Annotated in this window: 186 protein-coding genes, 2 tRNA genes and 4 pseudogenes; 98 read left to right on the top strand and 94 right to left on the bottom strand. The window is 68.2% G+C overall.

The window, feature by feature from the left end; all coding sequences use genetic code 11:
* The first annotated feature begins 168 nt into the window (after positions 1-168).
* Positions 169-801 carry a MerR family transcriptional regulator gene (locus tag AVL48_RS35000; protein ID WP_061985256.1) on the top strand — a complete coding sequence of 211 codons (633 nt, stop codon included), beginning with the start codon at positions 169-171 and terminating at the stop codon, positions 799-801.
* A gap of 12 nt (positions 802-813) precedes the next feature.
* On the opposite strand, the gene AVL48_RS34995 is transcribed toward AVL48_RS35000, so the two are convergent.
* The 4 genes from AVL48_RS34995 to AVL48_RS34980 all read right to left on the bottom strand — a co-directional run bounded on the left by AVL48_RS34995 (position 814) and on the right by AVL48_RS34980 (position 5,842).
* A complete protein-coding gene (locus AVL48_RS34995; RefSeq protein ID WP_061985254.1) occupies positions 814-2,412 on the bottom strand; it encodes a purple acid phosphatase family protein in 1,599 nt (532 codons plus the stop codon).
* A gap of 248 nt (positions 2,413-2,660) precedes the next feature.
* Positions 2,661-2,930, bottom strand: a complete 270-nt coding sequence (locus tag AVL48_RS34990; RefSeq protein ID WP_061985252.1) for a hypothetical protein — start codon at positions 2,928-2,930, stop codon at positions 2,661-2,663.
* Positions 2,931-3,111: 181 nt separating this feature from the next.
* Complete coding sequence (gene glpK / locus AVL48_RS34985; RefSeq protein ID WP_061985250.1) at positions 3,112-5,061, bottom strand: glycerol kinase GlpK; 1,950 nt, start codon at positions 5,059-5,061, stop codon at positions 3,112-3,114.
* A 13-nt stretch (positions 5,062-5,074) separates the two neighbouring features.
* Complete coding sequence (locus AVL48_RS34980) at positions 5,075-5,842, bottom strand: IclR family transcriptional regulator (protein WP_061985497.1); 768 nt, start codon at positions 5,840-5,842, stop codon at positions 5,075-5,077.
* Between the two features lie 151 nt (positions 5,843-5,993).
* Between AVL48_RS34980 and AVL48_RS34975 the strand changes: the two genes are divergently transcribed.
* The 3 genes from AVL48_RS34975 to glpD are packed head-to-tail and all read left to right on the top strand — an operon-like array spanning position 5,994 to position 10,065.
* Complete coding sequence (locus AVL48_RS34975; RefSeq protein WP_061985248.1) at positions 5,994-6,815, top strand: MIP/aquaporin family protein; 822 nt, start codon at positions 5,994-5,996, stop codon at positions 6,813-6,815.
* A gap of 11 nt (positions 6,816-6,826) precedes the next feature.
* On the top strand, positions 6,827-8,344 hold the full coding sequence (glpK, locus tag AVL48_RS34970) for a glycerol kinase GlpK (RefSeq protein ID WP_061985246.1): 1,518 nt from the start codon (positions 6,827-6,829) through the stop codon (positions 8,342-8,344).
* Positions 8,345-8,349: 5 nt separating this feature from the next.
* A complete protein-coding gene (gene glpD, locus AVL48_RS34965; protein ID WP_061985495.1) occupies positions 8,350-10,065 on the top strand; it encodes a glycerol-3-phosphate dehydrogenase in 1,716 nt (571 codons plus the stop codon).
* Positions 10,066-10,145: 80 nt separating this feature from the next.
* Here the strand turns inward: glpD and AVL48_RS34960 are convergent, their stop codons facing one another.
* Complete coding sequence (locus AVL48_RS34960) at positions 10,146-10,877, bottom strand: SDR family oxidoreductase (RefSeq protein WP_061985244.1); 732 nt, start codon at positions 10,875-10,877, stop codon at positions 10,146-10,148.
* A 114-nt stretch (positions 10,878-10,991) separates the two neighbouring features.
* Between AVL48_RS34960 and AVL48_RS34955 the strand changes: the two genes are divergently transcribed.
* Complete coding sequence (locus AVL48_RS34955; RefSeq protein WP_061985493.1) at positions 10,992-11,471, top strand: RrF2 family transcriptional regulator; 480 nt, start codon at positions 10,992-10,994, stop codon at positions 11,469-11,471.
* Between the two features lie 298 nt (positions 11,472-11,769).
* On the opposite strand, the gene AVL48_RS34950 is transcribed toward AVL48_RS34955, so the two are convergent.
* Positions 11,770-13,062 carry an MFS transporter gene (locus tag AVL48_RS34950; RefSeq protein WP_061987580.1) on the bottom strand — a complete coding sequence of 431 codons (1,293 nt, stop codon included), beginning with the start codon at positions 13,060-13,062 and terminating at the stop codon, positions 11,770-11,772.
* A gap of 68 nt (positions 13,063-13,130) precedes the next feature.
* Here AVL48_RS34950 and AVL48_RS34945 point away from each other — a divergent pair, with 68 nt between their 5' ends.
* Positions 13,131-14,081: an Lrp/AsnC family transcriptional regulator gene (locus AVL48_RS34945; RefSeq protein ID WP_061987582.1), complete on the top strand. Its 951-nt coding sequence runs from the start codon at positions 13,131-13,133 to the stop codon at positions 14,079-14,081.
* Positions 14,082-14,083: 2 nt separating this feature from the next.
* On the opposite strand, the gene AVL48_RS34940 is transcribed toward AVL48_RS34945, so the two are convergent.
* Positions 14,084-14,884 (bottom strand): NmrA family NAD(P)-binding protein, encoded by an 801-nt coding sequence (locus AVL48_RS34940; protein WP_061987584.1) that lies wholly within the window; start codon positions 14,882-14,884, stop codon positions 14,084-14,086.
* Between the two features lie 255 nt (positions 14,885-15,139).
* Here AVL48_RS34940 and AVL48_RS34935 point away from each other — a divergent pair, with 255 nt between their 5' ends.
* A complete protein-coding gene (locus AVL48_RS34935) occupies positions 15,140-17,716 on the top strand; it encodes a glycoside hydrolase family 3 protein (protein WP_061987586.1) in 2,577 nt (858 codons plus the stop codon).
* 75 nt (positions 17,717-17,791) lie between these two features.
* Here the strand turns inward: AVL48_RS34935 and AVL48_RS34930 are convergent, their stop codons facing one another.
* Entirely contained in the window at positions 17,792-18,991 is a 1,200-nt protein-coding gene (locus AVL48_RS34930; protein WP_061987588.1) for an oxygenase MpaB family protein, read from the bottom strand.
* 85 nt (positions 18,992-19,076) lie between these two features.
* On the opposite strand from AVL48_RS34930, the gene AVL48_RS34925 reads away from it, so the two are divergent.
* Complete coding sequence (locus AVL48_RS34925) at positions 19,077-19,727, top strand: TetR/AcrR family transcriptional regulator (protein WP_061987590.1); 651 nt, start codon at positions 19,077-19,079, stop codon at positions 19,725-19,727.
* Here the strand turns inward: AVL48_RS34925 and AVL48_RS34920 are convergent.
* On the bottom strand, positions 19,690-20,355 hold the full coding sequence (locus AVL48_RS34920) for a TetR/AcrR family transcriptional regulator C-terminal domain-containing protein (RefSeq protein WP_061987592.1): 666 nt from the start codon (positions 20,353-20,355) through the stop codon (positions 19,690-19,692). The two genes, AVL48_RS34925 and AVL48_RS34920, sit on opposite strands and share 38 nt — an antisense overlap.
* Before the next feature lie 82 nt (positions 20,356-20,437).
* Here AVL48_RS34920 and AVL48_RS40390 point away from each other — a divergent pair.
* Positions 20,438-21,408: pseudogene (locus AVL48_RS40390) on the top strand (FAD-dependent monooxygenase); the annotation flags it as partial.
* 81 nt (positions 21,409-21,489) lie between these two features.
* The gene (locus AVL48_RS40915) at positions 21,490-21,861 is read left to right on the top strand and encodes an aromatic-ring hydroxylase C-terminal domain-containing protein (RefSeq protein ID WP_425319912.1); all 372 of its coding nucleotides are present in this window, start codon (positions 21,490-21,492) and stop codon (positions 21,859-21,861) included.
* Between the two features lie 516 nt (positions 21,862-22,377).
* On the opposite strand, the gene AVL48_RS34910 is transcribed toward AVL48_RS40915, so the two are convergent.
* Positions 22,378-23,343 carry an aldo/keto reductase gene (locus tag AVL48_RS34910; protein ID WP_061987594.1) on the bottom strand — a complete coding sequence of 322 codons (966 nt, stop codon included), beginning with the start codon at positions 23,341-23,343 and terminating at the stop codon, positions 22,378-22,380.
* A gap of 2 nt (positions 23,344-23,345) precedes the next feature.
* Positions 23,346-24,146: an SDR family oxidoreductase gene (locus AVL48_RS34905; RefSeq protein ID WP_061987596.1), complete on the bottom strand. Its 801-nt coding sequence runs from the start codon at positions 24,144-24,146 to the stop codon at positions 23,346-23,348.
* Positions 24,147-24,448: 302 nt separating this feature from the next.
* Between AVL48_RS34905 and AVL48_RS34900 the strand changes: the two genes are divergently transcribed.
* The 5 genes from AVL48_RS34900 (at position 24,449) to AVL48_RS34880 (ending at position 37,244) form a co-directional block, all read left to right on the top strand.
* Positions 24,449-30,802, top strand: coding sequence for a type I polyketide synthase (locus AVL48_RS34900; protein ID WP_061987597.1), 6,354 nt, complete (start codon positions 24,449-24,451; stop codon positions 30,800-30,802).
* Complete coding sequence (locus AVL48_RS34895; RefSeq protein ID WP_061987599.1) at positions 30,796-34,851, top strand: beta-ketoacyl synthase N-terminal-like domain-containing protein; 4,056 nt, start codon at positions 30,796-30,798, stop codon at positions 34,849-34,851. Before AVL48_RS34900 ends, AVL48_RS34895 begins: the two co-directional genes overlap by 7 nt.
* A 176-nt stretch (positions 34,852-35,027) precedes the next feature.
* Positions 35,028-35,327 carry an acyl carrier protein gene (locus AVL48_RS34890; protein WP_061987601.1) on the top strand — a complete coding sequence of 100 codons (300 nt, stop codon included), beginning with the start codon at positions 35,028-35,030 and terminating at the stop codon, positions 35,325-35,327.
* Between the two features lie 4 nt (positions 35,328-35,331).
* On the top strand, positions 35,332-36,117 hold the full coding sequence (locus AVL48_RS34885; protein ID WP_061987603.1) for an alpha/beta fold hydrolase: 786 nt from the start codon (positions 35,332-35,334) through the stop codon (positions 36,115-36,117).
* Positions 36,114-37,244, top strand: a complete 1,131-nt coding sequence (locus tag AVL48_RS34880; RefSeq protein ID WP_061987605.1) for a glycosyltransferase — start codon at positions 36,114-36,116, stop codon at positions 37,242-37,244. Before AVL48_RS34885 ends, AVL48_RS34880 begins: the two co-directional genes overlap by 4 nt.
* Before the next feature lie 118 nt (positions 37,245-37,362).
* Here AVL48_RS34880 and AVL48_RS34875 read toward each other — a convergent pair whose 3' ends face one another.
* Together AVL48_RS34875 and AVL48_RS34870 are read right to left on the bottom strand one after the other, a co-directional pair.
* Entirely contained in the window at positions 37,363-38,214 is an 852-nt protein-coding gene (locus AVL48_RS34875; protein ID WP_061987607.1) for an ABC transporter permease, read from the bottom strand.
* A complete protein-coding gene (locus AVL48_RS34870; protein ID WP_061987609.1) occupies positions 38,211-39,155 on the bottom strand; it encodes an ATP-binding cassette domain-containing protein in 945 nt (314 codons plus the stop codon). The genes AVL48_RS34875 and AVL48_RS34870 overlap by 4 nt, the downstream gene beginning before the upstream one ends.
* A gap of 357 nt (positions 39,156-39,512) precedes the next feature.
* Here AVL48_RS34870 and AVL48_RS34865 point away from each other — a divergent pair, with 357 nt between their 5' ends.
* From AVL48_RS34865 to AVL48_RS34810, 12 genes are all read left to right on the top strand, one after another.
* Positions 39,513-41,036 (top strand): DUF6801 domain-containing protein, encoded by a 1,524-nt coding sequence (locus AVL48_RS34865; RefSeq protein ID WP_063054178.1) that lies wholly within the window; start codon positions 39,513-39,515, stop codon positions 41,034-41,036.
* Between the two features lie 202 nt (positions 41,037-41,238).
* Entirely contained in the window at positions 41,239-42,009 is a 771-nt protein-coding gene (locus AVL48_RS34860) for a hypothetical protein (protein ID WP_061987613.1), read from the top strand.
* 2 nt (positions 42,010-42,011) lie between these two features.
* Entirely contained in the window at positions 42,012-42,815 is an 804-nt protein-coding gene (locus AVL48_RS34855) for an MlaE family ABC transporter permease (RefSeq protein ID WP_061987615.1), read from the top strand.
* A 4-nt stretch (positions 42,816-42,819) separates the two neighbouring features.
* Entirely contained in the window at positions 42,820-43,659 is an 840-nt protein-coding gene (locus tag AVL48_RS34850; RefSeq protein ID WP_061987617.1) for an MlaE family ABC transporter permease, read from the top strand.
* Entirely contained in the window at positions 43,656-44,879 is a 1,224-nt protein-coding gene (locus tag AVL48_RS34845) for an MCE family protein (protein ID WP_061987619.1), read from the top strand. Before AVL48_RS34850 ends, AVL48_RS34845 begins: the two co-directional genes overlap by 4 nt.
* Positions 44,876-45,889 carry an MCE family protein gene (locus tag AVL48_RS34840; RefSeq protein WP_061987620.1) on the top strand — a complete coding sequence of 338 codons (1,014 nt, stop codon included), beginning with the start codon at positions 44,876-44,878 and terminating at the stop codon, positions 45,887-45,889. The genes AVL48_RS34845 and AVL48_RS34840 overlap by 4 nt, the downstream gene beginning before the upstream one ends.
* On the top strand, positions 45,886-46,896 hold the full coding sequence (locus AVL48_RS34835; protein ID WP_244162331.1) for an MCE family protein: 1,011 nt from the start codon (positions 45,886-45,888) through the stop codon (positions 46,894-46,896). Before AVL48_RS34840 ends, AVL48_RS34835 begins: the two co-directional genes overlap by 4 nt.
* On the top strand, positions 46,896-47,900 hold the full coding sequence (locus AVL48_RS34830) for an MCE family protein (RefSeq protein WP_061987621.1): 1,005 nt from the start codon (positions 46,896-46,898) through the stop codon (positions 47,898-47,900). Before AVL48_RS34835 ends, AVL48_RS34830 begins: the two co-directional genes overlap by 1 nt.
* Positions 47,897-48,880, top strand: coding sequence for an MCE family protein (locus tag AVL48_RS34825; RefSeq protein WP_061987623.1), 984 nt, complete (start codon positions 47,897-47,899; stop codon positions 48,878-48,880). Before AVL48_RS34830 ends, AVL48_RS34825 begins: the two co-directional genes overlap by 4 nt.
* Positions 48,880-49,980: an MCE family protein gene (locus tag AVL48_RS34820; RefSeq protein WP_061987625.1), complete on the top strand. Its 1,101-nt coding sequence runs from the start codon at positions 48,880-48,882 to the stop codon at positions 49,978-49,980. The genes AVL48_RS34825 and AVL48_RS34820 overlap by 1 nt, the downstream gene beginning before the upstream one ends.
* A gap of 5 nt (positions 49,981-49,985) precedes the next feature.
* The gene (locus AVL48_RS34815) at positions 49,986-50,489 is read left to right on the top strand and encodes a hypothetical protein (RefSeq protein WP_061987627.1); all 504 of its coding nucleotides are present in this window, start codon (positions 49,986-49,988) and stop codon (positions 50,487-50,489) included.
* Between the two features lie 11 nt (positions 50,490-50,500).
* The gene (locus AVL48_RS34810) at positions 50,501-51,163 is read left to right on the top strand and encodes a hypothetical protein (protein ID WP_074038107.1); all 663 of its coding nucleotides are present in this window, start codon (positions 50,501-50,503) and stop codon (positions 51,161-51,163) included.
* A 117-nt stretch (positions 51,164-51,280) separates the two neighbouring features.
* Here the strand turns inward: AVL48_RS34810 and AVL48_RS34805 are convergent, their stop codons facing one another.
* The 4 genes from AVL48_RS34805 to AVL48_RS34790 all read right to left on the bottom strand — a co-directional run bounded on the left by AVL48_RS34805 (position 51,281) and on the right by AVL48_RS34790 (position 56,706).
* A complete protein-coding gene (locus tag AVL48_RS34805; protein ID WP_061987628.1) occupies positions 51,281-52,540 on the bottom strand; it encodes a PucR family transcriptional regulator in 1,260 nt (419 codons plus the stop codon).
* A 54-nt stretch (positions 52,541-52,594) separates the two neighbouring features.
* Positions 52,595-53,785, bottom strand: coding sequence for a PucR-like N-terminal domain-containing protein (locus tag AVL48_RS34800; RefSeq protein WP_061987630.1), 1,191 nt, complete (start codon positions 53,783-53,785; stop codon positions 52,595-52,597).
* Between the two features lie 339 nt (positions 53,786-54,124).
* The gene (locus tag AVL48_RS34795; RefSeq protein ID WP_061987632.1) at positions 54,125-55,135 is read right to left on the bottom strand and encodes an alpha/beta fold hydrolase; all 1,011 of its coding nucleotides are present in this window, start codon (positions 55,133-55,135) and stop codon (positions 54,125-54,127) included.
* Between the two features lie 383 nt (positions 55,136-55,518).
* Positions 55,519-56,706 (bottom strand): PucR-like N-terminal domain-containing protein, encoded by a 1,188-nt coding sequence (locus AVL48_RS34790; protein ID WP_061987748.1) that lies wholly within the window; start codon positions 56,704-56,706, stop codon positions 55,519-55,521.
* 336 nt (positions 56,707-57,042) lie between these two features.
* Between AVL48_RS34790 and AVL48_RS34785 the strand changes: the two genes are divergently transcribed.
* Positions 57,043-58,239: a PucR-like N-terminal domain-containing protein gene (locus AVL48_RS34785; protein WP_061987634.1), complete on the top strand. Its 1,197-nt coding sequence runs from the start codon at positions 57,043-57,045 to the stop codon at positions 58,237-58,239.
* A 118-nt stretch (positions 58,240-58,357) separates the two neighbouring features.
* On the opposite strand, the gene AVL48_RS34780 is transcribed toward AVL48_RS34785, so the two are convergent.
* The 3 genes from AVL48_RS34780 to AVL48_RS34770 all read right to left on the bottom strand — a co-directional run bounded on the left by AVL48_RS34780 (position 58,358) and on the right by AVL48_RS34770 (position 60,753).
* Positions 58,358-58,888 carry a GtrA family protein gene (locus AVL48_RS34780; protein ID WP_244162332.1) on the bottom strand — a complete coding sequence of 177 codons (531 nt, stop codon included), beginning with the start codon at positions 58,886-58,888 and terminating at the stop codon, positions 58,358-58,360.
* Between the two features lie 7 nt (positions 58,889-58,895).
* Positions 58,896-60,110: a lipase family protein gene (locus AVL48_RS34775; protein ID WP_061987635.1), complete on the bottom strand. Its 1,215-nt coding sequence runs from the start codon at positions 60,108-60,110 to the stop codon at positions 58,896-58,898.
* 73 nt (positions 60,111-60,183) lie between these two features.
* Positions 60,184-60,753, bottom strand: coding sequence for a hypothetical protein (locus AVL48_RS34770; RefSeq protein ID WP_061987637.1), 570 nt, complete (start codon positions 60,751-60,753; stop codon positions 60,184-60,186).
* 496 nt (positions 60,754-61,249) lie between these two features.
* Between AVL48_RS34770 and AVL48_RS34765 the strand changes: the two genes are divergently transcribed.
* From AVL48_RS34765 to AVL48_RS34735, 7 genes and pseudogenes are all read left to right on the top strand, one after another.
* A complete protein-coding gene (locus tag AVL48_RS34765) occupies positions 61,250-62,479 on the top strand; it encodes a DUF6801 domain-containing protein (protein WP_061987639.1) in 1,230 nt (409 codons plus the stop codon).
* Positions 62,480-62,543: 64 nt separating this feature from the next.
* Positions 62,544-63,665 (top strand): DUF6801 domain-containing protein, encoded by a 1,122-nt coding sequence (locus AVL48_RS34760; RefSeq protein ID WP_061987641.1) that lies wholly within the window; start codon positions 62,544-62,546, stop codon positions 63,663-63,665.
* 133 nt (positions 63,666-63,798) lie between these two features.
* Positions 63,799-64,080 (top strand): annotated as a pseudogene (locus tag AVL48_RS34755) (heavy metal translocating P-type ATPase); the annotation flags it as partial.
* Positions 64,081-64,126: 46 nt separating this feature from the next.
* Positions 64,127-66,010 (top strand): serine/threonine-protein kinase, encoded by a 1,884-nt coding sequence (locus tag AVL48_RS34750; RefSeq protein ID WP_061987645.1) that lies wholly within the window; start codon positions 64,127-64,129, stop codon positions 66,008-66,010.
* An 8-nt stretch (positions 66,011-66,018) separates the two neighbouring features.
* A complete protein-coding gene (locus AVL48_RS34745) occupies positions 66,019-67,863 on the top strand; it encodes a serine/threonine-protein kinase (RefSeq protein WP_061987646.1) in 1,845 nt (614 codons plus the stop codon).
* Between the two features lie 99 nt (positions 67,864-67,962).
* Positions 67,963-68,037, top strand: a tRNA-Val gene (locus AVL48_RS34740).
* A 35-nt stretch (positions 68,038-68,072) separates the two neighbouring features.
* Positions 68,073-68,144 (top strand) — tRNA-Val (locus AVL48_RS34735).
* Between the two features lie 158 nt (positions 68,145-68,302).
* Here AVL48_RS34735 and AVL48_RS34730 read toward each other — a convergent pair.
* Genes AVL48_RS34730 through AVL48_RS34715 form a run of 4 tightly spaced genes read right to left on the bottom strand, consistent with a single transcriptional unit; the run spans position 68,303 to position 76,495 of the window.
* Complete coding sequence (locus AVL48_RS34730; RefSeq protein WP_061987648.1) at positions 68,303-69,784, bottom strand: MFS transporter; 1,482 nt, start codon at positions 69,782-69,784, stop codon at positions 68,303-68,305.
* Entirely contained in the window at positions 69,781-73,983 is a 4,203-nt protein-coding gene (locus tag AVL48_RS34725) for a type I polyketide synthase (RefSeq protein ID WP_061987650.1), read from the bottom strand. Before AVL48_RS34725 ends, AVL48_RS34730 begins: the two co-directional genes overlap by 4 nt.
* Complete coding sequence (locus AVL48_RS34720; RefSeq protein WP_061987652.1) at positions 73,980-75,725, bottom strand: fatty acyl-AMP ligase; 1,746 nt, start codon at positions 75,723-75,725, stop codon at positions 73,980-73,982. Before AVL48_RS34720 ends, AVL48_RS34725 begins: the two co-directional genes overlap by 4 nt.
* A gap of 38 nt (positions 75,726-75,763) precedes the next feature.
* Positions 75,764-76,495: a hypothetical protein gene (locus AVL48_RS34715; protein WP_061987654.1), complete on the bottom strand. Its 732-nt coding sequence runs from the start codon at positions 76,493-76,495 to the stop codon at positions 75,764-75,766.
* Positions 76,496-76,942: 447 nt separating this feature from the next.
* Between AVL48_RS34715 and AVL48_RS34710 the strand changes: the two genes are divergently transcribed.
* Genes AVL48_RS34710 through AVL48_RS34700 form a run of 3 tightly spaced genes read left to right on the top strand, consistent with a single transcriptional unit; the run spans position 76,943 to position 80,063 of the window.
* Positions 76,943-77,989 (top strand): alpha/beta hydrolase, encoded by a 1,047-nt coding sequence (locus AVL48_RS34710; protein ID WP_061987656.1) that lies wholly within the window; start codon positions 76,943-76,945, stop codon positions 77,987-77,989.
* Positions 77,986-78,819: an SDR family NAD(P)-dependent oxidoreductase gene (locus AVL48_RS34705; RefSeq protein ID WP_061987658.1), complete on the top strand. Its 834-nt coding sequence runs from the start codon at positions 77,986-77,988 to the stop codon at positions 78,817-78,819. The genes AVL48_RS34710 and AVL48_RS34705 overlap by 4 nt, the downstream gene beginning before the upstream one ends.
* On the top strand, positions 78,816-80,063 hold the full coding sequence (locus AVL48_RS34700; protein WP_061987660.1) for a glycosyltransferase: 1,248 nt from the start codon (positions 78,816-78,818) through the stop codon (positions 80,061-80,063). Before AVL48_RS34705 ends, AVL48_RS34700 begins: the two co-directional genes overlap by 4 nt.
* Here the strand turns inward: AVL48_RS34700 and AVL48_RS34695 are convergent.
* Positions 80,047-80,481 (bottom strand): SRPBCC domain-containing protein, encoded by a 435-nt coding sequence (locus AVL48_RS34695; RefSeq protein WP_061987662.1) that lies wholly within the window; start codon positions 80,479-80,481, stop codon positions 80,047-80,049. The genes AVL48_RS34700 and AVL48_RS34695 overlap by 17 nt on opposite strands.
* Before the next feature lie 282 nt (positions 80,482-80,763).
* Here AVL48_RS34695 and AVL48_RS34690 point away from each other — a divergent pair, with 282 nt between their 5' ends.
* Together AVL48_RS34690 and AVL48_RS34685 are read left to right on the top strand one after the other, a co-directional pair.
* Positions 80,764-81,567: an LLM class flavin-dependent oxidoreductase gene (locus tag AVL48_RS34690; protein WP_061987664.1), complete on the top strand. Its 804-nt coding sequence runs from the start codon at positions 80,764-80,766 to the stop codon at positions 81,565-81,567.
* 208 nt (positions 81,568-81,775) lie between these two features.
* Positions 81,776-82,750, top strand: a complete 975-nt coding sequence (locus AVL48_RS34685; protein ID WP_143104932.1) for a TerC/Alx family metal homeostasis membrane protein — start codon at positions 81,776-81,778, stop codon at positions 82,748-82,750.
* 3 nt (positions 82,751-82,753) lie between these two features.
* Here AVL48_RS34685 and AVL48_RS34680 read toward each other — a convergent pair whose 3' ends face one another.
* Together AVL48_RS34680 and AVL48_RS34675 are read right to left on the bottom strand one after the other, a co-directional pair.
* Positions 82,754-83,059: a hypothetical protein gene (locus tag AVL48_RS34680; protein ID WP_244162333.1), complete on the bottom strand. Its 306-nt coding sequence runs from the start codon at positions 83,057-83,059 to the stop codon at positions 82,754-82,756.
* Between the two features lie 85 nt (positions 83,060-83,144).
* Positions 83,145-83,975, bottom strand: coding sequence for a DUF2382 domain-containing protein (locus AVL48_RS34675; protein ID WP_061987666.1), 831 nt, complete (start codon positions 83,973-83,975; stop codon positions 83,145-83,147).
* Positions 83,976-84,364: 389 nt separating this feature from the next.
* Between AVL48_RS34675 and AVL48_RS34670 the strand changes: the two genes are divergently transcribed.
* Positions 84,365-85,966 carry an ABC-F family ATP-binding cassette domain-containing protein gene (locus AVL48_RS34670; RefSeq protein WP_063816579.1) on the top strand — a complete coding sequence of 534 codons (1,602 nt, stop codon included), beginning with the start codon at positions 84,365-84,367 and terminating at the stop codon, positions 85,964-85,966.
* 4 nt (positions 85,967-85,970) lie between these two features.
* Here the strand turns inward: AVL48_RS34670 and AVL48_RS34665 are convergent, their stop codons facing one another.
* The 3 genes from AVL48_RS34665 to AVL48_RS34655 form a co-directional block, all read right to left on the bottom strand.
* A complete protein-coding gene (locus AVL48_RS34665; RefSeq protein WP_061987668.1) occupies positions 85,971-86,795 on the bottom strand; it encodes a class I SAM-dependent methyltransferase in 825 nt (274 codons plus the stop codon).
* 598 nt (positions 86,796-87,393) lie between these two features.
* Positions 87,394-88,407 (bottom strand): YdcF family protein, encoded by a 1,014-nt coding sequence (locus tag AVL48_RS34660; RefSeq protein ID WP_061987670.1) that lies wholly within the window; start codon positions 88,405-88,407, stop codon positions 87,394-87,396.
* Between the two features lie 98 nt (positions 88,408-88,505).
* The gene (locus tag AVL48_RS34655) at positions 88,506-90,125 is read right to left on the bottom strand and encodes an ABC-F family ATP-binding cassette domain-containing protein (RefSeq protein ID WP_061987672.1); all 1,620 of its coding nucleotides are present in this window, start codon (positions 90,123-90,125) and stop codon (positions 88,506-88,508) included.
* Between the two features lie 98 nt (positions 90,126-90,223).
* On the opposite strand from AVL48_RS34655, the gene AVL48_RS34650 reads away from it, so the two are divergent.
* Both AVL48_RS34650 and yidC read left to right on the top strand, forming a co-directional pair.
* Positions 90,224-90,580 (top strand): DUF6412 domain-containing protein, encoded by a 357-nt coding sequence (locus AVL48_RS34650; RefSeq protein WP_061987674.1) that lies wholly within the window; start codon positions 90,224-90,226, stop codon positions 90,578-90,580.
* A gap of 67 nt (positions 90,581-90,647) precedes the next feature.
* Positions 90,648-91,487 carry a membrane protein insertase YidC gene (yidC, locus tag AVL48_RS34645; protein WP_061987676.1) on the top strand — a complete coding sequence of 280 codons (840 nt, stop codon included), beginning with the start codon at positions 90,648-90,650 and terminating at the stop codon, positions 91,485-91,487.
* A gap of 280 nt (positions 91,488-91,767) precedes the next feature.
* Here yidC and AVL48_RS34640 read toward each other — a convergent pair whose 3' ends face one another.
* The gene (locus AVL48_RS34640) at positions 91,768-94,062 is read right to left on the bottom strand and encodes an excinuclease ABC subunit UvrA (RefSeq protein WP_244162334.1); all 2,295 of its coding nucleotides are present in this window, start codon (positions 94,060-94,062) and stop codon (positions 91,768-91,770) included.
* An 85-nt stretch (positions 94,063-94,147) separates the two neighbouring features.
* Between AVL48_RS34640 and AVL48_RS34635 the strand changes: the two genes are divergently transcribed.
* Positions 94,148-95,083: a helix-turn-helix transcriptional regulator gene (locus tag AVL48_RS34635; RefSeq protein WP_061987678.1), complete on the top strand. Its 936-nt coding sequence runs from the start codon at positions 94,148-94,150 to the stop codon at positions 95,081-95,083.
* Positions 95,084-95,087: 4 nt separating this feature from the next.
* On the opposite strand, the gene AVL48_RS34630 is transcribed toward AVL48_RS34635, so the two are convergent.
* Complete coding sequence (locus tag AVL48_RS34630) at positions 95,088-95,558, bottom strand: Lrp/AsnC family transcriptional regulator (protein WP_061987679.1); 471 nt, start codon at positions 95,556-95,558, stop codon at positions 95,088-95,090.
* Positions 95,559-95,720: 162 nt separating this feature from the next.
* Here AVL48_RS34630 and AVL48_RS34625 point away from each other — a divergent pair, with 162 nt between their 5' ends.
* The gene (locus tag AVL48_RS34625) at positions 95,721-99,152 is read left to right on the top strand and encodes an indolepyruvate ferredoxin oxidoreductase family protein (RefSeq protein ID WP_061987682.1); all 3,432 of its coding nucleotides are present in this window, start codon (positions 95,721-95,723) and stop codon (positions 99,150-99,152) included.
* A 37-nt stretch (positions 99,153-99,189) separates the two neighbouring features.
* Here the strand turns inward: AVL48_RS34625 and AVL48_RS34620 are convergent, their stop codons facing one another.
* Both AVL48_RS34620 and AVL48_RS34615 read right to left on the bottom strand, forming a co-directional pair.
* Positions 99,190-99,702 (bottom strand): MarR family winged helix-turn-helix transcriptional regulator, encoded by a 513-nt coding sequence (locus AVL48_RS34620; protein ID WP_061987684.1) that lies wholly within the window; start codon positions 99,700-99,702, stop codon positions 99,190-99,192.
* Positions 99,703-99,761: 59 nt separating this feature from the next.
* On the bottom strand, positions 99,762-100,127 hold the full coding sequence (locus AVL48_RS34615) for a hypothetical protein (RefSeq protein ID WP_244162335.1): 366 nt from the start codon (positions 100,125-100,127) through the stop codon (positions 99,762-99,764).
* On the opposite strand from AVL48_RS34615, the gene AVL48_RS34610 reads away from it, so the two are divergent.
* The 6 genes from AVL48_RS34610 to AVL48_RS34585 all read left to right on the top strand — a co-directional run bounded on the left by AVL48_RS34610 (position 100,116) and on the right by AVL48_RS34585 (position 108,153).
* Entirely contained in the window at positions 100,116-101,318 is a 1,203-nt protein-coding gene (locus AVL48_RS34610) for a GDSL-type esterase/lipase family protein (RefSeq protein ID WP_082857867.1), read from the top strand. The two genes, AVL48_RS34615 and AVL48_RS34610, sit on opposite strands and share 12 nt — an antisense overlap.
* 448 nt (positions 101,319-101,766) lie before the next feature.
* On the top strand, positions 101,767-102,486 hold the full coding sequence (locus AVL48_RS34605; protein ID WP_244162336.1) for a thioesterase II family protein: 720 nt from the start codon (positions 101,767-101,769) through the stop codon (positions 102,484-102,486).
* Entirely contained in the window at positions 102,483-104,249 is a 1,767-nt protein-coding gene (locus AVL48_RS34600; RefSeq protein WP_061987688.1) for an amino acid adenylation domain-containing protein, read from the top strand. The genes AVL48_RS34605 and AVL48_RS34600 overlap by 4 nt, the downstream gene beginning before the upstream one ends.
* Positions 104,231-105,595, top strand: a complete 1,365-nt coding sequence (locus AVL48_RS34595) for a tryptophan 7-halogenase (protein WP_061987691.1) — start codon at positions 104,231-104,233, stop codon at positions 105,593-105,595. Before AVL48_RS34600 ends, AVL48_RS34595 begins: the two co-directional genes overlap by 19 nt.
* Positions 105,588-106,760, top strand: a complete 1,173-nt coding sequence (locus AVL48_RS34590; protein ID WP_061987693.1) for a cation:proton antiporter — start codon at positions 105,588-105,590, stop codon at positions 106,758-106,760. Before AVL48_RS34595 ends, AVL48_RS34590 begins: the two co-directional genes overlap by 8 nt.
* Complete coding sequence (locus AVL48_RS34585) at positions 106,753-108,153, top strand: tryptophanase (RefSeq protein WP_061987695.1); 1,401 nt, start codon at positions 106,753-106,755, stop codon at positions 108,151-108,153. The genes AVL48_RS34590 and AVL48_RS34585 overlap by 8 nt, the downstream gene beginning before the upstream one ends.
* A 148-nt stretch (positions 108,154-108,301) precedes the next feature.
* On the opposite strand, the gene AVL48_RS34580 is transcribed toward AVL48_RS34585, so the two are convergent.
* Entirely contained in the window at positions 108,302-109,630 is a 1,329-nt protein-coding gene (locus tag AVL48_RS34580) for an FAD-dependent oxidoreductase (RefSeq protein WP_061987697.1), read from the bottom strand.
* 104 nt (positions 109,631-109,734) lie between these two features.
* On the opposite strand from AVL48_RS34580, the gene AVL48_RS34575 reads away from it, so the two are divergent.
* Complete coding sequence (locus tag AVL48_RS34575) at positions 109,735-110,544, top strand: helix-turn-helix domain-containing GNAT family N-acetyltransferase (protein ID WP_061987699.1); 810 nt, start codon at positions 109,735-109,737, stop codon at positions 110,542-110,544.
* 42 nt (positions 110,545-110,586) lie between these two features.
* Here the strand turns inward: AVL48_RS34575 and AVL48_RS34570 are convergent, their stop codons facing one another.
* A complete protein-coding gene (locus AVL48_RS34570) occupies positions 110,587-111,711 on the bottom strand; it encodes a S1 family peptidase (RefSeq protein WP_061987701.1) in 1,125 nt (374 codons plus the stop codon).
* A 330-nt stretch (positions 111,712-112,041) separates the two neighbouring features.
* Here AVL48_RS34570 and AVL48_RS34565 point away from each other — a divergent pair, with 330 nt between their 5' ends.
* Positions 112,042-112,281 (top strand): hypothetical protein, encoded by a 240-nt coding sequence (locus tag AVL48_RS34565; protein WP_061987703.1) that lies wholly within the window; start codon positions 112,042-112,044, stop codon positions 112,279-112,281.
* Between the two features lie 9 nt (positions 112,282-112,290).
* Here the strand turns inward: AVL48_RS34565 and AVL48_RS34560 are convergent, their stop codons facing one another.
* Positions 112,291-112,758: a hypothetical protein gene (locus tag AVL48_RS34560; RefSeq protein WP_061987705.1), complete on the bottom strand. Its 468-nt coding sequence runs from the start codon at positions 112,756-112,758 to the stop codon at positions 112,291-112,293.
* Between the two features lie 90 nt (positions 112,759-112,848).
* Between AVL48_RS34560 and AVL48_RS34555 the strand changes: the two genes are divergently transcribed.
* Positions 112,849-113,607, top strand: coding sequence for a TetR family transcriptional regulator (locus AVL48_RS34555; protein ID WP_061987707.1), 759 nt, complete (start codon positions 112,849-112,851; stop codon positions 113,605-113,607).
* A gap of 318 nt (positions 113,608-113,925) precedes the next feature.
* Here AVL48_RS34555 and AVL48_RS34545 read toward each other — a convergent pair whose 3' ends face one another.
* From AVL48_RS34545 to AVL48_RS34530, 4 genes are all read right to left on the bottom strand, one after another.
* On the bottom strand, positions 113,926-114,261 hold the full coding sequence (locus AVL48_RS34545; RefSeq protein ID WP_061987711.1) for a cupin domain-containing protein: 336 nt from the start codon (positions 114,259-114,261) through the stop codon (positions 113,926-113,928).
* 56 nt (positions 114,262-114,317) lie between these two features.
* On the bottom strand, positions 114,318-115,331 hold the full coding sequence (locus AVL48_RS34540) for a HEAT repeat domain-containing protein (protein ID WP_061987713.1): 1,014 nt from the start codon (positions 115,329-115,331) through the stop codon (positions 114,318-114,320).
* Positions 115,332-115,340: 9 nt separating this feature from the next.
* Positions 115,341-116,000 carry a HEAT repeat domain-containing protein gene (locus AVL48_RS34535; protein WP_061987715.1) on the bottom strand — a complete coding sequence of 220 codons (660 nt, stop codon included), beginning with the start codon at positions 115,998-116,000 and terminating at the stop codon, positions 115,341-115,343.
* 95 nt (positions 116,001-116,095) lie between these two features.
* A complete protein-coding gene (locus tag AVL48_RS34530) occupies positions 116,096-117,157 on the bottom strand; it encodes a transcription termination factor Rho, short form (protein WP_342351747.1) in 1,062 nt (353 codons plus the stop codon).
* Between the two features lie 224 nt (positions 117,158-117,381).
* Between AVL48_RS34530 and AVL48_RS34525 the strand changes: the two genes are divergently transcribed.
* Positions 117,382-117,972 carry a hypothetical protein gene (locus tag AVL48_RS34525; RefSeq protein ID WP_143104930.1) on the top strand — a complete coding sequence of 197 codons (591 nt, stop codon included), beginning with the start codon at positions 117,382-117,384 and terminating at the stop codon, positions 117,970-117,972.
* A 158-nt stretch (positions 117,973-118,130) separates the two neighbouring features.
* Here the strand turns inward: AVL48_RS34525 and AVL48_RS34520 are convergent, their stop codons facing one another.
* Positions 118,131-118,499, bottom strand: a complete 369-nt coding sequence (locus AVL48_RS34520; protein WP_061987721.1) for a VOC family protein — start codon at positions 118,497-118,499, stop codon at positions 118,131-118,133.
* A gap of 63 nt (positions 118,500-118,562) precedes the next feature.
* Here AVL48_RS34520 and AVL48_RS34515 point away from each other — a divergent pair, with 63 nt between their 5' ends.
* Positions 118,563-119,033 carry a MarR family winged helix-turn-helix transcriptional regulator gene (locus tag AVL48_RS34515; RefSeq protein WP_061987723.1) on the top strand — a complete coding sequence of 157 codons (471 nt, stop codon included), beginning with the start codon at positions 118,563-118,565 and terminating at the stop codon, positions 119,031-119,033.
* Here AVL48_RS34515 and AVL48_RS34510 read toward each other — a convergent pair.
* From AVL48_RS34510 to AVL48_RS34500, 3 genes are read right to left on the bottom strand one after another with little or no spacing between them, the layout of a single operon-like run.
* Positions 119,025-119,759: a succinate dehydrogenase/fumarate reductase iron-sulfur subunit gene (locus AVL48_RS34510; protein ID WP_061987725.1), complete on the bottom strand. Its 735-nt coding sequence runs from the start codon at positions 119,757-119,759 to the stop codon at positions 119,025-119,027. The two genes, AVL48_RS34515 and AVL48_RS34510, sit on opposite strands and share 9 nt — an antisense overlap.
* Entirely contained in the window at positions 119,756-121,684 is a 1,929-nt protein-coding gene (locus AVL48_RS34505; RefSeq protein ID WP_061987726.1) for a fumarate reductase/succinate dehydrogenase flavoprotein subunit, read from the bottom strand. The genes AVL48_RS34510 and AVL48_RS34505 overlap by 4 nt, the downstream gene beginning before the upstream one ends.
* 2 nt (positions 121,685-121,686) lie before the next feature.
* Complete coding sequence (locus AVL48_RS34500) at positions 121,687-122,385, bottom strand: succinate dehydrogenase cytochrome b subunit (protein WP_244162337.1); 699 nt, start codon at positions 122,383-122,385, stop codon at positions 121,687-121,689.
* 82 nt (positions 122,386-122,467) lie between these two features.
* On the opposite strand from AVL48_RS34500, the gene AVL48_RS34495 reads away from it, so the two are divergent.
* Positions 122,468-123,403: a LysR family transcriptional regulator gene (locus AVL48_RS34495; RefSeq protein WP_061987730.1), complete on the top strand. Its 936-nt coding sequence runs from the start codon at positions 122,468-122,470 to the stop codon at positions 123,401-123,403.
* A gap of 66 nt (positions 123,404-123,469) precedes the next feature.
* Here the strand turns inward: AVL48_RS34495 and AVL48_RS34490 are convergent, their stop codons facing one another.
* Positions 123,470-124,006 carry a hypothetical protein gene (locus AVL48_RS34490; protein ID WP_143104929.1) on the bottom strand — a complete coding sequence of 179 codons (537 nt, stop codon included), beginning with the start codon at positions 124,004-124,006 and terminating at the stop codon, positions 123,470-123,472.
* A gap of 330 nt (positions 124,007-124,336) precedes the next feature.
* Between AVL48_RS34490 and AVL48_RS34485 the strand changes: the two genes are divergently transcribed.
* On the top strand, positions 124,337-125,788 hold the full coding sequence (locus AVL48_RS34485; protein ID WP_061987734.1) for an amidase: 1,452 nt from the start codon (positions 124,337-124,339) through the stop codon (positions 125,786-125,788).
* Between the two features lie 70 nt (positions 125,789-125,858).
* Here the strand turns inward: AVL48_RS34485 and AVL48_RS34480 are convergent, their stop codons facing one another.
* Positions 125,859-126,869: a hypothetical protein gene (locus AVL48_RS34480; protein WP_061987736.1), complete on the bottom strand. Its 1,011-nt coding sequence runs from the start codon at positions 126,867-126,869 to the stop codon at positions 125,859-125,861.
* An 836-nt stretch (positions 126,870-127,705) separates the two neighbouring features.
* On the opposite strand from AVL48_RS34480, the gene AVL48_RS34475 reads away from it, so the two are divergent.
* The gene (locus AVL48_RS34475) at positions 127,706-128,575 is read left to right on the top strand and encodes an aminoglycoside phosphotransferase family protein (protein ID WP_061987738.1); all 870 of its coding nucleotides are present in this window, start codon (positions 127,706-127,708) and stop codon (positions 128,573-128,575) included.
* Between the two features lie 153 nt (positions 128,576-128,728).
* Here AVL48_RS34475 and AVL48_RS34470 read toward each other — a convergent pair whose 3' ends face one another.
* The 10 genes from AVL48_RS34470 to AVL48_RS34425 all read right to left on the bottom strand — a co-directional run bounded on the left by AVL48_RS34470 (position 128,729) and on the right by AVL48_RS34425 (position 149,602).
* Positions 128,729-129,169 carry a hypothetical protein gene (locus AVL48_RS34470; RefSeq protein ID WP_061987740.1) on the bottom strand — a complete coding sequence of 147 codons (441 nt, stop codon included), beginning with the start codon at positions 129,167-129,169 and terminating at the stop codon, positions 128,729-128,731.
* A 342-nt stretch (positions 129,170-129,511) separates the two neighbouring features.
* Positions 129,512-131,818 (bottom strand): PQQ-dependent sugar dehydrogenase, encoded by a 2,307-nt coding sequence (locus AVL48_RS34465; protein ID WP_244162338.1) that lies wholly within the window; start codon positions 131,816-131,818, stop codon positions 129,512-129,514.
* Between the two features lie 222 nt (positions 131,819-132,040).
* Positions 132,041-132,580 (bottom strand): HPP family protein, encoded by a 540-nt coding sequence (locus tag AVL48_RS34460; RefSeq protein ID WP_061988262.1) that lies wholly within the window; start codon positions 132,578-132,580, stop codon positions 132,041-132,043.
* On the bottom strand, positions 132,577-133,302 hold the full coding sequence (gene narI, locus AVL48_RS34455) for a respiratory nitrate reductase subunit gamma (RefSeq protein WP_061988260.1): 726 nt from the start codon (positions 133,300-133,302) through the stop codon (positions 132,577-132,579). The genes AVL48_RS34460 and narI overlap by 4 nt, the downstream gene beginning before the upstream one ends.
* Positions 133,299-133,910, bottom strand: a complete 612-nt coding sequence (gene narJ, locus AVL48_RS34450; RefSeq protein WP_061988258.1) for a nitrate reductase molybdenum cofactor assembly chaperone — start codon at positions 133,908-133,910, stop codon at positions 133,299-133,301. The genes narI and narJ overlap by 4 nt, the downstream gene beginning before the upstream one ends.
* On the bottom strand, positions 133,907-135,472 hold the full coding sequence (gene narH, locus AVL48_RS34445; RefSeq protein WP_061988256.1) for a nitrate reductase subunit beta: 1,566 nt from the start codon (positions 135,470-135,472) through the stop codon (positions 133,907-133,909). The genes narJ and narH overlap by 4 nt, the downstream gene beginning before the upstream one ends.
* Positions 135,472-139,161 carry a nitrate reductase subunit alpha gene (locus AVL48_RS34440; protein WP_082857866.1) on the bottom strand — a complete coding sequence of 1,230 codons (3,690 nt, stop codon included), beginning with the start codon at positions 139,159-139,161 and terminating at the stop codon, positions 135,472-135,474. Before AVL48_RS34440 ends, narH begins: the two co-directional genes overlap by 1 nt.
* Positions 139,162-139,402: 241 nt before the next feature.
* Positions 139,403-139,669 (bottom strand): hypothetical protein, encoded by a 267-nt coding sequence (locus AVL48_RS39740; RefSeq protein WP_061988252.1) that lies wholly within the window; start codon positions 139,667-139,669, stop codon positions 139,403-139,405.
* A 506-nt stretch (positions 139,670-140,175) separates the two neighbouring features.
* Complete coding sequence (locus tag AVL48_RS34430) at positions 140,176-148,428, bottom strand: SpvB/TcaC N-terminal domain-containing protein (protein WP_244162339.1); 8,253 nt, start codon at positions 148,426-148,428, stop codon at positions 140,176-140,178.
* 487 nt (positions 148,429-148,915) lie between these two features.
* A complete protein-coding gene (locus AVL48_RS34425) occupies positions 148,916-149,602 on the bottom strand; it encodes a hypothetical protein (protein WP_143104928.1) in 687 nt (228 codons plus the stop codon).
* 316 nt (positions 149,603-149,918) lie between these two features.
* Between AVL48_RS34425 and AVL48_RS39365 the strand changes: the two genes are divergently transcribed.
* The 3 genes from AVL48_RS39365 to AVL48_RS34415 all read left to right on the top strand — a co-directional run bounded on the left by AVL48_RS39365 (position 149,919) and on the right by AVL48_RS34415 (position 151,286).
* Positions 149,919-150,113 (top strand): hypothetical protein, encoded by a 195-nt coding sequence (locus tag AVL48_RS39365; protein WP_156515793.1) that lies wholly within the window; start codon positions 149,919-149,921, stop codon positions 150,111-150,113.
* 40 nt (positions 150,114-150,153) lie between these two features.
* Positions 150,154-150,402 (top strand): hypothetical protein, encoded by a 249-nt coding sequence (locus AVL48_RS39360; RefSeq protein ID WP_061988248.1) that lies wholly within the window; start codon positions 150,154-150,156, stop codon positions 150,400-150,402.
* Between the two features lie 155 nt (positions 150,403-150,557).
* A complete protein-coding gene (locus AVL48_RS34415; protein ID WP_082857864.1) occupies positions 150,558-151,286 on the top strand; it encodes an IclR family transcriptional regulator in 729 nt (242 codons plus the stop codon).
* On the opposite strand, the gene AVL48_RS34410 is transcribed toward AVL48_RS34415, so the two are convergent.
* From AVL48_RS34410 to AVL48_RS34400, 3 genes are all read right to left on the bottom strand, one after another.
* Positions 151,267-151,818, bottom strand: coding sequence for a GNAT family N-acetyltransferase (locus tag AVL48_RS34410; RefSeq protein WP_061988243.1), 552 nt, complete (start codon positions 151,816-151,818; stop codon positions 151,267-151,269). The genes AVL48_RS34415 and AVL48_RS34410 overlap by 20 nt on opposite strands.
* A gap of 54 nt (positions 151,819-151,872) precedes the next feature.
* Positions 151,873-152,688: an alpha/beta fold hydrolase gene (locus tag AVL48_RS34405; protein ID WP_061988241.1), complete on the bottom strand. Its 816-nt coding sequence runs from the start codon at positions 152,686-152,688 to the stop codon at positions 151,873-151,875.
* A 304-nt stretch (positions 152,689-152,992) separates the two neighbouring features.
* On the bottom strand, positions 152,993-154,390 hold the full coding sequence (locus AVL48_RS34400) for a S28 family serine protease (protein WP_158070210.1): 1,398 nt from the start codon (positions 154,388-154,390) through the stop codon (positions 152,993-152,995).
* 186 nt (positions 154,391-154,576) lie between these two features.
* Between AVL48_RS34400 and AVL48_RS34395 the strand changes: the two genes are divergently transcribed.
* The gene (locus tag AVL48_RS34395) at positions 154,577-156,136 is read left to right on the top strand and encodes an alpha/beta hydrolase (RefSeq protein WP_061988237.1); all 1,560 of its coding nucleotides are present in this window, start codon (positions 154,577-154,579) and stop codon (positions 156,134-156,136) included.
* Between the two features lie 113 nt (positions 156,137-156,249).
* On the top strand, positions 156,250-156,735 hold the full coding sequence (locus tag AVL48_RS34390) for an NUDIX hydrolase (protein ID WP_061988235.1): 486 nt from the start codon (positions 156,250-156,252) through the stop codon (positions 156,733-156,735).
* Positions 156,736-156,854: 119 nt separating this feature from the next.
* On the opposite strand, the gene AVL48_RS34385 is transcribed toward AVL48_RS34390, so the two are convergent.
* From AVL48_RS34385 to AVL48_RS34375, 3 genes are all read right to left on the bottom strand, one after another.
* Positions 156,855-158,051 (bottom strand): PP2C family protein-serine/threonine phosphatase, encoded by a 1,197-nt coding sequence (locus AVL48_RS34385; RefSeq protein WP_244162340.1) that lies wholly within the window; start codon positions 158,049-158,051, stop codon positions 156,855-156,857.
* Positions 158,052-158,104: 53 nt separating this feature from the next.
* Positions 158,105-158,908, bottom strand: coding sequence for an alpha/beta fold hydrolase (locus tag AVL48_RS34380; protein ID WP_061988231.1), 804 nt, complete (start codon positions 158,906-158,908; stop codon positions 158,105-158,107).
* Positions 158,909-159,090: 182 nt separating this feature from the next.
* On the bottom strand, positions 159,091-159,387 hold the full coding sequence (locus tag AVL48_RS34375) for a DUF1330 domain-containing protein (RefSeq protein WP_061988229.1): 297 nt from the start codon (positions 159,385-159,387) through the stop codon (positions 159,091-159,093).
* Between the two features lie 318 nt (positions 159,388-159,705).
* Here AVL48_RS34375 and AVL48_RS34370 point away from each other — a divergent pair, with 318 nt between their 5' ends.
* The 3 genes from AVL48_RS34370 (at position 159,706) to AVL48_RS34360 (ending at position 163,081) form a co-directional block, all read left to right on the top strand.
* Positions 159,706-159,972, top strand: coding sequence for a YkvA family protein (locus tag AVL48_RS34370; RefSeq protein WP_244162341.1), 267 nt, complete (start codon positions 159,706-159,708; stop codon positions 159,970-159,972).
* A gap of 413 nt (positions 159,973-160,385) precedes the next feature.
* Positions 160,386-162,608 carry an Orn/Lys/Arg family decarboxylase gene (locus AVL48_RS34365; RefSeq protein ID WP_244162342.1) on the top strand — a complete coding sequence of 741 codons (2,223 nt, stop codon included), beginning with the start codon at positions 160,386-160,388 and terminating at the stop codon, positions 162,606-162,608.
* Between the two features lie 158 nt (positions 162,609-162,766).
* Positions 162,767-163,081, top strand: a complete 315-nt coding sequence (locus tag AVL48_RS34360) for a hypothetical protein (RefSeq protein WP_061988224.1) — start codon at positions 162,767-162,769, stop codon at positions 163,079-163,081.
* 18 nt (positions 163,082-163,099) lie between these two features.
* On the opposite strand, the gene AVL48_RS34355 is transcribed toward AVL48_RS34360, so the two are convergent.
* A complete protein-coding gene (locus tag AVL48_RS34355; RefSeq protein WP_208616211.1) occupies positions 163,100-163,729 on the bottom strand; it encodes a putative glycolipid-binding domain-containing protein in 630 nt (209 codons plus the stop codon).
* Between the two features lie 868 nt (positions 163,730-164,597).
* Entirely contained in the window at positions 164,598-165,194 is a 597-nt protein-coding gene (locus AVL48_RS34350; RefSeq protein WP_074038108.1) for a helix-turn-helix domain-containing protein, read from the bottom strand.
* A 149-nt stretch (positions 165,195-165,343) separates the two neighbouring features.
* Here AVL48_RS34350 and AVL48_RS34345 point away from each other — a divergent pair, with 149 nt between their 5' ends.
* On the top strand, positions 165,344-166,225 hold the full coding sequence (locus AVL48_RS34345; RefSeq protein WP_061988221.1) for an FG-GAP repeat domain-containing protein: 882 nt from the start codon (positions 165,344-165,346) through the stop codon (positions 166,223-166,225).
* 236 nt (positions 166,226-166,461) lie between these two features.
* Here AVL48_RS34345 and AVL48_RS40375 read toward each other — a convergent pair whose 3' ends face one another.
* The gene (locus tag AVL48_RS40375; protein WP_061988220.1) at positions 166,462-167,292 is read right to left on the bottom strand and encodes a cytochrome P450 family protein; all 831 of its coding nucleotides are present in this window, start codon (positions 167,290-167,292) and stop codon (positions 166,462-166,464) included.
* 13 nt (positions 167,293-167,305) lie between these two features.
* Positions 167,306-167,695: a helix-turn-helix domain-containing protein gene (locus AVL48_RS34335; RefSeq protein WP_061988218.1), complete on the bottom strand. Its 390-nt coding sequence runs from the start codon at positions 167,693-167,695 to the stop codon at positions 167,306-167,308.
* A 610-nt stretch (positions 167,696-168,305) separates the two neighbouring features.
* Between AVL48_RS34335 and AVL48_RS34330 the strand changes: the two genes are divergently transcribed.
* The 6 genes from AVL48_RS34330 to AVL48_RS40660 all read left to right on the top strand — a co-directional run bounded on the left by AVL48_RS34330 (position 168,306) and on the right by AVL48_RS40660 (position 177,924).
* Entirely contained in the window at positions 168,306-169,571 is a 1,266-nt protein-coding gene (locus AVL48_RS34330) for an aspartate kinase (protein WP_082857861.1), read from the top strand.
* Complete coding sequence (locus tag AVL48_RS34325; protein ID WP_061988214.1) at positions 169,568-173,632, top strand: Pls/PosA family non-ribosomal peptide synthetase; 4,065 nt, start codon at positions 169,568-169,570, stop codon at positions 173,630-173,632. The genes AVL48_RS34330 and AVL48_RS34325 overlap by 4 nt, the downstream gene beginning before the upstream one ends.
* On the top strand, positions 173,629-174,999 hold the full coding sequence (locus AVL48_RS34320) for a diaminobutyrate--2-oxoglutarate transaminase family protein (protein ID WP_061988213.1): 1,371 nt from the start codon (positions 173,629-173,631) through the stop codon (positions 174,997-174,999). Before AVL48_RS34325 ends, AVL48_RS34320 begins: the two co-directional genes overlap by 4 nt.
* 399 nt (positions 175,000-175,398) lie before the next feature.
* Positions 175,399-176,670, top strand: a complete 1,272-nt coding sequence (locus tag AVL48_RS34315) for a glycosyltransferase family 2 protein (protein WP_061988211.1) — start codon at positions 175,399-175,401, stop codon at positions 176,668-176,670.
* Positions 176,663-177,805, top strand: coding sequence for an MFS transporter (locus AVL48_RS34310; RefSeq protein ID WP_244162344.1), 1,143 nt, complete (start codon positions 176,663-176,665; stop codon positions 177,803-177,805). Before AVL48_RS34315 ends, AVL48_RS34310 begins: the two co-directional genes overlap by 8 nt.
* Positions 177,790-177,924, top strand: a complete 135-nt coding sequence (locus tag AVL48_RS40660) for a hypothetical protein (protein ID WP_279626622.1) — start codon at positions 177,790-177,792, stop codon at positions 177,922-177,924. The genes AVL48_RS34310 and AVL48_RS40660 overlap by 16 nt, the downstream gene beginning before the upstream one ends.
* A 95-nt stretch (positions 177,925-178,019) precedes the next feature.
* On the opposite strand, the gene AVL48_RS34305 is transcribed toward AVL48_RS40660, so the two are convergent.
* The gene (locus AVL48_RS34305; protein WP_061988209.1) at positions 178,020-178,589 is read right to left on the bottom strand and encodes a dihydrofolate reductase family protein; all 570 of its coding nucleotides are present in this window, start codon (positions 178,587-178,589) and stop codon (positions 178,020-178,022) included.
* A 195-nt stretch (positions 178,590-178,784) separates the two neighbouring features.
* Complete coding sequence (locus AVL48_RS34300; protein WP_061988274.1) at positions 178,785-179,189, bottom strand: arsenate-mycothiol transferase ArsC; 405 nt, start codon at positions 179,187-179,189, stop codon at positions 178,785-178,787.
* 197 nt (positions 179,190-179,386) lie between these two features.
* On the opposite strand from AVL48_RS34300, the gene AVL48_RS34295 reads away from it, so the two are divergent.
* From AVL48_RS34295 to AVL48_RS34265, 7 genes are read left to right on the top strand one after another with little or no spacing between them, the layout of a single operon-like run.
* A complete protein-coding gene (locus tag AVL48_RS34295) occupies positions 179,387-181,021 on the top strand; it encodes an NAD-dependent epimerase/dehydratase family protein (protein WP_061988207.1) in 1,635 nt (544 codons plus the stop codon).
* Positions 180,988-181,998: a selenoneine biosynthesis selenosugar synthase SenB gene (gene senB / locus AVL48_RS34290; protein ID WP_208616212.1), complete on the top strand. Its 1,011-nt coding sequence runs from the start codon at positions 180,988-180,990 to the stop codon at positions 181,996-181,998. The genes AVL48_RS34295 and senB overlap by 34 nt, the downstream gene beginning before the upstream one ends.
* A complete protein-coding gene (locus AVL48_RS34285) occupies positions 181,995-183,347 on the top strand; it encodes a YcaO-like family protein (protein ID WP_061988205.1) in 1,353 nt (450 codons plus the stop codon). Before senB ends, AVL48_RS34285 begins: the two co-directional genes overlap by 4 nt.
* A gap of 10 nt (positions 183,348-183,357) precedes the next feature.
* Positions 183,358-184,053 carry a TfuA-like protein gene (locus AVL48_RS34280; protein WP_061988203.1) on the top strand — a complete coding sequence of 232 codons (696 nt, stop codon included), beginning with the start codon at positions 183,358-183,360 and terminating at the stop codon, positions 184,051-184,053.
* Entirely contained in the window at positions 184,050-184,229 is a 180-nt protein-coding gene (locus tag AVL48_RS34275) for a hypothetical protein (protein ID WP_061988201.1), read from the top strand. The genes AVL48_RS34280 and AVL48_RS34275 overlap by 4 nt, the downstream gene beginning before the upstream one ends.
* Positions 184,226-185,605, top strand: a complete 1,380-nt coding sequence (locus AVL48_RS34270) for an MFS transporter (RefSeq protein WP_061988199.1) — start codon at positions 184,226-184,228, stop codon at positions 185,603-185,605. Before AVL48_RS34275 ends, AVL48_RS34270 begins: the two co-directional genes overlap by 4 nt.
* A gap of 9 nt (positions 185,606-185,614) precedes the next feature.
* A complete protein-coding gene (locus tag AVL48_RS34265; protein WP_061988197.1) occupies positions 185,615-186,874 on the top strand; it encodes a nucleotide sugar dehydrogenase in 1,260 nt (419 codons plus the stop codon).
* Between the two features lie 71 nt (positions 186,875-186,945).
* Here AVL48_RS34265 and asnB read toward each other — a convergent pair whose 3' ends face one another.
* The 4 genes from asnB to AVL48_RS39350 all read right to left on the bottom strand — a co-directional run bounded on the left by asnB (position 186,946) and on the right by AVL48_RS39350 (position 195,092).
* Positions 186,946-188,697: an asparagine synthase (glutamine-hydrolyzing) gene (gene asnB, locus AVL48_RS34260; protein ID WP_061988195.1), complete on the bottom strand. Its 1,752-nt coding sequence runs from the start codon at positions 188,695-188,697 to the stop codon at positions 186,946-186,948.
* A gap of 456 nt (positions 188,698-189,153) precedes the next feature.
* Positions 189,154-191,439, bottom strand: a complete 2,286-nt coding sequence (locus tag AVL48_RS34255; RefSeq protein WP_061988193.1) for a hypothetical protein — start codon at positions 191,437-191,439, stop codon at positions 189,154-189,156.
* Positions 191,436-194,177: a hypothetical protein gene (locus AVL48_RS34250; RefSeq protein ID WP_063816584.1), complete on the bottom strand. Its 2,742-nt coding sequence runs from the start codon at positions 194,175-194,177 to the stop codon at positions 191,436-191,438. The genes AVL48_RS34255 and AVL48_RS34250 overlap by 4 nt, the downstream gene beginning before the upstream one ends.
* A 615-nt stretch (positions 194,178-194,792) precedes the next feature.
* Complete coding sequence (locus AVL48_RS39350) at positions 194,793-195,092, bottom strand: hypothetical protein (protein WP_143104927.1); 300 nt, start codon at positions 195,090-195,092, stop codon at positions 194,793-194,795.
* A gap of 900 nt (positions 195,093-195,992) precedes the next feature.
* Here AVL48_RS39350 and AVL48_RS38765 point away from each other — a divergent pair.
* Together AVL48_RS38765 and AVL48_RS34235 are read left to right on the top strand one after the other, a co-directional pair.
* The gene (locus tag AVL48_RS38765; protein ID WP_244162345.1) at positions 195,993-196,931 is read left to right on the top strand and encodes an integrase; all 939 of its coding nucleotides are present in this window, start codon (positions 195,993-195,995) and stop codon (positions 196,929-196,931) included.
* A gap of 220 nt (positions 196,932-197,151) precedes the next feature.
* On the top strand, positions 197,152-197,922 hold the full coding sequence (locus AVL48_RS34235; RefSeq protein ID WP_244162346.1) for a hypothetical protein: 771 nt from the start codon (positions 197,152-197,154) through the stop codon (positions 197,920-197,922).
* Between the two features lie 20 nt (positions 197,923-197,942).
* On the opposite strand, the gene AVL48_RS34230 is transcribed toward AVL48_RS34235, so the two are convergent.
* The 4 genes from AVL48_RS34230 to AVL48_RS39340 form a co-directional block, all read right to left on the bottom strand.
* Positions 197,943-198,437, bottom strand: coding sequence for an ASCH domain-containing protein (locus tag AVL48_RS34230; protein WP_143104926.1), 495 nt, complete (start codon positions 198,435-198,437; stop codon positions 197,943-197,945).
* Positions 198,438-198,519: 82 nt separating this feature from the next.
* Positions 198,520-200,586: a GNAT family N-acetyltransferase gene (locus AVL48_RS34225; RefSeq protein ID WP_158070211.1), complete on the bottom strand. Its 2,067-nt coding sequence runs from the start codon at positions 200,584-200,586 to the stop codon at positions 198,520-198,522.
* Between the two features lie 273 nt (positions 200,587-200,859).
* Positions 200,860-201,684 carry a hypothetical protein gene (locus AVL48_RS39345; RefSeq protein ID WP_143104925.1) on the bottom strand — a complete coding sequence of 275 codons (825 nt, stop codon included), beginning with the start codon at positions 201,682-201,684 and terminating at the stop codon, positions 200,860-200,862.
* A gap of 89 nt (positions 201,685-201,773) precedes the next feature.
* Positions 201,774-202,079: a hypothetical protein gene (locus tag AVL48_RS39340; RefSeq protein ID WP_143104924.1), complete on the bottom strand. Its 306-nt coding sequence runs from the start codon at positions 202,077-202,079 to the stop codon at positions 201,774-201,776.
* A gap of 417 nt (positions 202,080-202,496) precedes the next feature.
* Between AVL48_RS39340 and AVL48_RS34215 the strand changes: the two genes are divergently transcribed.
* Together AVL48_RS34215 and AVL48_RS34210 are read left to right on the top strand one after the other, a co-directional pair.
* A complete protein-coding gene (locus AVL48_RS34215) occupies positions 202,497-204,497 on the top strand; it encodes a hypothetical protein (protein ID WP_143104923.1) in 2,001 nt (666 codons plus the stop codon).
* 278 nt (positions 204,498-204,775) lie between these two features.
* A pseudogene (locus AVL48_RS34210) lies at positions 204,776-204,982 on the top strand (helix-turn-helix domain-containing protein); the annotation flags it as partial.
* 250 nt (positions 204,983-205,232) lie between these two features.
* Here the strand turns inward: AVL48_RS34210 and AVL48_RS39885 are convergent.
* Complete coding sequence (locus AVL48_RS39885; RefSeq protein WP_208616213.1) at positions 205,233-205,370, bottom strand: hypothetical protein; 138 nt, start codon at positions 205,368-205,370, stop codon at positions 205,233-205,235.
* Between the two features lie 15 nt (positions 205,371-205,385).
* Here AVL48_RS39885 and AVL48_RS34205 point away from each other — a divergent pair, with 15 nt between their 5' ends.
* The 4 genes from AVL48_RS34205 to AVL48_RS34190 all read left to right on the top strand — a co-directional run bounded on the left by AVL48_RS34205 (position 205,386) and on the right by AVL48_RS34190 (position 209,681).
* On the top strand, positions 205,386-206,513 hold the full coding sequence (locus AVL48_RS34205; protein WP_208616214.1) for a hypothetical protein: 1,128 nt from the start codon (positions 205,386-205,388) through the stop codon (positions 206,511-206,513).
* A gap of 234 nt (positions 206,514-206,747) precedes the next feature.
* Entirely contained in the window at positions 206,748-207,713 is a 966-nt protein-coding gene (locus tag AVL48_RS34200; RefSeq protein ID WP_061988180.1) for an alpha/beta fold hydrolase, read from the top strand.
* 439 nt (positions 207,714-208,152) lie between these two features.
* Positions 208,153-208,755 carry a hypothetical protein gene (locus tag AVL48_RS34195; protein WP_143104922.1) on the top strand — a complete coding sequence of 201 codons (603 nt, stop codon included), beginning with the start codon at positions 208,153-208,155 and terminating at the stop codon, positions 208,753-208,755.
* 572 nt (positions 208,756-209,327) lie between these two features.
* Complete coding sequence (locus tag AVL48_RS34190) at positions 209,328-209,681, top strand: hypothetical protein (RefSeq protein ID WP_061988176.1); 354 nt, start codon at positions 209,328-209,330, stop codon at positions 209,679-209,681.
* A 25-nt stretch (positions 209,682-209,706) separates the two neighbouring features.
* Here AVL48_RS34190 and AVL48_RS34185 read toward each other — a convergent pair.
* From AVL48_RS34185 to AVL48_RS34175, 3 genes and pseudogenes are all read right to left on the bottom strand, one after another.
* Positions 209,707-210,147: pseudogene (locus tag AVL48_RS34185) on the bottom strand (Tn3 family transposase); the annotation flags it as partial.
* A gap of 154 nt (positions 210,148-210,301) precedes the next feature.
* Positions 210,302-210,529 carry a hypothetical protein gene (locus AVL48_RS34180; protein ID WP_061988172.1) on the bottom strand — a complete coding sequence of 76 codons (228 nt, stop codon included), beginning with the start codon at positions 210,527-210,529 and terminating at the stop codon, positions 210,302-210,304.
* Positions 210,530-210,987: 458 nt separating this feature from the next.
* A complete protein-coding gene (locus AVL48_RS34175) occupies positions 210,988-211,626 on the bottom strand; it encodes a GNAT family N-acetyltransferase (RefSeq protein WP_061988171.1) in 639 nt (212 codons plus the stop codon).
* A gap of 202 nt (positions 211,627-211,828) precedes the next feature.
* Here AVL48_RS34175 and AVL48_RS40655 point away from each other — a divergent pair, with 202 nt between their 5' ends.
* Positions 211,829-211,954: a hypothetical protein gene (locus AVL48_RS40655; protein WP_279626623.1), complete on the top strand. Its 126-nt coding sequence runs from the start codon at positions 211,829-211,831 to the stop codon at positions 211,952-211,954.
* A gap of 145 nt (positions 211,955-212,099) precedes the next feature.
* Here the strand turns inward: AVL48_RS40655 and vanA are convergent, their stop codons facing one another.
* Together vanA and AVL48_RS34160 are read right to left on the bottom strand one after the other, a co-directional pair.
* Positions 212,100-213,134, bottom strand: coding sequence for a D-alanine--(R)-lactate ligase (gene vanA / locus AVL48_RS34165; RefSeq protein ID WP_061988167.1), 1,035 nt, complete (start codon positions 213,132-213,134; stop codon positions 212,100-212,102).
* Positions 213,135-213,199: 65 nt separating this feature from the next.
* Positions 213,200-213,805, bottom strand: coding sequence for a hypothetical protein (locus AVL48_RS34160; protein ID WP_061988165.1), 606 nt, complete (start codon positions 213,803-213,805; stop codon positions 213,200-213,202).
* Between the two features lie 253 nt (positions 213,806-214,058).
* Here AVL48_RS34160 and AVL48_RS34155 point away from each other — a divergent pair, with 253 nt between their 5' ends.
* The 3 genes from AVL48_RS34155 (at position 214,059) to AVL48_RS34145 (ending at position 216,960) form a co-directional block, all read left to right on the top strand.
* Positions 214,059-214,298 (top strand): hypothetical protein, encoded by a 240-nt coding sequence (locus AVL48_RS34155; protein ID WP_061988163.1) that lies wholly within the window; start codon positions 214,059-214,061, stop codon positions 214,296-214,298.
* 1,663 nt (positions 214,299-215,961) lie between these two features.
* The gene (locus AVL48_RS39335) at positions 215,962-216,312 is read left to right on the top strand and encodes a hypothetical protein (protein ID WP_143104921.1); all 351 of its coding nucleotides are present in this window, start codon (positions 215,962-215,964) and stop codon (positions 216,310-216,312) included.
* Positions 216,313-216,483: 171 nt separating this feature from the next.
* Complete coding sequence (locus AVL48_RS34145; RefSeq protein WP_082857858.1) at positions 216,484-216,960, top strand: DUF4142 domain-containing protein; 477 nt, start codon at positions 216,484-216,486, stop codon at positions 216,958-216,960.
* A 210-nt stretch (positions 216,961-217,170) separates the two neighbouring features.
* On the opposite strand, the gene AVL48_RS34140 is transcribed toward AVL48_RS34145, so the two are convergent.
* The 3 genes from AVL48_RS34140 to AVL48_RS34130 are packed head-to-tail and all read right to left on the bottom strand — an operon-like array spanning position 217,171 to position 219,534.
* A complete protein-coding gene (locus AVL48_RS34140) occupies positions 217,171-217,998 on the bottom strand; it encodes a hypothetical protein (protein WP_061988159.1) in 828 nt (275 codons plus the stop codon).
* Positions 217,991-218,728 (bottom strand): SANT/Myb-like DNA-binding domain-containing protein, encoded by a 738-nt coding sequence (locus AVL48_RS34135; RefSeq protein ID WP_061988157.1) that lies wholly within the window; start codon positions 218,726-218,728, stop codon positions 217,991-217,993. The genes AVL48_RS34140 and AVL48_RS34135 overlap by 8 nt, the downstream gene beginning before the upstream one ends.
* Positions 218,728-219,534, bottom strand: a complete 807-nt coding sequence (locus tag AVL48_RS34130) for a hypothetical protein (RefSeq protein WP_061988155.1) — start codon at positions 219,532-219,534, stop codon at positions 218,728-218,730. Before AVL48_RS34130 ends, AVL48_RS34135 begins: the two co-directional genes overlap by 1 nt.
* A gap of 276 nt (positions 219,535-219,810) precedes the next feature.
* Here AVL48_RS34130 and AVL48_RS34125 point away from each other — a divergent pair, with 276 nt between their 5' ends.
* Complete coding sequence (locus tag AVL48_RS34125; protein WP_061988153.1) at positions 219,811-221,037, top strand: DUF6292 family protein; 1,227 nt, start codon at positions 219,811-219,813, stop codon at positions 221,035-221,037.
* A 506-nt stretch (positions 221,038-221,543) separates the two neighbouring features.
* Here the strand turns inward: AVL48_RS34125 and AVL48_RS39330 are convergent.
* The 4 genes from AVL48_RS39330 to AVL48_RS34110 all read right to left on the bottom strand — a co-directional run bounded on the left by AVL48_RS39330 (position 221,544) and on the right by AVL48_RS34110 (position 225,434).
* The gene (locus AVL48_RS39330; RefSeq protein ID WP_156515792.1) at positions 221,544-221,720 is read right to left on the bottom strand and encodes a hypothetical protein; all 177 of its coding nucleotides are present in this window, start codon (positions 221,718-221,720) and stop codon (positions 221,544-221,546) included.
* Between the two features lie 1,253 nt (positions 221,721-222,973).
* Complete coding sequence (locus AVL48_RS34120; RefSeq protein ID WP_074038109.1) at positions 222,974-223,282, bottom strand: hypothetical protein; 309 nt, start codon at positions 223,280-223,282, stop codon at positions 222,974-222,976.
* An 821-nt stretch (positions 223,283-224,103) separates the two neighbouring features.
* Positions 224,104-225,126, bottom strand: a complete 1,023-nt coding sequence (locus AVL48_RS40650; RefSeq protein ID WP_061988149.1) for a hypothetical protein — start codon at positions 225,124-225,126, stop codon at positions 224,104-224,106.
* A gap of 5 nt (positions 225,127-225,131) precedes the next feature.
* Entirely contained in the window at positions 225,132-225,434 is a 303-nt protein-coding gene (locus tag AVL48_RS34110) for a hypothetical protein (protein WP_061988147.1), read from the bottom strand.
* Positions 225,435-226,265: 831 nt separating this feature from the next.
* Between AVL48_RS34110 and AVL48_RS34105 the strand changes: the two genes are divergently transcribed.
* The 4 genes from AVL48_RS34105 (at position 226,266) to AVL48_RS38015 (ending at position 229,163) form a co-directional block, all read left to right on the top strand.
* Positions 226,266-226,817, top strand: a complete 552-nt coding sequence (locus tag AVL48_RS34105; protein WP_061988145.1) for a hypothetical protein — start codon at positions 226,266-226,268, stop codon at positions 226,815-226,817.
* A complete protein-coding gene (locus AVL48_RS40765; protein WP_061988144.1) occupies positions 226,795-227,322 on the top strand; it encodes a hypothetical protein in 528 nt (175 codons plus the stop codon). Before AVL48_RS34105 ends, AVL48_RS40765 begins: the two co-directional genes overlap by 23 nt.
* A 625-nt stretch (positions 227,323-227,947) precedes the next feature.
* Entirely contained in the window at positions 227,948-228,157 is a 210-nt protein-coding gene (locus AVL48_RS34095) for a hypothetical protein (protein WP_063054169.1), read from the top strand.
* A 1-nt stretch (position 228,158) separates the two neighbouring features.
* Positions 228,159-229,163: an RNA polymerase sigma factor gene (locus AVL48_RS38015; RefSeq protein ID WP_063816583.1), complete on the top strand. Its 1,005-nt coding sequence runs from the start codon at positions 228,159-228,161 to the stop codon at positions 229,161-229,163.
* 69 nt (positions 229,164-229,232) lie between these two features.
* Here AVL48_RS38015 and AVL48_RS34085 read toward each other — a convergent pair whose 3' ends face one another.
* From AVL48_RS34085 to AVL48_RS34070, 4 genes are all read right to left on the bottom strand, one after another.
* The gene (locus AVL48_RS34085) at positions 229,233-229,484 is read right to left on the bottom strand and encodes a hypothetical protein (RefSeq protein ID WP_244162348.1); all 252 of its coding nucleotides are present in this window, start codon (positions 229,482-229,484) and stop codon (positions 229,233-229,235) included.
* A 133-nt stretch (positions 229,485-229,617) separates the two neighbouring features.
* On the bottom strand, positions 229,618-229,812 hold the full coding sequence (locus AVL48_RS34080; protein WP_143104920.1) for a hypothetical protein: 195 nt from the start codon (positions 229,810-229,812) through the stop codon (positions 229,618-229,620).
* A 114-nt stretch (positions 229,813-229,926) separates the two neighbouring features.
* Entirely contained in the window at positions 229,927-230,112 is a 186-nt protein-coding gene (locus AVL48_RS34075) for a hypothetical protein (RefSeq protein ID WP_061988138.1), read from the bottom strand.
* Between the two features lie 32 nt (positions 230,113-230,144).
* A partial coding sequence (locus tag AVL48_RS34070) for an RHS repeat-associated core domain-containing protein (protein ID WP_169812909.1) occupies positions 230,145-230,686 on the bottom strand: 542 nt, incomplete at its 5' end.

The raw sequence follows: 230,686 nt of genomic DNA, 5'->3' as shown, positions 1-230,686 counted from the left end.
AAACCGGCATTCCTTGGCACGAAAGATGCAAGCCTCGTTGTGGGCCTTGCGTCCAGCGTGGCGAACCGATGGACTTATCGTCACTCGGCAATTCAGCCGGTTGACGGTGCTGTCGTCATTGCACCGGCTTCGTGGGCTACTCATCTGACCATTGGTTAAGCTGGGGGCGTGGAGCCCCTTTTGCCGAGACCGGCCGGATACACGATCGAAGAACTTTCCGCGATCGTCGGCATGTCCGCGCGCAATATCCGGGCGCATCAGACGAGAGGGCTGGTGCCGCCCCCGGCCCGGCACGGCAGGTCCGCCTATTACGGACCTGTTCATCTGCGGCGGCTGCTACGCATCACGACGCTGCAGAAACAGGGCTTCAACTTGGTCTCCATCGCCGCGATGCTAGGAACGGCCACAGCGGACGGCGGCACCGACCGGCTGGGCGCCGCGGTGGACGGCGTCGTCCGCGACCAGCCTTCGCTCGCCCGTTGCCTGGAGCGGCACGGCGTGCTCGGCCGGGACGACGCCGGGCGCCCCGCCGTCGTGCGCCCCTCCGTGCGACGCGCTGTCGCCGACCTGGTCGGGGCCGGGGTGCCGCCCGTCGCTGCCCTGCGGTTCCTCGGGCAGTTCCTGGACCGGGTCGCGCCCCTGGCCGACGAACAGCTGACCGCGCTCAGAACGCAGACAGGGCCCGCTTCCGGGGCTCCGCGGGCCTGCCTTGCCGAACTTCTTGTAAGCGCTTTCAGAACGACGGTCGAGAACGCGGCCGGTTTCCCCGCGGAAGAACCCGGGAGACGGCGGCCGCGGTAGCCGCCGCCTCGATCAGGCGCGTTGCACGATGATCTGGTCGACCAGGGTGCCGTCCGCGCTGATCGCCCGGACGTCCATTTTGGGCGGTGTGGTGCCCGTGCCCGCGATGACGTCGACCGCGACCAGGCTGTAGCCGCGGAAGCGGACGCGGGACCAGGTGACCTTCTTCGTCAGACTGTGCCCGTCCCGTTCCGAATACTTCATCGGCACCGGGGAGTCGTTGCTCGTCTCATGTCCCAGGTAGGTGTCGGGCGCGGGGAATTCCGAGACGCTGCCGCCGCCACCGCCCGCGGTGATGTAGGTGGTGCCGTCCTTGACCGGGTTGGTGGTCCCGCGCGAGGGCACCTTCTTGACGGCCTTGCCGGCACGGATCGGGTCGGTGCGCTCGTAGATGTGGTTGTGCCCGTTGAGCACCAGGTCCACCTGGTACCTGTCGAACAGCGGCGCCCAGTCCGTCTGCGCGCCGAGTTCGGCGCCGTTGGAATGGCAGGTGGAATACGTGCACTGGTGGCAGTAGACGACGATGAAGTCGATCGTCGGATCGGCGCGGAAGGCGGCGAGCGTCTTCCCGAGCCACTTGAGCTGTTTTCCCTTGGTGTAGTCCAGATTGGACGGACTGTTGTAGCAGACGTCGTTACCGTCGAGGCTGATCATCCCGACGTTCTGGTAGCGCCACGAGTAGATGCACGTCGACCCCGTCCACGCGTTGTCCGGCATGGTGAACCGGGCCCGCACACCGCCGTAGCCGTCGGCCGAGTACCAGCCCTCCATCTCGTGGTTGCCGAGCGCCATCATCCACGGGATCCCCGCCGTGACGGATTCGTTCTGGACGAAGAAGGAGTCCCACAATCGGGCGTCGTACTGGTCCTCCTCCGGATGTCCGCCCTCGCCCTCGAGCGCGTAGCTCAGATCGCCCATGGCAAGGTGGAAGGCCGGGTCGAGGCCCGCGATCAGGCTGCTGGTCGCGACGGCGTTGTAGCCGACGCCCTGGTCGCCGAACGCGGTGAAGGTGAACGTGCCGTCGCCGCCCGGCGCGGGCGCGGTGCGGAAACTCGCCATCTCGCCGAGCCTGGCGGCGGGGTCGTACCCCTCGTGGCCGACGACGTAGTAGTACGTGGTGTTGGGCAGCAGGCGGTCGATCCGGGCGTGGAGGTAGAACTGGGTGATCGTTTTGGGGCTGTTCGGCGGCACTTCCTCGACCGGATGCTGCCAGGACAGCTGGCTGGTCAGGGCCCGGACCTCGGCCGCGATGGGCGGGCTGAAGTCGCCGGGAACCGTGCCGATCCGGACGAACGGCGCGGTCACCGCCGCGGGGACCTGCCAGGAGACGACGACCTGCTGGGACGGGTCCGCCCCGTAGGCGATGTGCCTGCCGAACGGCCGCAGCGCCGAACCCGCGGTTCTGTCGGCCTTCAGCAGGACGGTCGGGCCGGGGGAGGCCGCGGCGGCGCCGGGCAGCAGGACACCGCCGGCGGCGAGGGCCGCGCCGCCCACCGCGCCCACCCGGAACAGGGTCCGCCGCGAGTACTGGTTGACGAAGTTGTCGTGTTTCTCGGCGAGACTGAGTCGACGGTAGGCTTGAGACCTGCGGTTTCGGGGAGTCTCGGACATGATCTGAAGTTAGGAAGGCTTCCTAACTAAGTCAAGGGTTGCGGATGGTTTCAAGTGAGGCTGCATGGAACCGTGCAAGTGACTTCGGTCATAGGAGGCCTTCACGGACTTTCTGGTGGCGGCTGAGCCGGGTAGCGGCCGTGCCGTGAAGGACTCGTTGAGGGACTTAGAGTCCCTCAAAGTTCCTCTCACCGGCCCGGACGGCCACCACGAGCCTCAGCAGCCAAACGCCAGGCATCGGGGGAAGGTCAGAGCAGTTCTGAGGAGACCACCGAAGGCAGACCGCGCAGCCCCTCCAGCAACGCGTCGACCTGGTCCTCCGCGATCAAGACGGCGCAGGTCATCGTGCTTTCCCGGACACCGTCGCGCACGTCGACCGACAGGTCGTGGACGAGGCAGCCGAGCGCGGCGACCAGGTTCGGAATCTGTTCGACGCCGCCGACGAAGTAGGTGGCGATCCGGCGGCGGACCATCAGCGCGGAGCGAGGGGCGGGAACCTGGAACGTGGTGAGCGACATCGTGGATCTCCTGGAACGGGAACGAAAAGGCCAAAAGGGCCAGGTCCCGGGAAGATGCCCCGTATCGAGGGGTCGCCGGACTGCGCGCCGGCGACCTGGTTTCAGCCGGCGCGCTTGAGTACGAGTCGAGCGAAGCGCTGCATGGGCGACAGGCTAGCACGCCGCCCGAGGACGTCAACGGCTACCGCCGCAGCCGCGCTCCTTGTTCGCGGACGTGCGCGGCCGAACCGCAGTCGAGGTCCAACTGCCGTTGCCGTTCCGCGACGAAAGCCCGCCCGAGGCCGGTCCGGTCCGAAGTGGACATCGTGCGCCGGAGTTCGTTCAGCAGTCCGCGTTCCTCGGAGCGGATATGCGTGGCGACCGAATTCTCCAGCGCCACCAAGGCTTTCTCGGAGTCGGTGGCTTCCAGTACGGCCAGCAGTTCGGCGGCGAGACCGCTCTCCGTCGCATCGGGACGGACGATCCGGTCTGTCGCGGTGACGTGGGCGACCAGCAACGCCGACAGCTCCGCGACCAGCGCCGGGCGGTCGGCCTCGTCGTTGCGGAGGTCCCGGAACAGCTGCTCGATCCGGCGGTGGTCGGCCAGGACGACCTCGACCAGGTCGGAGCCGGGAGGTGCGGCCGCCGGCCCCGGCCGCATCCAGCCGAAGGTCAGTTCCACGGCCTGCCGCCAGTGCGCGTATTCGCTGTCGCGGCGGGTGGGGTTCATCGACGGCAGCCACTGCCCGGCGCGGTGCCAGTTCCGGCGCAGGCCCTCCAGATCGGGCCAGTAGCCGACCGACAACCCGGCCGCGTATGCCGCGCCGAGCGACACCGTCTCGGCGACCATCGGGCGGACCACCGGAACGTCGAGGACGTCGGCGACGAACTGCATCAGCAGGTTGTCCGCGGTCATCCCACCGTCCACTTTGAGCGTGGACAGCGCGAGGCCGGAGTCGGCGTTCATCGCGTCGACGACCTCGCGCGTCTGCCAGCCTGTCGCCTCCAGTACGGCCCTGGCCAGGTGTCCCTTGGTGATGTACGACGTCAGTCCGGCGATCACACCGCGTGCCTCGCTGTGCCAGTGCGGCGCGAAGAGACCGGAGAACGCGGGCACGATGTAGCAGCCGCCGTTGTCCTCGACCGTGCGGGCCAGCGTCTCGATCTCGGGCGCGCTGCCGATCAGTTCCAGTCCGTCCCGGAACCACTGCACCAGCGAACCGGTGACCGCGATCGAGCCCTCCAGCGCGTACACGGCGGGTTCGTCGCCGATCTTGAAGCCGACGGTCGTCAACATGCCGTGGTCCGACAGCACCGGCGCCGGACCGGTGTTGAGCAGCAGGAAACTACCCGTGCCGTAGGTGCACTTCGCCTCGCCTGGCGCGAAACACGTCTGACCGAACAACGCCGCTTGCTGGTCACCGAGCGCCGCCGCGATGCGGATCCCGGGCACCACCCGCGACGTCGTCCCGTACACCTCGGTCGACGGCCGGATCTCCGGCAGCATCGCGCGGGGGACGTCGAAGAACTCCAGCAGTTCGTCGTCCCACGACAGCGTCCGCAGGTTCATCAGCATGGTGCGGGAGGCGTTGGTGACGTCGGTGACGTGGACGCCGCCGTCGGGCCCGCCGGTCAGGTTCCAGATCAGCCAGCTCTCGACCGTGCCGAACAGGACGTCGCCGCGTTCGGCGCGTTCCCGCAGGCCGGGCGTCCGGTCCAGCATCCACCGGACGCGGGGAGCGGAGAAGTACGTCGCGAGCGGCAGCCCGCACAGGTGCCGGACGCGGTCGGCGCCCGGCTCGCGGGCGAGTTGTTCGAGCATCGCGTCGGTGCGGGTGTCCTGCCAGACGATCGCGCGGCCGACCGGGTTGCCGGTGTGCCGGTCCCACAGCACGGTGGTCTCCCGCTGGTTCGCGATGCCGAGACCGGCCACCTGCCCCGCTTCGGCGCCGGCGTCGGCCAGCGCTTGCGGCACGATCCGCCCGACATTGCGCCAGATCTCCGTCGCGTCGTGTTCCACCCAGCCCGGCCGGGGGAAATGCTGCTGGTGCTCGCGCTGCGCGACCGACACCAGCCTGCCGCGCGCGTCGAACAGGATGCACCGCGTCGAGGTGGTGCCCTGGTCGATCGACATCACATAGCGCTGGACCACGCGAGCACCTCCATCACCATCGGGACGCGCCGAGATCGCGTGAGACCGCCCGCGCCGCGTCGCGGACGTGACCGAGCAGCCGTGGCATCGGGCTGCCGTCGGCCTCGCAGATCCGGTCCGCCGCGCCGGACACCCCGATCGCGCCGACCACGATGCCGCCGTGCCCGCGGATCGGTGCCGCGATCCCGGCCTCGCCGGTGATCATTTCGCCGTTCTCGCTCGCCCAGCCCGCTTCGCGTACCTTGCCGCAGGCGCGTTTGATCGCGGTCTGGGTGACCAGGGTCCGGCGGGTGTAGGCCTCCGGTTCGCCGCTGCGCAACGATGCCACGAGACCCGTGTCGTAGGCCAGCAGGACTTTGCCGAGCGCGGTCGCGTGCAACGGAAGAAGCGTGCCGACGTCGAGGGTCTGCAGGCTGTCATCGGGCCGGAACACGTGGTGCACCACCAGGACCCGACCCTCCAGCGGCGCGCCGATCCGGACGGCCTCGCCGCTGCGCGCGGCCAGCGCGTCGGCCCAGTTGATCGCCCGCGACCGGAGTTCGTTGACATCGAGGTAGCTCGTGCCCAGGTGCAGCAGCGCCGCACCCAGTTGGTATTTCCCGGTGTCGCGGTCCTGTTCGACAAAGCCGACCCCTTGCAGGGTGCGCAGGATCCCGTGTGCCGTTCCCTTGGCGAGTTCGAGGGAATCGGCGATCTCGCCGACCCCGAGACGGCCGGAACCGCGCGCCAGCAACCGCAGGATCGCGGCGGCGCGCTCGATGGACTGGATCGGACCGGGCACGGCCACACCGTAGCCCGACCGGCGCTGATTCGACAATGTCGAACATCGTCTTCGGGTGTTCGACAATGCCGACCGGTGTCCGTTGACCCCGGGTTCCCCCGAACTTAACTTCGGCCTCATCAGGGCAACGGTGTCCTTTGTGGAGGAAGCAATGGTGCGAAACCTCAAGGCTCGCGGACTCGCGGGCGAACTGGCGGCGGAGTTCGTCGGGACGATGATCCTCATCCTGTTCGGCTGTGGGGTGGTGGCTCAAGTCGTCGCCGCGGGCATCGGGGACCACGACAGCATCGCGTGGGCGTGGGGCATCGGTGTCACGCTCGGTATCTACGTCGCTTCGCGGATCAGCGGCGCGCATCTGAACCCGGCCATCACCGTGGCGCTCGCGGTGTTCAAGGGCTTCTCGTGGCGCAAGGTCGCGCCATACGCGTTGGCGCAGACCGCCGGAGCGTTCGTCGCCGCGCTGCTGGTGCGGTGGAACTACACCGAGGTGCTCAACGCCGCGGACCCCGGCCTGACAATCAAGACCCAGGGTGTCTTCTCGACCCTTCCGGGTAACGGAACCCTTCCGGTGGGGGACTGGGGCGCTTTCCGCGACCAGATCATCGGAACCGCGATCCTCGCGCTGGTGATCTTCGCCATCACCGACCTCCGCAACACCGCGCCCGCCGCGAATCTCGCCCCGGTCGTCGTCGGCTTCCTGGTGGTCGCGATCGGCATGGCCTGGGGTACCAACGCCGGCTACGCGATCAACCCCGCCCGTGACTTCGGCCCGCGGTTGATGTCCTGGCTCACCGGTTACGACACCGCGTTCACCGATCAATACGGCTTCCCGTACTGGTGGATCCCGATCGTGGCCCCGGTCATCGGCGCCGTCATCGGCGGCGCGATCTACAAGTTCTTCATCGAGCGCTACCTGCCCGCCGACCCGGCACCGGAAGTCTTGCCCGCCAAGGACATCGAGCGCGTTTCCTAAGGAGAGAAACCATGCCTGACCACATCGGCGCCGTCGACCAGGGCACCACCAGCACGCGGTTCATGATCTTCGACCACGGCGGCAACGAGATCGCCCGCCACCAGCTCGAACACGAGCAGATCCTGCCGAAGCCGGGCTGGGTCGAACACGATCCGACCGAGATCTGGGAGCGGACCCGTTCGGTCATCGCCACCGCGCTCAACAAGGCGAACCTGACCACGGCCGACCTCGCCGCGCTCGGCATCACCAACCAGCGCGAGACCACCGTCGTGTGGAACCGCCGGACCGGCCGCCCGTACTGCAACGCCATCGTGTGGCAGGACACCCGCACCGACCGGATCGCCTCGGCGCTGGAACGGTCCGGCAAGGGCGAGGTCATCCGCCGCAAGGCCGGTCTGCCGCCAGCGACCTACTTCTCCGGCGGCAAGCTGCAGTGGATCCTGGAAAACGTCGACGGCGTCCGGGAAGACGCGGAGAAGGGCGACGCGCTCTTCGGCACCACCGACTCCTGGCTGATCTGGAACCTCACCGGCGGGCCTGACGGCGGCGTGCACGTGACCGACCCGACCAACGCGTCACGCACGATGCTGATGGACCTCGAAACCCTGGACTGGGACGACGAACTACTGTCGTTCTTCGATGTCCCGAAGCAGATGCTGCCGTCGATCGCACCGTCGTCGAACAACGGCCGCTTCGGCACGACCCGCGCGGACGGCCCGCTCGGCGGCGAGGTCGCCATCACCGGTGTCCTCGGCGACCAGCAGGCGGCGACCGTCGGCCAGGTGTGCTTCCGGCCCGGCGAGGCGAAGAACACTTACGGCACCGGCAATTTCCTGCTGCTCAACACCGGGCACGAGGTCGTGCGCTCGAAGCACGGCCTGCTGACGACGCTGGCCTACCAGTTCGGCGACGAGAAGCCGGTGTACGCGCTGGAAGGCTCGATCGCCGTCACGGGTTCGGCCGTACAGTGGCTGCGGGACCAGCTGGGCATCATCAGCGGCGCGTCGCAGAGTGAGAGCCTCGCCCGTCAGGTCGAGGACAACGGCGGTGTCTACTTCGTCCCCGCGTTCTCCGGGCTTTTCGCGCCCTACTGGCGTTCGGACGCGCGCGGCGCGATCGTCGGGCTCACCAGGGCGACCACCAACGCGCATCTGGCGCGGGCGACGCTGGAAGCGATCTGCTACCAGACCCGCGACGTCGTCGAGGCCATGCAGAACGACTCCGGGGTCACGCTCGACGTGTTGCGGGTGGACGGTGGCGTGACCGCGAACGAACTCTGCATGCAGTTGCAGGCCGACATCCTCGGCGTCCCGGTCTCGAAGCCGGTCGTCGCCGAGACCACCGCGCTCGGGGCCGCCTACGCGGCCGGTCTGGCCGTCGGGTTCTGGAAGTCCACCGACGAGCTGGAGCAGAACTGGAACGAGGACAAGCGCTGGACTCCGTCGTGGACGGACGAGCAGCGCGCCGAGGGCTACGCGGGCTGGCAGAAGGCCGTCGGCCGCACGCTCGACTGGGTCGAGGTCGAGTGAGCCCGATGAAAACGAGGAGAAACACTGTGACACCCGTACCGCTTTCCCCGGTCTATCGCGCGGAGACGTTGCGCAAGCTCGCCCGCGAAGAAGTCGAAGTCCTGGTCGTCGGCGGGGGAGTGACCGGCGCCGGCGTCGCGCTCGACGCGGCGTCGCGCGGGCTCTCCGTCGCTCTCGTCGAGGCTCGCGACTTCGCCGCCGGGACGTCCAGCCGGTCCAGCAAGCTGATCCACGGCGGGCTGCGCTACCTGGAGAACCTGGACTTCAAGCTGGTCCGGGAGGCACTGAAGGAACGGAGCCTGCTGCTGCAGACGCTGGCGCCGCATCTGGTCCGGCCGGTGAAGTTTCTGGTGCCGCTCAAGCACCGCGTCTGGGAACGCGGCTACATCGGCGCGGGTGTCACGCTCTACGACACCCTCGGCGGGGCTCGCGCGCTGCCGCGCCACCGGCATCTGTCCAAACGCGGCGCGGCGAAGGTGGCGCCCGGACTGGCCGAAGACGCCCTGATCGGCGCGATCCAGTACTACGACGCGCAGGTCGACGACGCCCGCCACACGATGATGATCGCGCGGACGGCGGCCGAGCAAGGCGCTTCGGTGCTCACCCGGGCGCGAGTGACCTCCCTGATCCGGGAGGGTGAGCGCGTCGTCGGGGCGAAGGTCGTCGACCGCGAAAGCGGCGCGGAGATCGAAGTCCGGGCGAAGACGGTCGTCGCGGCCACCGGCGTGTGGAGCGACGACATGGCCGAGGCGGCCGGCATCCCGGCGCCGTTCACCGTACGCGCGTCGAAGGGCATCCACCTGGTGGTGCCGCGCGAGAAGATCGACCTCGACACCGGGTTGATCCTGCGCACCGAGAAGAGCGTCCTGTTCGTCATCCCGTGGGGACGGCACTGGATCGTCGGCACCACCGACACCGAATGGGACCTCGACCGCGAGCATCCGGCGGCCAGCCAGGCCGACGTCGACTACGTGCTCGATCACGTCAACGCCGTCCTGCGCACGCCGCTCACCGCCGACGACATCGAAGGCGTCTACGCCGGGCTTCGGCCGCTGCTGGCCGCGAAGGCGACCTCGACCACGAAGCTGTCGCGGGAGCACGCCGTCGCGCATCCAGTGCCCGGCCTGGTGATCGTGGCGGGCGGCAAGTACACGACGTACCGGGTGATGGCCGCCGACGCGGTCGACGTCGCGGTGGAGGATCTCGGCCGCCCGGCGCCGTCGTCGTGGACCGAACGGCTGCCGATCGTGGGCGCGACGGGCTATCACGAGCTGTGGGGCGCGCGGCACTCGCTCGCCCAGCGCGCGGGACTGCCGCTGAGCCGGATCGAGCACTTGCTCCAGCGCTACGGCACCGCGGTGGAGGACATCCTGAAGTCGATGTCGGAGCGTCCCGAACTGGGCGAGCCGATCCCGGGAACGGCCGAGTACCTCAAGGCGGAGGTCGTTTACGCGGTCTCGCACGAGGGTGCGCTGCACCTGGAGGACGTCCTCACGCGCCGCACGCGTATCTCGATCGAGGAGCGGGATCGCGGTGTGGCGGCGGCGCCGGTGGTGGCCGCGCTGATGGCGCCGCTGCTGGGCTGGGACTCGCACCGTCAGGAGCGCGAGGTCACCAACTACCTCGCCCGGGTCGAGGCGGAGCGTTCCGCGCAGGCTCAGCCGGACGACGAAGCCGCGAACGCCAGCCGTCTCGCCGCTCCGGCGCTGCTGTCGAGCTGAGCCCCACGCCCGCGGGTGGCGTTCAGTCCTCTGGATGCGGTCCTTGCGCACGCGACTACCGCATTCAGAGGACTGAATGCTTACTTGAGCCAGTCGAGGTAGCGGGTCGTGGCGAGGCGGGCGCCGTCCTTGGTGGTGAGGACGTCGCCCTTGACGGCGGAGAACATGCCCGCGGTCTCGTCGGTGGTCACCGAACGCGGGTCTCCCTTGGTGGACAAGGTGATCCGGCCCAGGTCGGCCAGCGGGTAGACGTCCGGGCCGCCCACGTCGAGGGTCCCGTTCAGCGGCTTTCCGGCCGCGACCTCGGAAACGGCGGCGGCGACGTCCGCCGCGGCGATCGGCTGGATCGGCGTGCTGGGCAGGCGGACCGTGTTTTCGTCGGCGGTCCAGGACAGGACGGCGTCGACGAATTCCATGAACTGGGTGGCGCGGACGATCGAATAGGGGACCCCACCGCCCTTGAGGATGTCCTCTTGCAGCGTCTTGGCCTGGTAGTAGTCGAGTTCGGGAACCTGGTCGACGCCGACGATCGACAGGATCACGAAATGCCCGGTGCCCGCCTTCTTCGCCGCGGCGACGAGGTTTTCCATCGACGTCCGGAAGAACGCGGGGGAGGACTCGTCGAAGGTCGGGGAGTTCGTGAGGTTGACGACCACGTCGGCGCCGTCGAGCGCGGCGTCCAGTCCCTGGCCCGTGAGCAGGTCGACCCCGGTGGACGGCGAATGCGGGACCGCCTCGTGCCCTGCTTCGTTCAGGTTCCGCACGACCTGTGAGCCGATCAATCCGGTGCCGCCGATGATCGCGAATTTCATGACCCAATGCCCTTCGTCGACAGGTGTCCGCTAACTCGGACACCTCATGTCCGAGATAATACTCAGACACATTGTGTCCGAGTCAAGAGGCGGGTTAGAGTCATCCGGGTGAAGATGTCCGGCGGGGTCGAGTGGGCGCTGCACTGCTGTGTCGTGCTGACCTCGGTCGACGAACCCGCGCCTGCCGCGCGTCTGGCGCAGCTACACGACGTCTCCCCGAGCTACCTAGCGAAGCAGCTTCAAGCGCTTTCCCGGGCCGACCTGATCCGCTCGGTACAGGGGAAGTCCGGTGGCTACGTCCTCACTCGACCGCCTTCGGAAATCACGGTGCTCGACGTCGTCGAGGCGATCGACGGACCCGGACCGGCCTTCATCTGCACCGAAATCCGGCAACGCGGACCGATGGCCACGCCGCCCGAAGCGTGTACGGCGCCGTGCGCCATCAGCCGCGCGATGGCCAACGCCGAGACGCAGTGGCGGGCGGCGTTGCGCGCGGTCTCCATCGCGGACCTGGCCGAAGACGTCCGGGGCGACTACGGTCCGGGCGCGCTCGCCGGGATCGGCGCGTGGTTCAAGGCCGCTGACGGCTATTGAGGGATAAGCCAAACGTGCCGTGGTGGGTCGGCTTGGTCGTGAGTGGCGATTCGGGTTAGAGCGAACCCTCTCTTAGGTACCTACTCGTCACCTGCGNNAGGACCTGCAGTTGTGCACTTACGCCTGCCCTGCCCGAGGGTGGTTCCGCTGGCACCGCCGCGCCCCACACCAGTGGGTGACCAAATTCAGTCTCTGAAGGAGTCCTTCACGGTCAGGCGGCTACCGGGCTCACCCGCCGTAGGTACCTGAAACACCCTTGGCTAGAACTCGAATCGCCACTCACGACCACCGGCAGCGTCTACGCGGCAGAAGTTCGGTACATCAGCGCGGTGGTCGCCATGGTCGCGAGCACCAGCGCCGCCGCCAGCCAGAACGGCCGCGTCAGTGAGTGTCCCTGCAGGAAGACGGTGCCGAGGACGGCGACGCCGAGCGTCGCGCCCAGTTGCTGCACCGCGTTCAGCAGTCCCGCCGCCGAACCGGTCTCATGTGGACGGACCCTCGACAGTGCCGTCGTGAAGAACGGCACCGTGAACAGTCCCAGTCCGAGGCCGCCGACCCCGAGTGCGAGCGGCAACGGACCCGTCATCCCCAGCAGGATCCCGGCGAGCAACAACGCCAGGCCCGCGAACGCCACGCGTGACCCGTGACGGGGGACGAGCCATCGGCCCGCCGCCCACGACGACACCGCCAGCCCGCCCGACCACGGCAGCAGGGTCAGGCCGGACGCCAGCACACTCCGGCCTTCGTCGAGTTGCTGATGCAGGACGACCACGAGCATCAGCCCGTTCATCACCGCGAAGAACAACGTCGAGGTCACCAGCGCCGCCGGGAAGCCGCGGTGGCCGAACAGGCTCGGCTCGACGAGCGGATGCCGCCGCGCCCGCTGATGGAACCCGAACACCACCAGCACGGCGACGCCGCCGGTGAACAGCGCCCAGTTCCACCGGTCGATCAGCGGATACACCATCAGCCCGGTACCGAGCGAGGCGAGGGCCGTGCCCTGCAGGTCCAAGCGGACCCCGTGCGCGACGCGGTCTTCCGGCAGCAGCCTGCCCGCCGCGAGCACCGCGATCGAGATCGGCACGTTCACCAGGAACGCCGCTCGCCAGGTCGACAGCTCCGTCAACGCGGCGCCGAGCAGCGGCCCGCTCACCGCCGAAAGGCCGACCACCGGCCCGTTCCAGCCGAGTGCCGCGGCCAGCGCCGGGCCGGTGTACAGCGTTTTGATCAGCCCGATGGTCTGCGGGATCACCAGGGCCGCCGCCGCGCCCTGCACCGCCCGCGCGGCGATCAGCACGGCGGTGTCCGGTGCGAGCGCGCAGCAAAGCGACGCGAAGGCGAACGCGGCGACACCGGACAGGAAGATCCGGCGGCGGCCGAAGAGGTCACCGAGCCTGCCGCCGGCGATCAGGAGTACCGCGAACGGGAGGGTGTACGCGGCGCCGAACCACTGGATGGTCGACGCGGGACCGCCGAGGTCGGCGTGGATCGCCGGACCGGCGACCTGCGTGATCGTCGCGTCCAGCACGTTCATCGCCTCGGCCGCGAGCAGGATGGCGAGCGGGACCGGGCTGGTTTTGGTTTCTTGCATGACCGCGATGCTCGGGCGAACGCTAGGCTTCGTTCCACGAATTCGGCGGCGAATGGACGAAATCTTCCATGCTTGACGAGATCGACCGCGGTTTGATCCATGCGCTGCACCTCGACGGCCGGGCGCCGTTCAGCCGTATCGGCGTCGTGCTGGGCGTGTCCACGCAGACCGTCGCGCGTCGCTACCAGCGGCTTCGCTCCGAAGCCGGGTTGCGGGTGGTGGGCCTGCCCGATCCCGGCAGGGCAGGGTTGACCCAGTGGATCGTGCGGCTCACCGCCCAGCCCGCCACGGCACGGACGCTCGCCCGTTCGCTGGCCAAGCGGCCGGACACGTCCTGGGTCAAGCTGACGTCGGGCGGTACGGAGATCGTCGCGATCGCGCAGACGCCGACGGATTCGCCGAGCGCGATGCTGCTGCACGACATCCCGCGCACCGCGACCGTCACGGCGGTGTCCGCCCATCTCATGCTGCACACCTATCTCGGCGGCCCGGCGGCTTGGCACGGACGGTTGGCCGCACTGACCGAGGAACAACAAGAAGCGTTACGGGTAAAGGAAACCGCCGTCGATCAGGGTCCGCTGACCCCGGCGGACCACGCCCTGATCGACGTGCTCCGCCACGACGGCCGGATGAGCGTCACGCAGCTCGCCGTCGCGACCGGACTGGCGCCGTCGACCGTGACCCGCCGCCTGGACGATCTTCGCGCGAGCGGTGCGCTCTTCTTCGACGTCGAGATCAACGCGGCCCTGTACGGCGTGACCACCCAGGCGTTCCTGTGGATGGCGATCGCACCGGCGGATCTGGACGAGGTCGCGACGACCCTGGCCGCCCACGAGGAGCTGGCGGTGGTCGCCGCCACGACCGGGCCGACCAATCTGATCGCGCAGGCGCTGTGTCCCGACCCCGCCGCGCTGCACCGCTACCTCACCCGGCGGCTCGGTGCGCAGCGCGCGATCCGCACGCTGCACACCGCTCCGGTGCTGGAGATCGTGAAGGCGGTCGGGCCGCTTCCGGCGTGAGTTCAGAACCGGTCGGCGTGTTCTGTGACCCACTGGGCGAAGGTGCGGGCCGGGCGGCCGGTCACCTTCTCGACCGTGCCGACCACGGTGCTCGCCTCCGCGGGCGGGTCGGCGTACCAGCCGATGACGTACTCGGCGTCTTCGCGGGAGACTCCGGTGGCCATCAGCCGGTCGATGGCCGCCTCATGGGGAAGCTCGGCGAACGTGATGTCCCTGCCGAGGGTTTTAGCGAGGACCGCGACCCGCTGACGCGGGGTCAGCACTTCCGGGCCGGTCAGGTCGTACGCCTGACCCGAATGGCCGTCTTCCAGCAGCGCGGTGACCGCGACGGCGGCGATGTCGGCCTCGTGCACGAGCGCGCTGGGGAAGTCGTAGGGCTCCCGGACCACACCGTCGCTGCGGATCGCGTCGATCCAGGTCAGCGTGTTGGACATGAACTCCTGAGGCTCCAGCCGCGTCCACTCCACCCCGGACTCGGCCATCGCCTGTTCCGTCGGGCCGACGTAGCCGCCCCACACCATGGTCATCCGGCGCACGCCGGCGTCCACGGCGCGGTTCACCAGTTCGGTGCCGACGTCGGCGAGCCCGGCCGTCGCGGTGATGTGCAGCCGCGTGACGCCCTCCAAGGCTTCGGTCAACGTTTCCGGCGCGGTGTGCGTGCCTTCCACCACTTCGACGCCTGCCGGTAGCCGGGCTCCGGCGGGATTCCTGGTGAGCGCCCGGACGCGTTCCCCGCGCCGGTGCAGTTCGGCCACCACCCGGCGGCCCGTGTTCCCGGTGGCTCCGGTTACCAAGACGGTCATGTTCGCTCTCCCTTCGTCTTCCGCGAAGGTAAAATCTCCAGCAATGTGGAGGTCAAGCGGCGTTTCACCGCTCGACGTCCGGGGGTGACATGTCAAGTCTTATTTTATGGCAGAAATTAACAGCGGCCGTACCGGTCCGAAACTCTTGACGCGCCCGTCCCCTCCGGTGAGGATCGGCCGGTCCCCGCCTCCCGCAGAATGGACCAGACCATGGCAAGACGTTCTCGTGCGCGCCGAAGTCCGCTTGTCGCCCTGATGAGCCTCGCCCTGCTCGGCGGCGCCGTGGCGGTGGCGCCGACGGCGGGTGCGGCCGAGCAGCCCGTGATCGGGAAGCCCGCGCTCGACCGGGACGGCTGCGCCCGGATCGAGAAGAGCCTCCCGACGCTCGCCGACTGGCCGAAGGTCGAGAGCCGGTTCAAGGGCAAGGCCGGTGACGAGCAGCGGATCGCCCAGCTCCTCAAGGGGATGACCCTCGAGGAGAAGGTCGGGCAGATGACCCAGCCCGAGATCGCCGCCATCACTCCCGACGAGGTCCGGCAGTACTCCATCGGCTCGGTCCTCAACGGCGGCGGCTCGTGGCCGAACCAGGACAAGCACGCGTCCCAGCAGGACTGGCTGAAGCTCGCCGACGCCTACTGGGACGCCGCCAAGAGCAGCCGGACCCGGACCCCGGTGATCTGGGGCATCGACGCCGTGCACGGCAACAACAACGTCTACGGCGCCACCGTCTTCCCGCACAACATCGGTCTCGGCGCGGCGCACGACCCGTGCCTGGTGCGCGACATCTCCGCGGCGACGGCCCGGCAGATCCGCGCTACCGGTCAGGACTGGGCGTTCGCGCCGACGCTGGCCGTCGTCAAGGACGACCGCTGGGGACGGACCTACGAAGGGTTCTCCGAGGATCCGCGGATCACCCGGGCGTACGGCTACGAGGCGATCAACGGTCTCCAGGACGGTTCGACCAAACGCATCGGCTACAACGGCGTGATCGGCACCGCCAAGCACTTCATCGGTGACGGCGGCACCCTCAAGGGACAGGACCAGGGAGTCAACCCGTCCTCCGAGGCCGAGATGATCAATGTCCACGGTCAGGGCTACTACGGCGCGCTCGCGGCGGGCTCGCAGACCGTGATGGTGTCGTTCAACAGCTGGACCAACGCCGAACTCGGGATCAACGAGGGCAAACTGCACGGCAGTGACAAGGCGCTGAACCAGATCCTGAAGGGCAAGATGGGCTTCGACGGCCTCGTCGTGTCCGACTGGAACGGCATCGGCCAGGTGCCCGGCTGCACCAACGCCTCGTGCCCGCAGGCGATCAACGCCGGCATCGACATCGTGATGGTCCCGCACGATTGGAAGGCGTTCATCGCCAACACCGTCGCGCAGGTGAACGGCGGCCAGATCCCGCTCTCGCGGATCGACGACGCGGTGACCCGCATCTTGCGCGTCAAGCTGCGCTCCGGACTGTACGAGTCGCAGAAGCCGTCCGAGCGCTCCTACGCCAACTCCGACGAAGCGCTGAAGGAGACCTGGCTGGCGCGTGACGCGGTCCGCTCGTCGCAGACGTTGTTGAAGAACAACGGAAACGTGCTGCCGCTGAAGCCGAAGTCGAAGGTGCTGGTGGTCGGCAAGAGCGCGGACAGCATCCAGAACCAGACCGGTGGCTGGACGCTGAGCTGGCAGGGGACCGGCAACACCAACGCCGACTTCCCGAACGCCACCTCGATCCTCGCCGGGCTCAAGCAGCAGCTGGGCGACGTCAACGTCACCTTCGACGAGAAGGGCGACACCGACCCGAAGGGCTACGACGCCGTCATCGCCGTCATCGGTGAGACCCCGTACGCGGAAGGCGTCGGCGACCTGACCCGTAAAACGCTCGAAGCCGCGAAGCTCTACCCCGAGGACCTGGCCGTGCTGGACAAGGTCCGCGGCAAGGGCGCTCCCGTCGTCACGGTCTACGTCGGCGGCCGCCCGCTGTACCTGAACAAGGAGATCAACCGCTCGGACGCGTTCGTGGCGGCTTGGCTGCCGGGTACCGAGGGCGGCGGCGTCGCCGATGTCCTCGTCAAGGGCGGATTCAAGGGCACCCTGCCGTACTCGTGGCCGAAGAGCGCCTGCCAGACACCGCTGAACGCGGGCTCGGCGGACTACGACCCGCTGTTCGAACTCGGTTACGGTCTCAAGACCGGGCAGCGGGTCACCATCGGGCAACTCGACGAGACGGCCGGCCCGGTGACGTGTGGTTCGACCGGTGGCGGCGGGACCGCGACCGAGGACCTCGAGCTGTTCAATCGGACGGATATCGCCCCGTACAAGGGTTTCATCGGTTCCGCGCAGAACTGGGGCGGCACCGAGATCGGCCCGGACGGCACCGCTTCGCACGCCGAGATCGCGGTCGTCCAGTCCGATGTGAACGTCCAGCAGGACGGCCTCAAGTCGACCTGGACCGGCGCCGGCCCTGCCCAGCTCTACTTCCAGAATCCGGCCGGCACCAACGATCTGCGCGGTTACCTCAACGCCGACGCGGCGCTGGAGTTCGACACCGTCGTGCATCAGGCGCCGGCCAACCGGACGGTGATCAGCATGCACTGCGTCTACCCGTGCTTCTCCGAGGTCAACGCGACCAAGCTGTTCACCGACCTGGCGGGCGCGCCGAAGTCGACGGTGAAGATCCCGGTGTCGTGCTTCGCGAACGGGTTGGACCTGGAGAACATCAACACGCCGTTCCTGGTGTACACCGACGGGCCGTTCTCGGCTTCGTTCGCGAACGTGCGGTGGGTGCCGAAGGGGGCTCAAGACCCCGACGCGAGGCCTTGCTCGAGTTTGAACTGACCCCGCGCGCGCCATGAAAGGTCCTTTCCTTGCAAATTTCGCAAGGAAAGGACCTTTCATGGCGTCGGGAGGTGCTCAGGAAGGGCGGTTCATGTCGGGGATCTCGATGTGCACCGGCCTGCCTTCCGAGAGCCACAGCCGGATGTACCTCCGGATCGCCTCGTCCAGCACCCAGGCGACCGGCGGCACCAGCGGCAGCGGGATGAGCTTCTCGTGGAACGCCACCAGCGCCGGGAAAGCGGTGCCGATCAGCGGGTCCCAGATCCGTTCGCGCGGGATGCCGTTCCACTCGGAGACCCGGTCGCCGACGATGTACCGGGCCAGCGCGTTGACCATCGGCCGGTCGGCGCCGCCGGGGCTGGTCTGCTCGGCGAGCATGTCGAGGAGGATGTCGGTGAGTTCGACGCCCTCGCGGGTCGGTCCCATCGCCGGGTCCAGCACCTGCGTGGACTGCGCGTACGCCGCCTCCCATGTCGAGGGCAGGTACTCGTCGCTGATCCCGAGCATGTGGCCGGTCACCTGCCAGCTGTGCAGGTAGGCGGCGGAATGCGCGGGGGAGACCGCGACGCGCCACTCGGTCAGTTTGCGCATCGTGTAGGTCGGCAGGGTGTGCCAGGTGACCAGCATGTCGTTCTGGCTGATCGGGATTCCCTGCTGCCAGTGCGGCGATTGCGGCAGCAGGTGCCGGACGGCGGCGTGCACCAGCCGGGTCTTCACCGCGGAGACGATCATCTGGCCGTCGGGCCGGTAGGCGTTGAGCGAACCGACGTCGTAGCCGAGCTTGGCCGTCTTCGCGACGCGGTCCTTCATGTCCGCGCCGCCCTTGGAGTAGTAGACCGCCCTGGCCTCGTTCGGGATGGCGGTGCTCAGCATCCCGCCGCCGAGGCCGTTCAGCAGGTTGACGAACCGCCCGCTGACCTTCATGAAATCCGCCGCCTTGTCCAATTTGGACTGATCGGCCCATGATGGCAGCGCTCGCGCGTGCTCGACGAACTCACGCAAATCCGGCGGTAGCCCGGACGGCGTCGGCTGGTCGTTCCTGGTCCAGGTCCGCAGCGCCTGGTTGACCTGCGCCACCTGTCCCCGGTCGAGGACCGCGGCGACCACCGGATCCGCCTCGGCGTCCCACACCCATTTCGGATCGGTGCCCGCCCCCGTCCCGGCCACCGAACCGCTCGGACTCCACGCCCAGGCGGGCTGGGCCAGCCCCATGGCCCCCAGAAGCGTCGCTCCGCCACTGACGATCAGCATCTTGCGTCGATTGAGTTCGGTCATGCGCCAGTACTCCTCCTTGAGTCCAGGACCTGCGGATTGATACTGTGATACAAGTAGTGCAACCGCGTATCTCAAGGAGAGCACAATCATCGCGAAGACGCCAGACCCGGATTCTCTGCTGGAGCGCGCGCTCACCGACGCGCTCGAACGCGCCGAAGAAGGCGACGAGATCGCGCTCCGGCTGCTCGACGCCGCCTACGAACAGTTCTGCCGGATGGGGATCCGCCGGTCCACCATGGAGGACGTCGCCCGCCGGGCAGGCGTCTCCCGGATCACCGCCTACCGCCGCTTCGCCACCAAGGACGCATTGGTCGAGCAGGTGGTGCGCCGCGAATTCCGGCGCTACTTCGACCAGTTCCTGATCGACATCCAGGACGCCGAATCGGCCGCGGACCGGGTCGTGCTCGGTTTCGCCAGCGCGCTGCGGGCGATCCGGCACAACCCGCTGATCGGCGGGCTGATGACCGTCGAGCCCGACGTGCTCGTTCCGTCGATGGTCAGCGACGGCGGGCACACCCTGGCGACGGTGCAGCGGTTCGTCGCGGGCCAGCTCCGCCGCGAGCAGCACGCCGGCCACGTCTCGGAGGACGTCGACGTCGAACTCGTCGCCGAACTGATGACGAGGGTCTCCGCCTCGTTCCTGGTCACCCCGAGCCACGTCATCGATCTCGACGACGACGAACAGGTCCGCGAAGTGGCTAGGCGGTTCCTTGTCCCGATGCTGCGGCCGAAGTGAGGCCGTCGATCAGGATGTCCAAGGCCCTGGCGAAGTCACGCTCCGGATCGACGGTCGCGAGCGCGGGCAGCGCGCGGCTGAAGTTCGGCAGGACCGCCGGGTCGATCCGCCGGAGATAGTGGTCCATCTGCTCCTGTTCGGCTTCGCCGCGTCGTTCCGTGGCGAACCCGGCGGTCGTCAGCAGCAGGGAACCGAACACGAGGCTGTTCAGCGCGCCCAACGTCTGGCGGACCCCGTCGTCGTCGAACCCGGCTTCGTACAGCGCGCCGACGAGGTCCTCGATCGGTTGCAGGGCGCGCAGCGAGTTCGGGGTGGCCTCGTCGGTGACCAGCGCCATCGGCACGACCGGATGCCGGGCGAGCGCGCGGTAGAGGTTGAGCACGGTGACCCGCACCCGGTCCGGCCAGGGAGCGGCGGGGTCGGCCCGTTCGATCCCGCGGTAGACGCGTTCCGCGATGCCGTCGAGGATGTCGGTCTTGTTCCGGACGTGGTTGTACAGCGCCATCGCTTCGACGCCGAGTGTCTTGGCGAGCTTGCGCATCGAGAGTCCCTTAAGGCCCTCTTCGGCGGCCAAGGCGAGCGCCGCGTCCAGGACCTTCCCCCGGTTCAACGGTTCTCTTCGCGTCATCTCGGCGCCCTTCGCTTGACAGGTTTACGGTGTATCTACCATATTTACGGCGTACATATACGCTGTAAATAACGGGGGTGTCGTGAACGACGTGATCATCGTGGGCGGGGGACCGGTCGGCCTGCTGCTGGCCGGTGAGCTTCGGCTGGCCGGAGCGGATCCGCTCGTACTGGAGGCGGCAGACGGGGCCATCCGCCGGAACCGGAGCTTCGGGTTACGCGGTCTCAACGGCCGGACCTCGCAGTCCTTGCGCATGCGCGGCCTGACCGAAGCATTGGTGAAGGCGCAGAGCGAGATGTTCGGCGTCGCCCGGGGGCTCGCGCGAATGATGGAAGGGAATCGGTCCAGGGGCCATTTTGCCGGCTTGCCGCTCATGGAAGACGAGATCCAGCCCGGAGCCGCGGCCGGGTTCGTGCTCAAACAGCCGTTGCTGGAACGGATTTTCCACGACTGGGCGGTCGGACTCGGTGTCCGGATCCGCACGGGCCACGAAGTCGTCGACGTCGTTCAGGAAGAATCGGCGGTCAGGGCCGTGCTCGCCGATGGCCGGGCTGAGCGGGCCGCCTATCTGGTGGGGTGCGACGGCGGCCGCAGTGTCGTGCGGAAGCGGTCCGGAATCGCGTTCCCCGGTACGGACGCGACGATGACCGGGCGGGTCGCCTCGGCCGAACTCGCCGATCCGGACCTGGTGAAGACGTCCATGCACGGCCCCGGTGGGCTGGTGCATCTGTCACCGGTGCCGGGCGAGATCTCGACCATCGAGTTCGACGGCGGACCGGGCGACCGGGACGCGCCGCTGACGGCCGAGGAGATGCAGGCGAGCATCAGGCGCACCGCCGGAGTCGATGTGACGGTCACCAGACTGGACGGCGGAATCCGCTTCAGTGACAACACCCGGCAGGCGGCCACCTATCGGCAGGGCGAGTGCTCTTGGCGGGCGACGCCGCGCATGTGCATTCGCCGATCGGCGGTCAGGGCTTGAACCTCGGCCTCCAGGACGCGATGAACCTCGGCTGGAAACTCGGTCTGGTGGTGCGGGGCGCGGCACCGGAGTCCTTATTGGACACTTACACCGCCGAACGGCACCCCGTCGGTGAGCGCGTGCTGCGCGACACCCGGGCCCAAGTCGCCCTGATGCGTCCCGGCCCGCAGGTGGCCGCGCTCCGCGAGGTACTGGCGGAGACCTTGGAGATTCCGGCGGCCAAACGGCACTTCATCGCGATGGGCAACGGTACCGACATCGACTACGCGCCGGACTCCGCCCATCCACTCGTCGGCCGGTTCGCCCCGCTGCAGCCGGTGGAGCGGGAAGGGCGTCCGCTCCTGATGGCGGGCTCTGAGAAGATCCGCGACGTCGTGACTGGCCACACCGATCGGGTCCGGGTCGTCGAGACGGCCGCCGATCCCGCCTTTTTGCTGCGGCCCGACGGGTACGTCGCGTGGGCGGCCTCGGACGGTGAGGTGGCCGGGTTGGCCGAGGCGCTGACGCTCGTTGCGGGGCCGTGAAGGCCTTCCTCCCTACGCTCAGGGTGGGGGAGCCACCAAAAGCGAGGTGCCCGATGAGGGTGATTGGCGACGGCCATGATGACACTGTCGTCGCAGGGCGCACGGGTCGTTCATGAAGGAATCTCCGACACCCAACGTCCCGATTCCCTCATGGACGCGGCGCCGAGCGTGAGAACGCTGTTCCCCAATGTCGCATGAGTGACGCTCAGCGTCACCCATGCGACATTGGGAGCCACCTTCGTGGACTTCCAGAGTTTGAGGATGCGGTGTGGGGTGGGCTGGGTTGGCGTGAGTGGGATTCGGGTGATTGAGGGGTAGGGCGAACGTGTCGGATTGACGAGCGTGAGACGTCACTCAGGGTGAGGGGTGGGTGGAAATAGGGACGTTCACTGTCTCTGTTTCCACACACCCCCTCACCTTTTCACGAGTCTGGCCGGTAATCGGACCCATCACGCGGGACTGTGTGGTTGCCTTACCACTCAATAACCCGAATCGCCACTCACGACATCGGCAGGCCTACCTGGTCGCGGGTGGTGACCAGGTCAGCCGCGGATCCGTCTGCACGAAGCTGCCCAGCAGCTGATCGATCTGGGTCAGCACGTCCAGCTCCAGCACCACCCTGGACGCCTTCGCGTTCTCGGTCACCTGTGCGGCGCTGCTGGCCCCGGTCACCACCGAAGCGACGGTGTTGTGCTGCAACGTCCACGCGATCGCCAGTTGCGCCATGGTCAGTCCGGCCTCATCGGCGACGCCGCGCAGCAGGCCGACACGTTCGATCAGCTCCGGAAGGAGCAACGGCCGGGCCTCGGGGGACTTCGCGGCCCGCGAGTCCGGCGGGATCTCGCCGGGCCGGTACTTGCCGGTCAGCACGCCCTGTGCGAGCGGGACCGACGCGAACTGGCCGATGCCCGCGCGTTCGCACACCGGCATCACCTGTGCCTCCGCGACCCGCCAGAGCATCGAGTAGTGCGGCTGGTTGGCGATGAGCGGGACACCGAGCCGGTCGGCGATCGGCTTGGCCTCCAGCAGCTGTTCGGCCGTCCATTCCGCCGTGCCCGCGTAGAGGATCTTCCCCTGTCGCACCAGATCCGACAGCGCGAGGAACGTCTCCTCCAGCGGGGTGCGGTAGTCGAACCGCAGCAACTGGTAGACGTCGATGTAGTCGGTGCGCAGGCGCCGGAGCGAACCGTGCAGCGACGTGGTCAGGTGTTTGCGGCTGAGACCGGCGTCGTTCACGCCAGGGCCCTCTGGCCAGAACACCCCGGTGCACAGCACGAGATCGTCGCGGCGCGTGGGGGTCAGTGCCGCCGCGAGGTTCTCTTCGGCGGCGCCGCCGTCCCAGGCCGCGGCGGTGTGGAAGGTCGTGACCCCGGCGTCGAGCGCGGCCTCGACGCACTCCGCGCCGTCGGGATGCGTGAGCCAGTTGCCGTAGGAGATCTCACTGACGGACAGCCCGCTCGCGCCGAGCCTGCGGTAGTCCATGCTCACCTCTTCAGCGCGCCGGTCTCGAGGATGGTGCGGTCGATCCATTCGTCGAGCCCCGCGGCTTTGCGCGCGTAGGTCTCCCGCACCGATTCATGCGGCAGGATCAGGAACTCCTCCGACGCCAGACCGTGTACGACGGACTCCGCGACGTCTTCCGGTTCCAGCAGTGGCGCCGCGGCGGCGATCGCCAGCGCGGCGGGGTGACCGGCGGCGATCCCCGGCTCCAGCAGCGCGGTCCGCACGCCGAGCGGGCACAGCGCGCTGACCCGCACACCACGCGGCCGGTAAGTGATGGCCAGCCATTCCGCGAGCCCGACGGCCGCGTGTTTGGTGACCGAGTACGGCGCGTCGCCGGGGGTGCCGAGCAGGCCCGCGCCCGAAGCCGTGATCAGCAGGTATCCATTACCGCGGCTCAACATCGCGGGCAGCGCGACCTGTGCCGCGTGCACATGCTGCATGACGTTGATCGCCCATGACCGCGTCCACTGTTCTTCCGCGGCGTGCACGCCGGTGCCGAAGGCGGCGCCGGCGTTGGAGCAGAACAGATCCACCGGACCGAACTCCGTGCGCGCCGCGGTGACCAGCGTCTTCAAGTCCTCTTTGGACGCCGCGTCGGCATGGCGGGCGATCGCGGCACCGCCCGAGGCCGTGATTTCGGCGACGACCTTCTCCGCCGCGTCGAGGTCGAGGTCGGAGACCACCACTCCGGCGGCGCCTTCGGCGGCGAACCGCCGGGCCATGGCGGCGCCGATACCGTGCGCCGCGCCGGTCAGCACGACGACTCGTCCTGTCAGTTCCACATGCGCTCCATGGCTATTAGTTCTGCTGTCGATGACAATTCTTCTGTTTTGTGATGGCGGTGAGCAATGCGGCGCCGAAATCTGGAGTCGAGGTGATAAAAGTGCAGGTCAGAGGCTCGTTCTGACCATGTCGACTTATTTGTTTCCGGCGCCGGACTTTAGCATGCGATCTCTTGTTTTCCGAGTTCTGATGCGAGAGTATTGCGCTCTCTGCGGCAAGTAGGTTATTTCTTGGGAATCCCGCTGAAGATCGCCGAACCCGGCGAGGTTCGACCCAGCCAAGCCGAACAGGAGGTCCGCCGGTGAGTGATGCGACGGCGCGCACGCGGGTACTCGGCGTCAATCCGCTCGAACGGCCGGATGCCGGGTTGGCCGCCGCCGTCGCCAGGGGTGGCGGGCTCGGCGTCCTTGACCTCGGCCCGACCGGGTCCATAGTGGACAGAGGATTTCCGTTCGGGGTCCGGATCCCGGCGGGCCGCCGCGTGCGCCCGGAAGAGGTGCGGGAAAGCGGCGCGGAGCTCGTCCTGCTGACCGAAGGGACAGTTTGGCAGGGCACGGTCGAGGTTCCCGTGCTGGCCGAGGTGACCGGCGTCGAACAGGCCATCCGGATGCTCGGCGCCGGCGCTTCCGGTCTGGTCGCCAAGGGCGCCGAAGCCGGCGGCTCGGATCTCACCACGTTCGTCCTCCTGCAGCGCCTGCTGGAGCGGTTCGGCGATGAAGTCCCGGTGTGGGCGTACGGCGGCATCGGGGCGCGGACGGCGGTGGCCGCGGTCGCCGGTGGCGCGGCCGGGGTGGTGCTCGACGGGCTCGGCCTGTTCCCGGAAGCCGACCTGCCCTCGGCGGCGCGCCTCGAACTGGCCAGGGCCGACGACGGGCTCGCGGCGCTGTTCGCGAACCGGTTCGAGGACGCGGAAAGCGCTGTCCGATCGGTCGTGCGTTCGCTCGCCAGGCCACCGTCGGCGAACCCCGCGGAGCAGGGTGCTCGACTGCGCCGGACGCTGGGGACCGGCCTCCCGGTCGTACAGGGGCCGATGACGCGGGTGAGCGACCAGCCCGGTTTCGCCGCCGCCGTCGCCGCGCACGACGGGTTCCCGTTCGTCGCGGTGGCGACCGCGAACGGCGCGAAGACCACCGAACTGCTCGGCCGCACCGCCGAGGCACTCGGTGACCGGCCATGGGGAGCGGGCATCCTCGGCTTCGTCCCGGAGGCCCTGCGCGCCGAACAACTCGCGGCGATCCGGGCCGCGCGCCCGCGCTGCGTGCTGATCGCGGGCGGGAAACCCGCACAGGCCAAGGCGCTGGAAGCCGACGGGATCGCGACCTTCCTCCACGTGCCGTCGCCGATCCTGTTGAGGCAGTTCCTCGACGCCGGGGTCCGCCGGTTCGTCTTCGAGGGCGCCGAGTGCGGCGGGCATGTCGGCCCGCGGTCGAGTTTCGTGCTGTGGGAGCAGCAGCTGGACGTCTTGCGCGAACACGGCGCCGACGACGTCGAGGTGCTGTTCGCGGGTGGCGTGCACGACGCCAGGTCCGCCGCCATGGTCGCCGCGATGGCGGAACCGGTGAAAGGCGGCGGGATCGGTGTCCTGATGGGCACCGCGTACCTGTTCACCGAGGAAGCCGTGACGCACGGCGCCATCACCGGCGTCTTCCAGGACCGGGTGCTCGACGCCGGGTCCACGGTCACCCTGGAGACCGCGCCCGGCCATCTCACCCGCTGCCTGCCCAGCCCGTACACCGAGGAATTCGCCGCGTTGAAGGCCGGGCTCCGCGCGGCCGGGATCCCGCCGCAGGAGGCATGGCAACGGCTGGAAGAGCTGAACGCCGGGCGGCTGCGGATCGCCAGCAAGGGGATCCGGCGTGAAGGCGATGCCCTGGTCGAGGTCGACGCGCTCGGTCAGCGCGCCGAGGGGATGTACATGGCGGGCCAGGTCACGGTCCTGCGGGAAGAGCGCACCGACATCGCCACCCTGCACCGTGAAGTCACCGAAGGCGCGACGCAACTGCTCGCGGTACGCGCACCCGCCGATGAGTCCATTGTGGACGATGACATCGCCATCGTCGGCATGGCGTGTGTGTTCCCCGGCGCGCCCGATCTCCCGGCGTTCTGGTCCAACATCCTGCGTGGCGCGGATGCTGTCACCGAGGTGCCGGACCAACGCTGGGACAAAGAGGTCTACGCCGGTCAGTCGACGTCGAAGTGGGGCGGCTTCCTGCCGCCGGTGGACTTCGACCCGCTCTCCTACGGCATCCCGCCGACGTCGATGGGCAGTATCGACCCGGCGCAGCTGGTGTCGCTGCGGACGGCGCGGCGCGCCCTCGAAGACGCAGGCTATGGCGACGGCGGCTTCGATCGCGAGCGCACCAGTGTCATCTTCGGCGCCGAAGCCGGGGGAGACCTGGCGAACGCCGGGGTCCTGCGCGCGCTGTTGCCGAGTTATCTCGAAGAAGTCCCGGAGGAGTTGCTCTCCCAGTTGCCGGAGCTGACCGAGGACTCGTTCCCCGGCACGCTCGCCAATGTCATCTCCGGGCGGATCGCCAACCGGCTCGACCTCGGCGGCACCAACTACACCGTGGACGCCGCGTGCGGATCGTCGCTGGCGGCGCTGGACCTCGCGGTGAAGGAACTGCGGGCGGGCACCAGCGAGATGGTCCTGTGCGGTGCGGTCGACCTGCACAACGGCATCAACGACTACCTCATGTTCACCTCCGCGGGCGCGTTGTCGCCGACCGGGCGGTGCCGCCCGTTCGACGCGGCGGCCGACGGGATCGCGCTCGGCGAGGGCGTCGCTTGCCTCGTGCTCAAGCGGCGGGCCGACGCCGAACGCGACGGCGACCGGGTCTACGCCGTGGTCAAGGGCGTCGGCGCGGCCAGCGACGGAAAGGCTCTCGGTCTCACCGCGCCCCGGCCCGAGGGGCAGCGCCGGGCGCTCGAACGGGCCTACCGCGACGCCGGGGTCTCGCCGGCCGACGTCTCGCTGGTCGAGGCGCACGGCACCGGCACGGTCGTCGGCGACGCCACCGAACTGACCACGCTCACCGAGTTCTTCCTCGACGCCGGTGCCGGGCCGGGCACGTGCGCGCTGGGTTCGGTGAAGAGCCAGATCGGGCACACGAAATGCGCCGCGGGGCTGGCGGGGCTGATGAAGGCGGCGCTGGCGCTGTGGCAGGAGATCGTGCCGCCCACGCTGCACTTGAGCAGTCCGAACCCCGCCTGGGACGCCAAGAGCAGTCCCTTCACCTTCTCCACCGGCGCCCGGCCGTCGCCGGTCCCGCGCGGCCGTGAGTTCGCCGGAGTGAGCGCGTTCGGGTTCGGTGGGACCAATTTCCACGCGGTGCTGGCGGCCCCGGGGGTACCGCCCGACCGGCGGCACGGGCCCCGCGACTGGGACACGGAGCTCGTCCTGCTCCGGGGCTCCGATGTGGACAGTGCCCGCGCCGCGCTGCGGGACCTGCTGGCGGCGAACGAAGGTCGTCCGCTGCGGGAGATCGCCGCGCTCGCCGCCGAGCGGGACGGCTCCGGGCCGGTGCGGCTCGCGGTCGTCGCGAGTGACCTCGCGGACCTGCGGGAGGCCGCCGAGGACAGGGGCGGGCTCACCGCCGACGGCACCGACGCCGGCGCGGTCGCGTTCCTGTTCCCCGGACAGGGCAGTCAGCGGACCGGCATGCTGGCGGAGCTGTTCGTGCACTTCCCGGAGCTGGCCGACGTGCTGCGGCTCGCTCCCGACGTCGCCGCGACCACGTTCCCGCCTCGTGCTTTCGGCGAGGAGATCCGGGCGGCGCAGGACGAGGCGCTCAAGGACACGCGCGTGGCGCAACCCGCGCTCGGGCTCGTCGAATCGGCCGTCTGCCGTCTGCTCGCCGACCTCGGTGTCCGGCCGGATCTGCTGGCCGGGCACAGCTACGGTGAGCTGGCCGCGTTGTCGGTCGCCGGTGCCTTCGACACCCCGACCCTGGTGGCGCTCAGCCGGGCCAGGGCCCGCTCGATCGCCGAGGTCGCCGGTGCCGATCCCGGGACGATGGCCGCGGTGAAGGCGTCCCGTGAAGAACTGGCCCCCGTTCTCGACAGCGCCGATGTCGTGCTGGCCAACCACAACGCACCCGCGCAGACCGTCCTTTCCGGACCGACGGCCGCGGTCGAAGACGCCGTCCGCGAGCTGCGGGAGCGAGGGATCGCGGCCAAACGGATCCCCGTCGCGTGCGCCTTCCACAGTCCGCTGGTGGCCGGGGCGAGCGACGTGTTCGCCGTCGACCTCGACAACGCCGAGATCGGCGATCCCGCCTTGCCGGTGTGGTCGAACCGCACCGCCGGGCCATACGAGCCCGGAAAGGCGCGCACCGAACTGGCCGCGCAGATCGGTGCGCCGGTGCGGTTCGTCGAGCTGATCGAGGGCATGTACGCCGCGGGAGCGCGCACGTTCGTCGAGGCGGGCCCTGGACAGGTGCTTTCCCGGCTGGCCAAGGAAATCCTCGGTGACCGGCCGCACACCGTGGTCGCGTGTGATCCCGGCGGCCCCGGTCTGCGCGGGTTCCTCACCGCGCTCGCGCGGCTGGCGCTCACCGGCGTCGACGTCCGCACCGAGCGGCTCTTCCGCGGCCGGGTCCGCGTCGGACCGCTTCCCAAGCCTGCTTGGACCGTGGACGGCCAGACCGTCCGCGCGCCCGGCGGCGAGGTCCCCGCCCATGGGCTCGTGCCCGCCCGACGAATCCCGAGGACGACCATGAACCAGCCCGCGCCCGGTCGTGACCAGGCCGTCGTCGAATTCCTCCGCACCAGCCGCGAGCTGCTGGCGGCGCAACGGGACGTGATGCTGGGATACCTCGGCACCGCGCCACTTCCCGCGGCCCCCGTCGTGCAGGTGCCGCCGACCGTGGAGCTGCCTGCCGCGCACCTGTCCGTCGGGCCACCGCCCGTCGCGTCGGTGCCCGCCGTCGCCGCGGAACCCGTGGCCGAGGCACCGGCGCCCGCCGCGGGAAGCGACGTTCTCGCCACCGTGATCGGCGCGATCAGTGAACGTACCGGCTATCCGGCCGAGATGATCGACGCCGATCTCGACCTCGAAGCGGATCTTTCCATCGACTCCATCAAACGCACCGAAATCGCGGGCTCGCTGCTGGCGAAGCTCGGCCTCTCCGGACGGGTGCACGACGACGCCCAGGATCAGCTCAGCCGCGACCGGACGGCGAGCGCGCTGGCCGCGCGGCTGCGGAAGTGGCTCGAACCCTCGGCGACGGCAACCGTGGCGACGGCACCCGCCGAGTCCCCGCTGGGTCGCGCGCCGGGCCGGTACCTGCTGAGCAGGGTGCCCGCGCCGCTCGATACGCCCGATCTCGCCAAGGTCGACGGCAAGACGATCGCGGTGAGCTTCGACCCCGGCCAGGAGGAGCTGGCCGAGTCGGTCCGCACGGTGTTCGCCGAGGCGGGTGCGACGGCGGGGGTGCGGGACGTGGCCGACGTCGTCATCGTGCTGAACCCGTTGTCGGACGCCGAGGAACCGGTCGCCGCGCAGGTGTTCGGACTGCTCAAGGAAGCCAAAGGCGCGGTGGTCGTGGTGGCTCGTCCGGGGGCGGGGCACACCGCCGGACTGCGCGGCCTGGTCCGCGCCGCGGCGAGGGAACGGACCAAGCCGACCAGACTGGTCGAACTGGAGTCCACAGTGGACCTCGCGCGGATAGTGCTGGAGGAGGTGATCGCCGAGGGCCCGGCCGCCGTGCGGTACGACACCGCCGGTCGCGCCGCTTTCGAACCGTCGGCGGGATCCCTCGGCTCTCTCGCCTACGCGGGCGCGGGCCCGGACGGCGGGGAGATCAAGGCGCTCGGGCTCGGGCCGGAGTCGGTGCTGCTGCTGATCGGCGGTGCTCGCGGGATCACCGCGCGGGCGGCGGTCGCGCTGGCGGCGAGCGGATGCCGGATCGAACTGGCCGGGCGCACGCCGTGGCCCGCGGAACCCGGTGACGAGGACCTGCCCGGTGACGCTCAGGGAATGCGTTCGGTGTTGGCCGCGCGCGGTGGTTCGCTGGCCGACATCGAACGCCGGGTGCGTACCGTGCTGGCCCAGCGCGAGATCACCAGGACACTCGACCAGATCGGCGCGGCCGGCGGTATCGCGGCCTACCGGTCGCTGGACGTCCGCGACGGCACCGCCGTCCGGCAGCTGGTCAAGGATCTGCACACGCGATACGGCCGGATCGACGGTGTCGTGCACGCGGCCGGAGTGATCGACGACAAGCTCATGGCGGACAAGGACGAGCACTCCTTCCGCACGGTCTACGGGACCAAGGTGGACGGTGCGCGGGCTTTGCTCGACGCGCTGGAGCACTTCGGCGTGCGGCCCGGATTCGTCACGTTCTTCGGCAGTATCGCCGCGGTGCTGGGCAACCGCGGTCAGACCGACTACGCGGCGGCGAACGACGCGCTGGAGACTCTCGGCGAGCAGTGGGCGGAGCGTACCGGCTGCCGCGCGCTGACCGTCCATTGGGGACCTTGGGCACCTTCGGACGACCATGCCGGCATGGTGTCGCCGGAACTCGCCCGTGAGTACGAACGGCGGGAGGTCGCGTTGATCGACCCGGAGGAGGGCACCGCCGCGTTGTTGCGTGAGCTGGCCTACGGTCCGGCCGACGTGCGCTCAGTGCTGTACACGGCATCACTATGGTGAACCAGGAGCCGGTCGCGATCGTCGGGATGGGCGTCTTCCTCCCCGGTGCGTCCACTGTGGACCAATACTGGCAGAACATCGTTTCCGGGACCGACGCGATCACCGAGATCCCGCCGCATCGCTGGGACCCGAGCTTCCACGCTCGCGACGGCAGCACTCCCGACCGCACCTACGGGCGGCGCGGCGGATTCGTCGCGGACGACCTCGAGTTCGACGTGACGGCGCTCGGTATCGCGCCCAGTTCCCTGGCCGGGATGGAACCCGACCAGCTGGTCGCACTGGCCGTGGCCGCTTCCGCCGTCGACGACGCCGGTGGCCTGCGGCGGCTGGGCGACCTGGAACGGGTCGGCGTGATCCTCGGCAGGGGCGGCTATCTCTCGCCCGGTCTGCAGCGGTTCGACCAGCGGGTCCGGTCGGTCCGCCAGCTCACCGGCGCCGTGCGGGAACTCCTCCCGTCGACCAGTCCGGAGCTGCTCGACAGGCTCCGGAACGCGTTGCTGGAACCACTCGGCGAGTTCCGCCCCGACGCCGCGATCGGGCTGGTGCCGAACCTCGCCGCGTCGCGGGTGGCCAACCGGCTGGACTTCGGCGGCCCCGCGTACACCGTGGACGCCGCCTGCGCCTCGTCACTGCTGGCCGTGGATCAGGCGATCGGCGAACTCGCCCGGCGCCGGTGCGACGTCGTGCTGGCCGGCGGGGTGCACCACTGCCACGACGACACGCTCTGGTCGATGTTCACCCAGCTCGGCGCCCTGTCCCCGAGCCAGCGGATCAGCCCCTTCTCCCGCGACGCGGACGGCCTGCTGATCGGCGAGGGCACCGCGATCGTCGTGCTGAAACGGTTCTACGACGCGCGCCGCGACGGCGATCGGGTCTACGCGGTGCTGCGCGGCTCCGGCACGTCGAGTGACGGCAAGGCCGCGAGCCTGCTCAGCCCGGCCGTGACGGGCCAGATCCTGGCGTTGCGCCGGGCGTGGGCGTCGGCGGGGCTCGATCCCACCGCGCCTGGCGCGCTCGGCCTGCTGGAGGCGCACGGCACCGCGACCCCGGCCGGGGACGCGGCCGAACTGGCCACCCTCGCCGAGGTGTTCGGCCCGCCGGAAGGGCCTCGCGCCGCGATCGGAGCGGTCAAGGCGATGATCGGGCACACCATGCCTGCCGCCGGGGCCGCCGGGCTGGTCAAGGCCGCGCTCGCGCTGCACCACGCGGTCCTGCCGCCGACCCTGAACTGTGCCGATCCGAGTCCGCTGCTGGACAAGACCCGGTTCCGCACCTTGACCCGGGCCGAGCGGTGGTTCGCCGGTGACGTGCCACGCCGGGCGGCGGTCAACGCCTTCGGTTTCGGCGGCGTCAACGCGCACGTGGTGCTGGAGGAGGCCGATCCGGCGCCCGCCCGGCCGCGGCGGACGAAGGTGTCCGAAGAACCCGAGCGAGTGCTGCTGCTCGCGGCGTCCACTCCGGACGAACTGCGCGTCCTGCTCGACCGGCCGGATCCGCGATCCGGAGGTGAGGGCCCATGCCGCATCGGGATCGTCGGACCGACCGAGAAGCGGCTGGAAGTCGCGCGGAGGGTGCTCGCGAAGGTCGCGGCCGGGGGCAAGGCCTGGCACGGGCCCAGCGACATCTGGTGCACCACGGCGCCGTTGCTGGAGCAGGACGGCGCGAAGACCGTGTTCGTCTACCCGGGTCTGGAGGCGGACGCGGAACCACGGTGCGCCGACGTCGCCCGGCATTTCGGCCTGGAGCGACCGGAGTGGTCGACGACGAGCGTGCTGGCCCGCGCGTCGAGTGTGTCGCAGGTCGGGCTGTTGCTGGACACCGCGTTGCGGCGGCTCGCCATCAGCCCGGACGCGCTCGCCGGGCACAGTGTCGGCGAGTGGACCGCGATGCAGGCCGCGGGGATGTATCCCGGTCAGTCCACCAAGGACATGCTGAGCCGGTACTGGCCGCAGGGTTTCACTCTGCCCGACGCCGAATTCCTGGTACTCGGCTGCTCCGCGGGCCGGGCGGCCGACCTGCTCGGCGCCGAGCCGGAACTGATGATCTCGCACGAGAACGCGCCGCGGCAGACGATCGTCTGCGGCGATCCCGCGGCCGCGGCCCGGCTCGCCAAACTGTGTACGCAGCACGGCGTCGTGGCCAGGACCTTGCCGTTCCGATCCGGGTTCCACACCCCGCTCATGCGGTCCCGGCTCGGGCCGTTCACCCGCCTCGCGGCGGAACTGGACCTGAAAAAGCCGCGAGTCCCGGTCTGGTCGGCGACCACCGCGCGGCCCTATCCCGCGGATCCGGTGGAGGTCCGCGAGCTGTACCTGGCCCATCTGGTGCGCAAGGTCCGGTTCCGGGAGCTCGTCGACGCGCTCTATGCCGACGGCGCCCGCGTCTTCGTGCAGGCGGGCGCCGGTCAGGTCGGCTCGTTCGTGGCCGACACGCTGGGAGAACGCCCGCATCTGGTCGTCGCGGCGTCGTCCGGCACCCGGCCCGGTCTCGCCCAGCTGCGCCGGGTCGCCACCGCGGTCTGGGTCGAGGGCGGACGGCCCGCGTTCGACGTCCTGGAGCCACGCCGGACCCGGATCGACACCGCGGGCACGCTGCTCTCGGTCACCGACGACGTCAAGGGCATGTTCGAAGGCGCAGGCGAGATTCCCGAGCTGACCGACGGCGTGCCGGAGGCGATCGTCGCGGAGTTCACCGCGCTGCTCGCCGAGACCAGGCAGGCGGCGGCGAGCGTCGTCAACGCGGCGAAACGGCGGGAAGAGCAGCGCACCGTACAGTCCACTGTGGACGTATCGGTGGTCACGATGCCGTATCTGGTGGACCACCGGTTCTTCCGCCAGCGTGACGGATGGCCGGAGGAGGCGGACTTCCGTCCCACCGTTCCCGCGACGACGCTGGTCGACCTGGCTTGCCGGGCGGCCGAACGCGCCTGGCCGGGAACGGTCGCGGCCGGCGTGAGCAACGCGGCGTTCTCGCGATGGCTGATCGCCGCCCCGGCGCGGCGCGTGCCGATGTCGATGACGCGCGAGGGCGACCGGATCAGTGTCCAAATCGGACCGCACGCCAGTATGGACGTCCACCTGGCGGCGCGTTACCCGGTGGCGCCCCGGCCGTCGTCCCTGCCGGGGCCGGAAACCGCGCCTCCGCTGAGCGCCGCCGAGATCTACTCGCGCCGCGAAATGTTCCACGGTCCCTCCTACCAAGGACTCGTCCGGTTGATCGGGCTCGGGGAACGGCATATCCGCGGCGACCTCGTCGTGCCGTCGGCGCCCGGTGCGCTGCTGGACAACGTCGGCCAGCTGCTGGGCTGCTGGCTGATGGCGACGAAGGCGGACGCGCTGCTGGCGTTCCCGACGTCGATGGGCCGCATCACCTGGTACGGACCCGAACCGGCGCCGGGCACCTCGCTGCGGTGCGTGGTCCGGGTGCGGCTGCCGAGGCCGGAGGTGCTGGAGATGGACGCCGAACTGGTGCGGGACGGCACCGTGCTGGCGCGGATCGAGCAGTGGCGGGACATCCGGTTCCCCTGTGACCGGCCCGCGCACCGGGTCTACGCCTTCCCGGACCGGCACCGGCTTTCCGAGGACCATCACGGTGCCTGGACGCTGGTGACCGATCGCTGGCCGAGCCCGGCCGCACGCGACATCTACGCCGGCATCTACCTCGGCGCCGAGGAACGCGCCGAGTTCGCCGCCTGTGAGCCCCGACGGCAGCGTGGCTGGCTGCTGGAACGGATCGCGATCAAGGACGCGGTCCGCGCGCGGCTCGCCGAGGACGGTGTCGAAGGGGTTTACCCGGCGGAGATCCGCGTGAGCGCGGACGGGACCACGGTGACCGGACAGCACGGCAGGACGTTGCCGGAGTTCGCCGTGGCCGTCGCCCTCGCGAAGTCCGGGGACCTCGCGGTCGCCCTGGTTCGCGAAGCGTCGGCGTCGCCGCCCCGGATCGCGGTCCGTGCCGAGGGTGATCTGGCCGGGCTGGGCGAGGAGATCGGTACCGGGGTGGAGTTCGCAGGGATACCGGGGCACGTGGTGGCCTGGAACCGCGGGTGAGCCAGTGGGCGGAGCTGAGATGTCCCCGAAGAAAGGACCAGACGCGTGAACCCGCCCTGGCCGAAGACCCCGCTATCGCGGTGGTCGCCCGCCGTGACGGGGTTCGCCCGCAGCGCCCTGCCGACGTCGATCGCGGCCGCGGGTTCACCTCCAGACAGTAAGAACAGGAGCAGAGCATGACGATCGAACAGCAGAGCCCGGTCTCGGTCTTCGGCACCGTGGCCGAATTGCTGACGGAACTGGTCGGGGACGCCGACGTCCTCGGCATCGAGATCACCCCGGACACCACCTTCCACGAGGACCTCCAGCTGGAGAGCATCGACCTGGTGACGTTCGCGAGCATCCTCGCCGAGCACTTCGGCGCGGACGTCAACCTCGCGGAGTTCCTGGCCGAGAAGGATCTCGACGACGTGATCGGCCTGCGGGTCGGCGACATCGCGGACTACGTGGCCGCCCGCCTCGGCGAACGGGGCTGACACGGTGCCGACGATGACCGTCAACGGTCTGCGCACGAACGTGCACCTCGTCTCCGGCGGAGGCACGGAGACCGTGGTGTTCCTGCACGGCATGGGCACCGACAGCCTGGCGAGCTTCTACCTCACGCTGGCCCCGCCGGTCGCCGCCGCCGGGGTGGACGTGGTCAGCTACGACCTGCGCGGCCACGGCAAGACCGAACGCCCCGAGCGCGGGTACACGATCGCCGATTTCATCGCCGACCTGGACGACCTGCTGTCCCAACTCGACCTCGACCGGCCGGTTCATCTGGTGGGCAACAGTTTCGGTGGCACCCTCGCCTACAGCTACGCCGTGGCGAAGCCGGAGCGGGTGCGCAGCATCGTGTGCATCGAGTCGGAACCCGCCACCGAGCTGTGGGCGGACAAGATGGCACAGATCCTCGAACACACCGTGCGATTCCTCGAGGTCGAGGAGAGTTTCGACTGGATCGAGGCCAACTACAGCGCTCATCACCGGCGGCTGGCCCGGATGGCGGCCGAGCGGATCATGTCCACGACGATGGCCGAGGAGGTCCCCCTCGGCCCGTTGCTGACCATGGAGCAGGTGGCGGCGATCGACTGCCCCGTTCTGTCCATTTTGGGCAGTCACGGCTATCAGGCCGACGATCTCACCGCGCTGACGTCCTTGCTGCCCCGTGGTGAGCTGCACGTGTTCGAGGGCCAGGGGCATTCGGTGCTCGTCGAGCAGCACCGGGAGGTGCGAGAGCTGCTGCTGAACTGGATCGCCCGGCACGGGAGGCCGCGCGGATGAGCCGGTTCCTGCTGGTCGTCCCGCCGCTCACCGGGCATGTCGCCCCGCTGCGCGCGGTGGCCGCCGAACTCCTGCGCCGCGGCCACGACGTCGCCTGGTGCGGCCCGGAACCCACGACATCCGGGCTGAGCCGCGCGGGCCGGGTGTACGCGGCCGGGGACGCGCTGGAGTTCGCCGTCGAACGTCGTCCCGAGGGCCTGCGTGGCTTCGCGGCGCTGAAGTTCCTGTGGGAGCAGTACCTGGTCCCGCTCGCCGACGCGATGGTCCCCGGCGTCGAGAAGGCGGTGGCCGACTTCCGGCCGGACGTCGTGATCGCCGATCAGCAGGCCTTCGCGGGTGCTCTCGTGGCGAGCCGCCGGGCCGTACCGTGGGTGACCTCGGCGTCGACGTCGACCGAACTCGGCGATCCGCTGCGTGCCCTGCCGAAGGTCGCCGCCTGGGTCGAAGGGCTGCAGGACGGCCTCCGGACGCGGCACCGGGTGTCCTGCGGTGACCTGCGTTTTTCGCCGGACCTCGTGCTCGCCTTCACCACCGTGACCTTGACGGGACCGATCGGTGGGATGGCCGCGGTCCGGTTCGTCGGCCCGGCGCTGCCGCCCGCGCCCCCGGTGGGGTTCTCGTGGGACCGGCTCGACGGCCGCCCGCTCGTCCTCGCCACCCTCGGCACCGCCAACGCCGCCCTCGGCCGCCGCTTCCTGTCCGAATGCGTCGACGCCCTCGCCGCGATGCCCGAGGTCCAAGGCCTGGTCGTCGATCCGACCGGCGAGCTGTTCAGCGACGAAGTGCTGCTGGCCAGGCGGATCCCGCAGGCGGAGGTGGTGCGGAAGGCGGCGGCCGTGATCTGCCACGGCGGGCACAACACCGTCAGCGAAAGCCTCGCCTCCGGGCTGCCGCTGGTGATCGCGCCGATCCGGGATGACCAGTCGATGCTGGCCCAGCAGGTCGAGGCCGCCGGCGCCGGGCTGCGGCTGCGTTTCGACCGCGTGAAGGCGCCGGACATCCGCCGCACGATCGACGAAGTGCTCACCGAACCCGCCTACGCCGCGGCGGCCGCGCGGGTGCGGGCTTCGTTCGCGGCGGCCGGGGGAGTGGTGGCCGCGGTGGACCACCTGGAGTCGTTGATCTAGGCGCGTTGAAGTACGTGATGGCCCCCTTCCTTGCGCCTATGTACAGGAAGGGGGCCTTCACGTACTCGGGAAGCCGCCGGACCCGAATCGCCACTCACGATTACCTGTACCGGCAACGTCACCGCGGCGGCGTCTCCCGCGGTGACCGGAAGGTCCGCGCCGCGATCCAGCCGCCCGCCAACGCCGCCACCGCCGCGATCCCGAGTGACACCGGGATCGACCAGCCCGACGGACGTCCCAGGGCGAGCGCCCTCGTCGCGTCGATCGCGTAGGTCAGCGGGTTGATCGCCGAGACCACGCGCAGCCAGGTGGGCATGGTGTCGAGCGGCATGTAGGCGCTGGAGGAGAACATCAGCGGGAACATCACCACGAACGACGCCATCTGCAGGGTTTCGGCTTTGCGCAGCCAGGTGGTGATGGCGACGAAGATCCAGCTCAGGCACCAGCCGACGACGAGGGTGAGCAGAAGTGCCGCGGTGATCCCGAAAACGCCGCCGGTGGGCCGGAAACCGAGTAGCACCACACTCGCGAGCGCGGTCACGAGCAACTGCACCGCGAGCCGGGCCGAGTCGGAGATCGTGCGGGCCACCAGCACCGACGACAGGCTGATGGGCATGCAGCGAAGACGGCCGGTGAAACCACTGTAGATCTCCGCGAGCAGACCTGCCCCCGAACTCATCGCCGTGGTCATCGCGATGTTCACCAGCGTGGCAGGGACCAAGAAGTTCACGTAGCCCTGATAAGCCGCGACACCGGGCAGCGTGCTGACGCCGTTGAAGACCTGGCTGAACAGCAGAAGCAGCACGATCGGTTGCAGCAGGCCGAAGAACACCAGTCGCCGGTCGCCGAACGCGGTCCTCAGGGAGCGTCCGGCGAGGACGCGGACCTGAGTGGCGAAGGTGCTGGGCGGCCACGTGGCCGGATCGCTCAGGACCAGTGGCGAAGACGCGCGGTGCCGTGCCTCGGTCATGACGGGACCGCCGGATTCCGGTGCAGGGAAAGGTAGACGTCGTCGAGTGTCGGTTCGGCGACGGTGAGGTCCTTCATCGGTGCGCCCGCCGCGTCGAGCGCGCGGACCAGCACGGTGATGTCGGCGGGCCCGGACAGGGCGACGCTCACGACGAGCCCGGACGCGGACGGCGTGCAGCGCAGGCCGAGTCTGTGCACCGCGGCCAGTGCCCGATGGGCGGCGAGATCGGTGCCGAAGGTCAGGGTCGCGGTCCGGTCGCCGAGGCGGGCCTTCAGCTCGGACGGCCGCCCGGAAACCGTGACATGGCCCAGTCCCAGCACGACGACGTGATCGGCCAACCGGTCGGCCTCCTCGAGATACTGCGTGGTGAGCACGACAGTGGTGCCCCTGGCGGCGAGGCGTTCGACGCCGTCCCAAAGACCTGCCCGGCTGACCGGGTCGAGGCCGGTGGTGGGTTCGTCGAGGAAGAGGACGTCGGGGGAGCCGACGAGGCCCGCGGCCAGATCGAGCCGGCGGCGCATCCCGCCGGAGTACGTCCGCGCGGGACGGTCGGCGGCGTCGTCGAGGCCGAACATGGCGAGCAGTTCGGCCGCACGTGCCCTGGCCTGGCGCCGGTTCGCGCCCAGCAGCCTGGCGACGAGTTCGAGGTTGCCGCGACCGGAAAGCGCGTCGTCGACGGCGGCGAACTGGCCGGTGACGCCGATCCGCCGCCGGACGTGATGCCCGGCGCGGACGACGTCGAGACCGCACACCTTGGCGCTGCCACCACTCGGTTTGACGCGGGTGCTGAGGATGTCGATCAGCGTCGTCTTCCCGGCGCCGTTGTGGCCGAGCACGGCGAGTACGGTGCCCCGGCCGACGCGAAGACTGACACCGGCGAGGGCCGTCACTTCACCGTACTGCTTGGCGAGGCCGGTCACCTCGATGGCAGCCTGCTCCATCGCCACTCCCTGGGATCACGTCCGGCGAACTTACCGAGATATTCGGCGCGGCCGCAATGAACGGGCGCGGACTCCGGACGCGCGTGCCAATTCCGGTCACCGTGCCGCGCAGGCACGTCACAAGAATTCACGTGTGACAGTTTTCGGTTCCCGGCTGATGACCTGGGTGACAAAAACAGGATCCGGCGGGTCGCGATGCCAGTCTATTCCGGCTCTGACCTGACCGGGGTGACAAAGAAATGGTCCCGCATCCGGGTTTCTTGCCGGTGACGGAACGCACAGGTAATTTACCGCTTTCGTGACGTGGCTGTTTCAGCCGGGTCACGCAATTTCTCCGATTCCCCGGGAGTGACCGTTGTGAAGTTCCCACTGAAGTCGAAAAGATCCGTGCAAGCCTTGGCCGCCGGTACGGTGGCCGCCGTCGCGGCCACCCTGGGCATCGCCGGCGCCGGCTTGAGCGAGGCGGCGCCCGCGTCGCTGACGCTGAAGTACACCTGCCCGTTCCCGTTGATCGGTGAGCAGACACTGGTCGTGAAGATCGACACCGTCCTGCCGGACGACGCCGTGGCCGGGAAGACGTCCACACCGATCACGTTCGACGTCGACGTCACCGTTCCGGCGGACGCGACCGCGGGCCTCTCGCTCGTCGGCGCCACCACTATCGAGGGCAGCGCGAAGGCCGCCGCGGTGCTGAAGTATCCGGTCGACAAGACGCTGAACCTCGGCCTGCCGCTGACCATCCCGGTCACGCCGGTGCCGGAGTCGGGCGATTTCCACGTCAAGACGAGCGGTAAGGCACCCGCGGTCACGTTCCCCAGCCCCGGCACCGCTTCGGTGACGGTCGGGAACTTCAGCACCACCATGACGCCGAAGAACGCGCAGGGGCAGCCGACCGACCTCGGCACGTTCACCTCGGACTGCGTCGTCCAGCCGGGACAGAACCAGCAGCTCGGGACGTTCGAGATCAAGCCCGCCGGGGGTGGGACGACGACGCCGACCACGCCGACGACGCCGACCACCGATCCGACTCCGACCACGCAGCCGACGTCCACGACGGAGCCGACTCCGACCACTGAGCCGACGCCGACGTCGACCAGCCAGCCCACGTCGACGTCTCAGCCGACGTCCACGACGGAGCCGACTCCCACCACGGAGCCCACGCCGACTTCGACGTCTCAGCCGACGCCGACGTCTCAGCCGACGTCCACCACGGAGCCCACTCCGACCACTGAGCCGACGCCGACTTCGACCAGCCAGCCCACGTCGACGACGCAGCCGACGCCGACGACGGAGCCGACTCCCACCACGGAGCCGACCCCGACGACTCAGCCGACGAGCCCGACCACCGTGCCGACCACGACGCAGCCGCCGGGCGACACGCAGATCACCTACGGCGTCAAGGGCAAGACGACCATCGCGGGCCTGAACGCCAAGCTGCCGCTGGGTCCCGGTGAGTTCACCGCGAAGCTGAACGCCCAGTCGGGCAAGTTCACCGGGCAACTGTCGCTGCCGCCTTCCTCGGTGCAGTTCCGTTTCCTCGGTTTCTTCCCGGCCTCGGCGACGGTGAAGATCAACCAGGTCGGTGACCTCACGGGCACGGTCAACGCCGGGGCGGTCAAGGCCGCCGCGAAGGCCGAAGTCAAGCTGCTCACGGTGCGGCTGTTCGGCTTCCCGATCATGGCGAGTTCGGCGTGCAAGACGGCCCACCCCGCGGACATCCCGTTGGTTTCCGCGCACGGCTTCAACCCGATGAAGGGCGGCAAGCTGACCGCGGAGTACAAGCTGCCGCTGTTCCGCGGCTGCGGTCTGCTTTCCCCGATGATCAGCGCCATGGTTTCGGGCGACGGGAACAGCCTGGAGGTGAACCTCACCAAGAAGTGAGTCCGCCGGTCTCGTGAGTGGTGATGACGCTTGGAATCGTCATCACCACTCACGAGACCAAATCCAAAACAGTTACCACCCTGACAAAACCCGCCCCTTTTTCCGGACGACTCCTGCCATTGCTTGTCTACCTGATCTTCCGCCAGTAGCGTGCTGCACAAGTTGGCCGTTCGGCCGGAACAAGAGAAGTGAGGAAGCCCGAATGTCAGTGCTGACCGGGCGCGTTCCGCGCGCCTTCCTGCTCCCGGCGGTGCTGGGGCTGGGCGCGCTTTCACTGGCTTCCGCCTCCGCCGACCCGGCGCGAACACAGCAACAGGCCGAGCAGGCGCCGTCCGTCGCACAGGCCGGGCTGAAGTTCGGTTTCTATGTCGGCGACGAGCAGCAGCCCACCACGAGCCACGTCGCGAAACTCGATTCGGACATCACGTTCCCGCAGGGCCGGTTCGACGGCATGATCCTCGGTTTCTCCGGCAAGGTGCCGATCACCGGAAAACTCGCCATCCCGCCGACGTCGAGCTATTTCGTGTCCTTCCGGTTCATGCCCGCCACCGGCGATGTCGAGCTCATCCCGGACGGCGACGCCACCGGCACGGTCCACGTGAAGACCGGTAACACGGGCGACTGCAAAGCTGTCGGCACTCGGATCTGCGCGGACTCCGACGTCACGAACAAGGTGTTCATCAAGCTCTCGAACGTCAAAGTCGACGGCAAGGTCCTCGACGTCGGCCCGAACTGCCGGACGGCGCAGTCCGCCACGGTGAACATCAAGGCCTTGATGCCTCTCGAGTTCCCCGCACCATCGGTGAAGGTCACCAGCACCTTCGCCACCCCCGCGTTCACCGGCTGTGGCGTCCGTGAGGACCTGAGCCCGTTGCTCACCGGCCTGGTGTCCGGACCCGGCAACACTCTGGTCACCAACCTCAAATTGCGCTGCGTCGGCTCCGGCGGTCCCCCCAACGGATGCGGAGCCTGACGATGGCCAATCCCGTCACCCTGCTCGCCCGCGCCCCGGAGAAGGCCGCCGCCGCGCTGCGCGAATTCGGCCGCATGTGCGCCATGGGAATCGACGTCGTCCTCGCGATGTTCCGCCGCCCCGTGCAGGTCCGCGAGTTCATCCAGCAGTTCTGGTTCATCGCCAGTGTGTCGATCACGCCGGCGATCCTCGTGTCGATCCCGTTCGGCGCGGTCATCTCGCTGCAGCTCGGCTCGCTCACCAGCCAGATCGGCGCGCAACAGTTCAACGGCGCCGCGAGTGTCCTGGCCGTGGTGCAGCAGGCCAGCCCGATCGTGACGACGCTGATCATCGCCGGTGCCGGTGGTTCGGCGATCTGCGCGGATCTCGGCGCCCGCTCCATCCGCGAGGAGATCGACGCGATGGAGGTGCTCGGCGTCTCGCCGATCCACCGGCTCATCGTGCCGCGGGTGCAGGCCGCCATCGGGGTCTCAGTGCTGCTCAACGGTTTGGTCAGTGTCGTCGGTGTGCTCGGTGGCTACTTCTTCAACGTGATCGTGCAGGGCGGGACGCCGGGGGCGTATCTCGCCAGCTTCAACGCGCTGGCCCAGCTGCCCGACCTCGTCATCAGCTCGATCAAGGCGTTCATCTTCGGCTTCCTCGCCGGCGTGGTCGCGGCCTACCGGGGGCTGAACCCCAGAGGCGGCCCCAAGGGCGTCGGCGACGTCGTCAACCAGTCGGTGGTGATCACGTTCCTGCTCCTGTTCTTCGTCAACACCGTCCTGACCGCGCTGTACCTGCAGCTCGTCCCCGCGAAGGGAACCTGATCCCGTGACCAGCGTCCCCGAACGGGCCCGCAAAGCGTTCAAGCGCCCCGGCAACAGTCTTTTCGAGCTGGGCGACCAGTTGCTGTTCTACATCCGCGCGCTCGCGGCGATCCCGATGGCCGTCACCCGCTACTTCCGCGAAGTGGTGCGCCTGCTCGCCGAGGTCACCTTCGGCAGCGGCGCGCTCGCGGTGATCGGCGGCACCGTCGGCGTGATGGTCGGTCTGTGCGTGTTCACCGGGATCACGGTGGGGCTACAAGGTTTCAGCGCGCTCAACCAGATCAACATCTCCGCGATGACCGGTTTCCTCACCGCGTACTTCAACACCCGGGAGATCGCCCCGCTGTCGGCGGGGCTCGCGTTGTCGGCGACGGTCGGCGCCGGATTCACCGCGCAACTGGGCGCCATGAGGATCTCCGAAGAGATCGACGCGCTCGAAGTGATGGCCGTGCGCAGCATGCCGTATCTCGTCACCACGCGGATCGTGGCCGGGTTCATCGCGATCATCCCGCTGTACGTGATCGGCCTGCTGATCTCCTACCTCGGTTCGCGGGTGACGACGGTCGTCTTCTTCGGACAGTCCGGCGGAACCTACGATCACTATTTTTCCCTGTTCTTACCGCCCGAAGACGTTCTGTGGTCGTTCGGCAAGGTCCTGGTGTTCAGCGTCGGCGTCATCCTCACGCACTGTTTCTACGGCTATCGCGCGGCGGGCGGCCCGGCCGGGGTCGGGGTCGCCGTCGGCCGCGCGGTGCGGACGTCGATCGTGCTCATCAGCGTGCTGGACCTGTTCCTCAGCCTGGCGATCTGGGGCGCGACCACGACGGTGAAGGTGTCCGGATGAGCACGCGGGCACGGACGCAGGTCGCCGGGGTGATCTTCCTCGTCATCCTGGTATTGCTCGGCTGGCTGGCCGTCGCGATCTTCAACAAGGACTTCGATCGCGCGGAACTGGTCACGCTCAAAACCGACCGGGTCGGCAACCAGCTTGCCCCGCCCGCCGAGGTCAAGGTCCGCGGTGTCCCGTTCGGCGAGGTCCGGGCGGTCCGAGGCAGCGCGGACGGCGCCGAGATCGATCTCGCCATCGACCCGGCGAAGATCGATCAGCTGCCCAGGAACGTCTCGGCCCGGTTGCTGCCGAAGACGGTGTTCGGTGAGCGTTACGTCAACCTCGTCCTGCCCGATCGCCCCGCGGGCGGCTCGCTGCGGGACGGTGACGTCATCACCCAGGACCACTCGGCCAACGCGATCGAACTGGAGCGGGTGCTCGGCGATCTGCTGCCTCTGTTGCGCGCGGTGCAGCCCCAGAAGCTCAACAGCTCGCTCGGCGCCATCTCGCTCGCGCTCGACAATCGCGGGAAGTCGCTGGGGGACAGCATCGTCCAGCTCAACGACCTCCTCGGCCAGGTGAACCCGCTGATGCCGCGGTTCAAGGCCGACATCAGCCGTGCCGCCGACGTGGCCGACCTCTACACCGGGGCCGCGCCGGACATCCTCAAGGCGCTCTCGGATCTCTCCACGACGGCGAAGACCATTGTGGACACTCGCGCCGACCTCGACAAGCTGTACACCAGCGTCACCACCGCGAGTGGTGACCTGAACAAGTTCCTGGTGCAGAACAAGGAGAACATCATCGGCGTCAGCGTGAAGAGCAGGCCGACCCTGGAACTGCTCTCGCGGTACTCGCCCGAGTTCCCCTGTCTCTTCGACGCGGTGAACAGGCTCAAGCCGGTGATGGAAAAGGCCTTGGGCAAGGGAACCGGGGAGCCGGGACTGCACGTGACGCTGTCCGTCCACGAGCCGAGGGACAAGTACGTGCCGGGCCGGGACGATCCGCGGTTCGACCAGAAGGGCGGTCCGCGGTGTTACGGCGGGGGTGGGTCTTCGGCGGCGGTGTCGTTCGCCGCCGATGGGGACCTCGGCCCGGCCAATTCGAAGGGGGAACGAGGGCTGGTCGCCGAGTTGCTGGCGCCGTCGCTCGGGATGAGGCCGGCCGAGGTCCCGGACTGGAGCAGCGTGCTCGTGGGCCCGGCGTTGCGCGGAACGGAGGTGACCGTCCGATGAGGAGTATCGCGGGCCCGGCGATCAAAGGGCTGATCTTCTTCGTGATCACCGCGGTGGCGACCGGGATCCTGGCCATCACCATCGCGAACTCCAGTGTCGGCACGACGGTCGGCTACACGGCCAGGTTCACGGACGCGACGTCGGTCAACCCCGGCGACGAGGTCCGGATGTCCGGGGTCCGCATCGGCCAGGTGGAGTCCGTCGGCGTGGTCGAACGCCGCCTGGCGGACGTGCGGTTCTCGATCGAGAGCAAACGCCGCCTCAGCGCGGGCGCCACCGTCACCATCCGGTACCGCAACCTCGTCGGCCAGCGATACATCTCGATCGACCCCGGTCCCGACGGGCCGCCCGTGCTCGAACAAGGGGCGCTGATCCCGCCGGAGCGGACGCGTCCGGCGCTGGACCTGACGGCGTTGTTCAACGGGTTCAAACCGCTGTTCCAGGCGCTATCACCGAACGACGTCAACCAGCTGTCGTTCGAGATCGTGCAGGTACTGCAGGGCGAGGGGAGCACGATCGACAGCCTGATCGAGCACACCGCGTCGCTCACGAACACCTTGGCGGGCAAGGACGAGGTGATTGGCCAGGTGGTCGGGAACCTCAATACCGTGCTCGACACGCTCAACTCACAGGGCGACCAGTTCGACAAGCTCGTCGACGTCACCGCCCAGCTGGTCTCCGGGCTCGCCGCGGACGCGAAACCCATCGGGCAGGCGATCGGCGGGCTCGGGGAACTCACCACCGCCACCGCGGGCCTGCTCGAAGACGGCCGCGCGCCGCTGAAGGCCGGTATCACCACCCTCGGTGACCTGTCGAAGAACCTGGCCGACAACACCCCGGTGTTCGAGCAGTTCCTGGCGAACCTCCCGAAGAAGCTGGACCGCATGGGCGCGATGGTCTCCTACGGCTCGTGGTTCAACTTCTACCTGTGCTCGGTCAAATCCGACGCGCGGCCCGCCCCGGGCGGCCCGCCGGTCGGCATCCCGCTGACCCAAGGACGGTGCCGGTGAAAGCGCCGAGGATCAAACCCTTCCGCAGCCGCAACCCGATCGTCGTCGGCGCCATCACGGCGTTGCTGATGGCCGCGGCCGGCTCGGCGACCTTCTTCTCCGACGACCTCCCGCTGGTCGGCGGCGGCACCACGTACGCGGCGGAGTTTACCGAAGCCGCCGGGCTCAAACGCAACGACGAGGTCCGGGTCGCCGGCGTGAAGGTCGGTGAGGTCTCCGACGTCCTCCTCGAAGGAGGGCGCGTCAAGGTCCTGTTCCGGGTCAAGGACACCTGGATCGGCAACCGCACCACCGCCGCGATCAAGATCAAGACGTTGCTGGGGCAGAAGAACCTGGTCATCGACCCGGTGGGCAACGCGGAACTCGATCCGGACGAGCCGATCCCGGTGCAGCGCACCAGTTCGCCCTACGACGTCACCACGGTGTTCAACGACCTCGCGAACACCGTCGGCGCGATCGACACCGACCAGCTGGCGAGAGCGTTCGGGACGCTGTCGGAAACGCTCGGTGCCTCCACACCCCAGGACGTCCGGACGGCCTTTGACGGCATCACCGCGCTGTCCAAGACACTCGCCTCTCGCGACGAGGAACTGGTGAAACTGTTCCAGAACACGAACAAGGTGTCCCAGACCCTCGGCGACCGCACGCAGCAGATCGAGGCGCTCATCCGTGACGGCAACACCCTGCTCACGGAGCTGAACGCGCGCAAGGACGCGATCGCGAAGCTGTTCAGCGGGGTGAAGAACCTGTCGGTGCAGCTCAAGGGGCTCGTCGCCGACAACCAGAAGACCCTCGGGCCCGCATTGGACCAGCTTGACCGCGTCGCCACCGTGCTGCAGCGCAACCAGGACAAGCTCAATGAGAGCCTGCGGCTGGCCGGGCCGTTCTACCGCCTGCTCGGCAACGCGGTCGGCAACGGCCGCTGGATCGACACCTACATCTGCGGGCTCGTCCCGACCGGCGGAACGCCGGGAAGCTGCATGCCGTCGAGGAACGGGGGACGCTGATGGGGCGCCACTTCACCCTGGCCGATCTCGGGGGACAGGCCCGTCGGCGGGCCTGGCTGCGTCGGCTCGCGCTCGCCGTCGTCGCCGGACTGCTCGTGACGGCGGCCTGGCCGCTGCTGACCCGCCAGGCCGATCGGGTCCTGACCGGGTATTTCACCGCGACGGTCGGGGTGTACCCGAACTCCGAGGTGCGGGTGCTCGGGGTCGCGATCGGTTCGGTGACCAAGGTCGAGCCGAAGGGGACGACCGTCGAGGTGACCATGTCCGTCCGGCCGGACGTCAAACTGCCCGCCGACGTCGGCGCCGTGGTGATCACGCCGAGCCTGGTCGCCGACCGGTACGTGCAGCTCACCCCGGTGTACGTGGGTGGGCCGGAGCTGGGTGCCGACGCCGGGATCCCCCGCGAACGCACCGTGACCCCGGTCGAGGTCGACGAACTCCTCGGCAGCCTCAATCAGCTGATGACCGCGCTGGGGCCGAAGGGCGCCAACAAGGACGGCGCGGTCAGCGACGTCCTGACCCACGCCGCCGCCTACCTCGACGGCAACGGCGGCAAACTCGGCGAGGCGATCAAGAACCTCGGCGAATTCGCCCGTACGGCGAGTGATTCGAAGAAGGATCTGTTCAACTCCGTCGACAACATCAGCAAGTTCACCGCGATGCTCGCGTCGAACGACGGCCAGGTGAAACAGGCGATCCAGCAGATCTCTTCGATCAGCAAGATCCTGGCCGATCAGCGGGACCAGTTCTCCGGAGCGATGACCGAACTCACCGAAGCGCTCAGCGTCGTCCAGGGGTTCATCAAGGACAACCGCGGCAAGGTCAAGTCCGATGTGGACAAACTGGCCGAGATCACCAAGGTGCTCAGCCAGCAGAAGGCTTCGCTGGGGGAGGCGCTCGACGCCGCGCCGAACGCGCTGGCGAACGTGCTCGGCGCGTACAACCAGGGCGCCGGAACACTCGACGGCCGAGGAAACCTCACCGAATTCTCGGGGGCGAAATGAAGTCCCGGTTCAAAGGCTTCGCCGTAGTGGCCGTCACGCTGGCCGCCACCGGCTGCAGCAGCGGTGTCGACGTCTACGACATCCCGCTGCCGGGTGGCGCCGCGCTCGGCGAGCATCCGATCCACGTCACGGCGAGTTTCACCAACGTGCTGGATCTCGTTCCCCAGTCCGGCGTGAAGGTGAACGACGTCCCGGTCGGCCAGGTGCGCACGGTCGAGCTGGCACCCGACGGGCGCAGCGCGGTGGTCGGGCTGCTGCTCAGCGGGGACGTCAACCTGCCTGCCAACGCCGTCGCGCGGTTGCGGCAGGCGAGCATTCTCGGCGAAAAGTTCGTCGAGCTCGCGCCGCCGGACGACGGGACCCCGAGTGGGCGACTGGTCGACGGCGCGGTGATCCCGCTCGCGCGTTCGTCGCTGACTCCGGAGATCGAGGAGGTCTTCGGCGCGCTTTCCCTGCTGCTCAATGGTGGCGGCGTCGCGCAGGTCCAGAACATCACCCGCGAACTCAACGACGCGCTCGGCGGCAAGGAGAGCGCGGCCCGCAGCCTGCTGTCCAATTTGGACATCTTCGTGCGCGGTCTCGACGAGCACAAGGCCGAGATCACCCGCGCCATCGAGAGCGTCAACAAGCTCGCGGCGACACTGAACTCGAACACCGAGGAGATCAAGGCGACGCTGAACGGCCTCACCCCCGGCATCGAGGTGCTGAACCAGCAGCGTCAGGCGCTGGTCGGGATGCTGAAGTCACTGGACGGGCTCACCTCGGTCGCGGTCGACACGGTGAACCGCAGCAAGGACGACCTCGTCGCGGATCTCAAGGCGCTCGAACCGATGCTGCGGAAGCTGGCCGACTCGGGGGACAAACTGCCGAAGGCGATGGAGATGATCTTCACCTTTCCGTTCCCCGACGCCGCGCTCGACGCCCTCCGCGGTGATTACCTGAACACGTTCCTGACCTTCAAGAACAGTGGTGGCCGCTGATGCTGACCAGGTTCGTCCGCGCCCAGCTGGTGGTCTTCGTGGTCATCGCGGTCCTCGGCGTCGCCTACGTCGGCGCGACGTACGCGGGGCTGGACAAACTCGTGCTCGACCGCGGGTACACCGTCAAGGCACGGTTCGCCACCGGTGGCGGCATCTTCAGCAACGCCGAGGTCACCTACCGCGGCGTGCCGATCGGCCGGGTCGGCGAACTGCGGCTGACCGCCTCCGGGATGGAGGTGGATCTCGACATCGAGCCGGGTGGCCCGGAGGTACCCGCGGACACCGAAGCGGTCGTCGCCAACCGATCCGCGGTCGGCGAGCAGTACGTCGACCTGCGGCCTCGCCGCGGCGACGGTGCCACGTTGCGGGACGGATCGGTGATCTCCGAGGCGGACACGAAAATCCCGCTGCCGGTGGACGTGGTTCTGTCCAGTGTGGACTCCTTCGCCAATTCGGTGCCGCAACCCGCGCTGCGGACCGTGGTCGACGAGCTGTACAACGCGACGTCCGACGCGGGGCCGGCACTGGACCAGCTCGTCGGGCGGGGCATCGAGTTCGTCCAGGAGGCCAGCGCCCACGTCGGCCCGCTGACGAGGTTCGTGACCGATGCGCAGACCGTGCTCGACACGCAGGTCTCGCAGGCGGACGCGATCCGCTCGTTCGGGGCGAACGCGAAACTGCTCGCCGAGACGCTGAAGAGTTCCGACGGGGACCTGCGACGGCTGATCCCGGCCGTTCCGGCGGCCGCGAACGAGGTCAGCACACTGCTGCGAGAGACCGGCCCGAGCCTGGGTATCCTGCTGGCGAATCTGCTGACCACCGCGGACGTGCTGGAATCGCGGCAGGACGGCATCGAGCAATTGCTGGTCACCGCGCCGAAAGCGGTCGCGGCCGGACACGCGATCATGGGGCCGGACGGTGCGCACGTCGGCCTTTCGCTGACCTTCTTCGACCCGCCGCCGTGCGTCACCGGTTACAACACCGGCTACCGCGACGGACTCGACACTTCGGCCCGACCCTTGAACACCGCCGCGCGCTGTGCCTTGCCGAAGGGCAACCCGACGAACGTGCGCGGCTCGCAGAACGTGCCGGGAAGGTGAAACCCATGACCAGACTCGCCGCCCTTCTCGCCGCGATCGCCACGGCACTCGCCGCCTGGTTCGGCTACTCCTGGTGGGACGCGAGCCGGGATGACGGCGTCGCGCGGGCCACGGTCCGCGAGGACGCGTTGCAGGCGGGCAGGCAGGCGGTCGCCGCACTGACCACTTTGGACTATCGGCAGGCCGGCCAGGGATATCAGAACTGGCTGAACCTCTCCGGCGGTGCGCTGCACGACGAACTGGCGCGGGACCGGGAAGGCGGGCTCGCCCGCATCGGCCAGGCGAAGACCGTCACCACCGGCAGGGTCGTCGACGCCGCGGTGACCGAAGTGGACAGTGGCGGCGGGACCGCCGAGGTGATCGCGTCGGTCGAACTCGAGGTCCGGCCCGACGGCGGTGAAGCCGTGACCAAGCACAACCGGTTCCGGGCCGGCCTGAACCGGACGCCGGACGGGTGGCGCGTCACGTCGCTCGGCCAGGTGCCGGTGACCGACACCGGAAAGCCCTGACGGAGGACGCGATGTCGACGAAACGAACCGTCAAACCGGCACGGCGCACGGTGAAGGTGGCCGGGAAAATGGGCGGGAGCACGCGGGTTCTCGACGCTCCGCCCGAGGCGGCTGAGATCGAGCCCGCCGACGAAGTCCTGGACACCGAGTCCGCCGATGACGTTGTCGCGCCTGTGCGGCGGCGTCGTCTTCCGGTGGTGTTCGGCGCGGTCGCGCTGGTGATGGCGGGCCTCGCGGGATGGTTCGCGATCGAAGCGCGGGACGCGACCGCGGTGCTGACGCACAACACGGCGCTGACCGACGTCGCCACGACCGCCGAGGTGAGCGACCAGGTCGGCAAGGCGCTCGGCACGGTCTTTTCCTACCGCTACGACGATCCGGCCAAGAGCGAGCAGGCCGCGAAAGAGGTGCTGACCGGCGCGGCGCTGGGGCAGTACGACCAGCTGTTCGCACAGGTCCGGAACCTGGCCGTGGCGCAGAAACTGGTCGTGACCTCGACTCCGGTGGTCTCCGGCGTCAAGGTGCTCGACGGAGACCGGGCGTCGCTGCTGGTGTTCCTCGACCAGACCGGTGTGCGCGGCGACGGGCAGCGGAGCACGGGTGCGGCCCAGTTGAGCGTCACCGCCGAACGCTCCGGCGGCAAGTGGCGAGTGACCGCCCTCGCCGCCGCCTGACTTCCCGCGTTTAGTCCTCTGGATGCGGGGGCTGAGTTGGTCGTGAAGGCCTCCTTCCCTACCTTGAGCGTAGGGAAGGAGGCCTTCACGACCACGCCTGCGCCTGCGTTTAGTCCTCTAAATGCGGCTGGGGTCAGGAGGGGTGGCTCGCAGGGCGAGGATCATCTCGAAGCGCCGTTCGGGATCCCGCAGCCCGTCCGCGAACAGCGTCTCCAGCTCCTGCGCGCGTGACCGGACCGTCTGCGGATGGACCGCGAGCCGCTCCGCCACCTCGCGGACGTTCCCGCAGGTCTCCAGCCACGCCAGCAGGGTCCCGGCCAGCCGCGTGTGCTGCTTCCCGGTCAACCCGGTCAGCGGCCCGAGCCGCTCCCGCACCAGCTCGGCGGCCAGAAAGGGTTCCTTGAGCAGCCACAGTCGCGAAAGGTGGTCGACGCACCACGTCACGGGCTCGTCGGCGAGCGCACCGGACTCGACGAGCCGCAGTGCCTCTCGGGCGGCCCGCAGGGAACGCGCGGCGAAAGCCGGCGGGACGGCCGGCCCGATCGCGGCTCGCCACCCAGCCAGGGATTCGGCGAATTGTTCTCGTTCGTCTGGTTCCGGAGCGGGGACCAGCAGGCACGGCGAACTGCTCTCGAAGTCCGCCAGCGCGCTCGAAGCAGCCGCCGGAGCTTCGTCCGACGGCTGGTCGAGGGCGACGGCGACGAGCAGCTCAGGCAGCTGCCAGCGCGCCAGGTCGGCGGCGTGTTTGACGACGTCGGGCGGGGACGGCGGTTCGGCGAGCAGGAGCTCCATCAGCCGGTGGCGCCGACGCTCCAGTGCGCCGGCGGCCTTCTCCCGCGCCTCCGCGTGCCCCTCGACCGACAGCGCCGAGAGTTCGTCGATGTAGGCGAAGATGGCTTCCGCGAGCAGGCACAGCGTCGCCGAAGGGACGCCCGTGCGCCGCCCCGCTTCGGCCACCCGGCGCCAGGTCACCCTGGCCCCGACCCGGTACGCGGCTTGGAGGACGTCGACGTTCCGGCCCTGGTGGAACTCCTGGACGCCCAGGCTCAGGAACACGCTCCGGCGGTCTTCCGACGGCGCCTCCGGGTTCCCGATCCGCTCCAGGAACTGCAGGAACGCCATCTGTACGCCGGTCTTGAGCGCTTTCCCGAACGCGCCGTCCAGCGGCCGGGCGTAGTCGGGGATGGTCCGCTGGATCTCGCGGACCACCTCCCCGGCCACGTCGGCCAGCACCGGACGGAACACCGTCGCCAGCTCCTTCGGCAGCAGCGCCCAGAGCTGGACGGGACGCCCGCTCGACCCACCCGGCCGAGCGGGCGTGAGAAGCGGGCCGTACGTCGCCTCGACCCCGCTGCGACCATCCTGCGGTCGGGTCACCTCGTCACCTCGTTGTGAGTGGGAAACGCTGGTCTCTACTACCAAGGCCCGGCGTCAGTCCTCGGCGAGCAAGGCCTCCGCACGCAGGGCGATCTCCATGTCGAGCCGGTCGTCGGCGTTGTTCAGCCGGTCGCCGAAGAGATCGATCAGCTGGTGCATGCGGTACCGCACGGTCTGGGGGTGGACCTTGAGTTTCTTCGCGATCTCCGGGGCGCTGCCCCGGGACTGCAACCAGATCAGCAACGTCTCCCCGAGCCGCGCCCGCTGCTTGGGCGTCAGGTCGTTGAACGGGGCGAGGCTGCGCGTGCAGAGCTCACGGACCAGGAACTCGTCGGCGAGCAGCCACAGGGTCGACAGGTGATCGCTGTACCAGGTGACCGGATTGTCCGGCAGGACCCCGCGCTGGACCAGCCGCAGGGTACGGCGGGCCCACAGCAGGGAACGCGGCGCTTCGGTGAGCCGCACGGCCGGGCCGATCACCGCCCGCCAGCCGGGAAGCCGTTCGGCGAGATCCTTCAGGTGTTTGTCGGGGTCGCCGGTGACCAGGCAGGGTTTGGGGCCCTCGAAGTCGACCAGGACGTCGGCGTCCAGGTCGGCGCTGTCGGGGTCGAGAGGGCCGTTCCGGCGTTCGAGCGCGACGACCGTGACCTCGGCGGGCAGCGCCCACTGGGCGTTGGCGGCGTGCGACGCGATCGATTGCGGTGAGGAGGGCGGATCGGCGAGCATCAGTTCGAGCAGCCTGCGCCTGCGTCTGGCCCTGGTGCCGGCGGCCCGCTCCTGCGCGGCCGTGTAGCCCTCGATGGACAGTGCGGAAATCTCGTCCACGTAAGCGAAAATCGCTTCGGCCGCGGTGCAGAGGAGATCGGCGTCCGCTCCGATCGCCTGTCCGAATTCCGAAACGTGCCGCCAGGCGACGCGACCGCCGACGCGGTAGGCCGTCTGCAGGCAGTCGAGACTGCGGCCTTCCTTGAACTCGACCTTCCCGAGGTTGCGGAAGACCGCCGCCCACTTGTCGAGCGAGGCCGTCCCCTGACCGATGGTGTCGAGGCAGTGCAGGATGGCCTGCCGGATACCCTGCGTGATGATCTGTCCGAACGCGCCTTCGAGTGGCAGCGCGTATTCGGGGACGGCTCGTTGTACCTCCTGGAGGATGGCTCGGGCCAAGGGGTCGGCGCGCGGCCGGAACCGCTCGCCCAGTTCCCTCGGCAGTGACGCCCACAGTCCATTCGCACCGGTGCTGCGCACAGGTCGGTTCTCCACGGGGGTTCTCGGTGCCGGCGTGAAGGCGCGCGGTCGTTGGACCGGACCCGGTGGCTGGCGGTGCGGGGTGGCGGGATGACGCACGTCGGGGTCAGGCCGTGCGGTCCGCAGATCGTGCCGCGAGAACCCGGTATCCAAGTCGGTCATGTTTTTATCCTTGTTAGCAACAAAATCAGCCTCTTCAACGGTGAAGCCGATCCAGATTTTGTGGCTCACGCAACATAAAATCCGGCCGGGAGGAGTGTCAACGGCTGACGGGGCCCGGATCGGCCACCTGGATGGACTACACCCGAACGGGTGGTCCGATCCGGCGGTGAGTGACATTTAGGCGCGCCTGAGATGGGGCTCAGGTGACAACTTTTCCGGGGCCTTCCGAGGGGTCGTCGCGCGGTTTTCGACCTCGTTCGCCGCCTCGCTCGCCTGAACGAGGACCGCGACGACCTCTTCGAGGGTCAGCCGGGCGGGTTCCGTCTCGTCGAGGAAGCGTTCGAGCTCCGCGCCGAACCGGGCCGGGTCGGCCACATGTGGAAAGTGTTTCGCATTTTCGAACACGGTCAAGCGGCTACCCGGCAGCAGTTCGGCCGTCTTTCGGCCGTGTTCGACCGGGATGAGCGGGTCGTGGGCGCCCCAGATGACCAACGTCGGCACCTTTTCGGCGAGATAGAGCTTGTCGACGGCACTCGCGCGCTGCCCGCGGAGATCGATCAGGCTGCGCGCGATGAAGAGGAACGCCCGACGTCGTCCGGTGTCGGACAGTGACGAAAGATGCCGTGTCAGCTCCCGTGTCTCCGGTGTGAGCTTCCCGCCGAGTCCACGGCAGGCGGCGGCGATTCCGCGCGCGATCGCGACGGTGGCCGGGTTGACGGCGGCGGAAAGGGTCGCCTTGGCGCCTGGAAGAGCGGTCGCGCGCAGCACCGCCGTCACCTGCGGGCCGAGTCCGGCGCTGCCCACGAGCACCAGCCGGGCGCACATCTCCGGGAACTGGTAGGCGAACTGCATCGCGATCCCGCCGCCGAGGGAGTGCCCGGCGATGGTCGCGTGGTGGTTCCCGGTGAGGGCGAGGACGTCACGGACCACGCTGGCCATCGCGCCGAGCCCGTAGTCGGCCCGGGGCGCTCCGGAATCGCCGTGGCCGGGAAGGTCGGGGACGAGGACCCGGCGGCCGAATCCGGTCCGCTCGAAGTGGTCGAGCAACGGGACCCAGGTCTGCCCGCTTCCCGAGATCCCGTGCAGCAGCACGAGCGGCTCGCCTTGCTCCTCCGTTGTGGACGGCAGGTATTCCCGCAGCCGGATTTCCTGCCCGTGCAGGGTCAGTGTGCGTGCTTCGAGGGTCATGTCCCGCCTTTCCGTTGTCAGGCGTCAAAATAACGTGAGGAATGCCGGATTCGTCAGCGTGTCGCTGGACACGGTCCGCCTATTGCGGCCACGGTGACAAGAATGTCGGAGCCGACCCCGAGCCGGATGCCAAAACCGGGCGGCCGGAACAACTGCGCATCGACATTTTCCCACCACGTCGGTATTCAGGAAAGCGTCCGTAAACACCCGTAACCACGGAGAAAAGCATGGATGCGACGACGCCCCGTGCCGGATCGGCGGCCGTTCTCTGATGGCCTGCCGGGCGGACTTCCACCTGGGCAGGCCGAGGGCCGAACGCGCCCGTCGCGGTTTGCGCTGGGTCCTTCCCACCCTACGGCCACCGGAGCGGCGGGTCCGGCGGGTCAGTTCCCTGGTCCACCTTCGTCGCGGCGGTGGGCGCGCATGAGCCGCTGGGCGCGCAGCGCGAGTTGCATGCCCAGCCGGTCGTCGGCGTCCTTGAGCCGGTCGCCGAACAGTTCTTCCAGTTGCCGCAACCGGTTCCGCACGGTCTGCGGATGCACTCCCAGCCGTTGCGCGATCTCCGGTGCCCCGCCGCGGGTCTCCAGCCACGCCAGCAGGGTTTCGCCGAGCCGCTCCTGCTGTTTCTCGCTCAGCGACGTGAACGGGTCGAGGCTCTGCTTGGCCAGTTCGGCGCCGAGGAAATCCTCGGCGAGCAGCCACAGTGTCGCGAGATGATCCCGGCACCAGATGATCGGTCCGGGAGCGTCCTCGCTGGTCAGCAGCAACGCGCGGCGCGCGGTGCGCAGGGCGGCCGGGGCGTCGGCGAGCGGTACGACGGGGGAGATCGCCGCGCGCCAGCCGTCCAGTGCGCCGTTCAGCGGCGCGAGATCGGTGTCGGGATCCGCGGTGAGCAGGTACGGCTCGGCGGCGTCGAGGTCGCGCAGCACGTCGTCGTCCAGGAGGTGGGCGGGGAATTCGCCGGCGCCCGGAGCGCGCTGGAGCGCGACCATGGCCGCGGTGCGCGGGACCCGCCACCCGGCCCCGTTCGCCAGGCTCGCGATACTGGAGGCGGACCCTTCCGGCGCCTGCGTGATCAATTCGAGCAGACGACGGCGCCGGAGCGGGGCGGCGCCCGCGGCCTTGGCTTCGGCCTCCTGGTAACCCTCGATCGTCGTGGCGAAGAGTTCGTCGACGTAGACGAAGACGGACTCCGCCGCGAGCGCGATGATGTCGGGGCCGACACCGAGGCCGCGCACGATGGGCCGCATCGCGCGCCATGCCGCCCGGGCGCCGATCGTCGCGCTGTCGTGCAACGGTTCCAGGCCGCGGCCTTCGGTGAACTCGCTCCGCCCGCGTAGGCGGTAGAAATCGATCCAGCGGTCGTGCGGGACCACCGGATCGCCGATGCAGTCGACGTAATGCCGCACCGCCCGTTCGCAGGAAACGACCAGGACGCGGCCGAAGACACCGCGCAACGGCCGTGCGTAGGCGGTGACCGACCGCTGCACCTCGTTGATCATCGCGGCCGCGGCGTGACCGGTATACGGACGCAGTTCTTCGCCAAGCGAACGCGGCAACGTCGCCAGCATGCGGAAACTGCGGTACTCGACCACGAAGACCCCCTTTGCTTTCGACGAACGGGAAGACGGAAAACGTGAATCCCTTTGCACGGCCGCGTCGGATCGACGGGAACGGTGCCGGGAGTGTTTCTACTCGGTCGGCCGACGGCGTGTACCACGAATGTGACGTTGAATTGTCAACGGAAAGTCGCCCTCGTCCCACGGACGGCCTTTCGGTGTGGCGGCTTTTGACACGGATGTGGCGCCGGTCCTACGCTCCGTGCATTCGAGTGCGCCGGTGGCGCGCGGCCGAAGGGAATGGGTGCCCGGAATCGTCGGCAAACTTCCGAGCGGGGGAAATCACACGTGAGCTGGCAGCCCGTTGGTTCGTTGTGGGCACGCCTGCCGAGGGAACTCGGTGACGCCGTCCGGCCGCGGATCCCCGCGATCGCCGGGCAGTGCGTCGACGCCGTGGCGGCCGAAATCGGTGAATGCGCCGAAGTCTTCAGCGACAGCGACGCCCGGGCCGCGGCCGTCGAACTGACCCGGCGCGGCATCGAACGCGCCATCGACCGGGTCGGCGTCCCCGAACTGCTGCAGAACGACCTCCTGGCGGACTTCCGCGACCAAGGCAGGCTCGCGTTCCGGCAAGGGCTCAGCCGTGAGGCCGCGCAGGCGGCGTTCCGGGTCTCGAGCCGGGTGCTGTGGCGTTCCATCGTCACGGCCGGCCGCCGGCTGCGGCTGTCCGGTGACGTCCTCTACGGCGCGGCGGAGTGCTTGTTCGGCGACGTCGTCGAAGTGACGATGGCGCTGACCGAGGGGTACAACGCGGCACAGGCCGAGGCCACCGGACCCGCCGAGCAGCGGGCCAGGTTGTTCCGGCTGCTGACCGGCGGTGCGGGCTACACCCAGGCCGACGTCGGCGCGCTCGCCGTCGCGATCGGCTGGCGGATCCCCGCCCGGATCACCGCGGTCGTCTTCACCGCCGCGCCCGGGGCACCCGCGTTCCCCTCGGGTCTGCTGCCTTCGGCGGTGCCCGCGGATCTCGTCTCGGACGCGCCCGGTGCGCTGGTGGCCTGTCCCGAAGCCGATCTCGGTGGTCTGCGGGAACTGCCTTCCGGCTGGTCGGCCACGGTCGGGGTGCCCGTCCCGGTGGCGCAGGCCGGCGAGTCGTTCCGGATCGCCCGCCGCGCTTCCGAACTGGCCCAGCGGGGGATGATCACCACGGTCGGCCCGGTGCTGTGGTGCGAGGAGCACATCACCACGTTGCTGCTGCTCGCCGACGAGTTCCTGCTGGACAGGCTGGCCGGAGAGACGCTGGAACCGCTGTCGGGGCTGGCGCCGCGGCAGCACCACGAGCTGGCGGCGACCCTGCTCACGCAGGTGCAGACGCGGGGGAGCGCGCCCGAGATCGCCCGGCAGCTGGCCGTGCACCCGCAGACGGTGCGGGCGCGCCTGCGGCGGCTCACGGAGCTGTTCGGCGAGCGGCTGGACGACCCGGATCAGCGGCTGCGGATCGAGCTGGCGTTGCGGGCGGAACGGCTGCGTCCCGCCGACGTCTGACCGGCTTTTCGGGTTCTGGCGGGTTTGCAGTACATGATGGCCCCCTTCCTTGCGCCAGGCGCAAGGAAGGGGGCCATCATGTACTTGGCGAGGGATCGAACGCTGAGCCACCTTTGCCTTACCTGTCAACGGAATCCGAAATACCACGCACGAGGACGCGCTGACGGGCGCCCGCCACCGGGAACACCCAGCGGCGGTAGCCCCACCAGCGGAACGCCGAACCGGCCGCGGTGCCGATCAGCATCCCGCTGACGAAGTCGGCGATCTCTTGTGCGAGGAAGCCGACTTCGGGGACTTCCAGGCGCAGGACGTACCGCGAGATCAGCGGCGGGCACAGGTTGATCGTCACGGCGATCGCGTTGACGGCGAAGAACAACGCCGCCTCGTGCAGGCGAGGCCTGCCGCCGCGGGTGTGGAACGCCCACCGTCGCGAAAGGAGGTAGGCGAAGGCCGTCGCCACGACGGTCGCGATGGCCAGCGCCGTGACCGGTTTGGCGTGCAGGACGGTGAGTTTCAGCCCGTAGTTCGTCCCGAGGGTGAGACCGAACGAGGCGAGCCCGACGGTGGCGAACCGAAGCAGCTCGCGCCGCTTACGCGCACCGCCGGGCGCCGCTTCGTCCACAAAGGACTCCGGGGCGGTTCTGAGCACCGCGGGCTCAGCAGTTCGACGTCGCGGGGGTACCCGCGACCCGGTCCTTGAGGAAGGTGAGCACGTCCGCGTTACCGGTGTAGACCGCCGTGATGTGATCGGTGTCGAAGGTCTTCCAGGTCGTCTTGACCCCCGCGGCGCAGTAGGTCTTGTGCAGCGCGTCGGCCTGCGCGAACTGCACGAGCTGGTCCCCGGTGGCGTGATAGAGGAACAGCGGGACCTTGATCGGCGTATTGCCGAGCTTGTTCTCGTTGAGCCGCTTGACCCATTCGGGCCGCACGTAGCCCGCGCTGGTCGTGTAGTCGGCGATCCTCTGGTTCGCGTAGGTGGTGAGCAGTTCGAACGTGCAGGCGCTCTTCTGCATCTCGGCCAGTTTCGCGCGGCCGTTGTCGCTGAGGAACGAATCCAGCTTCAGCTCGGGATAGGCGTTGTCCAGCCCGACGAGGGCGTAGGCGAAGACACCGAAGCCGAACTTCCCGTCGAGCTGCAGGGTGACCTGGACGAGGTCGGCGGGGACACCGCCGGCGGCGACGCCGACGAGATTCAGTTCCGGGGCGTAGGTCGGCTGCAGTTCGGCGGCCCAAGCCGCGGCCCCGCCGCCCTGCGAGTACCCGCGGAAGAGCACCTTCGCGTCGGCGGACAGTTTCGCCTCCGGCAGGCGTTGCGCCGCGCGGACCGCGTCGATCACCGCGGGGCCCTCCGAACGCCCGACCACATAGGTCGTCTTCGGATCCTGGCGGTAGCCCTCGTAGTCGGTGAGCGCGACGGCGTACCCGGCGTCGAGCAGGTCGTCGAGCCCGGACTGCTCGTAGAACGCGCCGATGTCGATCATCTTCGACGGCGTGCAATGGAACGCCGGGCCGTGCGTGCCCGCGGCGAACGAGACGATCGGGGCCTTCGCCGGATCGGCGTTCTTCGGCACCAGCACCGTCCCGGTCACCGCGTCCGGCCGCCCGAGGGCGTCGGTGGACAGGTACATCACCTGCCACGCGTTGACGGAATCCTTGCGTGGTCCCGCTTTCGAAACCCGCGAGCGGATGATGTCACCCGGCTTGCCGGCCGGGAGCGGGGACGGCGGGGTGTAGAACGAGTCGTCGGACGCCGCGGTGGCGGCGGAGTTCGCCGGGGTCACGCTCAGCGCGCTCAGCACACCGGCGGACAGGACGATCGCCAGTGCGGCGGCGAGCGTCCGGTGGGAAGGGCGGGGGAACGAGATCGGCACGGCCGGGCCTCCAAAGAACGCGGGACGAGGGTCGGTCGTGAGTGATTCAGGTCGTTCTAACGACCCGGATCACTCACGACATGCCGTAGACCTGGCGGCAGGTCGAGGATTCGGTGAAAGCGAGGTTCAGTTCCGAGTTGGCGCGCAGGTGCTTGATCGGGCCCTCCGGCTCGCTCAACCCGCTCATCGTGGTGTCGGCGTCGGCGACGACCTTCTCCAGGCTGGCCTTGTCGGTGACCTTCGCGTCCTGCATCTTCGCCAGGGTGGCCGTCACCTTCGACTTGGTCTCGTCCAGCGTGGTGGTCGCCTTGTCCACAGCTGACTGTCCATCCGGGACCGGCGGCACGCCGGCGTTGCGGATCCCGCCTGCCATGTCGTCGAGCGCCACGGTGAGTGAATTCAGGAAGCCCACCATGGCGGTCTTCGCCCCCTGCGGGTTGTTGGGGTCGAAAGCGGGCGGTTGGGACAGCTTCGCCGAACCGGCCGCGACCCCGGAGCACACCTTGTCCGCCCAGGCGAGCGCGGCGGGGTCGGCGTGACGACCGGCGTCGGCGGGATCGTCGGACCCGCAGGCGCTCAGCAGGACCGCCGAGGCGGTCACGGAGACGGTGGCGAAAGCGATTCGCGCTGCCGTTCGGCGCATTCTCTTCATGGTTTCCCCGTCGAATTCGGCGAAAGAGGGCCGGTCGCCCCGCGACGAGCGGAAATCCGCGCGGTCGGCGGCGACCGGCTTGCTGAACCGCGAGGTTACTCACGAATGATTCCGGCAGGCAACAGGCCAACCGGCGGGAGAAGCGGGGAAAGCGGTGATTGGCATGCGCGAGATAGTTTCGGCCGGTGCGATTGTCACTCGCGTCAGCAGTTCCCGTGACGGCCTCAAGTAGCTCTGTGCTGGGGAAACCCATGTGCCGCTACTAGGAAACGGGCGGAGGCACCGTGCCAGCGTGACAATTTACCGGCGGTGCGTCAACTTTTCCGGGGAAGCCCTTGATAGCGATGCGGACGCGTCGTTAGTTTACTGTTCGGTTGCGATCCGTCAGACATCGTCGCTACCCGGAGAATTCTCTCGGGCCGATATTCATTGCTCTGGGGAATTGTACGCCGTTTCGTATCATCGTTGATACCACGGAAGGACGATCGTGAGTCACCGTAGAGGAACCAAGAAGGCGGTCGCCGCCGCCGCGGCCGGTGCCGTGGGGCTTGCCACCGCGGTACTCGTGGTCGGGGCACAGTCCAGTGCCGCCGATCCGATTTCGCTCCCGCTCAACTACCACTGCAACCTCCCGCTCGTGGGTTCCCAGTCGCTGAAGGTGGTGATCAACACCGATCTGCCGCTTTCGGTCAAGACCGGGCAGCCGACCGGCACGTTCGACATCAAGGCCGTCTCCACGATCAACGCGGACACGGTCAGCGGGCTGAACCTGATCGGTGCGACCACGCTGGAAGGTCAGGCCATCGCGGCGGCGACCGTGGCGGCGCCGGGACTCAACCTCCCGGTCAAGGTGCCCAACGACATCGCCAAGCAGAACATCCCCACCTCGGGCGAGATGACGGTCAACGCGGCGGGCAAGACGCCTTCGCTGACCTTCAACCAGCCCGGCGAGGCGAAGATCACCGTGGGTGACCTGCAGCTGAAGGTCACCCCGCGCAAGGCCGACGGTTCGGTCACCGGGATCACCCCGGACGGCACGATCGACGCGCCGTGCACGCAGGATCCTGGCCAGAACAACACGCTGGCCACGATCAAGATCGGTGACGGCCCGACCCCCACCGGGACGACCACCACCACTCCGCCGCCGTCCAGCACCACCACTCCGCCGAGCTCCACCACGACCCCGCCGGGTACCACCACCCCCGGTGGCGGCGGGCTGAAGTACTCCTTCGGCATCAAGGGGCAGACCGCTCTGAAGGCGCTCGGCAGCACCGCGCCGATCAACGGCGGCTTCGACGCGGACGTGGATCTCGCCGCGAAGACGTTCACCGGTGACCTGAAGGTCGACCCGACGTCCACCCAGTTCAAGCTGTTCGGGTTCGTCGACGGTCGCTCGGAGGTCAAGGTCGAGCAGGTCGGCAAGCAGACCGGTGAGCTCGTCGGTACCGGTTTCAAGGCGCACATCAAGTTCAACGTGTTCCTGCCGAGTGTGCAGGTCTTCGGGATCCCGATCAGCAGTGACCCGAAGTGCGGGACGGTCAGCCCGTCCACCAGCGAGATGACCACCGGTCCGGACTTCGACCTGCTCAAGGGCGGGAAGCTGTCGGGTACCTACTCGCTGGCGGCGCTGCAGAACTGTGGTTCGTTCAACGACATGATCAGCATGTTCGCCAAGAGCGACGGCAACACGCTCGATCTGAACCTCACCAAGAAGTAGCCAGGCAAGCCGGTCCCCGTCGCCTCCCGCGGCGGGGACCGGTGCCTTTTCCGGGAAGGCGACCATGCCCCTCCGCATCAACGTCCGGATGCTGCTCGCGACGGGCCTCATCGTCCTGCTCACCGCCTGCTGCCTGCTGTTCGTCGCGGTCCACAGCGCGGCGGCCGGCACGCCGGTCGAGAAGAAGCTGTCGTTCACCTGTCCGTTCCCGCTGATCGGGCTGCAGAAGCTCGAAGCGGTGATCAAGGCCGACTTCGAGGTCCCGACAGCGCCTGGTGGCACGCTCACCACCTCCGGCCTGACCATCACGGTGACCGTGCCGGACAAGGCGGCGCGCGGGCTCAACCTTGTCGGCGCCACCACCGTCGAAGGCACCGCGGCGGCGGGTGTCACGCTCGTCAACGGTGACGCGAACCCGTTTCCGGTGCGTATTCCGCTGAACGTCGCCAAGACCGACCTCCCGTCGTCCGGCTCGTTCAGCACGGTGGCGACGGGTTCCGTTCCCACGGTGACGCTGGCGAAGCCGGGCAAGACCACGCTCACCGTCGGCGACTTCACCACCCGGTTGACCCCGAAGAAGGCCGATGGCTCCTTCACCGGGATCGGTGCGTTCACCTCGGACTGCACCCTCGACCCCGGCCAGGACGCGGTCTTGCTCTCCTTCGACCTCGGCGGGGCCCCGGCGGGGCGCCACTACGCCGTCGCCGGGAAGACAGCGGTCAAGGCGCTGGGCGCCACCGCGCCGCTGACCGGCACGTTCGACCTGAGCGCCACCTCGTCCACGGTCTTTTCCGGCGGTCCGGTGTTCGACAAGGCCCACACCGACTTCCGGCTGTACGGTTTCGTGCCGGGCGTGGCCGATCTCGAGTTCGTCGCCGAGGGACCGCAGGGCGGCGACCTCATCGGAACGGGCTTCGTCGCCCGGCCGCGGTTCACCACCGTTCTGCCGCTCGTCACCCTCCTCGGCATGCCGGTCAGCAGCGGCCCCGGCTGCCGGACCTCGAGCCCGTCGACGGCGGAACTGCGTACCGGGGACGGGTTCACCATGGCGGGAGGCGGCACGCTCACGGGCGCCTACGCGCTCGCGCCGTTGACCGGCTGCGGCGCGTTCACCCCGTATCTGAGCACGTTCGTCCAGGGCGAGGGCAACACGTTCGATCTCGTGCTGACCCCGCGCAAGCCCTGATCCAGGACACCTGTTTCCACCACCACCGCAGTAGCCGGGCCGGCGCTGGCCGACGACGTCCTCATCGAACGGCTCCGCAAAGCCGGCTACACGGCGGAGATTCGCGGCGAAGAGGACCGGGACAGCGGCTTCGCGCGGCAGCGACATCGCGCTGCGTTCGGCCGACATCGTGCTGGTCCGCGAAGATCTGCGGGTGGTCCCCGACGCCATCCGGCTCGCCGACCGCACTCTGCGCGTCATCCGGGGGAATCTGGCCTGGGCGTTCGGCTACAACGTCGCCGCGATCCCGCCGGCCGCGCTGGGCCTGCTGAACCCGCTGATCGCCGGGGCGGCGATGTCGCTGTCGTCCGTGCTCGTCGTGTCCAACAGCCTCCGGCTGAGAGACTTCGGCCGGGCGGACCGACGCGCCGCGTGACACTTGCGGGTGGTTTTGTACCATCGCCCCGGACAAGGGGGCCTTCGTGAAGCCGTTGAACACCGGCGAACCCACCGGCGTGGGGCGCTACCGGGTGTTCGCCGCGCTCGGGGAAGGCGGGATGGGCCGGGTACTGCTCGGCGTCTCCGCCGACGGACGCCTGGTCGCGATCAAGCAGGTCCATCCGGGTTTCGCCCACGATCCCGGCTTCCGCGAACGGTTCCGCCGCGAGGTCGCCTCCTCGCGCCTGGTGTCCGGCGCGTACACCGCGCCGGTCATGGACGCCGACCCGAACGCGCCGACACCGTGGCTGGCCTCGATGTTCGTACCAGGCCCGTCGCTGGCCGAAGCGGTCGCCGCCGGTGGACCGCTGCCGCCGATGGCGATCCGGTCTCTCGCCGCGGGGCTCGCGCTGGCGCTGGGTGACATCCACCGCGCCGGGCTGATCCACCGGGACCTGAAGCCGAGCAACGTCATCCTCACCGGCGACGGTCCCCGGGTGATCGACTTCGGGATCGCCCGCGCCGCCGAGGGCGACTCGGAGCTGACGCACACCGGCGCGGTCATCGGTTCGCCCGGGTTCATGTCGCCGGAGCAGGCCGAGGGCAAGCCGCTGACCCCGGCGAGCGACATGTTCGCGTTCGGCGCCCTGCTCGTCATGGCCGCGAGCGGGAACAGTCCGTTCACCGGCACGTCCACCCCGCACACGCTCTACAACGTCGTGCACGTCCAGCCCGATCTGCGCCGGCTGGCGCCCGAGGTCCGGCAGCTCGCCGAGCCGTGCCTGGCGAAGAACCCGGCGGACCGGCCGTCCCCCGCCTGGGTGCTGGAGCGGTTGGGCCCGATCCCGCCGACGACCAGCCCCTGGCCGCCGGTGGTACCGCACCTCATCGAGACGCAGCAGGCCGAAATCCGGCGGCTGCTGAACCCTCCACCGTCGAAGCGGTCCCGTCGGGGCCTTTACGCGGGGATCGCCGCGGCCGCCGTCGTACTGCTGGCCGGTGGCGTCGTCGCCGCGGTTTCGCTGAACAAGGACGGCCCGCCTCCCGCCGTCGCGGCACCGAGCGGGTCACCGCAGCCGGACGAGCCGGTCACCACTCCGGTCAACCCGGATCCGCTCGGTCCGGACAACCTGCGCAAGGTGGATCTGTGCAAGGTGCTCGAAGGCCGCGAGGTGCCCGGTCTCGGCAAGCTGAGCACGAAGAACGGCACCCAGTTCGATTGGTGCACGTATTCCTCGCCCGCGGGCAAGTGGCTGGAGCTGAAGATCGGCGGCGACCTCTTCCAAGCCGAAGCGGGTGGCGAACTGGAGGGGCTTCCTTTGGCCGTCAAGGGGTCTGCCGGTTCGTGTGAGGTCGCGGTCCCCGTCACCGGGCTGCTGAACACCAACCTCACCGCCGGCGTGAACTCCTTGTCCACAAAGGACGAGGCGTGCCCGGTGGTGAAGGCGGCCCTCGCCGACGCGGTCAAGCGGATCCGGGCCGGTGGTCACGAGCACGACCTCGCGGCAGGCACGCTGGCGCCGCTGGATCCGTGCGCGCTGGTCGGTGCCGCGACCGTGGACCGGCTCATCGGCCCGGTGGTGGAGACGATCCGCGAGCATCTGCACGAATGCCGGTACGACGCCGCGGGCAGTGTCCGGTTGAGCTTCGTGCGGGGAACTCCGCCGACGGAGGCGACGTACTCGTCTTACGCGGCCACCGCCACGCTGGATCTCGGCGGCACCAAGGTGTACCTGGCGAGGTCGGACGATGGCGCCGCTCGCTCCACCTGCTCGCTGACCTGGCAGCACCGGCCGGTCAGTGACCGGGTCGGGGAGAACGTCGAGCTCACCGTCGGCACCAGCGGCGCGGAGAAGAACGCCGAACTGGCCTGCGAGAAAGCGAAGAACTTCGCCGGGGCACTGCTGCAGAAACTTCCGAAACCCTAGGCTGGTCAGTGAAACCGTTGAAACCCGGCGAACCCCGGCAGATCGGCCCGTACCGGATCATCGCCGAGCTCGGCGAGGGCGGCATGGGCCGCGTCGTACTGGGCCTCGCGCCGGACGGCAGGCTCGTCGCGGTCAAGCAGCTGCACGCCCAGTTCGCGCACGATCCCCGCTTCCGGGAACGGTTCCGGCGCGAGGTCGCCACCTCCCGGCTGGTGTCCGGTGCCTACACCGCCGCGGTCATGGACGCCGACGCGGAAGCGCAAACCCCGTGGCTCGCCTCGGTCTTCGTCACCGGGCCGTCGCTGAAGGAAGCGGTGGACGCCGCCGGTCCGCTGCCGTCCGTGTCGGTGCGCCTGCTGGCTTCCGGGCTCGCCGCCGCGCTGACCGAGATCCACCGTGCCGGGCTGATCCACCGGGATCTCAAGCCGAGCAACATCATTCTCACCGGTGACGGACCCAGGGTGATCGACTTCGGCATCGCGCGGGTGGCGGAGGAGGCGCAGGAACTCACCGGGACGGGAGCGATCATCGGGTCGCCCGCGTTCATGTCCCCGGAACAGGCGGGAAGCGGGCAGGTCACCGGGGCGAGCGACGTGTTCTCCCTCGGCGCGATCCTGGTCATGGCGGCCACCGGCCGCGGTCCGTTCACCGGCCCGACCGCACCCCAAACGCTGTATAACGTCGTGCACGCCACCGCGGACCTCACCGGGGTCCCGGAGGAAATCAGGCGACTCGCCGAACCGTGCCTCGCCAAGGATCCGGCGCGCCGTCCGACCCCGGACCAGATCCTGGACTACCTCGGCCCCGTGCCGCCCGGCGCGGCTCCCTGGCCGCCGTCCGTGCACGCCCGGATCCAGCAGCAGGACGCCGAAGTGCGTTCGGTGCTGGCGCTGCCGCTGCCGATCTGGCGGCCGCCGTCCGAGAAGATGGCGCCGCGGACGAAGAAGATCCTGTTCGGGGCACTCGGCGCGGTCGTGTTGCTCGTGGTCACCGGGATCGTCGCGCTCGGTCTCTCCATCGCCGATCACGCCAAACCCGAGAACCCCGGCGTGACGTCGCTGGCGGCCACCGAGGCGCTCAGTCCGGAACGCCTGCGCCTGGTGGATCCGTGTCAGGTCCTCGCCGGCCGGTTCGTGCAGGAGTTCGGCACCCTGAAGCCGGACACGCGTTCGTTCTACCCCGCCCGTTGCAAGTACACCGGGCTCAACGGCGAGTCCTTCGAGATCCGGCTCGGCGAGCCGATGAGCACCAGCGGTGTCGTGCGAACGGATCGGACGGCCGATGGACTTCCGCTGCTGCGCAGCACGATCAGCGGCGGGTGTGATTCGGTCATCCAGCTTCCGGCGGATCGGCGGCTCGGCGTCGTCGTCTCGCATCCGGGCCGGGAAGGCGACCCCTGCAAGGCCGCCGACGACATGCTGACCGCCGCCGTCACCCGGCTGCGCACGCATGAGGTCGACCGCGCGAGCGACCCGTCGAGTCTGCTGCCGCTCGACCCGTGCGCCGTCGTCGATACCGCGGTGGTCGCGAAGAACCTGCCCAACGCGCAGGCCGGTCCGCGGGCGTTGCGTATTTGCGAATGGCAGGGCGGTGGCGAGACGGTGACCGTCGAGCTGAGCCAGGGGGCCTACGTGCCCGAGGGTTCGCCGGTCGACCTCGGCAACGGCGTCACCGGCGACATCCGCGAGTTCGGTGGCACGAACTGCACCGTGACCTGGCAGCACCGTCCACTGCCGGAGCGCGAGGCCGAACACGTCGCCGTCCGGCTGAGCGCCAAGGAGGGGAGTGGAAGCCCCTGCGACCGGACGAAGGAGATCGCCGGCTCGATCGTGCCGAAGCTCCCGAAGCCCTGAATCCGCCCGCTCGCCTGGGGTTCGATCGAGAAGGGGATCCCCTGCGCGGGCCCCGAAACGGGTCCGCTAAACTGTCTTCAGTACGAACAACTTCACCACGCGCGTTTAGCTCAGCGGGAGAGCGCTTCCCTGACACGGAAGAGGTCACTGGTTCAATCCCAGTATCGCGCACCAGGTTCGCTTCCCCGGCGGACCGGAGTTCGTACCACGGGCGATTAGCTCAGGGGGAGAGCGCTTCGTTCACACCGAAGAGGTCACTGGTTCGATCCCAGTATCGCCCACCGCGGAGAAGGCCCCACCCGGCAAGGGTGGGGCCTTTTCGCGTCTCGTGCGTGGTGGGTGTCGTGAGTGGCGATTCGGGTTAGAACACGAAACGCCACTCACGACCACCGGCACCGACACGCCACCGTTGCCCTATCCCTCAATAGAACGACCCGGATCACTCACGAGTCCGAGACGCGACCGCGGCCACCAAGAACACCCCACCGGCCACACCCGCCGACACCTGAAGCCCGACGGTGCAGGCGGCCCGTGCGGCGTCGAGTACTTCGACGGCTAACTGCGGAGTGAGGCCTGAGGCCGCCGTCTCCGCTTGAGCGGGTCCCGACAAGGCCAGTCGCCGCGCCTGATCGGGGACCGCGGCCGGGAGCGCCAGCTGCCCCGCGTACACCGCGGCCGCCAGGGAACCGAACAACGTCGTGCCGAAACCCGCACCCAGTTCGTAGCCCGTCTTCTCCACCGCTGCGGCGCCCCCGGCCTGGTCCGCCGAAGTCGCCGAAAGCAAGGTGTCGGTGCTCGACGTGAGCGCGAGCGCCATACCCAGCCCCAAACCGGTCAGCCCGGCGCCGAGAAGCACCGGCGAGGTCAACGCCGCCGACCCCGTCGACGGGACCACCAAGGACAACGCCGTCACGGCGAAGCCGGCGGTGCGGACCCTCGCGTTGCCGAACCGCTCCAGCAACGCCGGCGTCACCACGCTGCCGACGGCCGACGCGCCGAGTACCAGCAGCAGCCGGGCCGCCGCCGCGGTCGGGGAGAGGCCGAGCACCACCTGCAGGTACTGCGCGAACAGCAGGCCAAGGCCGACCAGGGTGCTCATCACCAGCAGCACCCCGCCGACCGCGGCCCGCACCCCCGGCAGCCGGAACAACGTCAGGTCCAGCAACGGCGGATCGGTCCGGCGTTGGCGGCGCAGGAACAGTCCGATGAGGACACACCCGGCCACCCCGGAGACGACGGCCGTCAGCCAGGAGCCCGGCTGTCCGACGGCGAACGCGATCCCGAGGACACCGCCCGCCGCGAGACCCGCGCTGAGCGCGTCCCACGGCCGCCGTCCCGGTGGATTCCGGGGCAGCCACCGCAGCGCCAGCACCACGGCCGCCAGGATCACCGGCGGGTTCAGCAGGAAGGTGGCGCGCCACCCCCACGTCTCGACGAGCACACCGCCGAGGATCGGCCCGAACACCGAACCGGTGCCCGCGATCCCGCTGCACACCGCGATCGCCGTCCGGCGCTGCCGCTGCTCCGGGAAGAGTTCCCGGAGCAGCGACATCGTCACCGGCATGATCATCGCGCCGCCGCAGCCAAGGAGCGCGCGGAAACCCAGCAATACCGGGACGTTCGGTGCGAACGCGCAGCCGAGTGACGCGACCCCGAACACGACGTACCCGGTGACCAGCACGCGTCTCCGCCCGTACCGGTCGCCGAGGGTGCCGAACGGCAGCAGCAGCGGCGCGGCGGTCAGCGGGTAGATCGCCACGATCCACACCTGTGCCGCCGCTCCGGGCCGCAGCTGCCGGACGAGGTCGGGCAGCGCGACGTGCAGGACGGTCGCGTCCACCGCCACGAGGAAGAGCCCGGCGCCGAGTACCGCCAGCAGCGGTCTGGCCCGGACCGCCCGCTCGGCCCGGGCCGTGGTCACAGGAGTCCTGCCAGATGCCTCGCCACGACATCGACATGCGGCGGGTCGACCACCGACAGGTGATGGGCCTCCACCGGCACGATCTCCAGTCCTGGGCACAGTTCCGCCCATCCGGCCGCGAGGTCCGTGCGGGAGTAGCGCGGCTCCATCGCGAGTCCGGCGGCGTACTGCTCCGTCGCCCGATAGAGGACGACACGGCCGTCGTAGCGGCGTGGTGTGCCCCGTTCCGCCGCCAGCGTGTCCAAAAAGGACTGACGCTGATGCCGGAGGACACCGGGGCTGAGCAAGCCGGCCTCCGCGACTCGGCGCATGGTCAGCTCGATCTGCTTTTCTTCGGGCAACGGTGCCAGCTCCTCGTGACCGAGCCGGACTTCGCGGCCGTAGGTCCCTTCGACGTAGCCGGTGAACCGCAGGAATCGCCGGGCGGACGACGCCCGCGGATCGAGGTCCGGTTCGGGGAGCGGGAGCATGGTGTCGATCAGCGCGACGAACTCGACCTCTTCGCCTTCCTCCGCGAGCCGCGTGGCGACCCCATAGGCCAGCGCTCCGCCGAAGGACCAGCCTGCCAGCCGGTACGCCCCGCCGCGGTTCTGTGCCCGCACGAGCGGCAGCAGGTGTTCGACGCGTTCCTCGATGCCGATACCGGGAACGCGCTCGAATCCGACACACGGCACCGCTGTCGGCAGCCGATCCAGCAGGGGCCGGTAAACGGTGCAGGTACTGCCGCCGGGGTGGAACAGCAGCAGTGGTTCGACACCGGACTCTCCGGGCGTGAGGACGTGCACCGGCCCCCGTTCCTCCCTCGTGTCGAGGACGGCGCGGGCGACGTCGGCGATGGCCGCGAGCGAGTCGTGCCGCAGAAGTTCCGCGGCGTCGATCGGGGTGTCGAGTTCGGTGCTGAGCCCCTCGGCGATCAGGCCGGCCAGCCGGTCCGGCGCGGGAGTCTCGGTCAACCGGACCTGCGTGCCGCCCGCTTCGGCCCCGGTGTGCTCCTGCCACAGGCGGAGCACCAGCCGGTCCGCCGCGTCCCAGGCACGGCCTCGTGCCGGAAGCGGATCCTCGTCTTCGCGCGGTGCGAGATCGCGATTCAGGTCGGCGAGGGTGGCGCCCCGGAGCACGCTCGCGGCGTCGGGTTCGGTGCCGAACTCCCGGCGGACGGCTTCGCGGATCCGGTTCGCCATCAGGGAGTCCAGCCCCAGTTCGACGAGTGGGACGTCGGCGTCGATCCGGTCGGGCCGCAGCCCCATGACGGCGGCGACGATCTCCGTCAGCCGGTTCCCGCCACCGCGGCGGACCGGTTCGGGTTCGGCCGTGCGTGTCGCGAACGTCGGCGGCTCCTCGACGGCGGTGTACCAGTGCCGTTCGTGCCGCCACGGCATCGGCGGGACGTCGACCAGCCGGGCTCCGTCGTCCGGATCGGCGGGGGTGATCCGGGTGCCCGCGCAGTAGAGTTCGGCCGCGGCCGAACCGAGCGCGCGGACCTCGTCCTGACCCCGGCGCAGGGTTCCGGTGACGACGGCGTCGCGGATTCCCTCGGCTTCAAGGGTTCGCGCCACCGATCCCCGCAGAATCGGATGGGGCGACACCTCGACGAAGACGCCGTAGCCGTCCGCGGCGGCGGCCGCCACGGCCTGCCGGAACCGCACCGGACGGCGCAGATGCGCGGCCCAGTATCCGGCGTCGAAGTCCGGCAACTCGCGCGGATCGGCCAGAACCGTGTCGTACCAGGGCACGGTGGGGCGGCGACCGCCCAGTTCGGCGAGTGCCTCCTGGAGCGCGGGCAGGACGGGTTCGACGCGGACGGAATGCCCGGCGACCTCGACCGGCAGCCGCCGCGCGGTCAGCCCGGCCGCCACCAGTTCCGAGACGAGCAGGTCGAGGACGGTGGCGTCACCCGCCACGGTCAGCTGCCCCGGCGCGGATTCGACGGCGAGTTCGATGTCCGGGTACAGCTCGAGTTCCTCCGGTGCCAGTTCCACCGCCGCCATCGCGCCGCCGGGGCCGATGGTGCCGAGCAGCCGGGCACGCGTCGCGACCAGGTGAACGGCCTCGTCGGGAGTGAGCACGCCGCTCACGACCGCGGCGGCCGCGGAGCCCAGCGAGTGCCCGATGACGGCCGCGGGCCGGACTCCGAGCGCCTCCCACTGGGCGGCCAGCGCGATCTGCGTTCCGAAGATGGCCGCCTGCGTTTCCGGCAGTGGCAGGGGCTCCTCCGTGGTGAGCAAGGAACGCAGTGACCGGCCGGTGTGCTCGGTGAACAGGTCGTGGAGCTTGTCGACCTGTGCGGCGAAGGCGGGTTCGGCGGCCAGCAGCCCGCGTCCCATGCCGGGCCATTGGGAGCCGTGGCCGGAGAACACGAAGACGGGTCCGCCGGTGGTGCGGGTCGAGCCGGTGACCGCCCCGGCGGGCAGCGGATCGGCTCCGGCGCCGACGGCGCGCAGTAGTACCGCCAGTTCCGCGGTGTCCCCGGCGACGACAGCGGCGCGGTGCGGTCCGCCGTTGTCACGCCGGAACAGCGTGTGGGTGACGTCGGCGAGGGAAGCCGACGACGCCGCCGGGGACTCCAGCCAGTTCGCCAGTTGGGTCGCCCGTTCGGTGAGCCGGTCGGCGGTCCGGGCGGACAGCAGCCCGATCCGGACGTCGGCGCGTTCCGGCGCGGGTTCCGGCACCGGCGCCTGTTCCAGGACCACGTGCGCGTTGGTCCCACCGAACCCGAACGCGGATACCCCGGCAGTGGCGCGGCCGGAGTGTCGCGGCCACGGCGTCGGCTCGGTCACCACCCGAAGGCGCAGGTCGTCGAACGGGATGTGCGGGTTGGGCGCGGTGAAATGCAGCTGGGGCGGCAGTTCGTCGTGGGTCATGGCGAGGACGACCTTGATCAGCCCGGCGATCCCGGCGGCCGCCTCCGCGTGCGCGATGTTCGTCTTCACCGAACCGATCAGCAAGGGCGCGTCGGCCGTCCGGTCCTTGCCGAGCACGGCACCGAGCGAGCGTGCCTCGATCGGGTCGCCGAGCAGCGTGCCGGTGCCGTGCGCCTCGACGTAGTCCACAGTGGATGGATCGAGCCGCGCGCCGTGGTACGCCGTGCGCAGCATGTCCTGCTGGGCGACGGGATTCGGGGCGGCGAGACCCTGCGACCGGCCGTCGGAGTTGACCGCGGTGGAGCGGATCACCGCGAGCACCCGGTCGCCGTCGTACTCGGCGTCCGCCAGCCGCTTGAGGACGACGACGCCGCACCCTTCGGCACGCGCGATGCCGTCGGCGCCCGCGGCGAAGGTCTTGCAGCGGCCGTCGCCAGCGAGCAGCCCGGCCGCGGCGAACGCGGCCGTCGGCCCGGGAAGCAGCATGAGGTTCACCCCGGCGGCCAAGGCCAGTTCCGCCTCGCCGTCCCGCAGCGCGCGTACCGCGTGGTGCACCGCGACCAGCGAAGACGAGCAGGCGGTGTCCACCGCCATACTCGGCCCGCGCAGGTCGTAGATGTAGGACAGCCGATTGGCGGAAATGCTGCCGGCCGCGCCCGTGGCCGTCCACAGATCCACGTCGCCGCCCGCCATCGTGAGATGCCCGTAGTCGTGGGTGGAGATGCCGGTGAACACGCCGGTCCGGCTGCCGCGCAGGGAAACCGGCGCGATCCCGGCGTGTTCCAGGGCCGCCCAGGCGACTTCGAGGAGCATCCGCTGCTGCGGATCCATCGTGGACGCCTCACGCGGGGTGATGCCGAAATGGTCGGCGTCGAAACCGGCTACGTCGTCGAGGAAACCGCCGACCACCGGTGCGGCGTCGGCGGTCCAGCGGCCCGGCGGCGCCGTCCGGACGGCGTCCCGTCCTGTCCGCAGCAGGTCCCAGAACTCCTCGAGGCCGTTCGCGCCCGGCCAGCGGCAGCCGAGGCCGACGACGGCGATCGGGTCGGTCCGGCGGCGATCGGTACCGGTCGGCTCCGGTTCCGGTTCGCCGCCGCCGGTGAGGGAGCGGGCGAGGTGGTCGATGGTCGGGCTCTCCCACAGCAGCGTCGCCGGGAGCGGTGTGCCGAGCAGGTCTTCGAGGTCCGCGGCGATGCCGACGGCCTGACGGGAGGACAGGCCGTAGTCACTGAGCGGACGGTCGGGTTCGAGCCGGGCGGAGTCCACGCCGATGTGCCCGGCGACGGTGTCGAGCAGCCAGCGGCGCAGCGCGGGGGTGTCCAACGACGGGTTTCTCATCGCACCAGTGCCTTTCCGTAGTCGCCGGCGAGGTAGTGGCCGCGGCAGGCGGCGCGGGCGATCTTGCCGCTGGAGGTACGCGGGACCCGGCCCGCCGGGACGAGCACGACGTCACGCAGCGAGAGGCCGTGCGCGTCGGAAACGAGCCGCCGGATCGACGCGGCGAGGGCGCGTTCGTCCTCCGTGGTCAGTTCGGTGTGGCGGCGATGTTCGGCCACGATGACCGCGGCTTCGGTGTCGGTCCCCTCGACGGCGAACGCGGCGACGCTGCCGGGCCGGATGTCCCGGTCGGCCGAGGCCGCCGTCGCTTCGACGTCCTGCGGGTAGTGGTTGCGGCCGTCGACGATGAGCAGATCCTTGATCCGGCCGGCGATGTAGATCTCGCCGTCGTGGCGGACGCCGAGGTCTCCGGTGCGCAGCCACGGCCACTCAGGGAGCCCTTCGTGGTCGCCGGTCAGCCGGGCACCGAAGGTTTCGGTGCTCTCCAAGGGCTTCTGCCAGTAGCCGGTGCCGACGTTGGGCCCGTGCACCCAGATCTCGCCGACCGAGCCGTCTTCCAGCACCACGCCGGTTTCCGGATCGACCAGCGCCACGTGCTGGCCGACGGGGACACCGCAGGCGACGAGTTTGAGGCCGTCGTCGGCCTGGCGCGCCGTCCCGGTTCCGAGTGCGGCGCGGTCGAACGTGGCCACGCGTGGCGGCTCGCCAGGCCCGGTGGTGACGAAGACGGTCGCCTCGGCCAGCCCGTACGCGGGGCGGGTCTTCTCCGGCCGGTAGCCGGAATCGGCGAAGGTGGCGTGGAACCGGTCGAGCACGTCGGGGTTGATCGGCTCGGCGCCGTTCACGATCGCCGCGACGCGGTCGAGGCGAAGCCTGGCGCGGTCCTCTTCGCGTACCCGGGTCGCGGAGTAGTGGAACGCGAAGTTCGGCGCGGCGCTCCAGCTTCCGTTGTGGTCGCTCAGCAGCTCCAGCCACCGGACCGGCCGTTCGATGAAGGCCAGCGGATCCATCAGCACCGACCGCATGCCCATCGCCAGCGGGGTGATCAGACCGAGGACGAGACCCATGTCGTGGAACAGCGGCAGCCACGACACGGTGGTTCCCGACGCCGGGTCGATGCCGAGGCCGTGTACCGCCTGTGCGACGTTGGCCAGCACGTTCGCGTGGGTCAGCACCACACCGGCGGGGCTGCGGGTCGAACCGGAGGTGTACTGCAGATACGCCACGTCGTCCGGCGCCGCTTCCGGTACCGGCCACGCGCGGGCAGGTCCTTCGGCGGGCTGGTCTGCCGCGAGGACGGCGACCCGTTCGCCGCCGGGCAGACCGGACAGGAACCCGCGGACCGCGTCCTCGGCCGCCGCGGTGGTGACGACGGCGGTGGGGGAGCAGTCGGTCAGCACCGCGGCGAGCCGTCCGGCGTGGCCGGGCAGCCCGGGGTCGAACAGCGGGACGGCGATCGCGCCCGCGGTGATCGCGCCGAGGAAACCGACGACGTAGTCCGCGCTCTGCGGGCACAGGATGGCCACCCGGTCACCCGGCCGGACGGGAAGCGCGCCCGCGACGGCGTCGACGCGCTCCTGGAGCTGTCGCCAGGTCAGGGTTCGCCGACGGCCGGCGCGATCGACCGCGAAATCGGTGAAGGTCACCGCGGGCCGGTCGCCCGCGACGTCCGCCCAATGCCGGAGGCAGGCGGGGAGGGTGGGGCCGGCCGTGGCGGGCAGGTTTTCAGTGGCCAGGGACATGGCGTCTCCTCGGGGTTCGGCGGGGGATATCGCGGGGTTCAGCGGCCGAGCGGTCCGGCGGCGTGCTGCCAGGCGGTGACGGCGAGGGCGTCGAGATCGAGGCCGGTGGTCCCGACGTCACGAAGCACGACCAGTACGTCGTCGGCGGCGATGGCGACGGTCCGCAGACGCAGTCCCGGCAGCTCGGGGGGCTGCCCGGGAAGCGTCAGGAATTGTTCGTAGGAAAGGGTTTTCGCGTTGGGGACGGCAGGCGCGGGGTGGACGGTGACGGTCGACACCGCGGTACCGGCCGCGTCGTCGACCGTCACCTTCGAGCACCGGGCGGCCTGACCGGCCCATGCCGTCAGGTCGGGCGGGTTCGTCGTACGTGCGACGAGTTCGGAGACCTGGCCGCCGGGTACCGCGGACTGGAAGCCCTGTCCGGTGGCGTTCGCGCCGACCAGTTTGCCGTGGACGACGTCTTCACAGCCGTCGACGTCGATCCGGCTTTCCACGCGACTACCGATGTCCGAGGTGGACAGAACCCGGCCGAGGTCGAAACCGTCGCGCGCGGACGCGTTCGGGACGGTCTCGGGCGGAAGCAGGGCCGCGGGCGGAACGGCGGGAGCGGCCGGCGGGGGCGGAGCAGTCGGTGTCGCGGCCGCCTGAATCGATTCCCCGGACGCGCCGGAAATGGTGGCCACCGCGGCGGCGGAGGCGACGAGCGCGACTGCGCGACCCCGCCACTGCGGTGGCGAAAAACGGGAGGTGCGGCGAATTCGGGCAGCCATGAATAGCCCTTTCGGAAGGGTCCTGATGGGGGCGTGGTCCCTTCGGTGGGACGCGGGCGCCAAAGTCGCGTCAGCGGACGCCGAACTCGGGCGGCACGACGAAGGCTACGACGGGAAATCGAATACCGGAAGGTGTCAAGAGAACGTAAATGTCCTTCGTGTACTGCGGGTGACCTGCGACTTTCGTACTTTTCCCAGGTGTGCGCGGCAATCTGGTACCACCGTGCCACAGTCGCTCACCGTCCGTGAGGGACGGGTCACCCGGATGGGGGATGCGAGCGCATTTCTTGTTTCCCTGGCATTCATATTGTCCTCCCGTATTGTGAGCAGGACAATTGCCTGGAGAGTGCTCTTCCGCTTAACGTGTCCGCACTGCTGGATTTCTTTTGCGAGTAATCGCCGTCACATTTTCGGATTCGATCGAGCGACCGGGACAAAGGATTACGTATGCGCGATACTTCGAGGCGGCTGCGGGCCGTCGCGGTACTGGCGGCGGTGACGTGCTTGCTTCCGAGCGTCGCCACCGCCCCGGCGCGGGCGGAGAACGGTTTCCCGGACGCCCGCGCCGACGACGGATCACACGTCGTGGCACAGACCACTGTGGACGGTGATCCCCGGATGCTGGACCTCACCGTGCGCTCGGTCGGCGTCGGGAGTTACGCGATGGTCCGGCTGATCCTGCCGTCGGGCTGGGCCACCGAACCGGACCGGAAGTGGCCGTCGGTGTACCTGCTCGCCGGGGAGACGCGACTGCAGGACTACCGCGGCTGGACCGCCAACACCGACATCCGGAAGCTCGCCGACGATTCCGGCGCCTTGGTGGTGATGCCGGGTTCCGGTTCCGCGGGGTTTTATTCCGACTGGTGGAATTACGGCAAGGACGTCGTCCTCAATCAATGGGAGACCTTCACCGCCGTCGAGCTCCCGCAGCTCATCGACCGCGGCTATCGCGGAGACGGACGGCGGGTGGCTGCCGGGCTTTCGCTCGGCGGTTACGGCGCGGTGGAACTCGCCGCCCGGCGGCCCGGGGTCTTCCGGTTCGCCGGTTCGTTCAGTGGCAACCTCAATCCCACCGGCCGGTACGGCGAGTTGCTGACCAGCGCGATCGTCGCTTCGGCCCGGCAGGACCCCGAGGCGCTCTGGGGTGACCGGCGGCGACAGGCTTCCCGGTGGGACGCGCACGATCCACTGGTGAACGCCGACCGTCTGCGTGGCACGGAGTTGTACCTGTCGACGGGCAACGGCCTGCCGGGTCCGCTCGACGGGAAGCTCCCGGTCGACGTCCTGCCCGGTGCGATGCTGCTCGAATTCCTCTGCTCGGGTCAGACCACCGCGATGGCGGACCGGCTGAACCGGCTCGGCGTCCCGGTCACGACGGACTTCTACGGGCCGGGCACGCACCACTGGGCGTACTGGCAGGACCAGCTGCACAAGACCTGGCCGCGGATGCTGCGCGCGCTGTCCGCGCCGGTGAAGGCGGGGGAGGCATCGTGACGCGTCCGTCCTTTGTGGTCACCGGAGCCTCCAGCGGGATCGGCCGGGCCTGCGTGGCCGAACTCGTCCGAACGGGTGCGCACGTCTGGGCCGGTGTGCGCACCGACGCGGACGAAACCGAACTCGCCCGAACGTACGGCGAGGCGGTCACCGTGTTGCGGATGGATCTCCGTGACGCCGCGTCGATCGCGGCGTGCGGGGAGCAGGTCGCGGCGGCGGGACCGTTGCGGGGACTGGTGAACAACGCCGGGATGGCCCGCCCCGGCCCGCTGGAACACGTGCCGCTCGACGATTTCCGGCAGCAGTTGGAGGTCAACGTCACCGGTCAGCTCGCCGTCACGCAGGCGATGCTGCCCGCGCTGCGCGCCGCGTCCGCCGCCCGCGTGGTGACGGTCGGATCGATGGGCGGCCGGATAGCGGGGCCGATGGTCGGGCCCTATCACACGTCGAAGTTCGCCTTGGTCGGTTTGACCGACAGCCTGCGTGCCGAACTGGCGCCGTCCGGGATCGGCGTCGTCCTCGTCGAACCCGGCGCGGTCGCCACCGCGATCTGGTCACGCGCCCGCGCCGCGGCCGAAGAGGTACGGGCCGCGCTGCCGGAGGCCGCGCGGGAAAGGTATGCGTCCCAACTGGACGAGGCCGAACGCAGCGCGGAACGCTCGGCGCGCTCCGGGGTGCCGCCCGAGCGGGCCGCGCGAGTCGTCGTCCACGCGCTGACCGCCCGCCGCCCCGCGCCGCGCTACCTGGTCGGCCGTGACGCGCGGATCGCGGCCGTGCTGGCGAACCTGCCGTTCCGGCTCCGCTACCGGCTGACGGCGGCGAAGCGGTGAGCCGGCTCGTCGTCATCGTCGCCCCGGGCTCGCGAGGCGATGTCCAGCCGTGTATCGCCTTGGGGCGCGGCCTCGCCGTCGACGGTGACCGTGTTCGCGTGCTGGCGGCGGAACGCTTCCGGACGTTGGCGACCGGATACGGCTTGGACTTCGCGCCCCTTTCGGCCGATCCCAGTGAGGTTCTCGGCTCGGCGGGCGGCCGCGAATGGACGGAAGGCGGTCGCAATCCGGCGACGTTCCTGCGAGGTTTACGCGGCGCTCTGGCGCCGGTGCTGGAGCGTCTGCTGGAAGATGTCCACAAAGGAGCGGAGGGGGCGGATCTCGTACTCGCCCCGACGCTGGGCTTCCTCGGCGCGCACCTCGGCGCTTCGCTCGGCGTCCCCGACGTCGAACTGCACTACCAGCCCAGTGTGCCGACCCGGGCGTTCGCGCATCCGCTGCTGCCGTGGGCGGCCAGGCTCGGGCCGGGCGGACGCCTGCTGAGCTATCACGCCGTCGACACCGTCGCCTGGCAGCTGTTGCGGCCCGAGGTGGACCGCTGGCGTGGCCGGTCGCTCGGTCTCCCGCCTGCCGGATGGCGCGGGCCCCGGCGGAAGGAAACCCCGGCGCTGTGCGGGTTTTCCGACGCCGTGGTGCCCCGGCCGAAGGACTGGCCCGCCCGTGTCCACGTCACCGGGTACTGGTTCCTCGAGACCGCCGCCGGCTGGCGGCCGGAGCCGCGTCTGCGGGACTTCCTCGCCTCGGGACCGCCGCCGGTGTACGTCGGCTTCGGCAGCATGCGGCCGTCCGAGACCGAACGGGCGTTCACCGCCGTCCGCACCGCGCTGCGGAGGGTCGGGTTGCGCGGTCTTCTCGGTACCGACCTCGACTTCGGCGACGACGATCTGCTGACTGTCCATGACGTGCCGCATGCGTGGCTCTTCCCTCGCACCGCGGCCGTAGTGCATCACGGGGGCGCGGGCACGACCGCGGCGGCGTTGCGCGCGGGTGTCCCGGCACTGGTCTGCCCGATCTTCTCCGACCAGCCCTACTGGGGCGACCGGGTGTCGCGTCTCGGCGCCGGACCCCGGCCGCTGCCCTTCCGTGAACTCACCGCGGACTCGTTGACCGCGCGGCTGCTGGAGCTGTCCGGCAATCTCCTGTTCCGCCGCGGCGCGCAATACGTCGCCGCGCGGCTGCGTGAAGAGGACGGGGTGGCGCGAGCCCGCGAAGTGGTGCGGGACGTCGTCAGTCGAGTTCGGTGAGATAGGTGGTGAGGCGGCCGAAGCAGGACTGCCAGCCGTCGACGTGGTCATCGCGTTCCGCCACGGTCTCGAAGATCTCTTGGTGAAAGGTCATCTCGGTTTTGCCGTCCCGGTCGGCGAGGACGACGGTGACGAGGGTGTCGTGCCCTCGCGCGCCTTCCGGTTCCTCCCAGGCGAAACTGAAGACGAGCCGTTCCGGCGGGACGATCTCGTGGTAGACGCCCGAGGCCCACAGCTCGGTCTCGCCGTCGCTGATGCAGGTGCGCCAGCGGCCGCCCTCGGTGAGGTTCACCGTGCAGGATCGGGTGGTGAACCCGGCGGGGCCCCACCAGTGGGCGAGATGGTCCGGATCGGTCCACACCCGGAAGGCGAGTTCGCGCGGAGCGTCGAGAAGGCGCGTGATCGTCAGGTCGGTCATCGTTCGATTCTCTTCCGCGGGCCTCGGTTCATTCAACCGGTGGGTTGATCAACGTGTTGGTTGAACTGTAGTGCGTCGGAGAGCGCTGTCAAGTCGTCGAGTGTTCGGGGGCTCGAGTTCGGAAGTCCGTGAAGGTCTCGAAGTCGTATAACTGCACCCGCGGGAACCAGGTAGCGAAGGCTCCCTTCGCTACCTATCACCGGCTGGTGTCCTCTGTGGACACTGAAGCCCGAGTAGGTCGAACCGGCACCACAGGGTCGACACCGTTCGTATGGTCGACGCATGAACCTGCGCTCAGCACTCTGGCTGCCGATCTTCGACGAACTGGCCGACCCGGTCATCATCGCGCGCCTCGCCGCCGAGGCCGAAGAAGCGGGCTGGCACGGCCTGTTCGTCTGGGACCACATCCGCTGGAACGAGCCGGTGCGCGCGATCGCCGATCCGTGGATCACCCTCGCCGCCGTCGCGTCCGCCACCGAAAACCTCCTCTTCGGCCCGATGGTCACCCCGCTCGCGCGTCGGCGCCCGGCCAAGCTCGCCCGCGAAACGGCCACGCTGGACCGGTTGAGCGGCGGGCGGCTGATTCTCGGCGCCGGACTCGGCAGTGACCGGTTCGGCGGGGAATTCTCGAAGACCGGTGACGAGCTGGACGATCGCAAACGCGGCGAGATGCTGGACGAGTCGCTCGCGATCCTCACCACCGCCTGGACCGGCGAGCCGGTGCGGCACCACGGAAAGCATTACACGGTCGACGACATCACCTTCCTGCCCCGGCCCGTGCGGCCCGTCCCCGTGTGGCTTGCGGGCTTTCCCGGGAAGCGGAAGCCGATGCGCCGGGCCGCGCGCTACGACGGGTTCTTCCCGGTGAACCTGCCGCACGCGGACGAGTTCGCGGAGGCGGTCGAGACGATAACCACGCTGCGCGACGACGACAAGACGCGGTACGACTTCGCGATCGGTGTCCCGGCGGGTACGGATCTCGCGCCGTACGAGCGGGCGGGTGCGACCTGGTGGATGGCCGAATTCCCGTGGGACGACCTGTCCGCCGACGCGGTACGCGGCGTGCTGCGGGACGGTCCGGCCTGATCGCCCCTGGCGCTGCGGCGTCAAGCTCGAAACACGTCCGACACCTTTAACAACCCTTTACTTTCAGTCCGCCTTGATCAATACTGGGCGGTGAGGGGAGTACTTCCCAAGCGTCTGCCCGGTCAGTACGGACACTCCGCCGGTGTCCCCGGGAGGCCGCCCGCGGTGGGTGAAGGAGACCTCGAACTTGATGTTCGAGGAGGCTTTGATGCCCGAATCCGTGGGCTCGGTATGGCTGTGGTCGATCAGTATCGTGGTCCTGCTGGGGCTGCTCGTCGCCGATTTCGTGGTCACCCGCCGTCCGCACGAGGTGTCGATGCGGGAGGCCGTCGGGTGGTCGGTGTTCTACCTCGCGCTCCCCGTCTTCTTCGGGCTGTGGTTGTGGCTCGATTTCGGCAGCCGCCCGGCGGTCGAGTTCATGACGGGCTTCGTGGTCGAGAAGTCCTTGTCGGTGGACAACCTGTTCGTGTTCATGTTGCTGCTCGCCGCCTTCGCGGTCCCGCCCGCCGTACAGCAACGCGTGCTGCTCTACGGCATCGTCGGCGCACTGGTGCTCCGCGGCGTCTTCATCGCCGCCGGTGCCGCGATGCTGGCGGCGGGCACCTGGGCGTTCCTCGTGTTCGGGCTGGTCCTGTTCGCCTCGGCGGTCAAGATTCTGCGTGAGGCCATGTCCGGCGGTGACGCCGAACGGGATCTCTCCCAGTTGCGGTCGGTTCGTCTGCTGCGCAAACTGATGCCGGTCACGGACGAATACCGCGGTGCCAGCCTGACCGTCCGCGTGCACGGTCGCCGGGCCCTCACGCCACTGGCCGTGGTGGCGGTCGCGGTCTTCGCCACCGACGTCGTCTTCGCCGTCGATTCGGTGCCCGCGGTCTACGGCATCACCGAAGACCCGTACCTCGTGTTCGCCACCAACGCCTTCGCCTTGCTCGGCCTGCGTGCCCTCTACTTCGTGCTGCGTTCGGCGCTGGCGAAGCTCGTGCACCTCAACCACGGTCTCGCGATCATTCTCGCCTTCATCGGGGTGAAGCTGGTGCTGCATTGGGCGCACGGGATCTGGCCGGGTGTGCCGGAGGTGCCCACCCCGCTCTCGCTGGCCGTGATCGTCGTCGTGCTCGCCACCGTCACGTTCACCAGCCTGCGCGCACGCCGCCGGGAGACGGCCACGGCGGAGAGGGAGTAGCCGTCAGGGGAAACGCAGCACGGTGATCCCGGCCAGGACGAAGAACACCAGCACCACGAGTGTTCCGCTGTGCCCGCCGGACGAGCTGGTCACGACCTGCTCGACGGTACCGGTGCCGTCGGCGTAGGCGCTCCCGACGCGTTTGCCGTCCGAGGTCAGGGTGACGGCCTTGCCGGGCACACAGCCCTTCCCGGTCGCCGACAGCCGGTCGCCGGGCTGCACGCTCGGCCGGTCGAGGATCAGGTCGTTCGGCCCGGGCGGAGTGCTGCTCGACGACGGCACGTCCGTCGGAGGCGCGGGAGTGTCCATTGTGGACGGCGGTGTCGTGGGGGCCTCCGAACCCGCTGATCCCAGGGGGCGGCCCGGTTTCGCGGGCCGCCCCCGGTGTCCGGGATCAGGACTTGCGGTGCTTGCTCTCGTCATCGGTGACCTCGAACTGCTCCTTGCGGACCTTGCCGGAAACCGTCTGGTCCTCGGTGACGGTCTCGGTCTTGAGCCTCGCCCGCTCGACCGGCACGGTTTCCTTGCTCACCACCGGTTTCTCGGCATGCAGCACGACATCCTGCTCGGCTTCACCGATCTCGACCCGTTCGCCACCCGAGTTCGTGATCGGTTCGCGTTCGATCCGCACTTCTTCGTGGCTGACCGGCACGGTGACCTGCTGCTCTTCGGTGACGACGTACTTGCGCAGCCGGACGTGGCCGGTCTCGACCTGCTCGGTGCCGACCTTCAGCCGTTCCTCGGAGCGTGTCATGGTGCGCTCGGCGTCGCGGTCCTTCTCGCCGGTCCGCGCGTTCATTCCGGGCTTGCCGCGACCGGTACCGCCCATGGCGCCCCCGGCGCCCGCGTCCATTCCGCCGCGACCCCGGCCCTGCGCCCGGTCGTCCATCCGGCCGTCCGGGGACGTCCGCGGCATCGGCAACCCGTAATGCTTGTAAAGCTGCGCGCTCTCCTCCACGGACAGGTGGCCATCGGCCTCGATGCGAGGTGCCTCCGAGACCGCCTCCTTGTCGACGCGGACGTGCACGCCGTCCTCGTCCGTGTGCGCGCCCGAGAGCGGGACGAAACTCTCCTTGGTGCCGAACAGCCCTGTCTTGACCGTGATCCATTCCGGCTGGTGCGTCGCATCCGCGAGGTAAACGTTGCCGACCTTCCCGAGCTTGGTGCCCGTCGGGTCGACCACGGCACTGTCGATGAGTTCCTGCGGCTGCATGGTCTTCGCCATCGATCCTGCTCCTCCCGAACGATGTTGCTGCTGAGAAGCCCACCGTCGGCCGGGAAAGTGATCATGGCAACCGTTGTGATGTCCCTGTGGGTGACCCCGGAAAGTGGGGGTTTGAAGCCGGGCGTACTGGCTACGTCCGGCGTGCCGTGGCAGGTGGAGGCGGGTATCCGCGCGGTGATCGGCGGGTGCCGGGTTGGCGCGAAGGTGTGATCTCCGGCCGGACGTCTTCCGAAAACCGGATGCGCTGTCTCCGCGGCTTGTCCTATTCTCGTGATCGTGATGCAGCAACTGCTGTTCCTCTGAGGAACGACGCCTCCACCGGTACCGCGAGCCGCGGTACCGGAGTTCGTTCTTCCTGCTCATCACTTTTGACCGGAGGCAGTTCCTTCATGTCATCCCCTCTTTCGCCCGCGCCGCTGCGCGCTGCGCACGTCCGCCTGTCCGGCGTCCACCTCTCGTTCGGCGGACGACCCGTGCTCTCCGGGGTCGACCTCGTCGCCGCCGCCGGTGACCGGGTCGCCATCGTCGGGGAGAACGGGCGGGGCAAGACCACCCTGCTCCGGGTACTCGCCGGCGAGCTGGCCGCCGACCGTGGCGAAGTACACCGGGCGGGGTCGGCCGGGGTCGCCGACCAGCAGATCCCGCTCGGTGTCACCGACACCGTCGGCGACCTGATCGACCTCGAACTGGCCACCGTCCGCAGGGCACTGGCTCGGCTGGAGGCCGCCACCGAAGCGCTCACCGATGCCCGCCCCGGCGCCGACGACGCTTTCGCCGAGGCACTCGCGGACGCCGAGGCCCTCGACGCGTGGGACGCCGACCGGCGGGTCGAGGTGTCGCTGGCCGCCCTGAACGCCGTCGACGACCGCGATCGTCCGCTCGGGACGCTGTCGGTGGGACAGCGCCACCGGGTGCGGCTCGCCTGCCTGCTCGGGGCCGGGCATGCCGTGCTGCTGCTCGACGAACCGACCAACCACCTCGACGCCGCCGGGCTCGATCACCTCACCGAGCGGCTGCGCGCCTATCCCGGCGTGGTCGTCCTGGTGAGTCACGATCGGGCGTTGCTCGCGGACGTGGCCACCACGGTGCTCGATCTCGACCCGTCGAGTGACGGCAGGCCGCGGGTCTACGGCGGTGGCTACACCGCCTACGTCGAGGCTCGCCGGGCCGAACGTGCTCGCTGGGAGGCGTCGCACGCCGAACAGCTCGCCGAACGGCAACGGCTCGCCGACGACCTGTCCGCCGCGCGAAACCGGTTGCGCGACAACTGGCGGCCACCCAAGGGCACCGGCAGGCACGTTCGCGCCACCCGCGCGCCCGGGCTGGTCCGGGCGGTCCACCGGCGGCAGGAGGAGCTGGCCGAACACGTGGTCGCCGTCCCGCCGCCGCCCGCCCGGTTCGTCATGCCTGAGCTACCGGAACGCCGCGGCGCCACCTTGCTCCTGGCGGCCGGGGTGACGGTGACCGGCCGGCTCGCGCGGCCGGTCGATCTGGTGCTGGAAAGCGGTGACCGGCTGGTGGTCACCGGAGCCAACGGCACGGGCAAATCGACGCTGCTGAGCGTGCTGGCCGGAGACCTGGAGCCGAGTACGGGCACGGTCGTCCGGTCCCGGTCGGCGCGGATCGGCCGGCTGGGCCAGGAATCCGAATTGCCGGACAGGCGTACGGCGATGGAACTGTACGACGAACAGCTCGCCAGGGCCGGGAGCCCGGGCCCGGGGCTGGGTGAACTCGGCCTGCTCAGCGGATACGACCGGCACCGGCCGGTGGGCGAACTGTCGGTCGGGGCAAGACGGCGGTTGGACCTGGCACTCGTGCTGGCCCGCCGTCCGCACGTCGTGCTGCTGGACGAGCCGACCAACCACCTTTCCGCCACGCTCGTCGACGAACTGACCGCCGCGCTCGGGAACACCCCGGCCGCGGTGGTGATCGCCACGCACGACCGGCGGTTGTCACGCGACACGGCATCCTGGCCGCGGCTCGCGCTCTGAGCCGTCAACCGCGGTGGGCGATGGTGTAGCGCACGGTCTGCGCCAGCACCACGCTCCCGTCGGGTTCGCGCAGCGGCTCCAGCTCCGCGAGCACGGCGCGGCGGACGGTGTCCAGGCGGTCTTCGGGCACCAGTTCCCAGAACATCCGCTGGCCGTGCGACCAGGACCAGGTGATCCACCGCGAGGGATCGGCGAACTTCACCGGATAGACGCGTTCCACCGACGTGACACCGGTGAAGCCCGCCGACTCCACGACCTGGTCGAATCCCTCGACGGTGGCGAACAGACCCGCTCGGACGGCCAAAGTCCAGGCCAGTTCCGGTGACACGAACGGTTTGAACACCTCGCGCACGCCCGCCCACCGGGGGTCGTCGCCGCCGAACGTGGTCACGCCCATCCGGCCGCCCGCTTTGAGCAGGCGATGCCATGACCGCAGCCCGGCGACCGGATCCGGCAGGAAGAACACCACGAAGGACGCGAGAACCACATCGAAATCGGCGTCGGTCAACGTCGGTTCTTGGGCGTCCATCAGGGAAACCGAGGCGTTGGCCAACCGGCGGTCTTCGATGTCCTTCGTGGTGCGCTCGACCATCGCGGAGGACAGGTCGATGCCCAGGACCGAACCGCCCGAACCGACCCGCTCGGCGGCGGGGAACAGCACCGCGCCGCGTCCGCAGCCGACGTCCAGTACCCGCTGGCCGGGGACGAGCCCGACCCGGTCGAGCAGTTCCTTGGCGAACGCGCCGAAGAAGTCCACGCCGAGGGCGTCGTAGGTCTTCGCCGTCCGGTCGAACAGCAGCGCCATCGCCTGCCGGGTGTAAGCGCTCATCCGCAGGACGATGGCCCGGGGAAAACCGTGGTGTCAAATGACGATCCGGGATTTGTCATGTCGCTTCCATCCATGGTGTCGTGAGTGGTGATGAGCGTTCTAGTCGGGGGTGTTTTTCGGTGAGCTGACAACGAGGGCAACACTGGCCGTGCCGGGAGCGGACTCCTGGATGACCGGACCCCTACTCAAATGTCCAAAAAGGACACATCTTGCGAGTGTGGCGCCCGCTTTGGGGATTTTGCGCGGTTTTGCCAGGGGTCGTGAGTGTTAATGAGCCTTCTGGCCAAGGGGTTTCAGGTACCTGCGGCGGGTGAGCCCGGTAGTGACCGGTCCGGTCGGTCGGCACGAGCTGCACAACTGCAGGTCCACCTTTCCCCAGTACGTGAAGGCCCCCTTCACTGCGTCTAGCGCAAGGAAGGGGGCCATCATGTACTTCACGCGAGCAAGACCGCAGGTGACGAGTAGGTACCTAAGAGGGGTCGCTCTAACCCTCTTTACCCCTCACGACCCCGCCTGGAAACGGACACAGAGTCATCAATCAGACACATGTTTCCCTGGAAAAGGTCCTTTGTGGACCCCCGGACGCGAACACAGTCCCTCAGTGGAAGGCGCGCGAGACCTGGGAAAGGACGATCAACCCGCAGATGACCAGATTCTTGATCTTGTGATCGACCAGGATGGCCACGAACTCGCGGATGGTAGCGCTCGGCCAGAAGTACCAGGCCGTCGGTGAACCGACGACCTGGCCGTTCACCTCTGCCCGGCGGGCGATGAGGGCGGCGCGGAGGACGTGGAAGTTGTTCGTGACCACCGTGCACCGGTAGCCCGGCTTCCGCTGCCTCATGATTTCGGCGCTGAAGGTGAGATTCTCGAACGTCGTCGTCGACCGGTCCTCCACCAGGATCCGTTCCCGCGGCAGCCCGGCCTCGACCAGGTAATCGGCCATGGCGTGGGATTCCGGCAGGTCCTCGTCGGGCCCCTGCCCGCCCGAGGTGACCACCATCGGCTCCCCGCCGCGACGGGCCTCGCTGTCCACGACGCGTTCGGCCCGCTTGAGACGGCTCGCCAGCAGCGGCGGCACCCGGTGCCCGTCCAGCAGACCCGAGCCGAGGACGACCACGAAGTCCACGCCCTTCTTGGTGCCGATGCGGCCGTAGACGATCGAGTACAGCAGAAAGCAGACGAAGAGGAACGAAACGTAGACGACGATCCCGTTGAGGCTGCTGCGGAGGATGTCGAGGGGTTCCCAGGCCAGTTGTGTGACGGTCGCGTTGAACGCGATCAGCGCGCAGATCCCGATCCCGGTCAGCAGTGACAGGATGTTGGCGGGCCTGCGCCCCTCACGGCGGAGCATGGTGATGCCGTTGCAGATCAGGAAGACCGTCAACGCGAGGGCAGTGGGCACCATCAGCAGGAGCACGCCGACCGCGACCATGCCCGCCGCCTCGGGTGACACGGAGGCGAGCAGCGCGATGAGCGTCACGCCGAGGAACAGGAGCGCGAAGAAAAGATAGAAGCCGTTGCGCAGCCGGCGCCGGTCGCGGAGAAAGCTCACCAGGAACGCCACACAGCACACGGCCGCGATGGCGAAGGGAATTGCGGCGGCCCTCACGAGAACTCCAGCCTTCGAATGATGCCGGGTGGTCTCCGGCGGGTCGGCACGCGGTGCGGCGGCATTGAATCACACCGCGGCCACGCCCGCTTTGAGACTCACCGAACCCGCTGTACGGGCCGCTCGTCCCACACCGGCTCGGCCGTCTCCCGCACCTTCCCGTCGGTGCCGAACACGAGGTAACGGTCGAACGACCGCGCGAACCACCGGTCGTGCGTCACCGCCACCGTCGTCCCCTCGTAGGACTCCAGCGCCAGCTGCAACGCTTCCGCCGACGCGAGGTCGAGGTTGTCGGTCGGCTCGTCCAGCAGCAGGATGGTGGCGCCGCCGATCTCCAGCAACAGGATCTGGAAGCGCGCCTGCTGGCCGCCGGACAGCTTTTCGAACCGCTGGTCACCCTGCCCGTCGAGTTCGTAGCGGCGCAGGATGTTCATCGCCGGTCCGCGACTCCGCGCGTGGTCGGTCCAGAGGATGTCGACGAGGGTGCGCCCGAGCAGTTCGGGATGGGCGTGCGTCTGCGCGAAGTGACCGGGGACGACCCGGGCGCCGAGCTTCCACCGCCCGTCGTGCGCGACGTCCTCACCCGCCAGCAGCCGCAGGAAGTGCGATTTGCCGGAGCCGTTCGAGCCGAGCACCGCGACCCGTTCGCCGTAGAAGATCTCCAGGTCGAAAGGTTTCATCAAGCCGCGGAGTTCGAGGTTTTCGCAGGTGACGGCGCGCACGCCGGTCCGGCCACCGCGCAGGCGCATGGTGATCTTCTGCTCGCGCGGGGGACTGGCGGGCGGACCCGCCTCCTCGAATTTGCGCAGCCGCGTCTGCGCGGCGCGATAACGCGACGCCATCTCGTCGCTGCGTGCGGCGTACTGGCGCAGGTCGGCGACGAGTTTCTTGAGCTGGGCGTGCTTTTCGTCCCAGCGGCGGCGTAGCTCCTCGAAGCGTTCGAAACGCTCCGCGCGGGCCCGATGATAAGTGTCGAAGCCGCCACCGTGCACCCAGACATCTCCGCCGTCGGGTCCGGGCTCGACGCTGATGATCTTCTTCGCCGCCCGCGCCAGCAGTTCCCGGTCGTGGGAAACGAACAGCACGGTCTTCGAGGTCTCGCGCAGCCGCTCTTCCAGCCATTGTTTGCCGGGGACGTCGAGATAGTTGTCCGGCTCGTCGAGCAGGAGAACGCCGGATCCGCCGAGCAGCAGCGCCTCCAGGACCAGCCGCTTCTGCTCGCCGCCGGAGAGAGTTCGGACCTCCCGCCAACGTGCCTTCTCATACGGGAGGTTCAGCGCCGCCGTCGTGCACTTGTCCCATACGACTTCGGCTTCGTAGCCGCGAGCGTCGCCCCAATCGGCGAGAGCCTGGGCGTAGGCCATTTGGGCCGCTTCGTCATCGCGTTCCATCAACGCGACTTCGGCCTCGTCGACCGCGCGGGCCGCGGTGCGCAGCGCCTCCGGTGACACCGAGACGAGCAGATCCCGCACGGTCCGTTCGTCGCGCACCGAGCCGACGAACTGGGGCATCACCCCGAGCCCGCCGCTGATGGTCACCGAGCCGCCGTCGGGTTCAAGTTCGCCCGAGATCAAGCGCAGCAAAGTCGTCTTGCCCGCGCCGTTGGCGCCGACGAGCGCGCAGACGCTGCCCTCGCCGACCCGGAACGACACGTCGCCGAGGAGCAGCCGCCCGTCGGGCAGGTGGTACTCGACGTGTGCGACTTCCACATGGCCCATGGTGCTGTCCCGACTGTCGGTGCGCGAACTTCGACAGACTGCCTTCGCCGGAGGAGGCCCCGCAACGCAATATCGGTTTCTTCGGTAATGTCGACGACGTGGAACGAACCCTCTTCGGTGCGCGGTTCAAGCTGATGCTCGCGCTGTTCCTGCCGGAGTTGTTCGTCGTCCTCCCGGTCGTCAGCGGAGCCAACCCGCTGAGCCTGGCCACCGCGCTGACAGCGTCGGTCGCGGTCGCCAACCCGCTGGGGCTGGCCGCCACCCTGTCCGCGTCGCTCGCCGTCATCCTGCTCGCGCTCGCCGCGCACTTCAGCCTGGAACCAGCGGCCGCGGCGATGAAAGTGCGCGCCATCAGCCTGCGCGAACGCGCTCAGCTGTTCCTGAGTCTGCGCGATCCCGACGCGCGCGGCCGCGTCCGGCCACGGGCTCCGTCACGGGGCATCGTGGCTGCCTGACTTCTCCTTGTTCGAAGGTGAGGCAGTCACTCCTGCCCACACCTTCAAACGACGGAGTGACCCGGTCATGTTCGATGTCTTTCTGTACCCTGTTTCCGCCATTCTCTGGTTCTGGCACAAGGTTTTCGGCGCGTTCTTGAGTCCCGGTTCCGGCGCGGCCTGGGTGCTGTCCATCGCGTTCCTCGTCTTCACCCTGCGCCTGCTACTGGTCAAACCAGCCCTCAGCGCGCTGCGCGCGGGACGTCGCACGCAAGCGCTCGCCCCGCAGCTGCGGAAAATCCAGGAAAAGTACGGCAAGGATCGCCAGCGCATGGCGAAGGAGATCCAGAAACTCCACGCCGACAACGGCTCGAGTCCGCTGGCCGGCTGCCTCCCGGCGCTGGTCCAGCTGCCGGTGTTCCTGTCGCTGTACTGGGTACTGCGCGACTTCACCCCTGGCGCCCGGTCGAATCACGTTTTCGACCGCGCCGAGGTCGAATCCTTCTTGAACGCCGGAGTGTTCGGCGCGAAACTCGGCAACTGGCTTTCGCAACCGGCGGCGGAGCTGGCCGCGTTCGGCACGGACCACACCGATATGTTCGCCGTCGGGATACCGCTGATGCTGGTCGCCGGCCTGGCCACGTTCTTCTCGATGCGCTCGAGCCTGAACAGGCAGACCTCGGCCGCTCCGCAGGCCGCGGGGATCACCAAGCTGATGATGTACCTGGCGCCGCTCGGGATGCTGGTCTCGGGATCGTTCTTCCCGGTCCCCATCGGGGTCCTGCTGTACTTCCTGGCCACCAACGTGTGGACGCTGGGGCAGCAGCATTTCCTCACCAAGGTGCTTGACCGGGAAGAGGCGGCGCGGGTGGTCGTGAAGCCCAAGGCGACCGCCCCGCGCCCCGGACAGAAGCCCCGGCGGGGCTGAGGTCACCAGATGTGGACTTCGTACACCCGCACGGTTCCGGAGAAGCCGACACCCTGCCGGAAGCCATTCCGCCCCAAACCGCGGCGATACTGCCTGTTCCGCGTTGCGACGTTGTCCGAAAAGGCAGAGGCGCCCGAAGGCGCCGTGGCGGGAAATCGGCCTAAGAACTGTTCGGTACCGGCGTGTCGGGCAAAGCGCGATGGGGAATCATCTCGCTCTGCCCGGGAACTGTTCCCGGGCGGGTGGGTGTTCCCGGCGCCGCGAGGCGCCGGGAACGCGTTCAGCGAATCCGCAGGTGGCGGCCGGTGAGCGACACGGCATCCTCGGCCAGAGCCGACGGGGTGCCTTCGAACACGACCGTCCCGCCGTCGAAACCCGCGCCGGGACCGATGTCGATGACATGGTCGGCGTGCGCGATCACCCGTTGGTTGTGTTCGATCAGGACGAGGGTCGCGCCGTCGTCCACGAGGTCGTCGCAGAGGGCGAGCAGCCGGTCGACGTCGCTGCCGTGCAGTCCGGCGGTGGGCTCGTCGAGGACAAGGCGCAGGTCGTCGGCGGGGCCCGCGTCGGCGAGGTGGCGGGCGAGGAGGAGGCGCTGCCGTTCGCCGCCGGACAACGTGTCGAGGCTTTGCCCGATCGTCAGGTAGCCGAGACCGACCCGGTCCAGCCAGTGCAACCGCCGCGCGATCGGCGACCGCTCGCCGAACAGGGCGGCGGCGTCCGCCGGGTTCATCGCCAGGACGTCGGCGATGGTGCGGCCGTTCAAGCGCGCGGCGAGCGCGTCGGAGTTGAACCGGGTGCCGCCGCACGCGTCGCACGCGGTTTGGACGTCGTCGAGGAAAGCCAGGTCGGTGATGATGACGCCCTTCCCCTTGCAGACGGGGCAGGCCCCACGGCCGTTCGGGCTGAACAACGACGGATGGAGCCCGGTGGCCTTGCCGAAGGCTTCGCGGACGGGTTCGGCGACGCCGAGCACCGTGGCGGGGGTGGACCGGATGCCGCCGCGCAGCGGAGCCTGCTCGACGACGACGAATTCGGGATGCTGCCGGGGGAGTTCACCCGCGATCAGCGTGCTCTTGCCGGAACCGGCGACCCCCGAGACGACGGTCAGGACACCGAGCGGCACGTCGACGGTGACGTCACGCAGGTTGTGACTGCGGGCGCCGGAGATCGTCACGGTTCCCTTGGCCACGCGGACGCGCTTCCGGAAGTGGAGCGGGGCGCGGAGGACACGCCCGGTTTCGGTGCCGGTCGCGGTGAGGTCGCCGGGGGTGCCTTCGAACTGGACGTGACCGCCTTCGGTGCCACCGCCCGGCCCGAGGTCGATGACGTGGTCGGCGGCCGTGATGACGGCGGGGTGATGTTCGACCACGAGGATCGTGTTGTGCGCGTCGCGCAGCTTCGCCAGCAGTTCGAGGAGCCGGTGTACGTCGTGCGGGTGAAGACCCGTGCTGGGCTCGTCGAACACGTAGCAGACGTCGCTGAGCGCGCTGCCGAGATGGCGGACGATCTTGACGCGCTGCGCCTCGCCGCCGGAGAGCGTCCGTGATTCCCGGGACAGGCTGAGATAGCCGAGGCCGACGGAATCCAGTGCGTCGAGGCGTTCCCGGATGGCCTGCAGCAAGGGTGCCACGGCCGGATCGCGGACGGCCGCGACGACGGCACGCAGTTCGCTGACCGGCAGCGCCGACCAGTCCGCGATGGACCGCCCGTCGATCAGGCTCTTCCTCGCGGCTTCGGCGAGGCGGGTCCCCCCACAGTCCGGGCAGGTGCTGCGGGTGACGACTTCGGCGAGCCCTTCCTGTTCTTCGGCGGTGAGGCGGGACGGCGTCTTGCGCAGGTACGAATCCCGCAGCCGAGGGACGATGCCGTCGAAGACGCCGTGCTGGGGATAGTCGGGCCCGGGATTGTCGAGGGGGAGTCCTTCGGCGTACAGCAGGGTTTCGACCTTCGCCGACGGCAAGCGTCCCACCGGGACATCCGGGTCGACGAGTCCGGAGTGGACGAGCCGCTTCCATCGGTAGGTCCCCGGAGCGAAGGTCGGGAAGCGCACGGCTCCCTCGCGCAGGCTTCGCGACCGGTCGAGCAGCCGGTCGAGGTCGATGTCGTCGACCACGCCGAGTCCTTCGCAGCGCGGGCACATCCCGCTCGGATCGTTGAACGAATAGGCGGGCGTGAACCCGGCGCTCGGCTGCCCGAGCCGCGAGAACAACAGGCGCAGCAGCGGGGCGATGTCGCTCGCCGTACCCACCGTCGATCGCGCGTTCCCGGTGAAGCGCCGTTGGTCGACGATCGTGGTGAAGAGCAGTCCGTCGATCCGGTCGACGTCGGGCGGCGGATGCTGCGGGAGCCGGTTCCGCACGAAAGCGGGATAGGTCCCGGTCACCAGGCGCTCGGCTTCGGCCGCGATCGTGTCGAACGCCAGCGACGACTTGCCCGAGCCCGAAACGCCGGTGAACACCGTCAGCCGGTGTTTCGGCACCCGGACCGACACGTCGCGAAGGTTGTGCGTCCTGGCGCCCTCCACCGTGATCCACCGGCCGCGCTCGGTCTGAATTCCTGGATCTTCCGACATGATGTCAGGCTACGATGAGATGTGGCCGGTTTACGGCCACAATTATTCGCAGGTGGGAGGCGCCCTGACAGCACCACGGGAACGAATGCTGCGGCTGCTGTCGCTTCTGCAGACCGGTCGCCAGTGGCCCGCCGCCGAACTCGCGTCGGCCATGGAAGTCCCGCCGCGCACCCTTCGCCGGGACATCGACCACCTCCGCGGCCTGGGGTATCCCGTGGAGAGCACCCGTGGTCCGGGAGGCAATTACCGGCTCGTCGCGGGCGCCGCGCTGCCGCCGCTCATGCTGGAACACGACGAGGCGATCGCCACCGTGCTCGGCCTGCGCCTCGCCGCGGCGGGCGGGACCGGCATCGACCTCACCGCAGAGTCAGCGGACCGCGCCGCCGCGAAACTCCGGCGTGTCCTCCCGGCGGCCCTGCGACGGCGGACCGACGAAATGCTCGCCTCCGTCGAGTTCGGCGGCGGTGAACAACCGCGGGTCGCCCCCGACGTCCTGAACGTCCTCGCGGCGGCGATCGCGGCTCGCCGGTGTCTCGAGTTCGAGTACACCGCGAAGGACGGGCCGTCGTCCCGGAGGGTCGAGCCGATGCGTCTCGTCCAGCTCGGCAGGCGGTGGTACCTCTACGCGTGGGACCTCGACAGGCGGGATTGGCGGAACTTCCGCCTCGACCGGCTCACCGCGCCGAAGACGACCGAGGTGGTGTTCGAGCCCCGCGCCCTCCCCGTCGATGACGTCGCCGGTCATCTCCAAGAGCGGTTCCACAGCCCGAAATCGCTCCGGATCACCTTGACCCTGCGGGTCAGCGCGGGTGAGGCGGCGGCCCGCCTCCACCGGATCGACGGCAGTTTCGAGGAACTCGGCGACCAGAGCTGCCGGTATGTCGCGTACGTCGACTCCTTCGAGTGGCTGGCCGTCGTGCTGACCCTCACCGACATCGACTTCACGGTGGAGGAGCCGGCGGAGTTCGGCGAGTACCTCGCGAGAACCGGTCAGCGCCTGCTTCGGGGGAGCGCGCGCTGAGGCTTCAGACGTCGTCGGTGTGTGGCCACTGCTGCCCGCGGGTCCACGAGTCCAGCACCATGAGGGTCTTCGTGCCCGTGACCTGGTGATGCCGCCTGATCTCGTCGATGGTGTGCTGAAGATGGCCCATGTCGCGGACCCGCAGCCAGACGAGCGCGTCGGGATCACCTGCGATGGTGAACACGGCCTGTGCCTCCGGCATCCGGGTGGTCGTGCGGACGATCTCGCCGACCTTGGTGGTCCCGGTGAACCGCAGTTCGGTGAACGCCTCGATGCCCCAGCCGAGTTTGGCGTGGTCGATCTGGACGGTGTAACCGACGATGACGCCGTTCTCCTGCATGCGGTCGATCCGGCGTTTGACCGCCGCGGTGGACAGCGTCACCCTGGCCCCGATGTCGCCGAGGGTGCGCCGGGCGTCCTCCCGCAGCAGTTCGAGGATTTCGCGATCGGTCTCGTCGATGAGCTGGTCCACCATGGACAGGATGGTACGCAGACGCAACGGATATCGCCCATCGCTGGGTATGGCCCGGATATTTTGCGTGTGAAGAGGCAATAGGCTGCGCCTTGTTGCGGCAGGCCGCCGACGTCCGGTGTCCTGTCCTGAAATCGCGCGGGGGCGCCGAAGGAGGCAGGTCTGGTGGAGCAGTTCACGTTGGAGGACCGGTATCTGGTCGAAGACGGCACCGTCTACCTCAGCGGGGTCCAAGCGCTGGTCAGGATGCTGTTCGACCGCGTCCGGCACGATCGCGCCACCGGGGCGTCCCCCGCGGTGTTCGTCTCCGGCTACGAAGGTTCGCCGCTGGCGGGCTACGACCTCGAACTCGGCCGCCGGTCCGTTCTGCTCGAGAAGCACAACGTCGTACACCGGCCCGGCCTGAACGAGGAACTCGCCGCGACGGCGGTGATGGGCAGCCAGCTCACCGCGTCGGTCGGTTCCTCGGCAGGCGGCGTCACCGGGTTCTGGTACGGCAAGGCACCCGGTCTGGACCGGGCGACGGACGCCCTGCGGCACGCCAACCTCGCGGGCACCGACCCGGCGGGCGGCGCGGTGGCGCTGGTCGGCGACGATCCGAACGCCAAGTCCTCCTCGGTGCCCTGTGCCTCCGAACTCGCGCTGGCGGACCTGTCCATGCCGGTGTTCTTCCCCGCCGATTCGCAGGACGTGCTGGACTTCGGCCTGCACGCGGTCGAACTGTCCAGGGCGAGCGGCCTGTGGTCGTCGATGAAACTCGTGGCGAACGTCGCCGACGCCGCGAGCACCGCCCAGGTCCGGCCACTGTGGACACCACCGGAGCTGGCTCTGCCCGCGTACCGGCACAAGCCCAGCTCCCGGCTGCTCGGCACCACGCTGATGGCGCTGGAACGCAGCCTCTACACCGAACGCCTGCCGTTGGCCGTCGAATACGTGCGGGCGAGCGGGATCAACCGGATCGTCGCGCGGGGGCCGGCGGACCGCGTCGGCATCGTCACCGCCGGAAAGTCCTATTTGGACCTCATGCAGGCCTTGCTGCTGCTCGGCCTGGACGCCGAGGCGTTGTCCCGGCACGGCATCCGGATCCTCAAACTCGGCGTCATCCATCCGCTCGAACCGTCGATCATCCGCGAGTTCGCCGACGGCCTGAGCGAGATCGTCGTGGTGGAGGAGAAGCGTTCCTTCGTCGAAGCGGCGATCAAGGACGTGCTCTACGGCACCGCCGGAGCCCCCGCCGTCCACGGCAAGACCGGTCCGGACGGCCGCACTCTGTGCACCGAGCTCGGCGAACTCGACCCGGACGCCATCGCCAGGGCCCTGGCCGGGCGGCTGAGCGAGCACCACGAGATCCCGTCGGTGACCGCGTGGCGGTCACGGCGGCGTCGTGAGCGTATCTCGGTGCCACTGCTGACCCGCACGCCGTACTTCTGCTCCGGCTGCCCGCACAACTCGTCGACCAAGGTGCCCGAGGGAACCGTGGTGGGCGGCGGCATCGGCTGTCACGCCATGGCGTTGTTCATGGAACCGGAACAGGTCGGGGACGTAGTCGGTCTGACCCAGATGGGCGGCGAAGGCGCGCAATGGCTCGGGATGGAGCCGTTCGTCGAAGCCTCGCATTTCGTGCAGAACATCGGCGACGGCACGTTCACCCATTCCGGCAGCCTCGCGGTGCGGGCCGCGGTCGCCGCCGGGGTCAACATCACCTACAAGATCCTTTACAACGCGACCGTCGCGATGACCGGCGGACAGGACGCCGTCGGCGGGCTACCGGTGGAGCGGCTGGCGTCGCTGCTGCTGGTCGAAGGCGTCGCCAAGGTGGTCATCACCAGCGACGAACCGAAGCGTTTCCGCGGTGTCCGCCTGCCAGACGGCGTCGAAGTCCGGCATCGTGACGAATTGCTGAGCACCCAAGAGGAACTGGCCGGGGTGCCCGGGGTGACCGTGCTCATCCACGATCAGGAATGCGCCGCGGAGAAACGCCGCAAACGCCGTCGCGGCAAACTGGACACCCCGGCCGCCAAGGTCGTCATCAACGAGCGGGTGTGCGAAGGGTGCGGCGACTGCGGAGAGAAGTCGAACTGCCTGTCGGTGCAGCCGGTCACCACCGAGTTCGGCCGCAAGACCGCGATCCACCAGTCTTCGTGCAATGTGGACTATTCGTGCCTGGCGGGAGACTGTCCCTCGTTCATGACCGTGGTGCCCACCGGGCGGAAACAGCGGCGGCAGGCGGGCGAGATCGCCGCGGCGGACCTGCCGGAGCCTGAGACCGCGGGCACCGACTTCTCCGTGCGGATCACCGGCGTCGGCGGGACCGGCGTGGTCACCGTCGCGCAGATCCTCGCCACCGCCGCCGTACTCGAAGGCAGGCAGGTCCGGACCCTGGACCAGACCGGGCTCGCGCAGAAGGGCGGCGCCGTCGTCTCGGATCTGAAGATCACCGCCGAGCCGACGTCACAGGCCCCGAAGCTCGCGGCCGGCGAGTGCGACCTCTACCTGGCTTGCGACGTCCTCGTCGGTGCCGACCCGGCGCATCTCGCGGTGGCCGATCCCGGCCGCACCACCGCCGTGGTCTCCACGACCGAGGTGCCGACCGGCAAGATGGTCGTCGACACCACCGTGTCCTTCCCCGACGCCGCCGCCGTCCGCGGCGCGATCTCGGAGAACGCGGCGCGCACCGTGGCACTCGACGCCAGGGCGCTGGCGGAGACCTTGTTCGACGACGACCAGTTCGCCAACATCCTCCAGCTCGGCGCGGCGCAGCAGACCGGCGCCATCCCGCTGGCCGCGGCCAGCCTGGAACGCGCGATCGAGCTCAACGGGGTCGCCGTCGCGGGCAACCTCCAGGCGTTCCGGCGAGGGCGGCAGCTCGTCGCCGACCCCGATGCCCTGCACGAGGCCGTCACCCCTCCCGCCGTCGTCGCGACCCCCGCTCCGTCGGCGGCGGCTCTTCGCGCCCGCGCGCTCGTACACGCCGAGCCGGGCTCGGAACTCGCTCGCCTGCTGGACATCCGCGTCCCGGAACTCGTTCGGTACCAAGATGTTCGCTACGCGCGGGAGTACGCCCAGTTCGTCGAGCGCGTCCGGGTCCTGGAAGGGGACTCGACCGCGGTCACCGAAGCGGTGGCCCGCAATCTGCACAAACTGATGGCCTACAAGGACGAGTACGAGGTCGCGCGGCTTTCCCTCGATCCGGCCGTGCTCGCGGGGATCGAAGCGGAGTTCGGCGTCGGCAGCCGCTACGCCTACCGCCTGCACCCGCCGGTTCTCCGCGCGCTGGGAATGAAACGGAAGATCGCGCTCGGGCCGGGCTTCCGCCCGTTGTTCGTCGCGCTGCGCGCCGCCAGGAAGGTGCGCGGCACGCGCTGGGACCCGTTCGGCAAGGCCAAGGTCCGGAAGGTCGAGCGGGAGCTCGTCGGCCAGTACCGGGAGACGATCCTCGCCGCGTTCAGCGCCGAGGACCTCGATCGGGACCGGCTTCTCGCCCTCGCCGAACTGCCCGACCTGATCCGCGGCTACGAGGACGTCAAACTGGCGAACGTCGAGGCCTATCGCCGGGAACAGGCGGCGCTTCTTTCTCGGCAGTACAGCCCAAGGTGAGGGGTGGGCTTGTGCGTCGGCCCGGCGTCGCGCGGCATCACTCACGAGACCGCTCCGCTTGCCCGACCGGACACACCGCGCCATCAGTGCAACTCGCCCTGTCGCACAACCGGCACAACAGATCGGCGTTGCCTACATCGGCGTAGAGGCGGGTCAGCAGTTTGCCCAGCAGATCGGCGAACTGCTCCTGCTCCCGTGCGCTGAGCTCCTCGATCAGGCCGGTCAGTCCCGCGCCGCGCGCCTCCAACAGGGTGTTCGCCGCCTGCCGTCCCACCGGGGTGAGTTCGACGGCTACCTCACGGCCTTGGCGGGGGCGCCGTTCGAGCAACCCGCTCCGTTCCAGTGAGTCGACCATGCGGGCCGCGGCCGATTGACTCAGTCCTACTCGGCGGCCCAGCTCGGACACACTCAACCCAGAGGCGGCCGACGCCACCACGAGAGCCGCCGCGCCGCTGGCGCTGACCCCGACCTTCCGGTGCGCATCCGCCAGCACCCGGTCGGACACGGCCAGTGCCGCCGCGCCCAGCAGATTCGCCGTCCTTGCTTGCATGACTCATGCATAACCGGTACGGCGTCGACCCCGCAACCCGGACGCGGGGCAGCTCGCTTTCATCCGCCCAGCGCCGGTCCGATCCACCGGCGGACGAGTTTCCGCAGCTCGTCGTCGTCGAGCGTCGCCGCCGAGGGATAGCGCAGAAAGGACAGGAAGAGCCGCATCAGGATCTCGGCGAGGCCCTGGAGTTCCTCGTCGGTGGTGACCCCGACGGCGGTCCAGTCGACCGGCACGTTGCGAAGGATCCGCGCGCCGAGGGCGAAAGCCGGGGCGGAGGCGACTTCGACGGTGAAGAAGTCGGTCTCGCCCGCCTCCAGGAGCAGGCCGAGATAGGGCTCGTCGGGCACCGTTCGCACGGCGAACACCACGGATTCCACGGCCGCCTCGGCGGCGCTGCCGAACGAAGCCAGATGGCGTTCCATCCGCCCGGCGAACTGACCGAATCCTCCCTCCAGGGAGTTCACGGCACGGCTCCAGACGTCACGGTCCGCAACGTCCTCACCGTCACGGCGAACGGGGCGGCACTGCGTATCCGGCTGGGCAACCCGTTCGGCGGCACCCCGCTGGTCGTGCGGTCGGCGTGGGTCGGCGTGCAGCCCGCGACGCATTCGCCCGTGCTGGTGCCCGGTTCGAACCGCCGTGCCACGTTCGGGTTCAAGCGGACGGTGACGGTGCCGCCGGGCGGCACCGTCTGGAGTGACCCGCTGCCCCTGACCGTGCGGTCCGGCGACCACGTCGCGGTGAGTGTGTACGCGCCGGGGTCGCCGATCAACGACCACACCTTCCCGCCGCCGGAGAGCGACACCCCCGGTTCGTTCCTGTCCGCCGGGCCCGGTGACGCCGGATCGGACGAGTCGGGGACCGCGTACGGCGCCTTCTCGCCCGGCAACCTGTGGTGGGTGGACGCCGTCAGCGCCGTCTCCGCCGCGCGCGGCACCATCGTGGCGCTCGGCGATTCGATCACCGACGGCTACAACGCCTTCGGTGGCGGTCCGCGCTGGACCGACGTACTGGCGGCGCGGATCGGGCAACTGCCGCCGGGTCGGCGGCTCTCGGTCGCCAACGCCGGCATCAGCGGGAACACGGTCAGCGTCCAGCCGAACCCGTACGACCCGACCACTCAGTGCTGCGGTCCGCCCGCCCCGTCGCGGCTCGACCGTGACGTGCTTTCGCTGCCCGGCGTGAGCCACGTACTGCTCTTGGAAGGCACCAACGACCTGGGCGGCGGCGACCACGCGCCGCCCGCGCCCGCGGCTCAGACCATCGACGCCATGCGGACCATCGCGGCGAGGGTGCACGCGGCCGGGGTGAAGATGATCGGCGCCACGATCCTGCCGATGTGCAACGCGGCGGGCGGTGCGAAGGAACAGGCCAGGCTCGCGGTCAACGACTGGATCCGTACGTCCGGGACATTCGACGCGGTGTTGGACTTCGACGCCGTGCTGCGCGATCCCGCCGATCCGACGGTGATCCGTCAGGCCTGGCGGAACGACTGCTACCACCCCAACGCCGCGGGTGACCGCGTGCTCGGTGAGTCGATCGACCTGTCGGTGTTCGGTCTGCCCCGGCCCGCCGCGCTCGCGCCGGCCGGTGACCACCGCCTCGCCGGGTAGCGGAGCCACGCCTGAGGTAGCCCGTGTGAGGGAGCGAGAGGGCGGCATTGTCGCCTCTTGCAGCCGGTTTGCGCCCGCCATCAAACTGTTACCCCTGACGGGCTAACGTCGTCGTATCTTTCGGACTAACACCTCTGACGGTTAGTGCGTAACGGAAGAGCAGGAAGGAGTCTCGCACCTTTCCCGCGGTCGACGCGGTCGCGGAATCACCCAAAGGTGCGGGCGAGACGAGTCCGGCGTGGCCGGCTTTCGTCAAGGCGCGTCATCGGCGCCGAGCCCGGGTCTTCACCGGGATGGCGCGACATCGTGAAAAATCGCTCGCCGGCATGGCGGCGAATACCTCTTCGTCCACAGTGGACACCTGAGTGCGTGGCACCCAAGTGTTTCCGTCGATGGACCAGTTCGGGAGAACCCGGCGATGAATACTGCCCTCATACGTATGTCTACAATGGACACAGAAGTCGGCTTCGGCTACGAATATCTGTGCTTTCCGCCTGCCGGGGGAACGGTGCTCGGGCTCCGCGGGCTCGCTCGCGCCTCGTCCGGTTCCGAAGTGTGGGGTGCGGAATATCCGGGGCGCGGCGAGTGTCTCGCCCTGCCGCCCGCCGGGTCGATCGAGGAGCTGGCGGAGGAGATCGCCGGAGAAGCCCTCGATCGGTTCGGGGCGGACGGCCTTTCGCGGATCGTGCTGATCGGGTTCAGCATGGGCGCGTTCGTCGCCTTCGAAGTGGCCCGCCGGGTCTGCCTTCGAGGACATCCGGCGCCGGCGGCGCTGGTCGTCGTGGGTGTGTGCGCGCCGCACCGGCGAGCGCGGGGGAGCGGCGCGTCCGAGGTGGAACGGCTGATCGAGCGGATCGCCCTGACCCGTCCGGCCGAGTACCGGGACTACGTGCTGGATCTCCTCTACACCGATCTGCGACTGACCAGGGCTTATGCCGCCACCGCCGACGCGCCGCTGACCTGCCCGATCCTCGCGGTCCGTGGCGAAGACGACCTGGCCTTCGCCGGGGGCGACGACGCGCTCCGGGCGTGGCGGGCCTGGACGTCCGGGCGGTTCGAGTGCCGCGTCGTGCCAGGGGGCCATCTCGGGGTGCTCACCCCGGGCCGCGAAGCCGGGTTCTGGACCTTGGTCCACGAGGCCACGGCTCGGCAAGGAGTCATGCGATGAGTGATCCATCGCTGTCCATCGTGGACGGCGGGACACGACGGCTTCCTCAAGGGACCTGGTGCGACCTGTTCGAGCGCCAAGCGCGGCGGACGCCGTCCCGCCGATGCCTGGTCACCGGCGAGACCTCCTGGACATTCCGGGAGCTCGACGTCTGGAGCGACAGGCTCGCCCGTGTACTGCGCGACGCGGGTGCGGTGCCGGGTTCGGTGGTGGCCTGCGGGATGACGCGGTCCGTGCGCGCGGTACTGGGAGTGCTGGCGACAGCGAAGACGGGGGCGGTCCAGCTGCCGATCGATCCCGTTTCGCCCGTCGCCAGAGTGGACGCGATCCTCGGTGACGCCCGGCCCGCCGTGGTGCTGACGGACGCCGCGAGCCTCGCGTCGCGGGCGGACGTGGTGCTGTCCGACGAGGACTGGGAGGCGGAACTCGCCCGTCGAGACGGGCATCGGCTGCCCAGAGGCGCCGCGGGTCCGGCGTACATCATCTATACCTCCGGTTCGACGGGCGCGCCGAAAGGCGTGATGGTCGGCCATCGGAGCCTGGTCAATCTGTACGGCGAACTCGCCGATCGGTTCTTCCCCGCGAGCCGCGGCCCTCAACGGGTGGCGCACGGTTTGCCGCTGTCCTTCGACGCGTCCTGGAATCCGCTGTCGTGGCTGGCGGGCGGGCACGAGCTGCATCTGGTTCCCGATTCCGCCCGGATGGATCCCGAGTCCTATGTGGACTTCGTGCGGGAGCACCGGCTGTCGGTCGTGGAAGCGGTACCCGCGCAGATGTCGGCACTGCTGGCGGCCGGACTGCTCGACGGCCGGAGTCGCCCACGGCTGCTGCTGATGGGTGGAGAGGCCATCGGCCAAGAACTCTGGTCCCAGCTGCGCGAAGCCCCGGACGTCACCGCGGTGAACCTCTACGGGCCGACCGAGTGCACGGTGTTCACCACGGCCTGCCGGCTCGACGAGCGCGCGACGCCGTCGATCGGGCGTCCCATCGGCAACACCGCCGCCCGGGTCGTCGACGAGGACCTGCGGCCGGTGCCGATCGGCGAGCCCGGCGAGCTGCTGATCAGCGGTTCTTGTCTGGCCCTCGGCTACCTCGGCTCGCCGGAGCTGACCGCGGACCGGTTCGTCACCGCGGGAGAGCGCCGATACCGGACGGGCGACCGGTGCCGGCTCGCGGTGGACGGTCGGCTGGAATGGCTGGGCAGGCTGGACGACCAGGTCAAAATCCGTGGGCATCGGGTCGAACCGGGGGAGACGGAGCACGCGCTGCTCGGGCTGCCCGGTGTCCGGCAGGCCGTGGTCCGGGCCGAAGGCGCCGAACCACGGCTGGTCGCCTACGTCGTCCTCGGCACGAGCTCCCTCGCCGAGGTGCGGGAACGGCTGCGGGCGGTGTTGCCGACCTATCTGCTGCCCGCCGCCGTGATCCCGGTCGAGGCGATGCCGCTGGGGCCGAACGGGAAGATCGACCGGACCGCACTGGCGCCATTCGTCCCGGCACCGAGCGCGAGCGTGCTGACCCCCGAGCAGGCGCTCGTCGCCGCCGCGTTCCGTGTCCAGCTCGGGATTCCGGCGGTCGACGCGGACAGCGACTTCTTCGCCCTCGGTGGTCACAGCCTTTCCGCCGCGGCGCTCGCCGCCCGGCTGCGGGCGCGAGGGGTGCCGTGTTCGCTGCGGGACGTGTTGCTGCGCCGCACGGTCGCCCGGCTCGCCGAACTCGTCCCTACCCTTGCGAAAGGAGCGTCGACATGGACGACTACGACGTGATCGTGGTGGGCGGCGGACCGGGCGGCTCCACCGTCGCCGGGCTCACCGCCGCGGAAGGGCACCGGGTGCTGCTGGTGGACAAGGACGTCTTCCCGCGCTACCAGATCGGGGAATCCCTGCTGCCCGCCACGATCCACGGGATCTGCGCCCTGCTCGGTGTGCGCGAGGAGATCGAGCGGGCGGGTTTCGTCCGCAAAGGCGGCGGCACCTTCAAATGGGGTACCAGCGCCGAACCGTGGACCTTCTCCTTCGCCGCTTCCGAGCGGATGGCGGGGCCCACGTCCTACGCGTATCAGGTCGAGCGCAGCCGGTTCGACCTGGTGTTACTCGACGGCGCGCGCCGTCTCGGTGCCGAAGTCCGGCAAGGACACCGGGCACTCGGCACGATCCGGGAAGGCGATCGGATCACCGGCGTCCGCTACGCCGACGACACCGGACGTGAGCGGCTGGCGACGGCCCGCTTCGTCGTGGACGCCTCGGGGCACGGCAGCAGGCTCCATCACGATGTCGGCGGCGCCCGCGAGTATTCGCCGCATTTCCGGAACCTGGCGCTGTTCGGGTACTTCGAGGGCGGCCATCGGATGCCCGCGCCCCACGCCGGGAACATCCTGTGCGTGTCGTTCGCCGACGGCTGGTTCTGGTACATCCCGCTTTCGGACACCTTGACCAGCGTCGGAGCCGTGGTCAAACAGGAATCGGCGACCAGGGTGCAGGGCGATCCCGACGTGGCTTACGCCTCGCTGATCGATGATTGCCCACTCATCGCCGAATTCCTCCGCGACGCGCACCGCGCGACCGAACCGCCTTACGACCGGCTCCGGGTGCGAAAGGACTACTCCTACGACCGGACCGTCTTGTGGTGCCCGGGAATGGTGCTCGTCGGGGACGCCGCGTGCTTCATCGATCCGGTGTTCTCCTCGGGGGTGCACTTGGCGACCTACAGCGCGCTACTGGCCGCCCGGTCGATCAACACCACCTTGGCCGGTCTCGGCGAGGAGAGCCGCTGCTTCACCGAATTCGAAGCCCGTTACCGCCGGGAATTCTCGCTGTTCCGGGACTTCCTCCTCACCTTCTACGAACTGGACACCGGCGAAGACGACTATTTTCGGCAGGCGCGGCGACTCATCAGCAGTCACGGAGCCGCTGACGAAGCTTTCGCCGACCTCGTCGGGGGAGTGTCCTCACAGGACTTCTCCCGCGGGATGTTCGGCAATGTACTCGCCGAAGGAGTGCAACTGCAGTTGCGCGGGTTGCTCGGCGGTGCCGCGGGCGATGAGCCACCGATGTTCCCCGGTGGACTCGTCCCCACCGCGGACGGCAGGCGGTGGCGGGTGCCCGATGCCTGACCTCACCCTGCTGCTCGCGGCGCTCGCCGTACTGCTGAGCCTGGCCCGGTGCTTCGGCTGGGTCTTCACCAAGCTCGGGCAACCGGCCGTCCTCGGGGAGATCGTCTGCGGCCTCGCCGTCGGCGTCGCCCTGCGATCCGGACCCGGTCTGCCCGGCGGTGTCGACACCACCCTGGACGCCCTCGCCCAGCTGGGCCTGGCCCTGTTCCTGTTCGGTGTCGGCGCCCGCCTCGCGCCGTCGATGACGGCGACGCGGATCAAGACGGCGTTCGTCCCCGCGCTCGGCGCGACCGTCGTCCCGCTGGTACTCGGCGCGCTGCTGGCACTTCTGCTCGCCGACGGTCACGCCCCGGCCGGGGTCACGCCGTTCGTCCTGTTCACCGCGCCGGCGCTGGCGGTGACCGCCTTTCCCGTCCTGGCGCGGATCCTGGCCGAACGACGGATGCCGGACGACTCCCTCGGCCGGTGCGCGCTCACCGCCGCCGCGCTCTCCGACGTCACTGCGTGGACGGCGCTCGCCTTCGTCACCGCGTCGGTGCACAGTGGAGCGCGGGTCTGGCCGCTCCTGGTCGCTGTTCCGTTCGTGCTGAGCCTGCTGCTCCTCTCGCGGCCGTGGTTCGGGCAGGCGACGACGCGCCTGTCCGGGCCGACGGCGGCCGTGGCCATGGTCGCCGTCGCCTGCGCGGGGGCCGCGGTGACCGACGCGATCGGCCTGCACGCGGCGATCGGGGCCTTCCTCGTCGGCGCGGCCGTCGGCCGGTCCCAGTCCCGGCACGACCCCACCGCCCTGATCGCGCCGGCCGCGTCCCTGCTGGTGCCGTTGTACTTCGTCCTCATCGGACGGAAGGTCGATCTCGGTGACCTCGACGGCACCCTGGCCACCGAAATCCTCGCCGTCATCGCGGTCGCGGTCGTCGCGAAAGGCGGCGGCGCGTACCTCGGTGCCCGTCTCGCCGGACAGCCACCCCGTCCGGCCGCGGTCTTCGCGACCCTGATGAACACGCGCGGCGTCACCGAACTCGTCTTCCTCGGCATCGGGCTCGGTCTCGGCGTCATCGACAGCGCGTTCTACACCGCGATGGTCATCATGGCCCTCGTCACGACCGCCATGACCGGCCCCATCCTCAACCAGCTCGAACGAGACAAGGTGACCCGAGATGCCTGACCACCCAGCGGAACCGTGGCGGATCAAGATGGTCGAATCGATCCACGCCCGCACCCGTGACCATCGTGAACGGGCACTCCGGTCCGCCGGCTGGAATCCTTGCCTGCTCCGTTCCGAAGACGTCTACATCGACCTGTTCACCGACTCCGGGACCAACGCCATGTCCGACAGGCAGTGGTCGGCCCTCATGCGCGGCGACGAAGCCTACGCCGGTGCCCAGAGCTTCTACGTCTTCGAACAAGCCGTCCGTACGCACTACGGCTACGAACACGTCATTCCCGTCCACCAAGGGCGCGGCGGCGAGAACATCCTTTCCCGCTGCCTCATCCGCCCGGGCACCCACATTCCCGGCAACATGTACTTCCCGAGTACCCGCGCCCATCAGGAACTCAACGGCGCCACCTTCCACGACGTCATCGTCGACGAAGCACACGACGCGGATGGCGAACACCCCTTCAAGGGCAACGTCGACCTCGCCAAGCTACGGGCCGTCATCACCGAACACGGCGCGGCCGCCATCCCGTACGTCTCGCTCGCCGCGACGGTGAACATGGCCGGTGGCCAGCCCATCAGCATCGCCAACCTCACCGAGACCTGCGACCTCGCCCACGCGAGCGGGATACCCGTCTTCCTCGACACCGCCCGCGCCGTCGAAAACGCCTGGTTCGTCAAACAGCGAGAGCCCGGCTGGGCACACCGCTCGATCGCGGACATCCTGCTCGCCCTCTGCGCCCCGACCGACGGCGCCGTCATGTCGGCCAAAAAGGACTGCCTGGCCAACATCGGTGGCTGGATCGCGTTGCGGGACCGCGACCTCGCCGAACAAGCACGCGGACTGGTCCTGCTCTACGAAGGCCTCCACACCTACGGCGGCATGGCGGGACGCGACATGGAAGCCATCGCACAGGGCATCGCCGAATCCGTCACCGAACAACACATCCGAGCGCGCATCGCCCAGGTCGAATATCTCGGCCACCGGCTCGACACCGCCGGGGTCCCGATCGTGCACCCCATCGGCGGCCACTGCGTCTGTATCGACGCCACCGCCGTCCTCGCCCACCTGCCCCGCACCGCTCTGCCCGGCCAAACCCTCGCTGCCGCCGTCTACCTCGAGGGCGGGGTCCGCGGCGTCGAACGCGGCACCGTATCGGCCGGACGCGACCCGGCCACCGGCGAGAACCGTTACCCCTCACTGGAATTCCTCCGGCTCGCCCTTCCCCGGCGCGTCTACACCCAAAGCCACATCGACCATGTCGCCGACACCGTCATCCGTGTCCACCGGCGACGTGACCGCATCACGCGCGGTCTCACGTTCACCTACGAACCACCCCACCTCCGGTTCTTTCAAGCCCGCTTCGCGCCTACCGAGGGCACGAGCATCTACGGCAGCTGACCGGGGTGGAACCGAGGCCGGACAAGGGGAGCCGCAGCCCGACATCACACCGTCCCACATCGGCCGGTAGTGAAGGGCTCCTTCCCTACCTTCAGGGTAGGCAAGGAGGCCTTCACGGACCGGGCGCGCGCCCTCGATAACCCTTACTTCACCGGGCAGGCGAGGACAGCGTCAGTGCCTCCGACTGCGGTGTCGCGCAACAGCCGCTGCTCGTCGCCGCTTCGGCCGGTTCGTCGAACAGGCCCGAACCGCCGCAGACCCCGGTCTCGGTCATGCGCAGTTCGACGCGGGCGGCGGCCTCGTGGTCTCCGGCGAGCTGGGCGGCGATGCTGCGGACCTGTTCGTATCCGGTCATGGCCAGGAATGTCGGCGCCCGGCCGTAACTCTTCATCCCGGCCAGATAGAAGTCCTTTTCCGGATGGGCGAGTTCCTTCGCGCCGTGCGGGTACACGGTGCCGCACGAGTGCACGTTCGGGTCGATCAGCGGCGCGAGCGCGACCGGCGCCTGCAGGGTCGCGTCCAAGCCCAGGCGGATCTCGGAGAGCCAGGTCAGGTCGGGACGGAACCCGGCCAGGGCCACGACCTCGTCCACCCGCTCGATCCGCTGCCCGGCGGACGAGATCAGGGACAGCGGTCCGTCGCCGTCGCGTTCGACCGCCTCGGTGCGGAACCCGGTCACCACCCTGATCCGCCCGGAGTCCACGGACTCCTTGGCGCGCAGCCCGAGCGCGCCGCGCGCGGGGAGCTGGTCGGCCTCGCCGCCGCCGAAGGTGTTGCCCACCGCGCCGCGCCGCAGGACCCAGGTGATCCGCGTGGTGTCGTTCGCCAGTCCGGACAGGGCCACCAGCGCGGTCAACGCCGAATGGCCGCTTCCCGCGACCACCACGTGCTTGCCCGTGTAGCGCGCCCGCACCGCCTCGTCGCCCAGATTCGGGACCCGGTAGACGATCCGATCCGCGGCGGCATGTTCTCCCACCGCCGGGAGCCCTTCGCCGCCCAGCGGATTCGGGGTCGACCAGGTGCCGGACGCGTCGATCACCGCCCGGGCGACGATCCGCTCCTCGGAGCCGCCCGCGGAGCGAACGTGCACCGTGAACGGCTCGTCGTCGCGGCCGCTGTCGACGACCCTGTCCCGCCCGCGGCGCGCCACTCCGCTCACCTCGGCGCCGAACCGCACCCGGTCGGCGAGCGCCTCGGCCAGTGGCCGCAGATACCGCCCGGCCCACTCCGAGCCCGTCGGATATGCCTCACCGGCGGTCCGTGCCCAGCCGGTCTTCTCCAGCAACCGCCCGGCCGCGGGGGCGACGAGTTCCGACCACGGCGAGAACAGCCGCACGTGATTCCACTCCGCCACGTCCGCGCCTGCCCGTGCGCCTCGTTCCAGTACCAGCGGTTCAAGGCCGCGCTCCACCAGTTCGGCGGCCGCCGCGAGCCCCACCGGGCCGGCCCCGATCACCACGACAGGCAGCTCGTTCATCCCCAGGCACCTTTCATCGATCCACTTCGATTAAGCCGACTCGAGAGACTGTATCGATCGGAATCGATTGACGCAACCATCGATTCTGGTCGATACTGGACGGTATGACCACGGTTGTGCCCGTCCCCCTCGCCGGGCTCCTGCCCGAGCGCGAAGCCGCCACCTACGCGGGGTGGTTCGCCTGCCTCGCCGAACCGACGCGGGTCAAACTCCTGCACGCCGTCGCGACCTCGCCCCGGGGCCTGACCGTCGGCGCGCTGACCGAGATCCTCGGGACCAGCCAGTCCACCTGTTCCCACCACGTCCGGAAACTGGCGGAGGTCGGCTTCCTGCACCTGCGCAAAGAGGGCACGGCCACGGTCGTGACGATCAACCAGGCCTGCTGCAGCGGACTCCCGCACGCCGCCGACGCGGTCATGGGTCTCCTCGCGCCGCGTCCTTGCTGCCCGGACAACCTGCCGTCCGACGTCACCATTCGCGCCCTTGACGACGACGACCGGGACTCGGTCCACCGGCTCTACGGCGACAAGGTCGAGGTTCCCGTGCGCGAAGCGCTCGACGGGGAGGGACATCGCTGGGTAGCCGAACTCGATGGCGAGGTCGCCGGCTGGACCGCCGCCATTCCGGTCTCGGCAGGCGAGTGCTTTCGGGGCGTCGCCGAGACGTCGGTGTACGTCGGCGAAAAGCACCGCGGCCGAGGGGTGGGGAAAGCCTTGCTGTTCAAACAGGTCACCGAAGCCGACGCCGCCGGGCTCTGGACACTTCAGACTTCGGTCTTCACCGACGATCGCGCCGGGATCGCCCTGCACCGAAGTGCGGGCTACCGCACCGTCGGCATCCGCGAACGCGTCGCGCGACGGGATGGCGTCTGGCACGACGCCGTCTTCCTCGAACGCCGCAGCCCGGTCGACTAGCTCCGGCGTGGACCAGGTCCCGTGGCGGCGGGACCCGGCGCTTTACGCGGTGACGAGCGAGAGGCCGTAGGTCTGCAGGATCTCGTTCACCGGCTGGAACCAGGTTTCCCCGCCGGATGCGCAGTTTCCCCAGCCGCCCGAGGTGACTCCCTGAGCCTGGTCACCGGTGATGAAGGAGCCCCCGGAGTCCCCGGGTTCCGCGCAGACGTTCGTGCGGGTCATCTGGTGGACGGCGCCCTGCGCGTAGTTGACGGTCTCGTTGTGCCCCAGCACGGTGCCGCAGTGCCAGTGCGTTGTCGAACCCGAACGGCACACCGAAGTGCCGACCGGCGCGACCCAAGATCCTCGTACGAGCGCGTCGCTCACCGTGCCCCAGCCGAGCACGACCGGCGCGGTCCACCAGCCGTTGCCGATCCGGATGAACGAGTAGTCGTTGCCGGGGAACGAAGAACCGGCGAAGCTGCCCATCGCGGAGCCGTCCCAGTCCACGACCGAGCTGCCGACGCCGCCGCAGTGGCCGGCGCTGACGAAGCCACCTCGGACGGAAAATCCGATCGAGCAGCGGGTGTTCCCGTTGATGTAGTAGGGATCCCCGCCGACGGTGCCTGCCGCGAACGGGGTGGGCGCCGGTGCGGTGACCACGGTGACCGGTCCGGATTTCCTTGCCCTGGCGAGGAAATCGTCGAATTCGGCACCGTGCGCGCCGGGGCGTACGGAGACCACGACGGTGCCAGTCCGCACATCGGCGCGCCAGCCGTTGACTGCGGTGGGAGCGGGTTTTGTCTTGACCGACGAGTCGATCTCGGCCTTGGCGGCGTCGAGTTCGGCCGCGCTGACCGCGACAGCGGCCGGTTCCGCACCGGCTTTCCGTACGGCGGAAACGGCCGCGGGGTCGGTCACCCCGACGACGAGCTTGCCGCGCGCCGGGTCGAACCAGGCGCCGCCGAAGGCCGCGCCCGCGGCGTCCCGCGCGGCCGGCATGACGCGCGTGGCGGTCATTTCCTGGGCGAGCCGGGTTTCCGCCTGTGCGGCGGTGAGCCCCAGATCCCGCTGCATGGCGGCGATCAGCCCAGGGGACGCCAGTGCGGTGGGAGCGAGGGCGGCGGCCGTGAGGCTCGCGGTCAGGACGGCGGTGCCACCGAGTGCCAGGGCGATTCTTCGACGCATGGAGGACTCCTTCAAGGTCGGGGGAAAGAAACACACTGCTCGCCGAGTGTGCGGCCCGGATGCGGAGCGAGTCGAGAATTGTCCGGTCTTCTGTCCGAAATTCCGACTGCGGCAACGAAAAGGCGTCACGAGGGTCCACGCGGCGACGCGCCGATCGCGCGGCAGGACTTGTTTCCTGATGGATCCCTTGCCTGCCAAGGGGAAGAAAGTTTTTCACTGGCTTCGCGGCGACCGTGGCGACAACCTTCGGCTCGTCCGCCCTGATGCGGCAACGAGATCGGGGTTCGCGGTACCGTATGGCGGTGATGGGGGGAGGAGGGTTCGTTGGTGATGACGATCGTTGACCGCAGAAACCTTTGCCGCCGCCTGAACTGCGAGGACGCGGAGTTCTGGCTGGGGCTGTGCGCCCCGCATTGGGCGCGCTGGCACGACGGGCTCGATGCCCTCGACCAGCCCGACGACGAAAGGCCCGCTCCGCCGCGCAGCGTGTTCACCGCTCCGGTTCAGGCAGGCAGTGTGTCGCGGCGCGTACGGGCTGTGACCGGGATGTCGTACGAAGTCAGCGCCTGAAGCCTCGGTTCACCGGCAGGCGTGGATACCGGCGAGGACGGCGCTCAGACTGGGAAGCCACCGCTGTCGCGGGTCGGGCGCCGTCACCCATTCCGGCGAGGAGTCGACTCGCCGGTTCCCCATCGGCAGGGGGAGCAGCGCGCCCCCCGCGAGCACCTCGACGTCTCTCGGCAACGCGGAGCGAGGGGGGATGAGGCCGTCGGTCTCCGCGAGTATGGCCACGCGTCGCCCCTGTCGTGACGGGACGACGAAAGCGGGCCCGTCGCAGCCGGTGACGGCGAGGCGGTCGAGGACCGGTCCGGCGCTGAGCTTGGGGAGCGTCGCGGCGCAGATCCCGTTCTCCAAGGCCAGGAACGGTCGGGAGCCCAGCCATTTCACCGACCAGCCGAAGAGCTTGCCGTAATAGGCGTCGAAGTTTTCGGCGGTCGCGTCCCGCGATGTGGATTCGGTGGGCTGTACCTGCTGGTCGAGGGTCATCGTCGACGCCTTCAGCTCGGCGGAGTGGGGTGTTCCCCAGCTTAACGGCACTGAGTGTCACTAGCAAGCCGGACTGTTACGGTTCCGGCCATGACCGATTCGTCGCGTCGCACGCCGGTCGCCCGGGTCGGGGCGACCCCCGCCGGACGGCGGCGGCTGCGTCGCTCGCTGGCCTCCGCGGCCGTGGACCTGTTCGTGGCGCACGGCTACGAGGCCACCACCATCGACGAGATCGCCGCCGCCGCCGGGATCGGCCGCCGCACGTTCTTCCGGTACTTCGACGCCAAGGACGACGTGCTCTTCGCGAACCACGACGAGATCGTCGCGGAGATGGAAGAGGCCTTCGCCGCGGCCGATCCCTCGCGTGACCCGGTGGAGGTGGCCTGTGCCGCGGTCAGCCTGGTCCTCGATTCCTATGCCGCCGACCTCGACGGCTCACTCAAGCGCTTCACGCTGACCCGGACCGTGCCGTCGTTGCGGGACAAGGAAGTCGCGACCGTCGACCGCTACCAGCGCGTTCTCGCGCGCTACCTGCAGCGGCGATTCGAGGAGCAAGGCGACACGATGGCGGCGTTGCGCGCGGCCGTCGCCGCGGCGGCGATCGCGGCGGCAAACAACCACGTGCTCCGCCGGTGGTTGCGCAGTGGTGGCGAGGAGGACATCGAGGCCGGCGCCGCCGAAGCGTTCGCGCTGGTCATCGACGCGTTCCGGACCACCCATCCGTCGGCGGGCGGCCGAGCCGGGACGGTGGTCGCCGTGATGAGCTCGTCGGCACCCTTGCCGGAGGTGATCGCGCAGGTCAGCGCGGCGCTGCGCCGGGGCGACGGCACGACCGCCCACCCAATCTGACACTGAGTGTCATTGTGCGGCCGGAACACTTCCAAGGCGATGAACCGGCTTCGCGGGAGCCCGCCGGGAGATAGCGGTCCAGCCGGTCCCGGAGTCGCGCGTGGCCGGGTGAGTCCGAGTCCGGCGCTGCGGGCGTTGGTCGTCACGTGCGCCGCGGGTGGCGCGCAGTGCCTTCGGCACGGTCGATTCCACGCGTTCCATGGCCAAGGCGAAGGCCATGATCAGCATCGGTGTCAGCAGCGCCATCCACATGATCAGTGAAGTACCCGGCTTGCCCCGGTTTCAATCGGCGTCCGTCGTTCGCGGGTGTTCCACTGCTCAGCGGAGCGCGACGGTGAGCAGGACGGCGCTGTCGAGAAAAGCGGTCAGACTGTGCCGCTCGGGCGGGACGGCGGTGAGCTGACCGCGGTCGAGGAACCGGTCATGGTCGTGGGTGCTCAAGCGAACCCGTCCGGTGACGACCTGCAGCGTGGCGGCCGGGGGCGAGTCGTGCTCCGCCAGCTCGGCACCTTCGGTGAGCGCGATAAGGGTGACTCGCTGGGCGACGCCCGCCACGAGGGTTTTGGCGGCACGCCGGGAGTGGTGTTCGCGAGCCTTCAGGAGCAGCTCGGCGGCCAGGACCTCGACGTCCGCGACTTCGGGACGGTCGTTCATGAGGTCCAGCGTAGTGGCCGCCCGACGCGGTCGCAGATCATCGGCACGCCTGAGAGTCACCCGTCGGAGCGCTCGGCGAGCACCGCCGCGAGTGCCGAGGCGAGCCGGGCGACCGACTGATCATCGTCGTGAGCCAGCCCTCGCAAGACTTCCCGCGCGACGTTCGCCGGCATCTCGGCGAGTGCTTGAGTGAGACGCATCCGCGCGGCAGGCTCCGCGCCGGGTGCGGCGAGTGCGTCGACGAGCGCGCTCATGATCCGGTCCGCGCGGTCCGGATCCGCCGACAGTGTCCCCAGGACCTCGGCCGCCTCGACGTCGTTGGAGCCCTCGACCACCATGCGGACGAGCGTCGGGATGGCCGAGGTCAAGCCACGTTTGCCCAGCGCCAGAGCGGCGTGCTTGCGGACCGTCGTGTCCGGGTCCTCGAGCGCGTCCGTGAGCACTTGGGTCGTCTCGGCGTCGGGCAGGTCGGCGATCGCCAGGATCGCGCGCCGCCGGATGTCGACGTTCTCCGAACGCGCGCCGGAAGCCAAGCTCGCCAGACCGTCCGCGCCCGCTCGGGCGAGGGCCCACCTCAGGGCGCCGGCGACGTTTGGATCGGATTCGGCGAGGACCGCCCCGGCGAGTAGCTCGGTGGGAACCGGCACGTCCTCGGCCGGGGCGAGGACGGCCTGTTGACGGCGTGCGGCGTCGGGGGAGTTGAGCCCGTGCAGGAGTTGGACGATCCGCAAGACGTCCTGCCAGTCGAAAGGCGCCGAGGCGTCGACCGAGCGGAGCCGCTCAAGCAGCTCCTGCTCTCGCTTCAGCCTGTCCTCGGTCCTTCGGATGAGGTCGCCGACCAGGGTGGACGGTGCGAACGCGGGATCCTCCAGCGCGCGTCCGATCTCGCTGAGCGACATGCCGAGGGAGCGCAGGCATTCCACGTGGAAGATCCGGCGGATGTCCTCGGCGGAGTACTCGCGATAGCCGCCGACGGTGCGACCTGTCGGCCGCGCCAGCCCGAGGGTGTCGTAATGCCTGAGCATCCGGGCACTCACCCCCGAGCGGCGCGCCACCTCGCCGATCAGCATGCTGCTTCCTCACTGCCCTTCCGTGCCGAGCGCGACGATCCGTTTCGCCTCGTCGAAACCGGCGTCCGGGTCGCGGAGAAGCCGCTCCGTGGCACGGGCGTGCGCACTGACCGCCGGGTCCTCACTCGCCAGTCCCTTGCGCAGGACAGGCTCGATCACGTCTCCGAGCGCGGTGAGCGCCCGGCTGAGGCTCAGTCTCACAGTACGGTCGCCGCGCCCGAACTCCGTCGCCAGTTCGACGGCCAGGCCTTCCCGCTCCCCGGCGGGGACGAGGACGACAGCGGCACGCCATGCGCTTCGGGCCACCTCGTCGTCGGCGTCGTGCAGCAAGGACCGCGTGATCGCGGGCCACACGGCCTTGTCCCCGATCTTGGACAGCGTGTGCAAAGCCTGGCTTCGGGCCTGAGCGAGCTCGGAACGCAGTTCCGCGCGGAGTTCGGGCACCGTGACCTCCTGCGGAAGACGGGTCAACGCCCAGGTGAGCATGTCCCGCACGAAGAAGTCGGGCTCGATCGCGCACCGTGCCAGTAGGACGTCGGCGAAGCCAGGGTCCGGGTGCGTGCCCGCCGCGAGCGCGGCCTTGAGCCGCGTCGACGAGTCGTCCGCGCTCAGCGCGTCGAGCAGCCGAGTGTCCTGTGGGGTCTTGGATGTCGTGTTGATCTTGACCACCTCCTGCGCCCAGTGAAGACGTTGTCACAGTGTCAAGGTCAAGGGCGGGCTCGAAGTTGATCACCCGATCGGCTGATGGTCGGGAGGTCGACGGTCTACGGGCGAGTCAGCTGGGCCAGGAATTCCTGGTTGGTCTCGGTCTTCCGGAGGCCGCCGAGCAGTGTCTCGATGGCGTTGTCGCGGCCATCGAGGGCCCGGCGAAGCGCGCTGACGGCGGCTGTTTCGCCGGGAGAGACCAGCAGATCCTCGCGGCGGGTGCTGGATTGCGCGAGGTCGACGGCCGGCCACACGCGCTTGTTCGCCAGTCGGCGGTCCAAGCGCAGTTCCGCGTTGCCAGTGCCTTTGAATTCCTCGAAAATGACGGTATCACCGGCGGAGCCGGTGTCGACCAGCGCGGTGGCGAAAATGGTCAGCGAGCCGCCGTCTTCGATATTGCGCGCGGCGCCGAGAAACCGTTTCGGCGGGGTGAGCGCGGTGGAGTCCACGCCACCGGAGAGGATGCGGCCGGACGCCGGTGCGGCCAGGTTGTAGGCCCGGCCGAGCCGGGTCAGGGAGTCCAGGAGAACCACGACGTCTTGGCCTTGCTCGACCAGCCGCTTCGCCCGCTCGATGGCGAGTTCGGCGAGCGCGGTGTGCTCGACGGGCGGATGGTCGAAGGTGGCGGCGATCACCTCGCCGGGTACCGCGCGCGACAGCTCGGTGACCTCCTCCGGTCGCTCGCCGACCAGCACCAGCATCAGGTGGCATTCCGGGTGGTTCTTGCTGATGCCATGCGCGATCGCTTGCAGCACCGAGGTTTTCCCGGCCTTCGGCGGTGCGACGATGAGGGCGCGCTGCCCCTTGCCGACCGGCATCACCAGGTCGATCACCCGGGTGGTGAGGGCGTGCGCCTCGGTTTCCAGCCGCAGTCTTTCGTTGGGGTAGAGCGGAACAAGGTCGGCGAAGCCGGGTCGGCGCCGCACCGGGTGCGGGTTGCGGCCGTTGACCCCGGTCACCTCGCCGTTGTCGTCGAGGCGGATCAGGTCGCCGCGGCGCAGGCCGAGATCGCGGACCACCTTCCGCGGGACGGGCACGTCGTCGGGACCGGGCAGGTAGCCGTCCGCCCGGACGTGTGCGCGGTCGCGCACGATATCGAGTATTCCGTTGATGGTCATGATGAAGTTCTTTCTGTACGGGAGAACGGCGAAGACACGCCGGAAGAAACCTTCAAGGCGAGAAGGGAATCGAGAGACGCTCTCGCGGGAGGCGTTGCCTGCATCCGCCGAGAGGGAACACGACGACGGTATCGCAGCGGGAAGTTTCCGCGCAACCCCGGTAGTCCGCTTCAGGTACTGCCGCTCTTCGGTGCCCGGTCGGGCCGTTCGCCGGATATGGTGGCGAGGTGACGAGTTTTCCCGCCGCGGCTCGTCGAGTTCGCGATACCGACCTGACGCCCCGCGACAGACTGCTGTCGCTGCGGGAGTGTGTGTTGTGTTTCGCGCCGTACGGCTTCCGCGCGACCTGGCACCACTTGATCGTCGGCGCGGACGGGCCGGAAGGGGTGGACGAGGGCCCGCTGCCGCTGCCGCGCATGGTGGACGAACTGGAGGAAGCCCGCTTCGTGTGGCGAGCGCAGGTCGAGGACTATGTCGCGCGCCGCCGGCGGGAGAAGGCGGCAGGGCACCGGACACCTCCCCGTGCCAACCGGTGGCGTAGCTGGTCCGGAATGCTCGCCTACTGCCCGGACTTCGAGAAACACCCGACTGACCGGTTGGCCGTCGTGGTCAGGCGGGTGATCGCCGCCTATGACTCCGGTGCCGATCCCTTGGTGACCTGCCGCGCTTGCGGACAGCCGCTATCCGCGGATTTCCCCTGTCTTGTCTGTGGTGTGGACCCCCGCCCGACCGCGAACCGCCCCGAGTTCCGGACCTTGCTCGCGCACCACCGATGGCGTGAGTTGTGGCTGCGGGGCAGAACACGCGCGGCGCTCTGACCGGGCAGCCATTTTCACGTGATCCACAAGAGCTGAGGGGCGGCGCGAGCTGACCAGCCCGCGCCGCCCCCGTTGTTCACGCTGCCTTCAGACCCTCCACGAGGCTTGTCGTCGGCCTGTCGAGTACCCCGGTCACCCCGAAAACCAGGGTGCTCGCCTCAGCCACGGTCGTGGAGAGTGAGCTGGTAGCCGTCGGGGTCGGCGAAGGTGAAGGTCCGGCCGAAGGGGCCGTCGATCGGCGCGGAGACGATGGTGTGACCGTCGGCGGCGAGAGCGTCGTGAATGGACTGGACGTCGGTGGCGTGGAGCCAGATCGCGGCACCGATGCCGGGTTGGCCGACGGAGGCGAGATCGGTGCCGGGAATGACTTCGCGAAGCGCGAACGCGATCGGCTTCGTCTCGAAGACGACGGCGTGCGGAGGTCCGGTCTGCGAGCGGACGAGGCCGAGGTACCGCTTGTAGAACGCCTGCGAAGCGTTCAGGTCACGCGCTTGCAGCGAGATGAAGTCGGGGCCGGTGGCTGGCAAGACGATGCTCCTTCTGTCCGTGTCAGGTTCCTGACACGACTCAATGTATGTCAGAATACTGACATGAGTCAACACGGGGTCGACCTGGACAAGTCACTGGGTTACCTGCTGAAGGAGGCATCGAGCGCACTGCGCGCGGCCATGGAGGAGGTACTGCGGCCGCTCGGGATGAGCGTGACGCACTACGCCTGCCTCGAACTGCTGGCGCAGCGGCCGGGCTTGTCGAACTCCGAACTCGCGCGGGGCGTGTTCGTGACCCGGCAGTCGATGAACGTGCTTCTCCAGGCCCTGGAACGGGAGGGTCAGGTGACCAGGCCCGCGGAAGCGCCCGTCGGGAAGGCCCTTCCCGCGCGGCTGACGCCTCGCGGTCGGCGGAGCCTGGAGAAGGCGACCGCGGCGGTCCGGTCCGTCGAGGTCAGGATGCTGGCCGGGCTGAGCGAGACCGAGCAGGCGAGCGCGTTCCGGATCCTGCGGAGCATGATCCATTCCCTGCGCGACGGCGACGGCGACGCCCAGCCGCACGGGTCAACGTGAGGCCCGCAAGAACTCCCGGTTCAGCCGGGCGATGCTGTCGAACGGTATTCCCTTCGGGCACGACGCCACGCACTCGCCGGTGTTGGTGCAGCCACCGAATCCTTCGTCGTCCATCGCGGTGACCAGGTCGAGCACGCGCTGTTCCCGCTCGGGCTGCCCCTGCGGCAACACGTTCAAGTGACTCACCTTCGCCGAGGTGAACAGCATCGCCGACCCGTTCGGGCAGGCCGCCACACACGCGCCGCAGCCGATACAGGTGGCGTTGTCGAAGGCCAGTTCGGCGTCGGGTTTGGGGACCGGCGTGGCGTGCGCGTCCGGGGCACTGCCGGTCGGCGCGGTGACATATCCGCCCGCCTGGATGATGCGGTCGAAGGCCGACCGGTCGACGACCAGGTCTTTGACCACCGGGAAACCCCTGGCACGCCAAGGTTCCACATCGATGACGTCTCCGTCGCGGAACGCCCGCATATGCAGCTGGCAGGTCGTCGTCCGCTCCGGACCGTGTGCTTGCCCGTTGATGACCACCCCGCAGGAGCCGCAGATTCCCTCCCGGCAGTCGTGGTCGAACGCCACCGGCGTCTCACCGCTGGTGATCAGGTGCTGGTTGAGGACGTCCAGCATTTCTAAGAACGACATGTCCGGGCTGACGTCGTCGACGGTGTAGGAGACCATCCGTCCGCGTTCCTCCGGTCGGGACTGGCGCCAGATGCGCACGGTGAGTTTCACGTGTAGCTCCGTTGAGTGGGGTGGACGTGGTCGAACGTCAGTTCTTCGTGGTGCAGCACGGGTTTCGCGCCGTACTCCCACGCGGCGACGTGGCTGAAGCGCGTGTCGTCGCGCAGCGCTTCGCCGTCGGCGGTCTGGTGGTCCTCGCGGAAGTGCCCGCCACACGACTCTTCGCGCACCAAGGCGTCCAGCAGCATGAGCTCGGCCAGTTCGAGGAAGTCCGCGACGCGGTTGGCCTTCTCAAGTTCCTGGTTGAGTTCGGTGGCTGTGCCGGGGATGCGGACCGAGCGCCAGAACTCCGCCCGTAGTTCGGGCACCCGGGCCAAGGCTTCGCGCAGCCCGTTCTCGCTGCGGGACATCCCGCAGTGGTCCCACATGAGCAGGCCCAGTTCGCGGTGGAAGTCGTCGACGGTCCTCGTGCCGTTGATCGAGAGCAGCCGATCCAGGCGGCCGCGAGCTTCGGTTTCGGCCGCAGAGACGGCCGGATGCGTGGGCGCGACGGCGTCGAGCGAGTTGCCGCCGAGGTAGTCGTTGATCGTGGTCGGCAGCACGAAGTAGCCGTCCGCCAGGCCCTGCATCAGCGCCGAGGCCCCGAGCCGGTTCGCGCCGTGGTCGGAGAAGTTCGCCTCACCGATCACGAACAGTCCGGGAATGGTGCTCTGCAGGTCGTAGTCCACCCACAGGCCACCCATCGTGTAATGGATCGCGGGGTAGATCCGCATCGGGACCCGGTACGGATCCTCGGCGGTGATCCGCTGGTACATGTCGAAGAGGTTGCCGTAGCGGGCCTCGATCGCCGGGAGGCCGAGGCGGGCGATCGCGTCGGCGAAGTCCAGATACACGCCCAGCCCGCCCGGCCCGACCCCGAAGCCGTCGTCGCAGCGGTTCTTCGCCGCCCTGGACGCGATGTCACGCGGCACGAGGTTGCCGAAGCTCGGATACATCCGTTCCAGGTAGTAATCCCGCTCGTCTTCCGGGATCCGGCCGGGCGGCCGGTCGTCGTCCCGGCGCCGGGGAACCCAGATCCGGCCGTCGTTGCGCAGCGACTCGCTCATCAACGTCAACTTCGACTGGTGCTCGCCGGTACGGGGGATGCACGTGGGGTGGATCTGCGTGAAGCACGGATTCGCGAAGTAGGCGCCGCGGCGGTGCGCGCGCCAGATCGCGCTCGCGTTGGAGCCCTTGGCGTTGGTGGACAGATAGAACACGTTGCCGTAGCCGCCGGTCGCCAGCACGACGGCCTCGGCGAGATGCGTCGTGATCGCTCCGGTGATCAGGTCTCTGGCGACGATTCCCCGCGCGCGACCGTCCACGACGATCAGGTCCAGCATCTCCGTGCGGGCGTACATCTCGACGCGCCCGGCGTCGATCTGCCTGGACAGCGCCTGGTAGGCGCCGAGCAGCAACTGCTGACCTGTTTGGCCTCGCGCGTAGAACGTGCGCTGGACCTGCACGCCGCCGAACGAGCGCGTGTCGAGCAAGCCGCCGTACTCGCGGGCGAACGGCACTCCTTGGGCGACGGCCTGATCGATGATCTGCGTGGAGATCTCCGCCAACCGGTACACATTGGACTCCCGTGAACGGAAGTCCCCGCCCTTGACCGTGTCGTAGAACAGCCGATACACGGAGTCGCCGTCGTTGCGGTAGTTCTTCGCCGCGTTGATCCCGCCTTGCGCGGCCACGGAATGTGCTCGGCGAGGAGAATCCTGGAAGCAGAACTGCGTCACGTGGTAGCCCTGCTCGGCCAGCGTCGCGCCGGCCGACGCGCCCGCGAGCCCGGTGCCGACCACGATCACCCGGTGCTTGCGACGGTTGGCGGGATTCACCAGCTTGGCGGTGAACTTCCTTTCTCGCCAACGCCGTTCGAGGTCGATGTCGGGTGCCTTGGTGTCGGCGATGGGGGAGCCGACGGTATGGTCGATCATGGTCAGGCCACCAATCCGGTCATCACGGCGATCGGGACGGCGAGAAAGCCGCCGGTGATCACCACGGCCACGAGCGTGCCGACGGTCCTCATCGCGGGCCGGGCGGAGCCCAGCGTGCGGGCCGCGCTCCGGAAACCGTGGTTGAGGTGCAGTCCGAGCATCAGCTGCGCCACGATGTAGATCACGTTGACCCACCACACCCTGAAGTCGGCGACGATGTTGTGATAGGGCTGGCCCTTGACGTAGTCCCGGTTGGCCACGCCCACGGTCAGGTCGAGGATGTGCCAAACCACGTAGACGGCGAGCGTCGCGCCGCCCCAGCGCATCGTGCTCGTCGCGAAGCTCGCCCTTGCCCGCTGGCCGTGTACGTACCGGACCGGCCTCGCCCGACGGTCCCTGATGGACAGTTGAACGGCGGCGGTGATGTGCAGGACGATCGCGACGATCAGGCCGGCGCGCATGAGCCACAGGAAAACCCCGTACGGAAGCACGGGCTCGCCGATCGTGCGCAGCCAGGCGGCGTACTCGTTCATCGCGGCGGCGCCGAGAAAGACCTTGAGGTTGCCCAGCATGTGTGCGAACAGGTAGGCCACCAGTCCCAGGCCGGTCACCGCCATGACGGTCTTCTTGCCGATCGTCGAGGCCCAGAACCGGCCGATCGACGAGGGTTTTCGTGGTGGGACAGCGAGTTCCGTGGACACCTGATCGACGCTAAGGCCGGGTGGACCAGAGGGCAAACAGAAGAAAGGTCTCATCACCATAGGCTGTGCCTATGATGAAGTGATGCAGTTCCATCAACTCGCCTACTTCGTGGCCGTCGCCGACACGCGGCACTTCACCCGTGCCGCCGAGCGGATGCGGGTCGCCCAGCCCTCGCTCTCGCAGCAGATCCGCGCGCTCGAACGCGACGTCGGAGCCGAGCTTTTCCACCGGATACGGGGAAATCTCTCGCTGACGGAAGCGGGGGAGACCCTGCTTCCGTACGCCAGGCGCATCCTGGCCGACACCGAGTCCGCCTACCAGGCCGTACGGGAACTCGACGAGTTGGAGCGCGGACGAGTGCGCTTGGGGGCCACTCCGAGCCTGTGCACCGGCCTGCTGCCGTCGATGCTCGCGGGCTTCCGGGCGGCCTACCCTGGGATCGAGCTCACACTGCACGAGAGCGGTTCGCGCGACCTGCAGACCGATTTGTCCGAAGGAGCACTGGACCTCGCGTTGATCGTCGACTCACGGCTGCGGGACCAGACCCGGCTGTCGACCCGGCCGCTGCTCGTCGAGGAACTGGTGGTGATCTCCGCCAAGGACCGGCCCGCGCCGATACGGCGCGGACGGCTGCGGATCCTCGATCTCAAGGACGAACCGCTGGTGATGTTCCGCCGCGGCTACGACCTGCGCGACGCGACCATCAACGCCTGTCGTGCCGAGGGCTTCGAACCTTCGTTCGCCATCCAGGGCGGTGAGATGGACGCCGTGCTGGAGTTCGTCCAGGCCGGGATGGGGATCGCGGTCGTACCGAGCACCGTGGTCAGGGACAGGTTTCGCGTCACCCGCTTCGCCGAGCCGGGGCTCAGCCGGGTCGTGCGGCTCGCCAGTCGCGAGGACGTCGAACCATCCAGGGCCGTACGGGCCCTCCGGGACGCCATAACCGGCTATCTCGCCAATGCCGCCGCCCTTCCCCGAGGCACCCGTTCTCTCCTGCGACCGGGTGAGCCGGGGTGAGTGTCGGCTAGCTCCTGGCGGAGCGAGGTGCTCCATCGACTTCGACTTCTGCCCTATGGTCGTTCCTTAATGTCTGCGAGCGGGCTGAGCTGGCGGGAGCGTCGAGCGCAGTGGTCGGGCGAGTGCCTGGACGAGGGGGGCGGGCAGCCGCAATGTCGGCAGGAGGTGCAATTCCGCTTCGAAATCAGGGTCGTCGTAGGCGCAGTCGCAGTCCAAATACTCTTTCACCTCGAAGCATCGGCTAGCCAGGTCCGACTCGAAGGCCGGGGGCGCGAGCCGCGCGAGCAGCCGGATCATCGGCGCGGTGACCGAGGCGGGCCGGGCACGAAGGTCGTCCGCCATCAACCGGGCCACGAGTTCCGTCGACTCACTCGGGCCGGGCGTCGAGACGCCGTGCCGCTCGCATACGGCGGCCACCAACGGCTCGGTGACCCACCCGTTCACCTGGCGGCTGAACCCGGCCAGTTCGGCGATCTCCGGATCTTCATTGCCTTCCAGCAACATGCTGACCGCGACGTCCGGCCAGTCGCCCGGCCCTAAGCAACCGCAGCGCTCGGCCGCCCTCGCCACCGAGAGCGCCCTACGTACCAAAGCGTTCTCCACCTGATGACTCCAAGCACTCAGACCGTCCACCCTGCCGGTCACGACCGGCGCAAAGCGTACGCCTCTTCCCATCGACACGCCTCCGCATTTGCCATGCAGGGTCAAGGATCGGGTAGAGCGGGGAAATTGAGACATCCACCCTGTTGTGCGATATGCCCGCTCATGGCTCGCGCAGGTGGATTCCCTCGGCTTTCGGTGCTTGACCTGTGGTTTACGTTCTCGGTGGTGTGTCGAGTTCGTGTTTCCGCGAGCGTAGGTGGCCCGTTCGGCTTTTCTGTTGCGTGGATGTGAATTTCGTGTCTTCCGAAGCTGTCCGATAGCTTCGAATTCATGGAATGGAGCTTTCAGACGGCCGAAGAACTTCTCGCCGCGTTGCGGTCCGGTGCGGTGACGTCGGTGGAACTGACCGAAGAGGCGATCGCCCGTATCGAGCGCGACGACAAGGTGATCAACGCGATCTGTGTGCGGGACTTCGACCGTGCGCGGGCCGCCGCGCACCGTGCCGACGAGACCCGGGCGCGTGGTGAGGACCGGCCGCTGCTCGGTGTCCCGGTGACGGTCAAAGAGTCCTACAACGTCGCCGGGCTGCCCACGACCTGGGGCCTGCCGCCGCACCGGGACTACCTGCCGTCCGAGGACGCGGTACAGGTGACGCGACTCAAATCCGCCGGCGCGGTGATACTCGGCAAGACCAATGTGCCGTTGGGGCTGCAAGACATCCAGAGCTTCAACGAGATCTACGGCACCACCACCAATCCGTGGGACCACGGGCGCACGTCGGGCGGGTCTTCCGGCGGCTCTGCGGCGGCACTGGCGTGCGGGTTCGGAGCGCTCTCCATCGGCTCCGACCTCGCCGGTTCGCTGCGCACCCCCGCGCATTTCTGTGGTGTCTACGCCCACAAGCCAACTCTCGGGCTGGTGGCCACGCGCGGTATGGTCCCGCCGTCCGAGCCGGCGTTCCCCACCGAACTCGACCTCGCCGTGGCCGGTCCGATGGCGCGCACCGCCCGCGACCTCGCGCTCCTGCTCGACGTCATGGCCGGACCCGATCCGCTGACGCGCGGCGTGGCGCACCGGCTGGCGTTGCCGCCCGCCCGCCACGAGCGACTCGGCGATTTCCGCGTCTTGGTCATCGACGAGCATCCGCTCATTCCGACCGGGGCAGCCGTGCGTGCGGGTGTGGACCGGGTGGCCGCCGCGCTCGTCGGCAGCGGTGCCCGCGTCGAACGGCACAGTCCGCTGCTGCCTGATCTGACCGAAGCCGCGACGCTCTACATGCAGTTGCTGATTTCGGGCTCAGTCGCGCGTTTCCCCGTCGAATCGGACGAGCAGCTGCGTGCCCACGTCGCCGGACTGAGCGCGGACGACCGGAGTCTCGACTCCGCGCGGCTACGCGCGATGGTGTTCAGTCATCGCGATTGGCTCGAGGCGAACAACCTCCGCGAGGTCCACCGGCACGGCTGGCGGCAGCTGTTCGCCGAGTTCGACGCCGTGGTGTGCCCGATAACGCCGACGCCCGCTTTCCCGCACGACCACGATCCCGATCCGATGGGACGGCGCGTCGACATCGACGGCGCCGAATACCCGTACTTCGATCAGCTCGTCTGGGCGGGCCTGGCCACCATGCCCGGCTTGCCCGCGACAGCCGTACCCACGGGCCGGTCACCCGAAGGCCTGCCGATCGGCGTGCAGCTCATCGGTCCGATGTTCGAGGACCGCACCCCACTGCGGCTGGCCGAACTGCTGGAGCGGAAGATCGGCGGCTTCGAGGCACCGAAGTAGGGCGTCCTGGCCGGGATGGGCGTTGTCGAGGACGCCCATCCCGGCCGGCGCCGGACCTCGTGCGTACTGGCTAGGCGACCCAGTCGGCTTGAGCGAAGACGGCGAGCATGTCGCTGCTGCGGACGCCGTTGGTCGAGAAGGAGCCTTCGACACCTACCCAGCCGCGGAAGGTGCCGTTGTCGTCGAGGATCTGCAACAACGGTTTCACGTGCGAATTACCGGTGTAGCAAGGCTCGTTACGTTCCATCGCCAGGCAGGTGCACCAGTGCCACAGCGCGTCGCGGCGGTCGCCTGAGTTCACCCGGCCGAGGTAGTACTGCAAGGAGCTGACGTTGGCCGGGGTGCCGCCGCCGTAGTGCGGGCAGCCGCCGCTCGCCTGGCACACCTTCGCCGATGACGGCTGCAGGTAGGTCAGGCACCAGGTCACCATCTCACAGGCGTTGAAGGAGCCGACCGCGAACGAACTGGCCACATCGCTCGCCTTGCCACCCGTCCATCCCCTTCCGACATATCGGAGATCACCCGGATGCGACTTCACGCTCGACATCGCGCGACGGTCGGTCAACGCCGCGTTGCTGCCGTAGCCGTAACCGCTGTTGACCCGCGTGGAACTCACGAAGTTCAACCGCGCCAGCCCCTGCTGGGTGTCCACGGACCACTTGTCCGTCCAGGTCGGCGACCAGGTGATCGTGACGGTCTGCTTGCCGTCTTGGGTACCCAGCTCATAGGTGCCCTGCCGGGTGTCGTTGGGCGCACCGGTGAACCCGCCCGCCGTCATGATCTCGCACGGGCGGACCTTGTCGGTCGTCTTCGGATCGCGGGACGAGCACGATGAGTCCGGAGTGACCTTGATACCGGTCCGCTGCGTGGGTTTCGTCTGCTCCCACACGTGCATGCGCGTTGACACCTTGCCGGTGGCCGCGTCGAACGCGTAGGTACCCAGCCGGAACCAGTTACTGGTCGACCCGGTGGTCAGGCTTCCGGTCGATACCACGAAATTGGCCCGGCCACCGGGAAGTTCACCGGCCGCGGCCGTGGGGATCGCGGTCGCGGGGACCGCGGCGGCCAGCAGCGCGATCACGACAAGGAAGAGAGCACGCTTCAGGAACCCGGTAGTTCGGCCTCGCCCGGCAAGATCAAGGCCAGTACCCTCGTCGGAGGTCGGCGCGCTCGCCGGGTTCGGCGGAGATTGCCCGGCCCCGCTCGCGCTGCCAGGCAGTTCTTTCGGTTGGTCCTTCTGCATAGTGGCTGAACCATCCAATCTCTGATGTGGTGTCATCGCAGGTCATCGGCGCGAGCAGGGCTTGTGGGAACCGATGGATTCTGGCCGTTATCGGAACTTGTGCCCAATGCCGTGTCGGACTCGGCAATCACCGACGCGCTACGGGTATCGCTCGGCGCCCGAGACGCTCTTCGCCGGCGCCAGGGTGGCGGACTGATCGACGAGCCGCGCCCTGGTGGCAACCGAGCATCCGGTTGGTGGCGCCGTGTGCGGTTTCCGGTGCGGTCGTGAGTGTCAATGGTGGGACGGCCCAATGTCGAATATCGTCCTTTATGGACAATCGGAACCGTGTCGGCCCCTTGGCGAGCCCGATCACACAGTCCCGGTCAGCGCCATCATGGTCACCAATTCGCAGACGACACGCCACCTTGCCTTGCCCCCTCGAATAATCACGCGTGGGAATGATTCAATGGCCAGTGATCGCCACTGTGACGGCGACCGCTAACTTTTCACTAACCGGTCATCCGCAGGGCGGGTCTCGGTCCGGCGTGTCCTCCGTTCGCCGACGGCCTCACACCTGCTTCCCGAGCTACGTTCTATGCGCTCTGGAACGCTCAGCCGCATAAACCGATTGATCGGCCTGCGGACGCCATGACACGCTGCCGACTGTCATCCCAACCCCGCTGGAGCTGCCCGTGACCGCCGAAACAATCCCGGCGATCGATGCCGCGTTGGCGAGGCGTCTGATCGACACGCAGTTCCCGCGGTGGGCCGGGCTGCCGTTGCTTCGGCATGCCCCGGCCGGCTCGGATCATGTGATCTACCGCTTGGGTGGGGAGTTGTCCGTGCGGCTGCCTCGCCATGCCGGTGCGATCAAACAGGCGAGGAAGGAAGCCGAGTGGTTGCCCCGGCTCGCACCGCACCTGCCTTTGGCCGTGCCGGTACCGGTGGAGGTGGGTGAACCGGACTTCGGGTATCCGTGGCCGTGGGCGGTAACGCGCTGGCTGGACGGCGAGGTGGCGACCGCCGATGCCTTGTCCGGCTCGCCTGAGACCGCAGTCGTGTTGGCCGAGTTCCTGACCGCACTCCACCGGTTCGACGCCGCGAAGACCGACGATCTCGTCGGCCCGCCGTTGGCCACACGGGACGCGGCGACGCGAGCCGCCATCACGAAAGTCGATGACGCGTTCGACGCCGGGGCGATGGGTGAACTGTGGACCGCCGCGCTCGCCGCCCCTGAATGGGACCGTCCACCGGTCTGGTTCCACGGCGATTTCCATACCGGCAACCTGCTGATGACAGGCGGCCGTCTCAGCGCTGTCATCGACTTCGGTGAGCTGGGAATGGGCGATCCGGCGTGCGACCTGATGATCGCCTTCACTCTCATGTCGGCCGAGACGCGAGCGACTTTCCGCACCGCGCTCGATGTGGACGACGCGACCTGGGTTCGCGGTCGCGGTTGGGCTCTGGCCACCGGCTTGAACGCGTATGTCACCTACGCCGCCGTCAACCCCCGCGTCGCCGCACAAACCACCCGCCAGATCACTCAGGCTCTTCTTGGCTAGAGATCGTTGGCGGACTTGGTCGTGAGTGGCGATTCGGGTTAGAGCGGACCCTCTTTAGGTACCTACTCGGGGCCATCATGTACTGGGGAAGGCGGCTACCGGGCTCACCCGCCGTAGGCATCTGAGACCGCCGCGGATCCGGACGGCGAAAGGTCAGCGGCGCCCGGCGGCCAGGATGACGAGGAACTGGCCGCCACCCGGCTCGATCGTCGCGGTCACCGGTAGCCCTGGTATCAGCCGGGAGAACCGGTCCACCAGCCAGTCCGCCGCTTCTTGGGCGTCCTGCTTCGTCGGGCAACGGGCCACCATTTCGCGGCCGCCCTTGCGTTCCAGCCGCCCGGCGACGGTGATCAGCGGCGCGGGTTCGACCACGTGCAGCCGGTCCGGCCAAGCGATGACCACCTTGACCGCGCCCTTGCGGGTGTTGCAGCCGCGGTGCGCGAGGCGCTCGGGGATCTTGGCCTTCCGGTCGGCGGTCCGGCTGTCGACACTGGGCCCGCGCGGGTCGTTCACCGACATGTCGGGGTCGACCGGTTCGTCGCACACCCAGCATCGCCAGCCGTCGCGCTCGGCCACATCATCGAGGAGACTCACCCGAGCAAACTAGCCTGCCTGGCCGGAGCCTCGGACACCGCACCGTCGACTCCGGATCCCGGTCCGGGTGACCAGCCTCCGTGGCACCGCGGAAATTCGTCTACTTTGGACCTGACATGGTTCTGTCGGTGCACCCCGCTACCGTGTCCGCGTTGTCGAGACCTGGGGTTCGAGGTGGCGGAGTACACGGAAGTACCGACGGGGCCGGCGAACGCGCTCGTACCGGTGGTCGCGGAACTGGTCCCGGCACCGGTCGGCCTGCGAAAGCGGTCATGATCCGACTCTCCGGTACCCGCCGCCGACGGCGGGTACCGGAGATGACTTACTCCCTCACAGACCCGCTTAGCAGGGTTGCAACAGCCAGCAGAGCCGGTAGTCGGCCCGGTAGGTCGTGGACGCGCCCGGCGCGACGATGTTCTGTGTCCTCGGGCCGCCGTGCGCCCAGCCGGTGAAGGCGTACTTGAGATTGAGCGGTGGCAGGTTCTGCGGGCTGTCCGCGCTGATCGAGTTGGTGGAGCCGGCGATCACCGTCCGGGTGAACGGCGTGCGTTCCCGGCTGCCGCCGACGGTGAGCATCGCCTGACTGGGGCTCGAGGTGAAGTTCAGCGACACCGTCTTCGGTTGGAGGTCGACGGTTTTGCTGCCGGTGCGGCCACTCGAATCGGTCGCGGTGAGGGTCAGCTGCAAGTACGACGGATAGTCGTGATCCGGTGCGACGAACGTGCCGGACGCGACGCCGGGAAAGTCCTGGACGTTGTGCGTGTGGCAGGTGCCGTTCGTCGCGCAGTGCCGGATCGCGAGTCGCCAGGACAGCGCCGACGCGGGGAGCTGACCGTCCTGGGCGTCGACAGCACGGCCCGAGAAGGGCACCGCCTGGCCGACCGACCAGGTCAGTGTGCTCGCCGGGCTGTCGATGACCGGAACCGGATCAAGGCCTACCGGGTTCCCGACGGTCACCCGCACCGTGGTGGTCGCGCTCGCGCCGTGGGAGTCCGTCACCCTCAGCCCGGCGTCGACGGTAGCGGCAGTGGTGTAGGTCCAGGTGGGACTGGAGGCCGATGAGTCGTCGTACGCGCCGTCGGCATCGAGGTCCCAAGCGTAGGACAGGGTGTCCCCGGCGTCCGGGTCGGTGGAGCCGGTGCCGTCGAACTGGACCGTCAGCGGCGCTGGGCCACTCGCCGGACTCGCTGTGGCCGACGCGACCGGCGGCCGGTTGGTGCCGCCGGGATGGCTCACACGATGGAGTTCGCCGCTGCCCAGCGCGACGTAGAATAGGTCGCCGCCAGGACCGGTGAGCACCTGCACCGGTGTGTTGACGCCGGTCACGAACGGCACCAGACGGCTCGCGCTCGGCTGGCCGCCGACTGCCTGCATGGCCCAGATACAACCTCTGGAGGAGTCGGAGAAGAACAGCGCGCCGGAATACTCGGCCGGGTAATTGCTCCCCGCCTCGAAGGCGATGCCGCTGATCGAGGAACCGCCGGTGGGGCACGGATCGGTCGCCACCACCTTGGCCGAGTGGTTGTAGGCGTAGTACGGCGCCGCCTGTCCGCCGGAGGTGTACAGGGATTCGCATCGGTCGAGGTTCGCGCCGTCGTAACCGGCCTGCCTGGCGTTGCCCTCGAAACAAGGCCAGCCGAAGTTCTCCGCCACGCTGTCGCCGACGTCGGCGACGCGGTTGATCTCCTCCCAGGTGTCCCAGCCGACGTCGCCCGCCCACAGCTCACTGGTACCCGGCCGGAAGCCGAACCGGAACTGGTTCCGCGCGCCGTAAGCGATCACGCGCCGCGCGTTGGCGTCGGCGCTGCTGGCGAAGGGGTTTCCTGGCAGGCCCTCACCGGTGTCGGGGTCGATGCGCAGCAGTGCGCCGTTGAGCAGAACCGGCTGCCCGGCGGGGCGTCGCGGCGATTGCGAACGCAGCGCGCCACCTTCGGCCGTCGGCGGCGAGAGATTCGTCCCGGCGGGCGAGGGCGGGTCGGCACAAGGGTTCTCGACCTGGCCGTAGTCGGTGAAACCGAAGCTGGCGCCATCGCCGCCGCCCGCGTACAGGGCACCGTCCGGTCCGAAGGCGAGAGCGCCGACCGAATGGCTGGGAAACTGCTGACACCAGCCCGTGACCAGCGGCTTCTCGCTGACGGCCGTGCCGGCCGCACCCATGGTCAGCTGTGAGACGCGGCCCGTGACGACGCAGCCCTTGGTGGTGGCACCCGGCGGGGTCGGACAGGTGTCACCCCACCGCGGCGGGGTGCCGCCGGGTTCCGCGTCGAGGGTGTAGGAGACGTAGACGTACGGCCTGGCGGGAAAGGCGGGGTCGACGGCCAGGCCGAGGAGGCCGCGGTCCCAGAAATCCTGTGTCTGCGGACGGAGGTCGGCGAAGACCGTCGCCGTCGTGTCGGCGAGCGAGTCGAAGACCTTGACCAGGCCGCTCTTCTCCGCGACGAACACGCGGCCGTCCGGCGCGAACGCCGTGGCGGTCGGTGAGTTGAGCCCCCCGATCGCCACCGTGTCGGTGAAACCGGCAGGCACCGCGGCTTCGGCGGGTGCCGCGGTGACGAGCGCGACCGCGAGCGCGCCGACCAGCGGGCCGACCACGCCGACCGCGAGCGGACGTCTCGATCTTCGTGGGAACAAGGGACGACGAGAACTCATCACGCGAACTCCTTCTGCGCAGGGACCGGTAGGAAGTCGACAGCTGCCCGGTATGGCGTCAGAAGACCGAAAGTTGTTACGCGTATGACAGAAATGCGCACAACTCGCTAAAGCCCTGTGCGTGACCGGTGTGCGGAAACCGGCTCGCGCGGGCTGTTCCTGCAGGAGTCCTTCACGCCTTCCCCATCATGTACTTCACGCGAGCAAGACCGCAGGTTCGCTCTAGCCCGAATCGCCACTCACGACTACCGCGGAAGTCTCGGCCACGCCGCGCCACCAGGGATAGGGCACCCCGAACAGCTTGTTGATCAGCACGGCGAGCAGGGCGATGAGGAGGACGCCGATCAGCACGGCGAGTATCTGGGACGGCGTGTGCAGCAGGCCCAGCGCGATGATCAGGGTGGTGGCACCGGCGGGCGGGTGGGGTGTGCCGAGGGCCGCCATCGCGGCGCAGGTGACGCCCAGTGCCAGCGCCGCCGCCCCGACCCTGGCCCATGACGGATGCGTCAGATCCGGGGAGGCGGTGAGCAGACCGGTGGCGGCGAGGCCGGTGAGGCCGGCGAGGACACCGGCCAGGTGACCGAGGACCGTGTTGCGCGGGCTCGCGCCGGGGGCGTCCGGACTGGCGAACACCAGGAACGCGGTGGGCCCGAGTGAGGGGAACAGCAGCGGCGCGCCGGTGAGGATCGCGCAGAGGCCGATGAACACGATGCACCCGAACGCGCTCAGTGCCACGTACGCGGTGCGGCGGATTCTGTTCATTCCCAGCCGCGGCGCGGGTTCCGGGTCCCGACGGCGCCGGGGGCGCGCCGCCGGTAGACCACGTACGGCCGCAGCAGGTAACGCACCGGAGCGCTGAAAGCGTGCACCAGCCGGGAAAACGGCCACAGCGCGAACAGCACCATCCCCAGCGCGGTGTGCAGCCGGTAGTCCAGCGGCGCCGACGCCATCAGGTCCGGTCGAGGATCCAGCAGGAGGATGCCGCGGAACCAGGGCGCGACGGTCTCGCGGTAGTCGTACCCGCCTCGGACACCGTTGTCGACCAGCGTGGTCGCCAGCCCGGCGAGCAGCACCAGCACGAGCACCACGTACATGTACCGGTCGCTGACCGACGTCGAGCGGCGGACAGCCGGGACGCGCGCCCTCCGCCACAGCAGGAGACCGAGGCCGCCGACCGCGACCAGGCCGGCGAGGCTGCCCATCCCGAGCGAGATCAGGTGATACGCGTGTTCGTCGAGCCCGGCGAACTCGGTGGCGCCCTTGGGGACGACCAGACCGAGCACGTGCCCGCCGATCACCATGAGCAGCCCGACGTGGAACACCGGGCTCGCCACCCGCAGCACCCTGGACTCGTGGAGCTGGCTCGACCGGCTCGTCCAGCCGAACTTGTCGTGGCGGTAGCGCCAGATCGTGCCGAAGACGAGCAGGGCTATCGACACGTAGGGCGCGGCGCCCCACAGCAGCAGGTCGAGTCCGGAACTCATCGGCCACCTCCGGTCGGGAACGGGTCGAGACCGACCAGTTCGGCCGGGGGAGCGGCGGGTCGTGGCGCTGGCGTGGCCGGAAGGGTGGCCAGAACCGCGCCGACGACGCCGCGATAGGGAGTGTCCATAGTGGACATGTTGCGATGCAACAGGTCCAGTGCCGGATGGAACCGGTCGAGTACCTCGGTCGCTGCGGCGGGCTCGGCCGCCGCGGCGAATTCCAGGATCACCGGCAGGAAGTCCGGCAGTTCGTTCTCGGCAGGGGCGAAGCCGTGGGTGCGGTAGAACCGCCGCAGGGCGGCCAACGTTTCCCCGCGACGGCGGGTGTCGCCGTCGAGGAACCAGCTCAGATGCAGCGTCCGCCGCGGCTTGCGGTCGAAGACCTCGATGTAGTGCGAAGCCAGCGCGCGAGGATCGCCTTGGCCCAGGTATGTCACGGCGCGCGAAAGTTCGTCGTGGCCGGGGCCGCTGGTCTCGTCGAGGCAGGCACGCAGGAGACCCAGTTTGCCGAGGACGGCGTCGTCCGGGTACTGCAGGCACCAGCCCGCGATCTGCCGCAACGCCGCGTGCTGCCGGGTGTCGACGGCACGGGAACGGGCAAGCCTCATCGGTCTTGCCCCCGCAGAGTGGGGAACAGCGCGTCCGGCCTGCCGCCGTCCGCCCAGCTGACGAGGTCCACTGTGGACTCACCGCCGCCCATCCCCGGGCCGCCGTCGACGTCGAGGCTGCAGCGAGTGGCGATGGCCTCCAGGTCATGGGCCTGGCCGACCCCCGCGGTCGGGATGACGTAACGCTCGTCGTACTTGGCCAGCGCCAAGAGCCGGTGCATCGCGAAGATCTGTTCGCCGGTGACGCCGACGGAGGCGGGGATGTCCTCGTCGGTCTCCTGCCCGAGGTTCACCGCCCGCATGTAGGACCGCATTGCGGCCAGCCGCCGCAGTGACCGCCGCACAGGCGCGGTGTCCCCGGCGGTGAACAGCTCCGCGAGGTACTCGACCGGGATGCGAAGGGCGTCGATGGCGCCGAACAGGTTGTCGCGGTGCTCACCGTCGTGGCCGCTGCCGCTCACCGCGTCGACCACCGGCGACAGCGGCGGGATGTACCACACCATCGGCATCGTGCGGTACTCCGGATGCAGGGGCAGCGCCAGCCGGTAGTCGTGGATCAGCCGGTACACCGGCGATCGCCGGGCCGCGGTGAGCCAGTCGTGCGGGACACCGGCCGCTTCGGCCGCCCGGATCACCGCGGGGTCGCGCGGGTCGAGCAGCAGATCCAGCTGAGCCGGGTAGAGGTCGTGTTCGTCGGCGACCGACGCGGCTTCAGTGACCTTGTCGGCGTCGTAGAGCAGCACGCCGATGTAACGCAGCCGTCCGACGCAGGTTTCCGAGCAGACGGTGGGCTGACCGGCCTCCACCCTCGGGTAGCAGAAGGTGCACTTCTCGGCCTTGCCGGTCTTGTGGTTGAAGTAGACCTTCTTGTACGGGCAGCCGGTGACGCACATCCGCCAGCCGCGGCACTGGTCCTGGTCGACCAGCACGATCCCGTCCTCCTCGCGTTTGTACATCGCGCCGGAGGGACAACTGGCCACACAGGACGGATTGAGGCAGTGCTCGCAGATACGCGGCAGGTAGAACATGAAGCTCTGCTCGAACTCGAATTTGATCCGGATCCCGAGTTCCTCGCGCAGCTTCTCGGCGATCGGGTCCTTGACGCCGTGTTCGGTCGAACCGCCGAGGTCGTCGTCCCAGTTCGGACCCCAGGTGGGTTGCGTGGGCTCGCCGGTGATCGCCGAGCGGGGCGCGGCGGTGGGCACGTCGTCCCCGAGCGGTGCCTCGATCAGGGTGGTGTAGTCGTAGGTCCACGGCTCGTAGTAGTCGGAGATCTCCGGCAGATCGGGATTCGCGAAGAGCTTCCCGAGTTTGCTCAGCCGTCCGCCCGCGCGCAGCCGAAGGCGGCCCTTCGAAGTTCGTTCCCAGCCGCCCTTCCACCGTTCCTGGTCCTCGTAGCGGCGTGGATAGCCCTGCCCCGGACGGGTTTCGACGTTGTTGAACCACGCGTACTCGGTGCCTGCCCGGTTGGTCCACGCCTGCTTGCAGGTCACCGAGCAGGTGTGACAGCCGATGCATTTGTCCAGGTTCATCACCATGGCCAGTTGCGCCAGAACCCGCATCAGTAACGCACCTCCTGGGAACGGCGGCGGATCACGGTGACCTCGTCGCGCTGGTTGCCGGTGGGGCCCAGGTAGTTGAACCCGAAGGACAACTGGGCGTAGCCGCCGATGAGATGGGTGGGTTTGACGAGCAGCCGCGTCAGCGAGTTGTGCGTGCCGCCCCGTTTCCCGGTGGTCTCGCTGCGCGGGACGTTCACGGCCCGATCCTGCGCGTGGTAGAGGAAGACGGTGCCCGCCGGCATGCGGTGCGAGACGATCGCCCTGGCCACCACGACGCCGTTGCGGTTGACCGCCTCGATCCAGTCGTTGTCCTTGGCGCCGATCGCCTCGGCGTCGGACGGGCTCATCCAGATCCCCTGACCGCCACGCGACAGGGTGAGCATGTGCAGGTTGTCCTGGTACGTCGAGTGGATCGACCATTTGCTGTGCGGGGTCAGGTAGCGGACGGTGACCTCCGCGCCGTTCCCCGGTTCGCCGGAGAGATGGTGCGCGCCCAGTGGCGGCCGATAGACCGGCAGGGCCTCGCCGAGTTCGTGCATCCAGTCGTGGTCGAGGAAGAAGTGCTGGCGGCCGGTGAGCGTATGCCAGGGTTTCCCGTGTTCGACGTTGATCACGAACGCGGAATACCGGCGTCCACCACTTTCGCTGCCGGACCACTCCGGGCTGGTGATGACCGGTGCGGGCCGGGACCTGGTGTCGGCGAAGGAGATCCGCTTGCCTTCGTGCTCGGCCGAAAGATGCGCCAGCTCGGTGCCGACACGTCTCTCGAGCTCACGGAAGCCTTGGGTGGCCAGCCGTCCGTTCGTGGTGCCGGACAGCGCGAGCACGGCGTCAGCGGCCTTGATGTCGGTGTCGATCAGCGCGTGTCCTTGAGCGGCTCCTGTCGTCGCGACGCCGTTCTTCGCGCGCAGCCAGTTCAGTTCCTCGCCGACGTCGTAGGTGATCCCCTTGCTGGTGGCGCCCAGCTTCTCCAGCAGCGGTCCGAGGGTGGCCAGTTTCGCCGCCACGGCGGGATAGTCGCGTTCGACGACGGTGAGCCGCGGCATCGTGACACCCGGGATGGGTTCGACGTCTCCGTCGCGCCAATCACGCACGACCCCGCCGGGTTGCGCGGTTTCTCCCGGCGTGTCGTGCGTCATCGGGGTGGCGACGAGATCCTTCCGCACGCCCAGATGACGTTCGGAGAGTTCGCTGAACCGCTTCGCGATCGTATGGAACGCCTCGAAGTCGGTGCGGGTCTGCCACGGCGGATCGACGGCGGCGTTGAAGGAGTGGATGAACGGGTGCATGTCCGTCGACGACAGGTCGTGCTTCTCGTACCAGGTCGCGGCGGGTAGTACGAGATCGGCGAACAACGTGGTGCTGGTCATGCGGTAATCGATTGCCAGCAGGAGATCCAATTTGCCGACGGGGGCGGTGTCCTGCCATTTGACCGATCGCGGCCGGGCTTCCGGCGGTGCTTCCTCGCCGCGGAGGTTCGCGTCCGTGCCCAGCAGATGACGCAGGAAGTACTCGTGCCCCTTGGCCGAGGAGCCGAGCAGATTCGACCGCCACACCGTGAGCACTCTCGGCCAGTTCCGGGGCTCGTCCGGATCTTCGGCTGCGAAGCCGAGCGTGCCCTCGCGCAGCTTCGCGGTGACGTGGTGGGCCGGGTCGATGCCTGCTTCTTCGGCCTCGTCCACCAGATCCAAAGGATTGCGGTCGAAAGTGGGGAACGAGGGCATCCAGCCCAGCCGCGCCGACTGCGCGAGGGTGTCGGCGGCGCTGGTCCCGGCGAGCGCGCCGGGAGCCAGCGGTGAGGTCAGTTCGTCGTTGCGCAGCGCGTCGTAGCGCCATTGGTCGGTGTGCAGGTACCAGTAGGCGGTGCCGATCATCTGCCGGGCGGGCCGCACCCAGTCCATCGCGCCGGCCAGGGTCGCGTGCCCGGTCAGCGGGCGCACCTTCTCCTGTCCGACGTAGTGCGCCCATCCGCCGCCGTTGCGGCCCTGGCAGCCGGTCATCGTCAGCAGCGCCAGGAAGGAGCGGTAGATGGTGTCGGAGTGGAACCAGTGGTTGGTGCCCGCGCCCATCAGGATCATGCAGCGGCCGCGGGAGGCCTCGGCGGTTTCGGCGAACTCCCTGGCGATCCGGGCGACCCGTTCGGCCGGGACCGAGGTGATCTCCTGCTGCCATGCCGGGGTGCACGGTTCCGCCGGATCGTCGTAGCCGGATGGCCACCGGCCGGGGAGGTCGCCGCGCCGCACGCCGTACTGCGCCATCAGCAGATCGAGCACCGTGGTGACCAGCCGCCCGCCCGCTTCCACGGCGGGCACACCCCGGCGCAGCACGCCATCGACGTCGAACCGCGGCAGCAGCACCTCGACGGCACGGTGGCCGGGATCGTCGAGCAGGCTCAACCGCGGCACGACATCGCCGAGGTCGAGGTTCCAGCGGCCCTGGTCGTGCTCGTTCCAGCGGAAGCCGACCGAACCGTTCGGCACGACCGGTTCCCCGGTGCGCTCGTCGACCAGCACGGTCTTCCAAGCGGGCTCGGCCGCTTCGGTGTCGCCGAGGTCGGCCGCGGTGAGGAACTTCGAAGGTACGTAGGCGCCGTCCCGTTCGGTCAGCGTGACCAGGAAGGGGAGGTCGGTGAACCGGCGGACGTAATCGGTGAAGAACGGCACCTGCCGCTCGGCGAAGAACTCGGTGAGGATGACGTGCCCCATGGCCATCGCCAGCGCGGCGTCGGTGCCGGGGTGCGGGGCCAGCCATTCGTCGGCGAACTTGGTGTTGTCGGCGTAGTCGGGGGAGACCACCACGACCTTCTGCCCGCGATAACGCGCCTCGGCCATCCAATGCGCGTCCGGCGTCCTGGTGACAGGAACGTTCGAGCCCCACATCATCAGATACGCGGCGTCCCACCAGTCCGCGGATTCCGGGACGTCGGTCTGGTCGCCGAACACCTGCGGCGAGGCCACCGGCAGATCGGCGTACCAGTCGTAGAACGAGAGCATGGGGGCGCCGATCAAGGCCATGAACCGCGACCCGATCGCGTGCGAGACCATCGACATCGCCGGAATGGGGGAAAAGCCGGCGACCCTGTCCGGGCCGTAGCGGGAAATGGCGTGCACGTGGGCGGCGGCTGCGATTTCCGCGGCCTCGTCCCAGCTGACCCGGACCAATCCGCCTTTTCCGCGGGCACGTTGATAGGAAAGCCTCTTCATGGGGTCGTCCATCACCGATGCCCATGCGACGACCGGGTCACCGTGCTGCCTCAACGCCTCGCGATACATTTCGACCAGTACGCCTCGCGCATACGGAAAACGTACCCGGGTCGGAGAATAGGAATACCACGAAAAAGAGGCGCCTCGCGGGCAGCCCCGCGGTTCGTACTCGGGCTTGTCCGGTCCGACGGAGGGATAGTCCGGGTCCTGGCTCTCCCAGGTGATGATCCCGTCGGAAACATAGACGTTCCAGCGACAGGAGCCCGTGCAGTTCACGCCGTGCGTCGACGGGACCACCTTGTCGTGGCTCCATCGATCCCGGTAGAACGCGTCACCTTCCCGGCCTCCGGTGAGGTGTACCGAGTGCAGGTCCGCCGATCCTTCGGTGCGGGTCAAATAGCGGCCGAGGCGGAGCAAGGCGGAGGTCGCCGCACCTTCGGCGTGGCTATTCGCGCTGTTTCCGTTGGCCTTTCGTGGCGAGCGCACGCTCGCGACCTCCCGACTGAAGTCGTGAATGAGGCGGACAGCACGAACAAGACATGTTCAGTCTGTCCGGGAACGCGGCAATGCTAGCGGCATCGGACGTGTGCTGTCCTTTCGCGAAGGTGATCATAGCGGGTGGATCACTCGAAAAGACCAGTAAGTAAATGTATTGGTAATGTGGTGGTAATTGCCGCGAGAAACTCGATTATTCCGTTTGGTCGGGCGATAGAAAACCATCTTTACCTCAGGCGGCGATCGCGGTCGCGGTGAGCGCCGCGGTGGCGATCATCGGGGCGTGCCCGCCGGTCAGTCGGCAGGCGGAATCTCGATCCGGCTGTCGATGGAGCTGCCCGAGGCACTTGGCCTGTTCCGGCGGGCCATCCTGCAGAGCGCGCCGCCCGGCCTCGCCGTCCGCCGTCCCGAGGGGGCGGCGAGAATCGGTCGGCTGTTCGCCGACGCGCTCGGCACCGACCCGGGCGTCGCTGGACTCACGGAAATCCGTGGCGCGCACGAGGAAGCCGCGCTGACCAGCCTGCGACGCCGGCGAACCCGATGGAACCCGCGTTGCCCGGCGCCGCCGCGACCGACGAGGTCTACGTCGAATCGCTGGTCGCCTTCGGTGACAGGTTGCGCGAAGCCGGACCTGGCGTCTGCTCGTACCGGCTCGGCTGGCTGCCCGAGGGTCCGAGTTCGGCGCCTTCGGCACCGGGCTCCGCGCCGTCTGGGTGGCGTTCGCCCGCAGCGGCACTCTCGATCCCACTTCGGTGGCCGGCCGCCCGGTCAGGTTCGCGGGTCGCTGAGCGGCCGGTGCCCTCGGCAAGGGCGTCCCTTTGGGGGTGAGAAGAGCGGCCGGGAGTCAGCGCGGGTTCCCTCAAGGTCGGCGCCCGCTGCCCAGCGTCGAAGCCTGATGTCCTGAAGGCTCCCTTTGAGACTTTCGACGTCTGAAAGGGAGCCTTCAGGACAAGCCACATTTGCTTTATCTCTCACCGACTCGAATCGCCACTCACGATCCCTGCCTCATCGACCGTTGATTGGTCCTGTCCACTGGAGCTCGCTATTCGGATCCTCCGGGTTGACCATCATGACGGTTCTCCCGCTGGTGACGGCGTTCTTGACCGCCTCGGCGAGCTCCGTGTCGGTGGGTTGACGGCCGAGCTTCGCGGCGAGCTCGACGGCGACGTTCCGGCCCACCTGGTTGTTGTACAGGTCCATCAATTCGGCCGTAGGGTTGTTGTTGCCCTTCCACGCCTCATGGGCGTCGGTGAGCTCTTTGGCCTTCTCCTTGTCGAAGTACTTCGTCAGCAAGGCGTTCCACAACGCGTGTTGATGCGCGTTGCCGATGTCACCGTCCCGCGTCCCGTCCTCGCCGCGTCCTGGGGCACCGGCGCCGAAATGGCCGGCTGCGTTGGCCGCGGCCTCGTCGGAGAGGTTGCTCATCAAGAGTAGATCGCTAAGACTGGTCTGATCGAAAATGGCCTTTTCCGCCGGGGAGACCAGTCTTTCATGACGTAATTTCGAGTACAGCACTCGCTCGCCGGTCTTCGGCGTCAGCGGGAATTGAATCTCCATTTCCCGCCGGGTCAGCGGGTCGACCACGGGCGCTCTTCCGGAGGGGTCGGTGAGTTTCACCGGATTGTTGTGGACGTAGGTGTATGCGGCGAGGTTGAGGGGTTCGCTGATGCCGCCCGCGAGGTCGGTATCCAAGTAGTCGGCAAGAGCCGGATCCGCGCTCGCCCAAAGTTGCGTTCTCGGGTTGTAGTAGCGAGCCCCGTGGTAGTAGAGACCGGTTTCCTCGTCGAGTTCCTTGCCGGTGAACTTGTACGGTATACCGCTTTGGCTCGTCCTTTCTTCCACCCACGTCTCGCCGAACGGCATGTATTCGAGGTGCTCGGTGACGTTGCCTTGCCTGTCGGTGACGTAGCCGGCAGAGCCGAGATGGTCGGCATGGAAGTAGGACTGGGCGTTCTCGGGGTCGCTGGCGGCGACGGTTTTGGTGGTGAGGCGACTGTCGCCGACGAAAATGTGCTTGAAGCCGGTCCCGTTCCGTTCGCTGTAGCCACGGTTGGGGTAGAGGGACAGGCCGTCACCCTGTTTGATGACGCGTTCGCCTGCCGCGTCGTAGGTGTAGCCGACAGTGGCTCCCTGGCATCCTGCCGGGGTTTGCGGGACCGTCGCCGTGGCGGTGTCCTGGTTACAGGCGAGCCGGTTCTCGTCATCCCACACGTACTGGCGTCGTTTCCCGCCCTCGGCGGTGTTCACCGTGTCGGTGAGGTTGCCGTTCGGGTCGTAGGCCTGGGTGATCGGGCCGACCGTGCTCGGCGCGTGCGGTTTTCCACTGCCGTAGTCGTACTTGTAGTCGTAGCTGGTCTCGTCCTGACCCCCGACCGGCTCGATCGGTCCGACCGTCAGTGGGCCTGGCGACGCCGGGCTCCCTCCGCCACCACCGACCGGCGACACAGGACTCGACCCGCGGTTCAGCGACGCCGCTTGAGTGGTCGTGCCGGTGATCTCGTGATGCTGGGTTTTGGTGGTGGTGTTGTGAATGGAGTCGTAGCTCAGCGCCAGGGTGTATTTGTCCTGCTGGTTGCTCTTGGTCGTGTACTGGCCGCTGGCGGAGGTGAGCTGGTAGAGGTCGTCGTAGCCGAAGGTTTGACTGCTCGGGCCACCGATCGTCGGGTTCTGTGGCGTGTTGTTGGTCAGGGCGATGACGTTGCCGACCTTGTCGTAGGTGTAACCGAGGTTCTGGAACTCGGTGGCACCCGGTGTTTTCGACTTCAGGGTGGCGAGCCGGCGGTCGGCCTGGTCGTAGGTGTAGGTGGTGCGCACCCCGTTCCCGGTCTGCTGCTGGACTTTCTGGCCGAACTTGTCGTAGTCGAGGCGGCCGAGGTAGAGGTAGTCGGTGCCGTTCTTGGCCCCCGCGGCGCGGGTGACCTCGCCGCCGGTGTCGTAGTCGTAGCGGAGGATCTCCCCATCGGGGTAGGTCATCTGCAGGACTCGGTTGAACGTGTCGAAGCGCCATCCGGTGGTGTAGCTGCGATCCGCCTGTCCGGTGATCTTGATGGTGCGGGTTTCCCTGGTGGTCTCACCCAGTGGTCCGTAGCCGCGGGTGAGGGTCCCGGCAGCGTCGCGGATCTCGGTGACCCGCCCGGCGGCGTTGTCCGGCGCACCGGATGCGCCGTGGGTGTAGGTGACGTTGTCGGCCGGGAAGGCCGGGTAGCGGACCGCGGTGAGACGGTTGTGGTCGTAGTCGTACTCGACCTGCTTGCCCGTTGCCTTCAGGTTCGCGGTGATCTTCGCCGTCGGGTTCCCGGCCAGGTCGTAGCGCGTCTCGGTGCGACCCGCATCGGGGCTTTCCAGGACGGTGCGACGGCCGAGAGCGTCGTAGCCGGAGCGCGTGGTGTTGGTCTTGTCGTCCACCACGGTGGTGAGCTGACCCAGCGAGTCGTAGTCGTAGCTGGTCCAGATCACCGCCTGTCCACCCGCCGGGTTGAATTCCTTGACCGCGGTGGTCTTTTCCCGCAGGTCGGTGTAGCTGCGCTTCTGTTTGCCGTTGCCGTCGGTCGCGATGGTTTCGAACCGGGTGACACCGGCGCGGTCGGGGCCGAACCCGTAGGCCACGGTGGTCGTGACCTCGTCCGGCTGGACCGTCTTGACCGGCCGGTCCAGCACATCGAACGACACGCGAGTCGGAACCACCGTGTCGAAGGCGGCGTTGAACGCGGCGTTGCCCTTGCCCTTGGGTTCGGTGATCGGGTGGTACTGCTCCACAGCGCGGCCGAGGAAGTCGAACTTGGTGCGGCCGGACACCGTCATGACCTCCTCGGGTGTGTCACCGGGATTGTTCGCGACCGACGCGTCCTTCTTCGTCTGCAGCACGCGTTTGAGACCGTCGGAGAAGGTGACGGTGTCGATGGTGTCCTCACGGATACCGGTGGCGTCGCGGTCGAGGTGCCGGGTCGTGGCATAGGGGACCGCGGCTTCGGGGTGATAGTCGAAGTCGATCGTGACCTTGCCCGACCCGATCTCGTACGGTCCGGTGACCGTGTCCAAACGCCCGGCACTGTCGTAGCCGCGCAGCACCTGCTGACCGTTCTGATCGGTGGTGCGGTCGGGTTGCCCGTACTTCAGATTGTGCGTCGCGCCCGATCGCAGCCCGAAGCTGTCCACAATAGACTCGACGTGGACGCCGACGATGGTGTCGTAGCCGTAGTCCAACCGGTAACGTTGACCGGTCTTGTTGGCCGGTTTGGTGACCGACTTCAGGTTCCCGTCCGGGAAGTACTCCAGGTCGGTGTCGGCCGAGACGGTGTCGGTGAGGTACTGGCGGACCTGCCGCACCGCGCCCGTTACGCAGTCCACTGTGGATTCACTGTGCCTCGACGCGGTGCTGCCGGTGGTGCCGCGCTGGTTGAACAGATTGGCGGTACCGACCAGGTTGCGTGCCCGGCAAGCCGGGTCGGAGGCGGTGTAGCGGTAGATGGTCTCCACGTCGTCGGAAACACCCTCGTCGGCGGCGTCGAACGAGCGGATCAGGTTGCCGTAGTCGTCATACGACATTTCGGTGTAGGTGGACTTGCCGGGTTTCTCGACGCCCTCGTAGAAACGTTTGTCCACCCGGGACAGTGCCGCGAACGCACTGCCCGGCGCGGTGTCGCGGAGCTGATAGGTGTTGACGGTTTCGGCGAAGGGCCGCCCCGTGCCGTCGGTGGTGAGAGTACGGGCGAGCAACCCACGGGTGTGCGGACCGTCCGTACGGTACTCGTCGGTGGTCGAGCGATAGAGCGCCTCGGCCGAGCCGGGGTCACGCTGTTCGGTGACGACCTTGCCGAAGCCGTGGAATTCGCGTTCGAGCCGATCGTATTTGCCCTGTTCGTAACGATAGGTGGTGAGCTGGGTGTCGGCGCCGTCGCCGGGGTGGCCGTCGGACACGGTGGTGCGGGACAGCACCCAGCGGGCTTCGGGCATGGCCTGGCTGTTGCCGGTACGGGTGTAGTCCAGTTCGACCCGTCCACCCAACGGCCGGTTCACCGTGCGAAGCAGATTGGTACGGCCGGTCTTGTTGACCGCGACCAGCAGCTCGTTGTCACGAGTGGATTTGACGTGATCCGCCAGCCCGTCGCCGTTGACGTCACGCAAGCCGATCTCGGCGCGGCCGATGCCGGTGGAAGCGTTGACGCCGGGATTGAACACGAAGGTGCCGATCGGGGTGGGGACAGGGAACGTGAAGTAGACGCCCGCGCCGAGGGTGGCGTTCTTGTCCACGGCGATGTCGGTGAAGCTGCCGCGGAACGGAGTGGGGGCGGTGAAACCGGTGCCGGTGTTGACGGCCACCTTGATCGGGTTGGCGCCGTCGGTGAAGACGCGGTCGGTGAGACCGTCGCCGTTGACGTCGAGCATGCTGGCGTTGGTGAACGAGGTGCCGAGTTCGGCGGAGAGACCCCCGGCGAAGCCGTAGTTGTCGACGTTGAACCCGAGGTTGACGCCCAGGTTGCGGGTGGAGGCGTCGTTGATCGGTCCGGCCGACCACGGTTCGCGGGCCGCGAAGCTGTAGCCGAGGTTGAGTTGCGCGTCGCCGTTGGCGAAGACCTTGTCCGGAAGGCCGTCACCGTTGATGTCGATCAGATCGACGCGGGTGTCGGACTCACCCCCGCCGAGGCTGCCACCGATCCCGAGCGCCGGTTGGACCGGGCCGTTGGTGGCGGTGTTGTTGCTGCTGCCGGCTTCGGGTGCGGCCAGACCCAGCGCGCTGGCCAGGGTCGCGGCCTCGCTGCCCGCGGAGTACGACACGTTGCCGGACAGGTTGTCGGTTTCGCGGACGTTGCCGCCGAGAGTCCCCCGTCGGGAGCCGAGGGCGCCGTTCATGTCCGTGAACTGGATCTCTTTGGCGCCGACCACATCCGGGAACCGGTCACCGTTGAGGTCGACGTAGTCCACCGACCCGGCGGTGATGCCACCGACGACGGTGCCCCCGAACGGACCGGCGGACAGCGTGCCGGACACCTGACCGGTCACGCCGCGACGCATCACCGTGCGGTCACCGGCGACATCGGCGTCGGTGACCACATCGATGGTGTCCGCACCGAGCCGGGAGCTGGTCGCCATGGTGCCGGTGAACCAGGACGACTCGTCCTGCGCCGCCCAGCCGCCTTTGGCCGGGTTCGGAGCGAAGATCGCCAGCCGGGGCATGGGGATCCGGGGGTTCGCGGCGAACCCCGCGATGTCGGCTTCCTTGGGTTCCCGGGGCAAGGCGTCCTTGAAACTCTGGTCGATCGCGAGTTCGGCCTGCTTGATCGGTTGGGTGGCGCGGTCGCGGTTGGCCTGATAGCCGATCACACCCCAACCGCGGTACGGCTGCGGGAACGCGCCCTGGCGGGCGGAGCCGTGTGCCGCGCTCGGCGCCGGGCTGAACGTCGGCCATGGGGACGAGAGATCGTAGGTGACCTTCGCGGACTGTTCGGCGACCAAACCGAACAGATTGGAATCCGTTGTGGAGTGGTCGAAATACAGCTCGTCGCCCTCAGTGACCGGGACGACCACGTCCAGGTCCTGGCCGGGCGAGCCGTACTGCCCATTGACGATGTCGACGACCCGCTTGCCCAACAGCTGCCCGCCGCGTTTCTTGACGGTGAACGCGATCTTGGTCGCGCCGGGGAAGCCGAAGTTGAGCTTCACGCTCGGCCGGACCCGCAACTTGCCGGTCTTGGTCACCTTGTAGGTCTGCTGCGGCGCTGTGAGGGTGTCGGCGGGGTACATGTCCACGTCGACCGGCGGGCTGATCACCAGCGTCGGCCGACCCTTGTCGTCGACCAGGGACTCCACCCCCGGCGCGGCCGTGTAGTGCGCCTTCGGCACCCAGGACACCGCGGAAACGTCGATCGGGGAGTCGGTCCTGATGTGCCATGACATCTTCTCGAACTGGCTGACCGGAAGGCTCATGTCGATCGTGGTGGTCCCGGTCGACCCGGCAGGCAGGACCTTGCGGAACACCTCCGCCGGAGCGTGCACCCCGTTGCCCTTCGTGATCACCACGGTCACGTCGTCCGAGGTCACCTTGCTCTTGACCACGTCACCGGTCAGCTGAAGCGTGCCGGTCACCGGCACCATCACCTGCGATGAGCGGCCGCCGAGCGTGAAGTCCGACGACGCGCGGAACACGGTGTTCGCCAGCCCGTTCACGTCCGTGCCTGCCGCCAGGTCGGTGTAGCTGATCGTCGGGTCCCACGCCACCGTGTCGTACTTTCCGTCCAGAATGGACTGTGTGCGGAAGTAGAGCGCGTCGCCCTTCTTCACCGCGATCGCCGACACATTGGCCGGGGTGAACTCGGTGTGGTCGTCCGGGCCGATTCGTTGCGCCCAGAGTTCGGTGTCCTTGGCCTGGATGGTGACCCGCACACCGTCGGCCTTGGTGTACGCGGCGCGCGCGGGCGAGGGGTCCACGGTCAGTTGCACCCGGCCGTCGACGCGGACGGTGCCGCTGAACGGCGCGACCCAGCGGCGCACCGAGTCCAGCAGCGGCGAGTTGTCGACCTGCTGGTTGAACTGGGCGGTCTGGTCACCGACGATCTCCCCGGTCACCGCGCCACCGCCGACCGGCACCGGGGTGCGGGTGGAATCCGCGCTGTAGGCGGGCTGCCCGTTGGCGTCCAGGTAGCCGAACAACACGCCGCCGTTGTCGACCAGGTCGGTGATGCCGTCACCGTTGACGTCGCTGAAGAACCGATCCGACGTGGTCGTGGTCCCCACGAAGTCCAGCTGCGCGGCGATAGCGGCGACGAAAGCCTCGACACCGATCGTGCCCGACAACGTCCGCTCGGTGGAAATACCCGGAAGGTCACGCAACTTCAGCGGTGTGTCCCCGAACTTCGGTGTACCTCCCGGTGTGCTCAGATTGGGTCGGTAGTACACGTCGTTGTTCTTGCGGAACACCTTGTCCGGCAGGTTGTCGCCGTTCACGTCCACCAGTGCCGACAGGCCATCGGACTGTCCGGCGTTGAACCCGACCTTCAGCCCGACGCCCCCCTGCTTGACCGGCAGCCCCTGCACGTTGTAGCCGGCGAACAAGTGCGCGCCGAATCCGACGGAGGTGCTCGCCGAGATCGCGCTCGCCTCACCTTCACGGATGTTCACACCAAGGTCGTCATCCGGGACCGGCCAACCGGCGGCGTCGGCGAACCCGGTGTAGTTGCCCGCCTGGTCACGCACGTCGTCGAAGTAGTCGAACGAGTGGGTGTTGAACAGTTTGTTGTCCTCGCCGAACTGAGACACCGACGCCAGCAGCGTTTTCGCGAACGCGCCGGTCCGGTAGTTCAGCTCGTAGGCCCGGATCAGCTGGTCGTCCAGCTTGACCTCGACCCGCCGCAGCAGGTCGGCGGTCACCTTCTTGAACCCGCCCCTGGCGTCGATCTGCACATCGCCGCGACGAGGCTCACCGCGGTCCCGGTCACGCAGGAACGTCACCGAGTATTTGCCTTCGACGTCACCGTGGCCGGTGTAGGTGATCCGCTGCGGATACAGGTTGCTGCCCGCCACCGTCGACTTCTCGGTCCCACCGTCGTTCACCCGCGCGTAGCGGTAACGCATGCGGTTGTCGTTGGTGTCACGGACCTCGCGCACCGCCCACGTCGCGATGCGGCCCGCGTTGTCGGTCAACGTCGTATCGGCCGCTCCGCCGAACAGCATGCGAGTGCCCGCCTTGTCGGTGACCTCCCACCAGTAACCGGCCGGGTTGTCCCCGTGGCGCACGATCCGGTCGAACCGGCTTTCCACGCGTGCGTGGAAGACCTTCTCCGCCGTCCGCTTCTGCAACTCGCCCCGGTGGGCGACGGGGGTGAGCTGCTCACCGTTCAGGAGGTAGGTCTCCGTCTCCAGAGCCACGTCATACCGCGGTACTCCCCAGCGGGTGTCGACCGTGACCGTCGGCATGGCGACGTCCCACCCGGCACCCAGCCAGCCGTTCGCGCCTCCGGAGCTGTACGCCACCGCCAGCTTCGGCTCCAGACCCGCCCGTCCCTTGGGCACCTCGAGCGGGTAGGACATCCGCGCATCGCCGGAGTTGTTCGCCGACGGTGGCGCGATCAGGTTCACCCCGGCCCCTGGATCGGCCGCTTTGATGTCCTTGATCTGATTCGGATTGAACGAGGTTCCCTCCGGATGCTCCGGAGCGGCCACCGCCCCCTCCGCGCCTGATGCCTGCCCTGCCCCGCGCACCGAGGTGGGCGGAGCCGCGCCCGGGACCGCCATCGCCACCAACGCCAGGATCAAGGCCACCACGACTGCCTTGTGGTGATGACGAACTGGACGAGCCCACGCGAAGGCAGACATGCCCCCGACCCCCTCTGGATCAGTGAATGTGGCTATCAGGCCCCGGCAAAGAGCGACAAACGCTGTCGCGCACGGGATCGAGCGGTGATGCGGGCAAAGAAAGGCGATCGATCAAATGGTCGTCGCCGGATTAGTGCATCCGGAGGAACATCCCCTTCTGTGCCCAGCCCATTCATCCGCGAGGGCGAGGCATCAATCTCTCGGCCACACGCTATCGAGGGTCGATTAAATTCCGATGAAACACCTGCCTGCAGAACTGCCGTGCGGCCGATCGGCCCATTGTGCGGCAACGGATCCGCGCGACAGGGGGCCAGGCATGAAAGAGCCCGACGTCACGCCGTTCGAACCTTCGACCTGCGCGGTCGTCGAGTCGAGGTCGTGCCGCCGGGCGCTGATCAGTCCCCGTCGCGGGCCAGGGCGTCCTCGCCGGCCGGCTTCACACACCGTCCGGCTTCGGGATCGGGACACACGGGAACCGGGTGACGTCGACCTCGATCTCCTTGGTCGGCCCGCAGAGCTGGAGGCCGTCGGTGTTCGTGCCGTCCGCCACGCTGAATCCGACCACGCCGATCGCGGTCTCGCCCCGATCGAGGTTTTTGCCCATCAGGGAGTCCGCCGACCAGGTGGCTTCGCGCCAGGTCTTGTCCGCGAGTTCGGTCCTGAGGTCGCTGGCGGGCCACGCTTCGGTGAAGCAGTACTGGGGGATTTCCTTCGGCTCGTAGGGGTCGCACGGTTCCCCGGCCGTGTTGTTGCGACGAAGCTGCAGGTACTTGATCCTGGCCCGCTGCACGCCACGATCGGCGAGCGCTCCGGTCACGGCCACATACACCGCGACGTAGTGCTTTCCCGCCTTCGCCGACTGGCCTGCCAGTTCGGGCGTCCAGGCGACGTCGACGGCCTTCACCTGTATCGCCTGGTCCAAACCCGGTTCCGTGGTGACGAGGGCCTGGCCGGGGAAGTCGGCGAACTGCGAGTATTTCGGGCCGGACTGGGCCGTGGCAGAGTCATCGGACGGTGAATCGCCGCTGGTCGCCGCCGTTCCGGTGCCGCCGCCGTCGCCGGAACACGCGGTGACCAGCAGAGCGAGTCCCGCGACGAGCACGGGCAAGAACCGAGTTGACATGTGACGACCCTCCGTCAGAGTGGTGTGACACCGTAGCATCGAGTGTCACTGAGACGTGGCCGGAAGCGGCACGGTTCCCCTGGAGGTATGTCCCGCGCTTCCCTGCCTATGGGGCTCGCATCGTCGGTGGGACTATCGCCGGAATCAGCGTCGCCGCTTCGGCGAGGTTTTCGCGGCCTCTGTTGGCTGTAGCCCCAGATTTCCGGTCAAGAAGAAGGTGCCGGCCACGATAACGGTGTTCACGGTAGTCGCGACGTCGATGACTTCGCCGTCGAACAGCGCTTGAGAGGACGGCGTCCAGTCGGACGAGGGTTCCGTGAGCGCGAAAGTAAGCCTCGGCGTCGGCGTGCACGGTGACGTCCTCGGCCAGGGCCGCCAGCACCAGGGAATCCGTCTCGAGCCGCCCGCCGGACTGGACGAGGACCACTCGGTCTTCCAGTGTCGCGCACCGGTACCGCGGGCGTTGTTCCGGCCAGGCACGGCAGGAGGAATCCAAGACCGCCGTTGCTGACCTGCGCGACCAGCCGGGCGCCGGAGGAATCAGTCCACACATGCTCGCTGACTTCTCGGCGACCTGCCGGGCCGTGCCCGCGCTGATCAGGGAGATCCCCCTTTGCTGGAACTCGTCCTGGCTGGCGACGCCGATCCCGATCGCTTCGAAGTGGCTGGACACGAATCACTCCTCCTGGTTCACCGTCCACTGGGGACTACTGGCCGGGTCGGACGAGGTCAGCCTGGTTCTACGTGGGGTGCCGCCAATCGTCGATGCTCCGACCATCCACAAGAGACACTTCCGGTGACCGGATGCTTCGCACAGAGAAACCTGAACCGTTCGCCGATTCGATTCTTCTCGGCCGGCATCCGGCGCCGGTTCGTCGGGTCTTGATGTTTGTCCCTTCCGCCGATGTCGGCGATGATGGTTATGCGGCCGTGGTGAATCGGGGAGGGGTCCGAGGTGAAGAAACCAAGGGGAGCCGGGCGAGGGGTTTTGGAAGGCGTCTTCGGTCTGCTGGACGAGCTGGCCCGGGCGGGGGAGGCGGGCCCGACCGAGCTGGCCGCCGCGACCGGCGTGCCCAAAGCGACGGTTCACCGGTTGCTGGTCCAACTCGTGGAGCTGGGCGCGGTGCAGCGCAGTGCCGGCCGATACCGGATCGGCCCGCGGATGGTGGGGCTGGGCCAGGCTTGGCGGCCGGACCCGGTACTGCGCGCCGCGGCGGAGGAACCGCTGCGTGCGCTGGCCTCGGCCGTGCGAGGGGAGCGGATCAGTGTGGCGGTCGCCGAACCGCACGCCGGGCGCACTCTGATCGTCGGCGCGATTCGCGGGGACGCGGACGACGTCCTGCCACTTCGGGCAGGAACCTTGCTGCCCTACGGTTGTGCGGGCGACCGGATGCACGCCACTGCACTGCCGCATTTACCTGAGCCCCCGCAAACCCACTCGGCGCGGGAATGGAAACAGCTGGTCGCCGACGCGAAGGGGCGGGGCCTGGCCGTCGACCACGCCACCGATCTCGACCTTCCGGTGTCGTGCATGGCCGCACCGATCCGCAATTCGCTCGGGGAAGTCGTTGCCACGCTCGGTGCGGTGGTGCTGGACCAGCGGAATCTGTCGACCTTGTCCGACCCTCTCCGGCGCGCCGCAGCGCTGGTCGGCGCCCGGCTGGTCATGAACCCTTCGGTGTGACAGGACTTTGAGGACGGGCGACATCCCGCTCGTAGAGGCTCGTCGGCCACCGCGCGTGTGGTGGATCGGTGACGTGGTCGAAGCCCGCTCGTTCGTAGTAGCCCCGTAGTGCTTGGTTGTGGCTTGTTGTGGCCAGCCGGACGTATCGCCGGCCGCGCTCGGCGGCTTTGCCCGCGACCCAGTCGATGAGGCGATAGCCAAGGTGGGCACCGCTCGCACGCCGGGCGACCGCGAGTCTGGAGAGGTAGTAGGCCGGTGCCGTGTCCGAGCCCCAGAGCTCGGTGTCGTCTTCGGCGACGACGAGGGTGGCTAAAGGTTGGCGGGCTTCTTCCACCAGGAGTGCTTCTCCTGCGACGATCTGAGCTTGGACGGAGTTCGCAGGGAAGCGCTCGGGCCATTGGACGATGCCTCGACCACGGAGCCAGGCAGCGGCCTCGGCCAGCAGGTCGAGCACGAGGTCCTCCTCGCCAGGCCGAGCGGGCCGGATCAGGACCTCGCCGAACAGGGGTTCGGAGTGGGGGAGGACGGCCACAGGCTGATGATGCCGCGGAGAGCGGGCCAGGTGAAAACCGCCTCCGGCAAACTGCTAGGAACATACCGAATCGAGATGGGTGAGAAGCAAGGCAGTTGTGGTCTCAGCGGCCTCTTCGGGCACGTTGTGCCCGACCCCCGCGAGCTTCTCCAACCGATATGGTCCGGTGACCCAGTTTCTGGTCGCGGCCACGCCAGACGGTGCGACCATGGAATCGTTCGTGCTCGCGATGAAGAGCGTGGGTACCGCGACCCGCTGCTCGTAGCCGGTGAAGTCGTTGGCCCTGTACCAGTTCAGCGCGGCGGTCAGGGCACCCGGCTGGGAAAGCCGCCGGAAGTACTCCGCGCTTTTCTCCGGCGCGACGCCCGGCAGCTTCGGTGGCCCCGACGCGAGAATCGAGTCCTCCGGGATCGGCGTGGGCTGCCGGAAGAACTCCATGTACTTGGAGGCCTCCTGCTGCGCGGGATCACTCCTCAGCGCCTCGGCGAAGGCAGCGGGATGCGGCACGGAGACAGCGGTCAGCGAGCGCACGCGGCGTGCGTACTTCGCTGCGGCGATCCAGGCGACCGCGGCACCCCAGTCGTGCCCGACCAGGTCGAACCCGTGCCAGCCCAGTGCGTCGGCCATTGCCCGGACGTCCCGGACGGCATGGTCCAACTGGTAGTTCTCGATCCCGACAGGTCGTACGCCCGGCGAGTAGCCCCGCTGGTCAGGTGCCACCGCTCGGTATCCGGCGGCAGCGAGTGCGCGCAACTGATGGTCCCACTCAATGCCGAATTCGGGGAAACCGTGCAGCAGGAGCACTTTCCGGCCACGCCGCGGCCCGGCGGCGACAGCGTCGAAAGTGCCACTGGCAGTGGGGATTCGCAAGGGCGTGAGGCGCGGTGGCTCGGCTGCGGATGCCGTGCCCGCGATACCGAGAGATGCCGCGGCGACGGTGGCCGTGGCACTCAATCTGAGGAAGCCACGACGAGAAGGAGAATTCGACATGCGGCCAGCCTGTCGGCCGAGAGAAACGGACACCATCGGGGTTGCCCCCGATGTCCCGTTAGGGCCAGCCCCACCAAAAGGCGGGATCGCACGAGAACGCGAGACTCGTCGGCGAGGTGGCCCGATCAGCCGCGTGGGCGCCTTCCCCGTCGGTTCGAGGAAGGCGCCCACCAGTAAGGGAGGATCAGAACGGAAGCGGCGCCCGGACGACCTCCAGCTCGGCCGGGTTGATCACCGGCGGGGTACCGGTGGCCTGGAACCCGACGTCGGCCCAGCGGCGCACGATGTCGGTCGCCGCGAGGCGGTCAGCGTCGGCGAGAAGAGAGATCTTCGCTCCGTGGTGCGCACCGGGTGCGGTGTAGAGGTGCGAGTCGTGCGGGCTCGGCGTGAACCGCTCGGCGCTCCAAGGGTCGTTCTCCCCGTAGACGAACATGATCCGCTGCGCGGAAGTGCGCACCCATCGGTCCACGTCGAGCATCGGACCCGGGTTGTGCGTCCGGTGCAGCTCGGGCGGGACGTTGGAGTACACCGACGACGAGTCCGGGTACTTGAGATAGGGACGCAGATGCGCGAACTGCGGCTCGGGCCAGCCGAGTTCGGTCATCGCCTGGAAGTAGTACGGCGTCATCTGACCAAGGTCGTTGTCGCTGAACGAACCGAAGGCGACGGTATTGTTGATGTACTCGAAGATCTGCTCTGTGGTGGCGGAGGTCGACGGCACCTTCCCGCATTCGGCCTTGCCGAGGAACTGCCAGAACGCCCACCCGAGCATCATCACCGATTTTTCGAACGCCTGGTCAAGGCTGCCGACGATCCTTTCATAGGTCCAGCCGAACTTGGCCGCGTACTGCGTCAGCAGGGCGACCATCTCCGGCCTGCGTTCGAACGCCTCCACCTGAAGGTCGGTGAGCATGGCGCGGCAAGCCTCAGGGCCGACGGACGCGAAGAACCGGTCGTAGGCGCTGTCCTCGTCGTTGTCGCGATCGTTCGGCGCCACATACGCGACGACGCCGTCGACATCACCCGGGTAGAAACGGCTGTGGTAGACCGACGTCATCCCACCCTTGCTGGCTCCGCTGGAGAGCCACTTCTTGGCGTAGAGCGGCTTGAGCGCGTTCACCAGCCGGTGGTGATCGGTCGCCGCCTGCCAGATGGTGAGCTGGTCCCAGTTCGCCGGCTCCGGCCGTGACGGCGGGAAGAACCTCTGCTCGGTCGAGATCTGATTGCCGCCGACGAGCTGGGTCGTCTCGGTGCGGAACGAGGTCGGGTAGAGCCCGTATCCGGTGGTGTGCAGGATCATCGGCCGGTCGACCGACTTGTGCACAAGACTGAACCGTTGCTGGAAGGTGGCTCCGTTCGGTTGACGGTGATCGACAGGCTGCGTGTAGCCGAGCACGAAATAGCGATGCTCCGGGGCCGGTGGCGTTCCCTCGGAAAGCACCGTCAGGCCCGGGATCCGCTTGAGCTGGTCGAGGATGTCGTCCTGCGGCGCGGCCCCCGCCGCACCCACCGGACCGAACAATCCCGCGACGACCGCGACCGCGGCGCCGACGGCCGCGGTTCTCCATGATTTGGTGAACAAGATCGGACTCATTTCTCGTACAAGTCGTCCCCCCAGTCGGTGACGACCAGGAAAGTCTGGTGGAAATCGCCGCGCCCGTCCCTCGATTGACCATCCCCGCGATGTGTCGGGCGTCACACCGGATGCCCGGACGAGGCATCGGTGTTGTCGCTACAGTCCCCGGGTCCGATCGAACTGGGGGTTCGAATGAGGAAATTCCTCACCATCGGGCTGACCGCGCTGCTCACCATGGGCACCGCGGCGGCCGTCAGCACACCGGCGTATGCCGCTTCGCAGCTCGACTTCGGGGCTTGCCCGGCGGATGTCGCCCAGGTTTATCCGGCACTGAAATGCGCGACGGTCAACGTCCCGCTCGACTATTCGCGGCCGTTCGGCGCGCGGATGGACGTGCTCGTCTCGAAACACGCCGCCACCGATCCGGCGAAACGGCGCGGCGTGCTGTTCGTCAACCCCGGCGGCCCGTCGGGTTCCGCGGTGATGCTGGCGGGGAAGCTGTCCCTTCCGAACGCGACCGGGTACACGCGGCTGCCCAAGGAAGTGCTCGAGGCCTACGACATCGTCGGTCTCGATTCCCGCGGCACCGGCCACAGCCAGCCGCTCAGCTGCGTCGGCGAGGACTACTGGCGTCAGCTGCAGCCTGACCCGGACCGGCCGGAAGAGCGGGACAAGAGCTGGGAACGCTGGAGGGCTTTCGCCCGCTCGTGCGCGGAGAAGAACGGGGAGAAGCTGAAGTACACCGGCAGCCGCAACGTGATCCAGGACATGGACCGCGTGCGCACGCTGCTCGGCGAGGAGAAGATCAGCTACCTGGGGTACTCCTACGGCACCTATCTCGGCAGCGCGTATGCCGAGCGATATCCGGACCGGGTGGACCGGATGGTCCTCGACAGCTCGATGAATCCGGTGGAACCGCAAATGTGGTATCACAATTCGACCGGGCAGGTCACCGCGGGAGTCGCGCGTGAACACGCCTACCTGAGCTGGATCGCCAAATACGACAACGTGTTCCACCTCGGCAAAACCCACGACGAGGTGAACGCGGCCTGGAAGAAGCTGCTCGGCGACTTCCGGAAGGCGCCGCGCGGGCCGTCGAAGAACGTCGGCGCGGTGGAACTGATGGACGTCTACATCGCCAACCTTTCCCATGAGCTCTACTGGGAACCGCTCGCGAAGGCGATGGCCGACCACGTCCTGCGCGGTGACGATCGCGCCGTATTGGACTGGGCGACACCAACGGGTGGCGCGGAGGGCGAGCGCTCCATCGCGGGCATGATCTCGATCGCCTGCGTCGACTCCGACGCGCCGACGGACCGGACCAAGATCGAACGCGATTTCAGTGAGCTGGCCGAGACCAGCGATTTCGCTTGGTACAACGTGTCGATCCCGTCCGCCTGCGCCAACTGGCCGGGGCATGACCAGCGGATCGTGCCTTCGGGGAGGAAACTGCCGCCGATTCTGCTCTTCGGCGTCGAAGGAGACTCCGCGACGCCGTACGCGAACACCGTCGCCATGCACAAGCAATTGCCGAGTTCGGTGCTGGTGACCGAACGGGGCGCGGGCACCCACTGTGTGTTCGGCAGCCACCCGGCGATGGCCAATGGGGAAGCCCAGCGGATCGGCAAGGAATACCTCGTCGACGGCCTGCTCCCGAACGCCGACCTCGACATCGCGCCGCATCCCTTGCCGGTGCCGACGGCGGGAACCACGGTGGCCGCGCGGCCGGCTGTCGTTTCGCAGCACGCGTGACACCCGCTGATCCGCCCCGGTCCCCGCCGGGGCGGATCGGCCTCGCCCGCAACATCGCCGGTGTCGTGGACCGGCCCGGTATGCGATTCTGTCGTTGTTGTGGGGGAGGCGTCATGGTCGAACTGCCGATCTGTGATCGTGCTGGTAACGCCTTGCTCGAGTTTCGTTTCGTCACGGAAGACGAGTTAGGGCGTCTGGCCGAGCGCGTGACCGTGCCCGCGTCGTTGGTCGTCGCTGTCCACGCGCAAGCAGTCCTGATGATGTTCGACAGCCGGCGGAGGCAGTGGGAGCTTCCGGGTGGGATGCGGGAGGCGGGTGAGAGCCCGCGGGAGGCCGCGATACGGGAGCTGGGTGAGGAGACCGGCATCCAAGGCGTGGACCTGTCGTTCGCCGCCGTGGCCGAGTTCGATCTCACGAAGCCGGAGCGTCGGGAACTCTTGACCGTATATCGGGTCCAGCTCCAGCTCGTGCCTCGGCTGACTGTCAACGATGAAGCGCTGGACTTTCGATGGTGGTCGCCATCGGAGCCGGTGAGCGAGGATATGAGCCCGCTGGACGCGGAGATCGCCAGGCGCGTAGTCCAATCGTCTACCAGCTGAATCGCCAGTCGTGCCGCGAAGCGCACTGACATGCCGACGTCAAGGCCTCCGGGGGATGCCGGCCGACAGCAACGCCCCCGGTTGACGCCGCCCTGACCTCGAGTTCACGCGTGAGCGATCTATGGGATCGGTGTGACGCCGAGGGCGAGCAGGGCCGCGTCGTCGCTGAGGCCGTCACCGAAACTGCCCAGTAGGTCGGTGAGGTCGGCGATGAGCGCTTCCGGTGAGACGGGTGCCAGTTCACCGGCGCGGGAGCAGAGGGCTTCCTCGCCGTAGAGGGCGCGGTCGCGGCCGGTGCGGGCTTCGGTGAGCCCGTCGGTGTAGAGCAGCATCGTGTCTCCCGGGCGGAGCACCGTCTCGGCCGGGGTGAAGACCGGGTTGGGCAGAAAGCCGATCAGCATCCCGCCGGGGGTCGGGAGATAGTCGGCCCCACCGTCCGCGCGGATGATGAGCGCCGGCGGGTGCCCACCCGCGGCGAGCCGCACCCGCATGGAGTCGCCTTCGGGGTCCAGAGTGCCGAAGATCGTTGTGCAGAAACGGGTGTCACCGCCGGTGTATCGCTGGTACAGCACGGCGTTCAGCGTGGTCAGCGCGGCGACCGGGTCGGGATTGTGCATCGCGGCGGTGCGCAGGGTGTAGCGAGTCAGCGAGGTCACCGCCGCCGCCTCGGGCCCTTTGCCGCAGACGTCGCCGAGAAAGAACGCCCACCGATCGCCCGCGAGCGGGAACAGGTCGTAGAAGTCGCCGCCCAACTGGTCGGGCGAGGCCGTGTGATAGTGGGCGGCGGACCGGAGGTTCGGTACCTGCGGCAGGGCTGCGGGCAGCAAGCTCTTCTGCAGGACCGCCAGCGCCTGCTGCAAGCGTGCCCGGTCGGCGTGCGCCCGCTTGCTGGCTTCTTCGGCGATCCGGCGGCCACGAAGAAGTTCCTGTTCGTAGGAACGACGTTCGCGTGCGTCGAAGATCGTGGTGCGGATCAGCAGTGGTTCGCCTCCGCCGCCGCGTTTCACCACCGAGGTCACCAGCACCGGCAACTGGTCGCGGGTGGCGGTGCGCAGTTCCAGCGCGATGCCTTTCGCTTCGCCGTGCAGGTGCAACAACGGCGCGAAATGCGTTTCGTGGTAGAGCTTCCCACCGACGCTGAGCAGATCGGAGAACCGCATCCGGCCGACGACTTCGTCGCGCCGGTAGCCCAGCCACTCCAGCAGCGTGCCATTGATCTTCGCGATCGTGCCGTCCATGAGGGTGGACAGATAACCGCAGGGAGCGTTCTCGTAGAGCTCCTCGGCGCTGTCCTCCAACAAGGCCGAGAAGGACACGTCCGTTCCCGCGTCGTCGGGCTGCTGAGGCGGGCAATGCCCGCGGGAGGACATCAATGCCGGTGTTCCAGGAATTCCAGGACGGCGTCGGCGGTCGCTTCCGGTGCGCTCAGCTGCGGGCAGTGCCCGACCGCGTCGAGGGTGCGCAGCCGGCTGCCCGGAATCGACGCCTGCACGAAGGCACCGACCTCCGGCGGGGAGATCACATCCTGGGTGCAGTCCAGGATCAGCGTCGGGACGTCCACTCCGGCCAGATCGGCGCGCGAATCGGACAGAAAGGTCGTGCGGGCGAAGACCCGGGCGATCGCCGGATCCGTGGCGCAGAAGCTGGTGGTCAGCTCCTCGCCCAGCTCCGGCCGGTCGGGGTTGCCCATGATCACCGGCGCCATGGCCGACGCCCAGCCGAGGTAGTTGGATTCCAGGGACTCCAAGAGTTCGTCGATGTCCTCGGCGCTGAACCCGCCGCGATAGTTTCCGTCGTCGATGTAGCAGGGCGACGGTACGAGCAGAACCAGCGACGCGAACCGTTCGCGTGCCGCCTTCACCGCGTGCACGCCCACCATCGCGCTCACCGAGTGCCCGACGAACGTGACCTCGCGCAGGTCGAGTTCCTCGCAGATGTCCAGAACATCCCGTGCGTAACCGTCCAGAGACGAATACCGACGTTCCTCCCAGGCCGACCACTCCGAGCGTCCCGAACCGACGTAGTCGAACAGCACCACGCGATGGCGCTCGGCCAGCACCGGCGCCACCAGACGCCACATGTTCTGGTCACAGCCGAACCCGTGCGCCAGCATCACCACAGGCCCGTCGGCGGGCCCGGTCACGACGACGTTGTTCCTTCGGCTGACATCCATCCGCGTATCCTCGCATCCTGCTCTGCCGCGACGAACGTAGCAACCAGCGAACTGTGACGCAGTCTGGTTGGTCGGTGGCTTCGCTCACCTGCTCGACACGACAGGGGCACAGACGGTCGCGATCGAGGTGGAGCAGGGTGACAGCCCGCTGAGGTCAACGCGTAGGCACCCGGTGGCGACGGTCAGCCGAGGCCTTCGGTGATGCGAAAGTCGCGCTTGAAGCCGTCGGGGAGTGCGGCCAGCGCCTCCTGGTAGGCCGTACTCTCGTATGCGGCGACCGCCTGTTCGAAGCTGTCGAACTCGATCAGGACGACGCGCTCGGCGATTCCGGCTTCGTGTGCGACCACCCGGCTGCCGACGGAGGCGAGCACCCGCCCGCCCGCGGCCTTGACGGCCGAACCGGCCAGTTCGTTGTAGACATCAAGCCTCTCGGGGTCCGCGATGGTGGGGTAGACGCTGACCCAGTAGCCCTTGGCCACGGTTCCTCCTGTGTTCGAAATCGATGATCAGAAACATACTCAGGTCCATGGACGGCACGCTGTGAGGCAGGCGACGGAGACGGCGTCGGATTCGGACGGATCCGATCAACCGGCTGGGGGTGTGGTTATCGCAACAGTGTTACGAGGAGGCCCTGGAGCGCACGTGGACAGCTACCGTTCGGGGGTAGCCGGCCGCGTCGTGTTTCCACGGCGGCGATGGGTATCACCAGTCTGTGACCCGGCTGAGGTGCTGATCTGTGACAGTGTCGTGGTGAGGGAGGGGATCGCGTGGAATCTCTGTGGACGACACTTGGTGTAGTGGCCGTGGTGGTGGTCGTCGTCCTCGTTGTGGTCGCGCTGTTCCTTGTGGTCAAGCTCGTGCGGAAGCACCGTCAGGTCCATCAGCCGGGTACGCCGGTGCCGACCAAGGTCGCCTACTGGGTTTCCCTGGCCTACACGGTGTTCCCCTTTGATTTGTTGCCCGACCCGGTGTACTTCGACGACGTCGTGGTCCTGACCAGTGGGCTGGTCTACGTCAGCAGGTCGCTTACCAAGAAGGCGCGCGACGACCGCCGAGAGGCCTGAAGCACGACCGGCCCCGGGGCCGCTGACGTCCAGGCGGTGCGACTCTGCGTGCGTCGTAGCCGCCATCTTCTCGCGCTCGAGTTCGGCTTCGACCTCGCGGCGCATGATCAGTCCGACGGCACTGTCGCGCAGTTCGCGGGCCAGCGGCAACTGGAGGACCCGCCCCGCTTCGACCGTGTCACTCTTGCGCACAGCCTGATCGCTCGTATGGCGACTCAGGGACGGCGAAAAGGTGACAACCGCGCGGGTGGTGACCCATCCGGGGCGAATCCCTCACGCGTTCGCGGCATCGACAGATAGGCCATTCGGCCCAAGACTGCTTGAAGAACCAAGAACCCTGTCGCCCGGCGGAATGAGTCGACGTGTCTCCCTCAACGGTATTGGTAGCGCTGGATCGCCCCTCGAATGGCGCAGTGACACGCGATCAGCTGGACCGGATCTGCGCCTGCCTGAGCGACGAGGGGCACGCGGTCGCGTGGGCGGACACGGCCGAGGACGCGTTGGCACTGACGCAGAGCCGGGCGGATCTGTCGGCGGCGTTGGTGTCGTGGGACCTGGATACGCCGGAGACCGTGCTGAAGGCGCTCATGGGCCGGTTCACCAAGCTTCCGGTCTTCCTGGTCACCACGGCGACCTCGGTCGACAATCTCCCGTTGTGGGTTTCGGAGGTGGTGTCCGGCTACGTCTGGCTGCTGGAGGACACGCCGGCGTTCATCGCCGGCCGGATCGGGGTCGCCGCCCAGAGGTACCTCGACGGTGTGCTTCCGCCGTTCTTCCGGGAGCTGCTCCGGTTCGAGGACATGCACGAGTACTCATGGCACACCCCGGCGCACGCGGGTGGCGTGGCGTTCCTGAAATCACCGGTCGGCAGGGTGTTCTTCGACTACTACGGCGAACGGTTGTTCCGCACCGACCTGTCGATCTCCGTAGCCGAACTCGGGTCGCTGTTCGAACACAGCGGCCCGATCGGCGAGGCCGAGCGCAACGCGGCGCGGATCTTCGGCGCGGACCTGACGTACTTCGTGCTGCACGGTGATTCCACCGCGGACCGGATCGCCTGTCACGCCAGCGTCGCCACCGACGAGCTGGTGCTCGTCGACCGCAACTGTCACAAGGCCATCTACCATGGCTTGACGCTCACCGGAGGCCGACCGGTCTACCTCGTGCCCACACGCAACGGTTACGGGCTCATGGGACCGATTCCGCCGTCGGGTATGGCAGCCGAAGCGGTGGCGGCCCAGATCCGGCGCAGCCCGTTCACCGAGGGGGCAGCCGGCGCGGAACCCGTGTACGCGGTGATCACCAACTCGACCTACGACGGATTGTGTTACGACGCCGTCCGCGTCGCCGAGTTGCTCGGCGCTTCCGTGCCGCGGCTGCACTTGGACGAAGCGTGGTTCGCCTACGCCCGGTTCAATCCGCTTTACGCCCGCCGCTATGGCATGTCCGTCGACGCCGACGCGCTGCCCGACGACGTGCGACCGACGGTCTTCTCCACCCAGTCGACACACAAGCTGCTCGCCGCCATGTCACAGAGCTCGATGGTGCACGTCAAGAACTCGCCGAGATCACCGGTCGAGCACCGGCAGTTCAATGAGACGTTCATGATGCACGCCACCACCTCGCCGATGTATCCCATGATCGCCGGGCTCGACGTGGCCGCCGCCATGATGGACGGCGCGGGTGGCCGGTGGCTGACCGACGAGGCGATCACCGAGGCCATCCGGTTCCGCCAGGCGGTGGCCCGGCTCGGGGCGCGCATCCGCGAGGCCGGTGACCGGCCCGGCTGGTTCTTCGGCACCTGGCAGCCGACTGAGGTCACCGATCCCGCCACCGGGCGGCTGCACGCCTTCGCCGACGCCCCGCTCGAGCTGCTGCGCACCGTGCCCGGCTGCTGGACTCTCGCTCCCGGTGCGCACTGGCATGGCTTTGAAGGCATGGAGGACGGCTACTGCCTGCTCGATCCCATCAAGGTGTCGATCACCTGCCCGGGTGTGGACGCGCGGGGCAACGTCTCCGAGATGGGCATCCCGGCACGCATTCTCACGATGTATCTGGAGGCACGTGGGATCGTCGTGGAGAAGACCGACGCGTACACCTGCCTGATCCTTTTCTCGATGGGCATCACCAAGGGCAAGTGGGGCACCCTGCTCGACGCGCTGCTGGACTTCAAAAGTCTGTACGACTCGGAGGCGATCGTCACCGACGTCCTGCCGGACCTCGTGAAAGCCCATCCCGACCGGTACCGGAACCTCACGCTGTCCGGGCTCTGCGCGCAGATGCACACCCAGCTCAGCAAGAGCGAGCTGACCGCGTTGCTCGACGAGGCGTTCACCCATCCGACCCCGGCCGTCCTCACTCCGGCGCAGACTTACCAACGCCTCATTCGCGGTGGAACGGAACCGGTCCGTCTCGCCGACATCGCCGGACGTACCGTCGCGACGCAGGTCGTCACCACCCCGCCGGGCATCCCGGTGCTCATGCCCGGTGAGAGCACCGGCGACGCGGACGGTCCCGTGTTGCGTTATCTGCGCGCGCTGGAAACGTTCGACCGGGAATTCCCCGGTTTCCCCAGTGAGACCCATGGTGTCAGCCGGGACCTGGCGGGAAGCTACTGGATCACCTGTCTGCGGTGACCACGCGCGTGGCGCCTCGGCGGCTGGCGCCGGAATCTCTCGCCCCCGCAGGCCCGATGCCATCTACTCTGTCCAGGGTCAGCATGCGAGCAGCTAGGCGAGTGTCGCGCGTCGAGACGGCGTCTCGTCTACGGCGGTCGACGAGGGGAGCGCCATCGATGGCCGGGTTTGGCTTCGGTAGCAGGAAATTCGACGACAGGCTGACCGAGGAGCACGACCCGAGTGAGTTCTCGTCCGAGAAGGTCAGGCAGCGCGGCATCAGGTTCGATCGCTGGGCCGGTCGGCATCGGGTGATCTTCACCCTGGTGGTCATGGCGCTGATGGCGACCGCGGGCTACTTCGCGTGGCGGCGGGTCTTCGACGGCCAGGGCGTCTTCTGGCTGGTGCTCGTGGAAGTGGGGTTCGTCGTCGGAGGCGGGCTTCCGGGGTGGCGGCTGGCAGGCAAGGCCCGCCGCAAGTACCAAGGCGAGTAACTCCGGCGGTGCGACGTCCTAGCTCGGCTGGGGTGGTGGGACGCGGCGGGCCAGTTCGGGGTAAGTGAGCACGAAGCCGTGGTCATCGACTTCGAGTTCGCCTTCGAAAGCGCGACGCGCCCCGATATAGCGGACCGACCCGACTCCGTCTGCCGGTGGTCGTAGATGCTCGTAGCGCTGCCGGGAGGGGTGCACGCTCAAGTCCGGTACCGATACCCAGGCCATCAGGAAATCGACTGCGCCGGGCCGCTCATGGAGGCTGTGACGGCGTAGCGGCATGACGTTGGTGAGCGGGGAACGGCCCAGGTCGCAGTCGAGAGCGCCCGTGACAGCGGCGGGGTCGCCGCCTGGATCCGGGAGGTCCACCGTGCCCTGGTGTTCGGCGCCGATGGTCCATGTCCCGTCGGGCCGGCGGGCGAGGCTCAGCTGACGGCTCCAGTCTTCTCCGTGGGCGGTCACTTCGAGTCTGCCGGTCACGAAACCCTCGCCGGTGGACAGCGAGTAGTCGAGACGGTAAAGCAGCGGCGCGACGCCGACCTGGGTGCCGGTCGCGGTCAGCGCGGTGTCCGGCCATTCGACTTCGCTGACCTCGGCCCGCCAGGAGTCCGACCCGGTCCAGAACATCATCCGCTTCATCATGGTCATCATGCCGACACCGCGGGACGGGCGTTGGTTGCCCGCGCCTGGAATCCTGCGCCGGTCAGCAGTAAGGGGCATGCTGTAGGCGTGCTTACTTCGGATGGGGAACGAGGACACGTGAGCTCACGTCGCCGTCGCGGCAGGGCGGTGGCGTATCTCGTTGGAATAGCCGTACTGTGCTACCTGAGCGCCGTCGGGATCAACTACTTGTTCGGTCGCCCGGACATCTGGTTTCACGGGATCGTCGGGTTGGGGCCGTTCACCGGCGGGATCATTGTCGACTGGTGGAATCGACGTCGGCGCCGACAGGAATCCCCGTGACGATCAAGGCGCGTCCCGGAGGCTTCTCCTTCGCACCTCAATTGCCCGTCGGCGCGCCACCACGTCGTGGCTCTTCGTGGACGAACTCGCTCAACGCTGCCCTGAAGCCGATGTCCGGCTAGTCGACGCTTGGCTGCTTCCTCAGCCTGGCAGCGAATTCTCCAGCAGGGCATGCGATGACTCGTTCAGCACCTTGCCGCCCGATACGACTTGGCCGACGCTTTCACTGTCAGCACGCGGACATTGCTTCGGCGCTTCGCGGAGGAGGCTGATCAAAGCCGCTCGAATACCCGCATTCCGGACGCGCGTGACGTGTCCGCCACCTCTTCGAAACGACGGGCCGCACTGTCGCCGGAATCTGTTCCACGGTCGGTCACCGGGGATCCCGGCACCTTCACCAAGCGCACCGGACGGCGCCCGAGGGACTATCGTGCGGCCTTCCGCCGTGGCGCCTGCCGAGAACCGTCTTTCGCAAAGCTTGGAGCGCCACCTTTCGGTCAGTCATTCCGCGTCGCGCCTACATTCGTCTTTTTCTTTGCGGCGAGCGAAGCGAGTGTCAGTGCACCAGAGCCATGCTCAGGGTGCGGGCGGCGCGGGAGACTGCTTCGGGCGCCGCTCCGGATGGCTGCCGTACGTCGATCGCGACCGCGATCGAACCGAGCCGCTCGCCGGTCGGCAGCCTGACCGGTGCTTCGGTGACCACGAGACCGTGTTCGGCCTGCCATAGGGGCGAAAAGCGGCCGGCGTGCTGTGGCACGGTCGTCCCTGGCCGCAGGAGAAGGGTGTGCTCCGTCAGCGTGATGCCGGCGGCGATCAGGAGGTCGCCGTCACAGGGCACGACGAACACCGAACTGGCTCGTGTGGCCGCGAACAGCCACCGGAGCCGGTCGCGGGCGAGTTCCAGCAATCGTGGATAGGGTTGCCACGATTGGCCGAGCCGGAATGCCTGTGCGCCGACGCGGTAGCGGTTTTCGCTGCGCTGGACAACCTCCAGTGCGGTCAATTGTTCGAGCAATCGGTGTGCCGTTGATTTCGGCATCGAGCACGAATCTGCCAGCTGGGTAAGACCGGCTTCACCTTTATGTCGTATCAAGGCGTCCAATAGGGCGAAAGCGCCGTCAAGGACGCTTCTTGGTCTTTTTCCGGTCTCCATCGAAATCCCCCTCGCGTGGTCCACTGGATGGAACATTTGCTGACAATGACACGTTTCCGCGCCAGCCTGTGGACATTCCAGTGCGTATCTTCGGCTAACGGGATCGGACTGGTAAGCCTACATCCAAAGAGTGGAAAGGGTTCTGAAACATGCGAAGAACCATTCGGACGGGGATGGCGATAGCGGGTCTGTTCGCGGGCATCTTCGTCGTGCCATCGGTTGCGAGCGCGGACAAGGGCGACGTCGACATCGCCGCCTCGCCCGAGTCACAGAAGACCGCCGCCGACTTCGACGGGGACGGGTTCGCCGACAAAGCGGTGTGGCGTCCCGGTAACGGTGTTTGGTACGTGATCCGCAGCAGCAACGGCAGCGTGGTGACCCAGCAATGGGGCGTTTCGGGTGACGTCCCGGTCGCCGCGGACTACGACGGCGACCACCGGGCCGACTTCGCCGTGTGGCGGCCGAGCAACGGTGTCTGGTACATCATCCAGAGCAGCACCGGCACCGTGGTGACCCAGCAGTGGGGTACCGCCGGTGACGTTCCGCTGACCGGCGATTTCAATGGCGACGGCCGCTCGGACTTCACTGTTTGGCGCCCGAGCAACGGTTACTGGTACGTGCTCGGAATCGCCACCGTGCAGTGGGGCACCGCCGGCGACGTGCCGGTGTCCGGCGATTTCAACGCGGACGGCAAGGCCGACTTCACCGTCTGGCGACCCAGTGACGGCGTCTGGTACGTGCGAAACATCGCCACGCAGCAATGGGGCACCGCCGGCGACGTGCCGGTGACCGGTGACTTCAATGCGGACGGTCGCACCGACTTCGCCGTCTGGCGGCCGAGCAACGGTTACTGGTACGTACTCGGAATCGCGACCCAGCAGTGGGGCACCGCCGGTGATGTTCCCGTAGCCGGGAATTTCGGTGGCGACCCACGGGCCGACTTCGTGGTGTGGCGTCCTTCGAACGGGACCTGGTACGGCCTCGGCCTGTTCACCACCCAGTGGGGAACACCAGGCGACATCCCGGTCTGATCCGTTGATGGTGGGCTGGCGGGCGGCGGCGGCACCGTGATGGTGACGCGGTCGCCCGCCGGAACGCCGAGGGTGACCTACCGGGGCGGCACGAGGCCGCCAGGGTGCCTCACCCTGGTCGCTCTGCTCTTCATCGTCCCAACGCCCCGCTCGTCGCCAGTGAGGGTTCGGCGTTCGGTTCGGGTCGAAGGTATGCGGGTCGGTGAAGACCTCGGGGTCACGGTTGGCCGCCGTGATCATCGCGACGACTCGCTGACCTGGGTGCAGTTTCCGACCGCCGAGCGTGGTGGGCTCGGGACGAACCGGTCCGTTCCGCCCGTGGGCGGCAGATAACGCAAGACCTCCTCGACGGCGAGTCGTACGTCGGCGGGCTTCGGTCGGGTGGCAAGACAGAGCATGGCGTTCACGAGCAGGGTCTTCGTGGTCTCATGGCCGTTGATCAGCAGGAGTGCGCAGAAGTCGATCAGCTCGTCCTCGGTGAGATCCGTCGCCATCAAGGTCGCGATGATGCCGCTCGGGCGCTCGAACTCCGCACGGAAGTAGTCGCCCAATTCCGTCAGCGCTCGGTGGAAAGCGGCCTGGCGGGCCTCGTCCGCGGTGAACGTGCCGAAGAACGAGGTGATGGCCTCGGCCCACCGCACGAAATCCGGCCACCGCGACGGCCGCACGCCGAGCAGGCCCGCGATCGTGTGGATCGACAACGGGTACGCCAGCTCCCCGATCAGGTCGAAGGTCGCCCCGGCCGAAGCGAGCAGTGCGCGGACCCTCGCCGTGATCGACTGTTCCAGGGAAGCCACGGCCCGGGGAGTGAAAACCTGGCTGACGATCCGGCGTAGCGCGTGATGCCGAGGCGGATCCATCGCTTGCGGGCTACGTAACAACGGGTTCGAGCTGTGCGGGGTCGGTTGGGTGCTGTGGCGCAGTTCGTCGGAGGAGAACACCGCATGATCGGTGAGCACTCTGTCCACTTCGGAATACCGGGTCACCACCCAGCCCCCGAACGGCTCGACGAACCGCACCGGGCCTACCTCTTGCGTGTGAAAAGCGAAGATCTCCTCGACGGACATACCCCACAGAATGCTACCCGCACACAGTCGCCGATCGGAAAAACCGGACACACGACATCCCGACCGCGCGCCGGAACTCCGCGAGCATATGCGGCTGATCGTAGAAACCGCTGCGGATCGCGATTCCCGCCCAGCACGGCGCCGCCGACGACCGCGCCAACGCCATCGCCTGGTGCAAGCGCAGCACCCGCGTGTACGCCTTGGGACTCAACCCGACCGCCACCAGGAATCGTCGGCGCAACTGTCGTTCGTACAACCCGGCTGCGGCCGCGTGGTCGGAAATCGGCGCCGCGAGGGCCGTGCGCATGGCGAGGAGCGCCTGTTCGATCGCTCGATCGAAGGGACGAGCCGGTGCTCGCAACGCCGCCAATGCGACGTCGAGCCCCCGGCCTGGGAACGGCATCCCTGCCACTGCGTCGCCAAATGCGGCTGACCCGGCCGGTCAGGTCACCGGGCGGGCCAGATCGCTGGTCACGCCGCTGATTGAAGCCCGAAACGGCCCGTGTCGCCACCGAAATACACCCGGACCCGGCCGCTGGAGCGCCTGCGTCCGCGCCTCGGAGTGCGCAGGTTCGGTCGTCAAGTGAGCTATAACCGCTTTGACGGGTTTCGGCGGGCAGGAGGATCTCGTAAATTTCCGCACCGCGTGGAAAACAATTTCGCATTGCCGTTCGGTCGTTCACTCGAATTTCGAAGCAAATCGTAATACGTCATTCTTTTGACCTAATTCCATCGAACTGGGCTGTTCACACCCATGTCATTGCGTGATGCCCCCGCGTTATGACCACAAGGATCTGTTTTTCGGCCTTTCGTACGGATGGAGGTACCCGCAAAAAGTTTCTCGCACTACTTTTCAACACGGTCACACGGTCGCGCGGCGACCGAGTCTGGGTTGGGTAAGTGCTGGCAGGAAGGCGCTTTGCGGCAGTGTGATCGCTTCGGACAGTAGTACCCGAAACGGGCGGATTGCCGCCACCGCGCACTCCGGTCAGGCCAGTGATCTATTAAGGAAAATGGTGAATCGTACGCAAGATCTCGATGTCGGTTCGGTCCCGCCCTTACGGTCGATGCGAAGCGAGAAACTGGTCATACGAAAATACGGGGGCTCGTCGCTTGCCACGCCGCGAATGGTGAACGAGGTGGCCGCCGACGTGGCCACGCTCGTCGAAGCGGGGAATCGAGTGGTCCTGGTCGTGTCGGCGATGGGGGATACCACCGACAAGCTGATCGCCTTGGCAGGGGAATTCGCCGAGTCACCGGTTCCCCGGGAGCTGGACCAGCTGATGGCGACGGGTGAACAGGTCTCCGCGGCCGTACTGGCCTTGGCGCTGGCCGAGCGCGGGGTCAAGGCCGTCTCGCTGACCGGTGACCAGGCAGGGATCGAGGTGTGCGGCCGGCCGGGAGCGGGAACGATCGCGCGGGTCGATCCCGCGAAGATCACCGAGAGACTGCGCGACGAACAGGTCGTCGTCGTCGCGGGGTTCCAGGGGCGGGACGCGAACGGCGAGCTGCTGACGCTGGGCCGGGGCGGTTCCGACACCACCGCGGTGGCGCTCGCTGCCGCGCTCGGCGGATCCGAATGCGAGATCTGCACCGACGTCCACGGTGTGCGGACCGCGGATCCCCGGATCGTGCCGGACACCCGGCCGGTCCGGACGGTTTCCTACGACGTCATGATCGAACTCGCCGGTCTCGGCGCCCGCGTGCTGCATCCCAGATCGGTGGAACTCGCCTGCCGTCACGGGGTGGCGGTGCGCGTCAAGCATTCGTCGAACCCCGGACCTTCCACCGTCGTCACGGCGCAGCCGTCTTCGGAGGGCGCCACTCGGGTCATCGGCATCGCGCATGAACGCGACGTGCGGCTGGTGCGTGTCGAGGTGTCGGTGCCCGATGCGGACCACTACGCCCGCGTGCTCACCACGCTCGCCAGGTGCGGGGTGAAGGCGGACAATCTGAGCTGGCCCGATCCCGGCGAACTGCGGTTCACCGTGCGCGGCTCGGAGCAGCTCGATGCACCGATCGCCGAGCTCGCGATGGAGTTGGGCGCCCGTTCCACGGTTCTCGAGGACCTCGGGTCGGTCTCCGTGGTGGGCACGGCGCTGCTTGATCCACCCGGCTGCCTGCCCGAGTTGCTGCGCGTCCTCGCCGATCACCGCGTCACGGTGCCGGCCATGACGACCTCGCAGTCGCGGCTCACCGCCGTGATACCGGCCGACGCCCTCGACACGGCCGTCCGGGCTCTGCACGACTCGTTCGGCTTGGCCGAGGACCGGACATGACCCCGTACGCTCAACCCGCCGGGCTGTTCACCACCGACGGTCTGGTCCTGACCTGTGACGGGCACGAACAGCAGATCCGGTGGAACCGGGGCGAGCGGCTGGAACAGCTGTACGAGGGCCTCTGCGACCGCTTGCGCGCCGAAGGTCTCGGCGATCGCCTCGCCGTCGACGCCGGGAGTACGAAGCTCACCTTCACCGGGCTGGACGAGCTGGCCAATCGCCTCGCCCGTCATCTGCGAGAACACGGAGTACTGCCCGGCGACCGGATCGGGCTGCTGTTCGACGAACCGGTGCGTCCCTATGTCGCGATGCTGGCCGTCCTCAAGATCAACGCGGCGTACGTGCCGCTGGACACGGGATTCCCGGACGACCGGCTGGGCTACATCGTCCGGGACGCCGGCGTCCGGCTGGTGCTTTCGACCTCCGGGCTGCGGGACCGCTTCGAGGCGGGCAGCGTCGATCTGCTCTGCCTCGACGAGGACGAAGGCCGGATCGCGGCCAGGTCGGGCGAACGGCTCAGTGCCGCCGAGAAGGGTGTCCCGGCGGACGAACTCTGCTATGTCGTCTACACGTCCGGCTCGACCGGAAAGCCCAAGGGTGTCACGATCGACCACGCCGCGATCTGCAACTTCGTCCGGGTCGCCGCGGACGTCTACGGCATCCTGGGCACCGATCGGGTCTACCAGGGCATGACGATCGCGTTCGACTTCTCGGTCGAGGAGATCTGGGTCCCGCTGCTCTCCGGCGCGACCCTCGTGCCGAAACCCGGCGGCACGAGCCTTGTCGGCCACGAACTGCACGAGTTCCTGCGGGACAACGGCGTCACCGCGTTGTGCTGCGTCCCGACGCTGCTGGCCAGCCTCGACGAGGACTTGCCGCGACTGCGGTTCCTCCTGGTGTCCGGTGAGGCCTGCCCCGAAGACCTCGTCCGTCGCTGGTATCGCCAGGACCGGCGGTTCCTCAACGTCTACGGCCCGACCGAGGCCACCGTCACCGCGACCTGGGCGGTGCTGCGACCGGACCGGCCGGTGACGATCGGCGTCCCGCTGCCCACCTACTCGGTCGTCATCCTCGATCCCGACGAGCCGCGGGCACTGGCCCCGGGCGAGTTGGGGGAGATCGGTATCGCCGGGGTCGGGCTCGCCGGCGGCTACCTGAACCGTCCCGACCTGACCGAGCGCGCGTTCATCCCGGACTTCGTCGGCATCGGGCACAACCCGTCCCGTCGCATCTACCGCACCGGCGACCTGGGCCGGATCACCCCGGAAGGGGAAATCGAATACCACGGTCGTGCCGATACGCAGGTCAAGATCCGCGGCTACCGCGTCGAGCTCACGGAGATCGAATCGGTCCTGCTGCGGATCCCCGGAATCGCGCAGGCGGTGGTCGACACCCACCATCCGGAAGCCGGGAGGACCGAACTGGTCGCCTACTACTGCCTGCGCCGCGACAGAGCGAGTGTCGACGCCGGTGAACTGCGACGCCGTCTGGCGGAGTTGCTGCCCGCCTACATGGTGCCCGCCTATCTCGAACAACTCGACCACATCCCCCTGACCCCGGCGGGCAAAGCCGACCGCAAGCATCTGCCGGCACCGAGCAACCCGCGAGCGGCGGCGAGCCTCGCCGACTACGTGGCGCCTGCCACCGAGACCGAACAGTGCCTCGCGGAGGAACTGGGCCGAGTCCTCGGCGTCGATCGGATTTCGGTCACGGGCGACGTTTTCGCCGACTACGGCGCCGACTCGCTCCTGGTGGCCAAGTTCTGCGCGCTGGTCCGGGAACGTGGCGACGTCGCGCCGTTGTCGGCGAGAGACGTGTACCTCAACCCGACCGTTCGCCGTCTCGCCGAGTCGCTCCCTGACGCGGTCCGGGCCCCGGTGGCACGGGCCGAGGAACCGTACCGTGCCAGTACCGGGTCCTACGTCCTCTGTGGACTGTTCCAGCTGCTGGCGTTCCTCGTCTATGCCGCGGGTTCCGGCTGGCTCCTGGACCGGGGATTCGCCTGGATCACCGCGGCGACCGGGCTCGCCGACGGCTATGCGCGCTCGGTCGGACTCGGGCTCATCGTCTTCGTCGTCCTTTCCACGATGCCCGTGCTGACGAAATGGGCGCTCGTCGGACGGTGGAGACCGGGGGAGATCCCGCTCTGGAGTCCCGGTTATCTGCGCTTCTGGACGGTCAAGACGTTGATCAGGTTCAGCCCGCTGATGCTGTTCACCGGAACGCCGTTGTACTCCTTCTACTTGAGGGCACTCGGCGCGGACATCGGCAAGGGTGCCGTGATCCTGTCCAGGAACGCGCCGGTCTGCACCGACCTGCTCAGCGTCGGCGCCGGGGCTGTCATCCGGAAAGACGCCTTCTTCCCGTGCTACCGCGCCAGGGCGGGCCGGATCCAGATCGGCCGGGTCACCCTCGGCGACAACGCGTTCGTCGGGGAGATGACCGTGCTCGACATCGGCACGGCGCTCGGCGACGACGCCCAGCTCGGTCACTCGTCGTCACTCAACGCCGGGCAGACCGTGCCCGATGGCGAACGCTGGCACGGATCGCCCGCCGTCCCCTCCACAGTGGACTATCGGGCACTGGAGACGCGCGCTCTCGGCCGATTCAGGCCCTTCGCCTTCTGCGTGTCCAGCCTCCTGCTTTTGCTCCTGCTGACGCTTCCTGCCACATTGGGCGGGGCGGACCTGATCTTCGATCGCTGGTTCACGACGGTGGTGGACTTCACGAGCTGGGCCTTCTATCGTGACCGGATAGCCGATTCCGCGCTGCTGTACTTCGGGGCGCTGTTCGCCGGGCTGGCGGTCGTCCTCACGATCCCGCGCCTGCTCAACCGGTTTCTCCAGCCGGATCGGGTCTATCCACTGTACGGCAGGCACTTCGCGATTCAGCGGGTGATCGCGCGGTTGACCAACCTGCGCTCGTTCACCTACTTGTTCGGTGACAGCAGCTACATCGTGCACTACCTGCGCGGGCTGGGATACGACCTGTCGAAGGTCGAACAAACCGGATCCAACTTCGGGGTCGAGCTCAAACACGAGACGCCGTTCCTCAGCAGGGTCGGCACGGGGACGATGGTCTCGGACGGCTTGTCGCTGTTCAACGCGGACTTCTCCGCTTCGTCGTTCCGGCTGCGCCAGACCTCCGTCCCGCCGCAGGCGTTCTTGGGTAACGAGATCGGCTATCCGCCCGGCGCGCGGGTCGGCCGGAACTGCCTGCTGGCCACCAAGGTCCTGGTTCCCCTGGACGGGCCGATCCGGGAGAACGTCGGCCTGCTCGGGTCTCCCGCGTTCGAGATCCCCCGGACCGTCCGCCGCGACACCGGGTTCGAACACCTCGGCACGGGAGACGCGCTGCGCCGCGGCCTGAGGGCGAAGAACCGGCACAACACCGCCACCATGGCCGTCTACCTGCTGGTGCACTGGCTTCAGCTGCTCGGCGTGATGCTGATCGGGGCGGCCGCCGGCGCCCTCCACGACCGGTTCGGCGCCTTCGCGGTCGGCGGCGGGATCGTGGCCATGCTGCTGTTCTCGGTCTCGTTACTCGTACTGGCCGAACTCGGCGTGCAGGGTTTCCGGACGCTGCGACCGCGGTTCTGCTCGATCTACGACCCGATCTTCTGGCGACACGAACGCTTCTGGAAGCTCAGCCCCGGCCGCTACCTCAACCTGTTCGACGGGACGCCGTTCAAGAACGTGATCTGGCGCTGCCTCGGCGTCCGTATCGGGCGCCGCGTCTTCGACGACGGTGCCGCCATTCCGGAAAAGTCCCTGGTGAGCATCGGTGACGACTGCGTGCTCAACCTCCACTCCGTCCTTCAGGCGCACTCACTGGAGGACGGCACGTTCAAATCCGACCACATCGTCATCGGCGCCGCGTGCACGCTCGGCACCGGCGCCTTCGTCCACTATGGAGTGAGGATGGAAGAGGGGGCGATCGCCGAAGCGGACGCGTTCCTGATGAAGGGGACCGCGGTCCCGGCGTGGACCCGCTGGCACGCCAATCCGGCGGTCGAACTCGACACGGCGGAAGAGATCACCGCGGCAAGGAGACTGCCATGACCTACACCCCCACGGCGAAACCCGAGCTGACGCCACGGGTCGAGGGCGATCTGCCAGGACCTCGCTCGGCCGAATACCTCGAACACCAGCGACGCTGGGAATCCAACGCGCGGGCCTACCCGCGCAATCTGCCGATCGCGATCGCCGGCGGGGACGGCAGCTACCTGTGGGACGTGGACGGGAATGTCTTCATCGACTTCTTGGCCGGAGCGGGCGTGCTTTCGCTGGGACACAACCATCCCGAAGTAGTACACGCGGCCACGGAGCAGCTGCGCGTGCTGACCCACGGCCTGGACTTCCCGACGCCCGCCAAACGCCAGTTCATCGACGCCCAGCTGTCCATGCTGCCGCCCGGCCTGCGCTCGCGGATGCGGATGCACTTCTGCGGCCCGGGTGGCGCCAACGCCGTCGACGCCGCGATCAAACTCTGCAAGACCGCGACCGGACGTGGCGACCTGGTGTCCTTCCAGGGCGGATTCCACGGCTCGAGCCACGCCGCGATGGCGTTGACCGGACTCGTCGCCCAGAAACGACCGATCGCCAACGGCGTGCCCGGCGTGCACTTCTTCCCGTACTCCTACTGTGCGCGCTGCCCCGTCGGACTCTCCCGGGACACCTGCGCGACGAACTGCGTGGGATTGCTGGAGCGGTCCCTGCGCGACCCCAACGGCGGGATTCCCCTGCCCGCCGCGGTCATCGTGGAGCTCGTGCAGGGCGAAGGCGGCATCATACCGGCCGACCGCGACTTCGTCCGGCGTCTCCGGGCACTCACGGCGGAGCTGGACATCCCGCTGGTGGTCGACGAGGTGCAGACCGGCTGCGGCCGGACCGGGACATGGTTCGCGTTCGAGCAGTACGACATCGAGCCCCACGTGATCATCGCTTCGAAGGCGTTGAGCGGCATGGGCCTGCCGGTGGCGGTGATCTTCTACGACCAGCGACTGGACAGCTGGGCGCCCGGTGCCCATTCGGGGACGTTCCGCGGCAACCAGGCCGCGTTCGCGGCGGGCACCGCGGCCGTCCACATCGTCCGGCGCGACGACGTGCTGGGCAATGTCCGGCACCGCGGGCACCAGCTCGAACAACGGCTCCGCTCCGTGAGCGATCATCCGTGGGTCCGCGAGGTCCGCGGTCTCGGCCTGATGTGGGGGATCGAGCTGGCCGACCCCCACGACGGACATCCGGCGGGCGGATATGCGCGCGCTGTCCAGGCATACGCGCTGCGACGAGGGTTGATCATCGAGCTCGGTGGCCGCGACGACAGCGTGCTCCGCCTGATGCCCCCGCTCACCGTGACCGCCGAGGTGATCGAACTCGCGGGCACCATTCTGATCGACGCCGTCGAGCAGTGTGTTCCGGTCCGGTAGCCGGGGGCGTGGGTGGTCGGTACGGTTCCCGAGCGAGCCGTTTGGGTCTCCGTGACCGCCGGGGATAGGCGCACCTCGTCCCGCTCAGCGTCCGCGAGGTCACGGCGCGGACGCTGAGCGTTCCGGGGGAGTTTCGGGCGGTGCCACGGCTCCGCGTGCGGGGAACGGCCCTCTGCTCGGTCAACGACGGTATCGGTCGCGCCCGGTGCGCCACCTCTCCTCGATTGCGCCGTGCTCGGTCCTTTATGGACACCGCGGCGCGGCCGGGATCTTCGAGATCGTCGGCAATCAAGAAGACGTTCCGCGTTGCGGCCTACTGTCACGCTCGGTGTCCGAGTCATCGCGAGGAGACCGAGGGACGGAGGGGCAGTGCAACCGCATCCCTGTGACTGCAGTCCGATGTGCGTGTTGCGGGCGACCAATCCGATGCGGATCCGGCCGACCCGCACGGGTGGCAAGACGTTCGCTTCGGCATCGGCTTATTGGAAGGCCGAGCCGGGTAGCGCGGACCTCGCGGGGCGGATCGTCCGTTACGTCGTACTGGCCAACGATCCCGCCGTGCCGGACGTCGCCGCCGATTACTGGATGCACAGCGAACGCTTCTACCGTGCCGTGGTCGACCCGCTCGAAGCCGCCATCGGCCACGATCCGGCATACCGGCGGCTCGTCGCGCGGCCGACCGACACCTTCGCCGAACGTCGGCTCGAAGAGCGTGTCGTCGCATTGCTCGACGAAAACCCCGACCTGGCGACGAAACTGGGTCATGAAGCCGACGCGGCGGACGACAACGTCTACATCAACTATTTCCGCGGCAGGCTCTACGAACCGGAAGCCGAACCCGCCGGTCTCGACCGGCTGACAGAACTCGCTCGCGGCGTACGCTCGCGGCCGTCCGGTACCGGCGACGAGATCCTCGTCGTCGTCCCGCTGTCCGATCGGGACGGCGCGGGCCGGATCCGGAACCTGACCGCCTGCCTGCTCGCCTTGCAGGACCAGACCTTTCCTGCCGACCGTTACCGGGTCACCGTCGTCGAATTCGACGAAAAGCCGCGGTGGAAGCACATCGTCCAGCCGCTGGCCGACCACTACGTGCACATCGAGGGCAAGGGCCTGTTCAACAAGTCCTGGACGCTGAACGTGGGCGTCCGCGAAACCCTCGGCGCGGCCAGGACCCTGTGCCTGCTCGACGCGGACATCTTGGTGGACCGGGAATTCCTGGAGCGCAACCACGCCAGGTTCATCGACCAGCGGCGCGACGCGCATCTGCCGCACACCGAGATGCTTTCGCTGGACGCGCCGTCGAGCGACTGGCTGATCGAGCGGCGGTGCGGCGAGAACACGCAGGAAGCGCCGCTGGCCGGGGCGCGCGGGCTGCTGCTGCGTGACGTGCCCGGTGCCTGTCTGTGGACGCGGCCGGAGATCTTCCACCGCATCGGCGGCTTCGACGAGCGCTACAAGGGTTGGGGCGGCGAGGACGAAGACATGCTCTACCGCATCTCCGCGGCGGGCGACGTCACCCAGTACGACGACGTCTTCCTGCACCTCGCGCACCGGCGGCCACCGATGCGCGACGCCGAGGGCAAACCGTTCAACGCGCACGTGGAAGTGGGCAGCTGGACGGGCGAGTCCGGCTTCGGCGACGCGTCCGGTGTGACGAGCGGCGATGAGTAGTGAGCAGGAAACCCATCCGGTGAAGGACGTGCGTCGCCAGCGGATCGCCATCTCCGGCATCTTCCTGATGGTCGGGATCATGCTCGGCTCGTGGTTCGCGCGCGTGCCGCAGCTGCGGATCGAACTAGGATTGAACTTCGCGGAACTGGGCATGGTGCTGCTCGCCCAGACCGTCGGGGTCCTGGTGGCCATGCAGCTGGCGGGACACCTGTCGAACCACCTCGACAGCCGCGCGGTCATCCGCGTCACTTCCCTGGTCCTGCCGTGGTTCCTGCCGCTGATGGCGGTGATGCCGAACGCGATCACCGCCGGTCTCGGCATGCTGACCTGGGGTGTCATCGCCGGTCTCCTCGACGTGTCCATGAACGCACAGGGCGTCGAAGTGGAACGGCGGGCACGGCGGCCGGTGCTCAACAGCCTGCACGCGGTGTGGGGGATCGGGGCGTTGCTCGGCTCGGGCGGTACGGTGCTGGCGGTGCGCGCGGAATGGTCGCTGAGTTCGCATTTCTGGATCGTTTCGGTGCTCCTCGTCGTCATCGCGCTGTTCAGCGGCCGTTGGCTGCTGACGGAATCTCCTGCCGCTTCGCCTCCTTCGAAGCGGACGGCGAAGGTCGGCTTCCTGTCCGGCTGGACGCGCGCGGTGATCGTGCTCGGCGGTCTCGGCGCGGCGGTGGCGCTCTGCGAAGGCGCGGTGTCCAGCTGGGGCGGCGTCTTCCTGAGTGAGCAACGCGGCGCGGCGGCGAACATCGCGTCGCTGGGCTACTTCGCGTTCATCGTGGCGCAGACCGGGACGAGACTCGTCGGTGACCGGCTGCACCGCCGGTTCGGTGCCGTGGCCCTGGTTCGCTGGAGTATGGCGATGACCGGCGCGGGAGTGCTGGTGGCCGTCGCCGTGCCGAGCGTGTGGTTCGGCCTGGCCGGGCTCGCGATGGCGGGCTGTGGGCTCGCCGTGGCGATCCCGATCATCTCCAGCGCGGTCGGGCACGGCACGAAGTCCAACACCAGCCTCGCGATCGCGCGGTACAGCACGCTGCACAACGCCGGTGTGCTCTCCGGTCCGGCGATCTTCGGCTGGCTCGCGCAGACCTTCGGGATCAGTGCCGCGCTGACGTGCTGCTGGTGCCGCTCGGGGTGATCATCGCCTTCGCCGCGGCCACGGCGCCCGCTTCGGTACGTGCGGCGGCGGCTCAGCCGACGGGGCAGGCGCCGACCACGGAGAACGAGACGGAGCCGGTGGTTCCCCGGGCCGCGTAGGACTGTCGTGAGTGATTCGAGTCGTTAGAGCGAAACCTCTTTTAGGTACCTAGAACACCCTTGAGTAGAACGACCCGAATCACTCACCAAAGGTTTCAGCCGTGCCGGACGGGCCGGTAGATCAGCTCCTGGGTGCGGCCGTCGAGCGTCCGGCTTTCGAGCAGGTCGAGGTCGAAGTCGGCCGCGCCCTGGAAGATCGGGCGCTCGCCGGTCTGACCGGTCAGGACGGGGAAGATCGTCACCTGGACGCGGTCGACCAGACCGGCGGCCATCAGCGTCCGGTTCAACGACAGGCTGCCGTGCGAACGCAGGGGCAGGTCGGACTCCTCCTTGAGCCGGGCGATGACGTCGACGGCGTCGCCGCTCACAATGGTCGCGTCCGGCCAGTCGAGCTCTCGCAGCGTGTTCGACACGACCGTCGCCGGAAGGGCCCGCATCCGGGTGACCCAAGGGTCGAGTGACTCCGGGCCGAGCGAAGACAGCATCTGCGCGTTGAGGGAAGCCGTAGCCGCCCCGAACACCATCCGCTGCGGCTCGTCGTACAGCGACAGGCGACGTTCGAGCAGCTCAGGGCCTTGCTTGCCCCAGTAGCCGCCCCAGTCGCCGCTGTGCGAACCGAAGCCGTCGAGGCTGCAGAAGATGTCGAAGGTGTAGGGGACGGTCATGGCACTCTCCTCAGGCGCGGCCGGCCCGTCGCCGGCCTCTCACCCTGGCTACGAACGCGCCCGACGCGAATCGACACCTCCGGGAAAAAAGTTTCGCGGGGGTGTCGCGGACGTCGACCCTCGGCGTGCCGCTCCGAAGCGTCCGGCAGCACGTTCACCACCGGGACTTGCGCGACGACCGTCCGGATCCGGCCGCTAGCCGGGCACCGGAGCGTCCACGAGGGACGCCAGTAGTTCCCGCACGCGGCGGTCCATATCGTCCCGTAACGGCCGGATGCCGGAGACCCCTTCGGTCTCCGGGTCGGGGACGACCCACTCGACGTACCGCGTTCCCTCGGCGACCGGGTAGGTCCGGCAGCCCATGGTGATCACGATGTCCGCGGCCTCGACGTCCGCGTAGGTGACCTGACTCGGTACCTCCGCCGAAATGTCGACGTCCCATTCCGCCAGGGCACCGGCCACGAGCGGGTTGATCTTCTCCGCCGGGTCGCAGCCCGCGGACCGTACGGTGACCCTGCCGAATCCGTGATGCTTCAGCAGGGCGGCCGCCATTTGCGACCGGCTCGCGTTGTGCACGCACACGAACAGGATTTCCGTCATCGCGCCGCCCATTCTACTCGGTGATGTGCTCTGCTACCGAGGTTACCCGTGAAAACCTCATCCATCCCGGGTGAGGAAAAGGGTGGCAATCGAGGAGAACTTCACCATTCCGTCCTACTCGCATCCACGGAGATGAGCAGGGTTTATCGGCGCTGGCACACTTTTCCGGTGCCCGTAAAAGACGGTGGGGGTTATCGATGACCGAGGTACGGCTCAGCGGCGCCGTGATGGCGCATCCCAGGCGCGAGGCGGCCGCGGAGGAACTCGCGCGGCTCGACCCCGCCGGTGCGCTGCGCGTGGTCCTGGACCCCGATCCGGACGGGCCACCTACGGCGTTGCGGACGGCGAGACTCGCCTGGAGCAGCGTTCCGGAGGATGCCACTCACTTTCTCGTGCTGCAGGACGACGTCCAGCTCGCGGACGGCTTCTTCGAACACGCGCGAAAAGCGGCCGCGAGACTGCCCGGGGACGCCATCGCCTTCTACGCCAACTGGAATTCCCGCAACGGCGCGGCCGTTCGGATGGCGGCCGCCGCCGGTGCCTGCTGGGCGACCGCGGTCAATGAATACGCGCCCTGTGTCGCCATGATGTTGCCCGCGGCGGTCGCTCGCGGTTACGCGCCCTACGCCGACGCGCATCCGGAGGGCTGGCCGTGCGACGTGCTCATGTTCCGGTATCTGAAGGCCGTCGGGATGCCGATCCGCATCGCCGTGCCGAATACCGTCGAGCATTCCGGTCTGCCCAGTGTCGCCGGTAATGACGCGCACGGGCTCCGGCGTTCTTCCTGCTTCTCCGGTGTCGCGCCGACGGCCGTGGACGGCGCGGTCGCCGAACACGAGGTGATCCCCTTTCACAAGCACGTCACGTCGGAATGTGCCGTACGGGCAGGCGGGCACTGGGAATACCTCGGCACAGAACGGCTCCTGCGGCGATCGGGGATTTCGCCGCAGGAGTGCAGAACCGAATTCGCGCAGGGCGGTGATCTTTCCGAAGGCGCCTGGCAGACCTGGCTGACGGCGTTCGCCATGGGACTGTCCTCTGTGGACGTCGTCGAAGGTGAGGCGCTGGATCTCGCGCTCGCGAGCATCGGCCCCGGCGGTCTCTGCGACCAGCTCACCGCATCCGAGATCGAGGCGATCACGGCTTCACACCACGAAGTGGCGGTCAAGGCCTTCGCCGCGGGACGGGCACGGGCGGCCCGGCCCCGGCGTCCGCGTGCGGGCAGTGCGCTCCAGGTCGCGGTCACCGGTTCCGACGCGCCGCTCACCGGGTATCTGGCCGGGTTGCTGGCCGAACTCGGTCACGAGATCGTCAGCGGCGAAAGCGCGTCCGCTTCCACGCGTCTCGTCCAGCTCGGCGACGAGCCGGATCCGGGTGACGTCTTCTGCGTCATCGTCGACACCGGCGCGCGTGAGCACGTCCTGCGGTGCGCGACGCCGATCGGACCGCACACCCCGGCGGATTCCGAGGTGGCGCGGTGGATCCAGCTGGCATGGACGCGTAAGACCTTGCCGGTCGATCCCGAGCGCGTGCACCAGTTCACCGACGTGCGGGACCTGGCGAGCGCGATCGACGCGGTGCTGACCGGGGCGCCGGTCTCCCCGGGGTACGACATCGCGACGGCCACGCTCACCGGCGGCGAGCTGGCGAAGATCGTCTGCGCGTCGGTTCGATCCGTGCCGACGGAAGCGGTCATCTCATCGTCGGAGACGACCGTGCTGAAACTCGGCCTCGCCGCGGCCGAACTCGGCTGGACCGCCACCGTCCCGGCCGACGAAGCCGTCCGTACCTTCGGGAAATGGCTGGCCTACGACCGGGAATGGGACCGATGAAGATCCTCGTCGCCGGACCGGTCCCGGAGGGCAGCGACTACGGCAACGGCGTCACCGCGCGCCGCTGGGCGCACCTGTTCCGGCACCTCGGCCACGAGGTCCGCGTGGTTCAGGACTACGACGGCGGCACTCACGATCTGCTCGTCGCACTGCACGCCCGCAAGAGCGAGGCCGCGATCCGGGCCTTCGGCGCCGCCTGCCCGGCCGCCGCGATCGTGATCGCGCTGACCGGCACCGATCTCTACCCGGACCTGGTCACCGGCGGGGTCGACCTGACCCTCCTCGAACATGCGACGCGCATCGTCGTCCTTCAGCCGCAAGGAATTCGGCAGGTCCCGCCCGGGTTGCGGAGCCGCACCAGGGTGATCACGCAGTCCATGCCGCCGATCTCCGGCGGGACACCCGCCGAGGACCGGTTCGAGATCGCCTTCCTCGCGCACGCCAGGCCGGTCAAGGACCCACTTCGGCTGTGCGAGGCGGTGCGCCTGCTGCCGTCGTCGTCCCGCGTCACCGTGACCCACGTCGGCGGGGTCCGCGAGGACGACATCGGCGATCGGCTGCGCGCCGAGTCCGCGGAAAATCCACGCTATTCGTGGCTCGGGCCGTTGCCGCGGCCCGAAGCGCTCGCCGTCCTCGCCCGTAGCCGGCTGCTGGTGCTCACGTCGCTGCACGAGGGCGGTGCGAACGTGGTCACCGAAGCACTCGCCGCCGGTGTCCCGATCGTCTCGACCCGCATCCCGGGTTCGGTCGGGTTGCTCGGTGAGGACTACGCCGGTTATTTCCCCGTCGGCGACACGGACGCGCTCGCGGCGGTACTCGACGCCGCCGAGCGTGACCACGACGGGCTTTACACGCAGTTGCGGCGGCAGTGCGCCGCCCGCCGCGCTTCGGTGGATCCGGAGCGCGAAACCGAGGCATGGAAGCGGCTGCTCGCCGAAGCGGTGCCCACGAACGCCGGATACGAGGGAGTGCGATGAAACTCAGGAAGAGCGTTCCGAAGGTCGGGGGCGGCGGGGTGCACCGGGAGTTCACCGCCGAGCAGACCTACGCGCGGATCGAGCCGCATCTGCGGCGCGCCGGGGTCACCCGGGTCGCGGAGATCACCTGGCTCGACCGGGTCGGCATCCCGGTCTACAACGCCATCGCGCCCCGATCCAACGACATCATCTCGGTCTACAACGGCAAAGGCCTCCGGAACATCGACGCGAAGACGTCCGCGGCGATGGAGGCGATCGAGCGGTTTTCCGCGGCGCTGCCGGTGCGGCCGGACGTCATCGCGTCCTATGCGGAACTGGTCGCCGAGGGCCGTACGGTGCTGGACCCGCGGGAGAACAACGCCGAACTCTCCGCGCACTACCGTGACGATCTCCCGATCTCGTGGGTCGAGGCCTACGACCTGATGAACGAAGAGTCCGTCCTCATCCCGCAGGCGTGTGCCGTCTACGGACTGAAGTTCCACGAACCCCCTTGCTACAAGGTGCTTTCCACCAACGGGCTCGCGTCGGGCAACAGCATCGAAGAGGCCATCTGCCACGCGCTCACCGAACTGATCGAACGCGATTCGATGACCAACGCCGAACTCGTGAGCAGCCAGCTCGCCCAGGTGCTGGAGAAGGGCATCTTCGTCGATCCGCAGCCCGAGCACATCACTTCGTATCTGCGTGAACTGCATCCGCACGTGGACCTGGAATCGCTGCCTCCGCTGGCGAAGTCCCTCGTGGACAAGTTCCACGACGCCGGGCTGCGGATGCGGATCGTGCACATCACCTCGGATCTGGAGATCCCGAGCTTCCTCGCCGCCACCTCCGAAGACCTCGGCCCGACCACGTCGCAGGGACACGGCGGGTTCGGCACGCATCCCGACGCGAACGTGGCGCTGATCCGCGCCATCACCGAATGCGCGCAGGGCCGGGCCGTCGACATCCAGGCGATGCGCGAAGACATCCGGCTCCCGACCGAGAACGTGTCCAAGTACCAGAACCACGTCCAGCGGTCGGCGACCATCGACAAGGGCGCGTGGGCCTGGCAGCCGATGCGCAAGCAGGTCGCGTTCGACGACATCCCGTCGTGGACCACCGACGACGTGATGACCGACATCAAGCTGATCCTGGACCGGATCCGCGCCGCCGGCATCGAGCGTGCGCTCGCCGTCGATCTCTCGCCGCCGGGGATCCCGGTCAGCGTCGTGCGGGTGATCGTGCCCCGGCTCGAATCGTGGGCCGTCGACCACTGCAAGATCGGTCCGCGCGGCGCGACGGTGTGGAACAACGCCCTGCTCGAACTGTCGGCCCGCAAGCGCGCCGCCGAACTTTCCAAGCCCGCCTAGGAGATCCGTCATGCGCGCAGTGGTTTTCATCGGCCCGAGCATCGACCGGGAAGCGGCGTCCGCCGAACTCGACGTCGAGTTCCTGCCCCCGGTCAAACGGGGCGATCTCGCCGAACTGCTGGCCCGGCCGGAGCCGCCCGAGGCCATCGGCATCGTGGACGGCCGTTTCCTGCAGAGCCTGTGCATCTCGCCGAAGGAGGTGCTCGAGGCGATGGACCGCGGGGTCACGATGTTCGGTTCGTCGAGTATGGGCGCCTTGCGGGCGGCGGAATGTTCGCCGTTCGGCATGGTCGGTGTCGGCAAGATCTACGAGGAGTACTTCTCCGGGCGGATCGACGCCGACGACGAGGTCGCCGTCACCTACGACGAAGAAAATCTTTCGGCGTTGTCCGAACCGATGGTCAACCTGCGGTTCGCCATCGCCGCCGGTGTCGAGGAAGGCGCGTTCGCCCCGGAAACGGGGGAGCGGTTCCTCGAGATCGCGAAGGAACTGTACTTCCCGCAACGCGTCACCCGGACCGTGCTCCTGTTGCTGCGCCGGGAGATCCCGGCGGACGAGCACGCCAGGATCGCCGCCTTCTTCGACGGCGGGGCGCCCGACACGAAACGTGAGGACGCCGTGCTGCTGCTCGCGGCGATGCGGGACTTCCTCGATCCGGGCGGACAACCGCGGATCACCACCGTCGAATCCCGAGGTGCGCTGTGAGCATTCCCGTCCCACGACCGCTTCCGGAGGGATCGGTCGACCCGTCGCTCGCCCCGCTGGCCGGGTTCAGTCCCGAACAGCTCGAACGCTTCCTGGAGGCCGTGCGGACCTCGTCCGACGGCGTCCAGGGCACGCTGGAGTCGTTGACCATGACGATCATGACGTCGATCGAATGACCGCCGCGCCGCTGACGGAGGAGGACGTCACCCCGGCGAAGGTGGGCATCTTCTCCAAGGAGTACCGGGCGAGCACGATCGGGTTCGCCTCCGTGATGTTCCTCGAAGGGTTCGCCGCGCTGGCGCTGGTCACCACCCTTCCGGTGGCGGTCGGCCGGCTCGACGGGCTCACCGTGTACGCGCTGGCGCTGGGCGGGTTCGTCACGATGAGCCTGTTCGGCAGCGTCCTGGCGGGGGAGATCGCCGACAAACGGGGTCCCCGGCTGCTGCTGGTGCTCGGACTGGGCCTGTTCCTCGCCGGGTTGCTGCTCGCCGGGACCGCGACGACGGTGTGGCAACTGATCGCCGGGCGCTGTGTGCAGGGTTTCGCGAGCAGCGTCGTGGTCGTCGGGCTCAACGTCACCATCGCGCAGTCGTATCCGTCGAAGCTGCGGCCGAAGGCGCTGTCGCTGATGAGCACCTGCTGGATCGTGCCGTCGATGATCGGTCCGGCGATCGCCGGGATCGTCACCGAACTGCTGTCGTGGCGATGGGTGTTCTTCGGCCTCGCCATCCTGGTTTCGGTCGCCTCGCTGATCCCGCTCGGTTTCCTTCGGCGGCTCAGCCCGGTCGCCGCCGAAGAGCGCTCGACACCGCCGGGTCTCGTCCGGGCCGCGGCCATCGTCGCGGTGGCCGCCGGGATCCTGCACTTCGGTGCTTCGGGGCTCGACCTGGTGCACGTCCTGTTCGCGCTCGGCGGCGTGATCGCGCTGGTGATCAGTGTCCCCCGGCTGCTTCCCGAGGGGACGCTGCGCGCGGTGCGGGGCATTCCCGCGGCGATCCTGTTGCGGGGCCTGGCTTCCGGTATCTATTTCGCGCTGGAGTCCTACATCCCGTTGATGTTGATCAACCAGCGGCAGATCTCGGTCACCGCCGCCGGTATCTCGTTCACCGGCGCCACGTTGCTGTGGGCGGGCGCGGCCTGGTTGCAGGGGCACCCGTGGTCGGAGGTACCTAGGCACAAGCTCGTCCTGCTCGGTTCCGTGGTGATCGCGGGATCCAGCCTGATCGCGATCCTCGGCGTGCTCGCCGTGGTGCCACCGATGACCGCGAGCGTCGCGCTGATCGTCGCCGGATTCGGGATGGGGCTGGTGTTGCCGAGTCTCACCGTGCTCGCGTTCGACCACTGCCCCCCGGAGGACCAGGGGCGTTACTCGGCCGCCATGCAGGTCTCCCAGGGACTCGGCAGCGTCGTGATGATCGGTGCGGCGGGCGCGCTCTTCAACGTCGGTACCGCCGTCGGCTACTCCGGCGGCCTCGTCTACGGGGTGGTTTTCGCCTTCGTGGCACTCATCGCGCTCCCGGCCTGCCTTTTGGCGCTGAGGACCCGCATCTAGGAGGCACTCGTGCAAAAGGATCTCGCCGTCATCGGCCTGGGGTACGTGGGACTGCCGTTGGCCAGGGAAGCCGTCCGCGCCGGACTCACCGTCGCCGGGCTGGACCAGAACGAGCGCGTCGTCGCCGCGCTCAACACCGGACTGTCGCATGTGGACGACATCCCGGACGCGGACGTGGCGACGATGGTGGCGGCGGGGTTCGCCGCGACCACCGACGAAGGCGTGCTCACCTCGGCCGACGTCATCGTGATCTGCGTGCCGACGCCGCTGGCGTCCGACGGCGGTCCGGACCTCGGCGCGGTGAAGGCCGCCGCCGAGGCGGTGAGCCGTCAGCTGAAGCCGGGAACACTGGTGATTCTGGAATCGACCACGTACCCCGGGACGACCGAAGAGGTCGTCGCCCCGATCCTGGAATGGTCGGGGCTGCGCGCGGGGGAGGACTTCTGCCTGGCGTTCTCGCCGGAGCGGGTCGACCCCGGCAACGCGGTCTACGGCATCCGCAACACCCCGAAGGTCGTCGGCGGGCTGACGCCTGCGTGCGCGGCCGCGGTGGCGGAGTTCTACGGCCGGTTCGTCGACGACGTCGTACCCGCCAAGGGCACTCGCGAGGCCGAAATGGCGAAGCTGCTGGAGAACACCTACCGGCACGTGAACATCGCGCTGATGAACGAGATGGCGGTGTTCTGCCACGAACTCGGCATCGACCTGTGGGACGTCATCTCGTGCGCCGCCACGAAACCGTTCGGGTTCCAGTCGTTCCGGCCGGGGCCGGGGGTCGGCGGGCACTGTATCCCGATCGACCCGAACTACCTGTCGTACAAGGTCCGTACCCTCGGCTACCCGTTCCGGTTCGTCGAACTGGCGCAGGAGATCAACACGCGTATGCCGCGCTACGTCGTCGAACGGGCGCAGGACATGCTCAACGAATCCGGCCGGGCGTTGCGCGGTTCGCGGGTGCTCCTACTCGGCGTGACCTACAAACCCGACATCGCCGACCAGCGCGAGTCACCCGCGCTGCCGGTGGCGGTGCGGCTGCGGGACCTGGGCGCCGACGTCGTCTACCACGATCCGCACGTCACGGACTGGCGCGTGCACGGCGAATCGGTACCGCGGGCGGCCGATTTGACGGCGGAACTCGCCTCGGCCGATCTGACGATCCTGCTGCAGAAGCACACCGCCTACGACGTCGACGCCCTCGCCCGCGGCGCGCGGCTGCTGTTGGACACCAGGGGTGCCGTTCCCCACGATGCCCACGTCGTCGCTCTGTGAACCACGCGTTCCGTCCTCTGCTCGCGGAACCTCTCCGCGAGCAGAGGACGGGACGCGTGACGGGACCCGGCCTAGAGCACGAGCCGGACGTCGTAGGCCTTGAGCCAGTCGTTGAGCTGCAACGTGGTCTCCAGCGCGGGTCGGGTGAGCCGCCCCTCGGGGAATTCGCCGGTCAGCAACGGTGAAAGCGGTTCGTCCTTCGCGAGGATCAGGCTCCGCAGCCGGTCGCGCAGGATGCGGTCGTAGGAATCGTCCTCAATGGACGGGTATGGTGTCTTGGCGCGGCTCAGTACCTCGGCGGGGAGCAGGTCCTTACCCACGGCACGCAAGAGGCTCTTCTCGCGGCCGTCGAAGTTCTTCATCGACCACGGAACGTTGAAGGTGTACTCGACGAGGCGGTGGTCGGTGAACGGCACGCGTACCTCCAGTCCGGCCGCCATGCTCATCCGGTCCTTGCGGTCGAACAGCACCTGCGCGTGCCGGGTCAGCCCGAGGTAGGTCACCTCGCGCATCCGCGCTTCGAGCGGATCCTCACCGGACACAGTGGACAGTTCGGCGAGGGCGGAATCATGGCTGTCACGTTCGTATTCACGCAAACCGAGTTTCGTCATCAGGTCCGGCGCGAAGAGCAGTTCAAGCCCCTCGTGGCGGCTCCGTCCGGAGTGGACCCACGGGAACGTGCCCGACCAGACCGCGTCGGGCTTCCGGTACCAGCGGTAACCGCCGAAGACCTCATCGCCGCATTCGCCGGACAACGCCACCGTCGACCGCTCCCGGACCAGCCGGAACAGCTCGTGCAGCGAAGCGTGCTCGTCGCCTTTGGCGATCGGCAGGTCGTACGCGGTCAGCACAGCCGCCTTCACCGACGGCGCGAGAAGATCGACGGTGGTGTGCAGGATCTCCTCGTACCGCGCGCCGACGTGGTCCGCGACCAGCCGCGCGTGCACGTGGTCGAGGTTGTCGCCCGGCTGGTCGGTCACCTTGACCGAATAGGACCGGACGTCGGAGGTCCTCGCCGCGAGGGCGGTGAGCGTGCTGGAGTCGAGCCCGCCGGAAAGCAGCGTGCACAGCGGCACGTCCGCCACCAGCTGGCGGGCGACGGTGTCTTCGAGCAGTTCCCTGACCGTGCCGATCGTGGTGGCGAGGTCGTCGGGGTGCTCCCGGGCCTGGAGCGACCAGTACTCCCGCAGCTCGATGCCGTCACGGCGCACCCGCAGCGTGTTTCCCGGCGGAAGCTCGCGCATTCCGCGGAAGACGGCGTGCCCGGGGTTCTTCGCCACCGAGAGCAGATCCCGCAGGCCGTCGGTGTCGAGGACGCGTTCGGCGAGCGGGTTCGCGAGAATCGCCTTGGGCTCCGAACCGAAGAGCACGCCGTCCGCGGTGGGGAAGTAGAAGAGCGGCTTGACGCCCATGCGGTCACGGACCAGCAGCAACTCGTCGCCGTCCCAGATCGCGAACGCGTACATACCGTTGAGCCGGTCGACGAACGCCTCACCCCATTCGAGGAAGGCACGCAGGACGACCTCGGTGTCGCTGCGGGTGCCGAACCGATGGCCACGGCCGGTGAGTTCCGCCCGCAGCTCCCGGAAGTTGTAGACCTCGCCGCTGTAGGTGAGGACGGCCGGACCCGCCGCCATCGGCTGGCGACCGCCGTCGAGGTCGATGATCGACAGCCGACGGTGGCCGAGAGCGGCGTGCGGGGAGAGCCAGATCCCACCGGCGTCGGGACCCCGTTTCGTCATGGTGTCCGTCATTGCCTGGACCGTGTCACGCTCCCGCGTCAGATCCCGCCCGAAATCCACCCAACCGGCGATACCGCACATCCGTCCAGCGTCGCACTGGCGCGGCGGCGGCGAGAACTCCCGTATTGCCGGACCGAGTGAGAATCGCGAAGTGCCGGAAACCCAGTGGCCGAGGGCCGGCCTTGGCAGGGGATGAAGGGCATCATGAGGACCTACGACCACGTGACTTCACTTATGCGCGGTGTGGCGGCCTCCTTGCCTCGTCGCCAAGAGCCGCAGTCGCACACGGATATACCAGCACTCATGTCCGGTCTACACCCAGCGGTCGTGCTCACCATCAAGATCCATCCTACGATTCCGTCCGGCCACAGCGGCATTGCAACTGCGGGCAGCGACCGTGCCAACCATCTCCTGTTGATGCCAACTAGCGCCTGTCGTCACACTTGATCATTCTTCGACGCGTCACGAGCGCTGAGACTCTGCGGCTGCGTCGGTCGAAAATGCTGCGGCTCAGACGAAGCAGCAGTGTCCGCTGGGTCATCTGTACGGGGTCTGTGGGCCGGATGCCGCGATGGTCGTCCGGCCCGAGATTCGCAACTCAGCGCGCCGCCAGTCTGGCCATTGGGCGGTTTGCGTCGGGTTACTCCGCAGCCAGGCGTTGTAGGCAGCGCGGAAGGCCGGGTTGGTGGAGTCCATGCCGAGTACGGTCTCCGGGTCGTCCAGGCTGCCCACGGTCTCGGCCGGGATCTCGCCGAAGCCGACGACGCGGCTCCTGTCGATCGGCGGCACCGATCCGGCAGGGAACGCGTCCTGGTACGCCTGCGCCAAGGCCTGAGCGCGCGCCGCGGACAGGTCTTGGTTGTCCGGCGTGCGGCCCTCAGGCGAGGCCCAGCCGATGACTTCACGCAGTACCAAGGGATTGACGAGGGCAGCGCGGTTCTCGGCCAGCGAGACTTCCAATACGGCGCGCGATGTGAACGGGCCGATGGGCCGGGCGAGGTCCGATATCAGATTCGAGTCGACCGTGAAACAGCTCTCGATCCGCGCCGCCGCGTCGAGCTGCGCCGTCGGCACCGGGCGGGGTGTTTCCGGCGTTGCCGTGACCGCTGGCATGTGGGCGCCGGCGACCAACCAGCCCCGGCCGACGCCGGCGGCGGCCAGGTTTCCCGCGGGTTTCAGATCGTCCGAGGTGATGAACTCCAATTTGGTCTTGACCGTCGGTTTTTTGATGCCTGCAGGTAATTCCACGATCGTACTGATGTCGTAAGGCTGCGCCGGATCTTCCTTCCAGACGTGGAACATCACCGACTTGGCCAGCTGCCCCGACCAGGTCAGGCCTGCGGCCGTGCCCACGCTGATCGTGCCGAGCTCGAACGACGCGCCGTCGAACGCGTCCTTGCCCAGGTCGTAGGTGGTGAGCAGCTCGAAGCTCTTGGCGTCCACGCCGGGGCTGGGAAAGCCGCCGCCCACGTCGAAGTAGGCGCCGATCAGGCCGGAGCCCGCGGTCTGCGTCGTGTCGAAAACCGTGCTGCGCGACTTGCACTCGATCTTGCCGTCCTTGCCGACCGACAGCTTGCCCTCGCTGTCGGTCTTGACCTCCACCTTCTCCTTCTTCACCTGCATGTAAAAGGGATTGAAGCCGATGGTCAGGCCGACGACCGGCGGGATGCGGAGGAACTTTCCAGGTTCGGGGATCTTGCCGGTGACCCAGTCCGGCAGCGGGATCACCGAACCAGTGGCCAGCGAGAACGTGTACAGGAACGTGCCTGCCCTGGTCGCCGCGAAACTCAGTGGTTTGGACAGGTCGACCCCCGATCGGTCGTTGGCCATCCAGTGCTGCCGTTCCTCCTCGCACGCCTGGTCGAGCAACCGAAGGTAGCTGTGGCTGATCAGCGCGCCGTTCTCGTTGGGAGCCTCGATACGGTGTGCGGCGAGCGCTTCGAGCAGCGCCGAACGAGTCCGGCCTGCGTATGCCCATGTCGGATTCGGCGTGGTGCCGGAAAGCCAGGTGATGATCCGGTTCAGGAACGTCTCCCGCCTCGCCTGCCGCACCGGCCCGGTCGAGGTGTACCAGGCGTACGCGACGTCGGCGAGCGTGTTCGGCGGCGGTTTCGGGCTCTGCCTCGTCGACCAGTCGTTGGCGAGCGCGGCCGCGGCGTCCTCGAGGTATCCATTGGGAATAGGGCGGGCGTGGGTTGCAGCCCACATGGTGAACGGGTCCTTGCCCGGCCCTCGGCTCGCCGTCCAGGCCCCATCGGCTGCGGGCACTCGCGGCACGGCGTTGAGGCGTAGCAGTTTCTCGTACGCCGCACCCTGTTCGAACTGGACCTCCAGCACCTGCTTCGCGCCGGACCCGGAGATCCGGAATCGGCCCACCGGCACCGATCCGCTGCCCGAGGACAGCCGGGTCAGCACCTCGCTGGGATCGGCACCCGGGTACCACGCGTCCGATGGGCCGGTGCGAGTGGACAGCGGCACGGTCACCGAGTACACCGGTGCGCTGCCGTCCTGCCTGTCGCGCCTGGCCACGTCGAGGTCGACCACGAACACCAGCGCGATCTCGCGCCTGGTCCAGCGCGGGCCGGTCGCGTTCGGCGCGAAGCATCGCACCGGTGCCGCCGGCACGCCGGTCGGCGGCGGCACCGCCCACCCCGCCAGCACCTGCCCGGCCTGGTTGAGCTGGACCTGCAGACCCGCGTACGGGCCCCCGTCGGCGTGCGCGGACTCGTAGAATCCGGTGAGGTCCGGGTCCTGCCAGCGTGGCTTGGGTACGACGGTCCATCGAGGCGCGGCCGGTGGCGCCGACCGGTGGGCGCCGGTCACAGCTGTTGCCCGGTCTTGGGGTCGTATTCGACCTCGACCGCGACGATCTGGTCGGTCGGCAGGACCTCGATCCACTGGTCGAAGATCTGGTACGGCTCGGCGGGCCGGAATCCGCCCTCCAAAGGATCAAAGCCTGTTTGGAACACGGTCTCGGTGGCCAGCGTGTTGGCCATTGTGGTGTTGGCACCCTGCAGTTCGACGGCCAGCAGCTTCAGCACCTCGCCGATCTGCTTGCCTTGCCATTCCGGTGGATCCCCGGCCTGCCAGGCGTAGGGCAACGTAAGGTTGTCGGTCCCTTCCACGTTGGCTTGCCTCAGCCAGTCGTACGCCGCCGACTCGAAGCCCGGTCGGATGGGCAGCACCACCTTGACCCAGGCCGCGTTGAGGAACTCATTGCGCCGCGCGTCGCCGTCGGCCTGGATCAGCCAGCCCAGCGAACTTCCCATCGGCGCCGGCTGCGAGTCGCCGGTGACCAGGTAGTTGACCCGATACTCCTGCTCGGACGGAGGCTTGTTCGGGTCCCCGGGGTTCGTCACGGTCGCGCCCGGCTTGTTCTCCGAAGCGGTGTGCGAGTACCAGCTCAGCACGGTCTCGCCGAGCAGCGGGTCGCGCTTGTCCATGTACCCCGGCGCGTCGGAGGGCAGCCAGATGGCCGGCGGCACCGGGTACCGGCCGAGCGACGCCGCGCCGGCGGCGCCGACCGCGGCGCCGGGGCGCCAGTAGTCGGGCGCCACGAAGTACAGCATCTGGTCGACATCGAACATCTGGCGGATCAGTTCGGACGCCAGGTGCTTGTCCGGGATGACCGACTCCAACTTCTGGATCAAGTGGGCGTAGACGGCCTGCCGCTCCTCGGTACGCAGGTCCTCGGACGGTCGCGGCTTGATTCCGCTGACCGTCTTGAGCCTCGAGGCCACCGCGTTCGCATAGGCCTTCCGCAGGAGCAACGTCACCGACCGGTCGTAGTCCGCCTGCGCGGCGGCATTCGCCTCCTTGATCGCCTGCACGGTCGCGGACAGCGGTTCGTACACGATCGTCGCGTCGAAGGGAAGGCTCATGGCGCCGTGGAAATGGGCGTAGGTCAGCTGGAGTGAGAACGAGTTCTGTGTGACATTCGGGTTCGGCTTGCCGTGGTCGGGGTTCACGGTGACGAATCGGACGTCCGCGCCGTGGAAATCGAGCAGGCCGATCCTGCTCACTTGGTACCCGCTGGGCGGGTCGGGCAGCGGGTACTCGAACCAGAACTGGATGATGTTCGCGTCGCCCACGGTCGGCTTGTTGATGCCGTGATCCCCGTTCTCCGACGACCGCTCATAAGGGTCATCGTTGTCGGGGCCACCACCGTGGCTCTGCTGGAACGGCACCGCCAGGTGATACACCACCGACTTCTGCCCGGGTATCGGCTGCAGCTCCGGCTTCTTGACCGAGGTGAGGTCCGGCGCGGGCACCACGCTGACCGTCTCCCCGATCCCCAGGCTCAGGCCGGGCGCCGTACCGGTCAATTTGCCGTCGGCGTCGGTCGACAGTCCCGAGAACGTCTGCCAGGAAAGCTGGCTGCGGAGATGCTGCAGTTGCACGCCCACCTTGCGCATCTTGCGCCGCAGTTCGTAGTTGACGAGCTTGTCGGTGGTGTTCTGCACCACGTACCGGCGGCTGTTGGTGTCGGTGGTCTCGGTAATGGTCTTGAAGGTGGTCTTGAAGTTGCGGGTGATCTCGCTGGAGACCTTGCTGCTCTGGGTCCGGGTGTACTTGTGGGTCAGCTCGGACGAGCGGTTCGTCGTGGTCTTGTTGCTGAATGAGGCGCTGCCCTCGGCGTGCCAGATACCGGCGAAGCCACCGCCGCCCGACGCGCTGGCACCCAATGTGGTGTCGTTGGCGTTGGACTCCTTGACGGCGTCGGCGATGTCGCTCTGGTCGGTCAGGCTCTCCTCGACCTTGCGGTTGATCGTCTCGGACTGCTCGGCGGTCTGCTCGGTGAGCGTGCGCCGCGTGCTGGTCTCGATGAGTTCGACGGTGCCACCGGGGCTGAGCCACAAATGCCCCGCCGATGTACCGAGAAATGTGTCGAACTCGAAGAAGTACTCGCGGAATAGATTCACCAGACCGACAGGGGAGAGCACCGCGTCGGTGAGCGGGTGCTCATCGGCGAACGCGGTGAGCTGGTCACGGGTGAGCGCACCGACGGTGAAGCGTTGCTCGTTCTGCCGGCCGCGCCAGCCCATCAGCGGCTGGTAGACGCCGAACACCTCGCTGGCGTAAGGCAGTGTTCCGGCGAACTGGTGCACGGGGCGGCCGTTCGTCACCGGCGGCGCGGCCTTCGGTGCCGGGAGCACCTGCGCATTGGCTATCGGCCTGCCGGCGGCCGTGGCGTAAGGCAAGACCGTCCACGGCCTGCCGCTGGCCCCACTGGCCAGCAGTAGTTCCCGCTCGGACTGGCCGGCCGGCGCCACGAACGAGATGGTCTGCGGCCCGATCGCGGGCGTGGCCAGTGTCTTGCCCACGTACTGTCGGCTCAGGTTGGCGTCGTGTTCGAGGAACGCGCCACCCAGAGCGGCTATGTCCGGATACCGGCGCGGGTCCTGGACGTCGATGTCGGCAGGCACCGCCAGCGCGATGCGCGGTACGGTCGCCAGATCGCCCGACGACGGCTGGACGGTGTAGGTCCAGACCTGATAGTTGGCGTCTGGTCCGCTTTTGGCCAGCGGCACCTTGCTGGTAAACGTGACGAGCAACGACACGTTTCCTCCCTCACGTGATTGCTTCTCGATTGAAAGGCGAGAGAGGCATGTCCATCCCGCCTCGGCACGCAACCAAGCCCCCGGTTGCCAGGCCGATTCTCAAAGTAGCCCGTTACACGATCAAATCCCCGAATCGCCCGGAAGTACGCACGAAGAGGCATCGCCCTGTCGCCGACGCGATTTCGGTGCGGCGAGGGTGTCTGGTGCTCCTGCCTCACCTCGCATAGGTATCAGCGCAGGAGGACGTTCTCGTTGATTTCGCGGGTGGCGTCGGCGATGAAGTGACACTGACGCAACCGTCACCGGTCACAGTAGTCCGCGACTCGACGGCGTCAGTTGGTGGCAAATCCTCTAGGTTGTCACTCAGCGCCTCAAGACGGTACCGACACCGTAGAACTCGCTGATGAGGTCGTGCAACGTGAAGCCAGCGCTCGACGACAATCGGCGGACATGGTTCGCTACCACTAGCAGACAACCGGCACGCGCGACTTGAGGGACGACGACTTCGATCACGTGGGCGACACACGCCAAAATCCGGCCACGCAGGTGTGTCGTCCAACCAGTTACGCGTGTCGGTTGGCTCGGACGGCGCAAAGCGTTCAGGGTCGCATGAAACTAGGCAACCTGAATACCATAAGTGCGTGCCCGTACCCCACCTGGGCAGTACGCGTCGGAGTAGTAATAGGCGCTGACCCAGTTTCCGTACCTGACCGAACCGCCGGGGCAGTAGGCGACGACGCGCATTTCGTCGGTAGCCCCCGCTGTGCTTCCGCAGATAGCCCGTGCACCGGAGGTTGTCGTCCAGCCGTGGCAGTCGGAAATGGCGCTGGCAGGGGTGCTTGTCGCCATCACGGCCCCGGCGCAAAGACCGATGATGGTCAGGATGCTCGCGATCCGGTGTTTCACATTGGACATCGTGTTCCTCCTGTGGTTGGCGACTGGGCCGCCGTCGGCGATGTTCGCCTGGTAAGTCTGCCGCAAGGTCACAGGGACCGGTCCCAGGATCCCAGGTTCAATGATCTGCGCCGGTGACATTCGCGTCTATTGCTCTACCGCGTTCATTGTATGTTGGGAAACTGAGGACAGAACCGGGACTCGATGCGCATCGTGCCTCTTTTCGTAAATTCTTCTCGGTCGATCGCGCGAGCAGCGCGCCAGGGCGAACGACCGTGAAGGAGCTCGCCTTGCCTGTCACTGACCATCGCCTTGTGGATAGTATCGCCACCACGCTTGATGGGCCGGCTCCGTGGCTTCCGAAGTGGACTGAATGTCCGAGCGCCGCCTAAAAACTCCTCTCCCGGCTGACTGCAAAGAATTCATGGCCAGATTCCCGTCGGGAATGTTTCGTCAGGTAATCAGGCTCATTAATCCGATGCAGAGTAACGCCCATCTAGGATTCTTTCAGGCTGACTTCGACCAGGCCGTGGCCAATGTGAAGACAGTCTGGTAATACGAATACAACACGTATCCACCATTTCCAGATCCGGCGGATTCGTACCGTTCGCCTCCGACGACACAGGTGGAACAATCTTCTGGCTCCGCTGGACGCCCGACCCCGACAAATGGCACGTGGTTTACCTGAGTCGGCACAGTCCGGACTCCTGGACGCGAACGAAGCGGACGATAACGGCAGTGATGCTCGAACTCGCGAAGAGTCAAGGTAAGCGAAACTGTTCAGACGGATCGAGATCGACAGCCCGGTCGCCAACGGGAGAGCCTGGGCGAACTACACGTACGCCCTCGAGCAACTCCTGCACATTCTCGGCAACGAGGATCACGAGTACCTCGACAAAGTCGACTACACCGCGACATGACATGCGCCAGTGCGCGATGGTGCGACGACGAGCGAACCCCGGAACAGCTTCGGGCGAGTTCGAGGTCGAGAAGCTTGTCGCGACACCGGCGCAGGCACTGCGAGCCTCGATGCGGCTCTATGATAGCGGACTCGAACTCGCCGGATTCGTGCTCGGGCTGCTCGACTTCTACACCGGTTCCCGTTGGGGTGAGCAGGTCGGGCAGCAGCGGCACGAGTACGACAGCGAAGCGCGGGCGATCCAGATCCGTGAGCCGCTGAAAGAGATCGGCGGACGGCTGTTCAAAGGTGGCCGTAGGATCGACACCTCACGGTTGGCTGATCTCGGGCCGAGGCCGACTCGTCCGGTAACGCCGAGACGACAGGGCGGCCGAACGAAGAAGGGCCGGACCAAGACGCCGGCGGGGACGCGGACCGTGGAGTTGCCGCCGAGCATCGCGGTCTTCTACGTGGAGCTGATGGACAGCCGCAGCTTCCCGTTCGTTCTCTGCAGTTCGGAAGGTGCGCCGTTGCGGCGGTCGAACTTCCGCAACCCCTACTGGCGCCCGGTCTGGGACGGCAGTGACGCTGAACACACGCGGTCTGCGGCAGCCGATCCTGCCGCCCTTCACCTTCCACGAGGGGCGGCACAGTCACAACCTGGCTCGCCGAGGACGGTATCCCCGAGGGGGCGCACGCAGAGCACGATTGGGTCCGAGAATGAAGGGCATCGCGAGGGTCTACGACCATGTGACTCCGTTGATGCGCCGCCAGATTCTGCAAGCGATGGAGGCCCGCTGGATCGGCTCGCTGATCGCGCTCACCCCGGGGGAGCGGACGACGCTGGGGAGTGGTTCCCGCACCTGCACGCCACGTTCCGTGACGGGCAGTTGGAGACCGCTCCGAACCTCGCCATTGAACGTCAGAAGCCCCGCCCCTCCGAGGAGGAGCAGGGCTTCTGACCTGCGAAAACAGATGGTGCGCGATACTGGGATTGAACCAGTGACCTCTTCCGTGTCAGGGAAGATCGATCTAGCTCCTGACCAGGCGTTTCCTCTGTTCCCGCAGGTCCGCGGTCTCTCGTTCCTCCTCGTTGGAGTGGCTTCGAACGCGTTGCGGCGCGTTCCGGTCGCCTGAATATCGCCAGTTGATCTTGGATTGCTGGTTACGAGGAGTTGCTTCGTGTCTGCCAAAGCTATTGGTTTTCCGGTCGAGCGTGACTCGGTGCTTCAGCTGGTCACGGTCATTGTCGGTGTCATCGTGGGGCTGACGTTCATGTTCGGGTTCGGCAATGTCCTGGCTTTCGGTCTTCAGCTCGGTGTGCCGGGATGGGTTGCTCCGCTGGTCGCGCCTGCCGTGGACCTGTCGGTGCTGGCGCTGCTGATCGCGATCCGGCAGCTGTCGTTGCGTGGCGCCTCTGCCGAGGTGATCCGGCCAGCGCGTCGACTATTGTTGGTCTCGAGCGTCGTCACGCTGGCCCTGAACGTGGCCGAACCGCTCATCGCTGGGGAGATCGGTCGGGCGCTGTTCGATGCAGTTGGCCCGCTCCTGCTGATTGGCTGGGCAGACGTCGGCCCAGCGCTACTTCGTGAGCTCGCCTCCGCGGCGCCGCCTGCAGAGCAACCGGCGCCGTCGCCGAACCGCCGTGCCCCGGCGGTGCCTGAAGGTTCCTCGGACACATGGCCTCAGGAGATCGATACGTCCCCGTCGCCTACGAAGCGGTCGAGCTTGTCAAAGCTCGACGACGACCTCATCGGGAGAGCTATCGAGGTGGACCGCCTTCATCGCGAGGAGCACCAACGTCCGGTCTCGGCGGAAGGCCTGATGCGACAGTTTGGTCTGGGAGCCGAGCGCTCACGCCTGCTGATGCGTACGGTACGGGCGAAATGGGAGGCTGAGCACTTGGTTAACCACGACGACGATCGAGCCTGTGGTCGACCCAGTAACGAATAGCTGAAGAGCTCTCGGTTTCCCTACAGCTTGCAGGCATTGCGTGGGTCCTGGCTGTCAGCTGCGGCTTCGTGAAGTACGTCAGGATCGAGTTCGCTCAGGTAACGGTAGCTCTGGGGTGGTCTGAACCCGGTGGCGGCGCGCAGTGCGGCGAGCGTGTGTGGTGCAGCGAGTCGTTCGGGAGCGCTGATCGAGATTGCGGTCGCGAGATCGGTGCCGGCGAAGTATTCGTCGTACTCGGTCTTGCTGATGCAGACGTGTCGACGGTGGCGGCGCCATATCTGACCTGGGGTAGACGTTTGGACGTCGATCAGGGTGGCGACGCCGACTACGGCCATCGTCGGTGCGCTGGCGTAGAGCACCAGTTTGGTGCCAGGAGGGGCGGACACGCGGGTACGGCGCAGCTCGATGGTCTTGACGCCGTCGAGGATCGCCTCGGCGAAGCGGGGACGTAACGACAGCAGCAGTGGTCGCGCCGTCGTGGCAGCCGTTGCCGGGGGAGTCGTGCGTGCCTTCACGAGGCTGGACCCTAGCCTGGAACACCGACGAAAACGTGCTGGGGCAGTTCGAGGCCCGCCGTGTCCGGTGTGCTGGTGCGATTCAGGACACGTGCACGTCCAAAGCCGTGCGTTGCCCGAGTCGGTAGATGGCGGTGAACAGCTCAGCTGAGACTTTCACGGGTGCTTGCACCGCTCTGGGGCCTCCGTATTTGCGTTGTAGCTGGTCGTAGCTTTTTCGGAGGACCGGGTTCGGGAACAGTTCTGTGTCCGACAGTTGCAAGGCTTGTGCGATGCCATCACGGGCTGCGTCTTCGATGTTTGCGAGTGTGAACACGCCGTAGTGGCCGTAGGCGGCGAAGAGCTCTTCGGGGGTGCCTGTGGTGATCCCGTCGAGCACTGATGTCCCGATGAAGGACGCGGGTCCGGTTCGGTGACCGCTGCTCATGTACCAGAGGATCCGACCAGGTGCGCTTAGTGTGCTGTTGCGTCCGCTGCGGAAGTACACCTGTTCGCGGCCGAACGCGAGTTCAGTCCTCCGGTGCAGCGGCGCTGGCATGCCGATCAGCTCGGCGCTCCAGGTGGGTTTGATGGCCACGGCGAAGTGGGGGAGGGCACTGTCGGTGATCTTGGCCGGCCACCAGACTCGTTCGTAGTGGTGCGCGAGGGCCGCGTCGGCGCCGACGGGAATGAGGGGTGCGTTACCAAGACCCACGTGCTGATACGCATGGGTCGCAGCCGCACTGACCTCGGCGGCGGTATCGATCCTGTCCACGACGACGGCGTACCAATGATCCTCGACATGCTGATAATGCTCGTGACGCGCGATGCTCTGGAGATGGACCGGGAGGTATGGGTCGGCCAGGTCCACCACGGAACAGCCACGAGTTCTGGCCTGCTCACGCAGGTGCCACAGCAGTTGCCGGCCGAGCGTGGGGGCGATGGGGTGGTCGGCCAGCCGAAGCAGCGGCACTTGGAGCACAGAGCCGACAGCCATCAGTGCGTAGCACGCCACTGGTTCGCCGTCGGGCGCGGTCACGATCAGTTGCTCCCGCCGGCACCTGGCGAGTTCACGAAGCGTTGCTTTGAGCTTCGCGCGTGTTTCACCACCGCGGTGATCGAGGAAACGCATGAGCGTGGGCTCGGACGACGAGCCAGCCAGTCCGGTCTCGAAGGCACTGCCCTTGAGCGTGTCCGGCCGGTACGCCGCCGCATGAGCCAGCTCATCGAGGTGAATCAGCAGGTGGTCGGGATCGAGAACACGAAGCTGGGACAACTCGGGCACGTCGGGAAGACTCCGCAGCAGCGGCGCCACCGCGTTCTTCAGCTGCTCGTCCCACGTCAGGAAGACCTTGATACCCGCTGCTGCGGTTTCGGCCAGTTGCCATAGATCGGCAAGGTCTTGGTGAGTCCGACGGTATCCGGGAAGGTGCTCCGCGACGACCGCCTCGACGATCTCGAAGAATCGGGCGGCGCGGTCCCTGCTGCCACGCGGTCGGACGTACTGGGCGGCGGCCTCGAGCAGCCGTTTCCGCTGGTCGTCGTCTTTGTCGTCGAGGTCGTGCTCCAGCCCCGGGGGCACTATGATCTCGATCCGGTCGACGAGGTCGTCCACCTCGAGCACTTGGGACCGTTCGGCGTTCACTTTTTCCGATCGGACCTGCAGGTCGAGGAGGATGTTGGTGTCGATGGCCACGCGGACCACCGCAGGCTCGTCCATCGGCAGAGTGAACAGGTCTGGGTGCCCGTGGTCGCGCCACCAGACCGTCATCGCCGCGGCATCTTTGCCGCGGCCTTTCGTTTTGGCCCGTGGCTCGAACCCAAGTTTGGACCAGGTCGCAGTGATCCCGGGATAATCGTCGCGGCACTTCGCCCGGATCCCCTGTCTGCGCTCGTGCCGCCTGCTAACCTCATCGACCAATGCGCGTGCAACGCCGCTGTGGCGGTGCTCGTTCTCGACGCAGAGGTGAGTGAGTACCACCTCGTCGCGCGGCAGCCGAAAGAGGGCGTAGCCGATGACTTCGTCGCTATCGGTGTGCCGTGCGACCAGCAAGCAGCCTTTGCTGGCCGCGTCGTGGTACACCGCACGCGGTAGCAGTCCCAATGTTGCCCGCGCGCTGTCGCCAAGCTTGATGGCAGCCTCGATTGTCGAGGGGTCTGCGTGTGGCACCCTCTCGATGGTGATGTGACTTCCCGCTGTGTGGACCACGGTCAAGAGTGTCGTCAGCGACGCCAGTGGCCACCAGTGATTTCGCCGGAACCTCACTCGACTGGTCGCACCATTCGAATGTCTGGTCGAGTAAGCCGACCACCGCCGCGCAGCGGCATACTTGTTGGTCATCGGGCTGGAGAAGCAATGCCGCTGGCACGCCGGACAGCGCCGGGCACCGACTTGGGGCCCTCGAGACGCATCTGCGTGCACGAGGTGTCCAGGGAGCAGTGGCTACTTGCCGAACTTTTCCAGCGTCTTCTGATGTGTCTCGTTGGTTCCGAGTGCACGCAAAAACCGACCGAGCAGTGCATCGGCTACTCGTCCAGGTGACTCGCTGAGATCGGCGTAGTTCGCCATGGCCGTGCGGTCATAGTTGTCCTCGCTGTAGGCTGGGCCGTCTCCCCACATGCCTTTTAGGTCCTCGTAGGAGCGTAAGCCCGCGAGGTTGTTCGCTCGTAACCCTAATCCCCACATCCCGAGATAGCCGGCTTCCGCCGTGACGGCGGCGAGGAGGGCGATGAACTGGCAGGTCAACGTCAATGCGCCAGCGTCGAAAAGGACTCGTTGATCTTTGAGCGTGTCCGACAGGCGACTGCAGTAGAGTCGCATGCCGCCATCTTCGGAAAACTCAAGGTCGATAACACTTTCGCTTGAGGACTCGGACGAAAGCTGGCGATCGCCGCGCAGCCGGTAGCTGCTCAGGGCCGCCCCGGATGGGCGACGATGCTGTCTCGACGCTTCGGTGAGATCCGGCGAGAACCTTGGGGTGAACTGTGTTTTCTGAACTGCTTCATGCTGCAGCTTGACGAGGCGTTCTTGCCAACCTTCCTTGCCGACGAGGTCCATCAGCATGCCTTCACGACCGGGGAGCGGCTCGGCTAGGAGGAAGAGATGTGACTGGTCGTTCGGCACAGGATCGCGTGCCACTTCTTTGTCGAGGAGCCCGAGAAGGTCGACTTCGACTGAACGGCGTCGTTGGTGAAGCCGCAAGACCTCGGCGTCCGACAGGTACTGCTTTTGCTTGTGCCCACGACCGATGTAACGATGATCGACCATGTGCGGCGCCTGCCCGCTGGGAGGGACCGTAACGACCAGGTATCCCTTGGACGTCTCCGCCGCGCTCGGGATTGTCCTGCATACGACATTCAAGGGCGGATCCGGCAAGCTGCGAGCAACCGATTCGATCGACCTGCCAAGCCATCAAGCTCCTGCGGCACAAGAGTCAGTCCGGATGCTGTCTCCTCGATCCCAACGAGCAGAGTGCCACCGTCGAGAGCGAAGGAGGCCAGATCGCGAGCAAGCTCGCGGTTCGCAGACTTTCCTGAGTTGATCTCTCGTTTGAGGTCCATCCAGTGGGTTTCTTCCAGGATGCCACTATCGATGGCGCTTTGCAGGTCAGCCTCGCTATGGGCGGTCCATCGTGGGTTGTCCGAAGACAGGAAGATGTTCACGAACTCTCCAGCGTTGATCGTTCGACGGCTTGTGGTGCTAATTCGTTGGTAGCCGTCTGGGCGCTTCAGTTGATGGGCAAGTGTTACCGGGCCGCAATAGTAGATGTTGAGGACCGTCTGCCCCCTTGAGAAGAGCTCGATCGAGCACGCGGTCCGTTGCGTACTTACAATATGAAGGGATGCCTGCTGAAGTCCTTACAGTCTCCAGGCTTCGTTAGATATTACCTTTGTCCCGGTTGATCACGATCGTGTCGGTGTTGTGTGATGTGATCCTCGACTATGACTACTGAAAGACGAACAGGGCCGGCCGTGGTCAAGGCCGAGCTTCTCCCTGCCCGCGCCGCCTACCTCATCTACGACGGGAGCAAGGCGGGATTTCGTCGCGCCGTGCAAGAGGCTTCTACCCGTTGGGGTGGAATGGCTGAACCCATTATTCCGGTTCGTCCCGACGGTGAGGTGGAGAAGTGGTGGCGGAAGGTCATCGAGACCGCAGGTGTCGAGGGGTTGGTGAACGTCGACGTGCCCGCCAATCTCGTGCAGAAGCTCTCCGAATCTTGCGGGCTGCCAGTTGCCGAGATCGACGACATCGACCGCTCGGGACCCACTCGATTCACCGTTCATCCCATAGCGCTGTCATCCTATCGCGACCATTCGTCGCAGCAGACTCCAGTCGTGGCGTGTGTCGACGGGTCCTTGTGGCAGGTCGTCCTAGCGGGTGACTTCACTGCGGATCATGCAGAAGAACATAAGGACGTCTTGTCGTTCCGTCGCCCAACGACTGCTGATCAGGTAGCCCGAGCCGCGCTAGCAGGACAGACTTTCCTGGACCGCACGGTTGACCAGTTTCGGGAGAACTACGCGGAGGACTCGTGGCCAAGCCCGGCGATCCTGTGGGTGGCGGGTGACGAAGACTTTCAGGATTGCCTGCTATTTTGGAACCTGAGGGCGCTACGTCCGAGTTTCGGCCAGTGCCCGATGGTGATCATCCCAGCGGACGAAGTCGAGAGCTGGACCGGGTTCTCGCGCGAGTGGGCCAGTCAGCTGGCGCGGCCGGACGAGTTTGCACCAGATGTTGTCGTTATCAGCCGCAGTGTGCCGGAAGTGGCGCTCCACCAGCTCGCTACGAAGGTGTTCGGACTGAAGCTGACAGATGAAGAGGTTCGCACGGGATTCAGGGTCCCGGCAGATCTTCGCGTACCGCCGTTCACGTATCGAGTAAACCTGGACGTTCGCCACTTCTTTATCTTCTCGAGGCGTTATGGGGAAGTCCGACAGACGGAAACCTTCTTGACGGATGGGCGCGCCCAGTTGCGATTCCCATCACCAGTTGAATTTTCGGGCGGCGGCAAGCTCTTGCTTCGGTTAAGCAGTACCCTGCTTGATGCCTTGCCCGCACGCGACGTCCTTGCAGCCAGGATTGCGAACGCCGCCGTTTGGCGTGGGCGTTCGGTCCAGATTGCTACGCACAACACAAACGTCTATCAGGTGGACCTGTCGATCCCGTCTCAGAGTGAGGCCACAGCCGCACTCGTGGGCGATCGGGTGTCAACTTGGAGCATGTCGGAAAAGGGACGTCTAGCGGCCGCGCTCATGGAGGACGCTGGCCCAGCTGTCCTCTTGCAACCGAGCGTCTATGAAGCGATTAGGCATCTAACGACTCCTCGTGCGACGGCCTACCGTCGTGAGATGGAACGGATGCGCGCGAGCGGGCTCTCCGGCGAAGAGATCGACGAGTTCGGCGCTCGATGGGGAGGCCGCGGCGAACGCCGCTACGACAGTGCGAGTGCGTTCATAGCGCGTGTCGGTCACCAGATGTCAGATCCTGTGGGCGCGTTGGAGAAACTGTGCTCGATCGGATGGGCCGAACGTGGCTTCGAAGTCGACTGCGACCGGTGTGGGATTCGAAGCTTCGTTCCACTTGCTGCTGTGGAGACAGTCGCTCGGTGTCCCGGGTGCAGGGCGGCCTCCCGCTACACGACGTCCGTTGACAGCGTTACTCTCTACTATCGGCTCAACACTCTGATCGATCGCGCCAGTGATCAAGGCGTCGTGCCGCACCTTCTTGTCATTGCTGAGCTAACCAAGCGTGATGCAAACACCAATCTCCTTGGCGGTGTGCTTGCCACCTTCGGTGACGTTACTCGCGAGATCGACGTAGTTGGAATTCATGACCAGCAATTCATTGCCGGGGAAGTAAAATCTAAGGCTAAAGACTTTACGTCGACGCAACTGGACCGAGACTTCGACACCAGTGCACGCCTTGGTGTCGACGCACATATCCTTGCATCGGTCGATGGCATTCCGGCGGAGATTGAGCGTGCTGCTATCGATCGGGCATCTGTGTATGGCTTGAAGGTAATTGCGCTTTCTGGGAAGGACCTGCGTCCGGAGGGTACTCCGGATAGCGCGAACCCGTGATGCGGGATGGATGGTAGGAACCCGGCTGCGACAGGACATCCCAACAGCACTCCAGACTGACAGGCGCGGACGTGCTAGAAAGCGACAGTGACCTTCGGAGTACCACCTTTGGCCGACCGGATGTCAGCGATGACCGCTGACATCCGCTCCTATGACAGTGTCGTCGTGCTTGGCGCGGGGATGTCCGCGTTCGGCTACCCAATGACCAAGCAACTGCCTGCTTTGCTCTGGCAGGCGATTGGTGAGGTAGGCGGGGCGGGGGCGGAGCCCAGGTCCACCGCCTGGTCTCCGGCACCCCCGAACGGCTCTCGCTACAGGTGCTGTCGGCGTTCTGCGACATCCTCGGCTGCACCCCGGCCGACCTGGTGGCCACCACCGCGGGTAACTCCGGCGTCCGCAAAACCGCCACCGACGACCGCCCCGCGCCCTCAGCCGTGGCCGCGAAGCTACGACCCCGCGCAGCCCGGATCCTGCCCGGCGAGTGAGTCCCGCCTACCGCACGCCGGAGCAACTCGAGCGCTGGCACAAACGGACCTGCGCGCGCTGCGACCGGTTCGGCTTCTTCGCCGCCGTCTGGCCCGACGGACCGATCTGCCGCACCTGTGAGTGCCGCGCCCTGCGCGTCGACGGGCGCTGCCCCGAGTGCGGTGAACACCGGATCCTGCCCTGTCTCCGGCCTGCCGACGCCGTCGCGATCTGCACCGGCTGCACCGGCTGCGCCGGCTTCCGCCCGTCCTACGCCTGCTCGCGCTGCGGCCAGGAAAGCCAGCTGCGCGCGGGCCGCCTCTGCATTCGCTGCACCTGTCCGACCGGCTCGCCGAGCTGCTGGACGACGGCACCGGCCAGGTTCGGCCCGAGCTGCTTCCGCTGCACCCGACGCTCGTCGCGATGAAGAACCCGCGCACCGGGCTGAGCTGGCTCGGCGGACGCCCACCGAACGTCGGCGCGGCGGTGAAGTTGCTGCGCGGCCTGGGAGACGGCGACATCGAACTCACCCACGAGGCGTTCCACCATCTCCAGCCCTGGCGAGCAGCCGGGCACCTGAGGGAACTCCTCATGTCCTGCGGCGTGCTGCCACTGATAGACAAGCAGATCTGCTCGTTCGAGCGTTTGTTGGGCGAATATCTCGGCGGCATCGGCATTCCCGACCACGAACAGCTCGCGCGGCGGTTCGCCACCTGGGAGGTCCTGCCCCGGCTGCGTCGCCGCGCCGCGCGGGAATCGCTGACTCCCTCCACGCGCTATTTCGCCTCCGGGCAGGTCAAGGCGGCCACTGAGTTCCTCGGCTGGCTTTCCAACCGCGGCCACACCTTGGAAACCTGCTGCCAAGCCGACATCGACGCCTGGCACACCGGCCGCGGTCAGCACGAACGGGGCCGACTTCGCGGGTTCCTGCTCTGGGCCATAGTCAGCAAACTCGCCCGGCCGATGCAACTGCCCGCTCAAACGATCACCCGCAACGCCCCGCTGGCCGAACGCGAGCGGATTGCCCGCCTGGGCCGCCTGCTCACCAGCCACGACCTGCCGCTGCGGTCCCGAGTCGCCGGCGTGATCGTGCTGCTCTACGCCCAACCGCCCAACCGCCCAACCGCCCAACCGCTCAGCCGGATCGTCCGGCTCACCGTCGACGACCTCACCCGCGACGGCGACCAGGTCCTGCTGCGCCTCGGAGAACCACCGTCCCCGGTTCCGGCACCAGTCGCCGAACTACTCCTCACCTGGATCGGCCAGCGCGACAACATGAACACCGCCACCAACCCGAACGCCCGCTGGCTATTTCCCGGCCGACGCGCCGGACAGCCGATGCACCCCAGATCGCTTGGGGCGCTGGTGACCAAGCTCGGCGTCCCCACCACAACCGGGCGCACCGCGGCCATCCAGCAGCACGTGCTCACCATGCCTGCACCCGTGGTCGCCGACGCCCTCGGCTACCACCCCGTCACCACCACCAAAATCGCCTCACGAGCAGGAATCGCCTGGAGTCGCTACGCCCCAGGCGATCACTCACCACCATAACCACGACGAACTCGCGACAGTTGAATACGCGACCTCGGCGACCCCGATTTGCTGCGATGGTGGTGGTTCCGGGCCCGCCAGTGGGAGACTTGGAGTCGAGTGCGGACCGTCGCTACGCTCCGGACGGCCGCCACATCCGCCCGACTCGGCACGTGATTCACCGATGCGCCAGTGGTTCGGCTCCTCGGCACGTCCGGCACGGCGGCGGGAACCGGTCACCCGAGATGAGGTCACATGGGCAACGCCGAGGCCAACCCGAACCTGTCGCTTCCGATATCCCGCCGGACCCTGTTGCAGGGAACCGGGCTCGCGCTCGGCGGCACGGCCCTGGTCAACGGGACCGCCGACGCGCACCCACCGGGCGTTCCGGTCCCGGGCCCCGGCAGCCCGGTGCGCCCGATCCCGGTGCCCGAGCAGGTTCCGGCTACCCAGGGCTGGTTCCAGGTGCCCGGGGCGCGGCTGTGGTACTGGGACACCGGCGGGCCCGGTGAGCCGGTGGTTCTGCTGCACGCTCTGAGCGGCAGTGGCGAAAGCTGGCCGTACCAGCAGCCGTACCTCGCCCGTGCGGGGTACCGGGTCATCGGCTACTCGCGTCGGGGGTACGCCAACTCGCCGGTGCAGGACCCGAACGACCCAAGGAGCGGCATCGAGGATCTGCACGACCTCGTGGAGTTCCTGGGGGCCGGGAAGTTTCACGTCGTCGGCGTTGCCGGTGGCGGCTGGTACGCGATGGACTACGCGCTCAACCACCCGGACCGGTTGCACAGCCTGGTGATCGGCGCGTGCGTGCTTCAGGTCCGGGAGCGGGACTACCAGGACATGGTGGAGCGGTTGCGGTCGCCCGAGGTCGACGCGCTGCCCATCCACTTCCGGGAGTTGGGCCCGTCCTACCGCGCGATCGACCCGGACGGTGTCGCCAGGTGGCTGGACATCCATCACCGGGCCGGGCCCAACGGGATCGTCCAGCCCAGGGCGACCTCGCTGAGCTGGGCCGTGATCGAACGGCTCACCGTGCCCACCCTGCTGCTGTGGGGGGACGCCGACCCGCACACGTCACCGCCGGTGCAGCGTCTGCTGGCCGGGCACTTCCGCAGGGTGAGCACGATGGTGGCCAACGAGTGCGGGCACAACGTCCACTGGGAACGGTCGGACGTGGTCAACCCCGTGCTGCTGAACTTCTTCCGGGCCAACCGGCACTGACCATCCGGGCCACGGGGTGATCCAATTGGGCCCGCCGAACGTGTCGTGGGATCGCTCGCACACCTCTCAAGCCCATTGGATGGGGTGTGAGGCCAGGGGCAGCGGAACAGGAACAAGGGACGGGCGGCGGAGGGGTTCGGCGGGTGGCCGAACTACTTTGACGGCGCGCACCGCCCACCAGTAGGGCGATCCGGCCGCCCGGCGTTCTGGCGCATGCTGCCGGACAGGGTGATGGGGGATTGGTGTGCCGTGGTGCCGGACTCGGACGGGGTGATTAGAGCACAGTGGGAGCGCCCAGGGAGCCCGTAATCAATTGCCCGTGCTCAAAGGGGCAATAGGCCTGGCCGACAGCCTTCGGCCGAATGCTTCTGGCTGAGCAGGACCCATTCAAAGCGCCCGCGCTCTAGCCTTTCCCCGCGTCCTTGATCGTGGTGATGCGGTGATACGTGCCGTCGCGGTAGGCGAGGACGACAGGGTCCTTGAACTCGGGGGCTGCGACGGCCTGCCAACCGGAGCGGCCGGTGCCGTTCATGAACTGCGAGATGTCGTCGCGCGGGAGCTGCACACGGCGAACTTCGGCCGGATCGACGCCGCCGACACGGCGGGAGTGCTGCGGGCGGCGTGGGAAGGCTTGGTGCTTATCCGGTGGTGCGGGCTGGAAGCCGCGACCGTCGGTGCTGCTCACGCGTCGTGCCAGCGCAGTGCCGAGTCGGTCGAGTTCGACATCGCCGAACAGCTCTACCGCTCCGACGCCCTCAAGCACTCCGGCGTGGTCATGCCCGCGACCGGGCGCGACCGCCGGGTGGCCGTCGTGGACGAGGCGGCCGCCGTCCGGGCCGTCGACGCGATCGTCACCTTCGCGACCACCTCGATCGCCGTGCTGCGGCCAGCGGCCGCCACGGCGCACAGCTGGCCGGACAAGCGTGCTTGTTCCACCTCGATTCCGTTGTGGCGGTCGCTGATCGACTGCTGGGACGGCAAGAACAGGTCGTATCGCCTGTTGCTCCCGAAAGTCGGTCCGGTGTGGTGGCCCTACTTCTGAACACCGGCCCGGACAGGGGCGAGGGGTCACGCGATCGTGGAGAAGTGAGCCGCAGAGCGGAAGTTCGGGCTTACGGTCTGAGTGTGTGCGGGAAGAGCAGGCGACCGCGGCCGCGGTGGCGGCGTGCTGGGTGGTGGGAGGATCCGCCGGGTGATCTGGAGGATCCGTATCACCTGCTGTCGGGTGACGGTCCGGAGCCGGAGGGGTTGACCGCCGAGGAGCGGGACCACCGGGATCGGTGGGTCGAGGCTCAGGCACGGCGATCACCGCCCTTGCCGGGACGAGGCCGGGATCCGGTGAACGAGATGATCAACCGTCTGGACGAACGACGGACCTGACCTCACCCGTGCGCCCGGTCTCCTGGGTAAGTGGCACACGCGTGGTGATCGCCTGATCGTGGCGGCGGCCGGGGTTGGCATCCTTGCCCGATGACTCTGTCGTGGATGTCGCCCCGGCCGGTGACAACATGAGCGATCCCGCCACCGGTGATCCGGTCGTGGTGGCCCTCGCCGCTCCGGCCGGGCTGCGCGCGAAGTTCACCCGCCGTACCGACATCGGCCCGCAGGGCGGTGATGCCGTGCCCGTGGCTCGCGTTCAGTGTGTCCGGGGAGGCTCTGGTTCTCGATGTTCGCGATGGCCGGCTGCCCTCGGTCAGCACCTATAAAGCCGACCAGGGCCTGGTGTTCGAGAAGTTGTTCACCCACCACGGCATCACGGCGCCGCTGGCCCCGGCGTCCGCGGGAACCATGGTCTTCTTCACCGACGACCGGGCTCCCATCCCGGTGGCGTACTTCGACGCGCACGGCCGCGCGGTCGCGATGCCCCAGGGCTCCATCGCGAACCAGGACGCGGATTCCGATCTCGTGCTCGCCGACTACCTGGACAACGTCGCCGGAGTCGGCTTCGCCCACCAGATCCACGACTGATCTCCCGTCCCCCTCGTAGCCGGGGTCAGAACAGGGTGTCGCGTACACGCAGCGGCCGGTAGCCGGTGGGACCGAGCTGGGCGAGCTCGCTGTCGATATCGACCTCGATCGCGCCGAAGAAGTTGATGTTCTCGCTGTGTGCCGGGGAGATGTGGGCCAGGACCTCGTCATCGATCCGACGCCCGGCCGCGCGCATCTGCTCGATGGCCAGGCCGTAGTACTCCGTGGTCAAGGCGATGACCGCGTTCGTCGCCAGCGTCAGGCACCATGCCTGCTCGGTCTGGGTCTCCAGGTGCCGCGCACGGACGGCGCCCTCGTGGGCGTAGAGCAGGTCCCGTTTCAGTGCATGCAGGGATTCGCCCTTGTTCAGCTGCCGCGAGATCTTCCGCCGATAGGCCGGATCGGCGAGGTAGCGGGCGGCGTAGATCGTGCGGCGCAGCGCCCCATACTCCTTCAAAGCGGCAGCGGCGCCGCATCGTGAGGGTCGACGTCATCGTCGCCGACGCGCCCGAGATCGGGCCGCACCACGCGCACGCATGCCGCCGAGCGGGGCTGGACCAGCGACGCTCATTCGGCGGATTTACAAGTCTGGGCCTCGGATCTGGGGTGGCGCGCGAGCACTAGTTGTACAAGGTCTGAACCTTCGTGAAGGTGATGTCGTCCGTAGTGGTGGTGTCCAGACTGAACCGGAAGACGACGTTGTCCGCACCCCCGGCGCGCATCGTGTAGGTCGATGTCATCGTCGCCGCTTTGCCCGCAGCGAGCTGCTCTGGCAGGCCGGTGATGTCGCCCTTCTGAACGGCCGAGTCCGTCGCCTTGGCGTGGTTGCGGCCGTAGCAACTCTGCACGGACCTTGCTCTTCGCCGTGGGGAAGACGAACGTCGCGTTGCCGGTGTTCGTGATCTCGGTAGTGATGGTTACCAAAACGCTCGCGGTTGGGCCGGAGTCGTAGCCTTTCGAATCCACGGTCTCGGACTTCGCGGAGATGAGCCGGGCCTTCAAGCCGTTGGACAAGGTGGCGGCTTCGGTTGCCGGGGTCTCCGGCTCGGAGACTTTGTCGACACAGGAATCCGTGTGAGCACTGGCGAAATTCGGGTTGGCGCACTGCGCGGGATCGAGGCCATCAGCGTCCGGCGCGGCAGAGCCGTCGCACGCGACCAGAACGAGGGCGCCGGCCGCTACGAGCAGGCCGACCGAGTGTCTTCTGTTGGGCACAGCGGCCCACTGTACGTCAGCCTGCTCCCGCCGCAGAGCCGACGACCGGACGCTGATCACCCCGACGCACCACCCGGCCCCGCCTTGTCTGTCAGCCTTCGCGCGGCCGGGTGCGGACAAAGAACCGCTCGCCCCGGTCAGGTTGGATTCCGCCGGGGATCCCGAAGACGACCCACAGGTCGAGGCCTTCGTCCGGCTCACGGACTTCGAAACCCTGGCGCCGGTAGAACGCGGCCAGACCAGCGTGGTCCGGGCGGATCTGGCCGTAGACGAAGACGTATCCGTGCGAGAAGAAGATCTTCTTGACCCGGCTCAGCAGCGCGGCACCGAGCCCGCTGCCCTGATGAGCTTCGGCTACCGCCAACACGGCCACCTTCACCAGCCCCACGATGCCGACGAGCATGAGCTTGCGGACCTCCGGCGCCGCGGCGTTCATCCGCTCGGCGTGGGTCATGTACTGCTCGGTCACGTTCGGCGGCGGGAAGGCGATCACGGTGCCGATCACTCCGTGCTCGCGGTGCTCGGCCACCAGCACGAGGGAGGCGGTTGCGAACGCCTGATCGGGGCCCTGATCGGCGAACGCCTGCGCGACCGCGCGGGAGAATCCCGGCTGGCCGTGCACGCGGCCGCGGGCGGCCAGGCCCGCGCGGTGGGCGCGGCCCATCACTCCGTCGCGGATCGCCTCGGCCATCGCCGTGCCTAGCTCGATCTCCCACGCGAGGCCTTCCACGATCCCTCGCTCCGTTTCGAGTGCTCCACCTGCCACGAGACGGTGATCGACCTTGGGCCGTTCGAGAGCAACCCCGAGGACAACGAAGAGGAACACGCCGCCACCTGCGCCCGGTTCCGCGCCGAGATCGACCAGTCCGCGTAGGACCGGCAGGAGCGGATCGCGGCAGGTGGTGCTGCGAAACGACAGGAGGCGTCCGCCTGTGTCGGCGGACGCCTCCTTTCGCGGGCGGCTGATCGTCTACGCGGGCACGACGGTCAGGTGGGAACGGGTGACCGGGGACTCCGGCGTCGCCGTGCTGCAGGTCGAGCACGTCGGTGCGACGTAGTCGGCGCTCGGGCGGTCCGCCGCCTCCGGTCCGCCTTTCAGCCTGACCCAGAGCGGTTTCCAGTGGCCCTCGAATGTGGCGTACTGAGCGTCCCAGCGAATTCCCGTGACCAGCTCGTCAACGAAGGTGAAATTCTCGTGCATGGTCACTTGTCGGCCAGCGCCAACGACACCAGCCGATCGATCACCTCGGTCAGCGAGAAGCCGGCGGCCTTCATCATCCGCGGGTAACGGCTGTAGGAGGTCAACCCCGGCAGGGTGTTCACCTCGTTGAGCACTACACTGCCGTCTTCCTTAACGAACAGGTCCACCCGAGCCAGACCGCGGCAGCCCAGCGCGCGGTAAATGGCCTTCGCGGTTTCCTTCACCAGATCGCGCAACTCGTCGGAGATATCGGCGGGGCAAATGAACGAGGAGTTCTCGGACCCGGTTTCCGGCGAGGCTTCCTGGTGAATCTTGAAGAATCCGTGCGTGAGCACCACCCGGTCCAGCTCGCCGATCAGCAACTCCGAACCATTACCCAGGATAGAGCTACCGACCTCGCTGCCGACCACGGCTTCCTCGATCAGCACCTTCGCGTCGTATTCCCGGGCAGCGGTCAGCGCTGCGGACAGTTCTTCCTTGCTGGACACCTTGCTGATCCCGAAGGCGGAACCGGACCGGGCCGGCTTCACAAAAACGGGGTAGTTGAGCTGGTCGGGGTCGACATCCGCGTCGGAGTTGACGATCCAGAATTTCGGGGTGGCGATTCCGGCGTTGCTGACCACGGTGTAGGTCAGCGATTTGTCCATACACACTGCGGAACTCGGGATATCGCAGCCGACATAGGGGATGCCAGAAAGTTCCAGCAGGCCTTGCATCGCGCCGTCTTCACCGAACTTGCCATGCAGCACGGGCAGCACGACATCCAGGCCGATCGAGTCGTACTTACCCTCGTCCAGCACCAGCAAGCCGCGGGTGCTCCGGTCCGGCGACACCGCGACCGGGCGGCAGTCGCCGCTTTCCCAGTCCCCATCCGGGCCGTCGCAGAGCTTCCACGCGCCGTCGCGGGTGATGCCGATCCAGAACGGTTCGTACTTGGCCGTATCGAGGCTCTTGGCCACCTCACGCGCCGACTTGACGGAGACGAGGTGCTCCTCGCCCGAACCGCCGAACAAGATGCCGAGCTTCAACCTAGCCATGATGCCTCCCGGTTTCGAAATTCAGACAGTTAAGGAGCTTGTTTTCCACAATATCCTGCAGTCAATCAGGCTGCGTCGTTGAATGTCCTGCGTTGAATCTCGAGGTAGTGCCGAAGATTCACGACGGGTGCGCGGGTCGAGGCTGCGGGCGATGGCGGTGACTCATCGAGATCGATCGAGTTCGCCTGGGCCCGCTGCCGAGTGGTGCTGATGACGACCTGTACCAGGGTCTCCAGGTGCTCGGCAGAGAGGTCAATCGTGACGATGCCGCTCTCGGAGTGGGCCTGAACCAGGCCGAGAGCGGCGATGAGGCGGTCGACGATCGCGGCAGTGAGGCTCTGGTCGCGGACAGCCTCAAGGTAGTCGTGAAGTGAGTCGTTGTAGTTCGTGACGCACTCCGCCAGTGCCCGATTCTGCCTGCGAGCGATCGCGACGGCCGCAGTGGCCGCGGCGGCGGCCAGCGCCAGTCCTCCGATGACGACTGGTTTCTTGACCATCCAGGCCGCCGAGGCAACCGCACCCTCGTCAGGTGTGAACCTGGAGGCCTCCTCGAGGAAGGTCACGATGCGTCCGACACGGTTACGCACCACACCACCGGAGCGGATCAGATCACCGGTGTCTAGACCTGCCTGAATCCTTGCGGGAATGCGGAAGGAGACATCGACGGTCATTCGCGTTCCTCGGCTGTGTTGGTGTGGGGCAGGCTGAACCAGATGCTAGCGCCGCCGACAGGCTACGGGGTTCGGACCGGGCCGAGCCGTGCGGAAGCCTTCGCCAGACGAAACGACAGGGCGGACCGTGCGATGGACTTTCAGGTCCCACGGCCTGCGCCGAGGAAGATCCGGGCCCGCACGGACACGTCGTCGTCCTTCGTAACCTGGCGGATCCGGCGTCGGACCGCGTGGAACTCCCTATCGTGAGCTGATGAGCGCAGACAACCCTGACATCACCGATCCTGCTGACGTGGCCATGCTGGCGTTCGACGCCTCGGACGGCGTCGTACAGGGCGATCTCACCTGGGAGTCTCACGTCGTCGTCGGCGAAGAGGGAGAGATCTTCGTTGATGTGTACCCCGACCGCAATCCGATGGGGGAGACAGGCCACCCGGGCTTTCGCTACCAGGTCGTGCATGTCGGGGCTCCGCCGGAGCCGTTGCGGCCCTGACGGAGCCGGCCGCGAGGGCGAAATGCCCGACGGTGCCGTCAACGTGGCGGTATGCCGCTGCCGAGCGGGTGACCACGACCGGTGGCCCTATCCAGAGCTCCGCAAGGTCAGTGACGCCTGCCGTGAACCGATCGCCGTAGGCCCCTCCGGAGAGGCGAGAGCCCTGAAGCCGGGCATCACTGAAGGTAGCCAGGCTTCGAACGGATCGCGTTGACAGGAAGCGGCTCGTCCCGCGCCCCTGGTACTGCCCCCATTGCCCCCAGGTCAGGTCTCAGCCTCTGTTTTCAGTGGTTCGGTGCGGCCACCTGCATCGAACTCCCAGAAAGGCGGAGATTGCGCGGTCAGCACGTGCCCGCACGGCGGAACTTCCCCAGCAAACGACACCCGAAGGCGCAGCCCGCAGGAGGGTGGCCGCGCTGCGCGCTGCGGCGGATCCGGCCCTCCGTCTGCCCGGGTGGCCGGAAGGGCGGCCCGCTGACCAGGTCCTACTTCTGACCGGGCCGTCCACAGTGGCCTTAACAATTTGACCCGGAACATCTAACTGCAATTATTTCCAAAGTTAAAACTATTATTTCATCGGAAACTAAGTTGCCACATTGAAGCCACACATAGAGTCACGCTGGCAACAACAATAAATGGTAACTAAGTTTCCACAGTTTGACTCTTGTTAGAGTATTGGCGGTAAGTTTGTTTCCACGGTATGATTGGCAGGCGGGGCTGAACGACCGCGGGGTGCGCTACCACCGTGCGCGGCCGCCCAGCCACGTTGACGAGGGCTTACCGGTTACTGCCGAGCCATCTGGCCATCACCCGGAGCCCTACGGCCGCGAGCCTGACAGCCTTCGCTGTCAGGCTCGCGCCGTCGTGGAGGAACTCCACCGAAGTGGCTCCTACCTCCAGAAACGTCGCGAGAGCCGCACAGGCTCGCGCGAACCGCTTCCGTCTCCGATGACCCTCGTCGCCGGTATCGTGGCTACTCATCCCTACTCCTCCGTCCGACCGGAGCGGGGCGCTCCGCAGGTCGCAGAGCTGGCCACCCCGCACGATCGCGATCCGCGCGGGATGGGACCGGAGCGGAACGAGAGGTGCATGAGTAGTGGATACCTGGGGGCAGAATACCGCAGATGCCGCCTCCTGTGCCATTCCCATGACAGGGGTCGTGGCGGGTGTCCGCGAATCTGAAAAGTAGCCGTCCGGCGCCCGGCGTGACGGGGCTCGCTCACCCTCCACAATGGAGAGTCGCGACAGAAAACGCAATTTCGGCATCCTTTGCCGATAGAATGCCGATCGGGCCTTATGAAACACGCCTGACCTCGCGAACCCTCTTTTGCCGCGATCGGAACGCAGGCTGGAAACCGGGGTGGCATCGGTGTGGTGGGCGCTCGGCGCCCCGGATCCCCATGGGCAGTCGGATGCGATGAAGACCTGGGCAAAGCGGGTCGGCGAGGTCCGGCCACCGCCAGTGCGCCTCGGTTAAAGTCGCCCGTCCACACCATCCAGCACCCGGTGTTCAGCGGGAGGTCCTCACTTCCGAAGGCCGCCGACCTGTTCCGGGGGGCCAGGTCAGGATCGTCGGCACGAGACCGCCCTGACGGTCCTCGACGACGCGGTGGACTGAACCGTCCGCTTATCGGCGGGGGCGTGCCGGGCGGGCTTGCTCGGTATGAACGTCCTCGACACCGGTTCCGATGCGGTGCGCGTGAGCGCGTTCGTCGACCCGGACCCACCACCACGGGAGGCCTCCGTACCGGTGCTGCGGGTAGGGAACGAGCTGGCCGCGCAGGATCGCGTGGGCGATCTCCTCCAGTACGACCGGCCGGTCGACGTCGCCCTGGTACCGCGCTCGGCACCGTCCTCGGTGGTGACGAGGTGTTTGCGCGAGGGCGTACCAGGCCCGCAGCGGATGCGGCGTCGCCGGATGGCATCGCCGGATCGTGACGGCGGTGCGGTGAACCTGGGCGCTCGCCTGGCAGGTTCGGTGATGGGGTGGTGTGCGGGGGGCCCGGCGGGTTGAAGCTGGCACCTCGAACGGGTGGAGCTAGGTGCGGCTGGTGGATCCGGTGTCGCGGGCCAGGTAGCCAGGAGAGGCGGTCGCCGTCAGGCGCTGTCCGTCCGGCGCGGCTCCGCGGCGACGTTGGCGAGGTGTCCATCTCGGGCGGTGAACCACCGAGCAAGGGAGCAGACCATGACCACCGAGAACGCCAGTACTACCGCTGTCGGCGTCCTGGCGGCTGTCGACAGGGACTTCATCCAGGCCGCGACGATGCAGCACAGCACGCAGGTCGACGCGGGGAAGATGGCGCACAAGAACACCTCCAACGCGGACGTGCGGTCCTTCGCCCGGCACATGATCGCCGACCACATGCGCCTGACCGTGCAGCTGAAGGCGGTCGCCCCCAAGGGCGTGGTGATTCCGAACGACAACAGCGACATGGCCCTTCTGGACTCGCTCCGGCCTCTGGTCGGCGCCGATTTCGACCGCGCCTACGTGCGGAAGGTCGGGCTGGAGGGACATCGGATCGCCATCGCCGCGTTCGAGAAGGAAGCCAAGGACGGTGAGAACCCGTCGCTGAAGCAGGCCGCTCTGGATGCCCTCCCGACACTGCGCGAGCACTACTTGATGTCGCAGAAGCTCGCGCAGAAGCTGGGCGTCACGGAGTGAGTCGCCCGTTGCGCCCGTGACGAACTCCGGGCGCTGCGGCGCGGCCGCTGGCTGCTGCCAGCGCGAGCCGGTCGCGTCGCCCGGGGTTCATCCCATCACCGAGGGCGGGAAACCACTCGTTCAGGCAAGCCGCTCAGGTCGTTCCGGCAACGTGGCAGCGGCAGTGAGGACATATGGTTTTCCCGGCGCGCGGCGGGCATGGGGGACTGCTCAGTACAGGTACGAGCTCAGTATTGCGTCGCCGCTGCTGGCCTTGTCGCCGTAGAGGGCGGTGTGCCATTCGGTCTGCAGGCGGCGCAGCGCGTCCGCGGCGTCGGTGTCGAGGGCGAGGTCGCGGGTGGCGGCGGTGTCGATGGCGCCGAGCAGGTGGGCGGTGTCGGCGGGGGAGGTCGCGGCCGGATCTGGCAGGCGAACCTGCTTCGCGCGCTCGTCGAGCAGCCGGTCGGGGCGGTGGCTGGTGGTCGGGGTGTCGGCGGTGGCGATGTCGAACAGCCGCAGCATCAGCATCCAGCTGCTGATGGAGGCTTCGATCTCGTCGTTCTCCTCGGCCTCGGTCATCGCGTCGACGTAGTCGGCGATCTCCTGCTGCCAGGGGCTGCGCGAGCGCAGTGGTGTTGTTTTGGCCTCGGTGAGCAGGTCCCGCGCGGCGGCGAGGAGTTCCAGCTGGTCGCGGGTGGCGGTGGCGACGAAGACCCCCATGCGGCCGATGCCGCCGCCGGTAAGGGCGTCGACGCCGGTGTCGGTGGGGTTCGCGGTGGAGAAGGAGATCAGCGGGCTGTCCGGGTCGTCGACGGCGGTGTCGTCGTCGATCCGGCGGATCCAGGAGGGCTGCAGGATCGCTTCCAGCGCGTCGGCGAGGGCGGGGTTGGTCAGCGCGGTGGGCAGCCGCCATGGATCCTCGCCGTCGAGGTAGGTGTCCGGGTCGGTCGCGTACCGCAGGTGGTGGGCGAATTCCAAGGCGCGCCAGGGCCGCTTGACCAGGTCGGGGTGGTCCGGGATCAGGATCCGCACCACCTCCCCGTCACGGAGTTCAGGCATCGTGGCTGTCCTTTCCGGTTCTGGTCGTGCGGGCGCGGGCGTCGGCGGCGCGGGTGCGTGCCTTCGCCGCGAGGTCGCGGTAGTTCTCGTGGCCGGCGTCGGCCATCGCGTCGGCGAGGAGGGCTTCGCGTTCGTAGATCGGGGCGAGCAGCGCCGGTGTCGGCGCGAGGTTGTCGGCGCGCAGCTGGTCGCGCAGCCGGGATTGGTGGGCGAGTTCGGCGAAGGCGTCCATTCGCCGCATCCGGTCCGACACCAGCCCCGGGCCGGGCCCGTCCGGCTCCTCGCGGCGGCGGGTGATCCAGTAGTGGGGGTCGAGTAGCTCGTCGGGGATGCCGACGATGTCCTTCCGGCCGGGGAAGGACGCGAGTCGCTGCGCGGATTCCCACTCGGTTTCGAGGTGGCCCCACCGGTTCTCGGCCTGCTCGGCGGTGATCTGCTCGCCGGTGTCGGCGGTGATCGTCTCGGCGATGACGTCCCAGCCGGTGCCATGGACCCGCTCGGTCAGGACCGCCGCGTCCAGCACGTCCCGCGCCCGGCCCATGAAGATCAGGGCGTCGGACAGCCCGAGACCGGGGACCCGGTTCCGGCCGGGCGGTCCGGTGGGGATGATTCCGGCGGCGGCATCGGCGGCCTCGACCGCCGCCCGCGCGAGACGCAGCGCGGTCAGGGACTGCTCCGTATAGGGGGCGCCGTCGACCGGTCCAGGCCACGACATCGCATCGGTGCTCATCAGCTGCTCCTGGTGGTGGTCCCGGCGGCCGGTTGGGTGTCAAGCTGGGCTCGGAGTTCCGCGACGGAGCGGCGGGCGGCGGCCAGGCCGTCGCGGGTCGGTGCGCTGATCCGGGTCTGGGCGGCGGCGATGCGCTCCCAGGCGCCGAGGATCGCCTCGGCGACATCGAGGCGGTCTTCGACCGACGGCAGAGCCCGCGCGTCGTGGGCGGCGTCCAGCCACTGCTGGTGGGAACGGGCGCCGTGCCAGCGCAGCTCGGTGTGGGGGTCCATCCTGGTCAGCCCGCCCGACACCGGCGGCACGTCCGGCTCGTCGACGGCGTCGTGCGGGTCGCGGTGCCGGCGGACCCACTCGTCCAGGTCCCGCGCCGTGGCCTCGGGTTCGCGCGCGGCCGGGTGCAGCCGCCACCGCAGCTCACCGAACTTCCCGGTGTAGCCGGGGTACTCGGGGGAGAGCAGCTCCTCACGGAAACGGTCGACGGCTTCGTCGAATCGCTCCTGCGCGGACTGGCGCGTAATTCCGTCCAGCGCATTCCCGACTTCGTCCCACGTGAGCCCGCCCAGCCGCGCGTACACCACGGCGGCCTCCAGCACCTTCCGCGCCATCCCCGAGAGCCGGTTCGCCTCGTCGACGACCGACCCGGCCCACGGCGCGGACCCGTCCTCACGCAGCTCGTGCTCACCGATCGCCACGAAACCACGCAAATGGTCGGCCATCTCCGCAGCCTCGGCCGCGAGCACCATCCGCGCCCGCGTCGCCTCCGTCCACGGCGGAAGCCGCTCGCCGCACTCTTCACCTTCGCTCATGAATGTCAGGCTAGCCCTGCCTTCCCGGAAAAAGCAGGCTAAGCCTGACAACAACCCGTTTAGCGGGTCGCGGAAGTGTCGGTGGGTGGCGCTACAGTGACTCAGTGTTTCAGGGGCCGCCGCACGCCGGCCTCTCTCCGAGCCGATCCCCACCCACGCCGGGACCCGGTGACCGAGGACAAGTAGCAGAGCTACCGTGCCGCACCTCATTCCGTGGCCGATCGACGTCCGCGGCGAGATGCGGGGGATCACCGCCGCAGGAAACGAGCGATCACCATGCTCAGCAACGAACTCAAGCGCGCCGCCCGCGCCTACGCCGCCGCACACGGCGTCAAATACACCGACGCGCTGCGCGCGGTCAACGCCGGCCCCGCGCTTCCCGCCGCCGACCGGGTGCGCGCCCAGGTCACCGTGACCGCGAACTCCGACGGGACGGTCTCGCCACGCCGGTGGGAGATCGTCGTCGACGACCCGCGCACCGAGGAACCGTTCGCCGAGTGGGTCTACGGCGCCGACCGTTTCGTGACACGGGTCGACGAGCTCGCCGACGTCCACGGCTGGCGCCGCGCCCCAGGCGCCCAGTGGCCGGTCGAGCCCACCACGGAGCCGATCACCGTCGAGCTGGAACGCAGCGATATCGGGCAGCGCAACGACGAGGTCGAGAAGATCCTCGCCGCGGCCGGGGTGACCTTCCACGAGGCCTGCGAGCCGTACATGGCCGCTGTCGGCCACGAGCTGGAACGGGCCGGGATCGGCGTGAAGGAGGCCTTCGCCGCCGGGAACGAGCCCCGCGACGGCGCGATCGACCTCGCCGAGGCGCTGCCCGGCTACGACTCCACCCAGCTCGCTTGGCGCGAGGACCAGGGCTGGTACTACCTGTCCTTCGAGAACGGCCAGAGCGCCGATTACGTCACCGACCTGCCGGTCGGGCACCTGGCCGAGCCCTACGACGTCGTTGTCGCGTTCTGCGAGGCCATCGGCCACCCGGTCCAGGGGGAGCGGCCGGACTGGCGGCCGCCGGCCGACTACGACCCCGACGCGGTCACGCCGGACGAGTGGTGGGACGTCTCGCCCGCGCTGGAACGGGCCCTAACCTGCTACACCACCCACCCCGGCTGGACACCGGCCACCCCGGCACCCGCGCCCGCTGGCGAGCCGGTCCCTCACCAGCCACCGTTCGACGACGGCGGATTCGACCTGTCCACGATCAGGCTGCGCACCGGTGACGAACTGCCCTCGATGATCGTCACCGCCACGCACGCGACCTTGCAGGACCTGATGACAGGCGACAACATGTCGAAGTTCGCGCTCATCGAGGCCTACCGCCTGGCCAAAGACCCGGCTCACAAGCTCTTCCCCGGCACCGTCGAGCTCCTGCAAGAACGTGAGTTCGTCGACGAGGACGGGCGGATGCACCACAGCGTCAGCCAGGTCATCCTCGCGTCCCTGCGCGATAAAGGTGACCGGGGAATCGACCTGGAACTAATCGACCCCCGCGGCTGACCACCGGTCCGGCGCCGCACTTTCCCGGCAGTCACATTCCACGTAACTATTAGCTGTTGGCGAACGCGCATTCGGGTGATGATGCAACGCCGTCGTAACACGAGCGACTGCGAATGGGAAACTGAACACCGCGAGGCGCAGCTGGCCATTTCCGCGAATATCGTGACGACCCGACGGCTGACCCCGGCGCCGCAGGTCCATTCCCGTCCAGGGCGGAAAGGCTGCACCGCCGACCGAGTGCCGGTGTCGAGGCGGGCTTGAACGATGACCCGGAATCCTCTGCACGCCCGCTTGGTGTCGAGCGGGAGAAGCGGCGAGGACAGCCAACCAGGCCGGTCTGGTTGGCTGTCCTCGGTGTGTCAGCGCGCTGGGTCGTCTCTCTGTCCGCAGCACCGTCCGTACCGGACCCGTGTCGATGCCACGGGCTGTTTCCGCAGGTCACCACCCAGTGTCGGGACACCGCATCGTGCCCGGCACATCAGAAGGCGACCCCACCACGGGACCGGCTAGAGCTTTGCGCCAACGTCAAGGAACGCGGGGTTGTTGAGAATGCTGATCGAGGCATCCGCGTCGACGTCGGCGGCGGAGGCGGTGCCCGGGCCGAGCAGACTCAGCAGCAGTGCCACGGGCACGGCGGCCATCGCGGTGATGAGGGTACGGGTGTATTTCATGGTGGGCTTCATTCCACCTCGGGGCGAGTGGCAGGTCGTGTTTTCCGGCAGGAAAGCAACAGACGAGGAGTACTCGCCAGAGGTATTTGTTTGTCACAATGTCCGGTGTCCCCGGGAGGCTTTTCTGTCCATTGGGGACACCGTGGAAAAGGGTGCGCGCTGGGTAACCATAGACACAAGCAGGTGATTGTGAGAGTCACCCAACCGTGACACATGAAGACATTTCAGTTGCGGTTCTCGCCGGAGAGCACGCCTGGCTTTTTCCGCGGTCACGCTGGGCGGCGAACCAGAGGTGGGGCGCCGGGCCGGCGGCGTCGGGGATGCGGCGCAACACGGCTTCCGCCAACGTCGTCATGGCCAGAACCGGACACCAGTCCGCGCGGTCGGTGCAGCGCTACGTCACACCCGGCCCCGGCCGGGCGTGCACCACGCCACCGAGACGCTGCCGAGCCCCCGCCGCCGCGGTCGACCAGCATCACCGCCAGGCAAGACGGGGAAACGTCGCCTGCTGCGCGAAACGACCGGAACGCCAGATCGATGCCGTGCTCGACCGGGTACGCCGGGCAGGTGACCGTTGCCCACGCGGCCCAGCTGCCGCCGCGCCGGGCAGCACCGCCCGCCCAGGACACCGAACGGGGAGGCCCGCTGGAGGCGACGTCGGCCGAACGGGACCGAGCGATACGCCGCCATCGACCAGAAGGCCCTCCGGATGCGTACCGTGCCTCACTCACCAGCATGGCGCCCCCGTCGTGGCTACGGGCATGGCCGGGACGCGCTGAGCCGCCAGCCCAGGAACGGTGCTCCACCGACGGCGGAGGCCGCACGCGCGGTAACGTTGGGCCCGGCGTAGACGACTTCCGATGACTACGGCGGTGAGGTGATCGGGATGAACGACAAGGCTGTCCGGAAAAGACGCCGGCCGGATCGCCCAGTATCAAGCGTTACAGGACATTCTCGCCACGACCGCGGGCCAGCACGTGTTCATCGCGTGGGAGGACAGCGTGGTGATCCTGCCGCTGGCCGGCATCGCCGACTGCGTGCTCCCACAACAGCGACGATGTCGTAGATCCGGCGCGTCCCGAGCCGCCCGCCGCGGCGGCCGACGACCAGCGCTTGCTCGGCCGGATCCCCGGCGAGCCAGGCGGCACGGTCGGTCAGCCACGCGTCCAGCGCGGGGCTCGCCGCATTCCTCGGTGATCGCGCCGCGTGCCGACGGTCCAGACGTGCAGGCCAGGAAGCAACACCGGCGATCGAGGCTGCGGTCTTCAGTTCTCAGGGAAGAGCGGCATCCCGTTGGGTCGCAGTCGTTCGCTGTAGCTGGTGCGAACGTGCTTGGGGCCGGTTTCCGGGATCCGGGCCGCGTACCGGCGGTCCTTGTCCGCCCACTTTTTGATCTCTGGCCAGCGGTGGGGTGCCCAGCCGCGGGTGATCCGGCCGCCAGTCTCGACGATCTCGACATCGGGTTCTGGAAAAGGATGGTCAGTCGCAGCGAACCGCTCGACCCATTTCGTGACGGTGCCGGTCGCGACGCCAAGCCGCCCAGCGATCTGGGACGCGCCCCAGTATTCGGTCACGAGCACCTCCGCCCTGTCTGCTTACCCGACACCATCTTGTCACGACGTTCAGCCGGACACGTCCTCATCAGCGCATGGCGATGTGGGGTCGTGATGCGCGACTGCCGGCCGCGTTGCCAGGTGGGCTAGACCTGGACAACGCGACCGGCAGTGACCAGCCGTGCCCCGCGATCGGCTACCGCGCGGGACATCAGTCCCGATCATCACCTCCCGATCGGCGACGGCGCCCGAGAAGGGCAGCGGCGACAGCGCCGACAGCGGTGATGACGGCCGCCAGCACAGTGGGGTCGTGCATGTGCAGGCTCTCCTGTCCATTCCGTGTGCCGGACAGATTCCGGCATTCATCATGTGGAGACAGGAAGAGCAGTTGACTGACGCGTTTTTCACTTATTGGCCAATAAAAATACTGTCCGTGACAACGGGCGTCACTCAGCGCGCAAGGCTTGACGTCTTCCAGCGTCACACAACCAGCGGAGGTCCGGCGCACCATGTCGCGCTTACGTCGCGCCCCAGGATCCCCGACACGTTCGCTCGCGCGCGTCCGGCGCGGTTAACACGTGGCAGAGGGGAAATCCCGGCGACGAATCGTCGACGGAGCACGCGGCGATTCGCGTCCTGCCAGTTCAGCAGCGTGGCGGCGGGACGTATGACAACCGTGTTCGGAAAACGATCGTTGACCGAACAGGATCACGTTCCGACGCTGGTTTCGCTGTCGGTCCAGGTGATGGTGTTCGGCAACGCGTTCGTCTACGGGACTGTCGGTGCGGGGCTTCGAGCAGGTTCGCGATGGCGAGCCTGCTGGAGGCCGTCGCGAACGGGGGTCAGGTGGCGGTGAGCTGGACGAGGGCGGGGTGGGCGTTGTCGGGGTCGCCTTTGCTGGACAGGGTCCACATCTGGCTGAGGATCGCGGCGCTTTTCCCTGGCGGGAGGTCGGCGATGAGGGCGGCGGACACGGCGCGGTCCATCTGGCCGAGCAGCACGGCGGCGGTGGCGACGGGGAGCTCGGCGATGATGTCGGCGGTGGGGCCGGTGTCCTGGTGTTCGGGCAGCAGGACGATGTTGTCCAGGCCGCGGTGGCGGCTGTGCAGGTCAGGACGTCGCCGGTTGTATTCGGCGGTGGTCCAGGCCCTCGTCCAGGGGACGAGCAGGTCGGGATCGACGCCGTCGTGCGGCAGACCGAAGTCCAGGTCCCCGGCGCTCGGGCCGGTGGTGGGTTCGGCGGGCAGGCCATGGCGTTCGAGGTGGGTGTAGAGGGCGTGGGTGAGGGTGCGGACCATGACGATGGTGGGGCGGCGGCGTCCGGAGAAGACCTCGCACAGGGTGCTCGCACCCCAGTGGCTGGCCTTGGCCAGCTCCCGGAAAGAAGGAGATTCGGCGGTGATGCGCAGGATGTTCAGTTCCCGGGTGAGGTCTTCGTAGGTGCGGACGGTCTCCGGCCGGGGAAGGGTCTGCTCGGGGGTGGCGTGCTCGGCGACCACGGGGCGGCCGCGGGTGCTGGGCCCGCCGACCTGTCCGCCGGGGGTCACGGTGGTGGTCTCGCCGGTCTTGCGGGCCAGGTTCGCCAGGGTGCGCTCGACTTCGCCGTGGTAGGTCTCCCACCGCGCCAGCTCGAACCGGTCGGTCTCGCCACGTGCGGTGAGGGCCTGCAGGTAGGCCTTGGTGACCTCCCACGAGGGGAGCTTGTCGCCGCCGGCGGCCTGGGCCAGTACGGCGTGGGAGTAGTTCGCCCGGGCCTGCATCGACCGGTAGGTCGGCATCCCGGCGTCGGCGCGTGCGGCGCGCAGGCGCCGGGCGAAGTCGGCGAGCGGCCCGTCGCCGCGGATCGGTTTCTCGGCGCGGCCCACGGCGATCAGCTCCCGGCGGTTTCGCGCTCGGCGCCGGTCCCGGCCGCCGTCTCCGGCCCGGTTTCGACCGCGGGGCGGGGCTCCGGGACGGCGGAGGTGGTGGCGGAGCCGAGGAAGTTCTTGAGGAACACCACGGTCGAGGCGGCCGCGCCGAGGATCGCCGGCGGCACGGTGAGCGCCAGGACGACGGGGATCCCGTCGCGCACCAGGACGAGCACCAGCACGGCGTATCCGGCGAGCAGGCCCAGGAAGACCGGCAGCCACCACCACGACATCCGGGCGGACAGCGGTCGCGGATGCGGGGACATCAGGGGCCTCCCGAAAGGTTCGACGGTCCGGACGATGTGGCGTGGGGCCGCATCCCGGTTAGCCGGCCGGGAGGAACTGCGGCTCACTACCTGCCATCGTCCCGGACCCCGGTCTCGGTGAGGTAGCGCAGAAGCCCGTTCATTGTCAGCACTTTTGCGGCCCGCGTCCGCTGGTGTTCACCGCGGGCCGCCGGACCCCGCGACAACGCAGACAAACCTGACGAAGGACGTTGTCAGGCCAGGTCACGGCGACGATGTTCACGAACAACCCCAGACCCTCTCGGGGAACTCACCGGCCTACAGGACAACCCTGGGGAGGCCGACACTCACTCATGCAGCCGCTGCGCTGCCGGAGCTCACTGTTCGATGGTCCGGACGTGTACCCGCTGGGGTTCCTTGTTTAGCCGCGGGGAACCCCACCCAGCTTTCGACCACGCGCAAGAGATCAAGAGACACCTATGCCCGCGCAGCCCCTTGCTTGCGCGGGCGCCCTACCGCGTCCCGATCGACGGGCAGGCCGGCAACGTCCCGGCGGGTGTCCGCGACGAGAAAGGTCATGACCGACGATGCGCGGTCGACAGCCGCGAGCATCTTCTCGGTGCACAGACAAGGCCGGAACAAGGTTGCTCCATTCAGGGGTGCCGCACACCTCGTACGTCACCCGAATGGCCCCCTCACTCCACAGCGTAGGCCGCGGCTCGCGATCAAGCGCCCGCGCGGCGATGAGGGTATTTGAACTTGCTGATCCTGGCCGGCGGTTTGCGCCTATGCGTAGCGACCGGTCGACGGGAGAGTAAGAATCGCATCCGCGCGATCAGAAGGAACCGGGGCATGGCCCAGGACATCGTGCCGATTGAGCTCGGGCTGCCACAGGGCGACGTGGTCACCCTGTGGGCGCCGCGCTGGCGGCAGGAGGGTGACAAGCGAGAGGCGTTCCTCGGCCAGGAGGACGACCTCTATGCCTTCCCGGACGTTGCGCACCTGGCCGCGTTCGTGCGTACCGAGTCCGAACATGGCTTGAGCGACCACCCCTCCTGGCGCCTCGTGCCGCCGCTGTCGGTCGCCCAGCTGACGCCCACCTACGTCCATAAGTACGACCTCGTCGGCGTTCCCGAGCTGGTGGCGGGGGAACGACCCACCCCCTGGGCGATCACCAAACTCGTCGGGATCGTCGCGGTCATGCGGTCGCTCGCCGACATGTACGAACTTGACGAGGTGACCGACGTCCTCGACAAGGCGAAGGGTTTCGCGATACTCGCTGAGTTCAAATACGACCGCGAGGGCGAGCGGCTGTGGGGACGACCTGGCCACGATCGTCGCCAACAACTGGGACGACGTCCTCGACGCCCTCGACTCGCTCGTGACGTTCCCCGACATCGATGAGGTCGCGGTGAAGAAGGCCACCGAAGAACTCGCCAAGTTCCAAGCCCACGCAGTGTCCGTCGACCTCGAGATGATGCGCGCGGCTGGCAGGTTTCCGCGGCTGCGTTTACAGCACACTCACCATGGGTGGAAAGTTCCGGGAGGATGGATTTCTACCTACTCAAGTTACCCGATCCGGGTTGCGCGGCCAGCCAAGGGAGTCAAAGTCGCCCCCGTGCGGTGCGGCGTCTGCGGGGATGAGATCGACGTCCGGGTCTACAGCGCTCGTCACACTAAGTGGGCACGCCTGCTGTTGCTGCTGACCGGCGTCGGGTCACTGGTCGCGCTCGTAACGATCGGCAAAATGGTCGTCGAGAGGGACAGCATTCCAGGTGACCTCCCGGCGCCTCTTTTCGGAGTCGTTGTAGTGGCATGGCTCGCGGGCAGCGTCTTCGCACTCGTGGGTTCCTTGTTCTACGACGGGGTGCGGTTGCCGCCGCGCACCGCCCATGCGCTGCACCGCTGACCTCTTGCCGCGCCGATCTCAGCGCTGAGGGATCAAAGTGCAGCCAGACCCGCGATGCCCGGGAGAGGTGAGTGCCGCCGGGTGCCCGGCGATGTCGTCGACCGCCACCGTCCGGGGCTCCCAGTGCAGCTGGACCACACGATCAGTCCTCAAAACCCGGCCTTCCGTCGGCTGTCCCAGGTATGTCGCATCGCGGACCGTGCATGTAACAGCCACGTCGAACGGGTTCCGCGAGGGAAGCCGCATCCGGCATGGCCGCCTGGAGTTGCGGAATCTGTCTCCGCAGGGCCCCGCCGAACCGTATTCCGGCGTGGCAGGGGATGGGTATAGCGAAGCCCACCGTCCTCAGTCTCTTTGGCCGGAGCGCGGAACGGTGGGCTTCCCCTTCGAAGACCGGAGACCGGTATCGAGGTGACAGGCCCAGAAGGCCAGTCACTCCATAGGTGGCCTGGGGAACCAGGATCCGTACACCACGATTCAGTGACCCAAGTCACAGCTCGAAAGTCTCTGCGGCGTCGTATGTGACCGGCCACACTGAGTGGGCAGAGCCCACTGTCCTCAGTCTCTTTGGCCGGAGCGCGGGGAGGGCGGGCATCCCTTCGAAGACACATAACTGGAGATCGAGATGTTCCATCTGTCACCGCCCATGCCCATGGGCGGCCCTGAGAGACCGTTTCCGCGCGCCAACACCGCCGGGCCGGTCATCGTCATTCTGCTGATCGTGAGTCAGTGGCAGCCGGATCAGGCCGCGTCGCTGCTCGGCGTGCTCGCGATGATCACGGTGTTGTCGCTCGTGGTCGGCCGCGGCCCGCGCCCACACCCGCGCCTGGCCTGACGTGGAACGCACGGCGGCCGCCACGGACTCGGTCCTGTCCTCTGCGGAGGAGCGGACCGGGGCGGTCGCCGTGCCCGACACCCGCGTCGACCGGCACGCCGCGGACCTGGCGGCCGCCCAAGAGGGCGACCGGGAGGCGATGGAGCGTCTGGTCCAGGACCTGACCCCGCTTGTGTGGCACGTCGCCCGCAGCGCCGGCTGCGATCGCTACGCGGCCGAGGACGTCGTGCAGACCACGTGGCTCGCGCTGTTCAATCAGATGGACCGGATCCGTGACACCCGGGCGCTGGCAGGGTGGCTGATCACCACCGCCCGCCGGAACGCGCACTGGGTGGCCCGCGGTGAAACGCGGGTGGTGCCGTTGCCGGACGCGCTGGCCGAGACCATCGAAAGCATTCAGCCCGCTCCCGAAGAGGAAGCGCTGCGCAGCGACCACGACCAGCGGCTGTGGCGCGCCTTCGCCAAGCTGTCCCATCGCAACCAGGACTTGTTGCGGCGCCTGGTGATCAACCGGGAACCGCATCAGGACGTGGCGCGGGCATTGGGCTTGTCCGTCGGGTCGATCGGCCCCACTCGCGTGCGGGCACTGAACAAGCTGCGGGACCTGGTCAAGGAGGAGGAGGTCGCGTACCCGGTCGACGCCGCGCTGGTGGACCGGCTGCGCGCGGCCGGCTTCACCGGGGCCGAGTTCGATCAGTTCGCGGAGAAGGTCATCGACCACACCCGGCCGATCGTCAGCGCCTGGATCCACTCGGGCCGCATCGTCCAGGAAGCAACCCGCGCCGGCCGCCGCATGCTCCGCATGCCAGGCGACCTCAGCCCCGCCGACGTCGAGAACCTCGTGGCCGACATCGTCACCACCGCCTGGACCCAGCTCATCGCCGCGCTGAAAGACCGACGCTGGACACCGGACACGTCGCTGAACGACTACTACCTCGACCTGTGCGTCCGCGCCTTCCCGCCGGTCTACCACGGATTCGTGAAGAAGCAGCCCCAGCTCCAGTGAAGACCGGCCTTCGACCCAGCCGAGCGACAACGCGCACATCTGCCATCCACAGCACCGTGGATGGCCAGGTCAGACGGCCTCCTTGGTCCAGCACCAGGCGGCGCGCAGTGCGTCGATCAGGACTTCGTCGTCGGTGAAGGTGGGCTCGTCGCCGACAGGTACCCACGCCTCGCCGACGACGAAGTCACCGCGCCGGTGGATCAGGGTGACACCGGGATAGGACAGCCGCGCCGGACGGCACTGTCCACTCAGGACATCGACCGGGTGAGCCTGGTGAAGACGTCGTCGACGGCGGGTGGAAGTGGCCGGTTCCCGGTGCATGTACGCGCCGGGAACCGGCCACAGCGGCCAGGCGGCGTGAACAAGGGGGAGGGTCGCGCCGCGGCCCTGGTGATCCCTGTCCTGAGATCCCCCGCTGATCTACCCCGGACGCCGAGGTCGGGAAACCACTCGTTCAGGCAGCGGAGGCACTCCAGCGCCACGCGTCCCGCATGGCGGCGATCAGGGCCTCGTCGTCGGCGACGGTGGGCGCGGCCTCGCCGACCGGGAGCCAGAGCTCGTCGACGACGTGCCCGTGTCGGGGCCGGGTGAGGGTGATCCCGGGATAGACCACGGTCTCCGCCGGACCGCGCGGGCCGTCGACGACCACGGTCCGGGATTCCCAGCGCAGCTGAACCTGCCGCGACAGCTAGCAGCCAGTACGTGAAGGGTGGGCTGCGTGACGGGTGTCCGTCACGCAGCCCACCCAAGATATCGAACAGGGCTACCTATCGGTCTGTCTTTGGTGATGGTAGTAGTGCCAGAAGGCGTAGACCGTCGCGACGAGGCCCGCTACCGCGATGATGTTGACGTACAGGTTTTGCAGGTACAGGAACGCGAAAAGCGCGAAAAGAGCGGATACTGTTCCTGCTACTGCGGGACCGATGATCTTCTTGTCGATGGCTGGCATCCTTTCACCTTGGCCCAATAGCTTGTCCTGTGTCAGCTACAGGCTATTGCCGCGCCGGTGATGGCACCGGTTGCCGTGATACTGGTTTGAATAGCGACCGGCGCCAGAGCTCCGCCTGTCGCCCCAGTCCCGGCGATGGCGGCCGCGGCACCGACCAGGCCGAAGATCGCGGCGACCCCGGCGCCGGTGCACCCCTTGCTCGCCTTCGTGCCGCCGGGGTCGCTGTAGTTGATGGGGTCGCCTTGGGCGTAGGCGTAGGTGTTGTCTTCCTGCGCGGTGGGGTCAGGTTGGGTGAAGCGGCTGTAGACGGGGTTGTAGTGGCGGTAGCCGGTCAGGGAGATGCCGGAGGTGAGCTGGTAGGTGCCGATCCAGCGGACCCGATTGGCTTCGGCGCCGGAGCCGAGAAGGTTGGTGGCGGTGGTGGCGCCGTAGGGGGTGTAGTCGTAGCGGGCTGTCACGGTGCCGGTGTCGTTGACCAGCGCCAGGACACTGCCCTGGGAATCCACGATCGCGTTGTGGTGCTTGCCGGCGGTGTCGGTGACGGCGGTCAGTTTTCCGTCGGTGTCGTGGGTGT

Source organism: Amycolatopsis regifaucium (assembly GCF_001613935.1).
GTDB classification, from domain to species: domain Bacteria; phylum Actinomycetota; class Actinomycetes; order Mycobacteriales; family Pseudonocardiaceae; genus Amycolatopsis; species Amycolatopsis regifaucium.
Note: the sequence above shows the minus strand (reverse complement) of the source record. Positions and strands in the feature narration are given on the sequence as shown.

Bases quoted from the DNA above. Each gene is read 5' to 3' on its own strand.
- AVL48_RS34995 (WP_061985254.1), bottom strand. From the start codon at position 2,412: ATGTCCGAGACTCCCCGAAACCGCAGGTCTCAAGCCTACCGTCGACTC.
- AVL48_RS34990 (WP_061985252.1), bottom strand. From the start codon at position 2,930: ATGTCGCTCACCACGTTCCAGGTTCCCGCCCCTCGCTCCGCGCTGATG.
- AVL48_RS34975 (WP_061985248.1), top strand. From the start codon at position 5,994: ATGGTGCGAAACCTCAAGGCTCGCGGACTCGCGGGCGAACTGGCGGCG.
- glpK (WP_061985246.1), top strand. From the start codon at position 6,827: ATGCCTGACCACATCGGCGCCGTCGACCAGGGCACCACCAGCACGCGG.
- glpD (WP_061985495.1), top strand. From the start codon at position 8,350: ATGAAAACGAGGAGAAACACTGTGACACCCGTACCGCTTTCCCCGGTC.
- AVL48_RS34960 (WP_061985244.1), bottom strand. From the start codon at position 10,877: ATGAAATTCGCGATCATCGGCGGCACCGGATTGATCGGCTCACAGGTC.
- AVL48_RS34955 (WP_061985493.1), top strand. From the start codon at position 10,992: ATGTCCGGCGGGGTCGAGTGGGCGCTGCACTGCTGTGTCGTGCTGACC.
- AVL48_RS34950 (WP_061987580.1), bottom strand. From the start codon at position 13,062: ATGCAAGAAACCAAAACCAGCCCGGTCCCGCTCGCCATCCTGCTCGCG.
- AVL48_RS34945 (WP_061987582.1), top strand. From the start codon at position 13,131: ATGCTTGACGAGATCGACCGCGGTTTGATCCATGCGCTGCACCTCGAC.
- AVL48_RS34940 (WP_061987584.1), bottom strand. From the start codon at position 14,884: ATGACCGTCTTGGTAACCGGAGCCACCGGGAACACGGGCCGCCGGGTG.
- AVL48_RS34935 (WP_061987586.1), top strand. From the start codon at position 15,140: ATGAGCCTCGCCCTGCTCGGCGGCGCCGTGGCGGTGGCGCCGACGGCG.
- AVL48_RS34930 (WP_061987588.1), bottom strand. From the start codon at position 18,991: ATGACCGAACTCAATCGACGCAAGATGCTGATCGTCAGTGGCGGAGCG.
- AVL48_RS34920 (WP_061987592.1), bottom strand. From the start codon at position 20,355: ATGACGCGAAGAGAACCGTTGAACCGGGGGAAGGTCCTGGACGCGGCG.
- AVL48_RS40915 (WP_425319912.1), top strand. From the start codon at position 21,490: ATGCGTCCCGGCCCGCAGGTGGCCGCGCTCCGCGAGGTACTGGCGGAG.
- AVL48_RS34910 (WP_061987594.1), bottom strand. From the start codon at position 23,343: ATGGACTACCGCAGGCTCGGCGCGAGCGGGCTGTCCGTCAGTGAGATC.
- AVL48_RS34895 (WP_061987599.1), top strand. From the start codon at position 30,796: ATGGTGAACCAGGAGCCGGTCGCGATCGTCGGGATGGGCGTCTTCCTC.
- AVL48_RS34890 (WP_061987601.1), top strand. From the start codon at position 35,028: ATGACGATCGAACAGCAGAGCCCGGTCTCGGTCTTCGGCACCGTGGCC.
- AVL48_RS34880 (WP_061987605.1), top strand. From the start codon at position 36,114: ATGAGCCGGTTCCTGCTGGTCGTCCCGCCGCTCACCGGGCATGTCGCC.
- AVL48_RS34875 (WP_061987607.1), bottom strand. From the start codon at position 38,214: ATGACCGAGGCACGGCACCGCGCGTCTTCGCCACTGGTCCTGAGCGAT.
- AVL48_RS34870 (WP_061987609.1), bottom strand. From the start codon at position 39,155: ATGGAGCAGGCTGCCATCGAGGTGACCGGCCTCGCCAAGCAGTACGGT.
- AVL48_RS34860 (WP_061987613.1), top strand. From the start codon at position 41,239: ATGTCAGTGCTGACCGGGCGCGTTCCGCGCGCCTTCCTGCTCCCGGCG.
- AVL48_RS34855 (WP_061987615.1), top strand. From the start codon at position 42,012: ATGGCCAATCCCGTCACCCTGCTCGCCCGCGCCCCGGAGAAGGCCGCC.
- AVL48_RS34845 (WP_061987619.1), top strand. From the start codon at position 43,656: ATGAGCACGCGGGCACGGACGCAGGTCGCCGGGGTGATCTTCCTCGTC.
- AVL48_RS34840 (WP_061987620.1), top strand. From the start codon at position 44,876: ATGAGGAGTATCGCGGGCCCGGCGATCAAAGGGCTGATCTTCTTCGTG.
- AVL48_RS34830 (WP_061987621.1), top strand. From the start codon at position 46,896: ATGGGGCGCCACTTCACCCTGGCCGATCTCGGGGGACAGGCCCGTCGG.
- AVL48_RS34825 (WP_061987623.1), top strand. From the start codon at position 47,897: ATGAAGTCCCGGTTCAAAGGCTTCGCCGTAGTGGCCGTCACGCTGGCC.
- AVL48_RS34820 (WP_061987625.1), top strand. From the start codon at position 48,880: ATGCTGACCAGGTTCGTCCGCGCCCAGCTGGTGGTCTTCGTGGTCATC.
- AVL48_RS34815 (WP_061987627.1), top strand. From the start codon at position 49,986: ATGACCAGACTCGCCGCCCTTCTCGCCGCGATCGCCACGGCACTCGCC.
- AVL48_RS34810 (WP_074038107.1), top strand. From the start codon at position 50,501: ATGTCGACGAAACGAACCGTCAAACCGGCACGGCGCACGGTGAAGGTG.
- AVL48_RS34795 (WP_061987632.1), bottom strand. From the start codon at position 55,135: ATGACCCTCGAAGCACGCACACTGACCCTGCACGGGCAGGAAATCCGG.
- AVL48_RS34790 (WP_061987748.1), bottom strand. From the start codon at position 56,706: ATGCTGGCGACGTTGCCGCGTTCGCTTGGCGAAGAACTGCGTCCGTAT.
- AVL48_RS34770 (WP_061987637.1), bottom strand. From the start codon at position 60,753: ATGCGCCGAACGGCAGCGCGAATCGCTTTCGCCACCGTCTCCGTGACC.
- AVL48_RS34760 (WP_061987641.1), top strand. From the start codon at position 62,544: ATGCCCCTCCGCATCAACGTCCGGATGCTGCTCGCGACGGGCCTCATC.
- AVL48_RS34725 (WP_061987650.1), bottom strand. From the start codon at position 73,983: ATGAGAAACCCGTCGTTGGACACCCCCGCGCTGCGCCGCTGGCTGCTC.
- AVL48_RS34720 (WP_061987652.1), bottom strand. From the start codon at position 75,725: ATGTCCCTGGCCACTGAAAACCTGCCCGCCACGGCCGGCCCCACCCTC.
- AVL48_RS34715 (WP_061987654.1), bottom strand. From the start codon at position 76,495: ATGGCTGCCCGAATTCGCCGCACCTCCCGTTTTTCGCCACCGCAGTGG.
- AVL48_RS34710 (WP_061987656.1), top strand. From the start codon at position 76,943: ATGCGCGATACTTCGAGGCGGCTGCGGGCCGTCGCGGTACTGGCGGCG.
- AVL48_RS34695 (WP_061987662.1), bottom strand. From the start codon at position 80,481: ATGACCGACCTGACGATCACGCGCCTTCTCGACGCTCCGCGCGAACTC.
- AVL48_RS34690 (WP_061987664.1), top strand. From the start codon at position 80,764: ATGAACCTGCGCTCAGCACTCTGGCTGCCGATCTTCGACGAACTGGCC.
- AVL48_RS34685 (WP_143104932.1), top strand. From the start codon at position 81,776: ATGCCCGAATCCGTGGGCTCGGTATGGCTGTGGTCGATCAGTATCGTG.
- AVL48_RS34680 (WP_244162333.1), bottom strand. From the start codon at position 83,059: ATGGACACTCCCGCGCCTCCGACGGACGTGCCGTCGTCGAGCAGCACT.
- AVL48_RS34675 (WP_061987666.1), bottom strand. From the start codon at position 83,975: ATGGCGAAGACCATGCAGCCGCAGGAACTCATCGACAGTGCCGTGGTC.
- AVL48_RS34670 (WP_063816579.1), top strand. From the start codon at position 84,365: ATGTCATCCCCTCTTTCGCCCGCGCCGCTGCGCGCTGCGCACGTCCGC.
- AVL48_RS34665 (WP_061987668.1), bottom strand. From the start codon at position 86,795: ATGAGCGCTTACACCCGGCAGGCGATGGCGCTGCTGTTCGACCGGACG.
- AVL48_RS34655 (WP_061987672.1), bottom strand. From the start codon at position 90,125: ATGGGCCATGTGGAAGTCGCACACGTCGAGTACCACCTGCCCGACGGG.
- yidC (WP_061987676.1), top strand. From the start codon at position 90,648: ATGTTCGATGTCTTTCTGTACCCTGTTTCCGCCATTCTCTGGTTCTGG.
- AVL48_RS34640 (WP_244162334.1), bottom strand. From the start codon at position 94,062: ATGTCGGAAGATCCAGGAATTCAGACCGAGCGCGGCCGGTGGATCACG.
- AVL48_RS34635 (WP_061987678.1), top strand. From the start codon at position 94,148: ATGCTGCGGCTGCTGTCGCTTCTGCAGACCGGTCGCCAGTGGCCCGCC.
- AVL48_RS34630 (WP_061987679.1), bottom strand. From the start codon at position 95,558: ATGGTGGACCAGCTCATCGACGAGACCGATCGCGAAATCCTCGAACTG.
- AVL48_RS34620 (WP_061987684.1), bottom strand. From the start codon at position 99,702: ATGCAAGCAAGGACGGCGAATCTGCTGGGCGCGGCGGCACTGGCCGTG.
- AVL48_RS34610 (WP_082857867.1), top strand. From the start codon at position 100,116: ATGGCGTTCCATCCGCCCGGCGAACTGACCGAATCCTCCCTCCAGGGA.
- AVL48_RS34615 (WP_244162335.1), bottom strand. From the start codon at position 100,127: ATGGAACGCCATCTGGCTTCGTTCGGCAGCGCCGCCGAGGCGGCCGTG.
- AVL48_RS34605 (WP_244162336.1), top strand. From the start codon at position 101,767: ATGGACACAGAAGTCGGCTTCGGCTACGAATATCTGTGCTTTCCGCCT.
- AVL48_RS34600 (WP_061987688.1), top strand. From the start codon at position 102,483: ATGAGTGATCCATCGCTGTCCATCGTGGACGGCGGGACACGACGGCTT.
- AVL48_RS34595 (WP_061987691.1), top strand. From the start codon at position 104,231: ATGGACGACTACGACGTGATCGTGGTGGGCGGCGGACCGGGCGGCTCC.
- AVL48_RS34590 (WP_061987693.1), top strand. From the start codon at position 105,588: ATGCCTGACCTCACCCTGCTGCTCGCGGCGCTCGCCGTACTGCTGAGC.
- AVL48_RS34585 (WP_061987695.1), top strand. From the start codon at position 106,753: ATGCCTGACCACCCAGCGGAACCGTGGCGGATCAAGATGGTCGAATCG.
- AVL48_RS34580 (WP_061987697.1), bottom strand. From the start codon at position 109,630: ATGAACGAGCTGCCTGTCGTGGTGATCGGGGCCGGCCCGGTGGGGCTC.
- AVL48_RS34575 (WP_061987699.1), top strand. From the start codon at position 109,735: ATGACCACGGTTGTGCCCGTCCCCCTCGCCGGGCTCCTGCCCGAGCGC.
- AVL48_RS34570 (WP_061987701.1), bottom strand. From the start codon at position 111,711: ATGCGTCGAAGAATCGCCCTGGCACTCGGTGGCACCGCCGTCCTGACC.
- AVL48_RS34565 (WP_061987703.1), top strand. From the start codon at position 112,042: ATGACGATCGTTGACCGCAGAAACCTTTGCCGCCGCCTGAACTGCGAG.
- AVL48_RS34560 (WP_061987705.1), bottom strand. From the start codon at position 112,758: ATGACCCTCGACCAGCAGGTACAGCCCACCGAATCCACATCGCGGGAC.
- AVL48_RS34555 (WP_061987707.1), top strand. From the start codon at position 112,849: ATGACCGATTCGTCGCGTCGCACGCCGGTCGCCCGGGTCGGGGCGACC.
- AVL48_RS34545 (WP_061987711.1), bottom strand. From the start codon at position 114,261: ATGAACGACCGTCCCGAAGTCGCGGACGTCGAGGTCCTGGCCGCCGAG.
- AVL48_RS34540 (WP_061987713.1), bottom strand. From the start codon at position 115,331: ATGCTGATCGGCGAGGTGGCGCGCCGCTCGGGGGTGAGTGCCCGGATG.
- AVL48_RS34515 (WP_061987723.1), top strand. From the start codon at position 118,563: ATGAGTCAACACGGGGTCGACCTGGACAAGTCACTGGGTTACCTGCTG.
- AVL48_RS34505 (WP_061987726.1), bottom strand. From the start codon at position 121,684: ATGATCGACCATACCGTCGGCTCCCCCATCGCCGACACCAAGGCACCC.
- AVL48_RS34495 (WP_061987730.1), top strand. From the start codon at position 122,468: ATGCAGTTCCATCAACTCGCCTACTTCGTGGCCGTCGCCGACACGCGG.
- AVL48_RS34485 (WP_061987734.1), top strand. From the start codon at position 124,337: ATGGAATGGAGCTTTCAGACGGCCGAAGAACTTCTCGCCGCGTTGCGG.
- AVL48_RS34465 (WP_244162338.1), bottom strand. From the start codon at position 131,818: ATGAGTTCTCGTCGTCCCTTGTTCCCACGAAGATCGAGACGTCCGCTC.
- AVL48_RS34460 (WP_061988262.1), bottom strand. From the start codon at position 132,580: ATGAACAGAATCCGCCGCACCGCGTACGTGGCACTGAGCGCGTTCGGG.
- narI (WP_061988260.1), bottom strand. From the start codon at position 133,302: ATGAGTTCCGGACTCGACCTGCTGCTGTGGGGCGCCGCGCCCTACGTG.
- narJ (WP_061988258.1), bottom strand. From the start codon at position 133,910: ATGAGGCTTGCCCGTTCCCGTGCCGTCGACACCCGGCAGCACGCGGCG.
- narH (WP_061988256.1), bottom strand. From the start codon at position 135,472: ATGCGGGTTCTGGCGCAACTGGCCATGGTGATGAACCTGGACAAATGC.
- AVL48_RS34425 (WP_143104928.1), bottom strand. From the start codon at position 149,602: ATGTCAACTCGGTTCTTGCCCGTGCTCGTCGCGGGACTCGCTCTGCTG.
- AVL48_RS39360 (WP_061988248.1), top strand. From the start codon at position 150,154: ATGCTCGCTGACTTCTCGGCGACCTGCCGGGCCGTGCCCGCGCTGATC.
- AVL48_RS34395 (WP_061988237.1), top strand. From the start codon at position 154,577: ATGAGGAAATTCCTCACCATCGGGCTGACCGCGCTGCTCACCATGGGC.
- AVL48_RS34390 (WP_061988235.1), top strand. From the start codon at position 156,250: ATGGTCGAACTGCCGATCTGTGATCGTGCTGGTAACGCCTTGCTCGAG.
- AVL48_RS34380 (WP_061988231.1), bottom strand. From the start codon at position 158,908: ATGGATGTCAGCCGAAGGAACAACGTCGTCGTGACCGGGCCCGCCGAC.
- AVL48_RS34360 (WP_061988224.1), top strand. From the start codon at position 162,767: ATGGCCGGGTTTGGCTTCGGTAGCAGGAAATTCGACGACAGGCTGACC.
- AVL48_RS34355 (WP_208616211.1), bottom strand. From the start codon at position 163,729: ATGATGACCATGATGAAGCGGATGATGTTCTGGACCGGGTCGGACTCC.
- AVL48_RS34350 (WP_074038108.1), bottom strand. From the start codon at position 165,194: ATGGAGACCGGAAAAAGACCAAGAAGCGTCCTTGACGGCGCTTTCGCC.
- AVL48_RS34345 (WP_061988221.1), top strand. From the start codon at position 165,344: ATGCGAAGAACCATTCGGACGGGGATGGCGATAGCGGGTCTGTTCGCG.
- AVL48_RS40375 (WP_061988220.1), bottom strand. From the start codon at position 167,292: ATGTCCGTCGAGGAGATCTTCGCTTTTCACACGCAAGAGGTAGGCCCG.
- AVL48_RS34335 (WP_061988218.1), bottom strand. From the start codon at position 167,695: ATGCCGTTCCCAGGCCGGGGGCTCGACGTCGCATTGGCGGCGTTGCGA.
- AVL48_RS34330 (WP_082857861.1), top strand. From the start codon at position 168,306: ATGGTGAATCGTACGCAAGATCTCGATGTCGGTTCGGTCCCGCCCTTA.
- AVL48_RS34325 (WP_061988214.1), top strand. From the start codon at position 169,568: ATGACCCCGTACGCTCAACCCGCCGGGCTGTTCACCACCGACGGTCTG.
- AVL48_RS34320 (WP_061988213.1), top strand. From the start codon at position 173,629: ATGACCTACACCCCCACGGCGAAACCCGAGCTGACGCCACGGGTCGAG.
- AVL48_RS34315 (WP_061988211.1), top strand. From the start codon at position 175,399: ATGTGCGTGTTGCGGGCGACCAATCCGATGCGGATCCGGCCGACCCGC.
- AVL48_RS34310 (WP_244162344.1), top strand. From the start codon at position 176,663: ATGAGTAGTGAGCAGGAAACCCATCCGGTGAAGGACGTGCGTCGCCAG.
- AVL48_RS34305 (WP_061988209.1), bottom strand. From the start codon at position 178,589: ATGACCGTCCCCTACACCTTCGACATCTTCTGCAGCCTCGACGGCTTC.
- AVL48_RS34300 (WP_061988274.1), bottom strand. From the start codon at position 179,189: ATGACGGAAATCCTGTTCGTGTGCGTGCACAACGCGAGCCGGTCGCAA.
- AVL48_RS34295 (WP_061988207.1), top strand. From the start codon at position 179,387: ATGACCGAGGTACGGCTCAGCGGCGCCGTGATGGCGCATCCCAGGCGC.
- senB (WP_208616212.1), top strand. From the start codon at position 180,988: ATGGCTGGCCTACGACCGGGAATGGGACCGATGAAGATCCTCGTCGCC.
- AVL48_RS34285 (WP_061988205.1), top strand. From the start codon at position 181,995: ATGAAACTCAGGAAGAGCGTTCCGAAGGTCGGGGGCGGCGGGGTGCAC.
- AVL48_RS34280 (WP_061988203.1), top strand. From the start codon at position 183,358: ATGCGCGCAGTGGTTTTCATCGGCCCGAGCATCGACCGGGAAGCGGCG.
- AVL48_RS34270 (WP_061988199.1), top strand. From the start codon at position 184,226: ATGACCGCCGCGCCGCTGACGGAGGAGGACGTCACCCCGGCGAAGGTG.
- asnB (WP_061988195.1), bottom strand. From the start codon at position 188,697: ATGTGCGGTATCGCCGGTTGGGTGGATTTCGGGCGGGATCTGACGCGG.
- AVL48_RS39350 (WP_143104927.1), bottom strand. From the start codon at position 195,092: ATGTCCAATGTGAAACACCGGATCGCGAGCATCCTGACCATCATCGGT.
- AVL48_RS38765 (WP_244162345.1), top strand. From the start codon at position 195,993: ATGCGCCAGTGCGCGATGGTGCGACGACGAGCGAACCCCGGAACAGCT.
- AVL48_RS39345 (WP_143104925.1), bottom strand. From the start codon at position 201,684: ATGGTCGATCATCGTTACATCGGTCGTGGGCACAAGCAAAAGCAGTAC.
- AVL48_RS34215 (WP_143104923.1), top strand. From the start codon at position 202,497: ATGGCTGAACCCATTATTCCGGTTCGTCCCGACGGTGAGGTGGAGAAG.
- AVL48_RS34205 (WP_208616214.1), top strand. From the start codon at position 205,386: ATGAAGAACCCGCGCACCGGGCTGAGCTGGCTCGGCGGACGCCCACCG.
- AVL48_RS34200 (WP_061988180.1), top strand. From the start codon at position 206,748: ATGGGCAACGCCGAGGCCAACCCGAACCTGTCGCTTCCGATATCCCGC.
- AVL48_RS34190 (WP_061988176.1), top strand. From the start codon at position 209,328: ATGCCGTGCCCGTGGCTCGCGTTCAGTGTGTCCGGGGAGGCTCTGGTT.
- vanA (WP_061988167.1), bottom strand. From the start codon at position 213,134: ATGGCTAGGTTGAAGCTCGGCATCTTGTTCGGCGGTTCGGGCGAGGAG.
- AVL48_RS34160 (WP_061988165.1), bottom strand. From the start codon at position 213,805: ATGACCGTCGATGTCTCCTTCCGCATTCCCGCAAGGATTCAGGCAGGT.
- AVL48_RS34155 (WP_061988163.1), top strand. From the start codon at position 214,059: ATGAGCGCAGACAACCCTGACATCACCGATCCTGCTGACGTGGCCATG.
- AVL48_RS39335 (WP_143104921.1), top strand. From the start codon at position 215,962: ATGAACGTCCTCGACACCGGTTCCGATGCGGTGCGCGTGAGCGCGTTC.
- AVL48_RS34145 (WP_082857858.1), top strand. From the start codon at position 216,484: ATGACCACCGAGAACGCCAGTACTACCGCTGTCGGCGTCCTGGCGGCT.
- AVL48_RS34140 (WP_061988159.1), bottom strand. From the start codon at position 217,998: ATGCCTGAACTCCGTGACGGGGAGGTGGTGCGGATCCTGATCCCGGAC.
- AVL48_RS34135 (WP_061988157.1), bottom strand. From the start codon at position 218,728: ATGAGCACCGATGCGATGTCGTGGCCTGGACCGGTCGACGGCGCCCCC.
- AVL48_RS34130 (WP_061988155.1), bottom strand. From the start codon at position 219,534: ATGAGCGAAGGTGAAGAGTGCGGCGAGCGGCTTCCGCCGTGGACGGAG.
- AVL48_RS34125 (WP_061988153.1), top strand. From the start codon at position 219,811: ATGCTCAGCAACGAACTCAAGCGCGCCGCCCGCGCCTACGCCGCCGCA.
- AVL48_RS39330 (WP_156515792.1), bottom strand. From the start codon at position 221,720: ATGAAGCCCACCATGAAATACACCCGTACCCTCATCACCGCGATGGCC.
- AVL48_RS34110 (WP_061988147.1), bottom strand. From the start codon at position 225,434: ATGTCCCCGCATCCGCGACCGCTGTCCGCCCGGATGTCGTGGTGGTGG.
- AVL48_RS34105 (WP_061988145.1), top strand. From the start codon at position 226,266: ATGGCCCAGGACATCGTGCCGATTGAGCTCGGGCTGCCACAGGGCGAC.
- AVL48_RS34095 (WP_063054169.1), top strand. From the start codon at position 227,948: ATGTTCCATCTGTCACCGCCCATGCCCATGGGCGGCCCTGAGAGACCG.
- AVL48_RS34085 (WP_244162348.1), bottom strand. From the start codon at position 229,484: ATGCACCGGGAACCGGCCACTTCCACCCGCCGTCGACGACGTCTTCAC.
- AVL48_RS34075 (WP_061988138.1), bottom strand. From the start codon at position 230,112: ATGCCAGCCATCGACAAGAAGATCATCGGTCCCGCAGTAGCAGGAACA.